Origin of the sequence: Mesobacillus sp. AQ2 (assembly GCF_030122805.1) — a bacterium.
GTDB classification, from domain to species: Bacteria; Bacillota; Bacilli; order Bacillales; family Cytobacillaceae; genus Mesobacillus; species Mesobacillus oceanisediminis_A.
This window is the reverse complement of record NZ_CP126080.1, coordinates 4,018,187-4,247,211: the sequence shown is the minus strand read 5'-3', so window position 1 is coordinate 4,247,211 and position 229,025 is coordinate 4,018,187. Positions and strand designations below refer to the sequence as shown.

Annotated in this window: 244 protein-coding genes, 1 tRNA gene, 1 other RNA gene, 3 riboswitches and 1 other annotated feature (1 of these 250 cut by a window edge); of the genes, 166 read left to right on the top strand and 80 right to left on the bottom strand. The window is 44.8% G+C overall.

The window, feature by feature from the left end; genetic code table 11:
• From QNH36_RS21440 to uvrA, 8 genes are all read left to right on the top strand, one after another.
• A protein-coding gene (locus QNH36_RS21440) for a S8 family serine peptidase (protein WP_283904150.1) crosses the window boundary here: on the top strand, positions 1-80 show its 3' portion. The gene continues 2,380 nt to the left of window position 1, outside the view; 80 of the gene's 2,460 nt are visible here — the last part of the coding sequence; its start codon lies off the left edge, out of view; its stop codon occupies positions 78-80.
• A gap of 121 nt (positions 81-201) precedes the next feature.
• Complete coding sequence (locus tag QNH36_RS21435; protein WP_283904149.1) at positions 202-882, top strand: HAD family hydrolase; 681 nt, start codon at positions 202-204, stop codon at positions 880-882.
• Positions 875-1,282, top strand: coding sequence for a GNAT family N-acetyltransferase (locus tag QNH36_RS21430; protein ID WP_251543003.1), 408 nt, complete (start codon positions 875-877; stop codon positions 1,280-1,282). The genes QNH36_RS21435 and QNH36_RS21430 overlap by 8 nt, the downstream gene beginning before the upstream one ends.
• Before the next feature lie 146 nt (positions 1,283-1,428).
• Positions 1,429-2,004 (top strand): helix-turn-helix domain-containing protein, encoded by a 576-nt coding sequence (locus tag QNH36_RS21425; RefSeq protein WP_283904148.1) that lies wholly within the window; start codon positions 1,429-1,431, stop codon positions 2,002-2,004.
• 128 nt (positions 2,005-2,132) lie between these two features.
• The gene (locus QNH36_RS21420) at positions 2,133-3,374 is read left to right on the top strand and encodes an EAL and HDOD domain-containing protein (protein ID WP_283904147.1); all 1,242 of its coding nucleotides are present in this window, start codon (positions 2,133-2,135) and stop codon (positions 3,372-3,374) included.
• 327 nt (positions 3,375-3,701) lie between these two features.
• Positions 3,702-3,929: a CsbA family protein gene (locus QNH36_RS21415; RefSeq protein WP_144477956.1), complete on the top strand. Its 228-nt coding sequence runs from the start codon at positions 3,702-3,704 to the stop codon at positions 3,927-3,929.
• A gap of 300 nt (positions 3,930-4,229) precedes the next feature.
• Positions 4,230-6,209, top strand: coding sequence for an excinuclease ABC subunit UvrB (uvrB, locus tag QNH36_RS21410; protein WP_144477954.1), 1,980 nt, complete (start codon positions 4,230-4,232; stop codon positions 6,207-6,209).
• A 7-nt stretch (positions 6,210-6,216) separates the two neighbouring features.
• Positions 6,217-9,096, top strand: coding sequence for an excinuclease ABC subunit UvrA (gene uvrA / locus QNH36_RS21405; protein WP_283904146.1), 2,880 nt, complete (start codon positions 6,217-6,219; stop codon positions 9,094-9,096).
• 62 nt (positions 9,097-9,158) lie between these two features.
• Here uvrA and QNH36_RS21400 read toward each other — a convergent pair whose 3' ends face one another.
• Complete coding sequence (locus tag QNH36_RS21400) at positions 9,159-10,037, bottom strand: polysaccharide deacetylase family protein (RefSeq protein WP_283904145.1); 879 nt, start codon at positions 10,035-10,037, stop codon at positions 9,159-9,161.
• A gap of 278 nt (positions 10,038-10,315) precedes the next feature.
• On the opposite strand from QNH36_RS21400, the gene QNH36_RS21395 reads away from it, so the two are divergent.
• Genes QNH36_RS21395 through QNH36_RS21380 form a run of 4 tightly spaced genes read left to right on the top strand, consistent with a single transcriptional unit; the run spans position 10,316 to position 12,331 of the window.
• Positions 10,316-10,630 carry a magnetosome magnetite crystal formation protein family gene (locus QNH36_RS21395; protein ID WP_144477948.1) on the top strand — a complete coding sequence of 105 codons (315 nt, stop codon included), beginning with the start codon at positions 10,316-10,318 and terminating at the stop codon, positions 10,628-10,630.
• Positions 10,631-10,642: 12 nt separating this feature from the next.
• Positions 10,643-11,758, top strand: coding sequence for a DUF4097 family beta strand repeat-containing protein (locus QNH36_RS21390; protein WP_283904144.1), 1,116 nt, complete (start codon positions 10,643-10,645; stop codon positions 11,756-11,758).
• 13 nt (positions 11,759-11,771) lie between these two features.
• Positions 11,772-11,963 (top strand): PspC domain-containing protein, encoded by a 192-nt coding sequence (locus tag QNH36_RS21385; RefSeq protein ID WP_144477944.1) that lies wholly within the window; start codon positions 11,772-11,774, stop codon positions 11,961-11,963.
• A gap of 2 nt (positions 11,964-11,965) precedes the next feature.
• Entirely contained in the window at positions 11,966-12,331 is a 366-nt protein-coding gene (locus tag QNH36_RS21380) for a phage holin family protein (protein ID WP_283904143.1), read from the top strand.
• Between the two features lie 51 nt (positions 12,332-12,382).
• Here the strand turns inward: QNH36_RS21380 and QNH36_RS21375 are convergent, their stop codons facing one another.
• The 5 genes from QNH36_RS21375 to nagA all read right to left on the bottom strand — a co-directional run bounded on the left by QNH36_RS21375 (position 12,383) and on the right by nagA (position 16,415).
• Positions 12,383-13,105: an N-acetylmuramoyl-L-alanine amidase gene (locus QNH36_RS21375; RefSeq protein WP_349654850.1), complete on the bottom strand. Its 723-nt coding sequence runs from the start codon at positions 13,103-13,105 to the stop codon at positions 12,383-12,385.
• A gap of 117 nt (positions 13,106-13,222) precedes the next feature.
• The gene (locus QNH36_RS21370) at positions 13,223-13,450 is read right to left on the bottom strand and encodes a DUF2164 domain-containing protein (RefSeq protein WP_144477938.1); all 228 of its coding nucleotides are present in this window, start codon (positions 13,448-13,450) and stop codon (positions 13,223-13,225) included.
• Between the two features lie 279 nt (positions 13,451-13,729).
• Positions 13,730-14,452 carry a GntR family transcriptional regulator gene (locus QNH36_RS21365; RefSeq protein ID WP_283904141.1) on the bottom strand — a complete coding sequence of 241 codons (723 nt, stop codon included), beginning with the start codon at positions 14,450-14,452 and terminating at the stop codon, positions 13,730-13,732.
• Between the two features lie 42 nt (positions 14,453-14,494).
• The gene (gene nagB / locus QNH36_RS21360) at positions 14,495-15,220 is read right to left on the bottom strand and encodes a glucosamine-6-phosphate deaminase (protein WP_283904140.1); all 726 of its coding nucleotides are present in this window, start codon (positions 15,218-15,220) and stop codon (positions 14,495-14,497) included.
• 22 nt (positions 15,221-15,242) lie between these two features.
• Positions 15,243-16,415 (bottom strand): N-acetylglucosamine-6-phosphate deacetylase, encoded by a 1,173-nt coding sequence (gene nagA / locus QNH36_RS21355; protein ID WP_144477932.1) that lies wholly within the window; start codon positions 16,413-16,415, stop codon positions 15,243-15,245.
• Between the two features lie 247 nt (positions 16,416-16,662).
• On the opposite strand from nagA, the gene hprK reads away from it, so the two are divergent.
• The 13 genes from hprK (at position 16,663) to hisIE (ending at position 28,009) form a co-directional block, all read left to right on the top strand.
• A complete protein-coding gene (gene hprK, locus QNH36_RS21350) occupies positions 16,663-17,598 on the top strand; it encodes an HPr(Ser) kinase/phosphatase (protein ID WP_144477931.1) in 936 nt (311 codons plus the stop codon).
• Between the two features lie 320 nt (positions 17,599-17,918).
• Complete coding sequence (gene lgt, locus QNH36_RS21345) at positions 17,919-18,731, top strand: prolipoprotein diacylglyceryl transferase (protein WP_144477929.1); 813 nt, start codon at positions 17,919-17,921, stop codon at positions 18,729-18,731.
• Positions 18,732-18,792: 61 nt separating this feature from the next.
• The gene (locus QNH36_RS21340) at positions 18,793-19,737 is read left to right on the top strand and encodes a nucleoside recognition domain-containing protein (protein WP_144477927.1); all 945 of its coding nucleotides are present in this window, start codon (positions 18,793-18,795) and stop codon (positions 19,735-19,737) included.
• Positions 19,727-20,371 (top strand): pyrophosphatase PpaX, encoded by a 645-nt coding sequence (gene ppaX / locus QNH36_RS21335; protein ID WP_283904139.1) that lies wholly within the window; start codon positions 19,727-19,729, stop codon positions 20,369-20,371. The genes QNH36_RS21340 and ppaX overlap by 11 nt, the downstream gene beginning before the upstream one ends.
• A gap of 1 nt (position 20,372) precedes the next feature.
• Complete coding sequence (locus tag QNH36_RS21330) at positions 20,373-20,915, top strand: acyltransferase (protein WP_251542986.1); 543 nt, start codon at positions 20,373-20,375, stop codon at positions 20,913-20,915.
• 533 nt (positions 20,916-21,448) lie between these two features.
• On the top strand, positions 21,449-22,624 hold the full coding sequence (locus QNH36_RS21325; RefSeq protein WP_283904138.1) for an ATP phosphoribosyltransferase regulatory subunit: 1,176 nt from the start codon (positions 21,449-21,451) through the stop codon (positions 22,622-22,624).
• Positions 22,621-23,244: an ATP phosphoribosyltransferase gene (gene hisG / locus QNH36_RS21320; RefSeq protein ID WP_283904137.1), complete on the top strand. Its 624-nt coding sequence runs from the start codon at positions 22,621-22,623 to the stop codon at positions 23,242-23,244. The genes QNH36_RS21325 and hisG overlap by 4 nt, the downstream gene beginning before the upstream one ends.
• 29 nt (positions 23,245-23,273) lie before the next feature.
• A complete protein-coding gene (gene hisD, locus QNH36_RS21315; protein ID WP_283904136.1) occupies positions 23,274-24,539 on the top strand; it encodes a histidinol dehydrogenase in 1,266 nt (421 codons plus the stop codon).
• Between the two features lie 25 nt (positions 24,540-24,564).
• Positions 24,565-25,152, top strand: coding sequence for an imidazoleglycerol-phosphate dehydratase HisB (gene hisB, locus QNH36_RS21310; RefSeq protein ID WP_251542979.1), 588 nt, complete (start codon positions 24,565-24,567; stop codon positions 25,150-25,152).
• Between the two features lie 88 nt (positions 25,153-25,240).
• Positions 25,241-25,882 (top strand): imidazole glycerol phosphate synthase subunit HisH, encoded by a 642-nt coding sequence (gene hisH / locus QNH36_RS21305; protein ID WP_251542977.1) that lies wholly within the window; start codon positions 25,241-25,243, stop codon positions 25,880-25,882.
• Complete coding sequence (hisA, locus tag QNH36_RS21300; RefSeq protein ID WP_251542975.1) at positions 25,879-26,610, top strand: 1-(5-phosphoribosyl)-5-[(5-phosphoribosylamino)methylideneamino]imidazole-4-carboxamide isomerase; 732 nt, start codon at positions 25,879-25,881, stop codon at positions 26,608-26,610. Before hisH ends, hisA begins: the two co-directional genes overlap by 4 nt.
• A complete protein-coding gene (gene hisF / locus QNH36_RS21295; protein WP_144477908.1) occupies positions 26,610-27,368 on the top strand; it encodes an imidazole glycerol phosphate synthase subunit HisF in 759 nt (252 codons plus the stop codon). Before hisA ends, hisF begins: the two co-directional genes overlap by 1 nt.
• A complete protein-coding gene (gene hisIE, locus QNH36_RS21290; RefSeq protein WP_251542973.1) occupies positions 27,365-28,009 on the top strand; it encodes a bifunctional phosphoribosyl-AMP cyclohydrolase/phosphoribosyl-ATP diphosphatase HisIE in 645 nt (214 codons plus the stop codon). Before hisF ends, hisIE begins: the two co-directional genes overlap by 4 nt.
• 25 nt (positions 28,010-28,034) lie before the next feature.
• On the opposite strand, the gene QNH36_RS21285 is transcribed toward hisIE, so the two are convergent.
• Positions 28,035-29,006 (bottom strand): nuclease-related domain-containing protein, encoded by a 972-nt coding sequence (locus QNH36_RS21285; protein ID WP_283904135.1) that lies wholly within the window; start codon positions 29,004-29,006, stop codon positions 28,035-28,037.
• 478 nt (positions 29,007-29,484) lie between these two features.
• Between QNH36_RS21285 and QNH36_RS21280 the strand changes: the two genes are divergently transcribed.
• From QNH36_RS21280 to QNH36_RS21250, 7 genes are all read left to right on the top strand, one after another.
• Complete coding sequence (locus tag QNH36_RS21280) at positions 29,485-30,993, top strand: tetratricopeptide repeat protein (RefSeq protein WP_283904134.1); 1,509 nt, start codon at positions 29,485-29,487, stop codon at positions 30,991-30,993.
• 222 nt (positions 30,994-31,215) lie between these two features.
• Complete coding sequence (gene trxB, locus QNH36_RS21275) at positions 31,216-32,166, top strand: thioredoxin-disulfide reductase (protein WP_251542968.1); 951 nt, start codon at positions 31,216-31,218, stop codon at positions 32,164-32,166.
• Between the two features lie 560 nt (positions 32,167-32,726).
• A complete protein-coding gene (locus QNH36_RS21270; protein WP_144477898.1) occupies positions 32,727-33,185 on the top strand; it encodes an NUDIX hydrolase in 459 nt (152 codons plus the stop codon).
• 83 nt (positions 33,186-33,268) lie between these two features.
• Positions 33,269-34,162, top strand: a complete 894-nt coding sequence (gene rapZ, locus QNH36_RS21265) for an RNase adapter RapZ (RefSeq protein ID WP_251542967.1) — start codon at positions 33,269-33,271, stop codon at positions 34,160-34,162.
• Positions 34,159-35,142: a gluconeogenesis factor YvcK family protein gene (locus QNH36_RS21260; RefSeq protein WP_251542966.1), complete on the top strand. Its 984-nt coding sequence runs from the start codon at positions 34,159-34,161 to the stop codon at positions 35,140-35,142. Before rapZ ends, QNH36_RS21260 begins: the two co-directional genes overlap by 4 nt.
• Positions 35,143-35,248: 106 nt before the next feature.
• On the top strand, positions 35,249-36,196 hold the full coding sequence (gene whiA, locus QNH36_RS21255) for a DNA-binding protein WhiA (RefSeq protein ID WP_144477892.1): 948 nt from the start codon (positions 35,249-35,251) through the stop codon (positions 36,194-36,196).
• 19 nt (positions 36,197-36,215) lie between these two features.
• Positions 36,216-36,473: an HPr family phosphocarrier protein gene (locus tag QNH36_RS21250; RefSeq protein ID WP_144477890.1), complete on the top strand. Its 258-nt coding sequence runs from the start codon at positions 36,216-36,218 to the stop codon at positions 36,471-36,473.
• A 55-nt stretch (positions 36,474-36,528) separates the two neighbouring features.
• Here the strand turns inward: QNH36_RS21250 and clpP are convergent, their stop codons facing one another.
• Positions 36,529-37,134 carry an ATP-dependent Clp endopeptidase proteolytic subunit ClpP gene (clpP, locus tag QNH36_RS21245; protein WP_251542964.1) on the bottom strand — a complete coding sequence of 202 codons (606 nt, stop codon included), beginning with the start codon at positions 37,132-37,134 and terminating at the stop codon, positions 36,529-36,531.
• Between the two features lie 361 nt (positions 37,135-37,495).
• Here clpP and QNH36_RS21240 point away from each other — a divergent pair.
• Positions 37,496-37,567: transfer RNA gene (locus QNH36_RS21240), tRNA-Arg, on the top strand.
• A 155-nt stretch (positions 37,568-37,722) separates the two neighbouring features.
• Here QNH36_RS21240 and QNH36_RS21235 read toward each other — a convergent pair.
• On the bottom strand, positions 37,723-37,881 hold the full coding sequence (locus tag QNH36_RS21235) for an anti-repressor SinI family protein (protein ID WP_144477888.1): 159 nt from the start codon (positions 37,879-37,881) through the stop codon (positions 37,723-37,725).
• 151 nt (positions 37,882-38,032) lie between these two features.
• On the bottom strand, positions 38,033-38,632 hold the full coding sequence (locus tag QNH36_RS21230) for a TetR/AcrR family transcriptional regulator (protein ID WP_283904133.1): 600 nt from the start codon (positions 38,630-38,632) through the stop codon (positions 38,033-38,035).
• A gap of 225 nt (positions 38,633-38,857) precedes the next feature.
• On the opposite strand from QNH36_RS21230, the gene rpoN reads away from it, so the two are divergent.
• The 14 genes from rpoN to ssrA all read left to right on the top strand — a co-directional run bounded on the left by rpoN (position 38,858) and on the right by ssrA (position 53,784).
• Positions 38,858-40,201, top strand: a complete 1,344-nt coding sequence (gene rpoN / locus QNH36_RS21225; RefSeq protein ID WP_283904132.1) for an RNA polymerase factor sigma-54 — start codon at positions 38,858-38,860, stop codon at positions 40,199-40,201.
• Between the two features lie 177 nt (positions 40,202-40,378).
• Positions 40,379-40,639, top strand: a complete 261-nt coding sequence (locus tag QNH36_RS21220; protein ID WP_144477882.1) for a glutaredoxin family protein — start codon at positions 40,379-40,381, stop codon at positions 40,637-40,639.
• A 123-nt stretch (positions 40,640-40,762) separates the two neighbouring features.
• Entirely contained in the window at positions 40,763-41,788 is a 1,026-nt protein-coding gene (locus tag QNH36_RS21215; protein WP_283904131.1) for a sugar-binding transcriptional regulator, read from the top strand.
• A gap of 50 nt (positions 41,789-41,838) precedes the next feature.
• A complete protein-coding gene (gene gap, locus QNH36_RS21210; protein ID WP_079506865.1) occupies positions 41,839-42,846 on the top strand; it encodes a type I glyceraldehyde-3-phosphate dehydrogenase in 1,008 nt (335 codons plus the stop codon).
• Between the two features lie 129 nt (positions 42,847-42,975).
• A complete protein-coding gene (locus QNH36_RS21205; protein ID WP_251542960.1) occupies positions 42,976-44,160 on the top strand; it encodes a phosphoglycerate kinase in 1,185 nt (394 codons plus the stop codon).
• Positions 44,161-44,308: 148 nt separating this feature from the next.
• A complete protein-coding gene (gene tpiA, locus QNH36_RS21200; RefSeq protein WP_144477876.1) occupies positions 44,309-45,070 on the top strand; it encodes a triose-phosphate isomerase in 762 nt (253 codons plus the stop codon).
• Positions 45,063-46,604, top strand: a complete 1,542-nt coding sequence (gene gpmI, locus QNH36_RS21195) for a 2,3-bisphosphoglycerate-independent phosphoglycerate mutase (protein WP_283904130.1) — start codon at positions 45,063-45,065, stop codon at positions 46,602-46,604. Before tpiA ends, gpmI begins: the two co-directional genes overlap by 8 nt.
• A gap of 18 nt (positions 46,605-46,622) precedes the next feature.
• A complete protein-coding gene (eno, locus tag QNH36_RS21190) occupies positions 46,623-47,921 on the top strand; it encodes a phosphopyruvate hydratase (RefSeq protein ID WP_251542958.1) in 1,299 nt (432 codons plus the stop codon).
• A 341-nt stretch (positions 47,922-48,262) separates the two neighbouring features.
• Complete coding sequence (locus QNH36_RS21185; protein ID WP_251542956.1) at positions 48,263-49,012, top strand: polysaccharide deacetylase family protein; 750 nt, start codon at positions 48,263-48,265, stop codon at positions 49,010-49,012.
• A gap of 126 nt (positions 49,013-49,138) precedes the next feature.
• On the top strand, positions 49,139-49,372 hold the full coding sequence (secG, locus tag QNH36_RS21180; RefSeq protein WP_144477870.1) for a preprotein translocase subunit SecG: 234 nt from the start codon (positions 49,139-49,141) through the stop codon (positions 49,370-49,372).
• Between the two features lie 166 nt (positions 49,373-49,538).
• Complete coding sequence (locus tag QNH36_RS21175; RefSeq protein WP_144477868.1) at positions 49,539-50,285, top strand: alpha/beta hydrolase; 747 nt, start codon at positions 49,539-49,541, stop codon at positions 50,283-50,285.
• 34 nt (positions 50,286-50,319) lie between these two features.
• The gene (gene rnr / locus QNH36_RS21170; RefSeq protein WP_283904129.1) at positions 50,320-52,701 is read left to right on the top strand and encodes a ribonuclease R; all 2,382 of its coding nucleotides are present in this window, start codon (positions 50,320-50,322) and stop codon (positions 52,699-52,701) included.
• A gap of 122 nt (positions 52,702-52,823) precedes the next feature.
• Positions 52,824-53,291 carry an SsrA-binding protein SmpB gene (gene smpB / locus QNH36_RS21165; RefSeq protein ID WP_079506883.1) on the top strand — a complete coding sequence of 156 codons (468 nt, stop codon included), beginning with the start codon at positions 52,824-52,826 and terminating at the stop codon, positions 53,289-53,291.
• Between the two features lie 157 nt (positions 53,292-53,448).
• Positions 53,449-53,784, top strand: a transfer-messenger RNA (tmRNA) gene (ssrA, locus tag QNH36_RS21160).
• A 417-nt stretch (positions 53,785-54,201) separates the two neighbouring features.
• Here ssrA and QNH36_RS21155 read toward each other — a convergent pair.
• Positions 54,202-54,609 carry an LAGLIDADG family homing endonuclease gene (locus tag QNH36_RS21155; RefSeq protein WP_251542953.1) on the bottom strand — a complete coding sequence of 136 codons (408 nt, stop codon included), beginning with the start codon at positions 54,607-54,609 and terminating at the stop codon, positions 54,202-54,204.
• A gap of 267 nt (positions 54,610-54,876) precedes the next feature.
• On the opposite strand from QNH36_RS21155, the gene QNH36_RS21150 reads away from it, so the two are divergent.
• The 8 genes from QNH36_RS21150 (at position 54,877) to hpaB (ending at position 61,814) form a co-directional block, all read left to right on the top strand.
• Positions 54,877-55,788 carry a YIEGIA family protein gene (locus tag QNH36_RS21150; protein WP_144477862.1) on the top strand — a complete coding sequence of 304 codons (912 nt, stop codon included), beginning with the start codon at positions 54,877-54,879 and terminating at the stop codon, positions 55,786-55,788.
• Positions 55,789-55,791: 3 nt separating this feature from the next.
• Positions 55,792-55,998, top strand: coding sequence for a capping complex subunit for YIEGIA (locus QNH36_RS21145; protein WP_144477860.1), 207 nt, complete (start codon positions 55,792-55,794; stop codon positions 55,996-55,998).
• Between the two features lie 428 nt (positions 55,999-56,426).
• Complete coding sequence (locus tag QNH36_RS21140; protein ID WP_186326776.1) at positions 56,427-56,594, top strand: hypothetical protein; 168 nt, start codon at positions 56,427-56,429, stop codon at positions 56,592-56,594.
• A 295-nt stretch (positions 56,595-56,889) separates the two neighbouring features.
• A complete protein-coding gene (locus QNH36_RS21135; RefSeq protein WP_283904128.1) occupies positions 56,890-57,795 on the top strand; it encodes a hypothetical protein in 906 nt (301 codons plus the stop codon).
• A gap of 38 nt (positions 57,796-57,833) precedes the next feature.
• On the top strand, positions 57,834-58,997 hold the full coding sequence (locus QNH36_RS21130) for a glycoside hydrolase family 25 domain-containing protein (protein ID WP_251542947.1): 1,164 nt from the start codon (positions 57,834-57,836) through the stop codon (positions 58,995-58,997).
• Positions 58,998-59,215: 218 nt separating this feature from the next.
• Positions 59,216-59,656: a GNAT family N-acetyltransferase gene (locus QNH36_RS21125; protein WP_251542946.1), complete on the top strand. Its 441-nt coding sequence runs from the start codon at positions 59,216-59,218 to the stop codon at positions 59,654-59,656.
• 135 nt (positions 59,657-59,791) lie between these two features.
• The gene (locus QNH36_RS21120; RefSeq protein WP_283904127.1) at positions 59,792-60,205 is read left to right on the top strand and encodes a hypothetical protein; all 414 of its coding nucleotides are present in this window, start codon (positions 59,792-59,794) and stop codon (positions 60,203-60,205) included.
• A 172-nt stretch (positions 60,206-60,377) separates the two neighbouring features.
• A complete protein-coding gene (gene hpaB, locus QNH36_RS21115) occupies positions 60,378-61,814 on the top strand; it encodes a 4-hydroxyphenylacetate 3-monooxygenase, oxygenase component (protein ID WP_251542944.1) in 1,437 nt (478 codons plus the stop codon).
• Between the two features lie 325 nt (positions 61,815-62,139).
• On the opposite strand, the gene QNH36_RS21110 is transcribed toward hpaB, so the two are convergent.
• A complete protein-coding gene (locus tag QNH36_RS21110) occupies positions 62,140-62,874 on the bottom strand; it encodes a YwaF family protein (RefSeq protein ID WP_283904126.1) in 735 nt (244 codons plus the stop codon).
• Between the two features lie 120 nt (positions 62,875-62,994).
• Here QNH36_RS21110 and QNH36_RS21105 point away from each other — a divergent pair, with 120 nt between their 5' ends.
• Positions 62,995-63,426, top strand: coding sequence for a DUF2935 domain-containing protein (locus QNH36_RS21105; protein ID WP_144477847.1), 432 nt, complete (start codon positions 62,995-62,997; stop codon positions 63,424-63,426).
• A 151-nt stretch (positions 63,427-63,577) separates the two neighbouring features.
• Complete coding sequence (locus tag QNH36_RS21100; RefSeq protein WP_283904125.1) at positions 63,578-64,141, top strand: FAD-dependent oxidoreductase; 564 nt, start codon at positions 63,578-63,580, stop codon at positions 64,139-64,141.
• A gap of 58 nt (positions 64,142-64,199) precedes the next feature.
• Here the strand turns inward: QNH36_RS21100 and QNH36_RS21095 are convergent, their stop codons facing one another.
• The 4 genes from QNH36_RS21095 to QNH36_RS21080 form a co-directional block, all read right to left on the bottom strand.
• Positions 64,200-64,466 carry a DUF2188 domain-containing protein gene (locus QNH36_RS21095; protein ID WP_251542936.1) on the bottom strand — a complete coding sequence of 89 codons (267 nt, stop codon included), beginning with the start codon at positions 64,464-64,466 and terminating at the stop codon, positions 64,200-64,202.
• A gap of 112 nt (positions 64,467-64,578) precedes the next feature.
• Positions 64,579-65,019, bottom strand: coding sequence for an Hsp20/alpha crystallin family protein (locus QNH36_RS21090; RefSeq protein ID WP_144477843.1), 441 nt, complete (start codon positions 65,017-65,019; stop codon positions 64,579-64,581).
• 24 nt (positions 65,020-65,043) lie between these two features.
• Entirely contained in the window at positions 65,044-65,286 is a 243-nt protein-coding gene (locus QNH36_RS21085; protein ID WP_144477841.1) for a spore germination protein, read from the bottom strand.
• A 94-nt stretch (positions 65,287-65,380) separates the two neighbouring features.
• Positions 65,381-65,650, bottom strand: coding sequence for a spore germination protein (locus tag QNH36_RS21080; protein WP_144477839.1), 270 nt, complete (start codon positions 65,648-65,650; stop codon positions 65,381-65,383).
• Positions 65,651-65,877: 227 nt separating this feature from the next.
• On the opposite strand from QNH36_RS21080, the gene QNH36_RS21075 reads away from it, so the two are divergent.
• The 4 genes from QNH36_RS21075 to QNH36_RS21060 all read left to right on the top strand — a co-directional run bounded on the left by QNH36_RS21075 (position 65,878) and on the right by QNH36_RS21060 (position 70,672).
• Positions 65,878-66,174, top strand: a complete 297-nt coding sequence (locus QNH36_RS21075) for an inner spore coat protein YmaG (RefSeq protein WP_395883517.1) — start codon at positions 65,878-65,880, stop codon at positions 66,172-66,174.
• Between the two features lie 76 nt (positions 66,175-66,250).
• Entirely contained in the window at positions 66,251-66,679 is a 429-nt protein-coding gene (locus QNH36_RS21070) for a cell wall hydrolase (protein ID WP_144477837.1), read from the top strand.
• A gap of 416 nt (positions 66,680-67,095) precedes the next feature.
• Positions 67,096-67,551 carry a MarR family winged helix-turn-helix transcriptional regulator gene (locus QNH36_RS21065; RefSeq protein WP_251542932.1) on the top strand — a complete coding sequence of 152 codons (456 nt, stop codon included), beginning with the start codon at positions 67,096-67,098 and terminating at the stop codon, positions 67,549-67,551.
• A 1-nt stretch (position 67,552) separates the two neighbouring features.
• Positions 67,553-70,672 carry an MMPL family transporter gene (locus QNH36_RS21060; RefSeq protein ID WP_283904124.1) on the top strand — a complete coding sequence of 1,040 codons (3,120 nt, stop codon included), beginning with the start codon at positions 67,553-67,555 and terminating at the stop codon, positions 70,670-70,672.
• Positions 70,673-70,709: 37 nt separating this feature from the next.
• Here the strand turns inward: QNH36_RS21060 and QNH36_RS21055 are convergent, their stop codons facing one another.
• Positions 70,710-71,342, bottom strand: a complete 633-nt coding sequence (locus QNH36_RS21055; protein ID WP_251542928.1) for a DsbA family oxidoreductase — start codon at positions 71,340-71,342, stop codon at positions 70,710-70,712.
• Positions 71,343-71,623: 281 nt separating this feature from the next.
• Positions 71,624-72,955 carry a branched-chain amino acid transport system II carrier protein gene (gene brnQ / locus QNH36_RS21050; RefSeq protein WP_283904123.1) on the bottom strand — a complete coding sequence of 444 codons (1,332 nt, stop codon included), beginning with the start codon at positions 72,953-72,955 and terminating at the stop codon, positions 71,624-71,626.
• A 95-nt stretch (positions 72,956-73,050) separates the two neighbouring features.
• Positions 73,051-73,294 (bottom strand) — a binding site (T-box leader).
• A 711-nt stretch (positions 73,295-74,005) separates the two neighbouring features.
• On the opposite strand from brnQ, the gene QNH36_RS21045 reads away from it, so the two are divergent.
• From QNH36_RS21045 to QNH36_RS21035, 3 genes are all read left to right on the top strand, one after another.
• A complete protein-coding gene (locus tag QNH36_RS21045; protein ID WP_283904122.1) occupies positions 74,006-74,896 on the top strand; it encodes a selenium metabolism-associated LysR family transcriptional regulator in 891 nt (296 codons plus the stop codon).
• An 89-nt stretch (positions 74,897-74,985) separates the two neighbouring features.
• On the top strand, positions 74,986-75,258 hold the full coding sequence (locus tag QNH36_RS21040) for a ubiquitin-like small modifier protein 1 (protein ID WP_144477823.1): 273 nt from the start codon (positions 74,986-74,988) through the stop codon (positions 75,256-75,258).
• Position 75,259: 1 nt separating this feature from the next.
• Positions 75,260-75,532, top strand: coding sequence for a MoaD-like domain-containing protein (locus QNH36_RS21035; protein ID WP_251542923.1), 273 nt, complete (start codon positions 75,260-75,262; stop codon positions 75,530-75,532).
• 378 nt (positions 75,533-75,910) lie between these two features.
• Here the strand turns inward: QNH36_RS21035 and QNH36_RS21030 are convergent, their stop codons facing one another.
• Entirely contained in the window at positions 75,911-77,752 is a 1,842-nt protein-coding gene (locus QNH36_RS21030) for an aldehyde ferredoxin oxidoreductase family protein (protein WP_144477819.1), read from the bottom strand.
• Between the two features lie 142 nt (positions 77,753-77,894).
• On the opposite strand from QNH36_RS21030, the gene QNH36_RS21025 reads away from it, so the two are divergent.
• Both QNH36_RS21025 and QNH36_RS21020 read left to right on the top strand, forming a co-directional pair.
• Positions 77,895-78,923 carry a ThiF family adenylyltransferase gene (locus tag QNH36_RS21025; protein WP_283904121.1) on the top strand — a complete coding sequence of 343 codons (1,029 nt, stop codon included), beginning with the start codon at positions 77,895-77,897 and terminating at the stop codon, positions 78,921-78,923.
• Between the two features lie 62 nt (positions 78,924-78,985).
• Entirely contained in the window at positions 78,986-80,353 is a 1,368-nt protein-coding gene (locus QNH36_RS21020; protein WP_283904120.1) for an FAD-binding oxidoreductase, read from the top strand.
• A gap of 211 nt (positions 80,354-80,564) precedes the next feature.
• Here QNH36_RS21020 and QNH36_RS21015 read toward each other — a convergent pair whose 3' ends face one another.
• Entirely contained in the window at positions 80,565-81,587 is a 1,023-nt protein-coding gene (locus QNH36_RS21015) for a YeiH family protein (RefSeq protein ID WP_144478420.1), read from the bottom strand.
• Positions 81,588-81,772: 185 nt separating this feature from the next.
• Between QNH36_RS21015 and QNH36_RS21010 the strand changes: the two genes are divergently transcribed.
• The 3 genes from QNH36_RS21010 (at position 81,773) to QNH36_RS21000 (ending at position 84,951) form a co-directional block, all read left to right on the top strand.
• Positions 81,773-82,978: a membrane-associated sensor domain-containing protein gene (locus QNH36_RS21010; RefSeq protein ID WP_283904119.1), complete on the top strand. Its 1,206-nt coding sequence runs from the start codon at positions 81,773-81,775 to the stop codon at positions 82,976-82,978.
• A gap of 291 nt (positions 82,979-83,269) precedes the next feature.
• Entirely contained in the window at positions 83,270-84,646 is a 1,377-nt protein-coding gene (gene nagE, locus QNH36_RS21005; protein ID WP_144478424.1) for an N-acetylglucosamine-specific PTS transporter subunit IIBC, read from the top strand.
• A gap of 161 nt (positions 84,647-84,807) precedes the next feature.
• Entirely contained in the window at positions 84,808-84,951 is a 144-nt protein-coding gene (locus QNH36_RS21000) for a hypothetical protein (RefSeq protein ID WP_283904118.1), read from the top strand.
• Between the two features lie 83 nt (positions 84,952-85,034).
• On the opposite strand, the gene QNH36_RS20995 is transcribed toward QNH36_RS21000, so the two are convergent.
• The 3 genes from QNH36_RS20995 to QNH36_RS20985 form a co-directional block, all read right to left on the bottom strand.
• Entirely contained in the window at positions 85,035-85,190 is a 156-nt protein-coding gene (locus QNH36_RS20995; RefSeq protein WP_186326801.1) for a hypothetical protein, read from the bottom strand.
• A 115-nt stretch (positions 85,191-85,305) separates the two neighbouring features.
• Entirely contained in the window at positions 85,306-85,608 is a 303-nt protein-coding gene (locus QNH36_RS20990; RefSeq protein WP_144478428.1) for a hypothetical protein, read from the bottom strand.
• A 50-nt stretch (positions 85,609-85,658) separates the two neighbouring features.
• Positions 85,659-87,005: a sensor histidine kinase gene (locus QNH36_RS20985; protein ID WP_144478430.1), complete on the bottom strand. Its 1,347-nt coding sequence runs from the start codon at positions 87,003-87,005 to the stop codon at positions 85,659-85,661.
• Positions 87,006-87,150: 145 nt separating this feature from the next.
• Here QNH36_RS20985 and QNH36_RS20980 point away from each other — a divergent pair, with 145 nt between their 5' ends.
• The gene (locus QNH36_RS20980) at positions 87,151-87,708 is read left to right on the top strand and encodes a PH domain-containing protein (RefSeq protein WP_144478432.1); all 558 of its coding nucleotides are present in this window, start codon (positions 87,151-87,153) and stop codon (positions 87,706-87,708) included.
• A 100-nt stretch (positions 87,709-87,808) separates the two neighbouring features.
• On the opposite strand, the gene QNH36_RS20975 is transcribed toward QNH36_RS20980, so the two are convergent.
• The 6 genes from QNH36_RS20975 to QNH36_RS20950 all read right to left on the bottom strand — a co-directional run bounded on the left by QNH36_RS20975 (position 87,809) and on the right by QNH36_RS20950 (position 92,753).
• Positions 87,809-88,540 (bottom strand): ABC transporter ATP-binding protein, encoded by a 732-nt coding sequence (locus QNH36_RS20975; protein WP_144478434.1) that lies wholly within the window; start codon positions 88,538-88,540, stop codon positions 87,809-87,811.
• Complete coding sequence (locus tag QNH36_RS20970; RefSeq protein ID WP_144478436.1) at positions 88,537-89,235, bottom strand: ABC transporter permease; 699 nt, start codon at positions 89,233-89,235, stop codon at positions 88,537-88,539. The genes QNH36_RS20975 and QNH36_RS20970 overlap by 4 nt, the downstream gene beginning before the upstream one ends.
• Before the next feature lie 175 nt (positions 89,236-89,410).
• Entirely contained in the window at positions 89,411-90,280 is an 870-nt protein-coding gene (locus QNH36_RS20965) for an ABC transporter substrate-binding protein (RefSeq protein ID WP_144478438.1), read from the bottom strand.
• A gap of 3 nt (positions 90,281-90,283) precedes the next feature.
• Positions 90,284-91,204: a substrate-binding domain-containing protein gene (locus tag QNH36_RS20960; RefSeq protein ID WP_260983610.1), complete on the bottom strand. Its 921-nt coding sequence runs from the start codon at positions 91,202-91,204 to the stop codon at positions 90,284-90,286.
• Positions 91,205-91,482: 278 nt separating this feature from the next.
• A complete protein-coding gene (locus tag QNH36_RS20955) occupies positions 91,483-91,761 on the bottom strand; it encodes a hypothetical protein (protein WP_144478440.1) in 279 nt (92 codons plus the stop codon).
• A gap of 209 nt (positions 91,762-91,970) precedes the next feature.
• A complete protein-coding gene (locus QNH36_RS20950) occupies positions 91,971-92,753 on the bottom strand; it encodes an undecaprenyl-diphosphate phosphatase (RefSeq protein ID WP_144478442.1) in 783 nt (260 codons plus the stop codon).
• Positions 92,754-93,147: 394 nt separating this feature from the next.
• On the opposite strand from QNH36_RS20950, the gene QNH36_RS20945 reads away from it, so the two are divergent.
• On the top strand, positions 93,148-94,323 hold the full coding sequence (locus QNH36_RS20945) for an FtsW/RodA/SpoVE family cell cycle protein (protein WP_144478445.1): 1,176 nt from the start codon (positions 93,148-93,150) through the stop codon (positions 94,321-94,323).
• 55 nt (positions 94,324-94,378) lie between these two features.
• Here QNH36_RS20945 and QNH36_RS20940 read toward each other — a convergent pair whose 3' ends face one another.
• From QNH36_RS20940 to QNH36_RS20925, 4 genes are all read right to left on the bottom strand, one after another.
• The gene (locus QNH36_RS20940) at positions 94,379-95,446 is read right to left on the bottom strand and encodes a Ger(x)C family spore germination protein (protein ID WP_144478447.1); all 1,068 of its coding nucleotides are present in this window, start codon (positions 95,444-95,446) and stop codon (positions 94,379-94,381) included.
• A complete protein-coding gene (locus tag QNH36_RS20935) occupies positions 95,436-96,533 on the bottom strand; it encodes a GerAB/ArcD/ProY family transporter (protein WP_144478449.1) in 1,098 nt (365 codons plus the stop codon). Before QNH36_RS20935 ends, QNH36_RS20940 begins: the two co-directional genes overlap by 11 nt.
• A gap of 19 nt (positions 96,534-96,552) precedes the next feature.
• Positions 96,553-98,097, bottom strand: a complete 1,545-nt coding sequence (locus QNH36_RS20930) for a spore germination protein (protein ID WP_144478451.1) — start codon at positions 98,095-98,097, stop codon at positions 96,553-96,555.
• A 205-nt stretch (positions 98,098-98,302) separates the two neighbouring features.
• A complete protein-coding gene (locus tag QNH36_RS20925) occupies positions 98,303-99,265 on the bottom strand; it encodes an ABC transporter substrate-binding protein (RefSeq protein WP_144478453.1) in 963 nt (320 codons plus the stop codon).
• A gap of 240 nt (positions 99,266-99,505) precedes the next feature.
• On the opposite strand from QNH36_RS20925, the gene QNH36_RS20920 reads away from it, so the two are divergent.
• From QNH36_RS20920 to QNH36_RS20900, 5 genes are read left to right on the top strand one after another with little or no spacing between them, the layout of a single operon-like run.
• Entirely contained in the window at positions 99,506-100,510 is a 1,005-nt protein-coding gene (locus QNH36_RS20920) for a FecCD family ABC transporter permease (protein ID WP_144478455.1), read from the top strand.
• Positions 100,507-101,562: a FecCD family ABC transporter permease gene (locus QNH36_RS20915; protein WP_144478456.1), complete on the top strand. Its 1,056-nt coding sequence runs from the start codon at positions 100,507-100,509 to the stop codon at positions 101,560-101,562. Before QNH36_RS20920 ends, QNH36_RS20915 begins: the two co-directional genes overlap by 4 nt.
• A 17-nt stretch (positions 101,563-101,579) precedes the next feature.
• Positions 101,580-102,401 carry an ABC transporter ATP-binding protein gene (locus tag QNH36_RS20910; RefSeq protein WP_144478459.1) on the top strand — a complete coding sequence of 274 codons (822 nt, stop codon included), beginning with the start codon at positions 101,580-101,582 and terminating at the stop codon, positions 102,399-102,401.
• Complete coding sequence (locus QNH36_RS20905) at positions 102,398-103,171, top strand: IucA/IucC family C-terminal-domain containing protein (RefSeq protein WP_144478461.1); 774 nt, start codon at positions 102,398-102,400, stop codon at positions 103,169-103,171. Before QNH36_RS20910 ends, QNH36_RS20905 begins: the two co-directional genes overlap by 4 nt.
• A gap of 4 nt (positions 103,172-103,175) precedes the next feature.
• Positions 103,176-103,418: a DUF2573 family protein gene (locus tag QNH36_RS20900; RefSeq protein WP_144479004.1), complete on the top strand. Its 243-nt coding sequence runs from the start codon at positions 103,176-103,178 to the stop codon at positions 103,416-103,418.
• 165 nt (positions 103,419-103,583) lie between these two features.
• Here the strand turns inward: QNH36_RS20900 and QNH36_RS20895 are convergent, their stop codons facing one another.
• Both QNH36_RS20895 and QNH36_RS20890 read right to left on the bottom strand, forming a co-directional pair.
• The gene (locus QNH36_RS20895) at positions 103,584-103,925 is read right to left on the bottom strand and encodes a spore coat protein (protein WP_251542900.1); all 342 of its coding nucleotides are present in this window, start codon (positions 103,923-103,925) and stop codon (positions 103,584-103,586) included.
• 25 nt (positions 103,926-103,950) lie between these two features.
• The gene (locus QNH36_RS20890; RefSeq protein WP_251542898.1) at positions 103,951-104,235 is read right to left on the bottom strand and encodes a hypothetical protein; all 285 of its coding nucleotides are present in this window, start codon (positions 104,233-104,235) and stop codon (positions 103,951-103,953) included.
• A gap of 217 nt (positions 104,236-104,452) precedes the next feature.
• On the opposite strand from QNH36_RS20890, the gene QNH36_RS20885 reads away from it, so the two are divergent.
• Complete coding sequence (locus QNH36_RS20885; protein ID WP_283904117.1) at positions 104,453-105,370, top strand: proline dehydrogenase family protein; 918 nt, start codon at positions 104,453-104,455, stop codon at positions 105,368-105,370.
• 58 nt (positions 105,371-105,428) lie between these two features.
• Here QNH36_RS20885 and QNH36_RS20880 read toward each other — a convergent pair whose 3' ends face one another.
• The gene (locus QNH36_RS20880) at positions 105,429-105,560 is read right to left on the bottom strand and encodes a YuzL family protein (RefSeq protein ID WP_251542894.1); all 132 of its coding nucleotides are present in this window, start codon (positions 105,558-105,560) and stop codon (positions 105,429-105,431) included.
• Between the two features lie 240 nt (positions 105,561-105,800).
• Between QNH36_RS20880 and QNH36_RS20875 the strand changes: the two genes are divergently transcribed.
• From QNH36_RS20875 to QNH36_RS20740, 29 genes are all read left to right on the top strand, one after another.
• On the top strand, positions 105,801-108,182 hold the full coding sequence (locus QNH36_RS20875; protein ID WP_283905449.1) for a 3-hydroxyacyl-CoA dehydrogenase/enoyl-CoA hydratase family protein: 2,382 nt from the start codon (positions 105,801-105,803) through the stop codon (positions 108,180-108,182).
• 59 nt (positions 108,183-108,241) lie between these two features.
• Positions 108,242-109,417, top strand: coding sequence for an acetyl-CoA C-acetyltransferase (locus QNH36_RS20870; protein ID WP_144478471.1), 1,176 nt, complete (start codon positions 108,242-108,244; stop codon positions 109,415-109,417).
• Between the two features lie 54 nt (positions 109,418-109,471).
• Positions 109,472-111,256, top strand: coding sequence for an acyl-CoA dehydrogenase FadE (locus tag QNH36_RS20865; RefSeq protein ID WP_283904116.1), 1,785 nt, complete (start codon positions 109,472-109,474; stop codon positions 111,254-111,256).
• Between the two features lie 217 nt (positions 111,257-111,473).
• A complete protein-coding gene (locus QNH36_RS20860) occupies positions 111,474-111,830 on the top strand; it encodes an arsenate reductase family protein (RefSeq protein WP_283904115.1) in 357 nt (118 codons plus the stop codon).
• Between the two features lie 53 nt (positions 111,831-111,883).
• Positions 111,884-112,264, top strand: coding sequence for a glycine cleavage system protein GcvH (gcvH, locus tag QNH36_RS20855; protein WP_144478477.1), 381 nt, complete (start codon positions 111,884-111,886; stop codon positions 112,262-112,264).
• A gap of 131 nt (positions 112,265-112,395) precedes the next feature.
• Positions 112,396-112,635 (top strand): YusG family protein, encoded by a 240-nt coding sequence (locus QNH36_RS20850; RefSeq protein ID WP_251542890.1) that lies wholly within the window; start codon positions 112,396-112,398, stop codon positions 112,633-112,635.
• Positions 112,636-112,843: 208 nt separating this feature from the next.
• Positions 112,844-113,200 carry a toprim domain-containing protein gene (locus tag QNH36_RS20845; RefSeq protein WP_144478481.1) on the top strand — a complete coding sequence of 119 codons (357 nt, stop codon included), beginning with the start codon at positions 112,844-112,846 and terminating at the stop codon, positions 113,198-113,200.
• Positions 113,201-113,205: 5 nt separating this feature from the next.
• Positions 113,206-113,517 (top strand): thioredoxin family protein, encoded by a 312-nt coding sequence (locus tag QNH36_RS20840; protein WP_251542886.1) that lies wholly within the window; start codon positions 113,206-113,208, stop codon positions 113,515-113,517.
• Between the two features lie 193 nt (positions 113,518-113,710).
• Positions 113,711-114,976 carry an MFS transporter gene (locus tag QNH36_RS20835; protein ID WP_283904114.1) on the top strand — a complete coding sequence of 422 codons (1,266 nt, stop codon included), beginning with the start codon at positions 113,711-113,713 and terminating at the stop codon, positions 114,974-114,976.
• A gap of 182 nt (positions 114,977-115,158) precedes the next feature.
• Complete coding sequence (locus QNH36_RS20830) at positions 115,159-115,500, top strand: hypothetical protein (RefSeq protein ID WP_283904113.1); 342 nt, start codon at positions 115,159-115,161, stop codon at positions 115,498-115,500.
• Positions 115,501-115,584: 84 nt separating this feature from the next.
• Positions 115,585-115,687, top strand: a riboswitch (SAM riboswitch).
• A gap of 82 nt (positions 115,688-115,769) precedes the next feature.
• Entirely contained in the window at positions 115,770-117,086 is a 1,317-nt protein-coding gene (locus QNH36_RS20825; RefSeq protein ID WP_283904112.1) for an O-acetylhomoserine aminocarboxypropyltransferase/cysteine synthase family protein, read from the top strand.
• Positions 117,087-117,197: 111 nt separating this feature from the next.
• Positions 117,198-117,312, top strand: a riboswitch (SAM riboswitch).
• 254 nt (positions 117,313-117,566) lie between these two features.
• Positions 117,567-118,592 carry a methionine ABC transporter ATP-binding protein gene (locus tag QNH36_RS20820; RefSeq protein WP_283904111.1) on the top strand — a complete coding sequence of 342 codons (1,026 nt, stop codon included), beginning with the start codon at positions 117,567-117,569 and terminating at the stop codon, positions 118,590-118,592.
• On the top strand, positions 118,585-119,253 hold the full coding sequence (locus QNH36_RS20815; RefSeq protein ID WP_283904110.1) for a methionine ABC transporter permease: 669 nt from the start codon (positions 118,585-118,587) through the stop codon (positions 119,251-119,253). The genes QNH36_RS20820 and QNH36_RS20815 overlap by 8 nt, the downstream gene beginning before the upstream one ends.
• Positions 119,254-119,267: 14 nt before the next feature.
• A complete protein-coding gene (locus QNH36_RS20810; RefSeq protein WP_283904109.1) occupies positions 119,268-120,101 on the top strand; it encodes a MetQ/NlpA family ABC transporter substrate-binding protein in 834 nt (277 codons plus the stop codon).
• A 103-nt stretch (positions 120,102-120,204) separates the two neighbouring features.
• Complete coding sequence (locus QNH36_RS20805; protein WP_214706487.1) at positions 120,205-120,576, top strand: carboxymuconolactone decarboxylase family protein; 372 nt, start codon at positions 120,205-120,207, stop codon at positions 120,574-120,576.
• A gap of 266 nt (positions 120,577-120,842) precedes the next feature.
• The gene (locus tag QNH36_RS24010) at positions 120,843-120,995 is read left to right on the top strand and encodes a YuzK family famiily protein (protein ID WP_481825289.1); all 153 of its coding nucleotides are present in this window, start codon (positions 120,843-120,845) and stop codon (positions 120,993-120,995) included.
• Between the two features lie 999 nt (positions 120,996-121,994).
• Positions 121,995-122,780: a Fe-S cluster assembly ATPase SufC gene (gene sufC / locus QNH36_RS20800; protein WP_144478499.1), complete on the top strand. Its 786-nt coding sequence runs from the start codon at positions 121,995-121,997 to the stop codon at positions 122,778-122,780.
• An 18-nt stretch (positions 122,781-122,798) separates the two neighbouring features.
• Positions 122,799-124,106, top strand: coding sequence for a Fe-S cluster assembly protein SufD (gene sufD, locus QNH36_RS20795; RefSeq protein WP_144478501.1), 1,308 nt, complete (start codon positions 122,799-122,801; stop codon positions 124,104-124,106).
• A complete protein-coding gene (locus tag QNH36_RS20790; protein ID WP_144478503.1) occupies positions 124,106-125,335 on the top strand; it encodes a cysteine desulfurase in 1,230 nt (409 codons plus the stop codon). Before sufD ends, QNH36_RS20790 begins: the two co-directional genes overlap by 1 nt.
• Complete coding sequence (sufU, locus tag QNH36_RS20785; RefSeq protein WP_283904108.1) at positions 125,325-125,771, top strand: Fe-S cluster assembly sulfur transfer protein SufU; 447 nt, start codon at positions 125,325-125,327, stop codon at positions 125,769-125,771. The genes QNH36_RS20790 and sufU overlap by 11 nt, the downstream gene beginning before the upstream one ends.
• 110 nt (positions 125,772-125,881) lie before the next feature.
• Positions 125,882-127,279, top strand: a complete 1,398-nt coding sequence (sufB, locus tag QNH36_RS20780) for a Fe-S cluster assembly protein SufB (RefSeq protein WP_144478507.1) — start codon at positions 125,882-125,884, stop codon at positions 127,277-127,279.
• 324 nt (positions 127,280-127,603) lie between these two features.
• Positions 127,604-128,452 carry a DUF72 domain-containing protein gene (locus QNH36_RS20775; RefSeq protein ID WP_283904107.1) on the top strand — a complete coding sequence of 283 codons (849 nt, stop codon included), beginning with the start codon at positions 127,604-127,606 and terminating at the stop codon, positions 128,450-128,452.
• A gap of 64 nt (positions 128,453-128,516) precedes the next feature.
• Positions 128,517-129,899 carry a bifunctional metallophosphatase/5'-nucleotidase gene (locus QNH36_RS20770; RefSeq protein WP_283904106.1) on the top strand — a complete coding sequence of 461 codons (1,383 nt, stop codon included), beginning with the start codon at positions 128,517-128,519 and terminating at the stop codon, positions 129,897-129,899.
• Between the two features lie 68 nt (positions 129,900-129,967).
• Positions 129,968-130,270 (top strand): YunC family protein, encoded by a 303-nt coding sequence (locus QNH36_RS20765; protein WP_283904105.1) that lies wholly within the window; start codon positions 129,968-129,970, stop codon positions 130,268-130,270.
• A 296-nt stretch (positions 130,271-130,566) separates the two neighbouring features.
• Positions 130,567-131,676 (top strand): HD-GYP domain-containing protein, encoded by a 1,110-nt coding sequence (locus tag QNH36_RS20760; protein WP_283904104.1) that lies wholly within the window; start codon positions 130,567-130,569, stop codon positions 131,674-131,676.
• 109 nt (positions 131,677-131,785) lie between these two features.
• Complete coding sequence (yunB, locus tag QNH36_RS20755; protein ID WP_144478517.1) at positions 131,786-132,544, top strand: sporulation protein YunB; 759 nt, start codon at positions 131,786-131,788, stop codon at positions 132,542-132,544.
• 66 nt (positions 132,545-132,610) lie between these two features.
• A riboswitch (Lysine riboswitch) is annotated at positions 132,611-132,794 on the top strand.
• A 137-nt stretch (positions 132,795-132,931) separates the two neighbouring features.
• Positions 132,932-134,518 (top strand): Na+/H+ antiporter NhaC family protein, encoded by a 1,587-nt coding sequence (locus QNH36_RS20750; protein ID WP_144478519.1) that lies wholly within the window; start codon positions 132,932-132,934, stop codon positions 134,516-134,518.
• A gap of 250 nt (positions 134,519-134,768) precedes the next feature.
• Positions 134,769-136,280, top strand: a complete 1,512-nt coding sequence (locus QNH36_RS20745) for a sodium-dependent transporter (RefSeq protein ID WP_144478521.1) — start codon at positions 134,769-134,771, stop codon at positions 136,278-136,280.
• The gene (locus QNH36_RS20740; protein WP_144478523.1) at positions 136,280-136,381 is read left to right on the top strand and encodes a methionine/alanine import family NSS transporter small subunit; all 102 of its coding nucleotides are present in this window, start codon (positions 136,280-136,282) and stop codon (positions 136,379-136,381) included. Before QNH36_RS20745 ends, QNH36_RS20740 begins: the two co-directional genes overlap by 1 nt.
• A gap of 47 nt (positions 136,382-136,428) precedes the next feature.
• On the opposite strand, the gene QNH36_RS20735 is transcribed toward QNH36_RS20740, so the two are convergent.
• A complete protein-coding gene (locus tag QNH36_RS20735; RefSeq protein WP_283905448.1) occupies positions 136,429-137,370 on the bottom strand; it encodes a M23 family metallopeptidase in 942 nt (313 codons plus the stop codon).
• A 300-nt stretch (positions 137,371-137,670) separates the two neighbouring features.
• On the opposite strand from QNH36_RS20735, the gene lipA reads away from it, so the two are divergent.
• The gene (lipA, locus tag QNH36_RS20730) at positions 137,671-138,585 is read left to right on the top strand and encodes a lipoyl synthase (RefSeq protein WP_186326802.1); all 915 of its coding nucleotides are present in this window, start codon (positions 137,671-137,673) and stop codon (positions 138,583-138,585) included.
• 50 nt (positions 138,586-138,635) lie between these two features.
• Here the strand turns inward: lipA and QNH36_RS20725 are convergent, their stop codons facing one another.
• Positions 138,636-139,334, bottom strand: coding sequence for a YhcN/YlaJ family sporulation lipoprotein (locus QNH36_RS20725; protein ID WP_283904103.1), 699 nt, complete (start codon positions 139,332-139,334; stop codon positions 138,636-138,638).
• A 148-nt stretch (positions 139,335-139,482) separates the two neighbouring features.
• Here QNH36_RS20725 and QNH36_RS20720 point away from each other — a divergent pair, with 148 nt between their 5' ends.
• The gene (locus QNH36_RS20720) at positions 139,483-139,773 is read left to right on the top strand and encodes a YutD family protein (RefSeq protein ID WP_144478527.1); all 291 of its coding nucleotides are present in this window, start codon (positions 139,483-139,485) and stop codon (positions 139,771-139,773) included.
• Positions 139,774-139,823: 50 nt separating this feature from the next.
• On the opposite strand, the gene QNH36_RS20715 is transcribed toward QNH36_RS20720, so the two are convergent.
• Together QNH36_RS20715 and QNH36_RS20710 are read right to left on the bottom strand one after the other, a co-directional pair.
• Positions 139,824-140,111, bottom strand: a complete 288-nt coding sequence (locus QNH36_RS20715) for a cytosolic protein (RefSeq protein ID WP_144478529.1) — start codon at positions 140,109-140,111, stop codon at positions 139,824-139,826.
• A gap of 76 nt (positions 140,112-140,187) precedes the next feature.
• Positions 140,188-140,454 (bottom strand): DUF3055 domain-containing protein, encoded by a 267-nt coding sequence (locus QNH36_RS20710; RefSeq protein ID WP_144478531.1) that lies wholly within the window; start codon positions 140,452-140,454, stop codon positions 140,188-140,190.
• A gap of 1,135 nt (positions 140,455-141,589) precedes the next feature.
• On the opposite strand from QNH36_RS20710, the gene QNH36_RS20705 reads away from it, so the two are divergent.
• From QNH36_RS20705 to QNH36_RS20695, 3 genes are all read left to right on the top strand, one after another.
• Positions 141,590-142,825 carry an EAL domain-containing protein gene (locus tag QNH36_RS20705; protein WP_251542863.1) on the top strand — a complete coding sequence of 412 codons (1,236 nt, stop codon included), beginning with the start codon at positions 141,590-141,592 and terminating at the stop codon, positions 142,823-142,825.
• Positions 142,826-142,847: 22 nt separating this feature from the next.
• Positions 142,848-143,285 carry a DUF86 domain-containing protein gene (locus tag QNH36_RS20700; protein WP_144478535.1) on the top strand — a complete coding sequence of 146 codons (438 nt, stop codon included), beginning with the start codon at positions 142,848-142,850 and terminating at the stop codon, positions 143,283-143,285.
• A gap of 160 nt (positions 143,286-143,445) precedes the next feature.
• Positions 143,446-144,210, top strand: coding sequence for a TIGR01457 family HAD-type hydrolase (locus QNH36_RS20695; protein ID WP_251542861.1), 765 nt, complete (start codon positions 143,446-143,448; stop codon positions 144,208-144,210).
• 46 nt (positions 144,211-144,256) lie between these two features.
• Here QNH36_RS20695 and QNH36_RS20690 read toward each other — a convergent pair whose 3' ends face one another.
• Complete coding sequence (locus tag QNH36_RS20690) at positions 144,257-144,766, bottom strand: phosphatidylglycerophosphatase A family protein (protein ID WP_144478539.1); 510 nt, start codon at positions 144,764-144,766, stop codon at positions 144,257-144,259.
• A gap of 194 nt (positions 144,767-144,960) precedes the next feature.
• On the opposite strand from QNH36_RS20690, the gene yutH reads away from it, so the two are divergent.
• From yutH to thrB, 5 genes are all read left to right on the top strand, one after another.
• Entirely contained in the window at positions 144,961-145,968 is a 1,008-nt protein-coding gene (gene yutH, locus QNH36_RS20685; RefSeq protein WP_144478541.1) for a spore coat putative kinase YutH, read from the top strand.
• A gap of 75 nt (positions 145,969-146,043) precedes the next feature.
• The gene (locus QNH36_RS20680; protein WP_144478543.1) at positions 146,044-147,021 is read left to right on the top strand and encodes a 2-hydroxyacid dehydrogenase; all 978 of its coding nucleotides are present in this window, start codon (positions 146,044-146,046) and stop codon (positions 147,019-147,021) included.
• Positions 147,022-147,207: 186 nt separating this feature from the next.
• A complete protein-coding gene (locus tag QNH36_RS20675) occupies positions 147,208-148,506 on the top strand; it encodes a homoserine dehydrogenase (protein WP_144478544.1) in 1,299 nt (432 codons plus the stop codon).
• Positions 148,503-149,564 (top strand): threonine synthase, encoded by a 1,062-nt coding sequence (gene thrC, locus QNH36_RS20670; protein ID WP_283904102.1) that lies wholly within the window; start codon positions 148,503-148,505, stop codon positions 149,562-149,564. The genes QNH36_RS20675 and thrC overlap by 4 nt, the downstream gene beginning before the upstream one ends.
• Positions 149,561-150,514: a homoserine kinase gene (thrB, locus tag QNH36_RS20665; RefSeq protein ID WP_251542851.1), complete on the top strand. Its 954-nt coding sequence runs from the start codon at positions 149,561-149,563 to the stop codon at positions 150,512-150,514. Before thrC ends, thrB begins: the two co-directional genes overlap by 4 nt.
• A 26-nt stretch (positions 150,515-150,540) precedes the next feature.
• Here the strand turns inward: thrB and QNH36_RS20660 are convergent, their stop codons facing one another.
• Entirely contained in the window at positions 150,541-150,777 is a 237-nt protein-coding gene (locus tag QNH36_RS20660; RefSeq protein WP_023626615.1) for a NifU family protein, read from the bottom strand.
• A gap of 152 nt (positions 150,778-150,929) precedes the next feature.
• Here QNH36_RS20660 and QNH36_RS20655 point away from each other — a divergent pair, with 152 nt between their 5' ends.
• Positions 150,930-151,256 carry a YuzD family protein gene (locus QNH36_RS20655; RefSeq protein WP_283904101.1) on the top strand — a complete coding sequence of 109 codons (327 nt, stop codon included), beginning with the start codon at positions 150,930-150,932 and terminating at the stop codon, positions 151,254-151,256.
• 289 nt (positions 151,257-151,545) lie between these two features.
• On the opposite strand, the gene QNH36_RS20650 is transcribed toward QNH36_RS20655, so the two are convergent.
• Entirely contained in the window at positions 151,546-152,613 is a 1,068-nt protein-coding gene (locus QNH36_RS20650; protein ID WP_144478547.1) for an NAD(P)/FAD-dependent oxidoreductase, read from the bottom strand.
• A gap of 250 nt (positions 152,614-152,863) precedes the next feature.
• Between QNH36_RS20650 and QNH36_RS20645 the strand changes: the two genes are divergently transcribed.
• Positions 152,864-153,103: a YuzB family protein gene (locus QNH36_RS20645; protein WP_079507135.1), complete on the top strand. Its 240-nt coding sequence runs from the start codon at positions 152,864-152,866 to the stop codon at positions 153,101-153,103.
• Positions 153,104-153,202: 99 nt separating this feature from the next.
• Here the strand turns inward: QNH36_RS20645 and QNH36_RS20640 are convergent, their stop codons facing one another.
• Positions 153,203-153,898, bottom strand: coding sequence for a DUF2225 domain-containing protein (locus tag QNH36_RS20640; RefSeq protein WP_144478548.1), 696 nt, complete (start codon positions 153,896-153,898; stop codon positions 153,203-153,205).
• A 175-nt stretch (positions 153,899-154,073) separates the two neighbouring features.
• Between QNH36_RS20640 and QNH36_RS20635 the strand changes: the two genes are divergently transcribed.
• A complete protein-coding gene (locus QNH36_RS20635) occupies positions 154,074-154,436 on the top strand; it encodes a HesB/IscA family protein (RefSeq protein ID WP_144478549.1) in 363 nt (120 codons plus the stop codon).
• Positions 154,437-154,475: 39 nt separating this feature from the next.
• Here QNH36_RS20635 and QNH36_RS20630 read toward each other — a convergent pair whose 3' ends face one another.
• Positions 154,476-155,471 (bottom strand): NAD(P)/FAD-dependent oxidoreductase, encoded by a 996-nt coding sequence (locus tag QNH36_RS20630; RefSeq protein WP_251542847.1) that lies wholly within the window; start codon positions 155,469-155,471, stop codon positions 154,476-154,478.
• A 375-nt stretch (positions 155,472-155,846) separates the two neighbouring features.
• Between QNH36_RS20630 and QNH36_RS20625 the strand changes: the two genes are divergently transcribed.
• The 5 genes from QNH36_RS20625 (at position 155,847) to QNH36_RS20605 (ending at position 159,394) form a co-directional block, all read left to right on the top strand.
• The gene (locus QNH36_RS20625; protein ID WP_144478551.1) at positions 155,847-157,064 is read left to right on the top strand and encodes an NAD(P)/FAD-dependent oxidoreductase; all 1,218 of its coding nucleotides are present in this window, start codon (positions 155,847-155,849) and stop codon (positions 157,062-157,064) included.
• Between the two features lie 179 nt (positions 157,065-157,243).
• Positions 157,244-157,726 (top strand): NUDIX domain-containing protein, encoded by a 483-nt coding sequence (locus QNH36_RS20620; protein ID WP_144478552.1) that lies wholly within the window; start codon positions 157,244-157,246, stop codon positions 157,724-157,726.
• Between the two features lie 156 nt (positions 157,727-157,882).
• Positions 157,883-158,008 carry a YuiA family protein gene (locus QNH36_RS20615; protein ID WP_186326803.1) on the top strand — a complete coding sequence of 42 codons (126 nt, stop codon included), beginning with the start codon at positions 157,883-157,885 and terminating at the stop codon, positions 158,006-158,008.
• Positions 158,009-158,143: 135 nt separating this feature from the next.
• Positions 158,144-158,464, top strand: coding sequence for a YuiB family protein (locus tag QNH36_RS20610; RefSeq protein WP_144478553.1), 321 nt, complete (start codon positions 158,144-158,146; stop codon positions 158,462-158,464).
• 219 nt (positions 158,465-158,683) lie between these two features.
• Entirely contained in the window at positions 158,684-159,394 is a 711-nt protein-coding gene (locus tag QNH36_RS20605) for a 3D domain-containing protein (RefSeq protein ID WP_144478554.1), read from the top strand.
• A 35-nt stretch (positions 159,395-159,429) separates the two neighbouring features.
• On the opposite strand, the gene QNH36_RS20600 is transcribed toward QNH36_RS20605, so the two are convergent.
• Positions 159,430-160,197 (bottom strand): cobalamin-binding protein, encoded by a 768-nt coding sequence (locus QNH36_RS20600; protein WP_283904100.1) that lies wholly within the window; start codon positions 160,195-160,197, stop codon positions 159,430-159,432.
• Between the two features lie 15 nt (positions 160,198-160,212).
• The gene (locus QNH36_RS20595) at positions 160,213-160,686 is read right to left on the bottom strand and encodes a divergent PAP2 family protein (protein ID WP_144478556.1); all 474 of its coding nucleotides are present in this window, start codon (positions 160,684-160,686) and stop codon (positions 160,213-160,215) included.
• A gap of 128 nt (positions 160,687-160,814) precedes the next feature.
• On the opposite strand from QNH36_RS20595, the gene QNH36_RS20590 reads away from it, so the two are divergent.
• The 5 genes from QNH36_RS20590 (at position 160,815) to QNH36_RS20570 (ending at position 165,317) form a co-directional block, all read left to right on the top strand.
• Positions 160,815-161,192, top strand: coding sequence for a DUF309 domain-containing protein (locus QNH36_RS20590; RefSeq protein ID WP_251543278.1), 378 nt, complete (start codon positions 160,815-160,817; stop codon positions 161,190-161,192).
• Between the two features lie 86 nt (positions 161,193-161,278).
• Positions 161,279-162,790 (top strand): leucyl aminopeptidase, encoded by a 1,512-nt coding sequence (locus QNH36_RS20585; RefSeq protein ID WP_283904099.1) that lies wholly within the window; start codon positions 161,279-161,281, stop codon positions 162,788-162,790.
• Positions 162,791-163,033: 243 nt separating this feature from the next.
• Positions 163,034-164,347, top strand: coding sequence for a Na+/H+ antiporter family protein (locus QNH36_RS20580; protein ID WP_144478558.1), 1,314 nt, complete (start codon positions 163,034-163,036; stop codon positions 164,345-164,347).
• 95 nt (positions 164,348-164,442) lie between these two features.
• Positions 164,443-165,039 (top strand): sulfite oxidase-like oxidoreductase, encoded by a 597-nt coding sequence (locus QNH36_RS20575; RefSeq protein WP_283904098.1) that lies wholly within the window; start codon positions 164,443-164,445, stop codon positions 165,037-165,039.
• A 95-nt stretch (positions 165,040-165,134) separates the two neighbouring features.
• Complete coding sequence (locus QNH36_RS20570; RefSeq protein ID WP_283904097.1) at positions 165,135-165,317, top strand: hypothetical protein; 183 nt, start codon at positions 165,135-165,137, stop codon at positions 165,315-165,317.
• Positions 165,318-165,356: 39 nt separating this feature from the next.
• On the opposite strand, the gene QNH36_RS20565 is transcribed toward QNH36_RS20570, so the two are convergent.
• Positions 165,357-165,698 carry a YuzC family spore coat inner layer protein gene (locus tag QNH36_RS20565; RefSeq protein ID WP_283904096.1) on the bottom strand — a complete coding sequence of 114 codons (342 nt, stop codon included), beginning with the start codon at positions 165,696-165,698 and terminating at the stop codon, positions 165,357-165,359.
• A gap of 202 nt (positions 165,699-165,900) precedes the next feature.
• On the opposite strand from QNH36_RS20565, the gene QNH36_RS20560 reads away from it, so the two are divergent.
• Positions 165,901-166,536, top strand: coding sequence for a DedA family protein (locus tag QNH36_RS20560; protein ID WP_283904095.1), 636 nt, complete (start codon positions 165,901-165,903; stop codon positions 166,534-166,536).
• A gap of 30 nt (positions 166,537-166,566) precedes the next feature.
• On the opposite strand, the gene QNH36_RS20555 is transcribed toward QNH36_RS20560, so the two are convergent.
• Positions 166,567-166,728, bottom strand: a complete 162-nt coding sequence (locus QNH36_RS20555) for an asparagine synthase (RefSeq protein ID WP_144479017.1) — start codon at positions 166,726-166,728, stop codon at positions 166,567-166,569.
• A 125-nt stretch (positions 166,729-166,853) separates the two neighbouring features.
• Here QNH36_RS20555 and QNH36_RS20550 point away from each other — a divergent pair, with 125 nt between their 5' ends.
• On the top strand, positions 166,854-167,240 hold the full coding sequence (locus QNH36_RS20550; protein WP_251542832.1) for a PaaI family thioesterase: 387 nt from the start codon (positions 166,854-166,856) through the stop codon (positions 167,238-167,240).
• 1,123 nt (positions 167,241-168,363) lie between these two features.
• Here QNH36_RS20550 and QNH36_RS20545 read toward each other — a convergent pair.
• The 8 genes from QNH36_RS20545 to QNH36_RS20510 all read right to left on the bottom strand — a co-directional run bounded on the left by QNH36_RS20545 (position 168,364) and on the right by QNH36_RS20510 (position 175,416).
• Positions 168,364-169,512, bottom strand: coding sequence for an FAD-dependent monooxygenase (locus QNH36_RS20545; RefSeq protein ID WP_283904094.1), 1,149 nt, complete (start codon positions 169,510-169,512; stop codon positions 168,364-168,366).
• Positions 169,513-169,652: 140 nt separating this feature from the next.
• Positions 169,653-170,024, bottom strand: a complete 372-nt coding sequence (gene mnhG, locus QNH36_RS20540) for a monovalent cation/H(+) antiporter subunit G (protein WP_144478572.1) — start codon at positions 170,022-170,024, stop codon at positions 169,653-169,655.
• On the bottom strand, positions 170,002-170,292 hold the full coding sequence (locus QNH36_RS20535; RefSeq protein WP_144478574.1) for a Na(+)/H(+) antiporter subunit F1: 291 nt from the start codon (positions 170,290-170,292) through the stop codon (positions 170,002-170,004). The genes mnhG and QNH36_RS20535 overlap by 23 nt, the downstream gene beginning before the upstream one ends.
• Positions 170,292-170,768 carry a Na+/H+ antiporter subunit E gene (locus QNH36_RS20530; protein WP_144478576.1) on the bottom strand — a complete coding sequence of 159 codons (477 nt, stop codon included), beginning with the start codon at positions 170,766-170,768 and terminating at the stop codon, positions 170,292-170,294. Before QNH36_RS20530 ends, QNH36_RS20535 begins: the two co-directional genes overlap by 1 nt.
• Positions 170,769-170,774: 6 nt before the next feature.
• Positions 170,775-172,256 carry a Na+/H+ antiporter subunit D gene (locus tag QNH36_RS20525; RefSeq protein ID WP_283904093.1) on the bottom strand — a complete coding sequence of 494 codons (1,482 nt, stop codon included), beginning with the start codon at positions 172,254-172,256 and terminating at the stop codon, positions 170,775-170,777.
• Entirely contained in the window at positions 172,249-172,590 is a 342-nt protein-coding gene (locus tag QNH36_RS20520; RefSeq protein WP_144478580.1) for a Na(+)/H(+) antiporter subunit C, read from the bottom strand. The genes QNH36_RS20525 and QNH36_RS20520 overlap by 8 nt, the downstream gene beginning before the upstream one ends.
• On the bottom strand, positions 172,590-173,012 hold the full coding sequence (locus tag QNH36_RS20515) for a Na(+)/H(+) antiporter subunit B (protein ID WP_144478582.1): 423 nt from the start codon (positions 173,010-173,012) through the stop codon (positions 172,590-172,592). Before QNH36_RS20515 ends, QNH36_RS20520 begins: the two co-directional genes overlap by 1 nt.
• Entirely contained in the window at positions 172,999-175,416 is a 2,418-nt protein-coding gene (locus QNH36_RS20510) for a Na+/H+ antiporter subunit A (RefSeq protein ID WP_283904092.1), read from the bottom strand. Before QNH36_RS20510 ends, QNH36_RS20515 begins: the two co-directional genes overlap by 14 nt.
• Before the next feature lie 308 nt (positions 175,417-175,724).
• On the opposite strand from QNH36_RS20510, the gene QNH36_RS20505 reads away from it, so the two are divergent.
• Both QNH36_RS20505 and QNH36_RS20500 read left to right on the top strand, forming a co-directional pair.
• The gene (locus QNH36_RS20505) at positions 175,725-175,928 is read left to right on the top strand and encodes a hypothetical protein (protein WP_144478586.1); all 204 of its coding nucleotides are present in this window, start codon (positions 175,725-175,727) and stop codon (positions 175,926-175,928) included.
• A 144-nt stretch (positions 175,929-176,072) separates the two neighbouring features.
• Positions 176,073-176,630, top strand: coding sequence for a DUF5366 family protein (locus tag QNH36_RS20500; protein ID WP_283904091.1), 558 nt, complete (start codon positions 176,073-176,075; stop codon positions 176,628-176,630).
• 60 nt (positions 176,631-176,690) lie between these two features.
• Here the strand turns inward: QNH36_RS20500 and QNH36_RS20495 are convergent, their stop codons facing one another.
• Positions 176,691-178,484, bottom strand: a complete 1,794-nt coding sequence (locus QNH36_RS20495; RefSeq protein ID WP_283904090.1) for a transglycosylase domain-containing protein — start codon at positions 178,482-178,484, stop codon at positions 176,691-176,693.
• 235 nt (positions 178,485-178,719) lie between these two features.
• Between QNH36_RS20495 and kapD the strand changes: the two genes are divergently transcribed.
• Entirely contained in the window at positions 178,720-179,343 is a 624-nt protein-coding gene (kapD, locus tag QNH36_RS20490) for a 3'-5' exonuclease KapD (RefSeq protein WP_283904089.1), read from the top strand.
• Positions 179,344-179,383: 40 nt separating this feature from the next.
• Here kapD and kapB read toward each other — a convergent pair whose 3' ends face one another.
• On the bottom strand, positions 179,384-179,770 hold the full coding sequence (gene kapB, locus QNH36_RS20485; protein WP_144478594.1) for a kinase-associated lipoprotein KapB: 387 nt from the start codon (positions 179,768-179,770) through the stop codon (positions 179,384-179,386).
• Between the two features lie 104 nt (positions 179,771-179,874).
• Here kapB and QNH36_RS20480 point away from each other — a divergent pair, with 104 nt between their 5' ends.
• The 3 genes from QNH36_RS20480 to QNH36_RS20470 all read left to right on the top strand — a co-directional run bounded on the left by QNH36_RS20480 (position 179,875) and on the right by QNH36_RS20470 (position 181,592).
• Entirely contained in the window at positions 179,875-180,597 is a 723-nt protein-coding gene (locus tag QNH36_RS20480; protein ID WP_283904088.1) for a peptidylprolyl isomerase, read from the top strand.
• Between the two features lie 73 nt (positions 180,598-180,670).
• Complete coding sequence (locus QNH36_RS20475; protein ID WP_144478598.1) at positions 180,671-180,883, top strand: hypothetical protein; 213 nt, start codon at positions 180,671-180,673, stop codon at positions 180,881-180,883.
• 259 nt (positions 180,884-181,142) lie between these two features.
• The gene (locus tag QNH36_RS20470) at positions 181,143-181,592 is read left to right on the top strand and encodes a hypothetical protein (protein WP_144478600.1); all 450 of its coding nucleotides are present in this window, start codon (positions 181,143-181,145) and stop codon (positions 181,590-181,592) included.
• Between the two features lie 54 nt (positions 181,593-181,646).
• On the opposite strand, the gene QNH36_RS20465 is transcribed toward QNH36_RS20470, so the two are convergent.
• The gene (locus tag QNH36_RS20465; protein ID WP_283904087.1) at positions 181,647-182,816 is read right to left on the bottom strand and encodes a MalY/PatB family protein; all 1,170 of its coding nucleotides are present in this window, start codon (positions 182,814-182,816) and stop codon (positions 181,647-181,649) included.
• A gap of 84 nt (positions 182,817-182,900) precedes the next feature.
• Between QNH36_RS20465 and QNH36_RS20460 the strand changes: the two genes are divergently transcribed.
• Positions 182,901-183,161, top strand: coding sequence for a DUF1871 family protein (locus QNH36_RS20460; protein WP_144478604.1), 261 nt, complete (start codon positions 182,901-182,903; stop codon positions 183,159-183,161).
• Between the two features lie 24 nt (positions 183,162-183,185).
• Here QNH36_RS20460 and QNH36_RS20455 read toward each other — a convergent pair whose 3' ends face one another.
• From QNH36_RS20455 to QNH36_RS20445, 3 genes are all read right to left on the bottom strand, one after another.
• Positions 183,186-184,043 carry an alpha/beta fold hydrolase gene (locus tag QNH36_RS20455; RefSeq protein WP_144478606.1) on the bottom strand — a complete coding sequence of 286 codons (858 nt, stop codon included), beginning with the start codon at positions 184,041-184,043 and terminating at the stop codon, positions 183,186-183,188.
• A 250-nt stretch (positions 184,044-184,293) separates the two neighbouring features.
• Entirely contained in the window at positions 184,294-184,551 is a 258-nt protein-coding gene (locus QNH36_RS20450) for a helix-turn-helix domain-containing protein (RefSeq protein WP_144478608.1), read from the bottom strand.
• Between the two features lie 93 nt (positions 184,552-184,644).
• Positions 184,645-185,988, bottom strand: a complete 1,344-nt coding sequence (locus tag QNH36_RS20445; protein WP_144478610.1) for a sodium-dependent transporter — start codon at positions 185,986-185,988, stop codon at positions 184,645-184,647.
• Positions 185,989-186,262: 274 nt separating this feature from the next.
• Between QNH36_RS20445 and QNH36_RS20440 the strand changes: the two genes are divergently transcribed.
• From QNH36_RS20440 to QNH36_RS20425, 4 genes are all read left to right on the top strand, one after another.
• The gene (locus tag QNH36_RS20440) at positions 186,263-186,820 is read left to right on the top strand and encodes an RNA polymerase sigma factor (RefSeq protein ID WP_251544932.1); all 558 of its coding nucleotides are present in this window, start codon (positions 186,263-186,265) and stop codon (positions 186,818-186,820) included.
• Positions 186,813-188,513 (top strand): hypothetical protein, encoded by a 1,701-nt coding sequence (locus tag QNH36_RS20435; RefSeq protein ID WP_283904086.1) that lies wholly within the window; start codon positions 186,813-186,815, stop codon positions 188,511-188,513. Before QNH36_RS20440 ends, QNH36_RS20435 begins: the two co-directional genes overlap by 8 nt.
• Before the next feature lie 123 nt (positions 188,514-188,636).
• Positions 188,637-189,029 (top strand): S1 domain-containing post-transcriptional regulator GSP13, encoded by a 393-nt coding sequence (yugI, locus tag QNH36_RS20430; protein ID WP_144478616.1) that lies wholly within the window; start codon positions 188,637-188,639, stop codon positions 189,027-189,029.
• 706 nt (positions 189,030-189,735) lie between these two features.
• Positions 189,736-190,929 carry an ornithine--oxo-acid transaminase gene (locus QNH36_RS20425; RefSeq protein WP_144478618.1) on the top strand — a complete coding sequence of 398 codons (1,194 nt, stop codon included), beginning with the start codon at positions 189,736-189,738 and terminating at the stop codon, positions 190,927-190,929.
• Between the two features lie 38 nt (positions 190,930-190,967).
• Here the strand turns inward: QNH36_RS20425 and QNH36_RS20420 are convergent, their stop codons facing one another.
• The gene (locus QNH36_RS20420; protein WP_144478620.1) at positions 190,968-191,201 is read right to left on the bottom strand and encodes a DUF378 domain-containing protein; all 234 of its coding nucleotides are present in this window, start codon (positions 191,199-191,201) and stop codon (positions 190,968-190,970) included.
• Between the two features lie 203 nt (positions 191,202-191,404).
• Between QNH36_RS20420 and QNH36_RS20415 the strand changes: the two genes are divergently transcribed.
• The 3 genes from QNH36_RS20415 to QNH36_RS20405 all read left to right on the top strand — a co-directional run bounded on the left by QNH36_RS20415 (position 191,405) and on the right by QNH36_RS20405 (position 194,927).
• Positions 191,405-192,568, top strand: coding sequence for an iron-containing alcohol dehydrogenase (locus QNH36_RS20415; RefSeq protein WP_251544930.1), 1,164 nt, complete (start codon positions 191,405-191,407; stop codon positions 192,566-192,568).
• Between the two features lie 287 nt (positions 192,569-192,855).
• Entirely contained in the window at positions 192,856-194,205 is a 1,350-nt protein-coding gene (locus QNH36_RS20410; RefSeq protein WP_144478624.1) for a glucose-6-phosphate isomerase, read from the top strand.
• Positions 194,206-194,519: 314 nt separating this feature from the next.
• Positions 194,520-194,927, top strand: a complete 408-nt coding sequence (locus tag QNH36_RS20405; RefSeq protein ID WP_283904085.1) for a YugN-like family protein — start codon at positions 194,520-194,522, stop codon at positions 194,925-194,927.
• 20 nt (positions 194,928-194,947) lie between these two features.
• On the opposite strand, the gene QNH36_RS20400 is transcribed toward QNH36_RS20405, so the two are convergent.
• On the bottom strand, positions 194,948-195,946 hold the full coding sequence (locus QNH36_RS20400; RefSeq protein ID WP_283904084.1) for a potassium channel family protein: 999 nt from the start codon (positions 195,944-195,946) through the stop codon (positions 194,948-194,950).
• 212 nt (positions 195,947-196,158) lie between these two features.
• Here QNH36_RS20400 and QNH36_RS20395 point away from each other — a divergent pair, with 212 nt between their 5' ends.
• The 7 genes from QNH36_RS20395 to QNH36_RS20365 all read left to right on the top strand — a co-directional run bounded on the left by QNH36_RS20395 (position 196,159) and on the right by QNH36_RS20365 (position 202,825).
• The gene (locus tag QNH36_RS20395; protein WP_144478629.1) at positions 196,159-196,362 is read left to right on the top strand and encodes a hypothetical protein; all 204 of its coding nucleotides are present in this window, start codon (positions 196,159-196,161) and stop codon (positions 196,360-196,362) included.
• A gap of 308 nt (positions 196,363-196,670) precedes the next feature.
• Positions 196,671-197,261 carry an undecaprenyl phosphate transporter UptA gene (uptA, locus tag QNH36_RS20390; RefSeq protein WP_251544928.1) on the top strand — a complete coding sequence of 197 codons (591 nt, stop codon included), beginning with the start codon at positions 196,671-196,673 and terminating at the stop codon, positions 197,259-197,261.
• 117 nt (positions 197,262-197,378) lie between these two features.
• Positions 197,379-198,923, top strand: a complete 1,545-nt coding sequence (locus QNH36_RS20385; protein WP_283904083.1) for a spore germination protein — start codon at positions 197,379-197,381, stop codon at positions 198,921-198,923.
• A 3-nt stretch (positions 198,924-198,926) separates the two neighbouring features.
• Complete coding sequence (locus QNH36_RS20380; protein ID WP_144478635.1) at positions 198,927-200,036, top strand: GerAB/ArcD/ProY family transporter; 1,110 nt, start codon at positions 198,927-198,929, stop codon at positions 200,034-200,036.
• A complete protein-coding gene (locus tag QNH36_RS20375; RefSeq protein WP_251544926.1) occupies positions 200,011-201,267 on the top strand; it encodes a Ger(x)C family spore germination protein in 1,257 nt (418 codons plus the stop codon). Before QNH36_RS20380 ends, QNH36_RS20375 begins: the two co-directional genes overlap by 26 nt.
• Before the next feature lie 251 nt (positions 201,268-201,518).
• Positions 201,519-202,406 (top strand): helix-turn-helix domain-containing protein, encoded by an 888-nt coding sequence (locus QNH36_RS20370; protein WP_283904082.1) that lies wholly within the window; start codon positions 201,519-201,521, stop codon positions 202,404-202,406.
• Between the two features lie 41 nt (positions 202,407-202,447).
• On the top strand, positions 202,448-202,825 hold the full coding sequence (locus tag QNH36_RS20365; RefSeq protein ID WP_283904081.1) for a hypothetical protein: 378 nt from the start codon (positions 202,448-202,450) through the stop codon (positions 202,823-202,825).
• Between the two features lie 364 nt (positions 202,826-203,189).
• Here QNH36_RS20365 and QNH36_RS20360 read toward each other — a convergent pair whose 3' ends face one another.
• Complete coding sequence (locus QNH36_RS20360; RefSeq protein ID WP_144478643.1) at positions 203,190-203,447, bottom strand: hypothetical protein; 258 nt, start codon at positions 203,445-203,447, stop codon at positions 203,190-203,192.
• Positions 203,448-203,552: 105 nt separating this feature from the next.
• On the opposite strand from QNH36_RS20360, the gene QNH36_RS20355 reads away from it, so the two are divergent.
• From QNH36_RS20355 to QNH36_RS20330, 6 genes are all read left to right on the top strand, one after another.
• Positions 203,553-204,122: a TVP38/TMEM64 family protein gene (locus tag QNH36_RS20355; RefSeq protein ID WP_283904080.1), complete on the top strand. Its 570-nt coding sequence runs from the start codon at positions 203,553-203,555 to the stop codon at positions 204,120-204,122.
• Between the two features lie 3 nt (positions 204,123-204,125).
• Complete coding sequence (locus tag QNH36_RS20350) at positions 204,126-205,160, top strand: F510_1955 family glycosylhydrolase (protein ID WP_283904079.1); 1,035 nt, start codon at positions 204,126-204,128, stop codon at positions 205,158-205,160.
• Between the two features lie 277 nt (positions 205,161-205,437).
• The gene (locus tag QNH36_RS20345) at positions 205,438-206,016 is read left to right on the top strand and encodes a sulfurtransferase TusA family protein (RefSeq protein WP_144478649.1); all 579 of its coding nucleotides are present in this window, start codon (positions 205,438-205,440) and stop codon (positions 206,014-206,016) included.
• Positions 206,017-206,030: 14 nt separating this feature from the next.
• A complete protein-coding gene (locus QNH36_RS20340; RefSeq protein ID WP_041964856.1) occupies positions 206,031-206,420 on the top strand; it encodes a DsrE/DsrF/DrsH-like family protein in 390 nt (129 codons plus the stop codon).
• Between the two features lie 27 nt (positions 206,421-206,447).
• On the top strand, positions 206,448-207,569 hold the full coding sequence (locus QNH36_RS20335) for an MBL fold metallo-hydrolase (protein WP_283904078.1): 1,122 nt from the start codon (positions 206,448-206,450) through the stop codon (positions 207,567-207,569).
• A gap of 459 nt (positions 207,570-208,028) precedes the next feature.
• Positions 208,029-209,462, top strand: coding sequence for a bifunctional metallophosphatase/5'-nucleotidase (locus QNH36_RS20330; protein ID WP_283904077.1), 1,434 nt, complete (start codon positions 208,029-208,031; stop codon positions 209,460-209,462).
• A gap of 428 nt (positions 209,463-209,890) precedes the next feature.
• Here the strand turns inward: QNH36_RS20330 and QNH36_RS20325 are convergent, their stop codons facing one another.
• The 7 genes from QNH36_RS20325 to QNH36_RS20295 form a co-directional block, all read right to left on the bottom strand.
• The gene (locus tag QNH36_RS20325) at positions 209,891-210,478 is read right to left on the bottom strand and encodes a peroxiredoxin family protein (RefSeq protein WP_251544467.1); all 588 of its coding nucleotides are present in this window, start codon (positions 210,476-210,478) and stop codon (positions 209,891-209,893) included.
• Positions 210,475-211,086 (bottom strand): hypothetical protein, encoded by a 612-nt coding sequence (locus QNH36_RS20320; protein ID WP_283904076.1) that lies wholly within the window; start codon positions 211,084-211,086, stop codon positions 210,475-210,477. Before QNH36_RS20320 ends, QNH36_RS20325 begins: the two co-directional genes overlap by 4 nt.
• A complete protein-coding gene (locus QNH36_RS20315) occupies positions 211,083-211,496 on the bottom strand; it encodes an OsmC family protein (RefSeq protein WP_283904075.1) in 414 nt (137 codons plus the stop codon). The genes QNH36_RS20320 and QNH36_RS20315 overlap by 4 nt, the downstream gene beginning before the upstream one ends.
• 67 nt (positions 211,497-211,563) lie before the next feature.
• Entirely contained in the window at positions 211,564-212,631 is a 1,068-nt protein-coding gene (locus QNH36_RS20310) for a HAMP domain-containing sensor histidine kinase (protein ID WP_283904074.1), read from the bottom strand.
• Positions 212,618-213,313, bottom strand: coding sequence for a response regulator transcription factor (locus QNH36_RS20305; protein ID WP_251544462.1), 696 nt, complete (start codon positions 213,311-213,313; stop codon positions 212,618-212,620). The genes QNH36_RS20310 and QNH36_RS20305 overlap by 14 nt, the downstream gene beginning before the upstream one ends.
• 45 nt (positions 213,314-213,358) lie before the next feature.
• Positions 213,359-214,072, bottom strand: a complete 714-nt coding sequence (locus QNH36_RS20300) for a cytochrome c biogenesis CcdA family protein (protein ID WP_251544461.1) — start codon at positions 214,070-214,072, stop codon at positions 213,359-213,361.
• Between the two features lie 284 nt (positions 214,073-214,356).
• Complete coding sequence (locus QNH36_RS20295; protein WP_283904073.1) at positions 214,357-214,542, bottom strand: hypothetical protein; 186 nt, start codon at positions 214,540-214,542, stop codon at positions 214,357-214,359.
• Positions 214,543-214,582: 40 nt separating this feature from the next.
• Here QNH36_RS20295 and QNH36_RS20290 point away from each other — a divergent pair, with 40 nt between their 5' ends.
• Complete coding sequence (locus tag QNH36_RS20290; protein WP_283904072.1) at positions 214,583-215,485, top strand: LysR family transcriptional regulator; 903 nt, start codon at positions 214,583-214,585, stop codon at positions 215,483-215,485.
• A 212-nt stretch (positions 215,486-215,697) separates the two neighbouring features.
• Here the strand turns inward: QNH36_RS20290 and QNH36_RS20285 are convergent, their stop codons facing one another.
• From QNH36_RS20285 to QNH36_RS20260, 6 genes are all read right to left on the bottom strand, one after another.
• Positions 215,698-217,278 (bottom strand): beta-propeller fold lactonase family protein, encoded by a 1,581-nt coding sequence (locus QNH36_RS20285; RefSeq protein WP_186326805.1) that lies wholly within the window; start codon positions 217,276-217,278, stop codon positions 215,698-215,700.
• A gap of 29 nt (positions 217,279-217,307) precedes the next feature.
• Positions 217,308-217,919 carry a 4Fe-4S binding protein gene (locus QNH36_RS20280; protein WP_144478671.1) on the bottom strand — a complete coding sequence of 204 codons (612 nt, stop codon included), beginning with the start codon at positions 217,917-217,919 and terminating at the stop codon, positions 217,308-217,310.
• A 16-nt stretch (positions 217,920-217,935) separates the two neighbouring features.
• A complete protein-coding gene (locus QNH36_RS20275) occupies positions 217,936-218,331 on the bottom strand; it encodes a c-type cytochrome (RefSeq protein WP_283904071.1) in 396 nt (131 codons plus the stop codon).
• An 89-nt stretch (positions 218,332-218,420) separates the two neighbouring features.
• A complete protein-coding gene (locus QNH36_RS20270) occupies positions 218,421-218,960 on the bottom strand; it encodes a cbb3-type cytochrome c oxidase subunit II (protein ID WP_144478675.1) in 540 nt (179 codons plus the stop codon).
• A 15-nt stretch (positions 218,961-218,975) separates the two neighbouring features.
• Complete coding sequence (locus QNH36_RS20265; RefSeq protein ID WP_144478677.1) at positions 218,976-220,349, bottom strand: cbb3-type cytochrome c oxidase subunit I; 1,374 nt, start codon at positions 220,347-220,349, stop codon at positions 218,976-218,978.
• A 222-nt stretch (positions 220,350-220,571) separates the two neighbouring features.
• Positions 220,572-220,694, bottom strand: coding sequence for a hypothetical protein (locus tag QNH36_RS20260; RefSeq protein WP_260983615.1), 123 nt, complete (start codon positions 220,692-220,694; stop codon positions 220,572-220,574).
• Between the two features lie 143 nt (positions 220,695-220,837).
• On the opposite strand from QNH36_RS20260, the gene QNH36_RS20255 reads away from it, so the two are divergent.
• The 7 genes from QNH36_RS20255 (at position 220,838) to QNH36_RS20225 (ending at position 227,924) form a co-directional block, all read left to right on the top strand.
• Positions 220,838-220,972, top strand: coding sequence for a hypothetical protein (locus tag QNH36_RS20255; protein WP_260983616.1), 135 nt, complete (start codon positions 220,838-220,840; stop codon positions 220,970-220,972).
• 475 nt (positions 220,973-221,447) lie between these two features.
• Positions 221,448-221,927: a DsrE/DsrF/DrsH-like family protein gene (locus tag QNH36_RS20250; protein ID WP_144478679.1), complete on the top strand. Its 480-nt coding sequence runs from the start codon at positions 221,448-221,450 to the stop codon at positions 221,925-221,927.
• A gap of 27 nt (positions 221,928-221,954) precedes the next feature.
• Complete coding sequence (locus QNH36_RS20245) at positions 221,955-222,533, top strand: sulfurtransferase TusA family protein (protein ID WP_144478681.1); 579 nt, start codon at positions 221,955-221,957, stop codon at positions 222,531-222,533.
• A 41-nt stretch (positions 222,534-222,574) separates the two neighbouring features.
• A complete protein-coding gene (locus QNH36_RS20240) occupies positions 222,575-223,696 on the top strand; it encodes an MBL fold metallo-hydrolase (protein WP_144478683.1) in 1,122 nt (373 codons plus the stop codon).
• Between the two features lie 75 nt (positions 223,697-223,771).
• The gene (locus QNH36_RS20235) at positions 223,772-223,999 is read left to right on the top strand and encodes a sulfurtransferase TusA family protein (protein WP_144478685.1); all 228 of its coding nucleotides are present in this window, start codon (positions 223,772-223,774) and stop codon (positions 223,997-223,999) included.
• Between the two features lie 120 nt (positions 224,000-224,119).
• Positions 224,120-224,896, top strand: coding sequence for a sulfite exporter TauE/SafE family protein (locus tag QNH36_RS20230; RefSeq protein WP_144478687.1), 777 nt, complete (start codon positions 224,120-224,122; stop codon positions 224,894-224,896).
• A gap of 1,201 nt (positions 224,897-226,097) precedes the next feature.
• Positions 226,098-227,924 (top strand): M6 family metalloprotease domain-containing protein, encoded by a 1,827-nt coding sequence (locus QNH36_RS20225; protein ID WP_283904070.1) that lies wholly within the window; start codon positions 226,098-226,100, stop codon positions 227,922-227,924.
• Positions 227,925-227,958: 34 nt separating this feature from the next.
• Here the strand turns inward: QNH36_RS20225 and QNH36_RS20220 are convergent, their stop codons facing one another.
• Complete coding sequence (locus QNH36_RS20220; RefSeq protein ID WP_283904069.1) at positions 227,959-228,852, bottom strand: diacylglycerol/lipid kinase family protein; 894 nt, start codon at positions 228,850-228,852, stop codon at positions 227,959-227,961.
• Positions 228,853-229,025: the final 173 nt, after the last annotated feature.

Sequence of the window (229,025 nt, the reverse complement as noted above, 5' to 3'; positions counted from 1 at the left end):
GCTTCAGCCCAACTGCAAAAAACACACGCGGAGACTTTGCAGTTGCGATGACACGTTACTATAATGCATTTCTGAAATAGGGTAAAATGTGAACAGGCCTAAAATGGTCTGTTCTTTTTCGCATGGGCTAATCCCTGGCAGCGTCCATAGTTCAGAAAGTCATTAAACAAATACGATTCTTTTGAAAGAGGAGGAATTCAGTTGCGGAATATTGAGGCTGTCTTTTTTGATTTGGACGGTACCCTCCTGGATCGTGAAACATCTCTCGTAAAATTTATTGAAGCCCAGTACGACCGCTTTCAAATTGAATTGCAAGTGATAGACAAACAGATTTATAAAGAGAGATTCATTGAATTGGATGCCCGCGGATATGTATGGAAGGATAAAGTCTACAGCCAGCTCTTACAAGAATTCAACATAGCGTCACTGACATGGGAAGAGTTGATGGAAGATTACATAATGAATTTCAAGCATTCGTGCACAGGATTTAATAACCTGAACGAGGTAGTTGGGAAACTTAAGCAAATGGATCTGGGGCTGGGCATCATTTCGAATGGCAAGGCTAATTTCCAGATGGACAATATAAAGGCTTTAGGAATTGAGGGTTACTTTGATACCATTCTCATCTCTGAAGCAGTGGGATTGAGGAAACCTGACTTACGAATCTTCAGGAAGGGGATTGACGCTCTTGGTGTATCAGCATTTGGCAGTATATTTGTAGGTGACCATCCAGAATATGATGTGGCTGCCTCCAAATGTGCCGGGATGATTGGGATTTTGAAGCGTAATGACTATTGGCACAGCGCGGAAGCTGATTTTATCATTAAAGAATTAGAAGAGTTGTTAGGGATCATCGGAAAAGGAGCTGAAAATCATGACTGATTTTAAGGTTACATATCATCCCCCAAGCATTTCAGACTATATCAATCTTCGTCTCGAAGCAGGTTTGAGCGCGAAATCGGAGGAAGCCGTGCGAATCGGACTGAAAAATTCATTATTTGCTGTCACTGTTTATGAACATACCACGCTAGTGGCGATGGGAAGGATCATTGGCGATGGCGGGGCGTTTTTTCAAGTAGTAGATATCGCCGTCAAGCCGGCTTATCAGGGTAAGGGATTGGGAAGACTTGTGATGGAGGAGCTTTGCACATACCTTGAACAACATACATACGAAGGTTCTTATGTCAGCTTGATTGCGGATTCACCGGCAAATAAGCTGTATGAAAAATTTGGTTTTGACTATACTTATCCTGCTTCCTATGGAATGTATCGTAAGTACTAACAAGTGGTAATGGAAGGAAAATCCTGCGCTAATAATTGTTGGGAAAATTGGTTTTTTACCCCATGTGGTATTCTTCTTGGATTCTAAATGTGTTTTAATTAGCAAAGTGAAAAATAAAGCAGCAGTAATTTTAGATTGAAGGATGGTTGAGATCTAAGATGAAATACGCGCCTGAAGATATACAGCTAATTAAAGACCAGCTTGGCAGCCAATCATTACCTAGCATTGCCAGAAGGCTGAATCGCAGTCTTACAGCCCTTGAAGTGAAGATCACCAGATTGGGACTGTCCCACACGAAATCTTACACGGGAATGCTGACCGCAGGAGAACTGGCAAACATCCTCAAGATAGACCGAAATACCGTGATGCAATGGATCCTTAATCATGAATTGGATTCCCATCAGCGGATTACCCGCAATAAGAAGAAATTTACCTTCATCAACATTGATGATTTTTGGGCGTGGGCTGAAAGTAAGCGCCATAAAATTGACTTTTCCAAACTAGAGCTTGATGCACTCCCTCCTGAACCGGAGTGGGTGGCAGAAGAGCGTAAAACCGTTCGGCAAGTCACGAATTATAAAGCATGGACGAAAAAAGAAGAGAAGCTCCTGATGGAATTCTACTGCTGCGGCAAGTCGTTGGGCGAAATCTCTGAATTGCTAGGGAGGACGCGAGAATCCATTCGCAAAAAAATCAATAGAGTTATTCATAATAAGCAATGAGAAAAATTGAAAATCCTGGTAACTCAACATTAATCTTGTAATACTTGTAAAATAATAGTATATTTTTCCTATCAAACTATTGTTAAATAGTAACAGATTAGTTGTTAACGTCCCCGGGAGGATTCAGTATGGATATTTATGTTGCCAGGCAGCCTATATTTGATTTGAATGAGAAAACTGTTGCGTATGAATTGCTTTACAGGAGCAGCGCAGTCAATACTTATCAGCATACAGATGGGGACCAGGCTACAACGGACGTTATTGTGAATAGCTTCTTGAATATCGGGGTCAAAGATTTATCGAATGGCAAACCTTGTTTCATTAATTTTACTGATAATCTATTAAAACTGGGTGTTCCTTCTTATTTCAATCCATTATCCATTGTGGTGGAAATTCTTGAAACCGTTGAATTGAATGATGAGATCCTGAAAATTTGCCAGGAATTGAAATCGCATGGATACACTATTGCGCTGGATGATTTTTTTGTTTCCCAGTGGAATGAACTGACGGTCCGATTATTGGACTTTATTGATATAATCAAAATCGATTTCAGGACGACCAGCCGAACGGACAGGCTGGAAATGATCCGCTTTTTAAAGGGAAGGGCCATCCGGTTTCTTGCTGAAAAAGTCGAAACGATCGATGAATATCTTGAAGCGAAGGAAGATGGGTTCGTATTCTTTCAGGGTTTTTACTTTAGCAAGCCAGTTATCCTGAACAGCTATGATATCCCATCTTATTATCATTCCTATTTTCAGATTCTGAAAGAAACCGAGAGCCCGGAACCAGACCTGGAAAAAATAAAGGATGTCATTGAAAAGGATATATCCCTTTCCTACAAACTGTTAAGATTGATCAATAACCCGGTTTTCAGGCCGCGGAACGAGATTTCCTCGATTAAGCAGGCTATTATCCTTTTAGGGCTTAATGAAATAAAAAAATGGATCTATGTACTGGCCATCAGGGGAGCAGTCACAGGTACCGGCAATTCCAAGGAAAGGGAAATCATTGAATTGTCCCTAAAGCGGGGAAAGCTGGGGGAACTGATTGGCAGGAAGGTAGGAAGAGAGGTATTGGCCTCTAAGTATTTCCTTCTCGGAATGTTTTCCCTGATGGATTCCCTGCTGCACCATCCGATGGAGGACTTGCTTCAAGACTTGCCTCTCAGCAATGAATTGAAGGATGCCTTATCGGGTGAAAAGAATGATGAATACGTCATGCTTCAATTTTTAATAGATATTGAGCATGCCTTCCACGAAAATCTTGAGCTTGCTTTCAACCCGACCACGATGAGCAAGGAAGAGCTCTTCAGGCTTTATGGAGAGGCGAGTGACTGGGCAGCCAAGGTATTGACTGAAGTGAATCCATAATCTTTAAAGCATGCTGCTGCATGCTTTTTCTTTTAGGCTCTTTTCTCAAACTTTGTTGCTATTGACTACTAAATGGGATTGAATGATAGTTTTCTTCATAAAATAAAAGCTTATCATGAGAAAAGAGCTTGCACACTTAAAAACGAACTGCAAAATGGCTTTTTAGCACGTTAAAATCGGCTTTAAGATTTTAACAACATCTTTCGATAACAACCTTCATTTGCAAAGTAAATTCTTGTAACCTGCCGCTAAAAAAGCTATATTTTTTACATAGATAAAGTCGTTTTGAAAAAGTTCGAAATTCTCTCTGAATGAGGTGTTTTTCCATTGGTGCTGAAATATTTGTCCGCACTGCTCCTGCCTGGTTTCATGGTCGTGTTTTTTTCCCGGGTTGCCTATAATCATGTCCTTGCGCTTGTATTGACAGTCGCATTGATCGCGGCTTCTGTTTATAAAGGGTATACGGATACCTTTCTGCTGATCGTCGTTGACGCTTTCTCGTTGACGTTTGGCTTCTTTCTGGCCAATCAGATGAGGAGCAGGAACAAGAAATAGCTGAAAAAACTTAAATCAAGCCTGTCGAATTCTGTTCGGCAGGTTTTTCCTATTACAGCAGGCAAAACCGAAGTTCAATCAAACATTTGATTAACAATCATTCGACATTGCTCAACAGTGTCTTTTAAAAGAAGAATAATAATTCGAATGTCTGTTCGCTTTTTGTTGGTTTGTTTTACCTGCTTTGTGGTAGAATGAGGATATGACTTTTTTGACAACCGTGTAAGGCTTATATATAGGAAGGTTCATTTTCCACTGCGAAATGAACCCGACAGAAATTAAATTACAGGAGGCTTTTCTGTGAAGGACCAATTTGAATTAGTCTCGAAGTATTCCCCGCAGGGAGACCAGCCTGCGGCAATAACAGAGCTGGTGAAAGGCATTCGCGATAACAAGAAGCACCAGACGCTCCTTGGCGCGACAGGAACAGGTAAGACGTTCACGATTTCGAATGTCATCAAGGAAGTGAACAAGCCGACGCTTGTCATTGCCCACAATAAGACATTGGCAGGGCAGCTCTACAGCGAGTTCAAGGAATTTTTCCCGAATAATGCGGTTGAGTATTTTGTCAGTTACTATGATTACTACCAGCCGGAGGCCTATGTGCCTCAGACGGATACATTCATTGAAAAAGATGCGAGCATCAATGATGAGATCGACAAGCTGCGCCACTCAGCTACTTCGTCTTTGTTCGAGCGCAAGGATGTCATCATCATTGCCAGTGTATCCTGCATCTATGGTCTCGGTAATCCGGATGAATACCGTGACATGGTCGTGTCGCTCCGGACTGGGATGGAGATTGAGCGGAACAAACTGCTCCACAAGCTGGTTGATATCCAGTACGAACGGAATGATATTGACTTCAAGCGTGGGACGTTCCGTGTCCGCGGTGATGTTGTTGAGATCTTCCCTGCATCACGTGATGAGCATTGCATGAGGATTGAGTTTTTCGGTGATGAGATTGACCGGATTCGCGAAGTCGATGCGCTCACTGGCGAGATCATCGGTGAACGTGACCATGTCGCGATTTTCCCGGCATCCCACTTCGTAACCCGCGAAGAAAAGATGAAGATCGCGATCGAGAATATTGAAAAAGAACTAGAAGAGCGCCTTGAAGTGCTTCGTGCCGAGGAGAAATTGCTTGAGGCTCAAAGGCTTGAGCAGCGGACAAGGTATGACCTTGAGATGATGCGCGAGATGGGCTTCTGTTCAGGAATCGAAAACTACTCGCGCCACCTGACTTTAAGGCCGGCGGGTGCGACTCCTTATACATTGCTTGATTACTTCCCCGATGACTTTTTGATTGTCGTCGATGAGTCGCATGTTACATTGCCGCAAATACGGGGAATGTTTAATGGTGACCAGGCACGTAAACAAGTGCTTGTTGACCATGGGTTCCGCTTGCCGTCAGCTATGGATAACCGTCCGCTGACATTTGCCGAATTCGAGAAGCATGTCAAACAGGCGGTGTTCGTCTCGGCGACTCCAGGGCCGTACGAACTGGAGCATACACCGGAAATGGTCCAGCAGATCATCCGTCCTACTGGATTACTTGATCCGACAATCGATGTAAGGCCGATTGAAGGCCAGATCGATGACCTGATCGGCGAAATCCAGGAGCGGACGAAGCGGAATGAGCGTGTACTGGTAACAACCTTGACGAAGAAAATGTCAGAGGATCTGACCGATTACCTGAAGGAAATCGGCATCAAGGTCCAGTACCTGCACTCAGAGGTCAAGACGCTTGAGCGGATTGAAATCATCCGCGAGCTGCGGCTTGGTAAATATGATGTCCTTATCGGAATCAACCTTTTGAGGGAAGGATTGGATATTCCGGAGGTATCGCTGGTGACGATTCTGGATGCCGATAAGGAAGGCTTCCTCCGTTCAGAAAGATCGCTCATCCAGACGATCGGACGTGCAGCGAGGAATGAAAACGGTCATGTCATCATGTATGCGGACAAGATGACCGATTCGATGACAAAGGCGATCAGTGAAACGAAGCGCCGCCGTGAAATCCAGGAGGAATATAACAAAAAGCATGGCATCACACCGCAGACGATCCAGAAGAGTATCCGCGACGTGATCCGTGCGACGATTGCTGCCGAAGATCAGGAAGCGTACAGCCCGGCAGAAGGTCTGAAGAAGCTGACAAAGAAAGATCGCGAACAAGTAATTTTAAATATGGAAAAGGAAATGAAGGAAGCAGCAAAGGCCCTCAACTTCGAACGGGCAGCCGAGCTGCGTGACCTCATTCTTGAGTTGAAAGCGGAAGGATGACGATAACATGGCTATGGATAAACTGATTGTCAAAGGCGCCAGGGCCCATAATTTGAAAAATATAGATGTCACCATTCCGAGAGACAAGCTTGTTGTGCTGACAGGACTTTCCGGTTCAGGGAAGTCCTCGCTGGCGTTCGATACGATTTACGCTGAAGGGCAGCGCCGCTATGTGGAATCATTGTCTGCATACGCGCGCCAGTTCCTCGGCCAGATGGACAAGCCGGATGTCGATTCAATCGAAGGATTGTCTCCGGCGATTTCCATCGACCAGAAAACAACAAGCCGGAACCCGCGTTCAACAGTGGGAACGGTGACCGAGATTTATGATTATTTGCGACTGTTATTCGCAAGGGTGGGAAGACCAACCTGCCCGGTGCACAATATAGAGATTACCTCACAGACGATTGAACAGATGGTCGATCGCGTGCTGGAATATCCGGAGAGAACGAAGCTGCAAATTATGGCTCCGCTCGTTTCCGGCCGTAAAGGCACCCATGCAAAAGTCCTTGAGGATGTAAAAAAGCAGGGCTATGTCCGTGTCCGCGTTGACGGGGAAATGCTCGACCTGGGTGACGAAATCGAGCTTGAAAAGAACAAGAAGCATTCGATCGAAGTCGTCATCGACCGGATTGTCATCAAGGAAGGCATAGCTGCACGCTTGGCGGACTCACTTGAATCTGCACTCAAGCTAGGTGAAGGCAATGTGCTGATTGACGTGATGGGCGAGGAAGAATTGATGTTCAGCGAAAACCATGCCTGCCCGATTTGCGGTTTTTCAATCGGTGAGCTGGAGCCGCGGATGTTCTCATTCAACAGCCCGTTCGGTGCCTGCCCGGAATGTGACGGACTCGGCGCAAAGCTGGAGGTTGATGTCGACCTGGTCATCCCGAATAAGGAGCTTTCATTAAAGCAGCATGCCATTGCCCCGTGGGAACCGACGAGCTCGCAATACTATCCGCAGCTGCTTGAGGCAATCTGCAATCACTATGGAATCGATATGGATATGCCGGTAAAGGATCTCCCAGACAACCAGATGGAGAAGATTCTCTATGGTTCCACTAAAGACAGGATTTACTTCCGTTACGAGAACGACTGGGGACAGGTCAGGGAAAATTATATTGTTTTCGAAGGCGTATTGAAGAATGTGGAGCGCCGTTATAAGGAAACTAGCTCTGACTATATCCGCGAGCAGATGGAGAAGTATATGGGCGAGCACGCCTGCCCGACATGCAAAGGCTATAGGCTGAAGCGTGAAACCCTGGCGGTACTGGTTGACGGCCGCCATATCGGTGAAGTAACAGCATTATCGGTTGAGAAAGCACATCAATTTTTCGAGGGCCTTGAACTTTCTGAAAAAGAAATGAAAATTGCCAACATGATTTTCCGTGAAATCACTGAGCGGCTTGGCTTCCTGATAAATGTGGGTCTGGATTATCTGACGTTGAGCCGCGCTGCCGGAACGCTATCCGGCGGGGAAGCTCAGCGGATCAGGCTGGCAACCCAGATTGGTTCGCGTCTAACCGGAGTGCTTTATATCCTTGATGAGCCGTCCATCGGTTTGCATCAGCGCGACAATGACAGGCTGATTGATACGCTGAAAAATATGCGTGACATCGGCAATACCTTGATTGTCGTCGAACATGATGAAGATACGATGTTAGCGGCTGACCACCTGATCGATATCGGTCCTGGTGCTGGCATCCATGGCGGGGAAATTATCTCCCAGGGTACGCCGGCAGAGGTGATGGATGATCCAAATTCGCTTACGGGCCAGTATCTCTCAGGCAAAAAATTCATTCCGCTGCCAATCGAGCGCCGCAAACCAGACGGCCGCTATATTGAAATCAAAGGCGCAAAGGAAAACAACCTGAAAAATGTCAATGTGAAGTTCCCGCTCGGAACCTTCATGGCCGTCACAGGTGTATCCGGTTCCGGCAAAAGTACCCTGATCAATGAAATCCTTCATAAATCGCTGGCGATGAAGCTGCACAGAGCAAAAAGCAAGCCAGGCGAGTTCAAGGAAATAAAAGGTATCGATTACCTCGACAAGGTCATCGATATCGATCAGTCGCCAATCGGCCGTACGCCAAGATCAAACCCGGCAACCTATACGGGTGTGTTCGATGACATCCGTGATGTGTTTGCGTCGACGAATGAAGCAAAAGTCCGCGGCTATAAAAAGGGCCGCTTCAGCTTCAATGTAAAAGGCGGCCGCTGTGAAGCCTGCCGCGGAGACGGTATTATCAAAATCGAGATGCACTTCCTGCCTGACGTATACGTCCCATGTGAAGTATGCCATGGTAAGCGTTACAACCGCGAGACTTTGGAAGTGAAATACAAAGGAAAGAATATTTCAGATATCCTTGATATGACGGTTGAGGCAGGGGTTGAATTCTTTGCTAATATTCCGAAGATCGCCCGCAAATTGCAGACGATTTACGATGTCGGCCTTGGTTATATCAAACTCGGCCAGCCGGCGACGACTCTTTCCGGCGGGGAAGCCCAGCGCGTCAAGTTGGCATCCGAGCTGCACCGACGCTCAACAGGACGTTCGCTTTATATCCTGGATGAGCCGACAACCGGTCTGCACGTCGATGATATATCCCGCCTGCTTGTCGTCCTCCAGCGTCTCGTCGAAAATGGCGACACCGTGCTGGTCATCGAACATAATCTCGATGTCATCAAAGCCGCTGACTATATCGTCGACCTTGGCCCGGAAGGAGGAGACCGCGGCGGCACCATCGTCGCTACCGGCACTCCGGAAAAAATCGCCGAAGTGGAAGAATCTTATACCGGCCGGTACCTCAAGCCGATATTGGAACGCGATAGACTGCGGATGAAAGAGCAGATCGAGGAAAAAGAAAAAAGTACTAGCAATGCGTAATCTATATGAAAAAATCTCTTCCTTTTCGGGAAGAGATTTTTTGCGTAAAGAATCATACTACACTATTTCAACTGAATCGGTGTCATCTGTGCATCGAGCGCTTTAAAATCATAATTCTGCTTTTTCAGGAATTCCAGCAATTGAGGCAGCTGGATAAGGGTTTCTTCTCTTTCATGCAGAAGGATCACGAGCGGCTCATCCTTCTTGGCTTTGTCTGCTACCTGGGCGATTGTATTGGCAACCAGCCGGTTATCGCGGTAATACCAGTCTTTGCTGTCTACGTTCCAGTCCCACAACTGGTATCCTTTGTCACTGACGGCTTTTTTATAAGGATCCTTCATGTAAGGGGCGCTCCCATATGGTGTGCGGATCAGGGTCGAATCGATTCCTGTGATTTCTTTGATGGTCTTTAGTGTCTGTTCCATTTCAGCGACAACGGTTTGCGGAGACTGATAGATTTTCGTTTTGTCATGGGTGACACCATGCGCTCCAAGGCTGTGGCCGGCTTCTGCCATCCTTTTTACCGCATCGGGAAAGTTCCTCATATTGCCGTCCAGCATAAAAAAGGTAGCTTTTGCGTCAAACTCATTTAGAATCGATAAAAGTTGGTCTGATACCTTGTGCGGTCCGTCGTCAAATGTTAAGTAGACAGTTTTTGAAGGAGCTTTGGCTGGTTCTTCAGAGGGAGGGTTAACTACGTCTGGAGTCGGTTGTTCTTTATATCGTGTTTCACTTACTATAAATCTAGGCGGCTTTGTTTCAAGTTTTTTTAACACATGGTCAGTGCGATGATAAGCTGGTTTGAGTTCCTGATGTTGGCAGGAACTATGGACCACTGGCTTTTTCACCTGGCTAGCCACGGCGGAAGAGGAAGTGACTAGCCACCCAACTAAACAAACAACAGTGCACCATCTGGCTGTTTTACTTTTCAATCTGAACACTCTGCATCCCTCGCTGATTTCTAATTTAATTTCACTTACTTAGACGGTAATATTTCATGTTTGTTACAGGAATATTTCTATATAATTACAGGATAATAGTTCATCAACATTATTTGAATAAGAAAATAGTGGAATTTGCCTATTGTAGAGTTCACGGAAGATTCGATAAATAATGGGGGTGTAGACAAGGGTTTGAAAGCAGTTTGTCGAATTAATTTCATAAAGAAATGAAACTTCTTAGACTCCGCTGCGTATTAATTGCTAAGGAGATGAAGAGGATGGATACGAAAAGGATTCTGTCAGCTTTGTGCTATTTCAGTATTATGTTCGCCGGGATCTTGTTCCCCCTTGTTGCTTATTTAGCTTCAGAGGATGGAGATGTAAAGTTCCATGCGAAGAAAGCGCTAATGTCACATCTTATACCACTGATTCCTGTGCCGCTTATTTTAATTGCGGTGTTCATTGATTTTAACGGAGGAACAGGGGGATTCCCTGTATTCCTGTTCAGCAGTGCGATTTTAATGGTTATATTGAGTTTCATTGTCCTTATATGGAATTTGGTTAAAGGAATAAAGGTGCTTAATACAAATTGAGGAGGATGGACCATGAAAGAAGAAAGAAAACGGATTTTGAAGCTTGTTGAAGAGGGAAAGATGACGGTGGAAGAAGCTTTGTTCCTGATCGAGCAGCTGGAGCAGGGGAAAACACAGAACCAGGAAAAATCAACCGCTCTTTCAACAAATGTGAATTTTGAAGAAGCCAAAAAAGCTGAATACAAAAAAGAAGATTACAATACGTATAATTTCAACACTGTAAAAGATAAGGTGCTTGATTTTGTAGATTCTGCTTTCAAAAAGATCAAGGATTTCGATTTGGACCTGAACTTTGGCCATTCCGTTGATATCACGCATATTTTCCAGCAGGGTGATACTTATTTGAACCAGGTGGACATTGATATGGCAAATGGTTCGGTAAAAATAGTGCCATGGGAACAAAAGGATGTGCGAGTCGAGTGCAGTGCGAAAGTGTATCGGGTCGAAAACCAGGATGAGGCACGCAAGAAGTTTTTAGAGGATGCAATCTTCACGATTGAAAATCAAAAGCTCCGTTTTTCGGTGCAGCAAAAGTGGATGAAGGTGGATGCAGTCATCCATATTCCGAAAGAAGAATATGAAAATGTCCGGATCCGCTTGTTTAATGGAACCATCGAAGGTGAAAACTTAACAATAAAGGATTGCCGGGCAAAAACGGCAAACGGCAAAGTATTGCTCGGAAACCTTGAGTGCGGCAAGCTGGAAACGGAAACTGTGAGTGGCCAAATCAGCATCCAGCGAAGTGCAATCAGAGAACTTGAAGCTGAAACAATCAATGGCGCAATCAAGGCCGATGGCTTTTTTAATCATGTCGATCTTCAATCTTTTAATGGAAATGTGACATGCACAGTAAAGAACCAGGATTGCGAAAGCGTGGAAGTGAAGGCCACGACAGGAAGCATAGAGGTGACCCTGCCGGAAAAAACACCAGCCAGTGGTGAACTCAAATCGAATCTTGGCGGCTTTACCATCGAGCTCGATGGCATACAGGTCGTTGAGGAGAAAAGTGATATGGTTCAGAAACATCTTCGCTTCAAGCCTGCTGATGGCGGGCAAAAGGCAGTCAGGCTCTATGCTGACACCAAAACAGGTTCAATAGCAGTAAAAAAAATATTACAACAGCAGTAGGAAGGTGTTAACCATGAAATTATCCCGTTCCCGGACGAACCGGATGCTCGCAGGAGTGCTCGGCGGGATGGCAGAATCCTTTGGAGTGAAGGCAGCCCTGCTGCGAATCCTGTTTGTGATTCTGCTGTTCAGTACGGCATTCTTCCCGATGGCCGTCCTTTATCTTGTATTTGTGTTTGCACTGCCAAACAGGGAGGAATATTAAAAATGAGATGGCTGTTGGGGATCGTCATTAACGCAGTCCTTTTCATGGCACTTGCCGGGTATTTCGAGAATGAGATTTATCTGTCTGGCTTCGGTGCTGCATTAGGCGCCAGCTTCATTCTTTCAATCTTGAATATCCTGGTTAAGCCGATTTTAATCATTTTGACACTTCCTGTCACAGTCCTTAGCCTCGGACTATTCCTGTTTGTCATCAACGCAGTCACGCTGATGCTGACAGACAGCATGATGGGGAGTTCATTTGAAATAGCCGGTTTTGGCATGGCGCTTCTTACAGCGGTGATCATGTCCATCGCAAACCTGGTCATCCAGAACACGGTGTTGCGCGAATCGGATAAAAAACGCAGGTAACATCATCTAGATAAAACAGAAAAGGCCGGCACGGTATGTGTCGGCCTATTCCTATTCCTGCTCAATATAGGCTTCAAAGCCCGCCTTCCTTAAACGTGCGGCAAGTTCTTCAGCGTTACGCTCATCTTCGAACGCCCCTGCCTGGACTTTGTATAATCCGCCTTTCCTGCCTGTAGCGGCAGATTTTGCAGCCGAAGGTGGGGGAGCAGGAGATGGTGGCGCATTGTCTTCTCGCTGGAGCTTGAACTGCTCTGCCAAAGCTTTGACAATGCCTTCTGCTATCGTTCTTCGGTACGTTTCGGAGCGCAGCAGCTCCACTTCGTTCCTGTTTGTCATAAATCCGCCCTCCACAAGGACGGCGTCCATTTTTGTTTCCCTCAGGACATGGAAATCAGCAGTTCGTACCCCGCGGTTCTCGAGACCTGTAGCGATGACAAGATTGCGCTGGATTTTTTGGGCCAGCTGATTCGCCACAGGCGGCCTGGATGGATAGACATAAGTCTCAATACCGCCGACATTATTCCAGCCCCCGCTCCCAAACGCATTGGCATGGATCGATACAAATATCTCCACATTCAGGCTGTTCGCCTTGTCTGTCCTTGCTGTCAATGACACATCTCGCTGATCGGAATGAGAAAAATACACGGTGACATTCTTGTAGTTTTCAAGCAGCTGGTTCGCATAATTCGCCACGGCCCTGTTAAACTCATATTCTCTCAATCCATCAGGACTTCGCTTACCCGGGGTGTTGTAGCCATGCCCAGCATCAAGCATGATCTTCAAGTTTATCACACCTTCCGTTAAAAGATTTCCTCATCAGTATATATATGACTAAATCCAGGAAAAGGACATATTGAGATCAGATAAAGGCGGTTATCCATACGTTGTTTCTTATTTGTTCAGTTCAAATATGTCATCAAGACGCTGTGATATGAAATCGTGGCCGTCCTGGATTCCTTTATTATAAAAGTGAGGTGCGAGCTTATTCGCAAAAAATTCAAGAATCAGCATGGCAGCCAAATCTCCCAGTTCCTCACCCCGTTCTTCAAGGAAATATTGCTTGATCTCAGCGGTCATTTGATTCCTGGCAAAATCATCAATCTGGAAGTTCTTAAGCATCTTATCTACTCCTTATTGTTTGTTACCCCCATTTTAAGGCAATCAGACAAACTATTCGACAAAGGCGTTCGATTATTTCCGTGGAAATAAGCTAAATTTTCTTTTAGCATCGACAATAGAGCCATTACATGAAATTTTTGTAGGAATTTATATGGAGGGAGCTACAGTCATGAAAAGCTCGTTTAGCCTTTGAATGATTACTTACCGGGCAGGGGGGATTTTCAGTGTGAAAAAAGCCACGAAAAAAGACCCGGCTGGGGGTCTCTGCAAAACTAGTCATTACCGCTTCATACTATGAACGAATTTGTATCGGTCGGCGCGATATGCTGACTTTACGTATTCGAAGGGGGTGCCATCCTTTAGATATGAAGTCCTGTGTATCAGCAGGACTGGCGAGCCTCTATCGATTTCCAGCAAGGGCAATTCGTGTTCCTTCGCGATTGTCGCCTCGATTTGCTGTGTCGCTTCATGGATCGTCAGGGATAGTTTTTCCTCGATGTACTCGTAAAGGGAATGATTGATGATTTCCTCTGTCAATCCCTTCACCAGATTGGCAGGTAGAAATGTGGTTTCAAGAGCCAGCGGGGCATCATCGGCAAGTCTGACACGCTTGATTTCAAACACAGGTGTATGTTCTGCGAGGTGGAGCATATCGGCAATTTTCCGGCTGGCGGGAATGATTTCGAATGACACCAGCCTGCTGCCAGGAGTAAGCCCGCGCTCCTTCATGTCTTCTGTAAAGCTTGTCATTCCCTCCAGGCGATTTTCGACTTTCTTTTGATTGACGAAGGTGCCTTTCCCTTTTTGGCGGTACAGGTATCCATCATTCACAAGATTCGTCAACGCCTGCCTGATGGTCATTCGGCTGATTTTGAAGAGGTCGGCATAAACGCGTTCCGAGGGAATGGCTTCATCAGGCTTGAGCTCGCCGCTTTCAATCTGGCTTTTAATATATTCTTCAAGCTGATGATAAATCGGTATAGGTGAATTTTTATCAATCATAGGTCATTCTCCTGACTGCATATCGTTTCCGTTATAGCGGAATCAAAGCATTGCTGCCGCTTCTTTATCGGCAAAAATCGTAACATTCTCGTGCTTTTTCAGGACAGAAGCAGGAAACTCTTCGCTGACTTCGCCATTCATCAAGCGGGCAAGTGCCTCAGCTTTTGCAGTGCCGGAAACAAGCAAGAAGATTTCCCTGCTATCCAAGATCGTGGCAATTCCCATAGTGATCGCCTGCCTCGGGACATCATCAAGCGAAGCGAAAAAACGCGAATTTGCCTTGCGTGTGCTTTCCGCCAGGTCGATGATGTGCGTCCTGCTGTCGAATGATGTTCCTGGTTCATTAAAACCGATATGCCCATTCTGTCCAATCCCGAGAACCTGCAGGTCAATGCCTCCATGCTCAAGGATGAACTGTTCATAACGTGTGCATTCTTTGGCAAAATCCATTGCTGTACCATCAGGTATATGGGTTTGGTCAAGCGGGATATCGATGTGTTTAAATAGCTTCTCACACATGAAGTAGTGGTAGCTGTGATAATCCTTTTTTGGAACGCCAATGTATTCATCCAGGTTGAATGTGTTTACTTGTTGGTAGGAAGTCCCGTTCAACTGATGGTCTTTAATAAGTTCCTGATAAAGTCCGGTCGGTGTACTTCCGGTAGCAAGGCCAAGATTGAGCGCTGGATTCCCTTTGAGGCTAGAGAGGACTTGCGCTGCTGCCTGCTGGCTAAGCTCTGCGTAATTCAATGTTTGGATCAGTTTCACATCATCACCTCTTTCAAAATGGTTATAAGCGGGTATAGCTGATGATACCCCGGCAAAAAGTCATGGCAACATCGTTGTTGCTGTCCAGCACAACAAGATCGGCATCCTTCCCGGCAGCAATGCTTCCTTTTCGATTGAAAACTTTAAGCTGCCTGGCAGGATTCTCACTGGATAGCTTTACTGCATCCTCAAGACTGATGCCGGTGAATTTCATCATATTCTTCAGGGAATCCTTCATTTTTAAAATACTGCCAGCAAGAGTTCCATCTTCTAAAAGTGCCTTTCCGTCCGCAACACTCACTGCTTGCCCGCCAAGGTCGTATATGCCGTTCTTAAGGCATTTCGCCCTCATGGAATCGGTAATCAGAATGACACCATCTTTTCCCTTTGACCGTATCGCTAGATCAAGCATTTCTGGAACGACATGGATTCCATCCGCAATCAGCTCGATTTTCAACTCATCCAAAAGCAGCGCAGCTCCTGCGACTCCTGGATCGCGGTGATGTATCCCGCGCATACCATTGAATAAATGGGTCACATGGCTCGCGCCGGATTTTACAGCTTCAGACATCTGTGCGTATGTAGCATCAGAATGGCCAACCGAAGCAATGACACCATTTTTGGCCAAATGTGCTATAAGTTCATTGCCGTTCTCTTTTTCCGGCGCCAGCGTGACAAGCCTGATATTGTTCCCTGATGCTTGCTGCATGTTCTTGAATAGCTCGATATCGGGTTTGTTGATGTATTTCTCTGGCTGGGCCCCTTTACGTACTTCATTGATGAAGGGTCCTTCCAGATGGATCCCGAGCATCTCCGCTTTTCCTGGATAATTATGACTGCCCATATAGTCTTCGGCATTTTTCAAAGCTTTGAAAATGGCGGATTGTTCCTGTGTGATCGTTGTAGCAAGAAAACTGGTCGTTCCTTCCTCTGGCAGGAACGACGCCATGGTGGTCAGGGCTTCAATGGTTGCGTCCATCGTATCGGCTCCGCCGGCTCCATGGATGTGCACATCAATGAACCCGGGAACAATTGTGCTATCTTCCGGCAGTTCCACTACATCTGCATGATGCTCGGGGAGGGAAGAAACAAGCCCGATATCAGCAATTATCCCGTCTTTTATATAAAGATATCCTTTTTGAATCAACGTCTCTTCGGTTAAAATCCTGGCGTTAACCAGCAATAATTCTTTCATCCTATCACCCGAAAATTGTGTCTTATTTCTTTCTATTATACAAATCTCACCTTTGGGTTGTCTATACCACTATACATAATTTGATTATGGCTTCAACTGGTATAGACATATATTGAGAAGTATACAATTTCAAAAACAACAATGGTGTTTTTTGACTCCTTATATTTGGTTCTGTCTGAAAAAGTGCTAAAATATAAAGTATTGTGATCATGTGGAAAAAAATGTCCTAATAAAGGAGGAAGTTTCTTTGCCAAAAGTCCGCACTAAAGACATCATCGAGAAATTCGACATGGAATTGTTAAGTGGAGAGGAAGGCATCAACCGTCCGATTACGACCACTGATATCTCAAGGCCGGGACTCGAGATTGCCGGTTACTTTGAATATTATCCTGCGGAGCGCCTGCAGTTGCTTGGTAAAACAGAATTGACCTTCTTTGAAAAACTGAACCCTCGCGAAAAGACAGAGCGGATGGAAAAGCTTTGTACAGATATTACGCCAGGCATCATTGTTACAAGGGACATGGAAGTTCCGGCTGAACTGATTGAAGCGGCCGAACGAGAATCTGTTCCGGTCATGAGATCGAAGCAAAAGACAACAAGGCTTTCGAGTCATCTGACAAATTACCTGGAGAGCAAGCTTGCACCAACTACTGCCGTACATGGTGTACTGGTCGATCTATATGGGATTGGCGTTCTGATCACAGGCAAAAGCGGTGTCGGTAAAAGTGAAACTGCGCTTGAACTGGTCAAACGCGGACACCGGCTGGTAGCGGATGATTGCGTCGAAATCCGCCAGGAAGATATCGGAACACTCGTCGGTAACTCGCCAGATCTAATTGAACATCTGCTCGAAATCCGCGGCGTGGGCATCATCAATGTCATGACCCTGTTCGGGGCAGGAGCGGTACGCTCACATAAACGGATTTCCCTGATTATTGATCTCGAAATCTGGGACCAGAAAAAATCATATGATAGATTGGGCCTTGATGAAGAAAAAATGAGAATCCTCGACACCGATATCACGAAGCTGACGATTCCGGTCCGTCCAGGCCGTAACCTCGCTGTCATCATTGAGGTAGCCGCAATGAACTTCAGGCTGAAGCGCATGGGGATGAACGCAGCAGAGCAATTCACCAACAGGCTTTCTGACGTCATCGAAGACGGCGACCATGATGAACGGTAAATTGACACAACCATGAATTTTAGATAGGTATTTCTATAGTAGAACGCAAGAAAATAATGCATTGTAAAGCAATAAAGTTTACAAAAAGAGCCTTAATCAAACGTTTGATTAAACACGGCTAAAGTGCTGGTATAAATGGTTTTTTCATTTTTTAATATATAAAAATTCACTTCGAGAATTGTCCAGCTCCAGCGCCTAGCCCCTCGAGTCGCTTCGGTCCGCCCAATGAAGTCAAAGAACGACTTCAATGGGCGGCCCTCCAGCGCTTGTCGGGGCTGGACAAGGCGCTTGCGCTTTTCTTGTGAAAAAGGGGAAATGATATGGAAAAGAATATTCAGCCGATCGACCCGATTGCCTTTTCGCTTGGCCCGATCCAGGTGCACTGGTACGGCGTCATCATCGGGCTTGGAATTGCGCTCGCTTTATGGATTGCCATGCGCGAAGGCGAACGGCGCGGATTGCCAAAAGATATATTTGCAGACTTGATGCTCTGGGCGATTCCAATCGCCATCATCTCAGCAAGGATTTATTATGTTATCTTCCAGTGGGATTATTACGTACAGTATCCGGGCGAGATTTTTAAAATCTGGAATGGCGGGATTGCGATTCATGGCGCGTTGATCGGAGCTGTAGCCACTACTTATTTCTTTACGAAGTCAAGGAATGTTTCATTCTGGAAGCTTGCGGATATCGCCGCTCCGAGTATCATCCTTGGCCAGGCAATCGGCCGCTGGGGCAATTTCATGAACCAGGAGGCACATGGCGGAGAAGTCACCCGGGCATTTTTGGAGAACCTGCATCTTCCTGAATTCATCATCAACCAGATGTATATCAATGGCACATACTATCACCCAACGTTCCTGTATGAATCTATCTGGAATCTGCTTGGTTTTATCCTGCTTATGTCGTTGCGCAGGGTCAACCTGGGCCGCGGGGAACTTTTCCTCAGTTATGTCATCTGGTATTCAATCGGACGCTTCTTTGTCGAAGGCATGCGCACAGACAGCCTGATGCTGACAGACACGCTAAGGATTGCCCAGACTATCTCAATCGCACTGATTGCTTTTGCGATTGGTTTATGGATTTACAGGAGAGCCAAGGGTTATTCAAAAGTAAGATATTTAGATAACTAGAAAAATTACGGACCAACTCAATACATTAAATATAGGCTGAAAAAGTGGGAGAGATGCTTCAATGGGTTCTTCATTGAAAAGAGGGTTGATGGTTGGCTTGAATACAACATGGGCACTGGGGAAAGTGATTTTTCCGGTGACCCTGATTGTTTCAATCCTTAAATATACTCCTGTCCTGCCGTGGCTCATCGACTTGATCACACCGCTGATGTCGTTGTTCGGCTTGTCGGGGGATGCGGCGATACCGCTTGTCATAGGGAACTTCCTCAATCTGTATGCGGCAATCGGAGCAATACTGACTCTTGATTTGACGGTAAAAGAAGTGTTCATCATCGCCGTGATGCTGAGCTTTTCGCACAATATGCTTGTCGAATCAAGTGTGGCCGTCAAGGTCGGCGTCAAGCTTTGGATCATTGTCCTTGTCCGGCTGGGGCTAGCGTTCTTATCGGCGATCATCATCAACCTTGTCTGGAATGGCGGTTCCGAAATCGCAAAATATGGCATGGTTCCTGCCAAAGGGGAAGAGGTTTCTGGCTGGGGATCAATTCTTCTTGAAAGTGTCACCAAAGCCGGTATCGGCATTTTCCAGCTGGCGCTCATCGTCATCCCGCTGATGGTCATCGTTCAGATCATGAAGGATAAGCAATGGCTTGCCGTTTTTTCAAAATGGATGGCGCCGGCGACAAAAGCGCTGGGCATGAAGGAAAACACCTCGACGACCATGGCAGCCGGCCTGCTGATCGGCCTCGCATACGGTGCGGGTGTGATGATCCAGGCAGTCCAAGAGGATGGAGTCAGCAAAAAGGATGTCACACTAGCGTTCATTTTTCTTGTGGCCTGCCACGCAGTCGTTGAAGATACACTAATTTTTGTTCCGCTTGGAATCCCGGTGCTGCCGTTGTTATTGATTCGCCTTGGAGTGGCGATATTATTGACGACAGCAGTAGCGTTCATCTGGAACCGGGCTGACCTTGCCAAAAGAAAGGAAGCAGTATATGAGCAATAAAATAGATACGGTCTTGTTCGATCTCGACGGGACTTTGATTGATACGAATGAATTGATTATTTCGTCTTTCCTCCATACAATGGAAACTTATTTTCCGGGCCAGTACAAACGGGAGGATGTCCTTCCGTTTTTAGGGCCATCGCTCAAGGATACATTCGAGCCGATGGATCCTGAAGGCTACGAGGAAATGATCAAAACCTACCGCACCTACAATCTGGCAAACCATGACCTGCTGGTAAAAGGTTTCGAAGGTGTGTACGAAACTGTAAGGACTCTGAAAGAGAATGGTTTCCACCTTGGAATCGTCACGACAAAGCTTTCTGATGTCGTCCAGATGGGCCTGAAGCTGACGGGGCTTGATGAATTTTTCGACGTCGTCGTCGCACTGGATCATGTCGAAAAAGCAAAGCCAGATCCAGAGCCGCTTTTAAAAGCATTGGACATGCTTGGTTCTTCCCCGGACCGAGCAATCATGGTCGGCGATAACCACCATGACATTCTTGGCGGCAAAAATGCCGGCACAAAGACGGCTGCCGTGGCCTGGTCCATCAAGGGCAGAGAGCATCTGGAGCAATACAATCCGGATTATATGCTGGAAAAAATGGCTGATATCCTGCCGATTATCGGGGTGTAGGATGAGACGTACGACACGTTATCGTGTAGAAGGCGCCAATTCACTCTGGCATGTTTATAAAACCGTCCCGTTCTGGAAGGTCGTCAAGAATTTTGTCGTCATCCAGGTCGCACGCTACACGCCCTTCCTCGGGATAAAAAACTGGCTGTACCGTACATTTTTGCGGATGAAAATCGGTGAACAGACTTCTTTTGCGCTGATGGTCATGCTGGATGTCATGTTCCCGGAAAAAATTTCGGTTGGACGCAATACCGTCATCGGCTATAACACCACCATCCTTGCTCACGAATATTTGATTAAGGAATACCGTCTTGGCGATGTCGAAATCGGCAGTGAAGTCATGATTGGCGCCAATTCAACGATCATGCCCGGCATTAAGATCGGCGACGGCGCCATCGTCTCTGCTGGGACACTCGTCCACAAAGACGTCCCAGAAGGCGCATTCGTCGGCGGCAACCCGATGCGTGTCATCTATACAAAGGAAGAACTAGCTGAACGTTGGGCGGATGATGAAATTTATGGAACAAAAAGCGAACGGAAATGATTCCGCTTCGCTTTTTTTGTTTCTTGAAGGGACTTGGTCGATATAATTGAAAATCCGCCGAAATATTGCAAAATGTGGTCGATAAAATCAAAAATCCGCTGATATATCTTGAAAAGTGGTCGATATATTTCGATTTTCGCCAAAAAAGTATAATTCTTCATCTCTATAACCCAAAATTTCTTCTGTAATGAGTGCCTTTTTTACATCCTCTTATGAAACAGACCCCTTTTTAGAATCAAGTATGAAAAATTATAAACATGAAGAGCTAATGGTTGACGGATAATAGAATGAACGGTACACTACATATAACTTCATCTTGTTACCATATTAGCGAACTAAAGGATTCCGATAATTAAATTAAAAGTGAACCAAGTGACTAAAGCAAAGAAAAACAAATGGTTAAATATAAAGTAAACCAAGTGACTGAAGCAAGGTTAACTAAATGATCAAATTAAAAGTTAGCCGCACAGGCAACGAACTAATGAGTTCCAATAAATAAACCAACCACATCGGCAACGAAGAGGGTGACCATATTGAGTAGATTATTCATGTTTGAAAAACCGCTTGGCATGCGGGATACACTGCCGGAGCTGCATGAAGCGAAGGAAAGGGTCCGCAGCTCAATTGAAATGGAGATGAAACGCTGGGGTTTTCAGTTCATCGAAACACCGGCGCTCGAATATTACGAAACGGTCGGAACGGCATCGGCAATATTGGATCAGCAATTGTTCAAGCTGCTGGACCAGCAGGGGCACACACTGGTGCTGCGCCCTGATATGACTGCGCCGATCGCCAGGGTTGCGGCGTCCAAGCTTTACAAAGACCAGATACCATTAAGACTGGCTTATTCGGCGAACGTCTACCGTGCCCAGCAGCGTGAAGGAGGCAGGCCGGCTGAGTTTGAACAAATCGGGGTCGAGTGTATCGGCGACGATTCTGTCAGTGCTGATGGCGAGATGATTGCCTTGGCGATTTCCTCGCTGAAAAAAGCAGGATTGGAACAATTCCAGCTTTCAGTTGGTCATGTAGGCTTCGTCAACGAATTGTTCGTGCAGATCCTTGGCAACGAAGAACGCGCCAGGGAATTGACGAAATTTTTATATGAGAAAAATTATGTTGGCTATCGTGAGCATGTCAAATCACTGCCGCTGTCATCGATTGATTCGCAAAGGCTGCTTGCCTTCCTCGAATTGCGCGGCGGTCCTGAAGTGATTGGCAAAGCGCTGGAACTGGTCGAGAACGGGAAAGGCAGGGCGGCGCTTGACGAACTGAAGCTGCTCTGGGATGTCATCGAGGACTTTGGAGAAAGCAGCCGAATCAAGTTCGATCTAACAATTGTCAGCCATATGAGCTACTATACAGGAACCCTATTCGAGGTTTATGCCGGAATGGTCGGTTTTCCGATCGGCAATGGCGGGCGCTACGACAAATTACTCGAGAAATTCGGCAAAACAACTGGAGCGACAGGATTTGCCATCAGGCTCGACCGTCTGCTTGAAAGCCTCGGCGATCTTGGGGAATCAGAACCTGTCACCTGCATCCTTTTCAGTCCGGAACGAAGAAAGGAAGCCTACCAGTTGGCCGCGCAAAGAAGGGCGGATGGTGAACAGATCGTCCTGCAGGACATTAGCGCAGTCCGTAATCTGGATGCGTGTTCGAATGTTTTTGCCAATGTCGTTTTCCTTGTAGGGAAGGAGGGAACGCAATGAATGAACAGCTGACGATTGCGATGCCGAAGGGCAGGATTTTTACCGAAGCAGTTGAACTGCTGCGCAGCGCGGGGTTCGATCTTCCTCCTGAATTCGATGATTCGCGCAAGCTGATTATCGATGTTGAAGAAGAAAATTTCCGCTTTATCCTCGCCAAGCCAATGGATGTGGCGACATATGTGGAGCATGGTGTCGCCGATCTCGGGATTGCCGGGAAGGACGTCCTGCTTGAGGAAGAACGCGATGTGTACGAGCTGCTCGATTTGAAAATCAGCGGCTGCTACCTCGCTGTCGCAGGTCTGCCTGATACAAAAATGAACGATGTCGCCCCGAAAATCGCGACGAAGTATCCAAACATCGCTGCCGCTTATTTCCGCGAACAGGGTGAGCAGGTCGAAATCATTAAATTAAATGGATCGATTGAGCTTGCTCCCCTGATTGGCCTCGCCGACCGGATTGTCGATATCGTATCAACCGGCAGGACCCTAAAGGAGAACGGCCTTGTCGAATACGAAACAATCACCGGCGTGACCTCAAGACTGATCGTGAACCCAGTCAGCTACCGAATCAAGGATGAGCGCATCAGCGAACTGATCAAAAGACTTAATGAAGTAATTTAATCGTTGAAACTGAAAGGATTTGATCTTCGGTGGAAATTTTACAGATAGACGGCAATTTGTCACTCAAACGGACAGTGGATGGCGGAACGGAAGACCAACGCAAGGCTGTAAAGGCAATCATAGAAGAAGTCAGAGCTGCGGGCGACCAGGCTCTAAGGGCTTTTACCGAAAAATTCGACTCAGTGACGCTTGATGAAATTCGAGTAACAGAAGAAGAGGTTTCTGAAGCCTATAAAACGGTCAGCAGCCAGTTGGTGGACATCATCACCGAAGCGGCGGCCAATATTCGTAAATACCATGAAAAGCAGCTGCGGCCTTCATGGATGACGACAGAGGAAAATGGTACGATGCTCGGCCAGAAGGTGACACCGCTCGATTCTGTCGGTGTATATGTCCCGGGAGGAACCGCCGCATACCCGTCATCTGTATTGATGAATGTCATTCCCGCCAAAACGGCAGGTGTGGAGCGAATCGTGATGGTGACGCCGCCAGGACATGATGGAAAGCTTCCGGCAGGTGTGCTGGTTGCGGCCGACATCGCCGGGGTAAAAGAGATCTATAAAGTCGGCGGAGCACAAGCGATTGCAGCTCTGGCATATGGAACAGAAACGATCAAGCCGGTCGATAAAATCACCGGTCCCGGGAACATATATGTCGCCCTTGCCAAGCGTGAGGTGTTCGGAGATGTCGCAATCGACATGATCGCCGGCCCAAGTGAAATCGGCATCCTGGCTGATGATACAGCACGTGCAAATGAGATTGCGGCTGACCTGCTTTCCCAGGCGGAGCATGATCCGCGTGCGTGTGCAGTCCTGGTGACAACATCACGGACTCTGGCAGAGGATGTGCTGGACGAGGTGTATAAACAGCTGTCGCACTTACCGCGAAAGGAAATCGCCACAGCGGCGATTGAGGACTTTGGAGCGATCTATGTTGCCGCTGATTTGGAAGAAGCCATCGCAGCAATCAATCAGCTGGCCCCGGAGCATCTCGAAGTCATCACGGAAAATCCAGTCGAATTGCTCGGCAAAATAAAGCATGCAGGAGCGATTTTTCTAGGCAGATACAGTTCGGAGCCTGTTGGCGATTATTTTGCCGGACCAAACCACGTCCTGCCAACGAATGGAACAGCGCGCTTTTCGAGTCCACTCAGCGTCGAGGATTTCCAGAAAAAATCAAGCGTGATTTTATACAGTGAGCAAGCAATGAACACCAATGGTGAGAAGATAGCTGAATTTGCAAGGCTTGAGGGGCTTGAAGCCCATGCCCGTGCAGTAGAATCTCGACTGAAATAAGAATTTTTAATCCGGAGGTAAGGTAATGGAACGGACTGCAACAGTGAACAGATATACAAATGAAACGAAAATAGATTTAACGTTTGGCATCGATGGGGAAGGGAAATCCTCTCTCGAAACCGGCGTACCTTTCCTATCCCACATGCTCGATCTATTCGCGAAGCACGGGCAATTTGATTTGTCTGTGGACGCCAAGGGTGATGTAGAAGTTGATGGCCACCACACAACCGAAGATATCGGCATCTGCATCGGCCAGGCTCTCCGTGAAGCACTTGGCGATAAAAAGGGAATCAAACGCTACGGAAACGCATTTGTCCCAATGGATGAGGCACTTGCCCAGGTAGTAATCGATTTAAGCAACCGCCCGCACCTTGAAATGCGCGCAGAATTCCCGTCGCAGCAAGTCGGTACATTCGATGTCGAGCTGGTCCATGAATTCCTTTGGAAACTGGCGCTGGAAGCGAGGATGAACCTGCATGTCATCGTCCATTACGGTAAAAATACTCACCACATGATCGAGGCGGTATTTAAAGCTCTTGGCCGTGCGCTAGATGAAGCAACGACCATCGACCCGCGCGTAAAAGGCGTTCCATCAACGAAGGGGATGCTGTAAAGATCTCATAAATTGAAAGGGAGCTGAACAGAGGTCTTCAAATAGAAGGAAGCTGTAAACAGATCTTCAAACGGAAGGAAGTTAAACCATGATTGGCATCGTCGATTACGGCATGGGCAATCTGTTCAGCGTCAGCAAAGCGCTTGAACGGCTGAATGCGCCCTATTTTATCTCACAATATAAAGATGGATTAATGGAAGCAGATGCATTGCTCGTTCCGGGCGTTGGCTCATTCCGTGACGCGATGGACGTGTTGAATCGGACTGGACTTGCTGAAATGATCCGTGATTTCGCAGCGACCGGCAAGCCTGTGCTCGGCATTTGCCTTGGCATGCAGCTGCTTTTTGAAGAAAGCACAGAGAATGGCAAGACGAAAGGGCTCAGGCTCCTTCCCGGAAAAGTCGTGCGTTTCAGCGGCCGAACATCAGATGGCGAGGCCTATAAGGTTCCGCATATGGGATGGAACAAGCTCCGTTTTACCGGTGATTCGCCATTGCTCGCTTCACTTGAGGAGGATTACGTGTACTTCGTCCATTCCTATTATGTAAAAACGGATGAGCAGGATGTGCTGGTTGCCGTTGGTGACTATTACGATATTGAAGTGCCTGCAATCGTTGGCAGAGGGAATATATACGGCATGCAATTCCATCCGGAGAAAAGCAGTGACATGGGAATGGGGCTGCTCCGTAATTTTACGGAATTGGCAGCGGAAAGGAAGTCTGAGCAATGAAATTCACGATCTACCCGGCAATCGACATGCGCGGCGGAAAATGTGTAAGACTGCTGCAGGGCGATTATGATAAAGAAACTGTCTATGGGGATTCCCCTTTTGAAATGGCAAAAAAATTCGCCGCTGAAGGAGCGGAGTGGATTCACATGGTCGACCTCGACGGTGCAAGAGATGGCAAGCGTGTCAATGACCAGTATGTCATCCAGGCCGCTCAGGAGCTTGGCGTGAACGTCCAGATCGGCGGCGGGATCCGCAGCGAAAACGATATCAACCACTATCTTGAGAATGGCGTCACTCGTGTCATCATCGGCAGCATTGCTGTTTCAAATCCCGGGTTTGCTGAGGAAATGGTCCGGAAGTATGGTGCGAGAATCGCAATCGGCCTTGATGCTAAAAATGGATTCGTGGCAACACACGGATGGCTTAACACTTCTGAAGTAAGTGCAGTCGAGCTTGGCAAAAGATTCGCTGATGCCGGAGCAGAGACTTTTATTTTTACCGATATTGCAACCGACGGAACGCTTGCCGGCCCGAATGTCGAGGCAACCCGTCAGCTGGCAATGGAAACAGGCAAAAGTGTCATCGCGTCCGGCGGTGTCAGCACGCTTGACGATTTGGCGGCCCTCCGCCAGCTTGGCGAAGATGGCATCAGCGGCGCAATTGTCGGCAAAGCCATCTATGAAGGCCGTTTCTCGGTAAAAGCTGCGCTGGAAATGGGGAATGCCTGATGCTGAGCAAGCGAATCATTCCCTGTTTAGATGTTAAAGAAGGCCGTGTCGTAAAAGGAATCCAATTCGTCCAGCTTCGTGATGCCGGCGATCCGGTTGAGCTTGCAAGATTCTATGATGAGCAGGGCGCAGACGAGCTTGTATTCCTTGATATTTCCGCGTCTGTCGAAGGCAGGAAGACGATGGTCGAGGTTGTCAGGGAAGTAGCCTCCGAACTGGCGATTCCTTTTACAGTAGGAGGGGGAATAAATACCCTTGAGGACATGAAGAGGATGCTCCGCTCTGGTGCCGATAAAGTGTCACTGAATACGGCAGCTGTGAACAATCCGAAACTGATTTCGGAAGGCTCTGATTTCTTCGGAGCCCAGTGCATCGTCGTTGCAATCGACGCGAAATATGACCCGGAGCTCGGTACATGGCGAGTGTATACCCATGGCGGACGCACGCCGACAGAATGGAAAGTTATCGACTGGGCGAAGGAAGCCGTTCGCCTTGGTGCAGGTGAAATCCTGCTGACGAGCATGGACAGCGATGGCGAAAAGAATGGTTTTGACCTCGCATTGACGAGAGCGGTCAGTGAAGCGGTAACCGTTCCGGTGATTGCCTCAGGCGGTGCAGGAAATGCGGACCATTTTGTCGATGCATTTGTTGAAGGGAAAGCAGATGCTGCACTCGCTGCTTCGATTTTCCACTACCGTGAAACATCTGTAAAAGAAGTGAAATTCCATCTGCGCGAAAAAGGAGTGACTGTACGATGAAGATAGAAGACTTGAAGTTCGGTGACAATGGATTGATTCCCGCAGTTGTTCAGGATGCTTCCACCCGCGAAGTGCTGACTGTTGCATATATGAATGAAGAATCGCTAGGCAAGTCGCTCGAAACACGCGAGACCTGGTTCTACAGCCGTTCACGCCAGGAGCTCTGGCATAAAGGCGCAACAAGCGGGAATACCCAGAAAATCGTCGAAATCAAATACGATTGCGACGGTGATGCATTGGTCGTTCTCGTTGAACCGGCTGGTCCATCATGCCATACAGGCGCGGAAAGCTGTTTCTCGGAGAACCTCCTCGATAAGACTGTCACAGAAAACACAGCTTTAACTGATTTCGCCGTCATGCTTGAACTGGAAAAAACAATCCGCGAACGTGAACAAGACATGCCAGAAGGCGCCTACACCACCTATCTTTTCGAAAAAGGCGTCGACAAGATTTTAAAGAAAGTCGGAGAAGAAGCCGCTGAAGTCATCATCGCCGCCAAAAACCGCGACCCCGAAGAACTGAAGTGGGAAGCCGCCGACCTGCTTTACCACCTGATGGTCCTGCTGCAGGAACAAAAGCTTCCACTGAAAGAAGTACTCGGTGTATTGAATAAAAGGAAGAAGCCCAGCGCAGGAGAGTGATGCGCTGGTTTTTTGCTGTGAACAATTAATCAAAGAAGCTTTTTCGTGGAGAGTATGTCCGGCCTTTGGTCGTGCCAAGAAAGTTCAAATCCATATTCGTTAAAAGTCGCTTTGCCGTTGAAGATGATTTTACATTCGTGAAGTCGCGGAATTGCTTACTATTAATTGAAGGGCCGTATATGAGGAAGTAATCCCTCAATGCCTGAATATGCGCATCTCCAGTTTTATGTCCGCAATTTTTACAAGTCCACTTCCCTTGATGGTAATCCATGCCGAATGTCTCGCAGGCAGGGCATTGCACACCCTTAACCATTTTCTCAAATGGAAGATTCATTGTGTTGGGGTCGGGAACCAATGGTTCATGCGCCTTCGCTAATTGTCTGGCGATTTTCTTCATGTCATTTTTAGTGAGGAGAGACTGGGTATGCTTTTGGTAGAAAGGAGGAAGCTTGAAGGCAACATTCGATGACCTGAAGACTCTGTAACTGACTTCCTTGTCATTGGTGGGATTTTTAATGATGGCTTGCGTATTGCTAATCGCTACAAGAAATTCAATTGGCGGAGGCGTAAAGTGATGCTTGTTAAGAAAAGCCTTTAACTGATATGCCTGGTTTTTTGTCTGGAGTATCGGATCAGGAAAAACTTCTTCTATATCGTTTTGGATTCTGATCAGCTGATTGAATTCTGGAAGGAAAATGAGTGTTCCTGCGTAATTCTTGGAATCAATGATGAGGAGAAAATAAGGAGTGATTATGAGGGTATCGATTTGGAAGTGGGTACTGTTAATCGGGATTCTTAAATCGTTTAAAATCACCATTTCAGTATGGTCAATTTGCTCTAAGAAGTAATCCAGCACCTTTTCGCCTTTGTAACCTGCCCTTTTTCGGTAGAGCTTCCTCTCGAATTCTGTTTTTCTGAAGTCATCTGAAGGAAAACGCCTTACTATGGCTTCTAAAATCATGATTTCTCTAGGATATTCTCTTGTTTTGCCAATCAAAGTCTATCACTCCTTAAAATTTTTACTTCTATATTCGATACCATCCTCGAAAACACCTTCTTTATTAAGAGGGATATAAACTTATTGGCGAAAAATAAATTTATTCGACCACTTTTTTGATTAATTTGGCGGATTTTTAATTTATTCGACCACATTTAACGATAATTCGACCACTTTTCTCATTAATTCGACCAACTCCCGTGAAACGGCTCGCTATTGGAATCGCATTCTAAAATAGTCTCCACACCAAATGGAGTCGAATTCACAATAATCCGCGCAAATCCAGAAATCAATCTCCCCACCCACAATTTCACTCCCACACCTTCTCGAACCCTCTGTCCGTATGTTATACTACATTAGTTAAAGTTGCTTCGATAAAACACTGTATGTGTATTCTTATACAAACCACTAAGCACAATGGATTTAATTTTACTAAAAGGGTTCAACGGATATAGTTTTACTAAAATAGGAGGATCACATGGGAAAAGACTCTAAAGCAACGAAGCAAAAAGGCCAATTGCTGTCTTTCGTTCCTACTGGTGAGTATTATTTCGCCAAAGGGGTCAAGGCTTTCCACAAGCGGGATCTGAAGAAAGCTGAGAAGTATTTCGAGCGTGCGATGCATCTTGAGCCGGGCGAGCCGATGATTGTTTGCCAGCTGGCGATCGTGCAGTCGGAATTGGGTGATTATCAGCAATCTAACCGTCTTTTGCACTTGGTCCTCGAAGAACTGGATGAAAACATGGCGGAGTGCCATTACTTCCTGGCGAATAATTACGCTCATATGGGTTTATTCCGTGATGCGTTCAGGCATGCGAATTTATACCTGGAAGTGAATGAAGACGGCGAGTTCGCGGAGGATGCGAATGATCTTCTGGAGCTTCTGACTATGGAAGCGGAAGAAATGGATGAGGATTATTACGAAGAGGATGACCTGATCGTCAAGCAGGAGGAAGCGCGCAATCACCTCGAGTCAGGTGAGTTTCCGCGGGCGATCGAGATTTTCCAGGAGGTCATCGAGGAGTATCCGGAGTATTGGTCGGCATACAATAACCTGGCGCTGGCGTATTTTTACCTTGGGGAAACGGTCAAGGCCCGTGACATCCTGAATGATGTGCTCGAGCAGAATCCCGGGAACATGCACGCGCTCTGCAATGCGCTTGTGTTCGCGCATTACCAGGGCGAGGAGAAGGAAGGCCAGGATCTTAAGGATTCACTGGAAAAAATCCATCCGATCCACGTTGAGCACCAGTTCAAGCTTGGTGCCACGTTCGCGCTGGTCGGGGAATATGAACTTGCTTACCGCTGGCTGAAAAAGCTGCAAAAGTCAGGTTTTGAAGGCGACGGTGCTTTCTATTACTGGCTGGCGCATGCGTCTTATTTTACCGGCAGGGAAAATACGGCACGGACAGCCTGGAAAAAGGTTCTCGAGTACAATCCGGAAAAGGACGGAATGGAGCCCTGGGCAGAAAAGCAAGGCGTGAAGTTTGAAGCTCAAGTTTCGGCGATACTGAACCAGTTGAACAGCGATTATCCGGAGGAACGCCTTTTTGCGCTATTCCTCACATCTGTTTCGGCGAAGAAGAAAGAAATTCTCGCAGCGGATACATCAACGGATAAAATGACGGAGATGGAAAAATCATATTTTGCATATGTAACCTCCGGCAAACTGAGCAGCAGGGAAGAAGAAGTCAAGGGCGCGCATGAAACGGCGAAGCTATTGTACGACCACCACCAGCCGATCGGCAAAAATGAAGCCGGCGTCTACATCATGTGGTTTTCGGTATTCGAGCAGGCGGCAAAGGCCGGCTACGATTTTAAAAACAAGAAAGCATGGGCAGCAGCTGTCGATTATCTCTGGGATAAGCTGAGAAATATCAGCACGACGAAAGCGGCAGTCGCGAAGAAATACGGATTATCCGTATCCACGCTGTCCAAATACATCAATTTGGCTAGTGAGTTTCTTCATGAAGAAGACAGCATATGAAGGATAAACTGAGTCTGCAACCCGCAGGCAAAGTTTATCCTTTTTTTCTTTTTAAAGTATACAATCAAGGGTATTAGAAACTATATATGTCAATTCCGTGAACTTAAGCATATTTTTGGACTATGCAGCACTTGTTTTATAGGATATGTTTATGCAGGAAATACTATTTCCGAATGGATTACGGAAATTAGCGGACTATGATATTCAAAGGAGTTGTACACCATGTCAGAAGAGAAAATTTACGACGTCATCATCATTGGTGCCGGACCGGCAGGGATGACCGCTGCTGTTTATACATCACGCGCGAACTTGTCGACACTGATGCTTGAGCGCGGCGTTCCAGGCGGCCAGATGGCGAATACAGAAGAGGTTGAAAACTATCCAGGCTTTGACCACATTCTTGGCCCAGAGCTTTCAACCAAAATGTTTGACCATGCGAAAAAATTCGGTGCAGAATATGCTTACGGTGATGTAAAAGAAGTCATCGACGGCAAAGAATATAAAACCATCAAGGCTGGCAGCAAGGAATACAAAGCCCGCTCCATCATCATCTCTGCTGGTGCGGAGTACAAGAAGCTTGGCGTTCCTGGCGAGCAGGAGCTTGGCGGGCGCGGTGTATCTTACTGTGCGGTTTGTGACGGCGCATTCTTCAAAAACAGGGAACTTGTCGTTGTCGGTGGAGGAGACTCCGCAGTTGAAGAGGGTGTTTACCTAACTCGCTTCGCTTCAAAAGTGACGATCGTTCACCGCCGTGATGAGCTTCGTGCGCAAAAAATCCTTCAAGACCGCGCATTTGCCAATGACAAAATTGATTTCATCTGGAATCATACAGTCAAGCAAATCAATGACAAAGATGGCAAAGTCGGCAGCGTGACGCTTGTATCCACACTGGATGGTGCTGAACAGGAGTTCCCGGCTGATGGCGTATTCATCTACATCGGAATGGTTCCTTTGACTAAGCCATTCGAAAGCCTTGGCATCACGAACAGCAACGGCTACATCGAAACGAATGAACAAATGGAAACAAAGGTTCCCGGCATTTTTGCAGCTGGTGACATCCGTGAAAAAACGCTGCGCCAAATCGTGACCGCGACAGGCGACGGAAGTATCGCTGCTCAAAACGCCCAGCATTATGTTGAGGAATTGATCGAGGAATTGAAAGCGAACGCTTAATATACAAATGTCCGGCCCGCCGCAATGATTTGGCGGGCTTTTAATTTAATTAGAACTGGAAAAAACATCACACCGCGGCATAAATTAACAAAAAGTAATTATTTATTAATTCTTCTGTAACAGTAGTGAAACAATCATGGGGTATTATAGGAGTAGAAATTGACCCCCTTTTAAAAATATAATCCTTTGACGGCACAGGTTATCCTGTGCTCTTTTTTTATACATAAAAATGAAACAGGCATTTGCAAGCGAATATAACACTTTTTATATTGGGAAATTTTCGCGGGTCATTGTCTTTACACTTCATAAAAATTATCCCGCTTTATAAAAAGAACTTTTCTTGTCAAAAATATCATCTTTCTATTCATTGTGGGTAAAAACTAAAAATAGTATAATGGAAAGAATAAAATGTCCGGCAAATGACGAATGACTGTGGTTTCATAGAAAATTTTGCTAAAAGGCTTATATGTCCGGAATCCATTAAAATGAGAAACAAGCAGACGAACCGCCCTTTTTGCGGCGGGACTTTTCTTGCGCATATAGATGAAGAGGTGGATTTGATGCAGCGCGTCACGAATTGTGTTTTAGTGAAAGAGGATAAAATTTTGCTTTTGCAGAAGCCGCGCCGCAATTGGTGGGTGGCTCCTGGCGGAAAGATGGAACCTGGTGAGACTGTCAAGGATTCCTGTGTCAGGGAATTCCGTGAAGAAACAGGGATTTACCTGCGTAATCCCCAAATCAAAGGGATCTTCACATTCGTCATCAAGGAAGATGATCAGGTAGTTTCTGAGTGGATGATGTTCACTTTTTATGCCACTGAGGCAGACGGGATCAATCTTGATGTTTCCGACGAAGGCACCATTTCCTGGCACGAGCTTGATGATATTAAGGATTTGCCAATGGCAGCAGGAGATTATCATATTCTTGAATATATGATTCATGGACAAGGAATCATTTATGGCAACTTTACTTATACACCGGATTTTGAGCTGATCAGCTACAGGCTCGATCCGAATTGATACGATAAAAAATGGCTGTTTTCGTATTGGCGGCTGCCTTTCAACGAAAAGGCCTTAATAACTAATTTTCAGGGGGAAGAGAAATGAGTACCGGTTCAACTACTGATACCCAACTGGTCATCATAACAGGTATGTCTGGCGCGGGGAAAACGGTCGCAATCCAGAGTTTTGAGGACCTTGGCTTTTTCTGTGTCGACAATCTGCCGCCGACATTGCTGCCGAAATTCCTTGAGTTGATGAAGGAATCTGGCACAAAAATGAATAAGGTGGCATTGGTCATGGATTTGCGCGGGCGCGAATTCTTTGATTCCCTGTTCAAGGCGCTTGATGAACTTGCGGAAACTTCATGGGTGACGCCACAGGTGCTGTTCCTGGATGCAGATGACTCTACACTCGTCCGCCGTTATAAAGAAACGAGACGTTCGCATCCACTTGCTCCATCAGGCTTGCCGCTTGAAGGCATCCAGCTTGAACGCGAGCTGCTGGAAGAACTGAAGGGCCGAGCACAGCTTATTTATAAAACAACCGGCATGAAACCAAAGGACCTCCGCGAAAAAATCCTTGAAGAGTTCTCGGTGAACAAAAAGACGATTTTTACCGTGAATGTGATGTCCTTTGGGTTCAAGCATGGATTACCGATAGATGCCGACCTCGTTTTCGATGTCCGCTTCTTGCCGAACCCGCATTATATTGAACATATGCGTCCAAAAACTGGTCTTGATGAAGATGTATCGACATACGTTTTAAAATGGAACGAGACATCCAAGTTCCTTGAAAAGGTGCTAGACCTCTTGAGCTTCATGCTTCCGCATTATAAGCGGGAAGGCAAGGCGCAGCTGGTCATCGCCATCGGCTGCACGGGAGGCCAGCATCGTTCAGTAGCGCTGGCTGAACATATCGCCAAATATTTCGAGAAAGACTATCATACCCGCGTGACACACCGTGATATCGATAAAAGGAAGGGACTTACGACATGATGACAGATGGATTGCCAAGAATCGTCATCATTGGAGGCGGAACAGGCCTCCCAGTCCTGCTCCGGGGCTTGAAAAAGCATCCGGTCGACATCACTGCGATTGTCACAGTGGCTGATGATGGCGGAAGTTCGGGCCGCCTGCGGGAAGATATGCAGATTCCCCCTCCAGGCGATATCAGGAATGTCCTGGCTGCCCTTTCGGATGTGGAGCCGCTGATTGAAGAAATGTTCCAGCATCGCTTCAATACATCCAATGAATTATCTGGCCACTCACTCGGCAACCTGATCCTGGCGGCGATGACGTCGATTACCGGCAATTTCGTCCATGCAATCCAGGAGATGAGCAAGGTGCTGAATGTGCGCGGAAAAGTCCTGCCGGCAGCAAACAGGAGTGTCATGCTGAATGCGGTGATGGAGGATAACAGCATTGTCAGGGGCGAATCGAAAATTCCTTACTCAGGGAAAAGAATCAAGCGGGTTTTCCTGAATCCTGAAGGCGTAAAGCCATTGCCTGAGACGCTCCAGGCGATCAGGGAAGCAGATTTGATTGTCATCGGACCAGGCAGCTTATATACAAGCATCCTGCCAAACCTGCTCGTGAAAAGGCTTGGCAAGGAAGTATGCAAAGCGAAGGCGCGCAAGGTGTATATCTGCAACCTGATGACCCAGGCGGGAGAGACGCATGATTTTGCGGCAAGTGACCATATTAAAGCGATTTATGATCATATGGATTGTGCTTTTATCGATACGATTTTGGTAAACAGTGAGACCATCCCTCCTGATGTCGAGCTGCGATATAAGGAAGAGCTTGCCCAGCCTGTCGTTTTTGATCTGGACCGGCTGAATTCTTTAGGAGTCGAGGTCGTACAGGATGAAATCGCAGAGCTGGATGGCAATGTCATCAGGCATGATACAAAAAAAGTTTCAGAAATTTTATATTCTATGATAATAGATGAAACCAAAAAGAGGTATAACGCGTAGATATAGGATGCAAGCGTTTGTCTCGAGAAAAGAAGATTTTAAAAAAGACAACTGCTGCGCTTGCGTGAACAAGGGCGCCAGCACCAAATAACCAGGGGGTGAAGAGGTGTCGTTCGCTTCGGAAACAAAAAAAGAACTCACGAATATTGACGTGAAGGGCTGCTGCGCCAATGCGGAACTGTCCGCTTTGATCCGGATGAATGGTTCCCTTTCCTTCTCTAATCGCAAACTCATCGTAGACGTACAGACTGAAAATGCCGCGATTGCCAGGCGGATCTATACCCTGATCAAGAAAAGCTATCAGGTACAGGTAGAGCTTTTGGTGCGAAAGAAGATGCGGCTGAAAAAAAATAATGTTTATATTGTCCGCCTGAAGGAATCAGCCAGAGAAATTTTGGAGGATTTAAAGATTTTAGGAGAAGGCTTTGAAATTAACTATGAAATTTCACCTGAATTGGTGAAAAAGAAATGTTGTAAGCGTTCTTATTTAAGAGGAGCTTTCCTTGCAGGAGGTTCGGTAAATAACCCGGAAACTTCCTCCTACCATCTTGAGATTGCCTCGATGTATCAGGAGCATAATGATTCATTATGTGAGTTGATGAACACGTTTGGACTCAACAGCAAAACGCTGGAACGGAAAAAAGGATTTATCACCTACTTGAAGGAAGCGGAAAAAATCACTGAGTTCTTGAACATCGTTGGCGCCCATAATGCGCTGCTGCGTTTTGAGGATATCCGGATTGTCCGTGATATGAGAAATTCGGTTAACCGTCTCGTAAATTGTGAAACGGCTAACTTGAATAAAACAATTGGGGCTGCCCTAAGACAGGTAGAGAATATCCGCTACATACGGGATACAGTCGGCCTGCAAATTTTACCGGATAAGCTGAGGGAGATTGCTCAGCTCCGTGTCGATTACCAGGATGTCACCCTGAAAGAGCTGGGCGAAATGGTCAGCGGGGGAAGTATCAGCAAATCAGGAATCAATCACCGGCTGCGAAAAATTGATGAGATAGCAGATAAACTGCGTGCCGGGCAAACTATAAATAAATAGGGATAGAGGAGGAAAAGCAATGGTTGAAAAACAAGTGGAAGTCAAATTGAAAACTGGGCTGCAAGCACGTCCCGCTGCATTATTCGTGCAGGAAGCAAACAGGTTCTCATCCGATATTTTTCTAGAGAAGGATGGGAAAAAGGTAAACGCAAAAAGCATCATGGGCTTGATGAGTCTTGCAGTAAGTGCCGGCGCATCAGTGAACCTGATCGCGGATGGAAATGACGAAGAAGAAGCCGTGTCGAAATTGGCTGAATACATCCAGAACGAAAATTAAGCTGAAAAGAACCATAAAAAACTCGCTCCGTTTAAAGAGCGAGTTTTGGTTTTGATTATTTATCCTTTTTTTCTTCCAATACGTTGCGACTGATGATCTGGTCGACAAGACCGTATTCCTTCGCACGCTCAGCTGTCATGAAGTTGTCGCGGTCAGTATCTTTCGCGATGACTTCAAGCGGCTGGCCAGTACGCTCGGAAAGGATGCCATTCAGCTTTTCACGAAGGAAAAGGATACGCTTCGCAGCGATTTCGATTTCAGTCGCCTGTCCCTGTGCACCGCCAAGTGGCTGGTGGATCATGACTTCGGCGTTTGGAAGTGCATAACGCTTGCCTTTTGTTCCGGCAGCCAGAAGGAATGCACCCATGGATGCAGCCATACCGATGCAGATTGTCTGTACATCCGGCTTGATGAACTGCATAGTATCGTAGATTGCCATACCGGCAGTGATGCTGCCGCCCGGGCTATTGATGTAGATGGAAATGTCTTTTTCCGGATTTTCAGCTTCCAGGAAAAGCAGCTGGGCTACGATTGAGTTAGCAACATTGTCATCAATGCCGCTTCCCAGCATAATGATGCGATCCTTTAAAAGGCGGGAATAAATATCATATGCCCTTTCGCCCCGATTCGTTTGTTCAATAACTGTAGGAATCAAGTTCATGTTTGTTTTCCTCCTTTAACGTAAAATCATTTCACCGCTTTAAAATAGGTTTTATAGTCCCTTTTTAAAGCAAATGACTGCCCTTAAATAGACAGATTGCAGGCTGGCATAAACTGGTTCGTTTGCCAGAACACCTATGTAGTTTAATGATACACGCATGGTCAATAAAGGTCAAACGAATCGCTTTTAAAGCCTGCATAAACTGTTCGACAATATTTATATTCCAATTTACTGTACCGTATCCATCTTACCCAAGATTGTCATTTTTAAACAAAGGGCTTGCACTGCTGGCAAAAAATCATTCTTGCAAACCGTGAAGACTTATCCTATAATAGGTAAGCGTAACGCTAACTTCAAACATGCCCTCGTGGTGCAACGGATAGCACGTAAGATTCCGGTTCTTGAGATGTGGGTTCGATTCCTGCCGAGGGCGTTACAAAAAAATGAGTTCCTATGTTTGTATGAGTTTTATACAGGCGTGGGAACTTTTTTTGTTTTGGTATTCATTCAACTGCTGCTAACCCTATGGGTACAATCCCTGAGGAAAGGGATTTTTGTTTTAACGATACATGCGAAATCGCATGTGTTTTAAGGACTCGGCCGTAAAAACTCCGATTTAGATTTTTGGTATGAGACGTCTTCTAAAGAACCCTGCTGGAGAAACTGCCGGACCTCCTCTATAGGAATCCCCATTTGTTTAGCCTGCATCATTAAGTACAACCACTCTTGTTCTAACTCTCTTTCCATGATTCATTCTCCTCCACTCAAATTAGGTCTTTTCCAAATCAATTTGATCTTTCCCACGGTATTCAGTGATTTTTGGCGTTCGCCAATCCAGTGGTATTCAAGGAGATGTAATTATGGCGATGCAAGGGTCAATTCCAATAGCGAAAAATGATCAGACGCTTTTCGGTAACATTCCGTTTAGAAGAAGTTGAACAATCTCAGAAGAAAGTTCTTCAGGAGTTTTTATTCCGGGAAATAATTTGGTCATCGTGAGGCGCTCGATAATGCCAATCAAAATATCTGACACCAAATCCATGTCGAGTTCAGTCTGAAAAATACCATTTTCAGCTTCAAACATTAAGTTTTCTCTTATCTGGACCGCTAACTGTTTTTTCAATTCTTTAGACTCTTGAGGATGATAGAAACCAATTAGTGTTAAATCTCGATTCTCAATAAAGAAAGTAAAGATTCCTGTTAAGCCTTTACTAATCGTCGTTGATAAGGAGTCAGGATTAACTCCGGGTTCTAATCGACTTTCTTTTGTGAGATGAAAAAGCCTTTTGCGAAACGAGTCGATTAATTCCTTGAAAATTGCCTCTTTACTTTTAAAGTAAAGGTAGAATGTTGGCTGGGTTAAGCCTGCCTTTTGAACGATTGTGCTGATTTTGGTTTCGTAATAACCTTTTTGGGCAAACTCTTCTGCAGCGATTGTAAGCAGCAAAGCCCGGCTTTGTTCACCGCTAGCCCCTTTCTTCCTGCCTCTTTTACTCATTTAATAACACCTTCTAAAATATATTACTCAATAGTATTATCTTATAATTAATATAGCTGAGTCAACTGAAATTTCAGACAATAAATTAAAATCGCCTGACATATTTATCCCTTTCGTTAATGCTATATTGACACTGGTGAAACATGAGAGTTTTCTTGTCATGCCAAATTCTTTCCATACACCAAACCCGGTTTATCATGTAAAATGAGTGCAGGGGTGATTTAGATGGATCTGAAAGCTGGATTGTTTCAAAAACAGACGTTAAAATTGGCGATGACTCAGGAGCTGACCCAGGCAATTGCGCTTTTGCAGTACTCAGCCCAGGAGCTTGCGGCTTTTCTTGAAGCTAAATCGATGGAAAATCCCCTGCTGCAAGTAGACTTTAAAAATATCACTAATTTTGATTCGAATATGGATCGTAAGAGAAAAGGTACAAAAAGGACATTCGAACGGGACCAGAAAAATTTGATTGAACAGATTGGTTCTGGCGAGAGTGAGACGCTTGAAGAATATCTTCATGCCCAGCTAAACTCCTTAAAAGCATCGCCAGAGGAAAAACTGATATTACCAGTGTTGATTGAAAACATAGATGAAAACGGTTACTTGAAAATGGATCGCAATGATCTTGCAAAAAGGTTTGCTATGGATGAGGAAATCATTGATTCCGCCTATTTCAAGCTGCAATCATTGGATCCCGCCGGTATTGCGGCAGGAGACCTTCAGGAGTGCCTGCTGCTCCAGCTGACAAGGCAGAAGCGGACATCAGCCAATCAGCTGGCGATCACGATCATCCGGGACCACTTCCTTCTCTTTGCTGAAAAAAAGTGGAAAGCACTCTCGAAAATGCTGAATATAGAATTGAAGGATATCCAGAAGGTCCATGACGAGATCCAAAAGCTTAATCCGAAACCAGGGGCAGCTTTCCAGCGTGGAAAGGCAGCCTATATTGTTCCGGATGTAGTGGTGAAACGTGAAGGCGATGAACTTTCTGTAAGCATATATGATGCTTTGATTCCGAAAGTCTCTTTTAACGATGGCTATTTCCGGCAGCTATCACAGCATAAGGATCAGGAAGTCAATAAATTCATCCAGGAAAAGCAGGGGGATTATCAGTGGATCCGCCGCAGCCTCGAACAACGCAAGGAAACGCTGATGAAGGTGTCCGCAAAGATTATCGAAAAACAGCCGGACTTTTTCATGAAAGGTCCTTCCCACCTGAATCCGATGACAATGAGGGAGGTGGCGGATGAGCTGGAGATCCACGAATCAACCGTCAGCCGGACTGTACGTGAAAAATACATGCAGACACCATGCGGAACCTATGAATTGAAATCGTTTTTTACAAGTGGGGTTGCCACCACCGAGAACGACCAGGCCTCATCGCAAACTGTAAAAGCGGCAATCGAGAACTATATAAAGGAAGAAGATAAAAGAAAGCCGATTTCCGACCAGGCTATTGTTGAAATGCTCGAGGATCGTGAAGGGATGGTCGTGTCGCGGAGAACCGTCGCGAAATACCGTGACCAGCTGGGGATTCCATCCTCTTCGAAACGGAAACGATTTGATTAGGGTATAGCAAATTCACGGTGAAATCCTGTTGGTGATATGGATGGTATTTCCTTTTTGCAAATAAAGCCCCGTAATTTGCGAATAAACTTCTTTTATTGCGAATAAAGCCCGTGCATTTACGAATAAAACCAAATGTTTGCGATTAAATAAGATTCCACTCAGTCAAAGGAGACAGAAATGAAAAAAACAGTCAAACTTTATTCCCGACCGCGCTGCCATTTATGTGAGACTGCACGGGAAATACTAGAAGAACTGCAGCAAAACTGGAATTTTACAATAGAAGAGATCAATATCGACCTCGATGATGAGCTTGTCGAGAAGTATGGAATCATGATTCCGGTCATCGAATTGGACGGCGAGGAGCTTCAATACGGGATTATTAACAAAAAATTCATAAGTGAAGCGTTTTCACGAAAAAACCTTGAGTTTATTGGTTGATTAAGGTTTTCACTCCTGTTAGAATGAAATCTGTAGCAGGGGTGATTTTTTTTACCGCGAGTGGGACATAATATGTCTTGGCGGGACATTTAACGTCCATCACTTATAAAGGAGAATATCAACATGGACTTTTCGCTCATTGATATTCAAAAAAGAATATTGCCCGATTTATTGCAAGTTATGCAAAAACGATACCTCATCCTCCAATACATAAACGTGATGCAGCCTGTTGGCAGGAGAAATCTTTCGGTCAGCCTGAATTTGACTGAACGGGTTTTGCGTTCCGAGGTGGAGTTTTTGAAAGACCAGGATCTAATCTCGATGTCGGTTTCGGGAATGACGTTGACCAAAGAGGGAAAAGATATACTGGAAAGTCTTGATAGAGTAATGCGGGACATAATGGGTATAAACACATTAGAGCATCAGCTCGAAAAGCGCATGGGCATTCGAAGGGTCATAGTTGTCCCGGGGGACAGCGACAAGTCGCCATGGGTGAAAAGCGAGCTGGGGCGTGCGACAGCCAATAGTATGAAAGAGCTCCTAAAAAGCAAGGATGTCATTGCGGTAACAGGAGGATCGACTATGGCGGCTGTGGCGGAAAGCCTTACTCCCGACTTTGGCGAAAAGGATTTAGTTTTCGTGCCGGCAAGGGGCGGAATCGGCGAGGACGTCAAGAATCAGGCAAACACGGTTTGCGCGATCATGGCGGATAATACGAATTCCCGCAACCGGGTCTTTTATGTACCGGACCAAGTCAGCACCGAAGTTTACAAGTCCTTCATCAAAGAACCGCTGATTTATGAAGTATGGAATTTGGTTAAATCAGCGAGCATGGTTTTACATGGTATTGGAGACGCTATTACAATGGCGGAACGCCGTAATACCAGCCCTGAGGATTTGCAGAAAATCCTTGATGGAAAAGCAGTCGGCGAGGCTTTTGGCTATTATTTCAATGAAGAGGGTGAAATCGTCCACAAAGTGCTGACGATTGGCCTTCAGCTGGATGATCTCGCAAATATAGGCAATATCATCGCGGTTGCCGGCGGACAGTCAAAGGCAAAGGCGATCAGGGCCTATATGAAACAGGCGCCTTCCTCGACCATCCTGGTCACGGATGAAGGAGCCGCTAAAACATTGTTACAAGGGTAACACCTTAATATAAACAACACCTTTTATAGGAATCAAAGGAGGAAATACTCATGGCAGTAAAAGTTGGTATTAACGGATTTGGACGTATTGGACGCGTAGTTTTCCGCGCGGCATTGAAGAACCCTAATGTGGAAGTAGTTGCAGTTAACGATTTAACTGATGCAAACATGCTTGCTCACCTTTTAAAATATGATACAGTTCACGGAACATTGAACGAAGAAATCACAGTTGACGGTGACTACCTTGTAGTTGACGGCCACAAAGTGAAAGTACTTGCTGAAAGAGATCCAGCTCAACTTGGCTGGGGCGACCTTGGCGTAGAAGTAGTAGTAGAATCTACTGGCCGTTTCACAAAGCGTGCTGACGCTGCTAAACACCTTGAAGCAGGCGCAAAGAAAGTCATCATTTCTGCTCCGGCATCTGACGAAGATATCACAATCGTTATGGGTGTTAACGATGACAAGTACGATGCAGCTAACCACCACGTAATCTCTAATGCATCTTGTACAACAAACTGCCTGGCTCCATTTGCGAAAGTTCTGAACGACAACTTCGGAATCAAGCGCGGTATGATGACAACTGTTCACTCATACACAAATGACCAGCAAATTCTTGACCTTCCGCACAAAGACTACCGTCGTGCGCGTGCAGCTGCGGAAAACATTATTCCTACAACAACTGGTGCTGCAAAAGCAGTTTCACTAGTATTGCCTGAACTTAAAGGCAAATTGAACGGTGGAGCAATGCGTGTTCCAACTCCAAACGTTTCACTAGTTGACCTTGTTGCTGAGCTTGAAAAAGACGTAACAGTTGAAGAAATCAATGCTGCATTCAAGAAAGCATCTGAAAACGAGCTTAAAGGTATCCTTGGATACAGCGAAGAGCCACTAGTATCTAGCGACTACAATGGCTGTGCAAACTCTTCTACAATCGATGCACTTTCAACAATGGTTATGGAAGGCAGCATGGTAAAAGTTATCTCTTGGTATGACAACGAGTCTGGCTACTCTAACCGTGTAGTTGACCTGGTTGATTTCATCGCTAAAAAAGGTCTGTAAGCAAATATTGGATTAACCATCCATTTACGACTATAATGTAGTGGGATGAAAAGGGGAGCGGGGTAAATTCCCTCTCCTCTTTTTCTGCTTAATCGCGCATATGCGCTATTTTAAAGGAGGTCTCTAGCCTTGAACAAAAAGACAGTAAAAGATGTGGATGTAAAAGGAAAACGAGTTTTTTGCCGCGTTGATTTCAACGTGCCGATGAAGGATGGACAGGTTACGGATGAAACAAGGATCCGTGCAGCGCTGCCAACAATCAAGTACCTTGTTGATCAGGGTGCAAAAGTCCTTCTTGCAAGCCACCTTGGCCGTCCAAAAGGGCAGGCTGTTGAAGAATTGCGTTTGACTCCAGTAGCAAAGCGTTTGTCTGAGCTGCTAGGCAAGGATGTTAAGAAAACAGATGAAGCTTACGGCGACTCTGTAAAATCTGAAATCGACAGCATGAACGAGGGCGATGTCCTGCTTCTTGAGAATGTCCGTTTCTATCCAGGCGAAGAGAAGAATGATCCTGAACTTGCAAAAGCATTTGCAGAGCTTGCAGATGTATACGTAAACGATGCATTCGGAGCTGCACACCGTGCACATGCTTCAACAGAAGGCATCGCAAAGTACATTCCAGCTGTCTCTGGCTTCCTGATGGAAAAAGAGCTTGAAGTACTTGGAAAAGCATTGTCAAACCCAGAGCGTCCTTTCACAGCGATCATTGGCGGCGCGAAGGTAAAAGACAAAATCGGCGTCATCGATAACCTGTTGGAAAAAGTAGATAACCTGATCATCGGCGGCGGACTTGCTTATACATTCGTAAAAGCACAGGGCCACGAAATCGGCAAATCTCTTTTAGAAGAAGATAAAATTGAATTGGCTAAAAGCTTCATGGAAAAAGCAAAGGCAAAAGGCGTGAACTTCTACATGCCGGTTGACGCAATCGTTGCCGATGATTTTTCTGCGGATGCAAATACAAAGGTCGTAGCAATCGAAGAAATTCCTGCAGACTGGGAAGCTCTTGATATCGGACCGAAGACAGCTGAAACTTACCGCGATGTCATCCAGAAGTCCAAACTGGTTATCTGGAACGGACCAATGGGTGTATTCGAAATCGATAAGTTCGCAGAAGGAACAAAAGCAGTAGCACAAGCATTAGCCGATGCAAGCGATACATATTCAGTCATCGGCGGGGGCGACTCTGCAGCAGCAGTCGAGAAGTTCGGACTGGCTGAAAAAATGAGCCACATCTCCACAGGCGGCGGCGCTTCACTTGAATTCATGGAAGGCAAGCAGCTGCCAGGAGTAGTCGCATTGAACGATAAGTAAAATTTTATTTCGGAGCGGTGCTGCAGAAGTGTAAGGGTGCGGATCCTGATGACTGATGCCCCGCCCGCAATGTAAGACCCAACATCCGGAGGGTAATTTTAAAGTTGCAAACGCTGTGTAAACAGCAATCATGAAAGGAAGTGTCAGCATGCGAAAACCAATCATTGCAGGTAACTGGAAAATGCATAAAACGCTGCCTGAAGCTAAAGATTTCATCGAAAAAGTAAGCGGACTTGTTCCTTCAAAGGACAAGGTAGAATCCGTTGTATGTGCTCCTGCTCTGTTCCTTGGACAGCTCGTTGAATTAACACAGGAATCAGATCTTGAAATTGGCGCACAAAACATGCACTTTGAAGAAAACGGTGCTTTTACAGGCGAAGTCAGCCCGAAAGCATTGCAGGATATCGGTGCGAAATACGTGATTATCGGACACTCTGAACGCCGTGAAATGTTCAACGAGACTGATGACACAGTTAACAAGAAGACATTGTCTGCATTCAAATATAATCTGACTCCAATCGTCTGCTGTGGCGAAACGCTTGAACAGCGTGAGAACGGCGAAACAAATGAGTTTGTCGGCGGCCAGATCAAAGCTGCGCTTAACGGACTTACTGAGGAGCAGGTTAAACAAACGGTCATCGCCTACGAGCCTATCTGGGCAATCGGAACAGGCAAATCTTCCACAGCTGAAGATGCGAACGAAACTTGCTCGCACATCCGCAAAGTGGTTGCAGAGCAATTTTCACCAGAAGTGGCTGAAGCGGTCCGTATTCAGTACGGCGGAAGCGTAAAGCCAGCTAACATCAAGGAATACATGTCCCAGCCTGACATCGACGGCGCATTGGTCGGCGGAGCAAGCCTTGAGACAGATTCCTTCTTGCAGCTATTGGAGGCAGGTACGAATGAGTAAAAAGTCACCAACAGCATTAATCATTCTGGATGGCTTTGCATGCCGGCCTGAGTCTAAAGGCAATGCCGTTGCACAAGCGAAAAAGCCAAATTTTGACCGCTATTGGAACAGTTTCCCGCACGCGAACTTAACGGCAAGCGGTGAAGCGGTCGGTCTTCCAGAGGGCCAAATGGGAAACTCTGAGGTAGGCCACCTGAACATCGGTGCCGGCCGAATCGTTTACCAGAGCCTTACACGTGTGAACATTTCCATCCGTGAAGGTGAATTTGAAAAAAATGAAACCCTCCTTGCAGCGATCAAGCATGCAAAGGAAAAAGGCACTGCCCTTCACCTGATGGGGCTGCTGTCTGACGGCGGCGTGCACAGCCATATTGAGCATATGTTTGCTCTTTTAAAGCTTGCGGCTGATGAAGGCCTGACAAAGGTTTATGTACACGGATTCCTTGACGGCCGTGATGTTGGACCGCAAACTGCACCAGGCTATATCAAACAAACTCTTGAAAAAATGAGTGAAATCGGAGTAGGTGAATTTGCAACGATTTCCGGGCGATACTATTCAATGGACCGCGACAAGCGCTGGGAGCGTGTGGAGAAATCTTACCGCTCAATGGTGTATGGCGACGGACCTACGTATTCGAACCCAATGGAACTCATTGAAGATAACTATCAAAATGGAATCTTTGATGAATTCGTTGTTCCATCTGTCCTTGTTAAGAAAGATGGCTCACCAGTTGCGACGGTTAAAAACGACGATGCTGTGATTTTTTACAACTTCCGTCCGGACCGTGCAATCCAGATTTCGAACACTTTTACAAATAAAGACTTCCGTTCATTCGATCGCGGCGAAGGCCATCCTGAGAACCTTCACTTTGTGTGCTTGACACACTTCAGTGAGTCGGTTGACGGTTATGTGGCGTTCGAGCCTACCAACTTGGATAACACTATTGGTGAAGTGATTTCCCAGGCTGGCATGACTCAGCTTCGCATCGCTGAAACAGAAAAGTATCCGCATGTAACGTTCTTCATGAGCGGCGGCCGTGAGAAGGAATTCCCGGGCGAGCAGCGGATCCTGATCAACTCGCCAAAGGTTGCGACATATGACCTTAAGCCTGAAATGAGTGCCTACGAAGTGACAGATGCATTGATCAAAGAAATCGAAGCAGATAACTTCGATGCGATTCTCTTGAACTTTGCGAACCCGGACATGGTAGGACATTCTGGCATGCTTGAGCCAACCATAAAGGCAGTTGAAACAGTTGACGAGTGCCTCGGACGCATCGTTGACCTGATTGTTTCTAAAGGCGGAACAGCGATCATCACTGCTGACCACGGAAACGCTGATGAGGTTGTTACCCTTGAAGGCAATCCGATGACCGCTCATACTACTAACCCGGTTCCAGTCATTGTGACCAAGGAAGGCGTGGAGCTTCGTGAAGACGGAATTCTCGGCGACCTTGCTCCGACAATGCTTGAATTACTGGGACTGAACCAGCCAGCTGAAATGACTGGAAAAACTTTAATCAAAAAACTTTAATTATAAGGAGAGATACTTATGCCATTTATTACAGACGTATACGCACGTGAAGTATTGGATTCCCGAGGAAACCCAACAGTTGAGGTAGAAGTTTTTACAGAATCAGGTGCTTTCGGACGCGCACTAGTTCCAAGTGGTGCTTCAACTGGTGAATACGAAGCAGTTGAACTTCGTGACGGCGACAAAGGCCGCTACCTTGGAAAAGGTGTTCTGAAAGCAGTTGAAAATGTGAACGAAATCATCGCTCCTTTCCTTGTTGGCGAAGAATTCAACGTTCTTGACCAAATCGGTATCGACGAGGCTCTGATCGAATTAGATGGTACTGAAAACAAAGGCAAGCTAGGCGCTAACGCAATCCTTGGCGTGTCCATGGCTGTTGCACACGCTGCTGCAGACTATCTTGACCTTCCTTTGTATCAATATCTTGGCGGATTCAACTCCAAGCAGCTTCCAGTTCCAATGATGAACATCGTGAACGGCGGCGAGCACGCTGACAACAACGTGGACATCCAGGAATTCATGGTAATGCCTGTTGGCGCTGAAAACTTCCGTGAAGCACTTCGCATGGGTGCTGAAATTTTCCACAGCCTGAAGTCTGTACTTAAGGAAAAAGGCTTGAACACAGCTGTTGGTGACGAAGGCGGATTTGCTCCAAACCTTGGTTCAAACGAAGAAGCTCTTCAAACAATCGTGACAGCTATCGAAAAAGCAGGCTACAAGCCAGGCGAGCAAGTAATGCTTGCTATGGATGCTGCATCTTCTGAGTTCTACAACAAAGAAGATGGCAAATACCACCTTTCTGGAGAAGGCGTTGTTAAAACTTCTGCAGAAATGGTTGATTGGTACGAAGAAATGGCTTCTAAATATCCAATCATCTCAATCGAAGACGGTTTGGATGAAAACGACTGGGAAGGCCACAAGCTATTGACTGAGCGCCTTGGCGGAAAAGTTCAGCTTGTTGGTGACGACCTGTTCGTTACAAACACTAAAAAGCTTGCTCAAGGTATCGAGCAGGGCGTTGGAAACTCAATCCTGATCAAAGTTAACCAAATAGGTACTTTGACAGAAACTTTCGATGCAATCGAAATGGCTAAGCGCGCAGGCTACACTGCAGTTATCTCTCACCGTTCTGGTGAAACAGAAGATTCAACAATCGCTGACATCGCTGTTGCAACAAACGCTGGCCAAATCAAGACTGGTGCTCCATCACGTACAGACCGCGTAGCGAAGTACAACCAGCTTCTTCGCATCGAAGACCAGCTTGGTGAAACAGCTCGTTTCAATGGAATCAAATCTTTCTACAACCTAAAGAAGTAATCTAACGAGGGATTCATTCCCCCTAAAACCGAACGCCGGTAGCATGACGATGCTGCCGGCGTTTTTTTTTGAGCCGCTAATGGACAATTAGAAGAGAAGAAACGCGAAAAGTGTCCGATAGAAGGTCTCTAATGGACAAATAGAAGAAGAGAACCCCGAAAAAGTGTCCGATAGAAGGGCTCTAACGGACAAATAGAAGAGGAGAACCTGGAAAAGTTTCCCGTAGAGGTCTAATTGAATGGATAGACAAAACATGGAATCATTCTCAGGAAATAAACTCGCTAGTAAATCCGCACAATAATAGATAAAAACTCATTAAATGATGATTGGAGCGGATTCATATGAAGAGGGTTACCCTGGCTGCTGTCTTGTTGATGGTTTTTACACTATATAATGTCATGCCTGCATCTGCCACTCCATCCTCTATAAAAAGAGAGAAGTTCGAAAAGACGGGTCACGTATTCTGGGATATCCCGGTAGAGGAGAAGCTTGTGGCATTTACGTTTGATGACGGGCCGGATCCTACCTATACTCCGCAAATCCTTGATGCTCTGAAAAAATACAAGGCCAAGGCGACGTTTTTCGTGATTGGCGAGGAGGCGGAAAGATATCCGGAGATCGTGAAACGCCAGGCTGCAGAGGGGCACGAAATCGGCAATCACACCTATCGGCATCATTTCCGGGACGGCTATTCCCCGGCAATGTTGAAAAAAGAACTCGCTAAAAACTCGGAAATCATCGAAAGCCTGACTGGAACATCGCCCACTCTGTTCAGGCCGATTGCCGGCTATTATGACAAGGAAATCGTCGATACGGCGATTAAGGGCGGCTACAATGTCATCCTTTGGTCATGGCATCAGGAAACCCGGGATTGGAGCAGGCCGGGAGCAGCGAAGATCACACAGAATGTCGTTTCCGATGCTCGGCCAGGTGATGTGATTATTTTTCATGATGCTGGCGGAGACCGTTCACAAACGGTGAAGGCGGTTGAGGACATCCTCGAGATTTTATATAAGAATGGATACCAATGCACGACCGTTTCCGATCTGCTGTACAGATCGAATTCGCTGCTTCCAGCTTCAATAAACTAGCCGGAATGGACAAGTGTGACATGTACGTGCCCAATAAAATTCACAACAATTCGGACAAGTATTGTTTCATTCCCGAAAATGTGATAAATTTAAAATACTGTTAGCAGTTTTATCGGGAGGTACGTCATGCATACATTTTTAACCGTTCTTTTAGTGATTGTGAGCCTTGGGCTAATTGCGGTTGTTCTTCTTCAGTCAGGCAAGAGTGCTGGTCTATCTGGTGCGATTTCCGGCGGCGCTGAGCAATTGTTTGGTAAGCAGAAGGCAAGGGGTCTGGATTTAGTCCTTCACCGAGTCACGGTTGTTCTATCTGTACTATTTTTCGTCCTGACTATTGCCGTTACTTATTTCAAACTATAATACAAACAATGACCCGGCTTCCACAAGAGGCCGGGTTTTATTGTGTGCAAAAAACCTCACATATTTATACTGAATATGGGTATTTACATATATAAAGGCTTTTAATTGAATGTTACAAGCATGTTTGTTAAAACTAAGAAAGAAATCAGATAGAGGGAGTAGGAAAATGAGAAAGTTAGTGCCAAGACCATTTACATTTAAAGCTGGAAAAAGAGCGGTATTACTGCTCCATGGATTTACCGGCAACTCAGCGGACGTCAGGATGCTGGGACGATTTTTAGAAGGAAAAGGTTATACGAGCCATGCACCAGTTTTTAAAGGACATGGGGTACCGCCTGAAGAACTTATACATACTGGACCTGCAGATTGGTGGCAGGACGCGCTTGACGGATATGAATTCCTCAAGAGTGAAGGATATGAGGAAATAGCGGTTGCCGGATTATCACTGGGAGGCGTCCTGTCCCTGAAGCTTGGATATACAAAGCCGCTAAAGGGAATCGTGCCAATGTGCGCACCGATGCATCTTAAGACAGAAGAGTTGATGTACCGGGGCGTGCTTGAGTATGCGCGGGAATACAAGCGGATGGAAGGCAAGCCGGAAGAGCAAATCGAGGCGGAGGTAAAGGAACTCGAACAAAAATCCATGTCCACCTTGAAAGACCTTCAGGAATTGATCAAAGAGGTCCGCGGAAGCATCGACTTGATTTATGCTCCGACATTTGTTGTCCAGGCGCGCAATGACGTAATCATCGATCCTGACAGCGCGAACATCATTCACGATAGCATCGAGTCTGAACATAAAAAACTCAAGTGGTATGAAGAATCAGGACATGTCATCACGCTTGATAAAGAACGTGACCAGCTGCATGAAGATGTTTATGAGTTTCTTGAGTCGTTAGATTGGAAAGAATAAAGGAAAAGAACCCTAAATAGAAGGAGGGATTCATATGGATGAGAATATTAAAGGCCATATAGACAGGCTGTTGCATTATATGAAGGATGAAGCCTACAAGCCGCTTACCGTACAGGAGCTTGAGAATGCCTTTGGAATCGAGGACTCCTCGACATTCAAGGATTTTGTCAAAGCGCTTGTGGTCATGGAAGAAAAGGGCCTCGTAGTCAGGACCCGAAGTGACCGGTACGGCCTTCCGGAAAAAATGAATCTAGTGCGCGGCCGTTTCAGCGCACATGCCAAGGGATTTGCTTTTGTCATAACAGAAGAGCAAGGAATGGATGACATCTTCATTCCCCCGAATGAAACGAGTAATGCGATGAACGGTGACACAGTCCTTGTCCGCGTATCGTCAGACAGTTCTGGCCAGCGCCGTGAAGGGACAGTAGTGCGCATCCTTGAAAGAGGAGTATCGCAAATTGTCGGCACTTATACAGAAAGCAAACACTTTGGTTTTGTCATTCCTGACGATAAGAAATTCACAAGTGATATCTTTATTCCTAAGGAAGCCGGCATGGGGGCAGTCGAAGGGCATAAGGTTGTCGTAAAACTGACGAGCTACCCTGAAGGACGCAAAAGTGCAGAGGGAGAAGTCACCGCGATTCTTGGCCATAAAAATGACCCCGGTGTCGATATCCTTTCTGTCATCCACAAACATGGACTGCCGATGGAATTCCCAGACGAAGTTATGGAGCAGGCGAATAATGCTCCAGACCAAATCAATGAGAGTGAAATCGCAAACCGCCGTGACCTTCGCAATGAAGTCATTGTTACGATAGACGGCGCAGATGCCAAGGACCTTGACGATGCAGTCCAGGTAACAAGGCTTGAAAACGGCAACTATAAACTTGGTGTTCATATCGCAGATGTTACTTACTATGTAACCGAGGATTCACCAATTGACCGTGAAGCAGAAGACCGTGCGACAAGTGTTTATTTGGTCGACCGGGTAATCCCAATGATTCCGCACCGTTTATCAAATGGTATTTGCTCGCTGAATCCGAAAGTGGATCGCCTGACCTTGTCATGTAATATGGAAATCACACCTGAAGGCCAGGTCGTAGACCATGAAATCTATCAAAGTGTCATTAAGACGACTGAGCGGATGACGTATTTTGATGTAAATCGTATCCTCGTTGATAAGGACGAAGAAACCCGCTCACGTTATGAGTCTTTGGTACCGATGTTCGAATTGATGGAAGAACTAGCAGCTATACTTCGTAAAAAGAGGATGGCTCGCGGGGCAATCGACTTTGATTTTAAAGAATCAAAGGTACTGGTCGATGAAGAAGGCCATCCAACTGATGTTGTGATACGCGAACGCTCGGTTGCTGAAAAGCTGATCGAGGAATTCATGCTTGCTGCGAACGAAACGGTTGCAGAGCATTTCCACTGGCTTGAAGTGCCATTCATCTATCGTATCCATGAAGATCCTAAAGAGGATAAATTGAGAAAATTTTTCGATTTCATTACCAACTTTGGTTACCTTGTAAGAGGTTCTGCAAATGGAGTACATCCAAGGGCGCTCCAGGAAATCATTGAAGAGGTTCAGGGAAAACCCGAGGAAATGGTTGTATCAACTGTCATGCTCCGTTCGATGCAGCAGGCCAAATATTATCCTGAAAGCCTTGGACACTTTGGACTTTCTACAGACTATTACACGCACTTCACATCGCCGATCCGCCGTTATCCTGACTTAATTGTCCACCGTTTGATCAGGACTTATTTAATCGAGGGCAAACTCGATCAGGCAACGAAGGAAAAATGGAATGCGATGCTGCCGGATATTGCCGAGCACTCTTCCAATATGGAACGCCGGGCGGTCGAAGCGGAACGTGAAACAGATGAGCTGAAGAAAGCGGAGTACATGGAAGACAAGGTTGGAACTGAATATGATGGAATCATCAGCTCCGTTACGAATTTTGGTATGTTTGTCGAGCTGCCTAACACCATCGAGGGTCTTGTTCATGTCAGCTACATGACGGATGATTATTACCGCTATGATGAACGCCACCTGGCGATGATTGGTGAGCGAACAGGCAATGTCTTCCGAATCGGCGATGAAATTACTGTCCGAGTCATCAAGGTAAACAAGGATGAACGCTCCATTGATTTTGAAATCGTCGGCATGAAGGGTACACCAAGACGTGAGCGCCCGGCACAGCCAAAGATCTTCAAGACAGGCAGCAGCGAGAAAAAACCGCGCCGAGGAAAAGAGGAAGAAGGCAAGCGCGGAGGCAGAAGCTCGGGAGGCAGAGGTTCAGGTGGCGGCAGAAACGGCTCAGGCTCAAGCACCGGTTCAAAGCCAAAGAGCAAGAAGAAGAAATTCTTCGAGAATGCTCCAGCCGCAAAACGCAAATCGAAGAAGAGAAAATAGGCAAGGCGTGAAATGAGAGCTCCTGATGAAGGGGCTCTTTATTGCCCTCCAGCCTTGCGCTTTTCGTTGTAGGAGAAGGCTTTATTTGCTAAAATGAGAGAACATAGAAGGGGGAAGTTTTTATGCCAAAAGGTGAGGGAAAAGTCGTCGCGCAAAATAAAAAAGCGAACCATGACTATTTCATCGAAGAAACGTATGAGGCCGGAGTCGTCCTCCAGGGAACAGAGATCAAATCAATCCGCAACGGACGTGTCCAGCTGAAGGATTCATACGCAAAAGTCCATAATGGTGAGCTATTCTTATACAATCTGCACATCAGCCCATATGAACAGGGAAACCGTTATAACCATGATCCGCTTCGCACAAGGAAGCTTCTGCTCCACAAACGCCAGATCAACCAGCTGATTGGGGAAACAAAGGAAGCAGGCTATGCGCTTGTGCCATTGAAGATTTATCTGAAGAATGGTTTCGCGAAGGTTTTAATCGGTCTTGGTAAGGGTAAAAAGAACTACGACAAGCGTGAAACACTGAAGAAGAAGGAAGCAGGCCGCGACATTGAGCGTGCATTCCGTGAGCGCCAGAAAATGTAAGCTTGTCAGCTGAGGAAGAGTGTACCAGTTGAAAAAAGTCCTCAGTGTGTTATAATAATAACTGTCACCAGCGAGTGACAACATAACTTTTGCTCGGCTTAACCGAGTTCTCCTAACGTCTGTATCACAGATACAGCAACCTTTTATATGGGGACGTTACGGATTCGACAGGGGTAGTTTGAGCTTAAGTGGCGAGTCGAGGGGATCGGCCTCGTAAAAACGTCAACGCCTATAACTGGCAAACAAAACAACAACTTCGCTTTCGCAGCTTAATACTGCATAGCGGTTCGCCCCTCCATCGCCCATGTGGTAGGGTAGCGGACTCACTCTAAGTGGGCTACGCCGGATTCCACCGCCTGAGGATGAAGGAAGAGAACAACCAGGCTAGCTGGCCGGCCGCCTGTCGGTAGGCAAAAGGACCAGCGAATCGCCAATATGCCGACTACACTCGTAGAAGCTTAAGTGCCAATATCTTTGGACGTGGGTTCGATTAGTAATTAGTCGCCTTGCGTGGCAACATGCAAGTGAAAATCCGGCTTTATCGGTGAAACCTAAGTCGTGAATAGCGATAAGGCAATGCCGAGTGGTATGTGGAGCAATCCAACAGCCATGTATCGACTTATAGGCTGCCATCCTGGCAGTACTAGGATGCGTGATCGATCCGGGAATCCGGATAAAACTACATCTCGCATAAGACGCCGGAGGACCTGCAGATGCAGGTTCAAGATATAGTCAGTGCCATGACGAAAGCATGGAATAGCACGTCCCACCGTCTCCACCAATACATATGTTGGTGGATTTTTATTTTGACTGTATAACATCAGCTTTCGGCTGATGTTTTTTATTTGGGAGTTAATAATGAATCATTAATAGTAAACTAAGCGAATTACTAACAATCATAAATTATTGCTTAAATAGTAAAGAAAGAATCCTCGAATGCCTTTTTAGCTACTAACATTTCCGGTTTATACTTTCCGTTTCGGGGTGTAACCGACTCATAATGCTCCAATATCCATTGAGCACGGAGCCGTTTCCGTTCAATTCTTAAAAAGGGGTAGATGTGTCTTAAAGTGGACAATACGTCAATTTTATTCTTTATGCTCAATGTATAAGAGTTCTTATGGGTATCAGGTTTATAATTTTTCTTATTACTAATAACTCCTCCAATTATAGAATGGATATACACCAAAAGTTCTTTATCTGTCGATGGAATGGTGATCATCGGCCGCCGATGTTCGTGCTGGTGCATTCTTGTTAATGTTATGCTGCCTTCTCCATCTATAATGCCAGCAATATAGCTAGCTTCCCAAATCTCCATTCTCCTTCCTCCTTTTAAGGAACGTATGTTCTTGTGTTGATTATAAACTTTAATTGCCCATATCGAAAGTTTTTGATTTGCATTTCATTTATAGAATAGGATTTAGTTTCTTACCCATGACGTTAAAGAAGCTCGGGTTTTCCATATATCCTTTCCTTCCTCTTATGCTATAGGTCTGTGTTTGATTTATCTCTCTCAACCTGGACTTGCTTATGTATTTTTCTAAAACTAAATGGGAATGACTGCTGATAAATGAAGGAGGTAGCCATGAAAGAAGGTATGATATCATCAGAGCATATCGTTATGATTATTACGGCTATTTGCGTTGGAACATTGGCTCGGGTTCTGGCAATTAAAGAAGACTTCAGACAATACCCCAGCTATCCGAATGGCTATATGATCCATCTGGTTACTGGGTTTGTTGCTGCTGCCCTTGGTGCAGTTGCCATTCCGGCGTTAATGACCAAAAACTTTGTCGCAGTTACATTCCTGACACTTGCCATCCAACAGTTCCGGGATGTAAGGAAGTCTGAAAGGGAAAGTTTGAAAGATGTAGAAAACACCGAGTATGCTTATCGTGGAGATGCGTATATCGACGGAATAGCAAAGACATTCGAAGCAAGAAATTATTTTTCTCTGATTGTTTCTTTTTTGACGGCTCTCACTATTCAAATTGTGGACAGTGAGTCGAAATTGGTCAATATCATTTCGGGTACAATTGTCGGTGCAATAGGATTTTACATATTAAAAAGATTTTCAAAAGGAAAAACAATTGGTGATGTTGCTGAAGTAGAAGAAGGAAAGATTGAAGTGAAAGGATCGGAATTGTTTGTGGATGGTATATATGTGACAAATCAGCTTGGAACGGAAAATGCCGCTAAAATGTTTGAAAACGAAGGTATGGCTGTGGTCATTTATCCTCACGAGGAACATTTTCGGATCGCTTTGGACAACTATGGACAAAGGCAGGCTGCACTTTTTGAAGCAACAAGGGCCCTGGGGGTAAAGAGATATCATTTTACAAGGAAGGAATATGAAAAAGGAAGGATTGTTGTGACACTCGTTCCAATCATTAAAGACAAGGATAAGCTGATTGAAGCTGTCAAAAAGACTCCTTTGCTTGAAAGTACGAAAAAAAGCCATACAGTCATGAAAACAAACCTTGTCGGAAAGGAATAAACAATGGGAAGAGAATCTTCAGAGAGACCAGGCTATGAGATCCTGGCATTTGTCACTTTAAACAAGGAAAGAATACTGGGGGGCAGCCAGCTTACCCTGTTAGCTGAGAATGAAGAACAGCAGAAGTTGATGGTTCAGGACGTGGCTAAAGCAATGAAAGCTGATGTCGTTCAGATGAAAAGTGGAGATTATTTAGTGTTGAGAGTTTAATTTTAATTGACTCCTCCTAGGCATAAGGGCAGCCTTTCTGAATTCAGAAGGGCTTCTTTTGTTTTTATGAGTACTGGACAAACTCGTAAGAAATCAATTCTAAAAAGTGGAAATTTGACAGAGATTCAATGAGAATATAAGATTTTTAATATATGAATTCATGAACATGTAATGGGTAATAGCCATTCCTAGTAAATTATATAGGTCGCTTGCAAACAGTACCAGACATATTAAACTGTTCCTGAAAGAAGATAAAGCTTTGCAAATTCCAATAAAAGCCAAAAGAGTATTTAATATTGCCTTGCCAGCGATTGGATTTTATAAAGTTTACTTCGTGCAGGAATGTTTATTTGGTACCGAAAAAATAGACAGGTAATAAAAGACCTGGCGTGAATAGTCGCTAAGAAAACAATTCGGGAGTGATATACATGCAATTTATATTAGGTTTTAACTTGATGGAGCTTATGCCAACAATTATTGTGTATTCTATTTTGTCCATTTTGGCTATTGGCGTTATCTATCTATTAAAGAAAAAGTCAGATAAAGAATTAAAAGAATTGGATGAAAAAATGAAATCCAACGATAAAATCAAATAACAATAAGGCTGTCTAATAATGGGCAGCCTTAATTTCCTGAAAAAGATAATTTATTTTAAAGGGGTCCTATGAGCAGATTTTCCAACTCGAAAATCTGCTTTTTTATTTTTTTAAAAAAATAGTCGAAAAACGAACTCTTTGATTAAAGGTAATTAGACTTAGTCAATCATAGGGATTAATTGGGTTAAAAGAACTCTTTTAGTTTAAAGGAAAAGCAACCGTCGAAAATCCAAAGTTAATGTCGAATCCTCTCCATGGAAGTGATGAATCCCTGCTTCTGAAAGGGGGTGAGATAGTGCGCATCCGGCATGTTATTCTAATGGGTGTATTTTTAGGGGCGGCCTCTTTCTTTCCGGATAATGCATTTGCTGAGAAAAATGGTTCAGCCGGTCAGCCGGTGACTCAAAAATCTGAAGTACATACTCAAGTTATACGTAAAGCAGATTCTCCAGAGGCCACGAATAAAGAAATCCCCGTTAATCCTGATAGAGTAAAAAAGAAGCCGGAACAGGCGGGTCAGAAACCTGTCCAGATACCAGTTCAGAAGCCTGATTCCCAGCCAACCCAATCGATTAAATCTGTTCAAAAGTTACCGGACAAGACGGATAGGAGTAATGAAAAGGTTATTCCTTCTATTAAAAACAAGATAAAGGCTGGGAAACCTCCTGAATCTGCTGTAATGCGGAAAGGACAGGCACCGATTCAGGCAAAGCCAAAAGTTGTCACTGCTGAGTCTGCTAAAGCGTCAAAGGTTCAAGCTCCAAGTAAAAGGTTTTACGAGGCAGATGAATACAGCCACATTCAAGGCGGAACCGATGCCAAGCCAGAGATTTCTTCAAAAAATGTAAAGCCTTCTTTTTCAAAAAAAAAACGCAGTACTCTTCGTTTGGCGAAGGAACCTTTAATAGAGGGCAAACACGAAACTCCTTCTGGAGATAAAAAGAATCCTAGATTCATTGAAATCATAAGTAATTCTCCACAACGAACGCAAACGCCTGGAGGACAATCAAATGAGCAAATAAGCTCGGGGTCAGGCACTATAAGCTTCATTGCAGGTTTGCTTGAATGGAATGATTACTTTGGTGGAAATCATGCCCGTATCCATAATTCCTGCCATGCTTATTACTTTCATCAATGGATTAATGCTCCACCTTCACCACCGCCGAAGGCAGCTCCTTTTTTCTTAATGTTTACTGCTTAATTAGCTAAAAAAACATAGTAAAAGGGAGCAAAATGAGAATGAAAAATATAAAGAAACTGGTAAAAACTTTCGTCGCAACCACAGTATTGTCATTTGGTATTATTTCTGGAGGCAATTTCACTGAAGCTGCTGCACCTGATCATGCAAGAACAGAACCTGTAAAAGCTGTTCAAGCAGACGGTCCACAGAATCTCCAGGGACGTGAAAAAGCAACCTCTGTGACTTCAGCAACTCCTAAAAAGGCCGAGCTTACTGTCCAGCCTAAAGAAGAAACAAAGCCGGAGGTAACTGCATCTAAAGCAGAAGCCAAACCAGAGGTAACTGCGCCAGAGGCAGAAGCAAAGCCTGAAGCTGATACCCAGCCTGAAACAGAAGAAAAGATTGTAGAGCCTTCACAGTCTAATAACGCTGAAGCCCAGCTAAAGAAAGAAAATAAAATCAGCAAATCGCAGGCAGGTTTGCATGCAAGTGAAACGGCAAGATCGCATGCTGCCGCAAATTCAGCGATTTTCTCTAACAGCCCATCAGAAGAAAAGACCGAACCTGAAGTTCAAACGGAATATTATTATGGAACTGATTCAGCTACGTCTATACCTAATCCTGCTGGCAATGATTTTTATCTTGGAAAGTTGGGATATGGAAGCGTCGTTCAATTTGACGCAGGCACAGGCAGCGGGAAATTCTTCAGCAGTGCCAGAGCAGAGGAAGCTGCATATGTTTATGGTTACTGGTTTTTAACTGGTATGCAACAGGCACCTGCGGGTATCTCTGCAAGTGAATGGGGAGCGCAGCAGGCAAAATTGGCACTTGAAACCTATGAAGCTATGAAAAGCGTCTATGGTTCGAAAGTAAGACCTGTTATCTTTATTGATGTTGAACCAGCATCAACTGGTACGAAAGAATATGACTATGCGAACAATCAGGCGATCTATACCGCTTTTGTCAATTATCTGAATCAATATGGGGAAGGCGTTAAGCCTGGTACCTATTCCTCAAAATGGAGCTGGGAAGTTTCAATGGGGGAATTTTCGCCAAGCACTCCGGGAGCTTACTGGGTGGCCTATTACCCGGGTGACATTCCTGAAGATTTAACAATCAGCAATCCAGACTGGGGCAATTTCCCGGGAACAACCGAAAAGGCACAAATCTGGCAGTATTATGGCGGGGAAAATGACTATAATGTAGCCTGGAAACTTCCTTAAGACCTATAAATCTTTCAAAACCCTAAGCCTGACTTTTCCTTAAGGGGAAAGTTAGGCTTTTTGCTGTTCTGCTTCGATAGCGGGCTTTTGTAAATTAATAGGCCGTTTCAAACTCCCACTATAGCTTGTCTTTTTATTTTCTGTACACCATGACAAACACTCGTTTCGTGGTTTTGCTATATATTAAAACATAATATTTTTGAATCGAGGTATGTTGAATGGCAATCAGAAGAGCAACTCAGGAAGAGGCGAACCATCTTATTCAGCTGTCCGGGAAAGTGATGAAGGAAAGCTCGATGGGATATGCTGAAAATAGTGTGCAGAATGCGTATAACCTATTTATGCCCGTAATTCAAAATGGAGGCTATTTTCTCATCGATATAGAACAAAGCCAGCTGAGGGGATGGATTCTCCTGGTTACAGACTTGAATCCTGCGAAGAGCCAGGTCATGGGAAATTTGCTAAGTGTATACGTATTCCCAAAGTACAGAAAGTCCGGTGTCGCCCGGGAACTTACGGTAGCCGCGATTAATGAGTTTAAGGCGCTTGGAATCAGGACGATCCAGCTTAATGTGTTCAACGGAAATCCATCCAGAATACTTTGTGAAAGCTTAGGGTTTAAACCTATTTCGACGGTAATGGAATTGAACATCCAATAATCCATGCAGCATCTGGTCATAGGATTGATCTCCTACTGTTCCATCATTGCCGTTTAGAATCAAGGTTTGGCAGAGCTGGGCCCAGACAAAATCGGCGGAACATGCATAAACATGGAAAAGAGGAGGTTTTTAAATATGCATCCATATGTAAATGGTTATCAACGAAATGATTATAGATTTGGCGCTGGTCTTGGCTGGTTGCCGTTTTTAGGCGGTTTAGCGGGTGGATTCCTTGGCGGGGCTTTGGCAGCTCCCCGTCCCTTGCCGCCCCCACCATTCGGATATCCGGGAGCAGGATTTCCAGGAGGAGGCTACTTCCCCCCTGGTGGATATCCTGGACCAGGATTCGGTGGCTACCCAGGTGGTTATGGCGGTTATCCAGGAGTGGGGGCAGCAGGCTATCCAGGTCCGGCTGGAACCGGCTACCCAATGGCACCAGGCGGCGTTGGATACCAAGCAGATGGCTATCCATTCTACGGAAATTCAAATTTAGATTCATTCGGCTCTGGCTATCCGGAAAATGCTAATAAAGCTCTCTCTAAATTCTAACTAGTGAAAAAAGGCCTCAAAGGAGGTCTTTTTTCATGGCCTTTTTCACATTGCTTGATACTTTGCGTATAACCTCATGAACTTCTTTAAAATAAACCATGCAATACTGCAGAAAAACATGAATAGATATAGGCATGACGGTAAAAAGCAAGGGAAAGTCAGGAGTGGGGATATGCCTGCAATCAATGGAACACAGTTGAAAGAAAGAATCGGTAATTTGCAAAGCAATATTTGGTTTGATGGACAGAAAGTCACGGGGGACATCGTAGCACATCCTGCCTTTAAGGGAGTGATCAATAGTAAGGCCCGCTTGTATGATTTTCAGCTGGAAGAGGAAAATTTGCCTCTGATGACCTATAAATCGCCTACAACGGGAAACCGGGTTGGCCGGTCTTTTCATCCCCCCCTCAAAAAAGAAGACCTGGAACTCAGGAGGCTTGCTGCCGGGGAGTGGGCAAAGCTGACTGGCGGAATGATGGGGAGGACCCCTGATTACATGAATACAGCCTTAATGGCTCTTGGTGCTTCAGCACATGTCTTTGAAGGGAAAAATAAATTAGGCAGGAATGTGACGTGTCTTTATGAAAAGGCAAGAGAGAATGACCTTACCTTTTCCCATACGTATGTCACGCCGCAGGTGAATCGTTCGCTCGCGTATTTTGAAGAGAAGGAGCAGCCAATTTCTGCCCGAGTTGTCAAGGAGACAGCTGACGGGATTTTCATTAAGGGTGCCAGGTTATTGGCTACACAAGGAGGCATCACAGATGAACTGATGGTTTTGCCGGCCGGCGGGAAATTCATCGAAGAGGATTATGTATATGCCTTTTCGATTCCGAGCAGCACAGAAAACTTAAAGTTTGTCTGCAGGGAATCTTTTGTCTATAACGACTCCCACTTTGACCATCCACTGGGGTCACGATTTGAAGAAATGGATACGATTGTGATTTTCGATAACACCTTTGTGCCGTGGGAAAGAGTTTTTTTATATAAAGATATTAATGCAGCCATGAATCTGTTCAACGAAACCAATTTCAATACCTTCCTGGTTCATCAGACATTATCAAGGCAGCTTACGAAATCCAGGCTGTTCCTGGGAACTGCCCAATTAATTACGGAAACGATCGGGATTGGCGAATATCAGCATGTAAAAGAAAAAATCAGTGAAATTATATGTGGTGTGGAAATGATGAAAGGGCTGCTATTATCCTCAGAAATGCAGGCGAGGGAAAATAGTTCCGGCTTGATGGTACCGGATGCGAGCCCTCTTACTGTTGCAAGTCTTATGTTTCCAAAGTTTTATCCAAGATTCGTAGAAATCCTTCAGCTGCTGGGGGCCAGTGGAACCATCACCATTCCGACAAGCAATGATTTTAAATCGGATCTAAGAAGTGACCTGGACCTGTATTTGCAGGGAGCAGATACCGAAGCGAAGGAAAGAGTTCAATTGTTCAGATTGGCATGGGATATGTGCTCAAGCGCTTTTGCGGGAAGAGAAACCATCTACGAGCGATTCTTTTTCGGCGATCCGGCCCGGATTTCAGTCGGGTTGTACAATCAGTATGACAAGAAACCAGCGGTGGATTTGGTCAACGATTTATTGAAAAGTTGAATGATAGAAAATGTAAAGTCCGGAGATTATTCTCCGGGCTTTTTGCTGTTTTTGGCATGGATTGGCTTTTGTAAATAACATTTCTTTCATCTTGGCTCTGTTGAAGCCCAATGTTGTTTTTACACACCTGTTGATTGTAGTGGAGGGCGCGTAGACTCCTGCGGGCGCAGCTGGTCAGGTGAGACCCCGCAGGAGCAAAGCGACGAGGAGGCTCAGCGCCAGCCCCGCGGAAAGCGAAGCGCCTGGAACGAAAATCAACAGTCTTGTTTAACAGAGCCTTCATCTTAAAAAAATCTTGGTGCAGAATGCAATAATGTTCCCAAAGTCAATTATGCTGTTTTTCCTGATTCATGCGTCTGGCAACCCAGAACGGGAAATACAAAATCACGAAGGTGATCAGCGCAATTATCTCCAGGGAAAGGATATACCATGGCCATGGTCCAAGAAAATCAATGATCGATGGATTGACTGGCTTTTCGGAGATGTACATATAGTTGCCTTCAATCAGGAAGTTGACGCCGAAAATTATGAGCGTATAGACGTTCAACCAGAGAAATGCTTTCCAAATGGACTTTCCAGTCGGCCGGTAACCTGCCACAAATATCATGAACAGATTGGCTACGACCGTTCCCCCGTGTGAAACGAAGAAATGGATATATCGGTAATGGGGAAAGGTGTATAGGCTGATGTCTGGTGTGATCATGGCCTGCAATGCACTGCCGACGCCGACAAAATAAGTGAATTCAAACAGTGCATATCTCTTGTTTAATAGCAATATGGCAGAGAGAATGAGGGAAATACTGCTTAAGTGAAGTGGCAATGAATACTGATAGTTCCAGTGTCCGCTCCACCAAAGCCATATTTGCAGGCTTACTTCGGAGGCTATAAGCACCACGAATAATCCGATACGGGCAGCACGATTGATCCCGTGTTTCCGTAAAGGCTCCCGGAACAAGAAGAGCAGTATGATCATTATAAAGAAAGCAGTGAGTGTCAAAAGGTGGACGCTTGAAAACAACTGAAAAACAGTTTCCGTTCCCGGTTCAAAAAACCCCTTCATAATTCTGCCGCCCTTCGAAAAAAGATTTCCATATCCTTACTTTATCATATTATCAGATGACATATATATCAGTTGAAAAACATACATTTCATACGATTACAGTTTGAGGAGGGTGGGTTTATGCAATTTTACTATGGACAACAGATGCCCTTGAGGATCTTGGATGAAGCCGAGTTCTGGAAGCATCAGGAGGAGGAGCATACCGTCGTAATCCGCGAGCTGACACCTGATTTAGAACAGGAGTATGTGGATGCCCTGAAAGAATGGGAAAAGGTATTGGGGGAGACCCGCCATCAAGTTTTGAGATTCATAGAGACGGTGACGAGGACGGGCAATTACATACCTGCCCAGCTGCATCAGCATGTACTGAAACTAACCTCCTTCTATTTACAGCAAAGCCTCGAATTCATTCAATTGTGTGAACAAATCAAAACAGAAAGTGAAGCTGTTAAAAGGAATCCAACAGCAAAAGTGGTATTGGATCATATCATCCGTGAGTCAGAATATTTTGTGGGGATTGCCCAGGCACTTCTGTATCAGCAGACAACTTAATAGCATATCTAAAATCAGCCAGTGAATGGCTGATTTTTTATCTCTCATTGTTTATAAAATGCTGAGACCAACCTCCTAGTTTTAAAACTTTCGCTAATAGAAAGAAGTCTGTTATGATTATGTTGAAATAAAGAAAAGGAGGAATTTTCCTATGTATGATGTAGCAATTATCGGCGCGGGTCCTGCAGGCGGAAGCGCAGCGATTTTCGCAGCAAAGGCTGGCAAGAAAACAGTTGTGCTGGACAACAATAAAAGCGTAACGAAGCGTGCATGGATGGAGAACCACTATGGCGCACCTGAAATTGCAGGTCCTGACTTGGTAGAGACAGGCATCAAGCAAGCCAAAAAATTCGGTGCTGAGTTTGTTGAAACGACTGTGACTTCTGTAAGCAAAACAGACAGCGGCGTTAAAGTCGTGACTGAAAACGGCGAGTATGAAGCAAAGCATGTCATTATCGCTTCTGGCATGATGACTGATGTAGCTGAAGCATCTGGCCTTGCAACAAAAGGTGGCACAGAGCCAAGAATCAAGACGATTTTTGACGTCGATGCTGCCGGAAAAACAAATGTTGAAGGTGTTTGGGCTGCAGGCACTTGCGCAGGGGTCAGCATGCACACAATCATCACAGCTGGCGACGGCGCGAAGGTAGCCATCAACGTCATCAGCGAGCTGAATGGCGAGCGCTATGTAGACCATGATGTTCTGAAAGCATAAATAGTTGAAGCCTTGCAGGAATCTGCAAGGCTTTTATTCTGGTAAAGGTTCAGCAACTCTAGTTGCTATAATTAAACTGATCCTCGATCTTCCCGTCTTCATTGTGAATATATGCCATTGTGCCGGCCTCCTCAGCCATACGCTTGGCTTCATTCACAGCCTCTGATCTTGAACCAGTGGTAAGTTCAGGGTCATCTTGTCCCTCTTTTTTGACAGCCCACCCCTCTTTGTCATGGGGCACGGCATGGAATCTTGCTTCATCTGTTCCGGCTCGGTCCTCGAAATATTCATCACGTTCCATATCATCATTCTTGTTTTGAGCCATCTTAATCCCTCCTTGGTTTTTTGTTTGCACCTGGAAAAGGTATTAAGACTTTACCCGCAAAAAACGATCAAAAACGCGCCTGGACAGTATGGATATTTTTGGTGAATCATCCTCAGAGGATCCTGTTATCTTCCTGTCTGTCTGCCGTTCCAGCAGTCTGCCGTGGGTAGGTCACCTGTAAAATCCCATCTTGGAAGGTAGATTGAATGAACCTTGTCTCGGTAGGTTCGGGAAGCGGGATCAGGCGCTCGAATTCACCATAAAATCTTTCCCTTTTCACCTCCATATCAGCAGGGAACAAGGTTCTTGAAATACCCTTCACCACCAGAGTATCTCCCTGTCTTAGAGCCACTGAGAGATCGCTCCTGCTTAAACCAGGAACCTCAAGGATCAGGCAGATGGCGGAATCATTTTTATAAATATCATATAGAGGGAAATCATCAGCATGAACCATTCTCTCCGGGATACCATGATTGAATAATCCACGCCAAAAGTCATCTTTTTGGTATTTATTCGTCAGCTCGAGCCACATTTTCACTTTCTCCATATCCATGTCATGGCCCTCCCAATGAAGGTTTTAAATTTGATTCGCAATCGGAGCAGAAGGGTTGGCAATCTGATCCTGATCGCTGACATCCGGATCAAAAATCCCGGTATTCTGTAAAGAAGATGATGGTGAGAAATCACCGAGAGAAAAATTGACGCCGAAGTTCTTGCTGTTTGCCGTGTGGCTATTATGGACTGTTGGTCCAACATCCAGGTTTCCGTTTTGAGTGATTCCATTGACTTTGATATTAAAAATATTAATTTGGTAAGGCATCGAAAACCTCCTTATCAGTACTAAATGCTGCACAAGCATGTTGCATTTTGAAATTCTTTTTTTACACGAACCCACCATTTTAGTAAAAAAGAGACTAAATGATGGGTTCATCAACCGGGGCCAGAGGGACGCCCTGATAGGTGGAGTCAGCTGTCGCAATCGCAGCTTGATCATTTAAATCCGGATCAATATAGACATTATCCATCAATGCTTCTGTTGGTGATGCATCACCAAATGAAGAATTCATTCCCTGGGACTTATCATTTGCTGTATGGCTGTTATGGATGGCTGAGCCAATGGTGATGGATCCATTTCCCGAAACGCTGTTAACTTTGAAATAAAAGAGGTTAATCGTGACTGGCATAGCTTTTCATCCTTATTCCGTCTTTGAGGTACTATATGCAGTCTTTGGCCCAAATGTTCTTTGATATTACGGGAAGCTGCTCTTCTCGAATAATGGACAAATACCTATGAAATTCTTTTGGATATGGATAAATACCCAGGAAATTTCTGTGCTTCTGCATAATCTTTAGTAACCTTTTGGGAAAAGGGATATTTTAGCTATTCATGAAATAAAGAGGAGGTAATACAATGGATGCTTCTAATCAGTATTCAAGTGTAATCAGCCAGGTGCCATTCAATCAAAATGACCTAAGGTTTGGCCGATTTGGCTTTGGCAGGCCGTTTGGCTTCGGAAGGCCATTTTTTGGGAGGCCATTTTTCGGAAGACCGTTTTGGGGAGGACCATTTTTCGGGGGTCCATTTTTAGGAGGGTTAGCCACTGGATTGCTTGGTGCAGCACTGTTCAGTCCGTTCTATGGGTATGGATATGGATTTGGTTACCCATATTATGCGCCATACCCATACTATGCTCCATATTTTTGGTGACAGAGATAAACAATATTATGTGATAGCACAAGCCTTCCGAAAATAAGATGTAATATTAAACAGCGGAGGTTTTGCCATGGCAGTTGTGAAGCATACAGAGGCGGATATCAGTTTGTTGGCGAGACTTCTGAGGGCAGAGGGTGAGGGGGAAGGCCAGCAGGGAATGCTGATGATCGGAAACGTAGGAATCAACCGAATCCGGGGTAATTGTTCTGACTTTATCGGATTAAGGACGATTCCGCAGATGATTTATCAGGAACACGCATTTGAAGCTGTCCAGAAGGGCTATTTTTACCAGAGAGCCAGGGAAGTGGAAAAGAGGCTTGCGAGACGGGCTGTGAAAGGCGAACGTCTATGGCCGTCCAAATTCGCACTCTGGTATTTCCGGCCGCCGGGCGATTGTCCTTCTACCTGGTACAACCAGCCGCTCGCCGGCCGTTTTAAGCTGCACTGTTTCTATGAGCCTACAGGAGAAGAGTGTGAAAACATCTATAATACATTTTGATGTTCTGCCAATTTTATTTTGGCAGTCATTTTTTTGTGAGATAAGAAAGTATAAAATTCACTTTGAGAATAATCCAGCTCCAGCGCCTAGCCCCTCGAGACGCTTGTCTAGTGTCGCCTCCTAGAAACTCCGAAACTTCAACTCCGCCGGCAGAAGCAAAAAGCGCTTCTTTGTCGGAGTCTCCAGTTTCTGCGTTTCTGGGCAGTCGGCTATACTTTTCGATTTCGGTCCTGCCAATGAAGTCAAAGAACGACTTCACTGTCAGGCCCTCCAGCGCTTGTCGGGGCTGACCAAGGCGCTTGCGCTTTTTGTTCTTGACAGCAAAATGAAATGGGATTAAAGTTAAATAGCTTAATAGTTAAACAGTTTAACTATTAAATTATAGAATGACTTTAAGGCGAGGTGTCTACATAAATATGTATGATAAATCTGTCAAGGATTTAGTGGATCACTATATCCATGTTTCCTTTTCGGTGAACAAGATTGCCGAGGGGATGGTCAAGGAAGAAATCGGTTCGGACCTGACGAACGATCAGCACTATACATTGCGCTACATCAACAAAGTGGGTTCATGTACATCATCGGAGCTGGCTGAAGTTTTCGATGTCAAAAAAAGTGCGATCACCGCCATCATCACGCGTTTGTGGGAAAAGGGGCTTATCCTAAGAACAAGGGATGAAAATGACCGTCGATTGGTCTATCTGACTTTGACTGACAAGGGAAATGAACTGTTCCAAAAAACGGAGGAGCGGATCCAGGCCCTGGTGGAATCGATTATTACCAAGTTCGATCAGGATGAAATCATCCAGTTCCTTAAGACGTACGACAAACTAAATGAAATTTTAATAGAAAGAAAGAGCAGGGTGGAATAAAGTGAACTTCATTATCAAGCAGAAATGGTTAGTCATTATTGCATGGATTCTGGTGGCTGCAGGTCTGTTCATGGCTGCACCGAATATGGCAGAACTTGTCCGGGAAAAAGGGCAAATCACCGTGCCTGACGAATACTCCTCGACACTGGCTGGCAAAATTATGGATGAGGTCAGGGAGCAGGAGGGCGGAGGCGATGAGACTCAGGTCGCACTTGTCTTCCACAGCGAGAAAAAATTGACAGCTGCAGAAATCAAGGAAGCGGAAAACGCAATCCGTGAACTTGAAAAGAATCGCGAGGAAATCGGGATCACGGATATCCTGACACACTTCAATGAGGAAAGCATGAAAGAACAGCTTGTCTCTGAAGATGGAAAGTCAATCCTGTCCTCGGTAACGGTCAGCTGGAATGACCGCGAACCGGCTGAAGTAAGGAAGCTGCTCTATGACACGATTGAGGATGTTGACGTCGACCACTACTATACGAGCCAGTGGCTGATCAACGAAGATTTAATGACCAGTTCGGAAGAAGGATTGAAAAAGACGGAAGGAATTACGGTCGTCTTTATTCTTGTCGTCCTTCTCCTTGTATTCAGGTCCGTCATCGCTCCGGTCATTCCATTGCTGACAGTCGGGATGGCATACCTGGTTTCACAATCGATTGTATCGGTGTTAGTTGACCAATTTGATTTTCCACTCTCAAACTATACGCAGATTTTCCTTGTTGCCGTATTGTTCGGGATTGGAACGGATTACTGTATTTTGCTGCTCAGCCGTTTTAAGGAAGAGCTCACGCATCATGAAAGTGTCCCTGCTGCGATTGTCGCTACCTATAAAAATGCAGGGCGCACAGTATTTTTTAGCGGGATAGCAGTTATGATCGGCTTTGCCGCCATTGGCTTCTCACAATTCATTTTATATCAGTCCGCGGCTGCCGTAGCAATCGGAGTCGCCATGCTTTTGGTCGGATTATTCACTATTGTCCCGTTTTTCATGGCGTTATTAGGCCAAAAGATATTCTGGCCTTCAAAGCAGAGCGCAGAGCATGGTGAAAGCAAGTTATGGGGCACTGTCGGAAGATTCTCACTGGCACGCCCATTCCTGAGCCTGCTGATTGTCGCTGCTGTATGTGTGCCGTTTCTGGTGGCCTATGATGGGGAGCTGAGTTACAACTCGCTGGATGAAATCAGCGGAGATGTAAACTCAATTAAAGCGTTTAATGCAATCGCAGGCAGCTTCGGCCCAGGCGAATCGATGCCGACACAAATCATCTTGAAAAATGATGAAAGAATGGACTCGGCTGAATACATTGAACTCGCTGAAAAAATCAGCACCGAGCTGAAAAAAGTTGACATGGTCGATACAGTTCGTTCGGTCACAAGGCCAACAGGAGAGCCAATCGAAGACTTCTTCGTCTCCAAACAGGCCGAAACACTTGGTTCAGGACTGGGTGAAGGAAAGGAAGGACTGGATAAAATCAGCGATGGCCTCAATGAGGCTGAAACTGAATTGTCAAAGTCAGCACCCGAATTGGAAGGGGCAGCTGACGGCATAAATGAATTGATCAATGGAACAACTGCAATTAAGTCAGGTCTTGGCGAAATCCAGACCAACCTTGGCAAAATTGAGGATGGCATTCGCAAGGGTTCTGCGGGGTCTGATCAGATTCAGGCAGGATTAACAGAAGCAAAGTCCGGGGCTGAAGAATTGCTCGCCGGCTATAAACAGCTGCAATCCAAGTATGTGGAGATGCAGGCTGGCCTGGCACAGCTTGAGGCGGGATATACAGAGGCCGGGGGCGGAATTTCAAAACTGTCTGGCGGCATATCACAAGCAAACGGCCAGCTATTCGGCTATTTGGAAAATAGAGACCAGACATTGAAAGCAGACCAAAACTATCAGCAAATTAAAGGACAGCTGCAATACATGCAGACTGAACTGGCAAAAGCTTCAGCAGGTCTGGATCAACTTAATGAGGTACTTCCGCAGCTTACAGGCGGCATGGCAAAAGCAAATGAAGCCTTTGCCGGAGCCTTGGCACAACAAGCAAATTTCGGCCCGGGACTCCAACAGCTGATCGACGGTATCGAACAGCAGCAGACAGGATTGAATCAGCTTGCTGACGGACAGGGGAAAATCGTCGATAATTTCCCTAAGCTGACAAATGGCTTGACTGGAATCAATGCGGGCCAACAGCAGCTTCTGGCTGGTTTTGGCGGATTGGGGACTCAGTTAGGTCAGCTCACGGACGGACTAAGCCAGAGCACGGATGGGCTGGATCAGGTTTCTGAAGGACTTGGTTCCGCTCAGGAATACCTGAACGGCCTGGCCAAATCTGATTCCAATGGTTTTTACCTGCCTGAGGATGTGCTGGAAAGTGAGGATTTCGCCCAGGTATTTGATGTCTATTTTTCAAAAGACCGAAAAGTCATGACGATGGATGTCATTTTTGAAGCAAATCCTTACTCAAACAAAGCGATGGCACAGATTCCTGAACTTAAGGAAGCCGTTGAGCACGCAACGAAAGGGACGAAGCTTGAAAATGCAGATGTAGCCGTCGGCGGGATCACAAGCACGAATGCGGATCTCGACACGATGTCTGGCCAGGATTATACCCGCACAGTGATTTTGATGCTGCTAGGCATCGGTATCATCCTTGTATTCCTGTTCCGCTCCATCATCATGCCGATTTACATTATAGGCTCATTGATATTAACGTATTATACTTCAATGGCGATCAATGAAGTGATCTATGTCGATATTCTCGGATACTCAGGCATCAGCTGGGCGGTTCCGTTTTTCGCCTTTGTCATCCTAGTTGCCCTTGGTGTCGACTACAGTATCTTCCTGATGGACCGTTTCAATGAATATAAGGATTTGTCCATCTCAGAGGCAATGCTGCTTTCGATGAAAAAGATGGGAACGGTCATCATCTCGGCAGCCGTCATTCTCGGCGGAACTTTCGCCGCGATGATGCCTTCGGGAATGATGTCGTTGCTGCAAATCGCATCAATCCTCCTTGCGGGATTATTCCTGTACGCGTTCATCATGCTGCCGCTGTTCATCCCGGTTCTTGTGAAGAACTTTGGCGAAGCAAACTGGTGGCCGTTTAAAAGAGCATAATGGAAAAGAGGCAGCCGATCAGCTGCCTCTTTTTGCATTAACACCTATCCACTCCACAGGACATTCCTTCATTGGGGTCGTCCATTTCTGAGAGGATAATTTGTTCCAGTGCTTCTTTCGACCTCATCCCCGGAACGACCCTGTCTCCAACGATGAACGTCGGAACAGCAGTGATGTCCACCTCGTTATAAGCATGATCCAGTGCTTGTTGATGAGCCTCTTTATACTTACGGGTTTCGAGCGCGTGACGATATTCATCTTGATCGAGACCAACTTCACCGGCAAGCATTGTCAAAACCTTAAGGTTCCCAATATCTAACCCCCTCTGGAAAAATGCCCTGAGCATATGGTCATTATACTCATTTCCTTTTCCATGCTCCTTCGCATACTGATATCCCTCAAATGCAAGGTGTGTGTACGGCTGGGGAGATACATCGGGAAGGACAATCTCCACCCCCATCCGCTCAGCCATAGGATAAACAGATTGCTTCCAGGTGCTTTGCAGGTAATGTTCCTCAGGCTTTAACGTTTTGTTGGGATAGGGCCTTAATTCAAAAGGCATCCATTCCAGTTCGACATCCTTCCCATCGATGGCTTCCTTCAGCGGAAACTCCGCCAAAAAACAGAATGGTCAAACATAGTCTGAATAAATTTTGATTTTCAGTGTCATAGCAGCCTCCTCCATATTCTTAACAGTGTTAGGGTTTGTTTGGATTATACCTTTATACACTCTGGCTAAACTTGCAGCAGGATTTTCATTGCTAAAATCAATTCAGTTCGAAGGCAGGATGAGGCAGGCAGTTCATAGAGATGGGAAGATTCATGACGGGATCAACATGGGAATATTGCGGTCAGGAAGAAAGTCGATTCTAAGCCGTAAAAAAAGCTGTACAGAGTTAAATCTGTACAGCTTTTGTGCCTTCATATACAATTTACCTGCCAGTCATCAGGTTACTCAGATGCGGGATTTAAACCTTTGGAAGGAAGAAGCTTGTCCAATATCCATCCAGCCAGGCCGCCGACCAGAGCAGGCAGAAGCCAGCCCAGACCTTCTGCATAAAGAGGAAGCGATTGAAGAAGAGCCATCAGTGCTTCTGATTCAACGCCAAATGTTTTCAATCCATCTATGACACTGACCATTCCAGCGGCAAAAACAGCTCCGACATAGACCCCTCGCGCTCCTTTGAAAAAGCGGTCAAGGAAAGAAAGGATGACTAGAACGATCGTGATTGGATATAGAACGATCAAAACAGGTACTGAAATCGAAATGATCTGGTTTAAGCCAAGGTTTGCGATTAGCAAGCTGACCAATGTCACAGACAAGGCGAACACCTTATAAGGCACCTGTGGCATCATCTTGTTGAAAAATTGGCTGGTTGCCGCTACAAGACCAACAGCAGTCGTAAAGCAGGCAAGAGTCACAATCAATCCTAACAGCAGCATGCCCGGTACACCGAACATCAACTTCGCAGAAGCTGTTAAAATCTCACTGCCATTTTCGAATTGACCTCCCGAAGCCATCTTTGCTCCCATCAGGCCGACTGTTACATAGACAAAAGCCAGGCCAATTCCGGCAATGACGCCTGCTTTTAATGTTTCCCTTACAATCTGTTTGCGTTCCAGCGCCTTTTTCTGCTGGACAGCTCCTACGACAATGATGCCGAATGCCAGCGCCGCAATGGTATCCATTGTCAGGTACCCTTCAAGGAAACCTGTGGCAAATGGTGCAGCGGTGTATTTTTCAGAGACAGCTCCAAATGATCCGTCCAGTTTGAAAAAGCTGCCGAGTACCAGCAGAACGATGGCAGCGAGCAAAACAGGCGTTAAAATGCTCCCAATCCGCTCAACCATTTTTGATGGATTCAATGTCACCCAGTAAACAAGTGCAAAAAACGCAACTGTGAAAAGCAATAGGACAGTCGTATGCAAACCGCCCTCTGCCAGGAATGGCTTGACGGACATTTCAAAAGCAACATTGGCGCTTCGCGGAATCCCGAAAAACGGTCCAATCGACAAGTATACTGCAACGCTGAAAACAACTGCAAAAACAGGATGGACCCTTGACCCGATTTCTTTTACGCCGCCCTTTGCCATTGAAATGACAACGACCGTCAACAACGGCAGCCCAACCCCGGTCACGACAAAACCAAGCATGGCCGGCCAGAAGTTCGCTCCTGCTTCCTGCCCTAAAAATGGCGGGAAAATCAGATTCCCTGCTCCAAAAAATAATGCAAATAACATTAAACCGATTGTGAGTGTATCTTTACCTTTTAAGCTTCCCATCCTTTTTCTCCTCCTAATATAATGTTTTGGCACTGAGAGTATAGGAATTTCGGAACGGAATGTTATATGTTGAAAAATAAAAACCCGCCCCTAAAACTAGGGACGAGTTATCCTCGCGTTACCACCCTGATTCCGCAAAAACAAAAGCGGCCCTCATCAACGTACCATCATACGTGTTCCCTTTAACGGCGGACAATCCGGCAAAGCTTACTGCCAATAAGGTTCAGCATTGCATCTCAGAGATGATGCCCCTCTATAACCTGAACACCGGTTTGCAGCAAATCACCGGCTCTCTGTAGATCAGTTCCATGAAGGACGTGTTCTCGTCATCGATTTTATTATTTTGAAATATATTAACATGAACTATAATAATATTCAGATAATAATATGTCAATACTATTCGCAAAGGAAAGTTTTTCATTATGCACTTGAACACTGGAGATTCAATTGAAAATCCAGGAAGTGGTATTTTATAGACATTTTGACGCCCATCACACCCCGAAATGTCCAAGAAGTGTTGTTTAAAAGACATTTTGAGGCTGTACACGCCCCGAAATGTCTAAGAAGTAGTGTTTAATAGACATTTTGAAGCTGTACACGCCCCGAAATGTCCAAGAAGTAGTGTTTAATAGACATTTTGAGACCCAACACGTTCCAAAATGTCTAAAAAACCGCGTTTAATAGACAATTTGAGGCCCAACACGTTCGGAAATGTCTAAGAAGAGGTGCTTAATAGGCATTTTGAAGCTCATCACACCCCGAAATGTCCAAGAAGAGGTGTTTAAAAGACATTTTGAGGCCCAACACGTTCCGAAATGTCTAAGAAACCGCGTTTAATAGACATTTTGACGCCCATCACACCCCGAAATGTCCAAGAAGTCACGTTTAATAGATATTTTAACTCTCGTCATATGCCGAAATGTCTAAGAAATGCCTTGAATGGACTTGCCGAACTTAACTATTCTTTAAACTCTATATAAAATATAGTGTCTTTAACAGTACAATCCATATTAAAATGGGGTTAAATAAGTCTGAAAATGGAGAAATGCCATGAATCTTAAAAAGCTTGATGCGTTCATTATGGTTGTAGAGAAGAACAGTTTTTCAGAGGCTGCAGCTGCGCTTAAAAGTTCCCAGCCATCGGTTAGCCTGAAAATCAAAAGTCTGGAAGATGAACTTGGATTCGAACTGCTCGACAGGGGGGCGGCTGGAATCAGGCCGACGTCTGCAGGAATGCTGGTGTACAGTGCTGCAAAGGACATTAAGAGCAGGTGGAAGACACTCGAAGATGAACTCGGGGAATTTCACGGTACGTTGACAGGGACTCTTACCATTGGTGCGAGCACGATACCGGGCACATACCTGCTTCCAGGCTGGATCAAGAAATTTCGGATTCTGTTTCCGAAGGTGGATGTAAAGATTGATATTGGCGATTCGAAGAAAGTGCTCGATCAATTGCAGAATCATCAGATTGACGCAGGCATTATTGGGATGAAAGTCGACTCACGCCTGGTGACGAGCAAGCCGATTGCCTCAGATTCACTGGTTTTAGTCACACCTGTGGAGCACCCATTAACCCTTGCAGAATCACCGGATTTTCCCCAAATACAGCAATATGATTTCGTCCTCCGTGAAGAAGGATCAGGAACACGGAAAATGATGGAGCATTACTTGGTGGAAAAAGGTCTGTCGCTTGATGATCTGAACATTGCTGTCTCGATCGGAAGCACGGAATCCGTGATCGCAGCCGTGGAAGCCGGACTCGGCATCAGCTTCGTTTCCAGACTCGCGGCAATGCCTGCTGTGAAAACAGGACGTATAGCCATCATTGATAGCTTTGCTCCGTACGACAGGGAGTTTTACCTTGTGGCACAATCGGATGCCGAAAATCGCCCGCTGATCAAGCAGTTCACCGACGCAGTCATGGATTCTAGTTTGTAAGATAAACGATTCCCTTTTAAATAGAAAGTGCGGATGACAATTTATAATTTTCACATTATTATTAGGGGTAGGAGAAAGGGGCGTTTTGGATGCAGGTTAAAGTATTTGCTAATCTCAGAGATATTTGCGGAGGCGTGACGGTCGAAGTGAAGCCTGATGGGGAACGGGTAATGGATGTGCTTGATAAAATGTGCGAAATGTTCCCGGATTTGCACGAAGAAATTTTCACAGAAGAAAAGACGCTCAAGCCATTTGTACACGTTTATATCAATGGCCGTAACATCGTCCATGACCAGGAACTCGAAACGAATGTAAAAGAAAGCGACCAGTTCGCATTGTTCCCTCCTGTTGCCGGTGGCTGATATGGTAGATAGAATACTAGAATTCCGCGGAATCAATAGGGATCATCTCGGCATGTATTTTGAAGAACTGGGCGGCCGACTCGTAACCGATTCCTTCCCGTACGTGTATGAAGCGGAAGGATGGAGAGCGGAAATTTTGAGCGAGGATGAACTTGCTTTTACAAAAACATTCATCGTTAATGCTGTTCATATCCGCTTTGCGGCGGAAAGCATGGATGAGCTCGAACACCTGATCAAAAATTACCGTTATAAAACAACCCGGGTAGGCGGGTAGCAAAGGTTTCGGCAACTTTTTGCCGGGGCCTTTTTATTTTTGCAAAAAATCTATATGTAATTCATATTCCCGACTGATATCGAGGATCGTAATCGTGGATTACGCTAATAAGAAGCGAATCTACACCCTGTAAGATGGCACTTTTGATTAATCCGACCACATTTCAGATTTATTTGGCGGATTTCAAGATAATTCGATCACATTTCAAGTCTTTTTGGCGGATTTTAAAATAATTCGATCACATTTCAAGTCTTTTTGGCGGATTTTAAAATAATTCGACCACATTTCCTATTAATTCGACCAAGTTGCTTCATCCGCAATATCTGCACCCTTAAACAAAAAACCAGGCGAGAAAGTCACCTGGTTTCTCTCAAACTATTAAACTTCTTCTGTAGCCGGAGTTGTTTCTTCGCCAATGATGCCCAGTTCGCGAAGTTTTTCTTCGGTAACGACGCCATCCTTCCAGCCGCGGACATTGTAATAGTCTTCCAGCATGATATCCATGCGTGAGACAAGTCCTTCACTGTTGCCGGAAGCACCTTCTTCAGTAAAGCGTTTTGGAAGGAAGTCATCCTCACGCTTGTTGAAGCCGGCTAGGTTATTGTAATAACGCTCAAGGTTGTAGATTCTTTCCCCTGCAAGCATGACATCATCCGCTGTCATTGGGATGCCTGTCATTGTGCTGTATTGCTCAGCGTAGTGCTCGGCGTTTTCAGAGAAAGAAGAGAACTTACAGATATTCATAGAGTCAGAGAATGAAAGCAGGTTCTGGAATACGTTCAGAAGCTCAGCTTTTCCTTCTGCTACTGTACGGTCAGTTGGCTCTGGAATACCGGCGATTTCAGATGCGATTGTGTAGCCGCGAAGGTGGCAGGCACCACGGTTACTAGTCGCATAGCCAAGGCCGATTCCCTGGATTCCGCGCGGATCGTAAGCTGGGATGGACTGGCCTTTAACGGACATGGACAGTTCAGGAACTCCCCATGCAGCAGTCGCTCGTGCAGGACCTTCAGCAAGGATTCCGCCGAAACCTTCACGGAACGCGATTTTGCGAGCAATCTCGATCATGCCGTCAGCATCGCCCCAGTCAAGCTTCTCTTCAACGATGCCTTTTTCATAGGCTTCCATTGTGACAGAGATGGCGTGGCCTAGCTCGATTGTATCCATTCCATATTCATTACAGATATCGATTAAGTATGCGATCGCTTCAGAGTCGCTCAAACCGCTGTTCGCTCCAAGCGCCCATGCAGATTCAAACTCAAAGCTTTCTACGCGAGTCTTATATTTGCCTTCCTTGACTTCAACCTCGATCTTACAGCCAACCGGGCAAGCGTGGCATGTGTTGTTGGCAACGAGAATGTGCTCGTTTACCCACTCGCCGGAATGCTTCTCTGCTTCATCCCAGTGTGTCAATTGAGAGTTTCGTGTTGGAAGCGCTCCCACTTCATTGATCAAGTTGGTAAGGACGTTTGTTCCGTATACTGACAAGCCGCCTTTGTTAGGAGCAGTAAGGCCGCCTTCAAGAATCGCTTTAACAGCTTTCTTGTTAGCCTGATTGTAGTCATCTTTTTGAGCAGGCTCAGGCATGTTGCCCTTTTGAGCTGCCTTGATCACGATTGCCTTCAGTTTTTTGTAACCTGCAACCGCACCAGTACCGCCGCGTCCAGCCGCACGGTCATGCTCGTTCATGAAACCGGCAAAACGCACTCCGTTTTCGCCAGCCTGGCCGATCGTCATAACGCTGAGGTTTTCTTCGCCATGAGCATCTTTCAAAGCCTGTACAGTCGCGCGCGTGCTCAATCCCCACAATTGAGAAGCGTCGCGGATTTCTGCCTGGCCATCCTCGATATACAGGTAGACCGGTTTGTCGCTCTTGCCTTTGAAAATCACGTTGTCGATTCCAGACCACTTCAGACGGGCAGCTGTCCATCCGCCCATATGAGAGTCAGTAACCGTACCGGTAAGCGGTGACTTTGTTACGACAGCAAGACGTCCGCTCATTGAAGAACGAGAACCTGTTACAGGGCCAGTCATGATACATAGTATGTTTTCTTCTGATAGAGGCTCAACTTCTGGTCCGTTGTCCAGTACATACTTGACTCCAAGGCCGCGGCCGCCGATATACTTCCTTACATCTTCTTCATTGATGCCACGGTAACCGACAGTGCCATTGGTTAAGTCAACTACGACTTCTTTGTTTTTAAATCCCCCAAGATTCATCTTAACTAATCCACCTCTTTCACTTTTAATAGTAAAAAGTCCCTAAGAGGGTAAACCCTCTTAATATTTAGTATAGTGAAAATTTTCCCTAAAAAAAAGCTTTATTTAAAGATATAATCTAAATAGAAGTGAGGGGATATCCATGAATGAAATGGAGCGTTATTCTAGACAAATTTTATTCAAGCAAATTGGCCGTGACGGACAGAAGAAACTGCTGGCTAGTTCTGCAGTCATCGTCGGCATGGGGGCACTGGGGGCAGTGATCTCGAATCATCTGGTTCGCTCGGGTGTGGGGCATGTGCGCTTCATCGACCGTGACCTGGTCGAGCTGTCCAATCTCCAGCGCCAGACTCTCTATGATGAAGAAGATGCGCGCGAGAACCTGCCGAAGGTCATCGCTGCTGAAAAAAAACTGAGGAAAATCAATTCCGAAGTGAGATTGGAACCAATTATTGCCGACCTAACGCTGGATAACGCGGAGGACCTGCTTGCTGGTTTTGATGTGATCGTCGATGGGACCGATAATTTCATGGCACGGTATCTCATAAACGATGTCGCTGTGAAACATGGAATTCCATGGGTCTACGGCGGGGCAGTGAGCTCAAGGGGCATGTTCGCTGTCATAAAACCAGGTGAGACTCCGTGCTATCGCTGTCTTTTCCCGTCCGTCCCCGCAGGACTTGGGGATACTTGTGACAGCATCGGTGTGCTATCACCAATCACGGATATCATCGGTTCGTTCGAAGCGGTCGAAGCTTTGAAGCTGCTTGTCGGAGCGGAGTCGAATCCCAATCTTGAACAGATGGATATCTGGTATAACTCGTTTTTGCAAATGGATGTCAGCCAGGGGCGCAACCCGGAATGCCCAGCATGTGTCCATCATCATTATGAATTTCTCGATCGCTCATCAGAGCAGCAGATTAACTATGCATCACTTTGCGGACGCAACACGATCCAAATCAATCCCCGACAGAAGGCAAAATTGGACCTTGAAAAACTGGCAGGCCGTTTGAAAAACAATGGCGAAGTAAAAGGCAACCCTTTCCTGTTACGTTTTATGCCTGATGATGAAATCACCATGGTCATCTTCCAGGATGGAAGGGTGCTGGTCCATGGCACGAATGATCTGGTAAAAGCTAAAAACTATTATGCCAGATACATGGGGTCCTAATGGGATTGAAAACTACATAAGGATTACAGCAAGATAAATTTAACGATAAAGGGGAGAGGGATTTGGCAGGCTATATTGATGAGCTGAAAAGAGTGATCGGAGAAGAATGTGTAAGTGTGAATGAAACGATTTTGGAGCTTCATGGCCGCGATGAGTCGTACCATGAACCGCGCCTGCCTGATGTCGTCGTTTTTCCGAGGGATAAAACAGATGTCAGCAAGATCCTGAAATTTGCGGACGAAAGTAGGATTCCGGTCGTGCCATTCGGTTTGGGAACCAGTCTTGAAGGCCATGTCATTCCGGTGAATGGAGGGATTTCCCTCGACATGTCGCAGATGAATGCGATCCTCGAAGTGAAGGAAAATGACTTTCTGGTTAAAGTCCAGCCCGGCGTGACCAGGTCCGTATTGAATAAAGAACTGAAGAAATACGGCTTGTTCTTCACTGTCGATCCAGGTGCAGACGCGACACTCGGCGGGATGGCGGCAACGAATGCGAGCGGCACGACTTCTGTCAGGTACGGCATCATGAGGGACCAGGTCCGGGATCTGGAAGTAGTACTCGCCAATGGTGATATCATCCATACCGGCAGTCTGTCTGCCAAGTCTTCTTCAGGAATCCATCTGAACGGCATGTTTGTTGGCTCGGAAGGAACGCTTGGGGTCATAACAGAGCTCACGTTGAAAGTGTACGGAATTCCGGAGGCGATTACTGCAGCAAGGGCGGTTTTTCCTTCTGTAAGAAAAGCTGTCGATGCCGTAGTCGGCATTCTGGCAGGCGGCATTCCTGTCGCCCGGATTGAGTTTGTCGATGGGGAATCTGTCAAAAAAGTAAATGAATACATGGAAACTCAGTACGAAGAAGACACAACGTTATTCATGGAGTTCCACGGCAACGAAGCAGGGCTCGCTCAGGATGTAGAGTTCGCCACGGAAATATTGAAGGACCACGGCTGTTCGAACTTCCAATTCGAGGCTGATTCCAAAGCGCGAAACCAGCTGTGGGAAGCAAGGCATAATCTGCTTTACGCCTACAAACACACCGCCGGAAACAAAAGCATCATGCTGACAGATGTCAGTGTCCCGGTCTCAGAATTGACCGGAGCGATTCTCCACACCCGGGAATTAATTGACGCTTCATTGATTGAAGGCTCGATTGTCGGCCATGTCGGTGACGGCAATTATCATGTTTTGCTGCTGCTTGATAAAGAAAATCCTGAAAAAGTAACCGAAGCTGAACGGATCAATGAAGAAATTGTCCACTATGCGCTGAACCGCGGCGGAACCTGCACCGGCGAGCACGGAGTAGGATTGGGAAAAGCAAAATACCAGCGCCTCGAGCACGGAGCTGCCTATGAAGTGATGAAAACCATTAAAAAAAGCCTTGATCCGAATGGGATACTGAACCCTGGGAAGATTTTTATAGATTAACGAAAAAGAAAGCGGCCATTATGCCGCTTTCTTTTCATTATTGGGGGATAAGATAAGCAAAAAAATGAGACAATCTCTACGATTTGCACATTAATCTCTACGGTAAAAGGGGTAATCTCTACAATTTACCCCATAATCTCTACGAAAAGTTTAATAATCTCTACGATTTACCCCATAATCTCTACAATTTCCAAAAAGTAGGAACCACGCCTTAATAAAACAGTCTGACAAGCAAGTACCCAAACCCCGAAAGCAGCACAGACCCGGCAAGTCCGGCTGTCAATGCCTTTCCGCCCATTTGGCGGAATGATTTGAAATCAACATTCAATCCTAATCCGGCCATTGCCATCCCGATCAGCAGATAGGCGAAGCTGACGATTGCCGAAGCGGCGCCTTCGCTGACCAGTCCTGTCGTATTGAAGGCACTGACGGCGAGGAAACCAAGGATGAACCAGGGAATCGGAAGGGAGGCGAACGTCATTTTCTCTCCCGTTGCTCCGGTTTCCTTCCGTTTAATCAGGATGCCGATTAAAATGGCGACAGGGACAAGCAGTGCTACTCTCGTCAATTTTACGATGATGGCGAGGTCAAGCGCTGCCTGTCCAGCCGGATCGGCAGCTGCGACGACGTGGGCGATCTCATGCAAGGTGCCTCCGGCGAAAACGCCATAGTCCAGTGCATTCAACCCAAGATAAGAAAAAATCAACGTATAAAGGATAGTAAATATCGTTCCGAGCACCGCAACATTTGCTGCACCGACGGCTGTTTCTTTTTCATTCGCCTTGATGACTGGTGCGATGGCGACGACTGCTGCAGCTCCGCATATCGCCGTGCCACAGGCAGTCAGGATGCCGAGTCGCTTTTCAACCTTGAAAAGCCTGCTCAGACCATAAACCACCAGCAAGGCAAACGTCAGATTCGCAAATGCGATGAAAAAGACAGTCGCCCCTGCATTGTATATATCATAAAGATTCAGCCTGAAACCCAGCAAAATAATACCGAGCCGAAGGAGCTTTTTGCTGGAATAAGAGGCACCCTCCAACAAACCGTTATCCACTCCAACGGCAGCACGCCACATCATTCCGAGCATGATGGCGATGACAAGCTGGCCCATGATCGCGAAGAAGGGCAGTCCTGCGATCAGGCGCGCAGCCAGTGCCAGTACCAACGTTAAAGCAATCCCTTTGAACACCGGCACGCTAAAACGAGGCAAAAGTTCATTCATTTTCATCATTACACTTCCTCTGAATCAATCTATCTACCACTTTATCGAATAAAAGAAAAATAGCAAAACCCATGTATGTATTCAATCCCGAATTGTCAATATTCACAAAACGGATATATGTGGGCTAAGTTTTGCACCTGGATGGTGATTATAATGAAAGTAACTATACGACCTCCAAAAGCAGGTGAGAAAAAATGGAGAGAAGCATGTCGGAGGGAAGATTCCTAATCTATACCATTGCTGCGGTGATGTTCTTTATGCTGATTCATCTTTATCACTCCGATCTTTCACCCTACTTGAATCCTGAAAACTATATTGCCATCCATACTATTTTGGAATTTTTCAGTATTGCAGTTTCCTTTTCGATTTTTTCATATGGCTGGAAATTGTTCGGTTTCACTAAGTCAAGAAAGATCCTGATGCTTTCGTTTTTGTTCTTCATTGTCGGTGTACTCGATTTATTACACACGGTGACGTTCAAAGGCATGCCGTTTTTTATAACCGAAAGCTCGATCGCAAAGGCGACATGGTTTTGGGTTGCCGCCAGGGTGGCCGAGTCGTTGTTGATAGTCCTTGTTCTCATTCTGCCGGAACGCCAGCTGAAGATGGATTCAAGGCGAATCTGCCTTGCTTTATGTACCATTGTTCTCGGTACCATTATGTATATGATTTTCAGGTATGAACAAAGTCTGCCTCTTCTCGTCATTGAAGGAGAAGGAACGACGCTTTTAAAAAATGTCATCGAATATGGTGTCGGTTTCCTGCACTTTATTTCCATCGTGATTTCGCTTTATTTTTATCATGAAGGCAAGGATGGCCAGCATCTGTATGTGGCTCTCGCATTTACGTTTTTATTCCTGTCGGAGCTTGTTTTTACCATCTATCAGAGCGTCTACGACATCGATAATTTCACCGGCCATTTATACAAGGCAGCAGGCTACTTTTTCATCATGAGAGGCTTCTACTTCTCGACCATTGCCGATGACAGCTTTTTTACAGGTCCCCGGGAAAAGGTTTGGTCTCAGCCTGAAGAAATGATCCAGAGTCACTACGGAATCATCTTCAGGCTGACGAAGCAGGGAAATGACTTCATCCATAAGATTGTCGGCGGTGGATTGCTGGAGGATCTCGGCTTCACCCCGAATGAAATCAACGGCAAGACGCTGAAGGAGTTTTTGCCCGAAAAAGCGGGAAGAGTTGAGAAGTATTATGAATGTGTCTGGAAAAATAATGAGAAAATCGTCTTTGATATCGAAATAGGCGGGAACACCTATGCCATTTCGCTTATGCCTGTTTTGAACAACGGGGAAGTTGTCGAGATTGCCGGGGCAGTGATGGGAATCGTGAAGCATTCACGGTTGGACCGCTGTTCAAGGAGTACAAAGGCAAATGCCTTGTGAGATTAAAGAAAACCTGCACCCGTGCAGGTTTTTTTCTTTATTGTTAACCAGTCCTTAATGGAATTTTAGGGAACTCAGCGAATAAGCTATTAGTATCAGCCCTGTCCGATGTACAGGGTGACCAACTCAAGAGGGGAGCATACTTTTTCAGTAGTCAAGAGGATGTAAATAGTCTTTTTACAGGATGTTTTTAGCGGGAGGAAATGTTAATTTGGTTATGTGTTTACAAATATCAACAATATTTCTGGAAAAATGTAAACACTTACAATTTTTAAGGAAGAGGTGTTGACAGTGCTGGGATTTTTACAAAGAATCGGGAAGGCTTTGATGCTTCCAATCGCTGTTTTGCCTGCAGCGGCTTTATTGCTGCGTCTTGGGCAGCCGGACTTATTCAATATTCCTTTTATATCTGCAGCAGGTGACGCGATTTTTGCGAATCTTGCGCTGCTATTCGCAATTGGTGTGGCTGTTGGTATTGCGAAGGACGGGAATGGCGCTGCGGGTCTTGCTGGTGCAATTGGCTATTTCGTTTTGACTAAAGGTGCAGGTGCGATTAATGAAGATATCAATATGGCGGTGCTTGGAGGTATTTTATCCGGCGTGATCGCAGGATTGCTTTATAACCGATATCACGATATCAAGCTGCCAGACTATCTTGGTTTTTTCGGGGGCAGACGCTTCGTCCCCATCATTACTTCTCTGGTGATGATTATTTTAGCAGGAATCTTTGGTTATGTATGGCCGCCGATCCAGGCTGGCATCAACAATATCGGTGAGTGGATCGTTGGAGCCGGCGCACTAGGTGTCGGGGTATTCGGTTTCCTTAACCGCTTATTGATCCCATTGGGTCTTCACCATGTTCTGAACGCACTTGTATGGTTTGAATTTGGTGAATTCACGAATGCTGCAGGGGAAATAGTAAAAGGTGACCTGAACCGTTTCTTCGCAGGTGACCCTAAGGCAGGAATCTTCATGAACGGCTTCTTCCCAGTGATGATGTTCGGTCTTCCAGCTGCTGCGTTCGCGATGATTGCGGCGGCGAAAAAAGAGCGGAAGAAAGCTGTAACAGGCGCCCTGGCCGGCGTTGCATTTACTTCATTCCTGACAGGGATCACAGAACCGATCGAATTCTTGTTCATGTTCCTGTCTCCTTTATTATATGGTATCCACGCTGTCATGACCGGCCTCGCCATGTCGATCACCTATATGCTGGATATCCACCATGGTTTTGGATTCTCAGCAGGTGCGATTGATTATGTCCTGAACTATGGAATTGCTCAAAAGCCACTATTGCTGCTGGGTGTCGGTCTCGTATACGGTGTGCTATATTTCGTGCTTTTCTACTTTTTGATCATCAAGCTTGACCTGAAGACACCAGGACGTGAGGACGAAGTCGAGGGAGAGTTTACAGATAGCGGTGCTTCACAAGGCAATTATGCTGAGCTTGCAGATCATTATCTTGCTGCATTGGGAGGCAAAAACAATCTTAGGGAACTCGATAATTGCGTCACACGCCTCCGTTTAAAAGTCGATGATATGTCACAAGTGAATGAAGCAGACCTGAAACGGCTTGGCGCAAAAGGGGTATTGAAACTCAACAAAACAGACTTGCAGGTTATTGTTGGTACAGATGTCGAGTACCTGGCAAATGAAATGAAACGAAAATAAGGAGGCGGCAGTCCACCGCAGTTTACTGTGTCTTCTCTTTTATTGCCGTCCACCGGAAGCGCCTATTCCATATGTATTCCCTAATTTTGTAAGTTCGTTTCAGCATTTATCCGGGTAAAAACAAACACGGCCGCTGATACTAACTTAAGGAGGGATTCAACATGGATAAGGATAAACTTGTGGACATTGATCCAAACGCAAAGCCTGGGAATCAACGTGAGATGGAAGAACATTTAAAGACGACGGAGGCGAATCAGAAGCTTCAGGATGCTTTTTATGAACGAAAACAAAAGCGACGGAGTTGACCCCGCAAACCTTAATAACCAATCAGCCATACTAACGGAAATGGACTAAAGCCGGCAGACGAGTGCCGGCTTTTGCCTTGGTTTTATTGATGTCGGTCCGTTTTATCGTTCTGGTCTTTGTTGCGTTTGTTGCCTTTGCTGTTATCCCCGCTGGCCAACTCGCCGGAAAACTCAGCCATCTGGTTGCCGAGCCTCGGTGAATTCTGGTTTTTGCTGCCTTTATTGTTCTTTTTGGTCATTTTAAGCCCCCCTAGTAGTAAGTTCAGTTTAGTTTTCCCGGAAAGCAGGGAGCAATATGTACTGTTTTCTTAGTATGAAAAAAAGAAGCAGCTGTCTGACAGCTGCCCCTTCTGCTTACTCTTTGATCGCTTGTTCGATTTCTTTTTCGCTCACATTCGTTACTTGAGCGGTTTCCTTCAATTCCTGAATCAGCTCATTTGCTTCCTCATAAAGCGTGTCATCGGTGAATTCCTCGGAAAAGTACAAGGAATCTTCCAGCACGGCCTTTACCCGCAGCCTTGTACCGGACTCCGTGTCCTCGTCGCCAAGTGTGACTGCAGAGCGGGAGGTCTCATGCTGGCTGAGCAAAATTTTCTTTGGATTTTGATCTTCTTTTACAGCTTCAACAATTTCCGCCAACGAATGAACTCGTTTCAATGACATCACCCCTCTATTATGTATTCCATATTTGATGATTTTAAAACCAGTCAAAGAATAATTTCGAAAATTGTCCCTTTGCCGGGCTCGCTTTTAAGTCTGATTTTGCCGCCATGCGCCTCCACAAGCTCCTTTACGATGGCTAGCCCAAGGCCAGAGCCGCCAAGGGATGATGACCGCGACTTGTCGACGCGGTAAAAACGGTCGAAAACCCATGCCTGGTCCTCTTTAGGGATGCCTTTCCCTTCATCTTCAATCGTAAGATGTGTGCGGCCGCTCTTTTTAAATGCATGAATTGTAGTTGTTGTGCCTGCAGCAGAATACTTCCGGGCATTATCCAGCAGGTTGATGACGATCTGCTCAAAACGGACTGGATCGGCCTCGATATAGCTTTCCTCGTCACAGATTAAGTTAAGCATGATATTTATCTCCTGGAAGGAGGGAAGCATTTTCATCTGGATGCTATGCAAAAATCCGCAAAGCTCCAAAGGCTCTTTTTGGATGGGAAAAGTATTCTCATCCATTTTGGCTAGATCGAATAAACTCTTGACGAGATCGGACAGCCTGGCTGCTTCTTCATTGATAATTTGCAGGTATTTGCTTTTGTCCTCTGGACTCGTTGATTCCCTTCCAGCAATGTCTGCATAACCTTTTATATAAGTCAGCGGTGTCCTTAGTTCATGCGAAATGCTTGCGAGAAACTCACTGCGCTGCTGCTTGATATGGTTGAGGTCATCCGCCAGCACTTTGATCGATTCCCCCAGTTCTCCCAGCTCATCGTTCCCAAGGCGGGGCAAAGCGACAGAATAGTCGCCCTGGCGGATCTTCAAGGTTGCCTCATTCATTTTGATCACTGGCTTTGTAATGAATCTGGAAAGGAAAAGTGTGATGACTACCATTGAAGAAAGCAGCAGGATTCCCGCAAGCCAGAAATGCCTGTTAAGCCTGGCGATCAGCCCCTGGACACGCTGCGTGTTCTTGAACATATAGACGTTTCCATTTGCCTCTAAAGGGCTGACCGAAGCAATGTACTTCTTGTCCTGCCAGTCATCCTCAAGGATCAAGCCGGTTCGCGGAACGTCCGGTGCTGCGGTAATAATATTTTGTATGTATTGGTCAACCGGAATGGAGGAAGCAACCACTTCACCATTCTGGCCGGTGATGACAACATGAGTTTCCGTCCTGGATTCCATCGTTGTAATGTGGTGAATCGTTTCCGCAGTATAGGAAGTTTCCAGAATATCTCGATGGTTATTCCCGCGTGTCAGCAGGGAATCCAGTTCTTCATCAATTCGTGAATGGATGATTGATGAGTGAAGAAAGTAAAACAGGAAGCCCTCAACCATCAATATTGTTATGAAAAATACAATGCCTATTTTAAGTGAAATGCGATCCATATTTGCTCACTCCAAAGGATATCTTTATATTCATCATACTAAAAAAGAAGAGTGATAATAAGTGTTTGATAAATGGAATAAACTGGTTTATGCATTTCAATAATGGGTAATTTATCCAAGTGTACAAAAAAGGGGGAGCGAAAACATGGAGAAAGATTTTTATTTTTCCAAGCTGAGGATAGCGGTCCTGTTCTTTTTTATCAGTCTCGTGACCATCGGATTTAGTTGGGGATTCCTCAGCATGATGTCAGAACCAGAGGGAAATGGGGGAGGACTTGTATTGTTTGGGGCAATCATCCTGATTCTTGGATGGAGTCTGGTCTTTCTCGGAAAAACTTTTTTCCAAAAAGAGGCCAATGTAACAATCAGTGACCGCGGTCTCACATTAAGAGGGAAGGCAGGACCTGGCTTCATTCCCTGGGAAGACATTGAGGGGATTCTGCCATATGAGGTACATAATAATGCGACACTGGGCATTATCCTTAAGGATGAGGAATACTACCTGAATGCAATGCCAAAGGGAGGTCAGCGTCTCGCCAGGCTGAATGTCAAAACAGGATTTCCGGCTTTCAATATAGGCCTGAGCAATATTAAAGACAAGCAGGGGCTCATCGATTTCCTGCTTGAAATGAAAGTCCCATTCTTCATTGAAGCGGACGAGAATGAGCTTGTTGACCAGGAAAAGGAAACGAATATGCAGTAGCAAAAAAGCGGAGGAGCAGGGCTCTCCGCTTTCCTTGAATTTATATCCTTCCTCTATTTGAAAAAACAGCATGGCATCTTGCAGCCATGCTGTTAAGCAACTAATTGAGAAGGCTTTTCCAATCATTTATAAAAGTGGAAGCAGATGCGTTGGGGGATGACAACACTTCCTCTGTGGGACCAGTCTGTTTCAGCTCACCATCCATCAGGATCGCAAGCGTTCCAGCAAGGTATTTCAGTTCCATAAGATCGTGGCTGACAAAAACTGTTGTCGTTTTCGTCTGCCCGATAATCGACTTAATATCCTTCAATAACTGCACCTTCGTGGGGAAGTCAAGTGCAGAGAAGGGTTCATCGAGGAACAGGACTTCCGGCTCAAGCACCATTGCCCGGGCAAGGTTGACACGCTGGGCCTCGCCGCCGGACAGGTATGCTGCGTGTTTTTTGGCAAGATGGCTAATCTGGAATTTTTCCAGCCAGTAGGCAACCTTTTGCTTTACTTCCTGGCGGGGAAGATTCCTTAGCTTCAAGCCAATCGCAACATTTTGAAAAACGGTTGTATCAAGAAGCAGCGGCTGTTGCATCGCGACAGCGAATTTTCTTCGCATCTTAAGAGAGAGATCGTCAGAGATATCCTGACCTTTGAAAAAAATCGAGCCCTGAGCTGGTTTCTCCAGCAGGGACAAAGCTTTTATAAAAGTGCTTTTTCCAGCACCATTCGGACCCATGATCCCTAGGATTTCTCCGTCTTGTATCTCAAAGTGGGGGATGGACAGCAGGTTTTTCTTCCCGGCTCTCACTTCTAAATTTTTTACAGTAATCAGTGGGGTCATAGGCTCCGCTTCCTTTGCTGTAAGTAAGTCAGGCTAAATGTGATAATGAACGCCAATGTCATCAGGATGAATGAAAGTGCAAGAGCGATATCGAAATTGCCTTTCGATACTTCCATGACAATCGAAGTCGTGAGGATCCGGGTCTCGCCGCTGAGATTGCCGCCGACCATCATTGCGGCGCCGACCTCGGCAATGACTCGTCCAAATCCGGCTATGATGGCGGCAAGAATCGCAAGCTTTACTTCTTTCATCAAAATCCAATATAGCTGGAACTTCGTCGCTCCAAGCGCTTTGACCTGAAGGATCAGTTTAGGATTGATTTGCTGGAATGCCGTGCTTGTCAGCGCTGTGACAATCGGCAGTGAAACGAGAATCTGTGCCATGATGATTGCGGTTGGCGTGTACAGCCAGGCCAGATCGCCAAGCGGACCAGAGCGCCACAGGAAAAGAGTGATCCATAGACCAGCGACGACAGGAGGGAGGCCCATGCCGATATTGATGATGGCAAGGAGCAGCTTCCTTCCCGGAAATCGGGCAAGCCCAAGGAACATTCCCGCTGGAATACCGATCATTGTGCTGATCAGCACAGCTGTAATCGATACCCTCAGCGTCAGCAGGGTAATCTCGAGGATTTCCCGGTCTCCTGACAGGATCATTTCTATCGCTTTTTTCAATCCTTCTAATAAAAGTTCCATACGCAATCAGACTTTCTTTTGAATTTGTACTTGCAAAATTTCTGAGAATTGAAGTATTACACTTCAAGAATTGTCCATCTCCAGCGCCTTAGCCCTGGAGATGCTTCGTACCTGCCAATGAAGCCAAAGAACGGCTTCATTTCTTGTCGGGATAATCAAGACTGTTCCAATTTTCTTATTCAAAAAGGAAGAATAATGGCTCGCCGTACTCATCGGTGCCAAATTCCTTGATAATCTTCTTTGTCTCTTCTGAGGTCATATAGTCGACAAATGCTTTCGCACCTTCTGCATTTACTTTATCATGTTTTTCCTCGTTAACTTGCATAACGTGATAAATATTCAGCAGGCTTTCGTCACCTTCAACCAAAATTCCGGTGTCAGGCATGTTCTTTTTCTGAGCCAGGAATGTAGCACGGTCTGTCAAAGTATAAGCTTGTTTTTCGGAAGCGATCTGCAGTGTTGCACCCATCCCTTGTCCAGCTTCGATATATGCATCACCAAGGCTTTTCGGATCAAGAGAAGATTTCTTCCAAAGTTCGATCTCTTTTTTATGAGTGCCGGAATCATCACCACGAGACACGAATGAAGCTTTTGTATCAATGATTTTTTTCAATGTTTCAGGTACTGTTAAGCCTTTTACTTTTGCTGGGTCTTCAGCTGGTCCAACAATGATGAAGTCATTGTACATGACCTTCTGTCGGTTGATGGCATCGCCGCTTTTTACGATTTCTTCCTCCGCTGCAGGTGCGTGCACAAGAAGGACGTCCGCTTCACCGCGTGTTCCCATTTCAAGAGCCTGTCCGGTACCAACGGCAATGATTTTCAGATTATAATTGTTTTTTTCTTCAAAATCAGGCTTCAGAACATCAAGAAGGCCGCTATCCTGAGTACTGGTAGTTGTCGCTAGGATCAAATCCGTTTTTTCTGTTTTTTCCGTTTTTGTCTCTTGCTGATTTTCAGCTTCCTTTGTCGAGGAGTCAGAACAGCCTGTAACAAAAGCGAACATAAGTACAAGCAATAGTGAAATTAAATGTTTGAATTTCATTCCTTATTCCTCCGTTGAGTGGTTTCCATAAATGATGTTTCCGAATTCTTCAGCATCATAGCCATCAAGGTCTGCAATGCTATCTTTGAAATTGGTGAGCTGGATCAGGTCGATCAAGTGCTGGAGGGCTTCTTTGTTTCCAGGAGTCCAGCGGAACACTAAGTCAAACTGTTCCCTCGTGAGCGGGATGAAATCGAGACCTAGCTGGCTTGCTGCGCACCTGATTCCAAATGCTGCATCTGCTGTACCCCTGCTGATATGAGCTGCAGCCCCCAGGTGTGTCCACTCTTCATTTTCATAACCCTTCACATTTGTCGGCTCAAGTTTTTCATTGGCAAGGAAGGAATCGAGCAGGAAACGGGTGCCGGCTCCTTTTTGGCGATTGACAATAGTGACGTCAGTCCTTGCCAAATCTTTGACCCCGGTAATATCCTTTGGATTGCCCTTCGCGACAATCATACCCTGCTCCCTTGAAGCAAGCCTCATAACGGTAATAGGCTCGTGGACAAACAGCTGCCGGATGAAGGGAAGATTGTATTGCTGCGATGTCGGGTCGAGCAAATGGACGGCCGCAATATCGGCGCTGCCGCGATACAGCATCATCAGACCTTCGAGACTGCCGATGTAGGAGGGAGTGATGCTGAGTCCCGTTCCTTCAGAGGCTATGTACTTTACCAGCTGTTCGACCAGGAAATCATGGCTGCCAGCGAGCTGCACAGAATGCTGGGAATTTCCCTTTGCTTCCTGAACTCTGGCAGGAGTTGCGGACATGCTGGTTTTGTATCTTTCAAACTCGCTTTCTTCGATGCGCATCTTATTGCCCACTTTGAAAGCGGCAAGGTCTCCGCGCTTGATCATTTCATAGACGGTATGCTTTGAAATCTTCAGCATGGAGGCGATTTCATCGGGAGTGTAAATTTGCAAAAGGCTTCCCTCCTTTTCTTCCTAATCTAAATATAATAAAATATTTAATAGTTAGGTAGAGTTTTTGTTTGGTTTTGTTTATTTTCGTTAAGTTTTGTTTGTGGTTTATCATATTTTGTTCACAATTTAGGAATTAGATTACCAAATAAAACCTTCACAAAATACTCCAGGCAGTATCGTGTATTTCTGATTCAATACATGGTAAACTAAACTCTAGAAATATTTGATGCAGAAAGGAATACGGGAGAATGCAGATTTCAGATAAAGCGCGCGACATTTTAAAAGAAATCCTCGCAGAGCGCAATGCGGAAGGTATCCGCGTCTACTTTGGCGGCTTTGGCTGAGGAGGCCCGCAGATTGGTCTGGCTCTGGAAGAGCCGGAAGAAGATGATCATGTAACAGTAATCAATGAAATCCAAGTTGCGATTGAATCCAATATCGTCGACTATACAGAAGGCATGGCCCTCGAATATGACGAATACCGTGAAGGCCTCGTCCTCATGGGCGGCGACGGCGGCTGCTGATAAATGTGCACACCTCATGTGCATGCCTGACATAAATGGCGCACATCTATTTGCACAGGCCTGACATCAAAAAATGCACACCATCTTGTGAATGGTGTGCATTTTTTCGTAGTTGATTACTGGAAAAAAACGCGTGGAATTTCCAATTCGCTATATAAAGTAAAAAGTCGCTATAAAAAAATAAAAGTCGCTATAAAAAGTAAAAACTCGCTATAAAAATGAAAAACTCGCTATAAAAAATTTCAGAACTGCCCGGTGAACTGAAAATACAGCACGATCAGCCCGATTACCCATACATAAATCGCAAAAGGTTTTAATGAGCGCTTTTTTAAATAGCCAATCATCCATTTTACGGCGATATAACCGAAAATCGCAGCCGAAATGATGCCAATCAGCAAAGCCTGAAGTGAAATCGTCTCGCTCCCGCCGCTGAAGAGGTCCTTTCCCTGAAGGACGATTGCCCCGAGAATGGCTGGCGTCGAAAGCAGAAAAGAGAAGTAAGCTGCTGTCTCGCGGTCAAGCTTCCTCCAAAGCGCAGCGACGATGGTCAGCCCTGAACGGGAAATAGCCGGGAAGATCGCAGCAGCCTGGAAGCTCCCGATTACAAGGGCATCTGTATAACTGATGTCATCCATCTTTTTACGCCCATTTTTAATCGAATCCGCGAACCACATCAATGTTCCAGTGATCAGGAATTCCCAGCCGATTGTCACGCCTGTTTTGGAGATTTCATCAAAATAATCCTCAAACAGCAAACCGACAACGACAGCGGGAAGCGTACCGACAACAAGCAGGAAGGTCAGCTTCCCGAATGGATTTTTCAACATCTTGATGAATTCATACCTATAAAACACAAATACGGCCAGAAGCGTACCAACATGTAGCATCGTGTCGAGCAGAAGGCCAGCTTCCTCGAGCCCAAACAGGTTCCTGCCGAGATAAAGGTGCCCGGTCGAGCTGATCGGCAAGAACTCGGTCAGTCCCTGAATCAGCCCAAGAATAAAAGCTTCAATTTTAGATAGCATGAAGTATCCCCACTTTTTCAAAGACTTTGTCCATTACAAAGCTATGAAACATGTCCCGGTGGTATGCAAGCTATTTTTTGATGACTCCAATGGAAGGCCAGCTTCCTTTTGGTGACACCACCGGAATGTGAGCCTCATATGAATTTTACCGTTGGACTGTGCTTCAATTTGATGACATCATAGAGTGCCATGTTCTCATGTTGCGGACGCCACCAAATTGCCACAAGCCACCGCCTGTGTCAATATGCCTGAATACAGTGAATATGGATATGTAATAATAACCATTTCAGAGTCAGAAGTTGTGATTTATTGTCGAAAAAAATATAATGAAGTATTGAACAGTTCTTCTGATATTTTTGCAGAAAACGTCCTTCATTTAAAAAGGGGAATAAACATGACATCGAATCAAAAAAATAATTCCCGGCTCGACTATGGGCTGGTTACGATACTGATCCTTTTATTTCTTGCAAGCTGCATTGCCATTTACAGCGCCCAGACAACGGGGCAGTATGGCTCTGAAAACTTCCTGATCAAACAGATTATCTGGTACGTCATCGGTGCCGGCATCATTACCGCGGTCATCACACTGGATTCCGACCAGCTGCAAAAACTGAGCTGGTATGCTTACGGCTTTGGGCTGGTGCTGCTGGCAGGGTTGATTGTTGCTCCCTCAGGTATCGCTCCGGTCATCAATGGAGCAAAAAGCTGGTACAAGGTGCCGGCAATGGGGACGCTGCAGCCGTCTGAACTAGTCAAAGTGTTCATCATCCTGGCTCTGGCGAGAGTGATAGTCGATCATCATCAGAAATACCGCTTAAAAACGATCCAAACAGACTTATGGCTTTTGATTAAAATCGGCTTGGTGACAATGGCGCCGCTCATGCTTGTCATGCAGCAGCCTGACCTTGGGACTTCGCTTGTGTATATTGCGATCATGCTCGGGATGATTTTCATCTCCGGCATCACATGGAAGCTGCTAGTACCGATTTTTGGCACAGGTCTAACATTAATCTCGATTATCTTTTATTTTGTCATCTGGAAACCAGAAATTCTTGAGAAATACCTTGGCGTAAAAGAGTATCAATTCGGCCGGATCTATTCCTGGCTGGATCCATATAATTATCAGAGTTCGACCGGCTTCCAGCTGACGAGATCGCTGCTGGCAATTGGCTCCGGTGAAACAGTAGGTAAAGGCTATGGAACAAGGGAAGTTTACCTTCCGGAGAGCCATACCGATTTCATTTTCAGCATAATCGGTGAGGAATTTGGATTTGTTGGTGCAAGTGTTCTTGTCAGCTTGTTTTTCTTGCTGATTTATCAGATCACGAAAATCGGAATGGAAACAAAAAACGATTTTTATACCTATATTTGTGTAGGTGTTATCAGCATGATCACCTTCCACGTTTTCCAGAACATCGGCATGACGATCGGCCTTCTGCCAATCACCGGAATTCCGCTGCCATTCATCAGCTACGGAGGCAGCTCCCTGATGGGGAATATGCTTGCCGTCAGCCTGATCTTCTCGATACGGTACCATTACAAAAAATATATGTTTTCAACATCCACATAAAAACGAGCAGGAATCGATTCCTGCTCGTTTTTTTTTCCTGTTCAAGACCCAATTCTTATTCAATGATTCCTACCTCAGTAATGACCACATCAGTGTTAACATGCACGGTCAGGTTTTTGTATTCATCTTCCCATTTTTTAAAATCAAAGCCTCTCGTTTTGGTTTTAATGAAGTGGCCGAATCCTACCGGGTCGGTGCCCTTTTCCTGAAAATCTTTGATCATTGCGGTGGCCTCTTTGTTGACCTGTGTTTCGAATTGCTTTTCGATATCTTTGATAATCGCCGGCGTTACGATATTCCCGGTATATTCCCGTATCAGGCCTTTAATTTTGATATCCACTGTGATGGTGTAAGGGTCCCGTTTTGTCAGTTTTAGTTTATGTTTGGAATCCAGGTCTTTTATAACAGCTTTCTTATTATCTACGGAAAGCTTAAAAGACCCTTCGCTGAACTTATCTGTCAGCAGTTTGAAAAAGAACATTTTTTCAGGAGGGAGTTCGCCTACAAGCTGATCATCTTTGAATAATGCAATCCCTACGATATCCACGATCTCCGGCTCTACCTTTTTTAAGATGGGGAGGTAGGGATCCTTTCCTTCCTGAAAACGGTCAAAGGTAAACAGATGCATATTTGTTTCAGGGAGATTCCGGTTTTTCATATTGTGCTCGATCAGTTGGGATAAGTGTACGGCGTTCCCACGGTCTCCATATGTACCGGATAAAATACTTTTTGCTGACTCATCAGCTACGGCAAAATAAACCCCTGCGCCGATACTCGCATCGCGCTGAAAAGCATCTGTATACTCGCTGATGCCTTTTTTGGCAATATCCTCTCCGAACAAGGCAATTTCCAGTGCGCCTGTAACAATTGGCTGCGCTGATTTCCGCTGTACCTCCTGGATGAGATCCATACTGCTTAAGGCCGTGGCGGAATAGGTGAAATTGCCGATCTTTTTATCAGGGTTGAAGATGGGAATCATGACGGTTCCTTCAATTTTTCCATCCTCAGCCACGTCATAACCCACGCCCATTTCAATATTGACATCATCGATGATTTCTTTTTCGACACAGCCGGTAAGGGCCATTACGGCTGTGATAATCAGACAGAGCATTTTAATTCTCATTTTTATTTTTCACCTTCTTCGCAATCCATGTGGCGATAAATAAAAAGGGGATATAAACATAGGTTATGACGAAGCCGATTCTTGCAGTCCAATCATTCAGAAGATTGATTCTAGCACGAGTATCAAAGAACATGATCGCAACTAAACATATCAAGGCAAGACCAATGACGCCTTTTCTTTGCCGCAGCTTAAAAGCCCTTTTTAAAATCATGCTGCCACCCCAAAGGGCAATGCATACATTCGGGAGGATGATCAGATTCCAGTTGGCAATCCCAATATATTCAAACCTTTCAACGAAGGGCATGGTGACGATCTTCCACATGTCGAGGGTCGCCCAAATGGATTTTGCCAGCTGGCCCTCTGAAAAGAAACTGAATGTAATGATTGCCAGGACAGTATAGATTATAGTCGTCAAAAAGACGCCTAGATGAGCCCACTTTTGGGATTTGGGTGCGTCTTTAATGAATGGATAGAAAAAAAGCGGGATCTCGAATCCGATATAGGTCAAAGACATATTATAGGCACTGGTTGCAAGTTCTTTAACAGAGTGATCAAAAATCGGCAGAAGGTTCGTGAAATCTGCATATTTTAATGTGAAACCGAAAGTCAGCAGCAGATAACTTGGCAGTACGATACAGAAAAAGGCAACACCAGTTACTGTGCGAAACCCTCCAAATACGATGTAGATAGAAAGAATCAAAAAAACAAAGCTGTACCAGAACGCGCTGATTTCAGGAAACATCCATACCTGGATGACTTCAATATAGGTCCGTAATACCGCCATTACAAAAATGAGAAGGTAGATAATGGAAATGGCACTTATCATATTGCCGATTTTTTTGCCAAACACATAAGCGTTCGCCGCCACAATATCTCCTTCGACTGTCCCGCAAATTTTATAGATCATCCAGATAATAATGTGGATGCTCAAACCGGCAGCAAGAACGGAGATCCAGGCGTCATAACCTGCAGCCTTCGCGATGATTCGCTGGTAACCCAGTACCCCGATGCCGATTTGCATGGACATGATCAAATAGAGAACGAGAAAGGGTGAAACTTGCAATCTTTCGGGTACTGGCTGCTGCATGACTCAAAACCTCCAATGCTCATTCATCAATATCCTTCTTTTCCTTCGCCTTTTTCTCACTGAAGCGGGCAGGATTTTCCGTCCTCAAATATTGTGGCCGATTGTATTGCATCGTAAACGGCAGACGGATGATCGCATCCTTGAAATCAGTGACCCTGGGAGGGTAAAGAGGTTCCAAAAATGGCCTTCCCAAAGATGTCAGTCTAAGCAAATGGGTCAGAAGGAATGAAAAGGAGACGACGATTCCGAGCAAGCCCCAGAGCTCCGCGAACAACAGGAATGGAAAACGCAGCAACCTGATTGTGTTGCCCATTCGGTATACAGGTGTTGTAAAGGACGCCAGTGCGGCCAACGCAACAATAATCAGCAGGACATTACTGGTCAGGCCGGCTTCAACGGAAGCTGTCCCGATTACGATACCGCCCACGATACCGATTGTCTGGCCAACCTTGGTTGGCAGTCGGGCTCCAGCCTCACGCAGAAGTTCGATCGTCAGCTCAAGGAACAATGCTTCCAGGATAGGAGGAAGGGGAATTTCTCTTCTAGACGTAATCAATGTGCTTAGCAGGTCCTTCGGGATCAATTCATAGTGATACGACAAAGTTGCCACATAAATCGGTGTAATCAGAATCGAGAAGGCAACAGCGAACAAACGAACCAAACGGAAAAAAGAAGAGAGTAAATAATTCAGGAAATAGTCTTCGAATGACCCGAAAAATTCGACCAGGGTCGTAGGGCCAATCAGCGCATGTGGTGACCCGTCAACAAGGATGGCGACTTTTCCCTCCGCGAGTACAGCCGCAATCCGGTCGGGCCTTTCTGTATCGAGCAATTGCGGGAAGGGAGAATTCTGGTTATCTGAAATTAATTGCACAATATAGGAACTATCCGTAATTTCATCAAACTCGATATCCTTAATTCGCTGAATGACCGTATCGACATTATCCTTATTTGTAATGCCATCAATGTAAAGGACAGCGACCCCACTTTTTGAAAGCGAACCAACCGTGTAGTTTTCGACGATTAGCTCTTTAACAGGAACCCTTTTCCGGATCATATTAAGATTCTGGTCAATTGACTCGACAAAAGACTCTTTTGGACCGATGACACTGAACTCGACTTCTGGCATCCCGACTGCGCGGACGATTTCCTTCTGTGCTGCGATGAACGCAAAATATTTCTCTTCATTTTCAAGGGTCAGCAGTACATAGCCGTTAAAGAGCTTCGTTTCAATCTCCTCGTTCTTGTCCGATACCTGGACATCTGCGACGGGGACCAGCTTTTTGACATCTTCAATGGTGAAAAAATCACCTTCAAGCAGTCCGGGGAGAGCATTATTCTGAAGAAGGCTTTCATCCACAAGAGTGGAAATAAAGGAAAAACAGAATTTTTTTTCTGATTTCTGGTTCACGTAAAAGGTTTTTTTATAATCGTGCGACTTGAAAAGCGTATTTTCCCAGCCATGGTCATTTAGATATTGGTCAGGCCTTTGACCATCTGTATCCTGCCTGGCCGCTTCTTTTTCAATGTCTTCCAGCAGTTTTTTCTTGAATAACTTTCTCATTGCACTCTCCGCCAATCTTGGTTTACGCTTATCATTTCCGAAATTGGGAGGAATATGAAGTCATTACGAAATTTTGTTAAATATGCCTCCTATCATCAACCTAGTGCTCATTTGGAAGAATAAAAAAACCCGCATATCTTTGCGGGTTTTCTGCTTTATATATATATGGGGAGGGAATTAGTAAAAATAAAATCTTGGGGGGATTTTATTTCAACATATGTTTTTCAAGATCATCAAGCATCAGGTTGGCAGCCTTGACTCCGCCTGCTGTATTCCAGATGGCATCATCTACTTTATATACTTCACCTTTTTTTGCTGCCTCTAGGTTTTGGAATAACGGATCCTCGATCCATTCTTTTTCGACTTCAGTTGCTTTGCCGTCACCTTCATCATATGTGAAGTAGAACAGGATATCTCCGTCCATTGCCGGAATTCTTTCCTTCGTTACGCCTTTTTCAGCAAAGTCTTCTTGGTCCTGGCTTTCTGGACGGGCCAGGCCAATTTGTTCAAGAATCACTCCTGAGAATGAATCCTTGTGGTAAATACGAACATCGCCGGCCATAAAACGGACCATTGATACTTCAGTGTTTATTTTATCTCCAAGCTTTTCTTTTAAATCTTCAATGCGCTTGTCATAGGCAGCTAGTACTTCCTTGCCTTTTTCCTCTTTGTTCACGGCTTTTGCATAAAGTTCAAAGTTGTTTTTCCAGTTTCCGCGAAGATCTTCCGCAAAAACGGTAGGTGCGATTGCTTTAAGCTGTTCATAAATATCTTCCTGGCGCATCTTATTCCCAATGATCAAATCAGGCTGAAGCGCAGCAATTGCTTCTACGTTAACCTGGCTTTCAACGCCAACGACTTTTACATCTTTCATATCCTCTGCAATATGGTCATACCATGGATCTCCTGTCCATGACTGGACCGCTCCCACAGGTGTGACTCCAAGTGCAAGAAGTGCTTCCGTTCCTTCATTTGTCAGGATGACAACCTTTTCAGGACTCTTTTCCAGGGTTGTTGTACCCATAGCGTGTTCCACTGTATAGCTTTCTTCTTTTTCTTTAGGCTTTTCAGCTATATCCTTCGCCTGATCCTCATCTGTCCCGCATGCTGCCAAAAGCAGGATGGTGAAAATGCTGATAAGAACCAGCAAGTGTTTGGTAACTTTCATATGTATTTCCTCCTGTGTTGGTATTGATAATCATTTTCAATTACTGCCTCTTTATGATAAAATGCAAGAGGAGACATTGTCAATACTAATTGATAATGATTTTCATCATCATTGACAATTTTGTGAATATGTTTCGTCAAATGGTGAAAAGAGTGCTAATTTCACGTACAGTAAATAAACAATATAAGCAACTAACTTAATTTAAAAAAGCCACATTGTAAACAAGAAAGGTTAATCATTATGCTGCTGAAAACCAATGCTCACAGATTGGCAGGGCTCCTGGCCGCTATCATCTTTATATTTTTTTTAATATGTGCAAGCATCGTTTACGGATATACCGATACTTCATGGGGAACTGCTTTCGATGCCTTCACTAAATATGACGGATCAAATGAACATATCATCATTCAATCTGTCCGGCTGCCGCGTGCGCTGATTGCCGCAGCAGTGGGGGCAAGCCTGGCGATCGCGGGTGTCCTGATGCAGACATTGACGAAAAACCCGCTTGCATCACCTGGCATATTTGGAGTTAATGCGGGGGCTGGGTTCGCGGTGGTAGTGGCGGTGACGATTTTTTCAGTCGGCAGCCTCCAGGCTTTCGCGTGGATTTCCTTTTTAGGTGCTGCTCTTGCTGCAATCAGCGTCTATGTAATCGGGTCAGCAGGACGTGAAGGATTGACACCCATGAAATTGACACTTGCCGGCGCTGCGATGAGCGCGATGTTTTCATCGTTCACACAGGGTTTGCTCGTGTTGGATGAAGCAGCACTCGAACAGGTGCTTTACTGGCTTGCGGGCTCTGTGCAGGGACGTAAGCTGGAAACACTCATCGGTGTCCTCCCATATCTGGCGATTGGCTGGATCGCAGCCATTCTGATTTCCACGAAAATGAATGTACTGTCAATGGGGGAAGATGTGGCCAAGGGGCTTGGTTTGAATACCGGATTTGTAAAGCTGGGCGCGGGCGTGATCATAGTCCTCTTATCCGGTGGCGCTGTGGCTGTGGCTGGTCCAATTGGGTTCCTCGGTATTGTAATCCCGCATTTGACAAGGGCAGTAGTTGGCATTGATCACCGCTGGGTCATTCCTTTCTCGGCGATCTTCGGCGGGATGCTGCTGTTGGCGGCGGATATCGCTGCCCGATATGTGTTAATGCCGCAGGAAATCCCGGTAGGTGTGATGACCGCGATGATCGGAACTCCATTTTTCATTTATATCGCGAGAAAGGGGTTCAACGGAAAATGAGCCAGTTTAAAAGCTTAAGATTTTTCAAGGATAGAGTATCCTTTTTAATCGATAAAAAAGCCGCAGCTGTTATGATTGGCCTGCTTGTTACGGCTTTTGCTGTCTTTGTCATCAGTACTGGATTGGGCGATATGGAAATAAGCCCGCTAAGAGTGCTTGCTGTGTTTTTTGGCGGGGGAAGCGATATGGAGAGATTGGTTGTGCAATCCTTCCGTCTTCCGAGAATAATCGTAGCGCTAATGGTTGGAATCAGCCTGGCTGTTGCCGGAGGACTTCTGCAGGGCATGATCCGAAATCCGCTTGCTTCACCTGATATTTTGGGGATCACCGGGGGAGCATCGGTGGCAGTAGTCGGATTTTTAGCTATTTTCAGTGATGACAATAATGCTTTGACAGTAAGTATAGAATGGATGCCGGTTGCCGCGTTTGCTGGTGCTGCGATCGTAGCCTTCCTCGTTTATTTTCTTTCCTGGAAAAATGGTGTTTCGCCTATTCGCCTCGTCTTGATTGGTATCGGTATTTCCGCGATGATGCAGGCTTTGACTACACTAATGATGATAATGGGGCCAATTTACAGGGCCAGCCAGGCGAACATCTGGATTACCGGTACGGTATATGGCTCAACATGGGGAAATGTAGCTGTGCTCGTACCATGGACAATCATCATGCTTTTGATTTCCTTCATTCTTGCCAGAAAGGTAAATGTACAGGAACTAGGGGAAGATATCGCTACTGGTGTCGGGGGACATGTCCAGCGTCAGCGTTTTGCGCTTTTGCTGGTCAGCACCGCGCTTATAGCCAGCTCAGTTGCTTTTGCCGGTGGAATTGGTTTCGTCGGCCTGATGGCACCACATATGGCCAGAAGGCTTGTCGGTTCTGCATTCGGAGCGCTTTTGCCAGTATCTGCTTTAATTGGCGGCATTCTTGTCATGCTTGCTGATTTGATAGGGCGGACGATGTTTTCGCCATTGGAAGTCCCCGCGGGCGTTTTCACCGCAGGCATAGGAGCGCCATATTTTATTTACCTGTTATTCAAGACACGAAATTCTTAACAGAAGGGGGAACCGACATGGCCCAGGCAATTGAAACAGAAAAACTGACTCTCTCCTATGGAGATTCGATCATCATAAATGAGTTAGACCTTCAAATTCCCAAAGGCGAGATTACTGTTTTTATAGGAGGGAATGGCTGCGGCAAGTCGACTTTGCTTCGCTCGATCGCGAGACTGCTCAAGCCTCGGGATGGATCAATTCTGCTTGAAGGCGAATCGATTGCAAAGCTGTCAACAAAGGAAGTTGCCCGCAAAATGGCAATCCTTCCGCAATCTCCTTCCTCGCCGGAAGGATTAACGGTCCTGCAGCTTGTGAAACAGGGAAGATATCCATACCAGACATGGCTGAAGCAATGGTCTGAAGAAGATGAAAAAAGTGTTGAGAATGCGTTGAAGGCAACAGGCATCAACCATCTTAAAGATCGGACAGTCGATTCATTGTCCGGAGGACAGCGACAGCGTGCCTGGATTGCGATGACCCTGGCCCAGGACACTGATATCATCCTTCTCGACGAACCAACGACGTATTTGGACATGACCCATCAAATCGACATTCTTGATTTGCTTTATGAGTTGAATGAAAATGAAGGCAGAACGATTGTCATGGTTTTGCATGACCTGAACCTGGCATGCAGGTATGCCCACAATATTGTGGCAATCAAAGACCAGAAGATTTTTGACCAGGGAAAACCGGAAATTGTTATTAATTGCGGTCTTGTGAAGCATGTTTTCGGAATGGATTGCGAAGTGACGATTGATCCGCTATTCGGTACGCCATTATGCATTCCACATGGTAAAGGCCGCCGCATACTCAGGGATAATGTGGGTGCGCCAATATGAACGCGGAGTTGACAGCAAAGGAAAGCGGTATTCTCGCCAACTACCGATTTGTCGTTTCTGAACCTGATAAGGAGGTCCAAATTGAATTCAAGCCATTCATGGATGAATCAATGATGGGAGCTTATCTGGATAGGTTCAATGAGGGATTGAAGGCACCGGATGCGAAAACGGCTGCTTCAGTATTCATGAAAAGACATGCCTTCCTGGCAGTTCTATACTTATATTCAATGACCGCTTTTAACAAAAAGCTTGATGTTTCACCTGAGAATATTATCCTTGCTGATGCTATCAAAGATGGCCTTTGGCTTCCAGAGTTTTATCTGAAAAGCAAAATTGCCGATGTGTGTCCGGACGAGGAACGGGAAGTGTGGCGGATGGAAGCAGTAAGGCACTTATTTGTCGACAATCTGTTTCCTGTCATGGATGCCATCTCAAAATCTGCGAAAATCTCAAAATTGGTGCTGTGGGAAAATGTTGCGGTCTATATCTTTTGGCTTTATGAAAAAATCCTGAATGAATCCGGTGACCCAGATGTAAGGGTGAAGGCAGCAGAGGACTTTGCTTTTTTGGTTGAGTCAGCTCCCGGCAGACTATTCGGAAGGTATCACAAAAACCCGATTGCAAGATATTACACTAAACCAATCTATCAAGAAGTAACAGATTCTTATATCAGGGTACGAGAAACCTGCTGTTACAGCTACAGGCTAAAGGGAAAAGGCGATTTCTGCAAAACTTGTCCCCGCACATGCGGCGGAGGAAAAAAGGAGTAGGATGATGGAGAATAATATGAATGAACAAATCAACGGATTGCTGGAAAAGTATACTGAACTTCTGGTTGGCGAAGCCTCAGCTGAAAATATCGAAAAGGTAAAAACGTGGATTTTGTACGGTCATATCGCCAAGTCAATGCCGCCTCTGGCTAAACATTGGAATGCGGAATATCCAGAGGCAAAGGAGCAGATCAAGAATGTGATCGCGGAAATCAAAGAAATGAATGAGCGAAACCGCCAGAAATAACCAAGGGCCATCTCTAAGCGAGGTGGTTTATTATAAGGAAAAGGCCTTCTTGAGTTTCAATATCCAATTGAAGGTGAAAAGGAAAGAGGAAAGTCATTTTTTAGCACGAAAAAACAAAATAAGAACCGGACGTTGTGCCCGGTTCGGTGAGAAACACATATGGAATTACTGAAGCTGCTGTCCGCCATAAGGAAATTGATTCGTATACCCCTGGAATTGCTGGTGTGATTGCTGCAGCTTTTGCGCGTCCGCCGCTTCGACTGCGTACCAGCCCTTTTTGAACATCAAGTTGTAAAGGCTGCGCTGTGCGTTTGCTGTTTCTGTGTAGATTGCAAGTACATCCTGGAACAGCTGATCGTGGCTCGCTTCATGGAGTGCCTGTGTGTAAGCGTCAGTCATGTATTTTTCTGTCGTTAAAATATCATTGATGAAATCACGCTCATTCATTTGTGGTGTCTTCTGCACCTGTGTTTCTGGATTTTGGATTTTCTGCTGATTCTGGTTCATCCGCTTTTCCTCCTGTCTGGTTAGATTATTGCATTCCTGGCGTTTGGGAATATGCCTGGTTTTGCGGGCTGTTCAGGTGCGTAAGGATTTTCTCGTAATGTTTCTGGTGCATTTGGCCGCACTTTTCGATTTCCATCTTCAGTTCCTGATCCTGGCATTGCTGTGCAAAGAAATGTGCTTTTTTCATGGCAAGTAAATTCCATGAAAGCATATCGGTTAAGTATAGGGAATCCTTAGTGGATACAACGGATGGCGGCGTCTGCATGATCCCTTGCTGCTGGCTTTGAAAATTCATGTTTTGCTGCTGCATAATAGAACCTCCTGTTTTTTGATCATTCCTACGGATATTATCGTTCCCGCGCCGAAATAAAGTATGCAGGTCAAGATTCGCCAAAAAAGAACATTTTTCTACGAAAGTAATATTCAAAGTTCTCAAAAAGTGATAAAATGATTTTGCAAAATAGATATAGATGAAGCAATTTTTTTAAAGGGTAATGTAATCGTTTTCACTAAGGGGAGGAAAAGCTATGGAACAACTAATGAGGAACTTTTTTCTTTTTCTATCAAAAAATAAATTTTTCACCAAAATGGCGAAAAAGTATGGCCTGCGTTTAGGAGCGAAACGCTTCGTATCAGGGGAAAGTGTCGAGCAGGCAGTGGCAGTCATCAAGGAACTGAATAGCAAGAAGCTTGCGGCAACTGTCGACTATCTTGGCGAATTCGTTGACAATGAACGAGAAGCGAACGAGAGAGCGGAAAGTTCAATTGCGATGATCAAAGCGATTGGCCGAGAAAAATTAAATGCCCAGATGAGCGTTAAAATGACTTCACTTGGCTTTGACATCTCTGAGAAAGTAGTCATGAACAATATGCGCCGAATCATGGATACTGCCAAGGAGAATAATGTATTCGTGACTATTGATATGGAGGACTACGAGCGCTGCGAGAAGACGCTGGATATTTTCAGACAGCTGAAGTCTGAGTACGATAATATCGGAACCGTCATCCAGGCATATCTATACAGGACAGAAAAGGATATCGAGGATTTAAATCAATACTCACCAAATCTCCGTCTTGTGAAGGGAGCTTACAAAGAGTCTCCGGAAGTAGCTTTCCCTGAGAAGAAGGATGTAGATGAGAACTTCAAGAAAATCATCAAGATGCATATGCTGAATGGAAATTATACAGCAGTTGCCTCACATGATGACAATATCATCGATTTCACGAAGGAATTCGCGAAGGCGAACAATATCCCGAAAACCCAGTTCGAATTCCAGATGCTGTTCGGGATCATGCCGGAAAGACAGCTCCAGCTTGCTGAAGAAGGCTATACGATGCGCGTTTATGTGCCTTTCGGAACAGACTGGTACGGTTATTTCATGCGCCGCCTTGCAGAACGCCCGGCAAACGTAGCATTTGTTTTAAAAGGAATGCTGAAGAAATAATGAGCAGCAGGCTGACAAACTTGTCAGCCTTGTTTTTATTTGGGTCGAGCTGGTCCGGCTATTTTTTATATTGGCTGTTCTGGCTGTTCTGCTTTCTTTCTCCGCCCTTACTCATTGACGGGCCTGCATCGCCTTTGACGCTTGCTGCACTTACACCAGCTTTGGACGGATCTTTTTTCATTCTTGCCATAATCATACCTCCGTGTTTTAAGTGATAAAAGTAACGCTTTTATAGATTGCCCAAGTGTTTAAGAATAAGCATATGGATTAAAGATTCAAAAAATTTTATTTTTTCCGCACCTTATTATTGCGGAAATTTTTTAAATATTTTATAGTAGTAATTAACAGAGCTCATTTATATGCATATTTTTTTTGGTGCAAAAATGAATGAGTATTCATTCAAAAAGAGTCAAAGGGGGAGACAAATTTGATGCGACAAATTCAAAAGGCAGCGGTGCTTGGTTCAGGTGTCATGGGATCAGGAATTGCCGCACATCTGGCCAACATCGGGATTCCGACATTGCTGCTGGACATTGTACCTCGGGAATTAACGGAACAGGAAAAAGCGAAAGGCCTGACACTTGAAGATAAGCAGGTGCGCAACCGAATCAGTGCAGGATCACTGCAGAAGTTATTGAAGCAAAAACCGGCACCTTTGGCCTCCAAAAAGAATCTTGCTCTAATTGAAGCGGGCAACTTTGAAGATGATATGGAAAAACTCAAGGATGTAGACTGGGTAATCGAAGTAGTCGTTGAAAACCTTGATATTAAAAAGAAAGTTTTTACGGATGTAGATAAATACCGCAAGCAGGGAAGCATCATCAGCTCCAACACATCCGGAATTTCTGTAGAGGCAATGGCTGAAGGGCGTTCCGAAGATTTCAGGAAGCATTTCCTTGGCACTCACTTCTTCAACCCGCCTCGTTACTTGAAGCTGCTTGAAGTGATTCCTACCAAAGATACGGACCCTAAAGTCCTGTCTTTCATGAAGACGTTCGGTGAAGACCAGCTTGGTAAAGGTGTTGTAGAAGCAAAGGATACGCCTAACTTCATCGCCAACCGAATCGGTACTTACGGATTGCTTGTGACAGTAAGGGAAATGGTCAAAGGCGGGTACAGTGTAGGTGAGGTTGACTCCGTGACTGGTCCAATGATTGGCCGTCCTAAGAGCGCAACATTCCGCACACTTGATGTAGTGGGTCTTGATACTTTCGCGCATGTTGCGAAAAACGTGTATGACCAGGTTGAAGGAGAAGAGAAGGAAGTCTTTGAAGTACCTGGATTCATGCAGAAGATGCTCGAGAACGGCTGGTTTGGAAGCAAGTCAGGACAGGGATTCTTCCTGAAGCAGGGCAAGGAAATCCTGGAACTGGATCCGCAGACAATGGAGTACGGACCGCGCAAGAAACTGAAAACAGCCTCTACAGAAATGGCTAAGCAAGAAAAAGGGCTTGCCAATAAAATGAAAGCGCTTGTTTATGCTAAGGACCGTGCTGGAGAGCTTTTATGGAACATCTTCAGTCCTGTGCTTGTTTACTCAGCTGATTTGCTGGGCACAATTGCTGACGATATCGTTGCGATTGACCGTGCGATGAAGTGGGGATTCGGCTGGGAAATGGGACCTTTCGAAGCATGGGATGCACTGGGTGTCGAAAAAGCAATCAGCAAAATGGAGTCTGAAGGTAAGACTGTTCCTGCATGGGTAAAAGAAATGGTCGAAAAAGGCTTCACTTCTTTCTATAAGGAAGAGGATGGCAGACTGAGCTATTACAACAATGGTGAATACGTAACTGTTGAGGAAAACCCAAAGTCAATCAACCTGAAGCTTTTAAAGAAGCAAAATGGTGTCATTAAAAAGAATGGCGGCGCAAGCCTGATCGACCTTGGCGATGGCATCGCATTGCTGGAGTTCCATTCACACAGCAACTCGATCGGACCTGATATCCTCCAGATGATCAACTTCGCAATCGATGAAGTAGAAAAGAACTACAAAGGACTGGTCATCGGCAACCAGGGCAAAAACTTCTCTGTTGGAGCTAATCTGGCGATGATCCTGATGGAAGCACAGGACGATAACATTTGGGACCTTGATATGGTCGTTCGCCAGTTCCAGCAGACGACGATGAAAATCAAATACAGCTCCAAGCCGATTGTTGCTGCTCCGTTTGGAATGACGCTCGGAGGCGGAGCTGAAATGTGCTTGCCGGCGGCGCATATCCAGGCGTCCATGGAAACATACATGGGACTTGTTGAAGCGGGTGTTGGCCTCATCCCTGGCGGTGGCGGAAACAAGGAGCTTTATATCAAGCACCTTGAAGGCCTGCCAAAAGGCGTCGATTTTGATCTTCAAAAGGTTGCGAACAAGGTATTTGAAACAATTGCGATGGCTAAGGTCTCCACTTCAGGAGAGGAAGCTCGTGAAAATAACTTCCTGAATGAAGCAGACGGCATCAGTGTCAATAGCGATCACTTATTATACGATGCGAAACAGGCTGCATTGAATTTATATGAAACCGGTTATAAAGCACCGGTAAGAAAGAAAGTACCTGTAACTGGTGAGCCGGGATATGCAACCCTGCTGCTGGGTGCTCAAACGATGCACCTGTCCGGATACATTTCAGAACATGACCTGAAGATCGCAAAGAAGCTCGCGTATGTCATCTCAGGCGGAAAAGTGCCGTACGGAACCGAAGTCGATGAGCAATACTTGCTTGATCTTGAAAGGGAAGCGTTCCTGAGTCTGGTGGCAGAACCGAAATCACAGCAGCGCATGCAGCATATGCTCGTAAAAGGAAAACCGTTGCGCAATTAATAGATTGATAGTTTGACAGTGAAATATATTTTAACATCCAAGGAAAGAGAGGGAATGAGATGAGAGAAGCGGTAATCGTAGCCGGAGCACGGACACCGGTCGGAAAGGCGAAAAAAGGAACTCTTGCTAACGTCCGGCCTGATGATCTTGGAGCTCTTGTAGTAAGAGAAACTCTAAAGCGTGCAGGCAATTATGAAGGGAATATTGATGATTTGATCATCGGCTGTGCTATGCCAGAAGCAGAGCAAGGATTGAATATGGCGCGTAATATCGGTGCCTTAGCTGGATTGTCACATGAAGTGCCGGCGATCACCATCAACCGTTATTGCTCTTCAGGACTGCAGGCGATTGCGAATGCATCCGAGCGCATCATGCTTGGCCATGCAGACACAATCATTGCCGGCGGTGCGGAATCAATGAGCCTGGTGCCGATGATGGGCCATGTCGTCCGTCCAAACTCGAAGCTTGCTGAAACAGCTCCGCAATATTATATGGGAATGGGCCATACTGCTGAAGAAGTAGCAAAGAAATACGGAATTTCCCGTGAAGACCAGGATGCTTTTGCAGTAAGAAGCCATCAGCGCGCGGCAAAAGCAATCCAGGAAGGCAAATTTGAGGATGAAATCGTTCCTGTTGATGTAACCCTCCGTACCGTAGGAAAAGACAATAAGCTTGTCGAAAAGACAATCCAATTCAAACATGATGAAGGTGTACGCCCTGATACGAACATGGAAACTCTTGCGAAACTGCGTCCGGCATTCAATATCAACGGCACAGTCACTGCAGGGAACTCCTCTCAGACAAGTGACGGAGCAGCGGCTGTCATGGTCATGGACCGTGAAAAGGCTGAATCACTAGGATTGAAACCACTTGCTAAATTCCGTTCATTCGCACTTGGCGGAGTGCCGCCTGAAATCATGGGAATCGGTCCTGTCGTGGCAATTCCAAAAGCATTGAAGCTTGCTGGACTGCAGGTATCTGACATTGGTGTCTTCGAACTGAACGAAGCATTTGCTTCCCAATCCATCCAGGTCATCCGTGAGCTGGGTCTTGATGAGGAGAAGGTCAATGTCAACGGCGGAGCGATCGCATTGGGCCACCCGCTGGGAACAACTGGCGCAAAATTGACTTTGACAGTAATCCACGAAATGAAACGCAGAAATGAGCAATTCGGTGTCGTCACGATGTGTATCGGCGGTGGCATGGGAGCAGCTGGAGTTTTTGAGCTTTTATAGAATAAAAATTGGAGGGGTTGGACCCCTCCCAAAAATGGATAGGAGGAACATTAAATGGGTAACCAAACAGAAAAGCTTGTAAAAGGCGGAAGCTTCTTAATCGAAGATGTATCATATGACCATGTTTTTACTCCAGAGGATTACACAGATGAGCACAAAATGATTGCCAAAACCACTGAGGATTTCGTAACAAACGAAGTGTTGCCTCAGGTTGAATATATCGAGCAGCATGAGTTCGACCGTACTGTAAAACTATTGAAGGAAGCTGGAGAGCTTGGTCTCCTTGGAGCGGACGTTCCTGAAGAGTATGGCGGCTTGAGCCTTGATAAAGTCAGCTCAGCTTTGATCGCTGAAAAGATGGCAGTTGCAGGCGGCTTCTCAATCTCCCACGGTGCACACGTAGGAATCGGGTCATTGCCAATCGTTCTTTTCGGTAATGAAGAACAAAAGCAAAAATATCTTCCTGTACTGGCAACTGGTGAAAAGCTTGCAGCCTATGCACTTACTGAGCCAGGTTCAGGATCAGATGCATTGGGTGCAAAGACAACAGCTAAACTGAATGCTGAAGGCACTCACTACGTCCTTAATGGAGAAAAGCAATGGATTACTAACGCTGGTTTTGCAGATGTATTCGTTGTTTATGCAAAGATCGACGGCGAACAATTCACAGCTTTCATCGTTGAAAGAGAATACCCAGGCGTATCAGTAGGCGCAGAAGAAAAGAAAATGGGCATCAAGAGCTCTTCAACACGTACATTGATTCTTGAAGATGCTCAAGTACCTGTGGAAAACCTTCTTGGTGAAGCAGGAAAAGGCCATCTTATCGCCTTCAATATCCTGAACATCGGCCGTTATAAGTTGGGAGTAGGCGCAACTGGCGGTGCCAAGCAGGCATTCGGTCTGACTGTAAAATATGCGAACCAGCGCCAGCAGTTCAAGACACCTATTTCCCAGTTCAACCTTACAAAAGAAAAGCTTGCAACAATGGCTTCCAAAATCTATGCAACAGAAAGCTCTGTATATCGTACAGTAGGCTTGTTCGAGGAAAGAATGAACCAGCTGTCAGAAGAAGAAATCAACAACGGCAAAGCCGTTGCAGATTCAATTGCTGAGTATGCAATTGAGTGTTCAATGAATAAAGTGTTCGCAACCGAGACACTTGATTATGTAGTTGATGAAGGCGTCCAGATCCACGGTGGATACGGCTTCATGCAAGAGTATGAAATCGAAAGAGCTTACCGTGATTCAAGGATCAACCGTATTTTTGAAGGAACAAATGAAATCAACCGCCTTCTTGTACCGGGAACCTTCCTGCGTAAGGCAATGAAAGGCGAGCTTCCATTATTGCAAAAAGCTCAGCAGCTTCAGGAAGAACTGATGATGCTTATGCCTGAAGAGCCAGGCGATGAGCCACTGGCACAGGAAAAATATCTTGTGAAGAACGCCAAGAAAATTGGCTTGCTTGCAGCTGGATTGGCTGCACAGAAGTTCGGAAAAGCTTTGGAAAAAGAACAGGAAATCCTCGTCAATATCGCAGATATCATTTCAAATGCGTATTCAATGGAATCTGCTGTTCTTCGTACAGAAAAGGCAATCGCAAAAGATGGAGTAGAGAAGAGCAAGCAAAAGCTTCTTTACACTCAAATCTTCTGCCAGGAAGCATTCAATGAAATCGAGCGTGACGCTAAGGAAACGCTTGTGGCTACAGAAGAAGGCGACGCACTTCGCATGCTGACTTCCGCATTGCGCAAGTTCACAAGACACACTCCAATCAACGTTATCGCGAAGAAGCGTGAAGCAGCTGAAAAGCTAATCGATGCAGAACGCTTTATCGTTTAAAAACTATTTACCGAACACTCCTCTCCATCCAGGGAGGAGTGTTTTTGCTAATCTTTTTAAAATGGCAGGATTTTTGCAAACATTGTTGAATTTAATAAAAGGATGTTAAAATTAAAGGGTTGATCAGGCACTGAATGATAGTATTTCACTTCAATAATATGTTACTATCCGTTTAGAGGGTTTAATCTATGGGATACTAGCAAAGGGTGGTGAAATCATGGAAAAAACGTTTTATTGGTACCCTAAATGTGGTACGTGCAGGAATGCGAAGAAATGGCTCGACCAGCATGAAGTTGCCTATAACGAAGTACATATTGTTGAAAATCCGCCAACCCAGTCACAGCTGGAAGAAATGCTTGAGAAAAGCGGCCTCGAGATCAAGAAGTTTTTTAACACGAGCGGTCAAAAGTATCGTGAGCTTGGATTGAAAGACAAAATCAAGACGGCATCCAGAAATGAATTGCTGGAACTGCTGGCATCTGATGGTATGCTCATCAAACGCCCGCTGATGACAGATGGCGAAAAAGTGACCGTAGGTTTCAAAGAAGATGAGTATGAAAAAGCATGGCTGTAATTTTGGTCCCATCGATATTAATCGATAGAGATATACAATTGGAGGGATAGTCAATGAATACACCAAAAGATTTACGTTATTCTGCAGAACACGAATGGGTAAAAGTTGAAGGAGAAAAGGTTCGCGTGGGCATTACTGATTTCGCTCAATCCGAGCTTGGTGACATCGTTTTCGTCGAACTTCCAGAAGTGGGAGACGAAATCACTTTGGACCAGCCTTTCGGAAGCGTTGAATCAGTTAAGACCGTATCTGAGCTATATGCACCAGTGAGCGGCAAGGTTGTTGAAATCAACGAAGAACTGAACGACAGCCCTGAATTCGTTAACGAATCTCCTTATGAAAAAGCATGGATGATTACAGTTGAACTCACAGACAGCAGTGAAGTAGAAAAGCTTATGACACCAGAACAATACGAAGAAATGATCAAAGAATAAGATTTGCCGACGCCTTGAACCTTCAAGGCGTTTTTCATTTCCCCCATGTAAATCTCCTTCATTTTTCCATCACTTCATTCCAGCAGTTTGGACAAACTAATGTTAATGATTATATAAAAAGGGTGAAATTCATGGCTTTGAACCAGCAAAAAATCGATATCACAGACAGGGTAACAGGAAAACTGGAAAATGGTCAGATCCAACTTTACCTTGAAAAAGAACCTATTGGGAACATCGAGCTTCCTGAAGGGATCCAGATGAAACTTGAGCATCATTATGAAGCAGAACAGAATAAGATTTACCAGCATGTATCAGTACCGGACCAATCTGAGCAACGGTATACTGACTGTGATGAAGGCGGCTGGTGCTAAAAAATGAACAGCGGCCAGCCTGGCCGCTGTTTTTAGTTGGCTTCCGGGTATAAAATTCCTTTTACTCCCTGATAAAGTTAATATTGGACTAAATCTTTGCAATCTCCCAAAAAAACAGTAACAATAGAAAGATACAAGTAAACAGCACAATTTATTTAATAATGTTTATAATGTTGTAAAGTAATTATTTTCTGGTGCATAGGTGGTTATGGCGATGGACGAAAATCACAAGGTGATCATAGTAGAAGGTTCGTCAGACAAAAAGAAAGTACAGACCGTGCTGAAGGAGCCAGTGGAAATTATCTGCACGAATGGGACAATTGGCGTTTCAAAGCTTGATGAGCTGATTGACTCGCTTTTTGATAAAGATGTCTATATCCTCGTAGATGCAGACGCATCAGGCGAAAAGCTGAGGAAGCAATTTAAAAGGGAATTTCCTGAGGCGAACCATCTGTACATTGACAGGATGTACCGGGAAGTGGCAACCGCACCTGAAAATCACCTTGCTACTGTTTTAATCGGAGCAAATATTGATGTTCATGCAGAGTACTTAGAAAAAGGATGACTTTAATGGAAGACTGGACCAGGACGGACATGGAAACATTCCTCGCAGAAAAACAAACGGGTTACCTATACTTTTATACACCAATGTGCGGAACCTGTCAGGTAGCAAGCAAAATGCTGACAGTGATTGAACAACTCCTGCCTGACCTCCCATCGGGGAAAGCCGATTTGAATTTCCTGCCTGAAATGGCAGGACGATTTGAAATAGAAAGTGTACCATGTCTGATTGTATTAGAAAATGGGGAGGTACAGGAGAAAATCTATGCTTTTCAATCAGTTCCGTATCTCTTTGAAAAATTGAAAGAGTTGAAAGGGTAAATATAAACGGCTTGGCCGTTTTTTTTTTGCGCTAATCAGGTTTTGGCCGAAGATAAAGGCTCTAACACCCAATCCCCAGTTCCGAATTATATGGTCTCCTAAGCGGCGAAAGGCAACACTGAAAAATATTTACATTTCATGCCAAACGGTTTATATTTAGATTATCGAAATAACCGAGGGGCGAAATAAAAAAATGGCTCTTTATCAAGAGTGGGCAGACCAAATCAAAAGTTATAATCGCAATATAAAATTGACCTTCCTGGCAAACATCCTCACCCAAATCGGTCTAGGGATCTTTATGGTGATTTATAATTTTTACATACGAGAGCTGGGATTCAATGAACTGGTAAACGGGAAAGTGATTTCAATGACGTTTCTTTCCACGGCACTGGTACTCATTCCGGCAGGCGTTATGAGCGACAGGGCTAGCCGGAAAAAGCTGATGCTGTTTGGAGCATTCTCGACTGGAATCATTTTATTTACACGGAGTATGGTTGAGAGTCAGGAACTACTGATATTGTTTTCATTTGGTACTGGTCTTGCGTCCGCTTTTATCCAGGTTTCCATCATTCCGTGGCTGGCAGAAAACTCCCAACCTGAACAGCGCGTGCATATCTTCAGCATACATTTTGCAGCGATGACAGCAGCCAATGTTGTCGGAAGCCTTTTGGGCGGAATCCTTACAGATGTGTTTTCTTTATTCCTCCCTGAACTGGAGAGTATCCGTTTCACATTGGTCGCTGGTTCAGCACTGTTTCTGGCCGCACTTCTTCCTATTTTCCGACTTAAGGAAGTACGGATAGAAAACCAGACAGACAGAAAGTTCATGGATTTTAAAAGAGGAATCCCTCATAAAGCGAGCCTTAAAATCATCATTCTATTTGCGGTCGCACAGTTGATGATCGGCTTCGGTGCTGGACTGGTCATCCCTTACTTGAATCTTTATTTTGCTGATCGGTTCATGGCATCAAATTCACTGATTGGCCTGGTCATTTCACTTGGACAGGGAGCAACTGCAGCAGCCATGATCATTGGTCCGATGGTTGTGCGCAGGCTTGGGGAAGTGAAAGCAATCGTTGTCCTGCAAATGCTCTCCCTCCCGTTTTTGCTGCTTACTGCTTACACTCAGCATTTCTGGCTTGCTGCCCTTGGCTTTTTATTTCGACAAGCCCTCATGAACGCAGGGAATCCAATTCAAATGTCGCTAATGATGTCGAAGGTTGATGATTCGATGAAAGGATTGGCCAACTCTGTGAATCAAATGGTATTTAACCTTGGATGGGCGATTATGGGACCGGTTTCGACGGGAATCGTTTTGAAATATGGCTCCTATTGGGGATATGCGGCGGTTTTCACCATCACAGCAGGTATTTATTTAGTAGGATCAACTTACTTCTTCTTTGTCTTCAAGGCGATGGACAAAACAAAATCCGCCATCTCAGCCACCAAGACCGCTTGATTACTGTATTTCTTTGGATATATTTCTCGGGAAATGAAAGACAATGGCGAAATATCATTCGTTATTGTCTTTTTTCTATGTTTGTATGTTGTTAACCGCTTATTAACGAAGTATTTGTCGAAGGATTCCAACAGGTTTTTTCCTTACGAAAAAGAATTATGTATGTGAGGGAGTTGAGCGGCATGCGGGAATCTATTGAACTTTTTGCGAATGAAGTTGGCGGTAAGGCTCATATACTGCAATTGATCAAAAAGCTGGATCTTTGTTTGAAATTAGAGTCAGAAAAGGAAGAAGTATACCTTGTATTCAAAGGGGGACGAGTGGAACTCCTAACAAGCAATCTCAATTCTCAATTCCAGATTACAATCAAAGGAAGTGAAGCCAGCATTGCCGGGCTGTTGAAAGGAGAATTCAAACTGAGGCAAGGCCTCAGATGGGGATATTATACCGTAGAAGACGGCCCGTTCAGAGATTTGTTGGTCCTTGAGTCCATTTTCTACCTTGCAAGACCGCTTTCCGCTTGATTTATTCAGAAAAATCGTAATATATTGACTTTAAATGCATGGAAATGATATTATCACTTTAACGCAATAAAAACGAACTGAATATTCTTATCCAGAGAGGCGGAGGGACTGGCCCGATGAAGCCCGGCAACCGGTTATTAAACACGGTGCTAATTCCTGCAGAGTGTAGACTCTGAAAAGATAAGGAGAGATGATAAATGGCCCTCTTCTTAGGAAGTGGGTTTTTTGTATCACCTTTCCATTTTATTTTTATGATAGGAGAGATGGAGATGGCAAATGAGCAAAAAAACTACAGAATCGAAACAATCGGTGTCCACGGAGGACAATCACCAGACCCGGTGACTGGGGCAAGGGCTGTGCCAATTTACTCAAGCAATGCATTCCAATTTGAAAACACGGATCATGCAGCCGATTTGTTCGCACTCAAGGAACCTGGTTACATTTACTCGCGAATCCACAACCCAACCGTGACAGCCCTGGAAGAAAAAGTCGCCCTGCTTGAAGGAGGAGTAGGTGCTCTTGCCTTATCAAGCGGGATGTCGGCAATCACGATGGCGATTCTGAATATTGCCCATGCAGGGGATGAAATCGTTGCAGCCTCTAATCTGTACGGAGGGACGTATAATTTATTTGCTGTAACCTTGCCGAAATATGGAATTAATGTCCACCTTGTGGATCCTGAAGACCCGGAGAATTTCAGGAAGGCGATCACACCAAAAACGAAGGCGGTTTATGCGGAAACAATCGGAAATCCAAGTCTCAGGGTCTTGGACATTGAAGCAGTTGCCGATGTTGCCCATGAAGCTGGGATTCCGTTGATCATTGATAACACATTTGCCACTCCATATCTATGCCGGCCGATTGAACACGGCGCAGACATCGTAATACACTCGGCTACCAAGTGGCTTTTAGGCAACGGCACAGTCATGGGCGGAATCATTGTGGATGGAGGCAAGTTTGATTGGAGATCCCCGAAGTTCCCTGGTTTCAATGAGCCAGACTCCAGTTACCATGACATTGTTTATAGTGAAGCGATAGGGGCTGCAGCCTATATAGTAAAGGCCAGGGTTCAGCTGCTTCGCGACCTTGGTCCGGCCATCAGCCCGCAGAGTGCTTTCCAATTCAATCTTGGAATCGAAACATTGCATGTACGCATGAAAGAGCATGTAGTCAATACGATTAAAATAGTAGACTACCTGGAAACACATCCTGCTGTTACCTGGGTCACCTACCCTGGGCATGACTCTCACCCGGATAAGCAATTGGCAGATCGATACCTTCCAAAAGGTGCAGGGTCAGTTGTAGTATTTGGCATCGAGGGAGGCAGGGAAGCTGGAGCAAAACTGATTAACTCATTGACGCTTTGGTCCCATGTTGCGAATGTCGGCGACGCGAAGAGCCTGGTCATCCACCCTGCAAGCACCACCCATCAGCAGCTTGATTCAGAAGGGCTTAAGGCAGCGGGGGTTCCAGAAGATTTACTCCGTCTTTCTGTCGGTATTGAAAACGTTGATGACATCATCGAAGACCTGGAGCAGGCAATTGAAAAAGCTACTGGAGTACCAGGGGTCACGGCAAGAACCTAATATCCAGTACCTTCCAAAAGGTATTTGAAAATAATTTTATTGACACCCATTTTTGTTCCGTGCTACAATCACATTCGTAACTAAAAACCGATTTTAAAATTTAATAGCGTACTCTTATCAAGAGAGGTGGAGGGAAGTGCCCGATGAAACCCGGCAACCGTCAGTAAGCTTGCTTATCTGAAACGGTGCCAATTCACTCAAAGCTGATGGCTTTGGCAGATGAGAGAAAGGATACAGCCAATTATTATGCCTTTCTGCTTATTTGCAGAAAGGCTTTTTTAATGCCAGAATCGACCATGTTCAGTTCTAACGTGAGTTTTACAAGAGCATATTATTCCAGGAAGGTGCATCCATTTTACCTGAAGTTTGAATTTTTACCGGCAGGGAATGGGAAACTAGATTGATAACCTTCTGATTAGGATGGAAATTAAACGGTTTTTTGAGTTAAGAATATGGTTGTTGCAAAAGAGGGGGAGTCAATTGATCACGATAAAAAAAGCCAGAAAGATTTATCCTTCAAAAAAAGGCGAAGTCAAAGCGGTAGATGATGTCAACCTTGAAGTGAAAGAAGGCGAAATCTTTGGCGTCATTGGATATAGCGGCGCAGGTAAAAGTACATTGATCCGCATGTTGAATGGTCTTGAAATCCCAACTTCAGGTTCTGTCGTTGTGGCAGGCAGGGAAGTTTCAAGGATCAAGGGTGCGGAATTAAGGAAAGCAAGACAGGAAATCAGCATGATTTTCCAGCATTTCAACCTACTCTGGTCAAGGACGGTTGCCGATAACATAGCCTTCCCTCTTGAGATCGCAGGAGTGCCGAAATCAGAGAGGGACAAGAGGGTAAAAGAATTGATCACGCTTGTCGGTCTTGAGGGACGCGGCGATGCTTATCCCTCACAATTAAGCGGCGGGCAGAAGCAGAGAGTCGGTATCGCCAGGGCACTGGCGAATAATCCAAAAGTTCTTCTCGGTGATGAAGCGACGTCAGCGCTTGATCCGCAAACGACCGACCAGATCCTGGATCTTCTCGTTGATATCAATAAGAGATTGGGACTTACCATTGTCCTGATCACTCATGAAATGCATGTCATCCGTAAGATTTGTCACCGGGTTGCGGTCATGGAGGGCGGAAACATCGTTGAGACTGGACCAGTATTGGATGTGTTCAAGAACCCGCAGCAGCCAATTACGAAAAGGTTTGTCCAGCAGGTGACTGAACCGGAGGAAACAAAGGAAACGGTAGACCATTTACTGGAGCGATATCCGCATGGACGGGTCATCCAGCTGACATTCGTAGGCGAAGGTGCCGAGCAGCCGCTCATCACCAATCTAATCCGCAAATTTTCCATCACGGTCAATATTGTGCAGGGGAAAATTTCTCAGACACAAAACGGTTCATATGGAACCTTGTTCATCCATCTTGATGGTGAAGAGGAAGAATTGGCCCGTGCGATTGAATTTATCGGCCAGCATGAAGTCGGCGTGGAGGTGATTTCGAATGGCTGAAACTTTATTCCCGAATGTTAACTGGGACCGCATGTGGGAGGCGACAATTGAGACACTATACATGAGTGCCATTTCCGTTGTTGCTACCTTCATAATTGGAGCCATTCTTGGATTGTTGCTCTTCTTGACCTCAAAGGGCAATATATGGGAAAACAAACCGGTTAATGTCGTACTAAGCGCAGTGGTAAATATTTTCAGGTCGATTCCATTCATCATTTTGATTGTCCTGCTGATTCCTTTTACAAAATTCATCGTTGGATCAATGATTGGCGAAAATGCCGCGTTGCCAGCGCTGATTATCGGTTCAGCGCCGTTTTACGCAAGGATGGTTGAAATCGGCTTGCGTGAGATTGATAAGGGAGTCATTGAAGCAGCAAAATCTATGGGAGCAAAAACGACGACCGTAATCTGGAAGGTTCTGCTTCCGGAATCAATGCCTGCCTTGGTGTCAGGCATCACAGTCACAGCAATTGCGCTTGTAAGTTACACGGCGATGGCTGGAGTCATCGGCGCAGGCGGTCTCGGAAACCTCGCCTACATGGAAGGATTCCAAAGGAGCCGGAATGATGTCACGCTGATGGCGACCATCATTATCTTGATTATCGTATTTTTAATCCAGATTGTTGGAGATTCCATTACAAGAAAATTAGACAAAAGATAAAGGAGAGATTGAAATTGAAAAAATGGCTATTAGCACTTTTAGTATTAGTTTTAACAGCAGGACTTGCTGCTTGCGGATCATCTGAGGAAAAAACAGAAGGCGGCAAGGGAGAAAGCAAAAAAATCATAGTGGGTGCTTCAAACGTACCTCATGCTGAAATTCTGGAAGAGGCAAAACCGCTTCTTGAAGAAAAAGGATTTGAAATGGAAATCAAGACTTTCAATGACTATGTTGTTCCAAACCAGGCGTTAGATTCAGGAGAACTTGATGCGAACTACTTCCAGCACATCCCTTACCTTGAGTCACAAATGGCTGAAAACGGCTATAAGTTTGAAAATGCGGGTGGAATCCACATCGAGCCAATCGGTGTTTATTCTAAAGACTACACAACTCTTGAGGACCTGCCAAAAGGTGCGCATATCATCATGAGCAGTTCAGTAGCAGACCATGGCCGTATTTTGACAATGCTTGAAAAAGAGGGCCTGATCACTCTTAAAGACGGCGTGGAAAAAGTAAAAGCAACAATTGACGATATCGCAGAAAACCCTAAAGACTTGAAGTTCGATACAGAATACGAAGCAGCATTGCTTCCACAGATTTTTAACAATGGTGAAGGCGACGCTGTTCTAATCAACTCAAACTACGCGATTGACGCTGGATTGAACCCACTGAAGGATTCTATCGCTATTGAAGAAAGTGATTCTCCTTACGTGAACGTCATTGCCGTTCGTGAAGGCGATGCAGACAAGCCGGCAATCAAAGCGCTTGTAGAAGTCCTTCATTCTAAAGAAATCCAGGACTTTATCCTTGAAAAATATGATGGTGCAGTCGTGCCAGTAAAAGAATAAACCTTTGGAAAGCAGGCGAATAGCCTGCTTTTCTTTTTGCCGCATAACCCGCTCTGAAATTTAACATACTAACCGAGAAAAAAGTAGATTGGAGTGGTAGGTAATGGAGCATCATTATGAACCTCGGAATTCAACAGAAGCAGCTCTTCATGAATATAAACAGGGATTGGGCGTTTTTACGCAAAAAATGCCGGAGCTTGCAAGACATTATAACGCATTTACAGAAGTATGTTTTCAGGAAGGGACATTGACACAAAAAGAAAAGCAGTTAATCGCGCTGGGGATTTCTTTGTATTCCCAGGACGAATACTGCATCATTTACCATTTAAAAGGCTGCCTGGATCAGGGAGCCACTGAAGAACAAATTTTGGAAGCGGTTGGTGTGACAGCGGCTTTTGGCGGCGGGGCGGCCATGAGCCAGGCAGTCACGCTTGTTCAGGAAGCAATGGCAGAATTGAATACTTTGAAGCAGTAAAAGCTGTTGTAGTCAGATTAATTGACTGCTGGCTAACAGGAAAGGCTTCATTTGGGAGGATATTGCCAGTATTCTAAGAATGACAGAGGTGAACCCTCCATAGGACTCCACATTCCATTACATCCAAAAATTAACGGTTTTAAACGCTTTGAAAGTGGTAAACAAAAGGTGTTACCATTGCAATAACAAAAAAACGCTTTGTTAAAAGCGAAAAACCGAAGGGATGATTCACTATTAGTCAGCTAAAACTGAACTACACAAGTGAAATGGAAAAAGCGATGCATGGAGCCCATGGAATTAGTTACGAGGTCTACAGCATGAACCATGACGCAAGAATGGAAGTCGAAAGAAAACGAGAGCAAGATTATATCAAAAGCCAACGGATGGTCGCTGACCTGGATAGAAAAATCCACTCGTAAGCGATGGGATATATAATAGAAGAAAAATGGAACCAGTGTATTTTTTGCACTGGTTTCTTTATTATTTATGTTAAGAATGAAGATGTTTGAAACTAGAAAATTAGGCTTGTCGAGAGATGGGACTGGATCTCCCTGTTCAACCTGTTATTTTGACAGGTTTGAGGCGGTAGGTGGGAAAGCTGCCAAGAAACGCTCGTTATTTTGACAGGTTTGAGACGAGAGGAAGGAAAGTTGTCAAGAAACGCTCGTTATTTTGACAGGTTTGGGGCGAGAGGAAGGAAAGCAGTCAAGAAACGCTCGTTATTTTGACAGCTTAGAGGGATTAGCATGCAAACCTTTCAATAATCCCTCATTATCTAGACAGGTTTTGAGTCAAGAAGTAAAAAGCTGACTGAATCTGAATTGTCTTTGCGTTAAATTTACATTCCTGCTTATTAAATCAAACTGATATAACTGTCTATAGGCTATCCAGTACATTTTTTCCCTACAGAAGGTAAAAATAAAATGATGTACAGGCTGTGAGCGGGATATCCTGCTTTGCTGGGCTTGGTCTGGTAAAATGTAGATGGAGTGTTCGAACCCTGCTGTCGCCTTTCAGCTAAGCTGAAAGGCGGTGGCGGGAAGTTAAAAGAAGTAATTAGAGAAAACCAAGGATTCTTGATGAGATGATTCTAAATTAATTTGTGCTGATTTTTGGCTCATTGGCGTGAAGCTTACGCTTCACTGGCTTTTCAGCTTACGCTGAAAAGCTGCCGAGTGGGAATGAAACGCTGCGGGCAAATGCATTTGCCCGGTCGTTTCCTCCCCACTCGGCATGAGCCAAAAATCTTTTAAAGAATTTGTCAACAATCTACAGTTTTTGATATTCCTCTTTCCACTTCTAAGGTGTTGCTAACACTTTTCATTTGTTATAAGATTGTAATGAGAATAAAATGAGAATAGAGTTAAAGACGGCAATAGTCGGCTTAAAATCTTTTCTATATTGACGGAGGTATTATTATGGCAGGATCTGTATTATCAATTAAGGACCTTCAGGTTGAGATTGAAGGCAAGCAGATATTAAAAGGTGTGAACCTTGAAGTTAAAGGTGGAGAAATCCACGCGATCATGGGACCGAATGGTACTGGTAAATCAACTTTATCTTCTTCTATCATGGGTCATCCTAAATATGAAGTAACGAACGGTTCTGTTACTCTTGATGGCGAAGATGTTCTTGAAATGGAAGTGGACGAAAGAGCACGCGCTGGTCTTTTCCTTGCGATGCAATACCCAAGTGAAATCAGCGGTGTAACGAATGCTGACTTCCTTCGTTCTGCTTTGAACAGCCGTCTTGGCGAAGGCAATGAAATTTCTCTTATGAAATTCATCCGCAAGATGGATAAGCAAATGGAATTCCTTGAAATGGATCTTGATATGGCACAGCGTTATCTTAACGAAGGTTTCTCCGGCGGTGAGAAGAAGCGTAACGAAATCCTTCAATTGATGATGCTTGAACCAAAAATTGCAATCCTTGACGAAATCGACTCAGGTCTTGATATCGATGCATTGAAGGTTGTTTCTAAAGGAATCAACGAAATGCGCGGCGAAGATTTCGGCTGCTTGATTATCACTCACTACCAGCGCCTTCTTGATTACATCACTCCTGACTATGTTCACGTTATGATGCAGGGCCGCATTGTGAAGTCTGGCGGACCAGAACTTGCACAGCGCTTAGAAGCAGAAGGGTACGACTGGATTAAGAAAGAACTGGGCATCGAAGACGAAACAGTTGGGCAAGAAGCTTAAGCGTTGGGGGGATTTATAATGACTACGGAAACGAAATGGGCTTTTGACCAGGAGTACATTACTTCCTTCTCAAAAGAAATGAACGAACCGGAATGGCTGACCGAGCTTCGCACGCAATCTCTTGCAAAAGCAGAAGATCTTTCTATGCCAAGACCGGATAAGACGAAGATTGATAAATGGAATTTCACACAATTCGAGAAGCTGCTCGTTAAAAGCGATGTTTTTTCATCCATCGACGAGCTTCCTGAAGAAGTAAAAGCACTTGTTGACCAGGAAGCTAAGGAAAACAGCCTGTATGTTCAGCGCAACAACAAGCCTGCATACCTCCAGCTTTCCAAGGAAATGCAGGAGCAAGGCGTTATTTTCACTGATATTTTCACAGCGGCACGCGAATACAGTGATCTGCTGAAGAAATACTTCATGTCAGCTGTGAAAAACGACGAGCACCGTTTGACCGCTCTCCACACAGCATTCATGAACGGCGGGGCATTCCTTTATGTTCCGAAAAATGTACAACTGAACAGCCCAATCCAGGCGATCTTCCTGCATGATGATGCAGAAGCGAACTTGTTCAACCATGTGCTTGTTGTTGCTGAAGACAATAGCTCTGTGACATATGTCGAGAACTATATCTCAACTACTGGCAAAGTGAGCGGATTGGTTAACATCGTAACGGAAGCAATCGCTGGCCAAAATGCGAAAATCCAGTACGGTGCGGTTGATACACTGGCGGAAGGCCTTACAACTTATGTGAACCGCCGCGGCCATGCTGGAAGAGACGCACGGATCGAGTGGGCTCTGGGCATGATGAACGACGGTAACACCATTTCTGATAATGTTACCAACTTGGTTGGTGATGGTTCTTATTCCGACATTAAGACAGTTGTTGTCGGACGTGGAGAACAGACTCAGAACTTCACGACCAGCATCATCCATTTCGGTAAAAATTCAGAAGGCTACATCCTCAAGCACGGTGTTGTGAAGGATAGCGCTACTTCTATCTTCAACGGAATCGGAAAAATCGAACACGGCGCTTCCAAGTCCAATGCGGAACAGGAATCACGCGTTCTGATGCTTAGCGAAAAAGCACGTGGGGATGCGAACCCAATTCTTCTAATTGACGAAGATGATGTTACAGCCGGCCACGCGGCTTCTGTTGGACGGGTTGATCCATTGCAGCTTTACTACTTGATGAGCCGCGGTATTCCGCAGCACGAGGCAGAGCGCCTTGTCATCCATGGATTCCTTGCACCTGTTGTAAATGAGCTTCCGATCGAGGGAGTTAAAAAGCAATTGGTCGAGGTCATCGAAAGGAAAGTTAAATAATGAACGCCCGCGAAATTCGTGAATTATTTCCGATTCTGAATCAGGAAGTCAATGGCAGCCCGCTTGTCTACCTTGACAGCGCGGCGACATCACAAAAGCCGGTGCAGGTGATCGAAGCGCTGGATAAATATTATCGCGAATACAACTCCAACGTTCACCGCGGAGTGCACACTCTTGGAACAAGAGCGACCGATGGTTACGAGGGAGCAAGGGAAAAGGTCCGCAAGTTCATTAACGCAAAATCTATCGAAGAAATCATTTTCACCCGTGGAACTACAACTGCCATCAATACGGTAGCGGCAAGCTATGCGCGCGATAACCTTAAAGAAGGCGATGAGATTGTCATCTCCTACATGGAGCATCACAGCAATATCATCCCATGGCAGCAGGTAGCTAAAAAAACGGGTGCAACATTGAAATATATCGATCTGCAGGAAGACGGCACGATTTCACTTGATACTGTCAGAGAAACAGTGACAGAGAATACAAAAATCGTTTCGATCATGCAGGTTTCAAACGTTCTGGGTGTCATGAACCCGATCAAGGAGATTGCTGAAATTGCCCATCAGAATGGTGCGATCATGGTCGTCGATGGTGCCCAGAGTGCACCGCACATGAAGATTGATGTCCAGGATTTGAATTGCGACTTTCTCGCTTTTTCCGGACATAAGATGTGCGGGCCGACGGGGATCGGCGTACTATATGGCAAGAAGGCACTTCTTGAAAAAATGGAACCGGTTGAGTTTGGCGGCGAAATGATTGATTTTGTAGGTCTCTACGAATCAACATGGAAAGAGCTGCCGTGGAAATTCGAGGGCGGTACCCCGATCATTGCTGGTGCGATCGGTCTGGGTGCAGCCATCGACTTCCTTAATGAAATCGGACTCGACAATATCGAGAAGCATGAACACGCTCTTGCGGCCTATGCGATGGATAAAATGTCTGAAATTGACGGCATGACCATCTATGGGCCGAAGGAAGCTGGCAAGCGTGCTGGACTCGTAACATTCAATATTGATGACGTACACCCACATGATGTGGCAACTGTATTAGATGCTGAAGGAATCGCCGTCCGCGCGGGCCATCATTGTGCACAGCCTTTGATGAAATGGCTGAAGGCATCCGCGACAGCACGTGCAAGCTTCTACCTGTACAACACAGAAGAAGATATTGACAAGCTCGTAGCCGGACTTGTCAAAACAAAGGAGTATTTCAGCGATGTCTTTTAATAATTTAGATAACCTTTATCGGCAAGTTATTATGGATCACTATAAGAACCCTCGCAATAAAGGTGTTTTGGCAGAAGGCAGCCTGACAGTCAACATGAACAACCCGACATGCGGCGACCGCATCCAGCTGACGATGAAAGTCGAAGACGGCAAAGTTGCGGACGCGAAATTTGAAGGGGAAGGCTGCTCGATTTCCATGTCCTCTGCTTCGATGATGACGCAGGCGGTAAAAGGAAGAAACATCGAGGAAGCTTTAAAGCTTTCATCGGTTTTTTCTGACATCATGCAGGGAAAAGAATATGAAGAGGATGATCTTGACCTCGGGGATATCGAAGCACTGCAAGGTGTGGCGAAATTCCCGGCAAGGATCAAATGTGCTACTCTTGCATGGAAGGCAATGGAGAAAGGCCTGAAGGAAGAGGAAGACAGCCAATAAAAATCATCGCAAGATGATTTTTCCGAACGTGCTGCAGGGGATTGGCCTGCAGCGGACAACTACAAAGCAGGAATTATTGGTTCCCGCTTTAAGAATGGAGGAATTCGACGATGGCTAAAAAAATGCCAGAGATCGGTGATTATAAATATGGATTTTCCGATAAAGACGTTTCCATCTTCCGGTCTAAGCGCGGTCTGACGCGTGAAATCGTTGAAGAAATTTCGAAAATGAAGGAAGAGCCCCAGTGGATGCTGGACTTCCGTTTAAAATCATTGGAGCACTTCTACAATATGCCAATGCCTCAATGGGGCGGAGACATGGCTTCATTGAACTTTGATGAAATCACGTACTATGTAAAACCATCTGAGAAATCTGAAAAGTCATGGGATGAAGTACCTGATGAAATCAAGGCTACTTTTGACAAGCTTGGAATCCCTGAAGCTGAGCAAAAATACCTTGCTGGTGTTTCTGCACAATATGAATCAGAGGTTGTATACCACAACATGAAGGAAGAGCTTGAAGAGCTGGGAATCGTTTTCAAAGACACGGATTCTGCTCTGAAAGAAAACGAAGACATTTTCCGTGAGCATTTCGGAAAAGTCATCCCACCGACAGACAACAAGTTTTCAGCTTTGAACTCTGCGGTCTGGTCTGGCGGATCTTTCATCTATGTTCCAAAAGGAATCAAAGTGGATACTCCGCTTCAGGCGTACTTCCGCATCAACTCCGAAAACATGGGACAGTTCGAGCGTACACTGATCATCGTTGATGAAGGCGCGCACGTACACTATGTTGAAGGATGTACAGCTCCTGTTTACACAACGAACTCCCTTCATAGTGCGGTCGTTGAAATCATCATCAAAAAGGACGCATATTGCCGTTATACAACAATCCAGAACTGGGCAAACAACGTCTTCAACCTTGTTACAAAGCGTGCGGTTTGTGAAGCGAATGCGACAATGGAATGGATCGATGGCAACATCGGTTCCAAGCTGACTATGAAATACCCAGCAGTCATCCTTAAGGGTGAAGGCGCTCGCGGTATGACATTATCAATCGCTATTGCTGGTAAAGGCCAGCACCAGGATGCAGGTGCGAAAATGATCCACCTTGCACCGAACACATCATCAACCATCGTATCAAAATCAATCTCAAAGCAAGGCGGAAAAGTAACATACCGCGGTATCGTCCACTTCGGACGCAAAGCCGACGGCGCCCGCTCAAACATTGAGTGCGATACGCTGATCATGGATAACAAGTCTACTTCAGACACGATTCCATACAATGAAATCCTGAACGACAACATTTCTCTTGAGCACGAAGCGAAGGTTTCCAAGGTATCAGAAGAGCAACTGTTCTACCTGATGAGCCGCGGAGTCTCCGAAGAAGAAGCAACAGAAATGATCGTCATGGGCTTCATCGAGCCGTTCACAAAAGAACTGCCAATGGAATACGCAGTCGAAATGAACCGCCTGATCAAGTTCGAGATGGAAGGTTCAATTGGTTAATAGATGATTACGGGAATCCACCTGCTCAGGCAGGTGGATTTTTTACTGTTTTATGGAATTTGTAGAGAATCGTAAACATTTCGTAGAGATTAACGATGAAATCGTAGAGATTATTATAAAAATCGTAGAGAATATTGATAAAACCATAGAGAATATATACCGGATTCCGGGTTGATTTTCAGCAAAGAACGACTAAAGCGCGAGGAGACGCTGACTCCATCAATGTTTTTTCACCTCTATAAGCGGGAAAAAAGGGGAGAACATGTCTTAGTTCTAGTTCAGCGCTTAATTGTGCTATTATGAAGGGAAAATGGAGGTGCACAGATGATTATTGTTGGCTTAACGGGTTGGGGAGACCATGACAGTTTATATGAAGGCAAGGTTTCGCCTCGTGATAAACTGAAGGAGTATTCCAGCCACTTTCCTGCAGTTGAGGTCGATGCCTCGTTTTACGCTGTGCAGCCTGTGAAGAACGCGGCGAAATGGGCAGAGGATACACCAGACAAGTTTCAATTCATTGTAAAAGCGTATCAGGGAATGACCGGCCATCAGCGCGGTGAAATTCCTTTTACAGATAAAAATGAGATGTTCACAGCCTACAAAGAGTCGCTGAGGCCCTATCTTGAGGCCAATAAGCATGCGATGACGCTGTTCCAGTTCCCGCCATGGTTTGACCTGCGCAAAGAGAATGTCGATTATTTGCGCTGGTGCCGCGAGCAGATGGGGGATATTGACTGTGCGCTCGAGTTCCGGAACCAGTCATGGTTTGCAGGTGAGATGCGCGATAAGACGCTTGAGTTCATGCAAAAGGAAAATTGGATCCACAGCATTTGTGATGAGCCGCAGGCAGGGGAAGGCTCGATTCCAACCGTGCTTCGATCCACATCCAAGGAGAAGGTCCTTGTCCGCTTCCATGGCCGCAATGTCCATGGATGGAACAAAAAGGGAAGAGGCCAGGATTGGCGCGAAGTACGTTATTTATATCGCTATAATCAGGCAGAATTGACAGAGTGGGCAGAGAACCTTCGAAAGCTTGATGAAGGGACTTCCCAGGTATTCGCCCTGTTCAATAACAATTCCGGCGGGGATGCGGCTGATAACGCGAAACAGATGATGGATTTATTGGATATCGAATATGAAGGGCTGAACCCGAGACAGCTTGATTTGTTTTGATACTGGATTCCCCTACTGGAAGCAGCGAGGGGACACTTCATTTTAAAAGAGGAATGATGGTTCAATGGAAGAAATGATTCATATATACCATACGAATGATTTGCATAGCCATTTGGAGCACTGGACGAGTATCCATAAGCTTGTAACTGAGCGGCGGCGCTGGCATGAGGAAGAAGGCGATGAGGTTTTCGTTTTTGATATTGGGGATCATATGGACCGCTGGCACCCATTATCAGATGCGACAAGGGGGAAGGCGAATTGCCGACTGCTGAATGAAGCCGGTTATGATGCCGGAACCATTGGGAACAATGAAGGCATTACACTTCCTTTCGAGGATCTGGATTCGATGTATCTGGAAAAAGAATTCGAGATGCTTGTGGCGAATCTATACAATCAGGATGGAAGCCGTCCGGTTTGGGCAAAGCCTTATCATGTGTACATAAGCAAAAAAGGCACAAGGATCGGAGTAATTGGTGTCACGGTCAATTTCGGGCGCTTCTATGAGCAGCTCGGATGGAAGGTGACCGACCCAATGGAGGAAATTGAGAACTGTGTCGATGAGTTAAAAATACAAAGTGATGTCATCATTCTGTTATCCCATCTCGGGATTCATGATGATGAAAGGATTGCAGAACAGTTCCCGGAAATTGACGTCATTCTTGGCGGGCACACACATCATATTTTACATGAAGGGAAAGAGGTTGGCTCGAGTTTGCTCGCGGGTGCTGGCAAATTTGGATATTACACCGGCCATGTGACTGTGAAGCTGGATGTGGATTCAAAGCGGATTTTGCAGAAAACGGCTCTTCTGTACGATATGAATGAAGCCGGCCAGGCGGAAGACGAAAAGGAGATGGCTGCAGCCTATTACATGGAAGGAAGAGAACTTATGGGTGAGCCGGTGGCGAATCTGCCTGCTAAGTTAACAGCCGACCCCATGCAGCATACCGAACTGGCAAGGCTGCTCGTTCAGGCTTTAAGAGAGTGGTGTGATGCAGACTGCGCCTTTATGAATGCTGGCATGATTCTTAAGGGCCTCAAGCAGGGGGATGTAACGAGATTCGACCTCCTCGAAATCTGTCCGCACCCGATCAATCCATGTACGATCAACATGTCAGGTGCGGAACTGAAAGAAGTACTCCTTCAGACAAGGGATGAATCATGGCCCCATCTGCAGATAAAAGGACTTGGCTTCCGCGGCACCGTGATGGGTGTCATGGAGTACGACGGGATTGAGTTTCGCCAAAAGGGCAATGTCCAGCAAGTGTTCATCAACGGCGAGCTCATTGATGCGAAAAAGCAGTACTTGCTCGCCATTCCCGATATGTTCACGTTCGGCCGGTTTTTTCCGGAAATCCAGCGTGCTGAGGAAAAACGATACTGGCTGCCGGAGTTCCTCCGCAATCTGCTTGAGTGGAAGCTTACAAATATGACCATTAATATTTGATCAAAATATCACGCTTTCCCCGTCATCTTCATAGAGTGTTATTGGGATTGAAGGGAGGAGTTGTGGTCATGATCGATATGTCACCCATTGAAATAGAAGGCAAAACATTTTTATGCATATCTGTAAAATTGCCAAAGACAAACCTTCTTGTCGTTACCGGCGACAAAGGATATATAATGTGCGGCGCCCTTGATGTCGCGCTTCTCAATGAAAAGCTCAAGAGCAGGAAAGTCATTGCAGGCAGGGCGGTTGGCGTGAAAACGATTGAAGAATTGCTCGAAGCCCCGCTTGAGTCCGTCACATTCGAGGCGGAGAACCTTGGCGCCACAAAAGGGATGGTCGGCAGGGAAGCATTGCTGCTAATGAATTAAGCAGACATTTCACATATGGAAACAACCACTTAAAAAGACAGCCTGAAGAGCTGTCTTTTTTGTGTACTCCAAGTGAATTTTTGCAGAAGCAGTATAAAAAGTGAGTTTTCAATCCGATATAATGATTGAATGAAAAAAATGGGCTCGTTTTTTCCCAACTCAAAAAGGAAAACGAATGACCCAATGATTTGTAATTGTGATAGAATATAAGAAAATATTGTCGTTTTATGTAAAATTTTCTTTATTCATGATAAGGCAGACATAGCCGCCAATTAACAGATAAAGTGGGAATGAACATGAGACTCGTAGCCACCACATCGGTAGAGGAAGGGACTTTACTCGGGAAAGCCATTTATAATGATCAGGGCCAAATCCTGCTAAATGTGGGTGTACGGCTCGAGCGAAACATTCTGAAAAGGCTTGAAGAGTTTAGGATTGATTATATCTATATTAAAGACCCTGATACCGATGATATCATCGTGAAAAACGCGATACCAGATGAAATGCGGATCAATGCGATCATGACAATCGGGGAAACTTTTAAACAAGTTCAGCTGGATTCCAAGATCTCACAAACCTTCGTGCTGGAAAAATCGGCGAGGAAATTCAAGAAGCTGATTGTTGCTTTACTTGATGAATTAAAGAGCAGCAAAGATCTATTGAACCTGCTTTCGGATGTATTCCTGCATGACCATTATATTTTTTCGCATAGCTTGAACGTCACACTTTACTCGCTTGCGATTGGAATAGAAATGAAGCTCTCTCCGAAGGAACTTGAACAGCTGGGGCTCGGGGCGATTTTGCATGATGTAGGGAAAATGAAGGTCCCCGAAGAAATTTTATCAAAGCCAGGCAAACTGACTGCGGAAGAATTCCAAATCATCAAGGCCCATGCTGAGGACGGCTTCCAGATGCTCAGGAATATTCCGACTGTCCCGCTGATTGTTGCCCATTGTGCGTATCAGCATCATGAACGGTTGAATGGAGCGGGGTATCCGCGAGGTTTAAAGGAGGCTGAAATCCACTTATTCGGAAAAATCCTCGGAGTGGCGGATGTATTTGATGCTGTCACATCCAATCGGGTATACCGGCCGGCAATGCTGCCGCATGAAGGCCTGGAAATCCTTTATTCCGGTGCAGGCAGCCTGTTTGACCCAAAGATCGTAGACGCGTTCCGCAGAGCTGTGGCCATCTATCCAATCGGCCTGACTGTCACCCTGAGTGATGGCCGGAAGGGAGTCGTAGCACAACAAAATCCTGGTTTGAGCGAGCGGCCTGTTGTCCGTATTCTGGAGGAAAGCGGCCAAAGAGTGGAACCATACAACCTGGATCTAAAATCCAATCTATCACAGATGATTGTCAGCTGTGATACGATCATACAATACGAGTATGCAACGAATTATTAATTTCGTTCCGCTAAGTGAAATTCCTTTTACTATGAGACAAAGTAATTATAGTTTTTAGGCTAGTTCCCCCCTTTGAAGCATACATATAGCTTTAGAGGGGGGATTTGTTTTGGCAAAATTCGGCCGGCGGCTGCCTCGGAAAGGGCCCTTGCCTTTCAGGTATGTATTCCTGCTGACATTCGTATTTTTTTCCTTTTCCACTGCCGCAGGACTTTGGATCATCGATAAAGGACTTGAACCGACTTTGATGAAATATGCTGAATCCCAGACAAGAAAAATTGCGACTCTGGTTATCAACAAGGCAATCAACAAAAAAATAGCCAGCGGGATGGATATTGATAAAGTAATTGAATTTGTACCGGTGGATGGAGGTACAACCACTGTGGTGAAATTCAACACAGAAATCATCAACCGGGTAAAAGCGGAAACAACCAATATTGTACAAATGAACCTGAAAGAAGCAGAAAGAGGGAATCTTACCTCTCTAGAAATGTTATCCGATGTCGAGCTCGTAACCGATGAAAAAGACAGGGAAGAAGGAATCATTTATTATGTTCCTTTGGGTCAGGCGACCAACAATGCGCTGCTCGGTAATATGGGGCCAAGGGTTCCGGTGAAGTTCAATGCAATCGGCGATGTGACGGCGGATGTCGTCTGGGATACTGAAGAGCATGGGATCAATAATACCCTTATAAATGTATCGGTCAGGGTAAAAGTGAATGTGCAAATCATTATTCCTTTTGCGACAGAAATCGCAACCGTTCAGGAAAATATTCCGATTGGCAGCTTCTATTATCCTGGAAAAGTACCACAGTTCTACAATGGCGGAGGAGATACATCCCCAGCCATCCAGCTTCCTGGCGAATAATAACAGTTGTCAAGTTAGTGATATTGTTATATTATAAAATCAATTGAATAATAAACCACATCATTCCGATGGGGTAGAGGCGCAGGATTCAAGAGTAAGCTGTGTGAGGATGACAACGTTGATCACAGCAGAAAGGGAATTTTGCCGAAGTAATAAAAAATGAGTCGCATTTTTTATTGCTGGGGATACTTTGAACAGGAGTATCACTGTCATTATGGAGGTATATCCATAATGGGGAGCTACAGATCGTGATGGAGAAACTAGTTGCTTATTAAGGGCAGCGATAGAATGTTCTCTATCGTTGCCCTTTTTTATATTTTTTAGAAAGTGGCTACAACTCTTTTCATGGAACAGTTTCCCCCCTGTCAAAAACAAGGAGGAGAAAGAATGGAGAACACAATTTTTTCATTGCTGCCGCCATTATTGGCTATTTTGATGGTAGTGATCACAAGGCGGGTGCTATTGTCTTTGGGGACAGGCATCGTCGCAGCAGCGTTTTTGCTTGCTGACTTTAATATCATTGAAACATTCGCTATTATGTGGGATGCAGCCAAGGGGATAGTCATCGCTGATGGCGAACTGAACACGTATAGCTTATACATCATTTTATTTTTGCTGCTTTTGGGTACAATTACAGCCTTCATTTCTATTTCAGGAGGAAGCCGAGCGTTCGGCGAATGGGCAATGAAGCGTGTCAAAACAAGAGCTGGAGCTCAATTAGTCGGTGCTTTCCTTGGCATTATTATTTTTATTGATGATTATTTCAATGCACTGGCTGTAGGGCAGATCACTCGTCCAATCACGGACCGCCAGAAGGTTTCGCGCGCAAAACTGGCCTATATAATCGATTCAACTTCAGCACCAATGTGTGTCATCTCTCCGATTTCCAGCTGGGGTGCTTATATCATTGCATTGATTGGTACAATCCTTGCTGCACACGGCGTGAATGAATACAGTGCGTTCTCAGGGTTCATGCAGATCGTGCCGATGAACTTCTATGCTCTTGCAGCATTGGCAATGGTGTTCATTGTTGCTCTTAGGAATGTTGAAATCGGCCCAATGAAAAAGCATGAGGAACTTGCGATTACGGAAGGAATTGTTGTTCCTCAGGACAAGCCGGTACCAGGGGAACTGAAGGATGATCTGCCAACGAGTACGAAAGGTACTGTTGGAGACCTTGTATGGCCGATTGTAGCCCTTGTCGTAGGAACAGTAGGCATGATGCTCTGGACAGGCGCAAGTGCTGTTGAAGGAAAAGTAACCATTTTCGGTATTTTTGAAAATACAGATGTCACCAAATCTCTTGTAACTGGCGGATTGTTGGGACTTGCTGTAGCGTTGATTCTTTTTGTCAGACAGGCGGCTGTATTAAAAGGCGTCAATGCCAATGTCTTTGGAAAAGGACTAGCTGAGGGCATTAAATCAATGCTTCCGGCTATCTATATTCTCGTTTTTGCCTGGGTCATCGTTGACCTGATTGGCCGGCTTGAAACAGGTAAATATCTGGCAGGCATCGTTGAAAGCTCAAACATCAATATTGCCTTCCTGCCATTCCTGTTGTTCCTCGTAGCCGGAATCATGGCGTTCTCAACAGGAACATCATGGGGATCATTCGGAATACTGCTTCCGATTGCAGGAGATATCGCAGCGGCTGCTGATATTACAATTCTTTTGCCTGCTTTAGCAGCTGTCCTGGCTGGTGCAGTTTTTGGAGACCACTGCTCGCCAATTTCCGATACAACGATCCTATCATCAACAGGTGCTGGTTCACATCATATGGACCATGTCATGACACAGCTGCCATACGCGCTGATTTCAGCAGCAATTTCTGCTGTCGGATTCCTGGTCCTCGGTTTTACAGGCAGCACGCTCGCAGCACTTGCAGTAGTGGCCATCCTGCTGGTTGCTTTTGCGTTCATCTTCGGAAGCAAAACAAACCAGGAAGAAGTACTGAAAGAAAATCTAGCAGAATAATGAAAAAGCTGTCTGGTATCAGACAGCTTTTTTTCATATTTTTAAAATAGCGGGAATAGAATCCTAATTAATAGGAGTTTTAGTATAGTTGGGAAAATTTTATCGAAAAAAATTTATTATGACGCAAATAATATTTTGACAAGCCATTAAAAACTAGCTATACTATTTCTAGACCAAATAATCTGAAAATATAAAACTTTCTAATTCATCAATATTTTCCAGGTGATTAGAAGGCAAGGGGGATTTATAAATGGAAAATCGTCCACAGTGGGGCACGAGGGCAGGATTCATTCTTGCTGCGGTAGGTTCGGCAGTCGGGTTGGGAAATATTTGGCGCTTCCCGGGTGTAGCTTATGAGAATGGCGGGGGAGCATTCTTCTTCCCATACTTATTTGCTTTATTAACAGCAGGTATCCCAATTTTGATTTTGGAATTCACCATCGGTCATAAGTACCGCGGATCTGCACCATTAAGTTATTTCAAGATGCGAAAAGGCGCAGAATGGCTTGGCTGGTGGCAGCTTGCTATTTCTTTTGTCATTTCGACGTATTACGCAGTCATTATCGCATGGGCAATGTCCTACGCTTATTTCTCGCTCAGCAAGCAGTGGGGAGACGATCCGCTTAGCTTCCTTGTTGGGGATTATTTAAAGGTAGTGGACGCTGGCCAGGTAGGCGGTATCGTACCAGGTGTATTCCTGCCATTAGTCATTGTATGGGTCATTTCTCTTGGTATTTTGTTCAAAGGCGTCAAGAAAGGTATTGAAGTAGCGAACAAGATCTTTATTCCTGCACTTGTTATTTTATTTATGATTATTGTTGTTCGCGCATTGACTCTGGATGGAGCAATTGATGGTGTAAACGCATTTTTCAAGCCTGACTGGAGCCAGATCCTGAACGGTAAAGTATGGGTAGCGGCATATGGACAGATTTTCTTCAGTTTATCGATCGCATTTGCAATCATGATCACGTACTCAAGTTATCTTCCTAAGAAATCTGATATTACAAACAACGCTTTCATTACTGCTTTTGCCAACTCTTCCTTTGAATTGCTGGCTGGTATCGGCGTATTCGCGGCATTGGGCTTCATGGCAATGCAGCAAGGCGTTCCAATTGATGAAGTGGTAAGCAAAGGGGTTATCCTTGCATTTGCGGTCTTCCCGCAGATCATAAATGAATTGCCGGCGTTCAGTGCGGCGTTCGGAGTACTGTTCTTCGTCAGCTTAACACTGGCAGGACTGTCTTCGTTGATTTCAATTGTTGAAACATATATTGCCGGGGTACAGGACAAATTCAATGTTTCCCGTACTAAGGCAGTAGCAATCGGCGGCGGTCTATCTGCATTGGTTTCCATCCTGTTCGCAACACAGGGCGGCTTGAATTTCCTTGACACAGCAGATGCGTTCATCAATAACTATGGTGTCGCTCTTGCCGGTCTTGTTGAAGTAGTCTTCATTGTATGGGTTGCAAAGGAACTGAAGAACCTGCAAAACCATGCTGATGCAATTTCTGATATCCGTCTTGGAAGCTGGTGGGTGATTTCCCTGAAATACATCACTCCAGTAGTATTGGGTATCATGATGGTCATGAACATCATGACAGATATTAAAACAAGTTATGGCGGCTATCCAGTCATGTTCAATGTCTACTATGGATGGTTTGTCGCAATCGGTGCTGTTATTGTTGGATTCATTTTTGCAAAAGCAAAGAAATGGGATACTGCACTTTATGAAGTTCCACAAGACAAGGGGGTTGCTAAGTAATGGATGCTAGCGCAGTTGCAATGATGGTAGTGGGTATGGTCATTATCTGGGGAGGACTCGCAGCAAGTGTAATCCATGCTGTTAGAAAAGCCCGTTCATAAGAAAAGACAAAAGGTCAGCCTGAGGATAGGCTGGCCTTTTTTGATGTCTATCTTTTCTTCAACCTCGCTCTTTCCTGCCTGGACCATAACTTCAAATGAGGGTATGGATCGAAGGACCATTCAGTATAGCCATTGTCCTTGTACATGCCATAATGCAGGTGCGGGGGGAATTTCCCGCTGGTTCCCGGCGGCCCGTACCCGGAGCTTCCCACACCGCCTATGACCGTTCCAGGCTCAACGATCTGCCCTACTCTAAGGTCCTTTGCAAACCCGCTCAGGTGGGCGAAGTAATGGTAGGTATTATTGATATCACGGATGCCGACCCGCCATCCGCCATATTTGTTCCAGCCTTTCATTTCAATAATGCCATACCCTGTGGCTCGGACTGGTACTCCATAGCCGGCGAAAATATCCGTCCCTTCATGGATACGTCTGCCGCCCCAACCGCGTGCATCTCCCCAAGTGTTGTTATAGCTGTGGTTGCTCCGAAGCGGGAGAGGGAATACATGTGTATCAAGGTCCAAGCGTCCAAAATGCTTGTAGATCATCGCTTTTCCTATGATGATTCCGACTGTCTTATCGCGTTTATAGTAATTCCAGAGGCCAATTTTAATATTCTCATGGTCTGTACCGTAATTAAGGAGATATTGGGCGAAAGCCTGGATTACATCTTCATCATCCTTCAGGCTTGCTTTGCCGTCACCATTTCCATCGAACCCGATTCCATTGAAAAATTGTATGGAAACTGGACTGTCATCCTCCAGATTTGGATTCAGAAGTCCAGCCCACTCTTCCGGCTTGAAGTAAATTCCGGCTGTACCTTCAGCTTTTGGCAAGTCCTTTCTTGCCTGGCGGACATTCCGTTCATATTGATCCACCGCAGCAATATAATACCAGGGAATCTGGGTAACCGCTTCAACTTGAGTGTAGAGATCCATTCTCTTTTTATAGATATCCTGGTCCTGCTCAGCTGCAGATGCTAAATCCACAGAAAGGACAGGACATAGGAAAAAAAGAACGATAACTGCTTTAAGGAATTTCACCGTAATCCTCCCTTCATGATTTGACTCCTTTATTTTCCAGCTCGAGCATATAAAATATGCTTCCGCTTGTCTTCTGTTAGTTTGCGATGATGGGGGTTTTTCATAAATATCAAATAATGGTAATCGCAAAGATATCGTACTTGTCGATAGTATTCCATTATGTTAAAGTGACATCAGAAGCTGTATGCCAGCCTTGATTTTTTCATGGTGTTCTTGAGGAAGTGCAGCAGGAATGGAGTGAAAATAATGAGCAAAAAAGAGGTACAGAGAAAGCCTGATTGGCTGAAAATAAAGTTAAATACGAACGAAAACTATACGGGCTTAAAAAAGATGATGCGCGAGAAAAACCTACATACTGTGTGTGAAGAAGCAAAGTGCCCGAACATCCATGAATGCTGGGCAGTTAGACGGACTGCGACCTTCATGATCCTTGGCGATGTATGTACGCGTGCATGCCGTTTTTGTGCTGTAAAAACGGGACTGCCTACGGAACTTGACTGGCAGGAGCCAGAAAGAGTAGCGGATTCCGTTACCCTAATGAACCTTAAGCACGTCGTCGTAACAGCGGTAGCCCGCGATGACCTGAAGGATGGAGGGGCAGCTGTATTTGCTGAGACTGTAAGAGCAATCCGCCGGAAAAATCCGTTTACCTCTATTGAAGTACTGCCTTCTGATATGGGCGGAGTTGCAGAAAACCTGCAGACACTGATGGATGCTCGCCCGGATATTCTTAACCACAATGTCGAAACGGTAAAGCGCCTGACACCTAGAATCCGTGCTCGTGCTACCTATGAACGTTCACTGGAATTCCTGCGCAGGGCAAAAGAAATGCAGCCGGACATTCCGACAAAGTCAAGCATCATGGTTGGCCTGGGCGAAACGAAGGAAGAATTGATCGAAGCAATGGATGATTTGCGTGCGAACAATGTGGACATCCTTACACTTGGCCAATATTTGCAGCCTTCCAAAAAGCATCTTGAGGTACAGAAGTACTATCATCCGGATGAGTTTGCCGAGCTAAGGGAAATTGCACTGGCGAAAGGCTTCAGCCATTGCGAGGCAGGCCCTCTTGTCCGTTCATCCTACCATGCCGATGAACAGGTCAACTCAGCAGCGAAACATAAACAACAGCTTGCAGAGCAGGAAGCACAGCAGGCATAATTGAAAATCATAAAAAAGAGTTCAGCATGAATCATGCTGAACTCTCTTCATTATTGACCCTTTTTCATCTGTGTTGACATATCGTCCTTGTCAGTTTCTTCATTCAATTCGCCTTTTGCCTCGCCATTGGCATTTTCGCCAGTGCTCATAGGCCGGCCTTGAGGAGATTTAAGCATCTGCTTGATGACGCCATCGACCAAATCGTCGACATTGCGGCTATCGGTATCAAGCGAGGCGAAGTTCTCTACTTCTTTTCGCAGGCTAGTATCGTCTGAAACGTATACATGGAACCAGCGCGGAACGACTGACATTGCCATCCGTTTCACCTGGTCTGCAGTTTCGTTGCGATTTGCAGAATCTGTCTGGTATACAATTAGTACTTCCTCATCAGTGACAAGTGTTGACACATCATCGACATTCGGTGCCATCAAACTGAACCTGCTGATCATATCGGCGATACGCTCGCGGTCGATCGCTTCGTATGCGTTTTCTGGATTTTTAGCTCCCATTACACCAGTTCTCTGCTGACGGACGTATCCGAAGTCCTCGCTTCTATTTTTCAATCCTTTACGTCCATCTTCGTTATATAAGTCAGGACGCTGATCATTAACATTCAGTGTGTTTCCGCTTTGCTGGTAAATACCAGTCCTGCCATCACGGCCTTCCTGTGCGGCATTATCGTCACCCGCAGCACATCCAGTCATAGCCACTGTTCCGCAAATACCAAGAGCCATTAATGCTTTTTTCAATTAAAACACCCCCTATTGATTAGAATGGCTCCGAAATTATTTTTTTTGCTTAGTAATTGATGGGGAATAAGTTATAATTAAGAAAAGCGCAGGCACGTTAGCTTGTTGACCAAGACAGATCGTTATGGAAAAAGAGGTGGACCTACCAATGATTTGCATCAATAACCTATGCTATGAAATAGTGGATGAAGAACGGAATGGCTTTAATGAGGAAGCATTTCGAGCCAGATACAGCGAGATTCTGACGAAATATGACTATATAGTTGGTGACTGGGGATATGGGCAGCTTCGCTTAAGAGGCTTTTTCGATGACCAGAACCAGAAATCAACATTCGATACGAAAATCAGTACGGTAAGTGAATACTTATATGAGTACTGCAATTTTGGCTGTGCCTATTTTGTCGCCAAGAAGGTAGCGAAGCAAGGTCAGGATAAATAGAATAGAAAACGAAGGAATGCTCCAATACTGTGATTGGAGCATTCCTTTTTTTACATGTCGCTATATGGCGGCTGCTCACTTTCGCTCGGATCATCATGGGTTGGGTGGGCACCAGCTTCTTTTCTTGGTGTACCCTGATGAAGGGACTTGAATTCATAATTGAAGTTACTGTAGGTCCGTTGTCCCTCACGCCAAGGTGTGCTTTTACCCTCAACCGGTTCATCCATCCGGAATGGCGAACCATATGGTCCATCAGGTAAGTCTTCAGCCGTTATATAGTTCTTTTGCTTTTCAACATTCGAAAAATCAGAGTACTTTTCGCTGTCTTCCTTGCTCATGAACTCACCTTCTTTTGCTTGTTGTCTTTTTAGTATTTCTTTGAAAAGACAAATCAAACAAACAGTTCATTCCAGATTAAAGGATTGGCCGCAGGAATGAGCGAAGTTCTTCCGCATCTTCTTCGGATAAGTTGTAGGCATATTCGAGATAGCCTTCTTCATCAAGGTCATCGTGGCCAAGGATCGCGAATCGGCTCCCCTGGATATCCAATACGATACTCTTGCCATAATATCTTCCTGTCTGCAGGATGGCAAGGTCAAAACGCTGGTTTTCACCCACAAAGCTTACAAAGCGTGTTTTTGTCGCTTCTGTTTCATCGTATAAAAAAAATTGTTCCGTCATCGTGAACCTCCTATGTGCTGTAAAAGTATGTATTTTTTCAACCATCACAAGATGCGGCTTGTGTTCGAGAGATGGTGTGCTGTGATGTAGCGGACAGTGTCCTTCGCATTCCAAAATCTCTCTCCTCCATTTTGGCAGCATTCTCACCCACCATCAATCTTACCAGAAAAACTTTTGTTTCTGAATTTATCTTTGCGGGAAAATGCGAAAAGACCTATTTCAGACAGGATTAGTAGGGAAAGGATTTAAAAACCAGTCACAGTTCGGACAGGTTTGGGAGGAGAACAGGGAAAGCTGTCAGAAGTAGCGCCGAGTTCGGACAGGTTTGAGGGAGTAACAAGAAAAGCTGTCAAAAAAACCCCGTAATACTGACAGGTTTGAGGGAGAAGTAAAAAAGCTGTCAAAAAAACCCCGTAATTCTGACAGGTTTAGGTGAGAAGCATGAAAAGCTGTCAAAAAACCCCCGTAATTCTGACAGGTTTAGGTGAGAAGCATGAAAAGCTGTCAAAAAACCTCTGTAATTCGGACAGGTTTGAGGGAGAAGCAAAAAAAGCTGTCAAAAAACCTCCGTAATTCTGACAGGTTTAGGTGAGAAGCATGAAAAGCTGTCAAAAAACCTCTGTAATTCGGACAGGTTTGAGGGAGAAGCAAAAAAAGCTGTCAAAAAACCTCCGTAATTCGGACAGGTTTGAGGGAGAAGCAAAAAAAGCTGTCAAAAAACCTCTGTAATTCGGACAGGTTTGAGGGAGAAGCAAAAAAAGCTGTCAAAAAACCTCCGTAATTCTGACAGGTTTGAGGGAGAAGTAAAAAAGCTGTCAAAAAAACCCCGTAATTCTGACAGGTTTAGGTGAGAAGCAAGAAAAGCTGTCAAAAAAACCCCGTAATTCAGACAGGGTTGAGGGAGAAGCCAGAAAAGCTGTCATAAACAAGAATTTATTCGTGATGCCCTTTCCCTACATTCCCTACCATAACAAAGAGTAAAAATATTTTGAAATAACTATCTAGTAAAAAAGGTCTATTTTAGCGAAATATGGTACAATTAAGAAAAAGTTCTAGTCATCGTCTGAGAGGATTGAAACCTATGGCCCGCCGTGTTACTAGCATATTGGACAACCTGCTTGGTTGGGGGAAAATAATGTTGCCTCATTCATCGCTTTGTTATTATCCGCCTCAGTTCATCTTGAGGGATCCTGTTGTAACAGGGGTGAAGAAGGCTTTTAACAGTGGCTGTGAAGTGGCAGTCATCGCCTATACGATCAAAAATCACCGCGAGCTGGCGGCTCAGCTTGGTGGGGAGACGTGGAAGTACCACAAGGCTTTGAAGCGTCATTTCAAAGCTGTGATTGAATTGGAAATTGAAAAAGAGGACATGATTGTCCTGCATGATTACTATAGTGACAGCTTGAGCCTGTTTATAAGGATTGACCATAACAGGCATTGTATCTCGGAGATTGATGGGAAGATGAAGAAAATCCTCAGGGAAGCGGAAAGCAGGATTTTTCATGAGTATCCGACCGTCCAGCCTATCTTTGACACGGGATTCATTTTTATTGATAAATCAGTAGGGTCCGTACATGAAGCGGTCTTGAAGGCTCATCAGCAGGCGTTTGCGATGGCTGAAAAGCGGATTCAGACGGAATTCAATGAAATGGTTTATGAAATGAACAAAATCATCTCCCGGCAGAATATAAAACTTTTGGCACAGCCAATCATTGACGTCGCCACTAAGGAGGTCCGTGCGTGGGAGATGCTGACCCGCGGTCCTGAGGGGACAGCCCTCGAAAGTCCACTGCAGCTTTTTTCAGTCGCGAGGCAGACGAATATGCTGTATGAGCTTGAAATGATTGTCCTGAGGAAAACGCTTGACCAAATTACGTCAACTGGCTGCCAGGATGATATCTTCATTAATTTTACGCCGATCACGCTTGGCAATTTTCGATTCGTCCGTGATTTGAAAACAATGATGAAATCCTATGAAGGCATCAAGCCGAATCAGATCACCCTGGAAATCACCGAACGGGACTCGATTGAGGGAATCGATAATTTTATCTATAATATAAAGGTGTTAAGAGGAATGGGTATCAAGATTGCGGTGGATGATACAGGAGCGGGATATGCCAGCCTGAATACCATCAGTGAGATCATGCCGGATGTCATCAAGATCGACCGGTCCGTCATCCAGAACATCGACAAGAACTCTGTGAAGGAGTCGATGCTGAAAGGGCTTCTGCTTGTCGCAAAGGAAGCAGGCTCTACTGTCATAGCCGAAGGAATCGAAAATGAGCATGAAGCATCAGTCCTCTCACGGAACAAGGTTGAACTGGCACAAGGTTATTTTTACGCCCGTCCTGGATTATTGAAAACCGTCTAGCATCTTCGAGAGGTGATAAGGAATGTATTTTGTCGACAGGGATCAAATTGAGCAAACATTGGAGTTTTTGGACAGGCAGATTGATTTTTTTGAAAGCAATGGATCATGGGAAACGCCTATGGAAAAAGCGGCCCTCGAGCGTGCAGCGCATACGATGGTGGAGGCTGTTCTTGATGTGGGCAATTCGATGATTGATGGCTTCATCATGCGTGACCCGGGCAGCTATGAAGACATCATCGATATCCTCGATGATGAAAAAGTCGTGACGCCTGACATGAGCGCAGGCTTGAAAAAAATCGTCCTGTTCAGGAAGATGCTAGTCCAGCAATACACTGATGTGGACCATGGAAGCCTGATCCAAACCTTCAAGTCTGAACTTCCGCAACTCAAGCTGTTTCCGGTGAAGGTCAGGGAATATCTAACGAATGAACTAGGCCCGGTTTCCGCTTTTAAAAAGTAAAGCTGGATGAAGAGACCGATAAGATGAACTGAGCAGTTCATAAGTCGGTCTCTTTTTCTTTGCTGTGAGCTTTGTCCTTTGCACTGCCTGCTCTACTTTAATAAAATGGGATTATTCGTTTTAGCACAACAAGGGAACATTATGCATAGGAGTGATCATCATGAAAAAATATAAAGGCTATCTGATTGATTTAGATGGAACGATGTACAGGGGCTCAGAACGGATCGAGGCGGCTTCGGATTTTATAAAAAGGCTGATTGCAGCTGGAATTCCTTATTTATTCGTCACAAATAATTCTTCGCGTACACCGGCCCAGGTGGCGAAAAAGCTGCGGAGCTTTGATATCCCAACCACTGAGGAGCAGGTTTTTACGACAAGTCAGGCAACGGCCAACTATATTTATGAGCAAAAGCAAGATGCGACCGTATACGTGATTGGCGAAGAGGGGATTCAGACAGCTATCGAGGAAAAAGGGCTCCGGTTTGCAGGGGAAGAAGCGGATTTCGTCGTTTCCGGAATTGACCGCGGCATTACCTATGAAAAGCTGGCAGTTGGCTGCCTTGCGGTCAGGAACGGGGCCACTTTCATTTCAACTAATGGAGATATCGCAATTCCGACAGAACGTGGCCTGCTTCCGGGAAATGGATCACTGACATCAGTCATCGCTGTTTCCACGCAAACAGACCCAATCTTCATTGGCAAGCCGGAATCAGTGATCATGGAACAGGCACTGAAGGTCCTGGGAACTGCGAAGGAAGAGACGTTGATGGTCGGGGACTATTATGATACCGACATTCTCGCAGGCATGAGGGCCGGAATGGATACTCTGCTTGTACACACGGGGGTCACAACGAAGGAACTGCTGAAGGGTTACGATGAAATGCCAACCTATACAGTCGATTCATTGGATGACTGGGAAGTATAAAAACAGAAGGGACTTGCGCCATCGCCGGCTGCAAGTCCCTTTATCATTATTCCTCTACATTCGCCGCTCGGTGTGCAAGTCGGCTTGAAGCAGCCGCTGCAACAGCTCCCACAATATCATCCAGGAATGTATGGCATTTACCTGACTTTTCTTTATCATTAAGGAGTTCAAGGATACCCGGTTTTGCTTTATCAATGAACCCGTAGTTGGTGAATCCAATCGAACCATAGATATTGACGATTGAGAAAGCGAGAATCTCATCCACGCCATACAGGCTCTCATCTGTTTCAATAATGGATTGAAGCGGTTCGCCAAGCTTCTTCTGCTCTGCGAGGATATCAAGCTGGATTCCTGTCAGGATGGCATTCTGGACCTCACGTTTGGACAATACTCGCTCGACATTCTGGATGCAATCGTCCATCTGCAGGTTCGGATGATACTTCTCCTGCAAGAAGAACACAAGTTTCGCAATATCCTCTATTTCAACCCCGCGTTCGTGAAGCCATTTCCGGGCAGTTTCCTCTGTCATATGAATGGCGCGTTTCTTTTCTAACATCTGCATCACCTTTCTGTTTTTAATCGCAGCTATCTTCATATCCTATTTAACCTAAATTATTCCGCTTAATCCGTTTTAGTGAAAGAATTCATTCCTTTAAATCATTTCCCGAATGAAGCCAGTTATTCATTTCATTGTTTTACAGTCCGGCACATATATTTGTAAAAGAATGGCTTGGAGAGAGGTGCTGTTTGATGTTTCAAAAGATGTTAAAAGAAGTATATGGGATTTTTCCGGATTCAGAAGTATCTCTTGGAAGATATCATGGATATAAACAGAATGAAGGGCTTTATTTGATTATGGACGCTAATGGGGCAAAAGAGCAAGAGATAAGCGAGCTTTCGAGAATCGCTGACCATATGCAAAAAGCTGGTGACCGCAACGTTTCGCAGCTGCTTACAGACAAGGAAGGACGCCAGATTTGCGAATGGGAGGGAAGAAAGTACTGTGTGCTGCAGAGTCGTGCCGCACCGATGCCGGAGAAATTGCGAACAGGCAGGAAGCTGGCCAGATTCCATGCAAGAGGCAGGCAAATCCCTTTCAAGGTTGAAGGGATGAACAGGGTCGGACAGTGGAAACAGCTCTGGGAAAAGCGGCTGGACCAGATGGAAAAGGTGTGGAGCGGCAAACTCTATACTGAGCCTGAGAACGATTTTGAGAGAATGTTCATGGAGTCTTTTCCGTATTATATGGGATTGTCGGAAAATGCCATCCAATATCTTGCAGATACGGAGATCGATGATAAGCCGACAAAGATTGACCACGGCACTGTCTGCCATGAGCGCTTCACCAATACAGTCTGGAGAGGGCCGTATTTTGTGAAAAATCCATTTGAGTGGGTGTTCGACCATGGAAGCCGCGATCTGGCAGAGTGGGTAAGGGAGCGTTATTTTGCCAACATCCAGACGAGCCAGCCGGAAATCAAAAACTTCCTTAATGAGTACCAGAGTCTGACAATGCTGTCGCCGTTTTCATGGAGGCTTCTGTACTCCAGGCTGCTGTTTCCGCTTCACTACTATGAAGCAATCGAAAATTACTATATTACCCAGTCAGAACAGACAAAGCGCCAGCTTGAGGACCGTTTGCGGAAGTATCTGGACCAAAGCAGTGATTACGAACGTTTTTTAAGCCATTTTTACCAGATTGGCGATGCACCTGTGAAAATGGCGAAGCTTCCTCCGGTTGAGTGGTTATTACGGTAGTCGAAGCTTTTGCGTAAATGTGATAGAATGAATATTATTCTATTATATTAACCGCTTACAAAAAGGAGCCAGACGATGAAACCGTATATTTATATTACCAGGAAACTTCCTGAAGAAACGATTGTAGAGCTCACCGAGCAATTTGAGGTGAAGATGTGGGAGCATGAAGATATCCCTGCCCCGAGAGAGGTTTTGCTCGCTGAAGCAAAAAAAGCCAGTGGGATGATCACGATGCTGTCTGACAAAATTGACGAGGAATTGCTGTCAGCTGGTGAAAACCTGAAAGTCGTCGCCAACCTGGCTGTGGGTTTTGACAATATCAATCTCAAATCAGCCACCGAGCGCGGAATCGTTGTGAGCAATACCCCGGATGTGCTGACCGAGACAACCGCTGATCTTACTTTTGCTTTGTTGATGGCTGCGGCAAGGCGCATCGTCGAAGCAGCAGATTATATCAAAGCTGGCAAGTGGGAAGGCTGGAGCCCATACCTGCTTGCAGGACATGATGTATATGGAAAGACGATCGGAATCGTCGGTATGGGGAAAATTGGTAAGGCTGTTGCCCGACGCGCGAATGGCTTTGGAATGGATATTCTTTACCATAACCGTTCCCGTAAACCGGAAGCTGAAAAGGAACTCGGTGCGGTCTACAGTTCATTCGAGGATCTTGTATCAAAGGCTGATTATGTGGTATCACTCGCACCGCTTACAGATGAAACCAGAAATCTTTTTACAGCAGATGTTTTTGCGAAAATGAAAAAAAGCGCGATTTTCATCAATGTTGGACGCGGGCCGGTTGTGGACGAGCAGGCATTGTATGAAGCCCTGAAAAGCGGAGAGATTGCCGCTGCAGGACTTGATGTTTTTGAAAAAGAGCCCATTTCAACAGAGCATCCGTTGCTGGAACTTTCAAATGTGACAGCAATCCCGCATATCGGATCGGCAAGTACAGAAACGAGGACAAAGATGATCAAGCTTTGCTGCACGAACGTCAAAGCTGTCCTCACCGGAGACAGTCCGAAGACTATTGTTAATAAAGAAGTGATTCAATAACTCATCAATCCTTCCCTTCATGCAGGGGAGGATTTTTTTTACACTTACAGCCCCTTGCGATTAAGCGTTTTCATGGAGAAAGGCTTCTTAAATATCCCTTGTAAAAGAGGTTGGTCGTCTATATAATGTCTACTATACAAAAACAAATGTATTTTTAGAAAAGACAAAGGGAGAGGGGAAGAGAATATGCAGGCAATCTCGGTAGGACTTCTTGGATTAGGAACAGTTGGGTCGGGGGTAGTGAGAATCATTGAGAACCACCAGGATAAGTTGATGCACCAGGTTGGCTGCCCTGTGAAGGTAAAGAAAATCCTCGTCCAGGATGTAGAAAAGGAAAGGTCGGTAAAGGTCGACCCTTCTCTCCTGACGATGGACCCAGCGGACATCATCGAAGATCCGGAAATCGAAGTTGTGATTGAAGTCATGGGCGGGATCGAGAATACCCGTGAACATATGCTGCAGGCACTGAGGAACAAAAAGAACGTGGTGACAGCAAACAAAGATTTGATGGCTGTCCATGGCTCAGAGCTGCTGACGGCTGCGAGTGAAAATGGCTGCGATCTGTTTTTTGAAGCGAGCGTGGCAGGAGGCATCCCGATTTTGCGAAGTCTCGTTGATGGGCTTGCGTCTGACAGGATCACAAAGATGATGGGAATTGTGAACGGAACAACAAATTATATTTTAACGAAGATGAGCCAGGAGGGACTTCCATATGACAGCGTGCTGAAGGAAGCGCAGGAGCTGGGATATGCGGAGGCGAATCCGGCATCTGACGTGGAAGGGCTAGATGCAGCCAGAAAAATGGCGATACTGGGTACACTTGGATTTTCCATGAAGATTGACCTAGATGATGTGAAGTTTAAAGGAATCACTTCGGTCACAGAGGAAGACCTGCAGTATGCCAAACAGCTTGGCTATACGATGAAATTGCTTGGCATCGCTGTCCGTGAAGGTAACAAAGTCGAGGTATGTGTGGAGCCTGCCCTGTTGCCGTCTTCCCATCCGCTTTCGTCTGTCAATAATGAGTACAATGCGGTATATGTATACGGTGAAGCGGTCGGGGAAACCATGTTCTACGGCCCGGGTGCCGGCAGTCTGCCAACCGCCACTGCTGTTGTGTCAGATCTTGTTGGCGTCGTTAAGAATATGCGCCTAGGAGTTAATGGCCGTTCTATGGTCACCCCGCAATATGAGAAGCAGCTGAAGGATGATGGAGAAGTAAGTTCGAAGCACTTCCTCCGTCTGCATGTCCATGATGAAGTTGGTGTCTTTTCGGAGGTCACCTCGCTTTTCGCTGACCATAATGTCAGCTTTGAAAAGATCCTCCAGATGCCTTTGAAGGAAAAGGGACTTGCCGAAATCGTAGTCGTTACACATCGTGCTTCTCTCAAAGACTATCAAAATATCCTGATGGAGCTGCGTGACCTCAGGGTCGTGAAAGAAATCAAGAGCTCATACAGAGTCGAGGGGAGTGTCAATCGATGAGATGGCGGGGACTGTTGAGTGAATATCGTGAATACCTGCCAGTCAATGATCAGACCCCGCTGCTGACACTGCATGAAGGAAACACGCCACTGATCCGGCTAGACCAGCTGTCAGAGCAGTGGGGCATTGATTTGCATGTAAAAGTTGAAGGGGCCAATCCGACGGGTTCATTCAAGGACCGAGGCATGGTGATGGCGGTCGCGAAAGCCAAGGAGGAGGGCAGTGATACGGTGATTTGTGCTTCCACAGGCAATACCTCGGCTTCTGCAGCTGCATATGCGGCGAGAGCAGGAATGCGGTGTATCATCGTCATTCCCGAAGGAAAAATCGCGATGGGCAAACTGGCACAGGCGGTGATGTATGGCGCCAGCATCGTTTCGATTGAAGGCAATTTTGACGAGGCGTTGAAAATGGTCAGGGCCATCAGTGAAAATGAACCAGTCACACTCGTAAACTCGGTGAATCCATATCGGCTCGAAGGACAGAAAACGGCTGCTTTCGAAATCTGTGACCAGCTGGGCGGTGCACCAGATGTCCTGGCGATTCCGGTGGGTAATGCGGGGAATATCAGTGCTTACTGGAAAGGTTTCAAAGAATACAATTCCAGCAGGCGGACAGGATTGCCGAGGATGTTCGGTTTCGAGGCAGAAGGTGCAGCAGCAATCGTGCAGGGAAAACCGATTGAGCAGCCAGAAACGATCGCCACTGCCATACGAATCGGCAACCCTGCCAGCTGGAATCTTGCTGTTGCTGCCAGGGATGAATCAGAAGGAACAATTGACTTCGTCACCGATGAAGAAATTTTACAGGCATACAGCCGACTGGCCTCTACAGAAGGGATATTTGCTGAGCCGGGTTCATGTGCCTCGCTGGCAGGAATCCACAAGCTTCTGAAACAAGGGGAAATTCCTCGTGGCTCCCGGATTGTTGCTGTACTGACGGGAAATGGATTGAAGGACCCTTCAACTGCCATCGATATCAGCTCGATCTCACCCGTGCTGCTTCCGAATGACGAAAGAATCGTCAGCGAGCATATCAGGGGAGTGGTCAGACAATGAACGGACTGGGGGAACCACATGCTGCAGGCATTACAGCAAGACAGGTTTTTGCGGTAAAAGTCCCGGCAAGCTCAGCGAACCTTGGCCCCGGCTTTGATTCCCTTGCAGTCGCATTGGACCTATACCTGGAGCTCGAGGCAGAGCGAAGCAATCGTTGGGAGGTGGAGTTCCTCTCACCATCCTTAACAGACTTTCCGCGTGATGAAACGAATTATATTTGCCAGATCGCGCTTAAAACCGCTTTAATGTACAAGCAGAAAATGCCGCCTCTCCGAATGTCTGTCAAAAGCGATATTCCGCTGGCAAGAGGGCTGGGGTCCAGCGCTGCGGCGATTGTTGCCGGAGTGGAACTGGCCAATGAATTTTGCAATTTAGAATTGTCACTGCTTGAAAAATTAAAAATCGCTGCAGGGTTTGAAGGCCACCCGGACAATGCGGGGGCCAGCCTTTTTGGCGGTGTCGTGGTGGGCAGCCAAATAGGGGATGAAGTAGATCTGACAGTACTTGACCAAATCCAATTCGATCCGATACTGGTTGTCCCCCGGGAGGAATTGCTGACCGAAATTTCACGAGACGTGTTGCCGGCAAACATGGAATTCCAGCACAGTGTCCGGGCAAGTGCCGTTGCCAATCAGCAGCTTGCTGCATTGTTAACTCATAATTGGACGCTTGCAGGCAGGATGATGGCTGCCGATCTGTTCCATCAGCCATACAGGAAAGAACTTGTGCCATTTTTTGATGATGTGCATGAAAAAGCCATTCAGTCAGGAGCTTTCGGCGTTGCACTGAGCGGGGCCGGGCCATCGATTTTGTGTCTGGCGGAACCCGGTAAAGGGGATGAAGTCGGGGAAAAAATGAAGCGGTGTGTCGATGGAATGGAAATTTTAACTTTAAAAATCGACCGGAACGGATGCAGTTCCAGCATGAAAAAAAGCGGTTTTGCCATTTAAGGCAAAACCGCTTTATTATTGGTTAATTAGAATACCTGTTCAACCTCAACAACGCCAGGTACTTCCTCTAAAAGGGCGCGTTCGATTCCCGCCTTAAGCGTGATTGTGGAGCTCGGGCAGCTTCCGCATGCACCCAGCAGGCGAAGTTTTACGATGCCATCTTCAACATCCACTAGTTCGCAGTCTCCACCATCGCGAAGAAGGAATGGACGCAATTTATCTAATACTTCCTGTACTTGCTCAAACATTTGCTGTTCAGTCATGCAAATCGACTCCTTTCATAATACTTATTATAATCTCATCAGCCGGAAAAATCTATCCAATTGAATGAAAAACCTGAGAACAACAGTTTTTTCCTTATGAATCCTTTTCATCGTATAGTAAAATAAAAGAAAATAACAGGGGGTAATTGATAATGGAACGCAAAGAAGTAGAAATTGTCGTGTATGGCGCAGAAGTATTATGCCCTAGCTGTGTCAACCTGCCATCCTCAAAAGAAACATATGAATGGCTCGAAGCCGCAATCGGCCGCAAATATGCAGACCAGCCTTTTAAAATTACTTATGTCGATATCTACAACCCTCCAGCAGATGAAGATAAGCGGGAATTTGCTGAAAAAGTAATCGAAGAAGACATGTTTTACCCTGTCGTCCTGCTCGAAGGCAAGATTGTCGGCGAAGGAAACCCGAAATTGAAGACGATTTACGCAGAATTAGAGAAATACGGATACATTTCAGCGTAATTCTATTAAAAGCATTCCGAAATGGAGTGCTTTTTTCTCTTTTTGAGAAGAATCTCTTTAAAATACCGAAAAAGCGAAAACCCTTTTATAGCGATTTTAAGATTTTATAGCGACTTTTTTATTTTTATAGCGACTTTTGCGATTATATAGCGAAAATTTCATTTTTATAGCGACTTTAAAGATTATATAGCGAAAAATTCAATTATATAGCGAACTGGAAATTCCCGCTGATTTTTACCAGTTACCAAAAAAATAAAAAACCGGGCACCCGCGCCCGGTTCACAAATGATCATCCATTATGATACTTATACATCCACAAAATACCTGACTTCAGCAATCGTGCTACGCGGCCGGTGATCGGACGTTCTGCAACCAGACCGAAACCGTGCTTTTTGCCAAGTGAACCGATGACGCCTTTCAGCTTGATCGGCGGGAAGGATTCAGGTGGTTCTTCGCCTTTCCAGCGCTTTTGCAGCACCTGGACGATTTGCTCAGCCTGGCCTTCTGCAAGCTGGGCGCTCGGTGCATGCGGCAGGCTCGCACAATCCCCGACTACATATACATTTTCATGTCCTGGCAGGTTGTGCTGCGCAGTAACCGCGGCCCGGCCCATGCTGTCTTTTTCGACATCCATTTCACGGACAAGTCTGTTTGCCTGAATTCCGGCAGTCCAGACAATCGCGTCACATACAATCGGCTCATCATGATTGTATAAGACGTTTTTCTGTACTTCTGTAATATTTGCATTGTTGATGATTTCGACATTATGGTTGTCAAACCAGTTTTCCACATAGGTGCTCAGGCGCTCGGAGAACGCGGACAGAATATGGTTTCCGCGATCGAAAAGCTTGATTTTCAAGTCTTTGCGGCTTTCAGCCAATTCACTCGCAAGCTCGACACCGCTCAACCCTGCACCAACAATGGCAACACTTGAACCTGCTGGCAGATTATTAAGTGCCTGATAAGTAGCGCGTGATTTTTCGATTGACTGGATGCTGTACGTGAACGTGTCGGCACCAGGAACATTGTGGTACTTATCTTCGCAGCCGAGACCAATGATCAAATCGTCATATTCCACAGCTTCATTACCCTGCAGCTCAACCTTATTTTCCTCCAGATTGATGGCCGTAACTTCCGCGTATTTTACCTGAAGGCGGGGGTGTTCAGGAAATGACACACGAATATGCTGATCGGAAATCGTGCCTGCAGCCAGCGCATAGTATTCAGTTTTCAAGCAATGGTAAGGAACGCGGTCAATCAATGTAATGGATACATCTTCCGGCAGATCATTAGGCAGCAATTTATGGAGGACACGCATGCCGCCATAGCCGCCGCCAAGAATAACGAGATTTCTCATGTGAATTTCCCCTTTTTAACTCATCACAGACAGTCAATGATGTAGGTTTTTTAAGCTCGTTCTTGCAAACGGTAAACGGATACATAATTCGAAATTATTCTACAATATTTTTTCTGATTCGTTTTAATCCATAAAAAGTATAACGAAATTGTGACAAAATAACAACAATTTTATAGAGGCTGTAAGCCGGAGAAATTGACGATTTACCTGAAAAAGGGTACGATTAAAAATTAGTAGAGAGGTGAAACAAATGATTAAGCCGATCATTGAATTTTGTATCAGCAATCTTGCGAGCGGTTCTCAGGCAGCAAGGGCAGAGCTTGAACGGGACCCTGATCTTGACGTCATTGAATATGGGTGCCTTGGTTACTGTGGAAAATGCGCCATGTCCATGTTTGCGCTTGTAAACGGTGATCCGGTAGTCGGTGACACCCCAGAAGAGCTGGTTGAAAATGTTTATAAATATCTGGATGAAAATCCTATGTTTTAATATAGAAAAAAAGCTGGCATGGAAATCGTTCCATTCGCCAGCTTTTTTCATGATTTAGAGAAATTCAGTTTCTGCACTTGTTTCCATGAAATAGAAAGTTTAGTTTCCGGAAACGGCTTGTCTTTCCCGCATCTCCTGCCAGCGGTCCTTGGCGAGCTGGATGATTTGCGGTTCGACAGACTGTCTCTGTTTTTCTATTACCTTCGAGAAAAAACGGACGGCGTCCTGCGTTTGACCGATTCTTCTTGAGAGCTCGCCAATCAGGTACATGAGGCGCAGTTCTGAGACCTGGGTGCCTTTATAATCACCAGTGCTATACGACTCGGTATATTCCTTAAGGGCCAGTTTTAAAAAACGGTTTTCCTGTTCATGGTTTTCAGTGGAGCGATACAGCCAGGCAAGCCTTATATAGAGACCGGCCGCAACAATATGTTTCTCTTTCTTCAGTGTCGAACTATAGGCTGCCAGCTTGAAAGTATTCATTGCCTCCTGGATTGTCCGCTCATCGCCGTAGTTATGAGGAGCCCACTGATTGCAGATTTTATCCTGGATGACCTGCTTGGCGCCTGGCGGAAAATAAGTGCTGAACTCATCGGTAAAAGAATAGCCGCAGTCAGGGCAGACATTGGTATAGTAAAGATTGGGATTTTCAAAACCGTCGGCATACTGAGGGGCAAAGTCAGAATCAAAGCTGAGGACTTTCACAAAACGGGAGCGAACCTTCTTGGTCGTAAAAGAATGCTCGCACATGGCACATGTGTATTTTTTATCAAAAAGAGGTACTAGTTGAGACATCTTTGTCACCTGCCGAATATCCTATGATTTTTGTGAATCTGTTTAGGTCTATTATACCAAGTTATTTGGCTGTTGGAGGAAAAAATTGAAGAATATTCTTTTTCAGCCTGATTGGTTGAGGATTGGAAAAATGCTGTATATACTATAAGAAAGGGAACAAGGAGGTTTTAATAAAATGGAAAATATCGTAATTATTACTGAAGAAGCTGCATTGCAGATTAAAGATATGATGAAGCAAAATGAAACGGAAGACGCTTTCCTGCGTGTTTCTGTAAAAGGCGGCGGCTGCAGCGGCCTGTCTTACGGAATGGGTTTCGCGCATGAAGTCGAAGAGGGTGACAGCCAGCTCGAGCAGCACGGCATCAAGATCCTTGTCGATAAGGAAAGCGCTCCAGTGCTGAATGGCACAACAATCAGCTATAAGCAGTCTTTAATGGGCGGCGGCTTCACAATCGACAACCCGAACGCGATCGCATCATGCGGCTGTGGTTCCAGTTTTAAGACAGCGACACGTGAAGGAACACCTGAAGAATGCTAAATAAAAGCAAGGTCCATACGCGGACCTTGCTTTTGTCTTTTAATTAAACATCGATGAACTATGAAGCGGCTGTGTCTTCGCTTTTGGATCCATATAGGATTTCGCGTTGTTGACAGCTGTAGGTGCTTCACCGAATCCGGTTGCGATCAATTTGACTTTTCCTTCGTATGTGCAAATATCGCCTGCAGCGTAAACGCCAGGGATATTCGTCTCCATTTTGGAGTTGACGACGATGGCGTTCTTTTCGATTTCAAGGCCCCATTCCTTGATTGGTCCCAGAGATGAAACGAAACCGAAGTTGCAGATGACCGCGTCAACGTCCACAGCGACTGTTTCTTCGCTGTTTGCGTCCTTTAGTACTAGCTGGCTGATCTTTTCTCCATCACCGATCAGTTCTGCTGGAACGTAAGGTGTTTTGATATCAACCTTTGAATTTTGCAGGTTTTCAACACTGTGCTCGTGGGCGCGGAACTTATCGCGTCTGTGAACGATGGTTACCTGCTCAGCAATTGGTTCGAGCATCAATGCCCAGTCAACAGCAGAGTCCCCGCCGCCCAGTACAGCGACCTTTTGTCCAGCGAACTGGTTCAAGTCGTCGATGAAATAGTGCAGGTTCTTGCCTTCGTATTGTGCAGCGCTTTCAAGTTCAAGTCTGCGTGGCTGGAACGCACCGTTTCCGGCAGTGATGATGACTGTTTTTGTATAATGAACTTCTTTATCAGTAGTCAGCTTGATATTTCCGTCTTCCAGCTTCTCCAGCTTTTCAACAGACTGTTCAAGAGCAGTCGCAGGCTCGAATTTCGCCATTTGCTCCTTCAGGTTGTTGATCAGCTCCTGGGCACGGACTTTTGGAAAGCCGGCAACATCATATATGTACTTTTCTGGATAAAGTGCAGATAATTGCCCGCCTAACTGTGGCAAACTTTCAATGATCTTAACAGATGCTTGTCTCATTCCGCCGTAGAAAGCAGTGAACAGACCAGCAGGCCCCCCGCCGATAATCGTGATGTCATAAACTTTTTGATCTTCTTTCACTCCATATCCCCCTCACTATGTAGTAAAATTGCTCCAATTGTTATAATACCATAAATTGAAAAAATAAACTCCTAATCATAATAGAAGAAAGCTTGTGGAACAATATATTTCATAGAAAATTCTCTTTACAAAACGGGTAAATAGTGAAATTATCCTATTTTCTGAATATTTCCAAGTTAAATGAATCGCTTGAAAATGCGGCGTAAAAAGAATAAGATGGATTGTAGGTAAGAATGTTAAGATTTTGTGACATTTTCAGGACATTTTTTTGAACATTTTAGTGAATAATATCACAAACTTATCCGGGAAATGATGGCAGCAAAGAGAGAGAAGCCAGTCGACCAAAAATATTTTAAAAAGGTGGAAGTGATCACTTTGAGAAAGCCAAAGATCGTAATCTTAGGAGCAGGATACGGGGGATTAATGACAGCTACCCGTTTACAAAAAGCTGTTGGAGTAAACGAGGCTGACATTGTCCTTGTCAATAAAAATGATTACCACTATGAAACTACATGGCTGCATGAAGCATCTGCAGGAACTTTGCATCATGACAGAGTCCGCTATGATGTTCGTGATGTAATCGATCGCCATAAGGTTGAATTCGTCCAGGGATCTGTTGAAGAGATCAAGATGGATGAGAAGCGTGTAATCCTTGAGAACGGTGACATCGTCTATGACTATCTGGTCATCGCCCTGGGTGCTGAACCTGAAACTTTTGGTATTAAAGGCTTGAAAGAGTATGCTTTCTCTATCGTCAATGTCAACTCAGCAAGACAAATCCGTGAGCATATCGAATATCAATTCGCAACATATAATACTGAAGCCGAGAGGAAAGATGAGCGCCTGACAATTGTTGTCGGCGGTGCGGGCTTCACAGGAATCGAGTTCCTTGGTGAACTGACAAACCGGGTTCCTGAACTTTGCCGTGAATATGATGTGGATTACCATAAAGTAAAAATCGTATGCGTTGAAGCAGCGCCAATGGTTCTGCCTGGTTTCGACCCTGAACTTGTCAACTATGCGGTTGCTACGCTCGAGAAAAAAGGCGTGGAATTCCGCATCGGAACAGCAATCAAGGAAGCCACTCCAGAAGGAATCATCGTCGCAAAAGGTGAGGAAGAAGTCGAAGAAATCAAAGCTGGCACAGTGGTCTGGGCAGCTGGTGTACGCGGCAGCTCTGTCATCGAAAGATCGGGCATTGAAGCAATGCGCGGTCGTGTGAAAGTCCAGCCGGACCTTCGCCTGCCAGGTTCAGATGATGTATTCATCGTCGGTGACTGCTCATTGATCATCAATGAAGAAATCAATCGTCCATTCCCTCCGACTGCACAAATTGCGATGCAGCAGGGTGAAGTATGCGCAAGGAACCTTGCAGCACTTGTCCGTGGCAAAACCGAGCTTGAAACCTTCACTCCAGATATCAAAGGAACAGTATGTTCCCTTGGTGAAGATGACGCAATCGGCGTTGCATTCGGCAAGAAAATGGTCGGCACGAAAGCTTCCTTCATGAAAAAGATGATCGACAACCGTGCGCTTTATATGATTGGCGGACCTTCAATGGTTCTTAAAAAAGGCAAATTCAACATTCTATAATAGATGTACTGAAACAGGCTCTTTGCGGGGCCTGTTTTTATTTTGTCCATGGCTTAAATGGTAAGCCGCGCTGACCTGGTTGGAAGGAATAATAAGTTTCTCGCCCAGTCGGAATGTATGACTAAGCGAGATTCGATCGTGTACAATAATCGTAAAATGAGTTATTGGATGGGAATGAAATGGGGAAACGGGAAAATGTCTGGCTGGGAGTTGCCGGAGTTGTCATGGATGAGGATGGCCGCTGGCTTGTTGTCAAAAAGCGCTACGGCGGCCTGGAAGGAAGCTGGTCCCTTCCGGCAGGCTTCGTTGAGGAAGGGGAGACCGCTGACCAGGCTGTTCTCAGGGAAGTGAGGGAAGAAACAGGAATAGAGTGCACTGTCATCGGTCTTCTAGGGGTGCGAACCGGCGTAATCAGGGAGTCGATCAGCGATAATATGCTCGTTTTTTTATTAAAACCATTGCCGGACCAGGAAGTAATGGCACAAGAAACGGAATTATATGAAGCAGGATTTTTGTCACCTGATCATTTAAAATCAGACCCTGATACCTCAATGCTGCTGCATTACCTTTTGAGTAAACCCATAGCTAATGTGATCAGCGGCAAACAGGGAATGGACCCGGGAAAGCAGTTTCATTATAGCGCATACCAATTATTTTTATAATTTTCTGAAATTTAAAGAAAGTGACAGATATTTAAAGGAAAAATAGGATGTATCCGTTTTCAAAGGGGGTTTTCGGTCAAATTCGGACCTTTTCAAGAATGGGGAATCTCTGATATATTATCAGAAAATTCTATAATATAAAGGAGAGATTCATTTATGAAAATGCAGGCACATGATTCAAAGGAATGTCCTTATTGCTCAGGTAAAGGCTACTTCCAACTACTTCTTGGCGGATCAGAAACATGCACTTGCTGCAGCGGCTCAGGAAAATCAAAAAATTAAGGCAAAGCATCTTTGACCTTCGCAATTTGCGGGGTTTTTCTTTTTGCCTCGAATTTTGAGATACTGCACCATTTCATTGACTCGAAAACGGACTAACAGTAAACTAGAAATGATGTTTAATGGGGGGATATAGACATGATGACGGTTGTCACACTGATCATTTCGATGTTATTGTTTTTTGTCCTGTTTTTCGGGATTGGATTTTTATTGAATATGCTGCTGAGGATGTCCTGGGTAATGGCGATCGTTTATCCATTGATTGCGATATTCATTATTGATAAATATCGGTTGATCGATTACTTCCGCAACAGCGGGGAAGCTTTCCGTGATCTTGGACAGCGGATTTCGCAGCTGGCTGTCGCAGATATACTGATTCTGAGCAGCGGGCTTGCAGGTGCAATACTTGCCGGTGTTGTAATCAAACTTTTACGAAAAAAAGGATATCAAATGTTTTAAGAATGTGACCTTCAATTTTTTGAGGGTTTTTTTTATGCATAAAAATAGGGATTGGTCAGAGACTATTACTAATTTAGTAAAGTCAAGATATTAATCCAATGATTAAAATTTTACTTTTAATGGAAGTGTAAATAGGTCTTTTGGTCCCTTTTTTGCTCCTTTTGGAATATTTCTTGTTTCGTTGGGAAATTAATAGATTTGGGAGGAGTGAAAAATTATATGAATATTTTAAAAATGTGGGCAAAACGCTCAGCTATGGCAGTTTTATTTTTTGCTGCTATAACTTCAACTTTCCACTCGATTTCAGGAGTGGAAGCTTCCACTGTTTCTACATACGTTTTTGACAGTGCTGGCGCACAACAAGAGGAAAATTCAAGTTTTGATCATAAAAAAAAGTCAATGGGGCTTGCCCTTAAGTTTTTGAAAAAAGTTTCGGACTTCACGACGAAGATCTCTTCTAGTGAAAAAGTAGCCGGCGCACCGCCGACACTTGAGGAATCAATGAACTGGTCGCAATACCCGACAAAGCAGATCATTGCAACGGGCTATACGGCAGGAATTGAATCCACTGGTAAAAATCCTGGCCACCCAGGCTATGGAATTACTTATTCAGGTGTGAAGGTCAAACGCGACCTCTACTCGACCGTAGCCGCTGACTTAAATGTATTCCCGATCGGGACCATCCTTTTCATCCCTGGATATGGATTTGGGGTTGTCGCCGATAAAGGCGGGGCAATCAAGGGAAATAAAGTGGATTTATATTATGATACTGTTAAGGATGTATACGAACAATGGGGCAAGAAGACGCTGGACGCATACATAATTGAAATGGGTAACGGCAAGCTTACAGAAGATGACCTGAAAGCACTCAACGAAAATGAATCCATGCAGGTTTTCCGCCAGCAGTATATTAGCGGAAAGAAATCTTAAAAGGTTAGGCACTTTCCCAGGCGGAAAGTGCCTTTTTATTTGTGGATGAGATGGTGCAATTTTTCCAGACCATCAAGAAGTCTGGGGGACGGCCGGCAATACAGTTCTTCCTCTAGAATGAAAAGACGGTCTTCCTTGACAGCGTCGAGTTCTTTCCAGCCGGGCCTGTTTGTAATCAATTCTTTTTTCACCTTTTGTTTCCTGACACCGACCCAGGCAATGCACAGATAATCCGGATTCCGGGATTTTACATCATCCCAGTCAGTCTGTACGCTGGCAAGTTCAACATCATTAAAAATATTTTCAGCACCGGCAGCTTCTGATATTTCTGTCAGCCAATTGATCCTGCCGGGAGTGAATACAGGTTTTGGCCACCACTCCCAGTAGAGCTTCGGTTTCCATTTAACTGCTTCCCCTTTTTGCCTGATGTTCTCGAGTCTGTTTCTGAACTTTTCTGCAGCATTCTGCCCGCGCTCTGGCATGTTCAATGCTTCGGCCGTGACCAATAAATCTTTCTCTATATCCTGAAGCGATTGCGGATTCAGAATGATATGGGGAATATTGCGTTCCTTCAGGCCTTCGATATTCTTTTCCATACCAGGCACGCTTAAAGATGCAAGCACGAGGTCTGGCTTCAATTCTTCAACAAGATTAAGATCGATCGAAAGGTCCGGGCCAAGCTTAGGCAGCGATTTTACCGCTTCGGGCCAATCGGAGAAATCATCCACTCCGACGAGAAGATGAGACAGCCCGAGAAATTCCATGATTTCGGTATTGCTGGGACATAATGACACTACTTTCATACAAATCCACCTGCCTTATAAAAGATAATGCAGCAGCAAAGTCAGCACAATGCCAGTCAATCCGCCGAAAAAAACTTCGATGGGCTTGTGTCCCAGCAGCTCTTTCAGCTCTTTTTGCTTTTCCTGCTCGGGTTTCTTTTGCCATCCCTTTGCTTCCTGGGCGAAGCGGCCAAAATCAGCCACTAGCTGGTTCAGGACAATAGCCTGCTCTCCAGCCTGCCTGCGGACACCCGAGGCATCGAACATCGTGATAATCGCAAAGACAGCCGAAACAGCAAATACAGCTGAATCGAGTCCTGCTTGAAGAGCCACCCCTGTCGACAATGCTGTCACAGCAGCGGAGTGTGAGCTCGGCATACCGCCCGTACTCGTCAGCAGCGACCAGTCAATCCTCCTCGTCGCAATATATTGAATCGGGACCTTCACGAACTGCGCGAAAAAAATCGCCGCCAGCGAGGCCCACAATGGGAAATTCGTTAATAATTCCATGGCTGTTCCCCCTCTATATATAAAAGTACCTTTTTCAGTAATACCCTAAGTTCAATGATAACATTACAGCCAGCGGCCGATGTTTGATAAAATAGTTCTAACGTTCAGGATGAATGGAGGTGAGGGATTTGACAGGCTACCCTGAAGAGTACTATGAGTTCTTTATTAAATTCAACGAAGGGGACTATTATACCTGCCATGACTTGCTTGAAGATATGTGGATGACGGATAAAGGCAATCTTTTTTTAAAAGGGCTGCTGCAAATGAGTGTTGCGATCTATCATTACAGCTACGGAAATGTGAAGGGAGCGCGGCTCATGATGCAGGCAGCGCATGATTACCTTCAAACCTACCGTCCAATCCACTGGGGACTTGATCTGGAAAAAATATATCCCTTCATCGAAAAGTGCCTAGAAACATTCCCAGACGGACTTGACCGTGTTCCCTATGAAGAAGTCGGGGCACTGCCAGAGCTGCCGGTTTTATATTTATATCTGGAAGACTAGGAGCTAAAGTGAAAATAAACTGCGGAAGTCGAAATATTTCAGCTGTTTCGATATAATGAAAGTATAAATTTGGAGGGGTGAAGGATTTGTTTACTGTTAGCAATCAATTTAATTTGACCAACAGCCATGACTGTCTTGTGATTGGCCTGTTCAATAAGCCATCAGGACTTGAAGGCGTGGTTGGGGAAGCAGACAAGCTTTTTGACGGACAATTGACTGAACTGATCAAAAGCGGGGATATTTCAACAAGGAAAAAAGAGGTTTCCAAAATACATACTTTCGGTAAAATTGGCGCGAAGAAGATTTATTTTGTCGGGCTTGGACATGAGAAAGAATATAAATTCGAGACTTTGAGGGACGCATTTGGCCGTCTGTTCAAGACAGCAAAGAAGGAGAAATGGACGGAAGCAGCAGTGCTTTTGGATACTTTTACAAGCGACAGCGTCGAGCTGAACGATGCAGCACACGCACTTGGAGAAGCTTTCCCGATGGCTACATATGAATTCGCAGGCTACAAGCAAAAATCGAACGAGCCAGAAAAGCGCATTGAGAGCCTTACTGTTTACAATGCCGATGAAGAAGGCGATGTGGAAGCAGCTCTAGAGGTTGGCTATGTTTTCGGCAAAGGCACGAATTCAGCACGAACGCTCGTCAATACACCGGGCAATCTGTTGACTGCGACAGATATGGCGGAATATGCGCTGAAGCTCGCAGAAAAATATGAGTTTGAAGCAGAAATTTTAGAAAAAGAAGAAATGGAAAAGCTCGGCATGGGTGCGTTGCTGGCCGTCAATCAGGGTTCAGCTGAGCCGCCGAAAATGATTGTCCTGAAATATCAGGGCAAGGAAGAATGGAATAATGTCATCGGGCTGGTCGGCAAGGGCATCACATTTGACACAGGCGGCTACTCGATTAAAACGAAGGCCGGCATCGTCGGAATGAAGTCAGATATGGGCGGTGCAGCGGCCGTGCTTGGCGCGATGGAGATCATCGGTGAACTGAAACCCGAGCGCAATGTCGTTGCCGTCATTCCGTCTACTGACAACATGATCAGCGGCACTGCATTCAAGCCGGATGACGTCATCACATCCATGAGCGGAAAAACAATTGAAGTGCTGAATACCGATGCAGAAGGACGCCTTGTGCTTGCGGATGCCATGACATACGCTAAGCATCACGGCGCAGATTACCTGGTTGATATTGCAACTCTGACAGGCGGCGTGATTACTGCTTTAGGACTGCATACATCAGGAGCTTTGACGAATAACGAGGAATTCTTTGAACAAGTGCTTGAGGCTTCCTATGAGTCAGGAGAGCCAATCTGGCGCCTGCCATTGTTCGAGCGCGATATTGAGCGCGTGAGGGGCAGCAAGATCGCCGACCTGAACAATTCGCCAGGGGCCGAAGGACATGCAATCATGGGCGGAGCCTTTGTCGGTGAGTTTGCAGAAGGCACTCCATGGGTTCACCTTGATATCGCTGGAACAGCTACCACCAGCAAAGAGCATGACCTGGGACCAGCAGGCGCAACTGGCGTCATGGCCAGAACACTCGCATTGCTGGTTGAACGATTCGAGACAGAAGAAGATGAAAAATAAATAGAATGGAGAACCCTGAAGTTCACATGAGACTTTGGGGTTTTTTTGTGAGCAGACAGAGGCATAACTACCACATCTGTACTTTCCCCCATTTTTAACATAAATTTCAATGGCAATCAAAACACTAAATCAAGCAAACCCATTGACATAAAAAACAATTCTATGATAATTTAATACTTGTCATTTTAATTCTCTACCAATTTACCAAACTAAAGTATTTGATCACCGAGAGGAGCACGTATAATGAATGCAGTTGTTATTGCCGTACTGGCGATGCTGATCCTGAGTCTGCTTCGTGTCAATGTTGTATTGGCATTGATTGCCGGAGCGCTGATCGGCGGGTTGACTGGCGGCTTGAGCATAGAAAAGACAATTGAAGTTTTTTCAGGAGGACTTGGCGGAAGTGCCGAGGTTGCGCTGAGCTATGCATTGCTTGGCGGGTTCGCAGTGGCTATTTCCAAAACAGGATTGCCAAACCTGATCGTTGACTGGATGATCAGCATGATTGGCAAAAAAGGCGAGTCAAAAGCAAAGACTTATTCAAAAGCGATTATCGTGATTTTAATTTTAATGATGTCGATTTTCTCGCAAAACCTGATTCCGATTCACATTGCGTTCATTCCGATCTTGATTCCGCCATTGTTGATTGTCTTCAATGAACTGAAGATTGATAGACGTTTGATAGCATCTGTTTTGACATTCGGACTGACGGCGCCATATATCTTGCTGCCGGTAGGATTCGGAGGGATCTTCCACGATATCCTGGCCACGAATATGGCTGAAGGCGGGATGAACATCGATAAGGGTGACATCCCGACAGCGATGCTGCTTCCTACTGCAGGCCTGGTAGTCGGTTTGCTGATTGCCATTTTCGTATCCTACCGCAAACCTAGAAATTATCAAGATCACCAAGTGGTCGAAATGGAAAGAAATGAGTACTCAAAAACTGGCATCATTTTCTCTTTCGTTGCGATTATCGCAGCCCTTGCAGCACAGCTGTTCTTCGATTCGATGATCATGGGCGCGCTTGCGGGAATCATCGTCGTTTATGCAAGCGGAGCGATTAAGTGGCGTGAAGCCGACAATCTTTTAACAGAAGGTATGAAAATGATGGCGTTTATCGGGTTCGTCATGCTGGCAGCATTCGGATTCGCTGAGGTCCTGAAGGAAACAGGGGATGTGGAGTCCCTTGTTACGCAGGCTGCCGATGCAATCGGCAATAATAAAGCCATGGGCGCTTTGTTGATGCTTGTTGTCGGATTGCTCGTCACAATGGGAATCGGTTCTTCGTTCTCGACGATTCCAATCATTGCAACGATTTTCGTGCCGCTAAGTCTTCAATTGGGCTTCAGCCCGATGGCTACGATTGCGATTGTGGGAACAGCTGCCGCACTTGGTGATGCCGGTTCTCCTGCATCCGACAGTACGCTTGGGCCGACAGCGGGTTTGAATGCGGACGCTCAGCACAATCACATCTGGGATACAGTAGTACCGACTTTCGTGCACTACAATATTCCTTTGATCATTTTCGGCTGGATTGCCGCAATGATTTTATAATTTTAAAAAAGAGCCGTCCTCCTTTTTTACAGGGAGGACGGCTTTGTTTATTTTAAAATGAAAATTCGGTAGGATAATAAAAAGAGGTGATTAACATGTACTTTGGGAAAACACGGAAAAAGGGTCCTTCGGGCAGAGTCCCGCCGAACCAGAATGTTACGACTTCGTTCCCTGTCCTGCATTATGGCAATGTCCCTTTTTATAAAAGTTTAGATGATTGGACCCTGAAGATTTTTGGACTAGTCGAAAAAGAAGTGATTTTACCATATAAAGAATTGATGGATTTGCCGCAAATATCCTCCGGCAATGACATACACTGTGTGACTGGATGGTCCAAGCTTGATAATGTTTGGGAAGGAGTTTCCACGCTGGAGCTGGCGAGGATGGCCAAACCGAAGGAAGCAGCTAAATATGTCATCCTCCATGCTGAAGAAAATTGGACGACCAACCTTCCTGTTGAGGATTTCCTCAGGGATACAAGCCTGCTTGCCCATTCCCATAATGGAGAACAATTGACTCCTGAGCATGGCTATCCATTGCGGGCGGTCATTCCACACCTCTACTTCTGGAAAAGTGCAAAGTGGATCAGGGGCATAGAATTCACCTCTGAAAACCGGCCTGGTTTCTGGGAGGAAAATGGCTATCATATGTATGGAGACCCGTGGAAAGAGCAGCGGATGACCTGGGACTAGGCATTTTTTTCAGTACAATGGACAAACGCCTATTCAACTGTCCCTCTGTATGCATATGAAGTACTATAGGCATAGAAAAAGAGGGAGGCAGCTTGATGAATAGAAGAAGACCATTTTATGGCGGCCGGCGTCCATTTGGTTTTGGATTTGGAGGCCCGTTTGTTGGCGGAGTGCTGGGAGGCCTTTTAGGCAGCGCGTTATTGTACCCCGGCGGCTATGGCTACGGTTATGGGGGATTCCCGCCCTATGGCTATGGTTATGGATACCCTTATTATTAATAATAAAAGCCGCTGTTCCAATGCAGCGGCCTTTTCCATTTAGTGCCACCTAAGCTGTGTGATAATATGGCAGCATTCTTTTTCCCCTGCATAATCCGTGAAATTCATGGTGATTCCATCCGGGTCATAATCGATTTTTGGCATTCTTTTGATTCCTGTTGCTCTAATCATTCGCTCCACTTCTTTTGTATTTGATTGCTGCGCAGCAGACATTAAATCCCTGGAAAAAGAGGACGAAGACGTGATTTTGCTCATTACGATATTTGCATCTTTCATCAGGGCAATTGATTTTAACGCCGATGTTTTGAACAGGGTTGCGCTCACTTCAGGAAATGGACGAGTATCGGGATGCTGATTCTTATAAAAAAATAAACAATGCATAGGTACCCTCCCTCCAGCCGGGTATTTCATAATATGATTCAATGTATGAAAGCTGACTCTCAAGTATGAAGGAGGGAAAAGCTCAAAAATACTTATATACTGGAAAAAAAGGGTATACCAACGTAAAAGGAGAATTGTTATACATAATAACTTCCCGGTTGAAATAGAATCGGACCAAGGTAGCATGAAAGGGGGGGACCTCATGGATTTAGATCTGGTCGTCAATATAATTGACGAAAACGGCTATTTAGGGTTGTTTTTATGGTTGTGGTTTGGGGTGTTCATCCTCCCAGTACCAAACGAGGTCATATTGATGACTGTCGGCATGGCTTCGTCCCAGGGGGCTTTAACCCCAATGCTTGCCTTTGGTGTTACATATCTGGGGATCTCTGCAGCTTTCACTTCCAGCTATTTTTTTGGAAGGGTGATAGGAAGAAGATTATTACAGATAATGAGAAGAAAAAAGCGGTTTGCAAATTCAATTGAATCCGCTATGGAGTTAATGCAGAAATACCATGTATTCTCCTTATCATTAAGCTGTTTTGTTCCTGGAGCCCGTTATTTGGTGCCAATTCTTTATGGTATCAGCAGGCTTTCGTTCAGAACGTTTGCCATCTTCGCATATAGCGGTGCTTTTATATGGGTATTGATTGCTTTTGTGTTAGGCTATCTATTTGGCGATAAAATGGATCTGATCATGAGGTATAGCGATGAGCTGTGGCTTGTGGTTCTTGCTGGTGTGATTGTCTTTATTACTATCATGGTACGGCGGAGAAAAGTTAAGGAAACAGCTACTGAAATGGATCAAGCCATATATCAGGAAAGGCAGCATAAATAGCCGCCTTCACCTGGAACTTGTCCATTTTTGCTAAAAATCGTTCCTGTGCTCAACCAAATCAATGGCCCCCAGAACAATATGAGCCAATCCGAAACCGAATACCGTGTTGGAAACCATTTTGTCGATCTTGCGATTTTGTTTCATCGCATAACCTGCAGCCGTGACAGCTGTACCTAAAACTGTCGGGATCATGCCTTCGCGAATTCGGTTCAAATGAATCACCCCATGATTTTGTTGGTCCTTAGTGGTAAGGACAATATTAGTTTTTCCCGCAAGCACCTGTGAATTGTTTGCCAAATATAAGGAGGCTAAAGAATATGGATTTGAACAACACATTGCTGGGCTCACTTGGAATTGAAGTAACAGAACTGCAAAAAGGAAAAGTGGTCGCCACGATGCCGGTCGATGAAAGAACAAGGCAGCCATTTGGCCTGCTGCATGGCGGAGCATCTGTTGCCCTTGCAGAAACTGTCGCCAGCGTAGGCGCTTTCGAGTTGGTCGACAAAGAGAACGAAGTCGTGGTCGGTCTTGAAATCAACGCCAACCACATCAGGGCAAAAAGAGACGGAGTAGTCACAGCCCTTGGCACCGTTCTCCATCAGGGAAAAACGACGATGGTCTGGGATATAAAAATAACAGACGAAGACGACAATCTTGTCTGCATATCCAGATGCACCATCGCTGTGATCAAACGCAAAAAATAAACCAGCCGAGTTGGCTGGTGTTTTTTTATGGTTCGGACATGGTTGGAGGGAAAAATGGTGAAGCTTTCCGAAGTAGCCCAAAGTTCGGACAGGTTATGGGGAAAAACTGAAAAAGCTGTCCGAAGCAGCCCCAAGTTCGGACATGTTATGGGGAAAAACTGGAAAAGTTGTCCGAAGTAGCTCGAAGTTCGGACAGGTTAAGGAGGAAAACTGAAAAAGCTGTCCGAAGTAGCCCGAAGTTCGGACAGGTTATGGGGGAAACCTGAAAAAGCTGTCCGAAGTAGCCCGAAGTTCGGACAGGTAGGGAGGAAAAACTGGAAAAGTTGTCAAGAAAGCATCGTTATTTTGACAGGTCTGAAGATAGAAGCCGAAAAGCTGTCAAGAAAGCAACGTTATTTTGACAGGTCTGAAGATAGAAGCCGAAAAGCAGTCAAGAAAGCAACGTTATTTTGACAGGTCTGAAGATAGAAGCCGAAAAGCAGTCAAGAAAGCAACGTTATTTTGACAGGTCTGAAGATAGAAGCCGAAAAGCAGTCAAGAAAGCAACGTTATTTTGACAGGTGCAGGGGTAGAAGCCGGAAAGTTGTCAAGAAAGCAACGTTATTTTGACAGGTCCAGGGGTAGAAGCCGAAAAGCAGTCAAGAAAGCGTCGTTATTTTGACAGGTCCAGGGGTCGAAGCCGAAAAGTTGTCAATAAAGCGTCGTTATTTTGACAGGTCCAGGGGTAGAAGCCGAAAAGCTGTCAAGAAAGCGTCATTATTTTGACAGGTCTGAAGATAGAAGCCGAAAAGCAGTCAAGAAAGCAACGTTATTTTGACAGGTCTGTGAGTAGAAGCCGAAAAGTTGTCAAGAAAGCAACGTTATTTTGACAGGTCCGGAGGTAGAAGCCGAAAAGCTGTCAAGAAACCATCATTATTTTGACAAGTCTGAAGGTATAAGCCGAAAAGCTGTCAAGAAACCATCGTATTTTTGACAGGTATGAAGAGAAACGACAATAATCTGTCAAAAACGAAGGCTGCTTTTCGCAGCTTTCAGCAGGAATCTGGTCATGTATCAGGCTAGTGCTCCCTACTCCTGCCTGATACCAATAGATTGTCCGCCCCTGAAACCTGCACAGTGTCAATCACATTGTTTCCATATCCTCCTCGATTTCAATGATTCGCCGCAGCTTCTCATTGTGGAAGGAGGCTGGTGTCATTTGAAGCAGTTTATTTCGAATGGAGCTGAGAATCGGGAAATCGATTTGTGAGGCCAACCCGTAGATTTTCATTTCATCTTTAATCAGCTTAATCCGTTCCTGTCTGTGCTGAGTGTATTTTTTAAAAGCATTTAACACCGAGTCTTCTTTACTGATCCATTTTGCCAGGTATACTGCATCTTCAATTGCCTGTGAAGCTCCCTGGCCTATGTTGGGCATTGAGGCGTGAGCTGCATCGCCGAGTAATAGAATATTTCCGGATTGCAGGGGTGTTAAGGGGTTCAGTTCATACAAATCGTCGTAAATAATCTGGTTGTTTGGGGTGTTTTCCAGTATTTCCTGGATTGGATCATGATAGTAGAAAAAGTTGAACAATAAGTCGATTGGAGTCCATTCGCGAAGGTTGCTGGCTTCTGGCGATTTTTTTAAGGCATACCAAAAGATTTGCTGGTCTCGTAAAGGAGCGATGCCGAATCTTCCTCTGGCTCCCCAGGTTTCAGTATAGGCAGTGACTTTGAATGGTGCGTATTCGATGATGCCTCGCCAGCAGGAAAAACCTGTGTAGGTAAGTGAGTTGTTTGGAAACATCTTAGAGCGGACGGAAGATGAAGCACCGTCACAGGCAATCAGATAGTCTGATTCTGCGCTGGTACCATCTTTAAAAAATAATGTAACAGCTTCATCATCTGTAAAATCAGTTACATGCTTTTCTAAATGAAGAGAACCTGGGAGGAGTGCATCCAATAATATCTTTTGAAGGACAGATCGTTGGATGAACAAGTAATTTGGTATCGGGGTGGGAGGCTGGTAATGAAAATTTGCAATGTTGTTCCCAAAGTCGGATTTCAGCAGACAGGCATCCGATTCAAGTCCGTTATTCCGTAATTGGGATCCCAAACCCATGATGTAAAAGGCCCTTATTGCATTACCGCTTAAAATAATTCCTGTATCCGGTTCGTTGACCTTTTTTGCTTTTTCATAAACTTCTGCATGGATTCCATTTTTCTGCAGGGCAATGGCTGTGCATAATCCGCTGATTCCGCCGCCGACGATAGCAATTTTTTCATCCTCCATTTTTCTCCCTCCATTCTGTCAGACTGACTTTTCATCTTAACTATACTCCGGTGCTTCTGAGGTTGGTATGGATAAACTTTGAATTTTCCATGTACAAAAAAAGGCCATCAGGGGGATGTACCTGATGGCCTTTCATATCGTTATTTGGATTGATTTTCAGCGATCTCTTTCCGTGCCTTTGCAAGGTCGTCCTGCACAGTACGGTCCGACAGTTTTACCCCGCTGTTATATGCTGCTCTTGAAATCAGATGCCCGGCAACAGGGGATGTAAGGAAGATGAAGCCAATTCCCAGCAATAATCGGGAATTAAAATGATCTTCAATTAGCCAAAAATAAAGGAAGGTTCCAAGCAATACAAGCATTACCCCCATCGTGGCACTTTTTGATGCCGCGTGGTTCCTCGTATAAACATCCGGCAGCCTGATAAGCCCGAATGCCGTCACAAGGCTGAGGAATGCGCCGATCAGGATGAATAAGCCTGCAAAAAACTTAACGATCTCCATTTCTGTCATATTCCATGATTACTCCCTTCTCAAGAAACTTTGAAAAGGCGACTGTTCCGATGAATGCCAGTATCCCTATCAGCAGGATGATATCGAGAAATGCACTCGTATCGAGAAGGATTGACACTAAAGCAACCACAGAAACCAGACTGATGCCGATCGCGTCCAAGGCAACTACCCGGTCAGCCACTGTCGGCCCCTTGATAACACGGTAAATCAGGCCTATCATCGCAAGTGATATGAAGGTAACTGAAATCCACATGACGGTATCGAACATTATCGGCTCACCTCCATAATTGCCTTTTCGAACGTATTTTTGATGCTCTGAATCGCTTCGTCCGCATCACTGATGTCCATCGCATGTACATACAGAATCTTATTATCATCAGAGATATCGACGACAAGTGTTCCAGGGGTCAAGGTTATCAAGTTTGCGAGCATTGTAATCTCCCAGTCTTGCTTCAATTCTGTCGGGAATGCGAAGATTCCGGGCTTGATATTGAGCTTGGGCCTTAGAACTGCCTTTAGGACATCGATATTTGAAAGGATTAATTCCCTCGTGAAAATGTAGATCAGTTCTACTACTGCCACGACCCTCAACAAATAAAAACGGGAAGTGAAGAAGCGGCGGAAAATATAAATGATGAGCAGGCCGAAGAAATACCCGACGAAAAACGAAGCCGGGGAGTAGGATGTTTTAAGGAACATCCACACAAAGGCCAGAATGAAATTCAGCAAGATTTGAAAAGCCATGTCTCATCACTCCTTTAAAACAGCATTGATATAGATTTCCGGATTCGCCAGCGTTTCTGCTGCATTGGATATGACCGGATAAATTGCTTCAGTTCCGAAGCCGTACAGGACAGCGAACGCGGTCAGGACGGCCGGTGCGATGAGCAGCCATTTCACTGGAGCTTTTTCCTCATTCTTATAAGCTCGAGGTGTTCCCCAGAAGCCTCGGATAAATATTTTCATGACGGAAAACAGGACCAGTAAACTAGACATCAGGACAACGAACGCACCAAGATAGCTTTCATTCTCGAAGCCGGATCGGATCAGCATGATTTTACCTGCAAATCCGCTGAGCGGCGGTATTCCTGCGAGTGCCAGCGCAGCGATGAAGAAGGTCCATCCTAAAGCGGGATATCCATTGATCAGACCGCTAATCTTATTCAGGTCACTCGTCCCTGTAATTGCAATGATGATTCCAATCAACAAGAAGAGCGCGGCTTTGATGTTCATGTCATGGATCAGGTAAAACACGGAGCCTGTTAGAGATTCTGGGGTCAGTACAGAGACCCCGAAAAGAATAACCCCGACTGCCACGATAATGTTATAAATGATGATTTTCTTGATGTCCGAATATGCAATTGCTCCGATAGCACCGACGATGATCGTCAGGATGGAAAGAATCTGGAGCAATTGATGCGTATAGCCGGCATCATGGTAAAAGAACAGCGTGTAAGTCCTTGTGATCGAGTAGACACCGACCTTAGTCAGCAATGCTCCAAACAAGGCCATTACTGGTGCAGGGGGTGCATAATAAGATCCTGGAAGCCAGAAATAAAGCGGGAAAATCGCTCCCTTCAGGCCAAATACAATCAGGAACAATACAGCAATGACCGTAATGATGCCCATGTCTCCAAGTTCGCTGATCCTCACCGAGATATGTGCCATATTCAATGTCCCTACTACTGAGTACAAATAAGCGACTGCGATGACGAACAGTGCTGATGAAATGACGTTAACAAGTATGTATTTTATCGATTCGCGAAGCTGGATTTTCGTCCCGCCCAATACCAGCAGCACATACGAAGACATTAGCATTACTTCGAAAAATACAAACAAGTTGAATATATCCCCTGTTGTAAAGGCACCGTTTACACCTACCAGCAGAAAGTTGACAACCGCATAATAATAAAATTTTTCGCGCGCTTCCCCAATAGATTTAAAGGAATAGAATAAAGCGGCAAGAGCGATGATGCTCGTCGTCAATACAAGCAGGGAGGAAAGCATATCCGATACGAGCGTAATCCCGTAAGGCGCTTCCCAGTTACTGAGGTCCATTGTCTGGATGCCATCTCTATTTACATGGTTTGCCAGCATGGAGGCTGCAATAACAGTGATTACCGCGCTTATTGCAGATATCCAGCGCTGGGCCATGATATTTTTTGAGAAAAATATGAGTATAACCCCTGTTATCAGAGGAATTAAGATGGGTAAGATGATTAGATTATTCATGTCCTTCCTTTCCTCTCAAGCGATCCATATTATCCGTTCCAAGCTCCTGATAAGCACGATAGGCCAGCACCAGGAAAAATGCCGTCACACCAAAGCTGATGACGATCGCAGTCAAAATCAGCGCCTGTGGCAGCGGGTCAACGTAGGATTCGGCATGTTCACCCAGCAAAGGGACTGTCCCCCTCTTCAAACCTCCCATTGTTAAAATCAACAAATGGGCTCCATGGCTTAACAGGCCCGTACCAATAATAATCCTGAGCAGGCTTTTCGAAAGCATCAGGTAGGTGGCTGTCATAAATAAGATTCCAATTAGAAATGCCATTAAGATTTCCATTATTCGCTCTCTCCAATCGTTTGAATAATGGTCATTGTCACACCAATGACGACAAGGAAAACTCCGGTATCAAACAATACCGCCGTATGCAGAGATGTTTTGCCGAGGAGCGGCAAATAAACATAAGTATAGGCATGCGTCAGGAATGGCTTATTGAAAAATAAACCTCCTGCTCCAGTTCCGATTGCAAAGATCAGTCCGACCGCGATCAGTTTAATATAATCGACAGGCAAGATTGCCTTGACCGTCTTTATATCAAAAGCCAGCAGCAGGAGGACGATTGCCCCGGATGTCATTAACCCGCCAACGAATCCTCCACCCGGATGGTAATGGCCTGCAAAGAACAGGTGGATAGAAAACAGGATGATGACAAACAAGGTTAACTTCGTGACAGTCTGGAGGATTATATCATTTGTTTTCATCCAATTCTTTCCCCCTAGTCATGCGCAGCTTGATCATCGCGAAAATCCCGAGGGCAGCGATGCCAAGTACGGTAATTTCAAACATTGTGTCAAAGCCGCGGAAATCAACAAGGATGACGTTGACCATGTTTTCGCCGCCAGCTTTTTTATAGGTATTCTCAATATAATAATCCGCAATCGACCCAAACATTTTATTGCTGTGGGCAGATAGGGCAATCATCGTCACGATTGCTCCGACGCCAATTGAAATTACAGCGTTCGTAGCCCTAAAGCGGATTCGCTCTTCGTTCCTTCTGATCTGAGGCAAGTGATAAAACGCGAGCAGGAACAGCGCTACAGAAACCGTTTCGATCACTAGTTGTGTCAGTGCGAGGTCAGGCGCCCGGAAAATGACGAAGAATAGAGCGACTGTATACCCGACAGCACCGAGCAGGATAATTGAAGTCAATCTTGATTTGGCAAATAAAATCATAATCGATGATACAGCAATGATCAGCACCAGTATGACTTCAGTAATGTGGACTGGGGCAATATTGCTGAGATCCATCTTAAATGCATTTTTATAGAAAAGAGTCGAAGCCAGGATCAAAATGAAGAATGAGAAAATATACACTAGATATGACCGGATGAACCCCGTCATATAAGACTTTGTGATATTTTTAGATACCAGCTGGATGGTTTCCAGTCCTCGGTCATATAAATGATTAAGTGCCAGGCGCTCAGGGAATATGCGATAAACGCCTGTCCATTTTGGCAAGAATTTATAAAGCAGAATTCCGATCGCGATGACACCGATCGTCATGAACAATTCAGCTGTCGGTCCGTGCCAGTGTGAAATATGAACATCGAATCCCTCGCCATTTTCAAGCAATGAAGGGAGGATGGCTCCCATGGCTGGCGAAATGATGTTATGAGACAGTACATTCGGAAAAATACCGAAAATGATCACAAGTGATGCAAGAATAACCGGAGAAATCAGCATGCCGATAGGTGCTTCATGCGGTTTCTTTTCCAACTTTTCAGGCTGATACTTGCCAGTGAAGGTTTTGAATACATACATCATGCTGTAAAGGAATGTGAAAACACTTGCGGTCCAGGCAATCACCGGGAACAGGATGCCCCAAGTATCCATATTGAAAATATCCATTTCCGCCACTCGCAGCATCCCTGTAAAGAACATTTCCTTACTCAGGAATCCATTGAATGGAGGAATTCCTGCCATGGAGAAGGTTCCGATAATGGCAAGCGTGAATGTGATTGGCATGAAGTTCATCAAACCGCCAAGCTTGCGGATATCCCTTGTCCCAGTTTCATGGTCGATAATTCCTGTTACCATGAAAAGGCTCCCTTTGAACGTGGCGTGATTGATCAGATGGAAGACAGCGGCAGTGACCGCCACGATAAAATAGCCATCCTTGATCGTGCCATAATGAAGTGCAGCGGCACCAGCTCCAAGAAGCGACATAATCATACCGAGCTGGCTGACAGTTGAGAATGCGAGAATTGCTTTTAAATCAGTCTGTTTTACTGCAGAAAAAGAACCCCAGAACAATGTGAGCACACCGATTCCGGCGACGAGCCATACCCATGTGCCTGAATGGGCAAAAACAGGTGTCATGCGGGCAACAAGATAGATGCCGGCCTTGACCATCGTCGCTGAGTGCAGATACGCACTGACAGGAGTAGGAGCCTCCATGGCATCAGGCAGCCAGATGTGGAACGGGAACTGCGCTGATTTTGTAAAAGCACCGAGCAAAAATAGAATCAAGGTAACGGTAAATAAAGGATGGTTCATGACTTGATTGGACATTTGAATCGTTTCGGAAATGCTGAAGGTCCCTGTGATGATGTAGAGCATCAGGATGCCCCCGAGCATTGATAGTCCCCCGAAAACTGTGATTAGCATCGATTTCTGCGCACCGTAGCGTGAGCGTTCACGATCGTTCCAGTACCCGATCAGCAGGAATGATGAAAAACTGGTCAGCTCCCAGAATGTATAAAGGACGATCAGGTTGTCCGACAAAACGACGCCGAGCATGGCGCCCATGAATAAAAGCAAGTAGACATAGAAGGTATTCAACTTTTCCTTGTCTGGTGACAGATAATAAATCGAATACAGAACAACCAGAGCGCCGATTCCGGTGATCAACAGGGCGAATAACAGCCCAAGGCCGTCAACTTTTAACGTGAAATCAATCCCAAGGGATGAAATCCAGGGCACCGTTTCCATGGCTGTGCCGCCATGGCCAGTGGTACCAATGAACTTCAGGAAGTATGCAAACAGCACGGCCGGCAGCGGCAGCAGGAACCAGCCTGTATGGATACTCTTGAAATACTTATGTATAAATGGAATTAAGATCGCGAGTAAAAGCGGTGATAAAACTGCAAGGTGTAGTAAAGACAAATGATAATACCTCCTTATTTAATTCCAAATTCATGGCTTAACATTATATTTTTTGCCATTTAACCCAACTTCATGCCCCTAACTCACTGTTGTAAAAATTATATCGTAAAAAAGGTGGGGATGCATGTCAACGGCCTTGATAAATCAATGTTTTCTGAATCCAGCACCAGCAAGCGGCCTGGTACATCCCTGAATATGCTTCCTTTCAAGACAGCTTTTGGAAGTTTAATTCACTGGCACTTGTTGTCGAATGCTGAATAAAATCCTGATTCTTTCTGCATACTAACAGTGAATAGGGGGGATAAGCCATGGCCCGAAAGCTGATTGTATGTGTTGGGATATTCCTGAGTTTGTTTACGGGGTTCATGTTACTCGAGCAAAGGGACAACAAAGAGTTGTCAAATAAAGGACCTGGAGTGCTGAATGTCCAGCAATCAGATATGGACGAGGTTGAAACGGCTGAATATATTCCATTCGGTTCAAGAGAATACGTCCGGATTGTGCCGCAATAACTCCAACCTGTTCATACGGATGAAAAGCGAAAAGGTTTCAAAAAAATAAAAGTTCCTTTTGGGGGCTTTTTTCTTTTTGTTTTTATTGCCAGCTTTCGCCATTTCTTTCATAATGATTATGAAAGGAATGAGTGAAAAAACAACATGAAAAATGCCTATTTTACAAGTTACTTTCCTTTGATGTCCATCCTGATGTTCAGCCTGGCTCTTTCTGTCCGTACGGAAATAGAGCTGCTGACAGTCCTGAAAAATGCCGGAATTTATGATGGAATGATGGAATTCTTTTCGGATACTGGCATCAAGCTGTCATTGCTTGCCTTGCTGATGGTCGTTTTTTTTATGGTATTCGCTGCCCTGAAGCTGATTGCCGATACGATTAATGAGGTTAGCCTGTTATTGTTTTCCGTAGACCACGAGGGCGAAAGCCTGAAATTCATTCGTAAAGGAGCCGTCATTTATTTTGCAGGCGGGATTGCAGCGCTTGTCAGCTTCTTCAGTTTCATCGGGATCGGAGCCATATTCTTTTTAGCCACGATGATTTATTTCATTTATTTTGTCTACAAAATCAGTCCCAAACTCACAATGGCAGGATTGATCGGAACCGTCTTCTTTCAGACCATCCTTTGGAGCACCCTCGTGCTTGGTGTAGTGTACCTGGCGGTAAAAGTATATAACAGCCTGCTTGCAAGCTTGCCGATTTAAGTGCCGAACCATTCATTTGGTCGGTATTTTTTATATGAAAAAACCGGGCTGAGGCCCGGTTTATTTTTTTATGATATCACGCCAGATCAAAAGGTGCGGGGACTGATTGTTGATGGCCTCCATGCTTTGCGGCTGGTCTTTGCCGACCCACACACCTGCGGTAAATGGACCATTGAATCCGACAAACCAGAAATCATGGTAATCATTTGTCGTCCCCGTCTTTCCGCCAGCTTCTGGTCCTGCACCTGCAGCTTTTCTGGCTGTTCCCGAGGAAACAGTCTTTTTCATGAGCGTCCGAACTTTTTCGATGGTGCTTGGATTCCATACCTGAACAGGCTGCTCATCCCATTTATAAAGAACTTCGCCTGCCTGATTGGTTACTTTCACGATTGCCCTTGGCTTCAGGTAAAGTCCTTTGTTGCTGAATACCGTATAAGCGGATGTCAGCTCAAGCGGACTTACCCCAGTCGTGAATCCTCCTACTGCCGCTGCGAGTACATGATCCTGGTTTGTTACATTTTTAAATTTGAAAGGCTGCAGGTCACTGAACGCTTCGTCAATGTCTACTTGCTGCAAAACCCTTATGGCAGGGGTGTTGTACGAATGGGTGAATGCTTTTTCAAGCGAAACCATCCCATAGGTTGAACCTCCATAGTTTTTTGGGCAATACCCCTTTATGCAAAGAGAGCCCCCATTGATTTTAGAATCGGTGTTCACATCAAATCTTTCAAAATAGGGTGCATACACAAGGAGCGGTTTGATGGCCGAACCCGGCTGGCGGAACGCCTGGAATGCCCGATTGAAATCGCCGCTTTGATATTTTTTTCCTCCCGCCAGGGCAACGATCCTGCCGTTCTCATGGTTTATAACGGCTGCGGCAGCCTGGACAGATGCATCCGGCAAATGAGCCGAGAGTGCCTGGACTGCCTGTGTCTGCCTATCAATATCAAGGCTGGTGTGGATGCTCACACCTGAGCGAAGCAAATCTTCAATCTTCAGGCTTAACTCCTCCGGATCCTGTATGTTCTCCTGTTGGGCAATCAATTCCCGCATTTCGAAAAGCGCGTATGAAGAATAATCAGGATAGAGATTTTTACGGGAATCGACCTTCAGCTTAATAGGCTCCTTTTTCAGCTCCTCTGCTTTTTCCGCCGTGATTTTTTCGAATTGCGCAAGCTGGTCGATCAGCCGTTCCTGCCGCTCTTTTGTCCGTTTGAAATGCTTCAGAGGATTATAGTATGTTGGGTTATTTGGAATCGCGGCAAGAAATGCCTGCTCACTTTCTGATAGCTCCGACGGCACTTTCTTAAAATAAAAATCAGCGGCAGCCTTGATGCCATACGCATTATTATGAAAGTAAATCGCATTCAAATATTGTTCGAGAATCTCTTTTTTTGAAAAAGTCCTCTCCAGCTGGTATGCATATAAAACCTCGCTCAGTTTCCGGTTGTACGATTCATGATGGTTCAAGTACTGGTTCCTGGCCAGCTGCTGGGTAATTGTGCTTGCGCCCTGCTGAATTCCATCTGCCTGCATGTTGATGGCGAGAGCGCGGCCAATTGCCGGAAGGTCAAAACCTGGATGTTTTTCAAAATTCCGGTCCTCAGAAACTATGAATACATCTTTTGTAAAATCTGGTATTTCATTTCCCTTTGCATAACTCCGGTTCATCGGCCGGTAAATCTCCGTTATGACCTCGCCGTTTCCTGCAAGGATGAAACTCGTTTCGGAAAGCTTGGTCTCCGACAGGTCAATCTCTTCATCCAATGTTTTGTTGAAGCTGACTGCCTTGCCTGCTTCTGTATAAGTTAACATGACCACGGCCATGAAAGCGGGAACCAAAAGAAATATCATAAGATAGCCTGTAAAAATGCGCACGGTGCTTCCTTTCTTCCTTCAGAATGTTTTCCTGTTACTCCTCATAATATCGGAACTTGGGATGAAAATATTTACTTCTTAAAAATGACAAGCTTAAAATGCAGAAAATTAAAAAATTTACAAAGAAACGTGCTATAATAGAAAAAATAATGCACCGAAAAGCATATAATGGTTACATACAACTACTGGCTTTTCAGAAAGTTGGGGAAGCATGAGCGAAAAGGAAAGGACAACATTATTTATTGATTTTGAGTTCACAATGCCAGACAGGAACAGCAAAAGACGGGGATTTTACCAGGAAATCATCGAAGCTGGGGCCGTACTGGTCGAGAACAATAAGGTGATAGAACAATTTTCATCTTATGTAAAACCAATGCGGTTTCCGATTTTGACAGAACGCTGCCGTTCATTTCTGAATATTTCCCAGGAACAGGTGAACTCTGGAATTACCTTCAAGGATTTGGCTGAAAAGCTCAAATTGCTTGGCGGAAATAAGAATTGCCAGGTCGTGACCTGGGGTAATATGGACATGAAGGTGCTGCAGCAAAACTGCCAGCAGGCTTCTGTCGCTTTTCCGTTGCCTGGGAAGCAAATTGATCTTTCAATGGAGTATAAGCGTTTCTTTGGCGACCAGAATCAGACGGGTCTTTGGAAGGCAGTGCAGGAATATGGAAGGGAAGGGACCGGGAAACATCACCGCGCCCTGGATGATGCGCTGACGACCTACCATATTTACAAGCTCGTGGAGAAAGACAAACAATATCTTCAGAAGCCTGAACCGGCAACAATCGGGGACATGGTCGATTTTTCCAAGCTGCTCAACAAATTCGCATAAAAAAGCCAGATTGGAATAAACAATCTGGCTTTTGGCGTTATCACTGGTTTTTGAAATAATCCTTCTCAAGGGAGTCCAGGTTTCTCAGGCTTTGCTGTGCCCAGGCGGAATCATCGCCTTCGAGCTCAGAACGGAGCTTGCCTGTCGCTTCTTTTAGAGACTCTAGATAATCCGGAATTTCACCCTCGAACGGCTTGACCATTTTTTCCGGGATATTTGCTTGTTCGCGGAAGGAAAGTGCCTTCCTTTCGTGGAAAAAACCTACCGCTGCATCCTTAGGATTGTGAAGGTCGCCCTGCATTGGGTGTTTTGCAACAGCCAAAACTCGGACAAGATAATGCTGCGGGCGCCGTTCCGTGATTTCACCAATATACTTACCGGTTTTATAAATGGCGGTTACCTGATCGCCAATATTCAATTCAGCCATAAAGATGCCCCTTTCGGTATCTTGGATTTCTTTCATTATAGCAAAAATCAAAGATGCAAAACATTTTGCAATCGTATAAAGTGTCTATAGGAGGGATACATATAATGACTAAAAAAATAATGGCAGTACTTTTTGTGATGATGATGGTTCTTGCTGGCTGCGGCACAGCGGGGGAGAAGCAAGAAGCAGACAAGCAGAAGGAAGAAACGACGAATGGCGGTCAAGCAGCCGATGAAAATATCGACTACCCGCAAGCGAATGCAGAAGTCCAGGAAAATGAGCGGCTTGTTGAAATGGTCACCTCGATGGGAAAAATCAAAATCAAGCTTTTCCCTGAGCAGGCGCCAAAAGCGGTTGAAAACTTTATCAAGCATAGTGAAGAGGGTTACTATGAAGGAGTTACATTCCACCGCGTTATAGATGGGTTCATGATTCAGGGCGGGGATCCTGAAGGAACTGGAGCTGGCGGTGAGAGCATTTATGGAGATCCATTCGAAGACGAGTTTTCAAGAGAACTTTTTAATATCCGCGGTGCATTGTCAATGGCAAATGCAGGTGCAAACACGAACGGAAGCCAATTTTTCATCGTCCAGAATAAAGAGTTGGATCCAAGCTTACCGGAACAAATGAAGGAAGCAGGCTATCCAGAAGAGGTACTTAAGATGTATGAAAATGGAGGTACCCCACATCTGGACGGCAAACATACGGTTTTCGGCCAGGTAATCGAAGGCATGGATGTCGTTGACAAGATCGCTTCTGTCCCAACAGGTGCCGGGGACAAGCCGGAAAAAGACGTTGTAATCGAAAAAATCAATGTACTGAAGTAGGCAATTGTTTGCGGTTGGACGAAACACCAAACCTTGCTATAATGTTTGGAGAGCTGATGAAAGGAAGATGAGAATGAGTAAGTGGTTTGTCATCTCATTGTTTTTATATTTTCCGGAAGATAAAACAGAATACATTCCCGCCGCAATCACTTCACTCGTTTTCCTGATCGGGGCCATCCTGACGATGCGATTCATCATCAAAGTATCGAAGAAAGAAGCCCAGAAAGCAAAGGAACACGAGCGGGCAGTCATGAAGCGAATGAATGATACAAATGAGAACAGCTGATTCAATGGCTGTTCTTTTTTGCGGGTGAAAAATTGGTAAAAATCGAGTGAAATTTCCAGTTCGCGGAATTCAGTCTGTTTTTCGCGGAATTAAGCGCCGACTTCGCGGGATTATTAACTATTTTCACGAAAAAAAGGCAATTATCTTGTTTCGAAAAGGTTTAACTCATTAAAAATTGGGGTAAAACTCATCTTTTCATTATTTTACTAAAACGTTATAATACAATTTATATTCTAAAAATCAAGAGTAGGGGTATAAATTGAAGAACTTACAGATAGAGAAGATTGTTGAACGAATTCTTGTCCAATCTGGCAGCAGTGTGAAAGTTGAACTTGAGGATTTTTTCCCAGGAGACCGGTTTGCGGGCGGGAAATATAACTTTGGCAGTCATACGATTACTTTATATATTGAAGAGATCAAGGCGCAGTGCCTGCAGCTTTTTTCCTCTTTGGACCAGTATGAAAATTATCTTGCCGTTGTTTTCGCGCATGAGATCGGACATGCTGAGGACCGTGAACTTGCAGAATTGATTCAGAAGATGGATGGAACCACTAATGATGTTTCGAAAAAGGGGATTGCCCTTCAGATTGAGATGAATGCCTGGGATTTTGCCCGGACGCTGATACCGTCAAAGCTTCATCCTTTCATGGACACCATCATCCACTATTCCCTCCAGCCATATTATGAAGCGCTTGAAGTGAGCGCATAAAAATGGAGCCAGCCTGATATAGGTGGCTCCATTGCTTATATCGTGCCTAAAAATCTAACTGAATGCCTTCTTCAATCTTTCGAGTCCTTCATATAAGGTTTCCCGCGGACAGGCGAGGTTCATCCGGACGAAGCCTTCACCGCCTTCGCCATATTTCGTTCCTGGTTCCAGGCCCAGTTTTCCTTTCTCCAAAAGCTGATTTTTGATTTCCTCGTCGCTCAAACCAAGCTCGCGGCAGTCGATCCAGAGAAGGTAAGTGGCATCGGCCTTCATTGGTTTGAGTGCTGGCAGATGTTCAGCAATAAAGTCAGTCGTGATTTTCATATTCTCATCAAGGTAGACAAGCAGCTGCTCAAGCCATTCTTCTCCGTACCGGTAGGCCGCTTCCATTCCTGCGATCCCAAAGGTGTTCAATGTGAAAAAGCCCTGCTGCTCCTGTAATTCCTTGAACTTTGCCTTCAGCTCCTTGTTCGGTATCAGGACTGCAGATGCCTGAAGCCCGGCAAGGTTGAAGGTTTTGCTTGGCGCGATGAATGTAGTCGTAATCTCCCTGAATTCTTCCTTGATCGAAGCGATGGGAATATGGACATTTGGCTTGAACACCAAATCTGAATGGATTTCATCGGAAACAATCAGAACATCATGCTTTACGCACAGGTCACCGATTTTCTCCAGTTCATCCTTCGTCCATACCCTTCCACCAGGATTATGCGGGTTGCAGAGGATAAAAAGTTTCATGCCATCCTGCAGCTTGGCTTCAAAGTCGGCAAAGTCCAATTCAAAGCGTCCGTTTTCAACCAATAAATTCGAAGTAACCAGGGTGCGGTCGTTATTTTTAACCATGTTGAAAAATGGTGTGTACACAGGGGAGTGAACGAGCACCTTATCACCTTTTTCCGTATAAGCGCGGATCGCCGTGCTGATCGAAGGGACGACGCCTTCGCTGAAAAGGATGGATGATTTCTTGAATTCACAGTCATGGCGCTTTTTCATCCAGTCCTGGATTGTCTCTGTCACAGACATCGGGACAAAAGTATATCCGAATATTCCGTGGTCAATCCGGTTTTTTAAAGCATCGGTGACCGCCTGGGGAGGGTGGAAATCCATATCTGCAACCCACATTGGCAGGACATCGTCTATGCCAAACACTTTTCCGACAGCATCCCATTTTACTGAATGCGTATTGTTCCGGTCGATTACCTTATCAAAAACTTTATTTTCCATATGTACGCACCGCCTTTTTCCTGAAAATTTATCTGACACTAAACTTATGATAAAATATTTTTAAAAAATAATCAGGTGATTGGATTGGAATCGAGAGAACTTAGCTATAAATTAATAGATGTTTTGAACAAATGGGATCCATTCAAAGTCGGAGAAGGCCAGTTTGATCCGGAAATTGCTGACATTCTCCAGGCTGTTCATGATTATAACGAAGCGAATAAAATCGCCGGAAGGATTCAGTCTGTTTTCGAGTTTTCTTTCGAACAGGTCCTGCCATATGATCAATGCCTGGCAATCGCAAACACTTTACTTGCCATCAAGAATGAAGATGTATGCTCTTTATAAGAGCCACGAACAAAACGGCAGCCATCAGCGGCTGCCGTTTGCTGTTGCTTCTTCAACTATTTCCTCTACAGCAATGAATCGATTGATAAGCTGATGCACATCCTCAGGCCGCTCCTCGGGGACAAGGTGGCCGGTCTCCTTTAAGATGAAAAGCTCGGAATGCTTCAGATCCTTGTTCAGTTTCCTGCCGATTCGCACCGGAACCACTTTATCATGCTCCCCCCATATGAGCAGGCATGGAGCTTCTATTTTTCTCAGTTCTTCGGCAGAAAGATCTCCTTCACGGTGCCTGATCATCATCGTCAACGCTTTGAATATATCATCTTCCAGAAAAGGCGTAAGATACCCATACAGCATTTCATCATTGATCATCGAATGATCATAGACGACGTTCTGCAGGTTTTGCTTCACTCCCGAGCGGGCCAGATGGAACTTTACATAAAGGTGGAAATAAGGAATGTAGCTGGACAGGACCAGTGGCAGACTCGCCTTTTTTAAATAACCTGAACTGCAGAGAAGGATCCCCTTTTTCGCATGATCTGGATGATGCAGCAGGATATTCATGGCGATTTGTCCGCCCATTGAGTGGCCAACGACATTGAACTCATGGATTCCTAAGGATTTCATCAACTCCACTACTGTCGCGGCCAGGTTCTCATAGGAATATTTAAAACTCGATAGCTTGCCGCTTTTTCCAAAAGGAGGAAGGTCGACGGATATGACGTTATAATCTTCTTTCAGCAGCGGGATCAAATGCCTGAAGCTGAAAGAGGAAGAAAGAAAACCATGGAGCAGAACCAGGCTTTCTTTAGCGTCAGGGTTATGATAGTGCTCATAATAAAGATCGATTCCTCTTACTGTCTTATTCCTGGCGAATTCCATCGGCTTTCACTCCTGACATTATGAACGAATTGAGATAGGTATGTTCTTTATTTTCCCCGCGAATCGAAAGTTCACACAAAAAATTGCCCGGAAAACAAAAAAAGATGGACACCATTACTGGTATCCATTAAAAAGGGGGGAATACTAGAAAGCCTTATGTGATTAGGATAGCCAGTTTGGCAGAATCATATACCTTATTGTCTAAAGTTTTTGACAAGAAAAAAATAAGCAGGCATTCATCTTAGCCTGCTCACGTTTCTTTTAATAAACTGGTTGGTTTTTGTCCTAGTTCTGGCGGTGCAGCGTAATAAATGTCTCCCATGAGCACAGATGCTGGGACATCAAGGGCTGTAGAAATCTTCAAAATCGTCTGAGAGTTAGGTGTTTGCTCGCCGCTTTCGTATCTTTGGATTGTTTGGGTACCTACCCTGATTTTTAAAGCGAGCTCCTCCTGGGAAACTCCGGCTCGTTCACGGCACACTTTGATATTCTGTCCAATTGCAGTCATCGCTCTTCACCTCCAAAAATAATACATCTCTTACTATAATTTTATCACTAAATTTTTGAAAATATCGACAATAATGTGAACGTTTTCTTAACTTTAGATTATACCAATCGACTGTAAGAAAACAAAGCCGATTCCAATAGGCACGATGTAGCGAATCAAGAAGTACCATACCTTGAAAAGTACCGGATTGTTACCGGTGCCTTCCTCAAGTTCATTCCTGACCAATTTCCTCGGCAGCACATATCCGACGAAAATGGCGATGAAAAATGCTCCAAGCGGCAGGGCAATATTGCTTGTCAGGAAGTCGGCAAGGTCAAAGAACGTTTTTCCGAAAAACTTCACTTCCGATAGGACACCAAAGGACAGGGCATTTGGTATTCCAGCAACAAACACGAGCATCCCGCCAATCCAGGCAAATTTTTTTCGTTTGGCTTTATCGCCCTTGGAGAGGACGGCAACGATAATTTCAAGGATTGAAAAAGCGGATGTGAGCGTTGCGAATAACAGCAGAACCAGGAAAACCGTCAAGAACAATCCGCCAAAAGCCAATTGATCAAAAACCGCTGGCAGCACGACAAAAGCAAGGCCAGGACCTGCTTCGGGTTCAAAACCAAGCGCGAATACTGCCGGGAAAATTACCAGTCCGGCAAGCAAGGAGATCAGGATATTCAAGCCGACGACTGAAAAAGCTGATTTAGCGAGACTTTCGCCTTTGGGAAGGTAGGAAGCGTATGTCACCATGACAGATAGCCCGACACTCAATGCGAAAAAGGACTGTCCCAGGGCCATCAGGATGGTCTGCCCTGTTACAGCGGACCAATCAGGCTTCAGGAAAAATTCAACCCCGTCCATGGCTCCATCGAGTGTCAATGATCGGATCGCAAGGATGATGAACAGGATGAACAGAGATGGCATCATGTACTTGCTCGCTTTTTCAATCCCCTGTTGGACACCGCCCTGCACAACCCAGATGGTCATCACAAGGAATAATAGCTGAACAGCGACCGCTTCAACAGGATTTGAAATCGTCTGTTCGAACGCGGCTCCGTATTCTGCCTGGGTCAGCCCCGAAAGAGATCCGGTAAAGCTGCGGGCCAGATAGGACAAGATCCAGCCACCAACGACACTATAGAAAGAAAGAATCAGGAAGGAAGCAACAACACCGCCATATCCCAGCAATGGCCACAGGCTTTTCGGCGCGAGATGCTTATAGGACATGACCGCATCCTTTTGGGTATTCCGGCCAATGATGAATTCAGCCAGCAAAATCGGTGCTCCTATGAATATAGTCATCAGAAGGAAGAATACGAGGAAAACTCCGCCTCCATTGGTTCCTGCCATATAAGGAAATTTCCAAATTGCCCCGAGTCCAATGGCCGACCCCGCGGCTGCCAGAATGAACCCGAGCTTAGAAGTCCATTGTTCGTGCTTGTTCATAAGAAAACTCCTTTAATAGTCTGAATATTTATATTGTCTGACAAAATAAAAAAATACCTTTTCATGTTACTATTTTTTCAGGAAAAAGCATAGCATTTTCAGATTTTAAACATTTATTAAGCTTTTTGTTATTTTTTTGAAACAAAAACCTAAATCCGCCGTTTTATAGGTAAAGCATTCACATTGTAACTGCGTGACGCAATCGGCCGCAGCCGTCCCAGAATAACCATGTGAAGCACCTGATTAAAGATACGTAGAAGTTTGGGGGAGCCAAATGAATGATGATGAATTAGTATTCCGGTCCCGGAACGGAAATATGCAGGCGTTTGCGGAGCTGATTGATATCCACACTCCGACCGTCCGCCGCTTTGCTTTCCAGCTCGGAAACAAATATGACGATATAGATGATATCACACAGGAAGTGTTTGTCAGGGTCTATCGTTTCCTCGACCAGTTTTCGCACGCAAAATTCACCACATGGCTTTATAAAATCACCTTGAATGTAACGAGGGATTTTTCCCGGAATAAGCAAAGGCAGATCAAGAAGGTCCTGAAAATCGGCAAGGAAAGGACATATAACGGGAAGACAGCAGAGGAAAGCATCCTCCGCTTTGAAGAGGACAAGGTACTTCATGAGTGCATCCAGAAGCTCGATGAGAAGTATCGCATTCCGATCATTCTCTTTTATTTTCACGATAAAAGCTATGACGATATCGCTGAGATTACCGGCACTTCGCTCGCAAATGTAAAGACCAGGATGATGAGAGGCAAGGAACATTTAAAGAAGCTGCTTACACTGGCTGAGAAGAAGGAAGGTGAAAACCATGGATGATCAATTATTGGAAAAGCGGCTGGACAGCCTGAAAAAAGCATACGACGAGATGCCTGAAGAGGAAAACCGTTCAGCAATCCTGGCGGCCATCAAAAAAGACCAGAAGAAGCATACAAAGCAAAAGTGGTTTCACTTGCCATATGCCGCCAGCTTTATCGGCGTCGGCATGATCGCCGGAGTCCTGATGATGCAATATATCGGGGAGCAGGAACCTTCTGAAGAGAAAACAGAACAGCACCAGGCAGCCCCCGGTGAAAATAGTTCCCGTGAGCTGAAAAAATCAGAGGTGAAAATCGTATTTGATGAGTTGCGGCAATACCATGCAAAAAAAGTTGCCAGGACGAAAGCGGCCCTCGGATTTGGTGCAGGGTTCGAAAAGTACCTTTATCCATCCATTGCTGAGGATATTGAATCAGTCGAAAATGAATATTTGACCTATCTCGAAGACCATGATTCAAAAGATTTGACAGATACGAAGCAGGCTTTAATAAACCAGATTGACGAGTCGTTCATTCTACCATCGGAAATCATTGACCGCATTGAAAAGCAAGACAAGGCTATGAGCGTTGAAGAGGAATTCCCCCTTCTTGCCCAGCTTGATTCATTTAACGGTGCCTATCTTTACGCAATGGTATTTTACGAGTGGGATATCAAAGAGGCCATCGAGAAGGAAGGACTGGAAGTTGTAGTAGAAAAAATGAATGCCGGCGGAAAAGGGCTTGAAAATCAGGATTTGAGAAAGATGGCGGCAGGGGCAGTGGCCAATGGCTATGTATTCCGGGAAGAAGACGGGAAACTGATGCCTTATGTTAACTTTAAGGATATTGCAGACCGCCTCCGCGGCAAGGTTGATGACGACTATGCGATGTATCTTGAATTGAAGAGCAACAGAATCCATGACAGGATGGGGAAAGTGATTTCCTATAAAAATTATGCAGATGTCTTGGTGAAGCTTGAAAAAGCAATTGGCACAATGGAGGATGGAAAAATCAAGGATATCCTGCGTGATGAGGCGCTATCGCTTTATGTCCAGTTTGCGGCAGGTTCGCCAGGAAATTCGATATATGGTGACAACAAGTTTCTCAAAGACGAGGTGAAAGAAGCCTATTTATACCTGATGGATTCCTATCCAGAGACCGACACAGCAACAGCTATGAAAGAAGTTTATGACAAGATGGAAGCAAAGCAGTTCCAGCAGCCAACAGATGAATTGGAAATAAAATTGAATCTGATTTATCCGTTGTATATGAAGATTCCGTCGAATCTGAAGGCAGAGGATATAATTAACAGCAAGATACTGCCGATTCCGGATTCCCTGCTGTCCAGCTACAAGGAATTCGCTGCCAAGAAAAATTTCAATATCCTGAAACATTATGGCCCGTTTGAAATCATGCAATTGTATTTCCATGCTGACCAAGTCGGGGATTATGAGACAAAGTACGCATTATACAGCAGGCAAAGCACCCTCCCGCCAAAAGAACAATATATAAAAGAAAGGGAGGAAGCCGAACCTGGTATGAATCTAAGTAAAATATTGAAAGGGTATCAGTTCGCTTCGCTATACCATCCAGCAGATGATCCGGAAAAAGTCATCGGCATCCAGCTTCATTACTCAGACCGTACAGATGGTCCAGTCTTCCAGATGGTTCAGGAGGATGGCTTCTGGAAAGTACAATATATGCCAATCCAGTAAGAGGGTATGGAAACACTCACATATTGAATTAACTTATTCCTTTTGATAAATGCTACAGAATATGATATAATTTTTAATTGCGTATTAATGGGATAAAATAAAACAATATTTAGGAGTGTTTCCATGTCAGAGAAAATCGAAGTAGGCAGTGTTTTAACAGGTAAAGTAACAGGAATTCAGCCATATGGCGCTTTCGTAGCATTAGATGAAAATACACAAGGTCTTGTGCACATTTCAGAAATCACACACGGGTATGTTAAGGATATTAACGAGCACCTGTCAGTTGGCGACGAAGTGAAAGTGAAAGTATTGTCAATTGATGAAGCTGCTGGAAAAATTGGCTTATCAATCCGTGCAACTGAAGAAGCTCCAGAACAGCCACAACGCGCTAAAAAGCCACGCAGCAAGCGCCCTGCTGCAGTCGTACAGCAGCAAGACGACTCAGCACAAGGCTTCAACACGTTGAAGGATAAGCTTCAAGAGTGGATCAACCAGTCAGATATGGCTAAGAAATAAGCTTCAAAGCAGAAACCGGATATTGCGTCCGGTTTTTTTTTGTTGGTTTGCTTTTTGATGAGGATATATTGTTTGACCTGGGCCAAGCTCGGACAAGGTTTAGAGTGAATTCGGGAAAGCTGTCCGAAGTTGGTGTGACTTCGGACAAGTTTCTAGAGTGAACCCGAAAAGCTGTCCGAACATGGATTGACTTCGGACAAGTTTCAGAGGAAACCCAGAAAAGCTGTCCGAAGTTGGTGTGGCTTCGGACAAGTTTCTAGAGTGAACCCGAAAAGCTGTCCGAACATGGGTTGACTTCGGACAAGTTTCAGAGGAACCCCCGAAAAGCTGTCCGAACATGGCCTGACTTCGGACAAGTTTCAGAGGAAATCCCGAAAAGCTGTCCGAAGTTGGTGTGGCTTCGGACAAGTTTCTAGAGTGAACCCGAAAAGCTGTCCGAACATGGATTGACTTCGGACAAGTTTCAGAGGAAACCCCGAAAATCTGTCCGAAGTTGGTGTGGCTTCGGACAAGTTTCAGAGGAACCCCCGAAAAGCTGTCCGAACCCGGCACGTCTTCGGACAAGAATCATCAGTGAAAACCCCAAGTTGGCATAACCAAAACCGATATTCCGCCTCAATTCTCTTTTAGGGGGTTAAAATGAAAGAGCTTACAGGTTACAATATGATTGTCTAACCAATTTTTTCATTGGAACGGAGGAAGATTCATGACGACAAAAACGAGTTCATTGATTGAACAGACTCAAAAGTATGGTGCGAATAACTATCATCCGCTGCCGATCGTTATTTCGAAGGCAGAAGGAGTTTGGGTAGAGGATCCTGAAGGCAACAAATATATGGACATGCTAAGCGCTTATTCAGCTGTCAACCAGGGGCACCGTCACCCGAAGATCATCCAGGCGTTAAAAGACCAGGCAGATCGCGTGACGCTTACTTCAAGGGCATTTCACAATGACCAGCTTGGACCATGGTATGAGAAGGTCTGCAAGTTGACGAACAAAGAAATGGCCCTGCCGATGAACACTGGAGCTGAGGCAGTGGAAACGGCAGTGAAGGCAGCTCGCCGCTGGGCTTATGATGTAAAAGGAGTCGTGGAAAACCAGGCAGAGATCATCGCATGCGTCGGCAACTTCCACGGCCGCACGATGACAGCTGTTTCGTTATCTTCTGAGGAAGAATATAAGCGCGGTTTCGGGCCAATGCTTCCAGGCATCAAATTGATTCCTTACGGAGACCTTGAAGCCCTGAAGGAAGCCATCACACCAAATACTGCAGCGTTCCTGATTGAGCCGATCCAGGGCGAGGCAGGCATCGTCATCCCTCCTGAAGGCTTTATGAAAGCGGCTTTTGATGTGTGTAAAGAAAACAATGTCCTGTTCATTGCGGACGAAATCCAGGCTGGTCTGGCCAGATCCGGAAAAATGTTTGCATGCGAATGGGAAGGCATTGAGCCTGATATGTATATTCTCGGAAAAGCACTTGGCGGCGGGGTATTCCCGATTTCCTGTGTAGTGGCGGATCATGCTGTGTTAGGAGTTTTCAACCCTGGCTCACACGGATCGACTTTCGGAGGCAATCCAATGGCTTGTGCCGTTTCCATCGCCTCTCTTGATGTGCTGATTGATGAGAAACTTGCTGACCGTTCCCTTGAGCTCGGAGAATATTTTGTCGGCAAGCTTCGCGAAATCGATAATCCAATGATCAAGGATATCCGCGGCCGCGGCCTGTTCATTGGCGTCGAGCTGACAGAACCGGCACGCAAATACTGTGAAGAATTGAAAGAAGAAGGCCTGTTGTGCAAAGAAACGCATGATACAGTCATTCGTTTCGCACCGCCGCTTGTCATCAGCCTTGAAGAACTGGACTGGGCCATCGAGCGAATCAAGAAAGTTTTATCATAAAACGATAAAAAACCCGCCTGTTGGCGGGTTTTTGGTTTTTATCGGGTAGCGCGTGGTTCTGCTGCTCTTTCCTCTCTTTCGCTTGGTGCGAAAAGAAGTCCAATGTTAATTAAGCCAGCAAGTCCGACCAAACCATAGATGATTCTTGACAACGCTGAATCCTGGCCGCCAAAGATTGCTGCTACAAGATCAAATTGGAAGAATCCGATTAAGCCCCAGTTGATGGCCCCGATTATGGTAAGAACAAGTGCTGCACGTTGAATACCGCTCATGGATATTTCCTCCTTAAAATTAAATTTGTTCTTTTATAGAATGTTTCAGCACGGTATGAATTATTCATCCGCCCTATATTTCTTACCTACCCTTCTAAAAAAAGTTGTAACTTTTTGCAGCACATTAGAGAACATTAAGGAGTGTATTTTTTGCAATGCGTTTGGAAAAAGAACATAATAATCCCTAGAGGAAGGTGATTTAAATGGACAACTTTACTTTTTATAATCCAACAAAACTGATTTTTGGCAAAGGCCAGCTTGAGGAACTTAAAAATGAGGTTCCGCAATACGGAAAGAAGGTACTGCTGGTTTATGGCGGCGGTAGCATCAAGCGTAATGGACTTTATGACTCTGTGATGAGCACTCTTAAAGAAATTGGAGCTGAAGTATTCGAGCTTTCCGGTGTGGAACCGAATCCCCGGCTTTCGACTGTCCATAAGGGCGTGAAAATCTGCAAAGAAGAAGGTATTGAATTCCTTCTGGCAGTAGGCGGAGGCAGCGTCATCGACTGCACAAAGGCAATTGCTGCCGGAGCAAAATATGATGGGGATGCATGGGACCTGGTAACCAAGAAAGCTTTTGCTTCTGAAGCTCTACCGTTTGGAACTGTGCTCACCTTGGCAGCAACGGGCTCAGAAATGAATGCCGGTTCTGTCATCACAAATTGGGAAACGAATGAAAAGTACGGCTGGGGAAGCCCGGTAACATTCCCGAAATTCTCGATCCTTGATCCTGTGAACACTTATTCAGTGCCGAAGAACCAGACGATTTATGGTATTGTCGACATGATGTCGCATGTTTTCGAACACTATTTCCATCTGACCGAGAATACGGAATTCCAGGATCGCATGTGCGAATCCCTGCTGTTGACTGTGATGGAAACAGCCCCAAAACTGCTTGATGACCTGGAAAACTATGAGTACCGTGCAACAATCCTTTACGCTGGAACGATGGCCTTGAACGGCATCCTGAATATGGGCTACCGCGGTGATTGGGCTACCCATAATATCGAGCACGCTGTATCTGCAGTATACGATATCCCTCACGGAGGCGGCCTGGCGATCCTGTTCCCGAACTGGATGAAGCATAATCTCAAAGTAAAACCAGAGCGATTCAAGAAAATGGCTGTCAGAGTATTCGGTGTGAATCCTGATGGCAAGACAGACGAAGAAGCTGGACTTGAAGGAATCGAAAAGCTTCGTGAATTCTGGAACAGCATCGGCGCACCATCACGACTCGCTGATTATGACATTGACGACAGCAAACTAGATTTGATGGCCGATAAAGCAATGGCGAACGGTGAATTTGGCAACTTTGCAAAAATGAATAAAGACGACGTAGTGGAAATCTATCGTATGTCATTGTAAAGCTGAAATAGCGAAGGACCCGGAATGATTTCCGGGTCCTTTTTCTATTTTGAAAATAATCTGGAGGGAATTGACATAGGAACAATGGAAAATAAACATCGTTTGGGGGTGCAGGAACCTTCTCTTTTTCATTGTTTAAAACCCTTAAATTAGGAAAAAGATAAAGCGAGTCATAGAAGTTTAAAAATATTTCATAATTGGTCACGCTTTCATACTGTGGTGTTTCTTGATTATTAAGATTCATTTCGATAAAGTGATAGAGAATATAAAATAATGGAGGATCAGACATGACACATGTTCGTTTTGATTACTCAAAGGCGCTTAGCTTTTTTGGTGAACACGAAGTTACATATTTAAGGGATTTTGTAAAAGTAGCACACCATTCATTACATGAAAAAACGGGTGCAGGCAGCGACTTTTTAGGCTGGATCGATCTCCCTGTCGACTATGATAAAGAAGAATTTGCCCGCATCCAGAAGTCAGCAGAAAAGATCAAAAGTGATTCTGATGTCCTGCTAGTTGTCGGGATTGGCGGATCTTATCTTGGAGCACGTGCTGCACTTGAATTTTTACAGCACAGCTTCTATAACGCTCTTCCAAAAGAAAAGCGAAACACTCCGCAGGTTATTTTTATCGGCAACAACATCAGCTCAACTTATATGACTGATGTGATGGATCTTTTGGATGGAAAAGACTTCTCCATCAATGTGATCTCAAAATCCGGTACAACAACCGAGCCAGCGATTGCTTTCCGCATTTTCCGCAAGATGCTTGAGGAGAAGTATGGTGTGGAAGAAGCACGCAAACGCATTTACGCGACTACAGACAAAGCACGCGGTGCATTAAAGACACTCGCTGACGAGGAAGGCTATGAATCATTTGTGATTCCTGATGATGTTGGCGGCCGTTATTCTGTATTGACTGCAGTAGGCTTGCTGCCGATCGCTGTCAGCGGTTCAGATATCGAAGCCATGATGAATGGTGCGGCACAGGCAAGGGAAGACTTCGGCAAGTCAGAGCTTGAAGAAAATCCTGCATACCAGTATGCGGCAGTCCGCAACGCGCTTTACAACAAAGGCAAAACAATCGAAATGCTGATCAACTACGAGCCATCCCTTCAGTACTTCTCTGAATGGTGGAAGCAGTTGTTCGGCGAAAGTGAAGGAAAAGACCAGAAGGGAATCTACCCGTCATCAGCTAACTTCTCAACAGATCTTCACTCCCTTGGACAGTATGTGCAGGAAGGACGCCGCGATTTGTTCGAGACGATCATCAAGGTGGAAAAGCCTCGCCATGAGCTGACAATCGAAGAAGCTGCAAGCGATCTTGACGGCCTGAATTATCTTGCCGGCAAGACAGTTGATTTCGTGAATAACAAAGCGTTCCAAGGCACAATGCTTGCCCATACTGATGGAGGCGTACCGAATCTGGTTGTAGAAATTCCTCAGCTTGATGAATACACATTTGGCTACCTTGTGTACTTCTTTGAAAAAGCATGCGCGATGAGCGGCTACCTGCTTGGCGTGAACCCATTCGACCAGCCGGGCGTCGAAGCATACAAAGTGAACATGTTCGCATTGCTTGGAAAACCAGGCTTTGAAGAAAAGAAAGCTGAATTGGAAAAGCGACTTAAATAATGATGAAGAAGGAGTACCCGTAGTGGTGCTCCTTTTTGTTTTGAAATTGGAAAAATAAGGAATAATTTCCAGTTCGCCAATAAATTTTGGATTTTCGCCAATAAACATGTGCAAATCGCCAATAAAAAGAAATTTTCGCCAAAAAAATAGTGGGAATCGCCAATAAAATCATCTTTTCGCCAATAAAGGCACTAATCACAACGCTAATACCCCGAACAAACCCGGATTCTTGGCCAATCCAAACTTTCACCGCTCATTAATTCGCCTGTTTTGGTTAAAACTAAGCAAAAACATTTGGAAAGGCGGACAAACCATTGATTGAGATACAATCTGAGCTTGAGGGCAAACATTTTGATCTTTATAAACTGGAACAGCTGCTTAAACCGTTGGGGTATTCCGTGGGGGGAAACTGGGATTATGACCATGGAGCCTTTGACTATAAAATTGATGACGAGGTGGGCTATCAATTTTTGCGTCTTCCCTTTAAGGCGATTGATGGACAACTCGACTCAAAAGGCTGCACTGTAGCACTTCAGCGTCCATTCCTTCTTTCGCATAAATATCAGCGTGGACTTGATGACCATGCGGAGATTGGAAATGCCAGCGCATCCTTCAACCAGTTCCAGGAACCGGTGGATAAGGATGCGAGTTTTCCAGAAAAGTACATTGAAGTGGGACGTTCACTTGTCCGCGAAGCAGAAATTGCCTTATTGCATCATTAATTGCTTGAAATGGCCAAAAGCTATTCATCATTATCGTTTGAAATGGCAAGAAGTTGATCATCAAATTTAATTTTGATATTTCTTTTGGGGTTGACGATTATGTCATCCCCTCTTTTTATGCCAATCAGGATCGTATTTCGTTCCCTCAGCAAAAAGCTGCTTGCTTCCTGGAAGTGCTTGTCCATCAGAGTGGTTTCAGGCTCAATATAAGACAAGTGTTTGCCGTTTAATTGGCCAAGCAAATCCAATAATGGATTCACAACCTCAGGAGAGGCGATGCTGTTCAAAAGGACTGCGCTGGTCAAAGCATTAGCGGGGATCAGTTCATCTGCCCCTGCCCTTCTGGCGTTATTGACCTGTTCACTCGTTTGGATTTCTGCAATGCAGCGTATATCAGGATTCAGCCCTTTGATCGCAAGCAGTGTAAGAATCGTATTCATATCAGCCTGCAGTTCATCCAGATTTTGATCAGAAGTAATGATCACTTTTCTGGCGGTTGAGATACGGGCATTCAGTAATGTTTCATCCTTGTTCGCACGGCCCCTGATAAAATGCAAATTGTCTTCCTTGATTGGAATCGAACCCAGTGTGTCGTCAATCAGGATAATGGATTCGGATTGAATGAGGGACCTGATAATTGTGCGTGACCTCTCATTCCAGCCGATGATGATGATATGATCGCCCCCTCTATAACCAACTCTCCCCTCCGCGTATGCGTTCTGTTTGGTAACCGTTGCTGCTGACAGGTGAATGAAATAGGATGATAAAAATCCTGTCCCGACCAGGAGCAGGATCATGGCCGTTATTCTTCCTGGAGTAGAAACCGGGTAATAATCACCATATCCCACTGTTGATGCGGTAATGATCGCCCACCAGACACCATCGAAAACGGTCGGAAAGCTTTTGGGCTCAATAAAATGGATGACCGATCCAAAAAGGAAAATCATCAAAGCGGCAATCATCAGGATTCTTGTCAGAATTGGCAGCCTGATGAAGCGCATATACAAAAGGTTAGACATTTTTATTCCTCCTCTTTCATTCTCGCAATATGTATGAAAGCAATAATTACTTTTCCCTTTTTTCCCTATCGAAAAACAGACTTAGGAAAATTTATGTAATTCTATTCTTGTCGAGCAAAATCTTTTTTACACAAAAAAGTCATAATAGTTCATTAGCCCGTACCAATACTTATTCCTGACATATGCTGAATAGGGAAAGGAGGGATTATCAGATGTCATTTAATTGGGGATCGAACATTTTGTTATTTCTCGCCTGTATGGTCGCTGGATGGGCATTGATTCAATATGGTCCAATGCTGTTGACTCTTACGGGAGGCATTTTCGTCATTATAGGTGTCATTGTTATCGTACTTTTCGCTTTCGTCATCATTTTTATCGGCTTGAGGGTACTGCTAAGAGGCGGTTGGCGCAGCTGACGCTTCTCTTTCAAAGAACCTGTCATAATGGCGGGTTCTTTTTCATTGTTTATGAAATTAGAAAATTGTTTAGGTGTGGATAAATATATGTAGTATTCTTAATCTAGCTCCAGCGCCTAGCCCCTCGAGTCGCTTCGGTCCGCCCAATGAAGTCAAAGAACGATTTCACCGGTCGGCCCTCCAGCGCTTGTCGGGGCTGAACGAGGCTCTTACGCTTTTTGTTCTGTTTAGTGAAAAATAGAGATAAACTTGTACATTGTTCAATATATTTTTAAAAGAGAAGATGCAATCGAATTGGAGTGAAAAAAATGCATGCATTCATTATGAATGTTTTGGACTGGCTGTCGAGCCTAGGATACTTAGGAATTGCCCTCGGGTTGATGCTTGAGATCATCCCAAGTGAAATTGTCCTTGGATATGGTGGGTATATGATTTCTGAGGGAACCATTGGGTTTACAGGGGCAGTGGTCGCGGGCACCATCGGCGGGACGATGGCACAGCTTTTTCTTTATTGGCTTGGTTATTTGGGCGGGCGCCCGATGCTTGAGAAGTACGGGAAATACTTATTGATCAACAAACACCATCTTGAAGTATCGGAAAAATGGTTCGATCAATATGGACCAGGGGTTATTTTTTCGGCAAGATTCATTCCGGTCGTGAGGCATGCGATATCGATACCTGCCGGGATTGCTGGCATGTCGGCCATCAAGTTCACGCTGTATACTGTAGCTGCGATGATTCCATGGACGATATTTTTCCTTTATCTCGGCATTGTCCTTGGCGAGAACTGGTCTGGCATCAAGGACGTGGCCAGGCCATACATAATTCCCCTCAGCATCATTGCACTGGGGGCAGGAGCCGTCTATTTATTGGCAGCACGGAAAAAAACTAAGGTTTGATCAGCTCAGGAAACTTCCTGAGCTTTTTTATATGGTTAAAACTCATAAATCATAGGAGTTTAGTAAAAGTTAAGATAAGGAAATAAGCCAACCGCACGGGCAGGGAGTAGATTCAATATGTTAAAGGAAATGCTCAGGCTGTTCAAAAAACAGCAGAAACAACCTCCTCGCTCAGCGGAGAAGCTGGTCGGAGAGCAGTCTGCATTAAAGGATCAGAAGTTCTCAGGGAGACTCGAAGACAATCTGTCGGTGATCAGGAAACTGTACAGTATTCCTGACAACAAGGATGTAAAATTGCGCGAAATGTACCTTGAGGGCTTCGGAAAAAATGCTGCCCTCATCTTCATCAGCACGATCTCAGATGTTAAGAGTATAGAAGAGAACATCCTCAAGCCCCTGGCAGAAAATACATCAGCAAATAAAAAGGTGAAGGATGTAGTTTCCATCCAGATGGTCCATGAAATAAATGTGTTCAAGGATGCCGTAAAGGATTTGAATAAAGGAAACGCCCTGCTCATATTGGATGGGGAAGCATGGGGATATGTTCTTGATTGTCCAGATTTCCAGAGCAGGGCAATCGAAAAGCCGGACAGTGAAATCTTAATCAAGGGACCGAAAGAGGCTTTTAATGAAAAGGTCGTAGTCAATATCTCGCTGCTCAGGAAGAAAATCAAAAATGAGAACTTGATAGTGGAAGCCGTTGAAGTCTCGCAACGTTCACACAATGATGTGTACATCGTTTATATTCGCGGACTTGCCAATGAAAAGCTGGTTGACAACATCAAGGAACGATTGGGGAGCCTTCAGGTGAATGCCATCCAGAACTTATCGCTGCTTGAAGAATATATTGAGGAAAGGAATTATTCATTATTTCCAAGTCTTCTTTCGACAGAGAGGCCTGACAGGGCAGCCTCTTTTTTAGAGGATGGTTATATCGTTCTATTAATGGATAACTCACCAGATAGTCTTGTTCTCCCTGCAACATTTTGGGCTTTTTTTCACACTCCTGAGGATCACTATCTTAGGTTCTTTTATGGAAACTTTACGAGAGCGTTAAGAATGGCAGCTCTTTTTATCACGATTTTCACATCTGCTATTTACATATCGATTACCACTTACCATGCTGAAATGATTCCGCCAGACTTGCTCCTTGCAATTGCCGCTTCACGGGAAAAGGTTCCTTTCCCTGCGGTGATTGAAATTTTGATCATGGAATTGGCCTTTGAATTGATCAGGGAAGCTGGGTTGCGAGTGCCAAGTCCAATAGGGCCGACGATCGGAATAGTTGGAGCACTTATTCTTGGCCAGGCAGCCGTTGAAGCGAATATCATTAGTCCGATTGTCATTATTGTCGTCGCTCTCGGTGGTCTCAGCTCGTTTGCAGTCAGTGATATAAGTTTGAACTTCGCCGTAAGACTGATGCGCTTTCTATTTATCCTGAGTGCGTCGATGATGGGCATTTATGGTATGACTGCAATGTTTGTCGGTGGGCTATTCTATATGGTTTCAATCAAGTCATTTGGTGTGCCGTATTTAGCGCCTATGTCACCAAATTACAAGTCATCGAATGATACAATTTTCCGCAGGCTGACGAAAAATGAAATCTTGAGGCCAGGCTTCTTGAAAAGTGCAGATCTACAAAAAAAGACTAATGGAGAATAGGCGATGAAACAGGATAAGGGGAAAATTGGCATAAAAGAATATTTCGCTATTATCTCGTTGACCATTGGAGCGAAGTTGAGTGATGACACCCCTGCGATTATTTATGAAAATGCCAAAAATGCCGGCTGGATAGCAACGTTGCTGATTGGCCTTCTTTCACTTCTGCCGATCCTTTTTTTAATAAAAGTGTATTCAGCTCATAAAGGTAAAAACCTGCATGAAATTTTATTGCACCTTTTTGGGAAATTTTTAGGGAATATACTATCTCTTCTGTTGATAATTGGCGGGACAGCAGCAGTGATTGCAGACTCAGGTACCTACGTCGACATAATTGGCACGATGTATTTCACGAAAACACCAGCAGTCATTCTTTATATCATTTTAATGGTTATTTGCGCTTATGGAGCAAAGAGGGGCATAGAACAGATAGGCGCTGTATCCTGGCTTTTGCTGCCATACATCAAGATTACCTTGTTCATCGCCCTGATTTTTACTTTTCGCGAAGGAACACTAGGTTATCTTTTCCCTTTGTGGGGTGAAGGGCCGCTCGAAGTTGCAAAATCTTCCGTGAAAAATGTCTCAATATTTGTTGATTTTTTCTTTCTTGCCCTTATTATGCCTGTCGTGACTTCATATAAGGAAATGAAAAAAGGCACACTCATTGGTCTGGGTTTTTTAACAGTAGAAATGAGCCTGGCGCTTGTTGCCTTTGTCGTTTTATTTGATTATACTACTGCAGAAATGCTGAACTATCCTTTCCATGAAACAATCAGATATATTCAAATAGGATTCTTGGCCAACGTAGAAACCTTATTTTTTCCCTTTTGGCTGGTCGCGACTTTTATCCGTTTTTCGTTTTATCTATACCTAATCGCCATATTCCTGGGAGGCGTTCTTAAAATTAATGAGTTTGAATATCTCATTCCTTTGATCGCAACCATCATCTTGCTGATGGGATTGTTACCTGATGCCCCATCGATCACCCTCTACTCGCTGAGGGAAAAAGTACTTGTCGTCTTGAGTCCTGCTTTTATGATGATGCCGCCATTAATGTGGGTAGTGGCGAAAATTCGGGGGGATTTTAAGAATGAAAATTCACTCTATAATCATTAAAGTGGCAATCCTCTCGGCTATCACTTTGAGCCTGGCGGGATGCTGGGATCACAAGGAACTGGATGATAAGGCATATGTCATTGGTATAGGACTTGATAAGCATAAAGCAGAAGGAAAGGTTAGAGTCACATACCTGATTGCAAATCCGGAGGTGGGTTCCCAGCAGACTGCTGGCGGAGCGAATGAGCCGCCGCAGGAAATTGTGACTTTGGTTGCTGATGATTTTATTTCATCGCGCAATACAGCCAATACTGTGGTGGCGAAGGAAATATCCTATGACCTGCTTCAGGTGCTTATCGTTTCAGAAGAATTAGCCAGAGACCCGGATTTTATCAGGGTCATCTACAGTGCAACTAAGGATCGGGAAATTAAGCGAAGCGCGCAATTATTAGTCACCCGGGAGGATGCGGCAGACTTCATCAAATTTAATCAACCAAGAATTGAAACCAGGCCGCATAAATTTTTAGAACTGATGATCGAAAGAGGGCAGGAGACTGGCATGATTCCCGAAGCAGACTTGAATAGTTTTTTCCGGGTCACTGAAAGCGATGCCGATTTATTTCTGGCGATATACGCTACCACCAAAAAAGTGGAAAAAGATGAAATGGAAACGACCGATGATGACCTCATGGCGGGTGAGATTCAAGTAAAAGGCACGACAAATAATGCCCAGTTCATGGGATCTGCTGTATTCAAAGAAGGAATGATGATTGGCAAAATAACCGGGGAAGAGACAAGGATATCAAGTCTATTAGACAATACCTGGACTACCGAGGATATCCTGACCGCAGTCCAAGACCCTTTTGATGAGCGATATAAGCTGAGCTTAAGAATTTCTCAAAAAAAAAGCAATAAATTTAAGCTGATTACCGGAAATGGCCGGCCAACCATTGAAATTGAGGTTCCTTTATTTATAGAAGTATACAGCGACCCAAGCATGACCAATTACGCAAAGAACCGTGACAAGGTCAAGAAGCTTAAAAAATCTCTTACGGCTGCAATAGGAAAAAACTTCACCGATTTTATAGTCTATAGTCAGGAAGAATTAAAAGGAGATACATTCGATTTATCCATACCGATGAGGAAGGAGTTTGCCACCCTCCGGGAATTCCGTGAATTTGACTGGATGCACACCTATCCTGATGCAGCAGTTAAGGTGAATGTCTCCATTCGATTTGGTGAATTTGGACGCCAGACGAAGCTGCCTGACCTTGAAGAAGTGAGGGATTAGATGGTACTGATTATGTGGATCGCCATAGCTTTTATCATATTGTATTATTTATTATTTGGTATAACGCTTTGGCGGCAAAAAAACAAGGTTGGAGCTATTGTTATCGTCCTTTTGTCTTTGTCTTGCATAGCACTCCATTATTTTTCCTATCAATGAATGTGCCAGCCATTTCAGGCTGGTGCAAATTTTTAAATTTTACGAACACTATGATAATATATAATAAAATAATCACGTAAAAATGGGGTGTAGGGATGGGCCTGGTTGGATATAACTTCGGAAAGATACTTAAGTCTTCAAGAGTTTTTAAAGGATTGACTGAGGCACAGTTGGCTGCAGGTATATGTTCTGAAGAGGATATCATTCAATTTGAAAAAGAAGAGAAATATCCAACAATTGATCAATTATATAAGATGGCTTCAAAGCTTGAAGTAGAGCTTAACCATTTTTTCGATATCGCTTCGTCTGATACATACAATTACGCCATCGCTGTCACGGAGTTAATCAAAAAGTATAAAAGAGAGCGTGATTATGCTGCTATTGATGAAATCCTCCAAAAGGAGCAGGATAATCAGCTTTTTAAGCATACGTCTTTCAATCAGTTTCTGGTATGGCACCAGGGGATATGCAGCTATTACCTTGAGGGAGATAGACAGAAATCAATCGGCTTGCTTGGTCAGGCATTGGCCATGACTCATCAGGAACAGGCTAGTATGAGCGAACGTGAAATTGAGATTTTGACCAGTATGGCCATTATTGAAAAGGACAGCGGGAACCTTGACAAGGCAGTGGAGCTTTTTCTGAAGGCCCTGAACCAGCTGACAGAACTGCCTCAAGTCCAGGATTCAAGCATCTGGCTAAGGATTCTTTACGGTCTCGCCCAGGCACTGTCAAAGCTGGAGAGATATGAGGAATCACTCATATACTGCAGCAAAGGAATCGATAATTGTATATATGAAGAAAATATGTATTTATTTGGAGAACTTTATTACCAATCAGGCATGAATTTTATTAAATTGGGTAAAGAAAACAAAGGGAAGGAATATCTCGAAAAAGCAGTCATGATTTTCAGGCTCCAGAAGAATGAGAAGTTTGCCAGTCTAGTAGAAACTGAAATGGAAAAATTATTGAAATATTGCTGATACACCCTTTAACTTTTTAGCCAGAGGCAGAGGAGGATAAAATGAACAGAATAATACTGATGACCATTTTTGCTGCATTTTTTGCTGGTGTATCTGGTTGGGATTCTGAAGATAGGAGCCTGGCCGATTTGCCATCACAACACGCGCCAAGTGGTACAACCATAGCCGGATTGCCATCACAACATTCAGGCGATGGAGTCACCCTGGCAGACCTGCCGTCACAGCATGCACAAGAAGGAACATTGGTAGCAGATCTTCCCTCGCAGCACTCGCAGAACGGGACAATCGTAGCAGACCTGCCATCACAGCACACTCAACAAGGAACATTGGCAGCAGATCTTCCCTCACAGCATTCGCAGAGCGGGACAATTATAGCCGACCTGCCGTCACAGCATAGTCAAGTTGAAGGATTAGTGTAAGAAATGATTTGAGACAGCCTGGACCGATTAGGTCAGGTTGTTTTTTCATGTTGAAGGGGAAACCTTTTTCTTCATGTTTTTATGCAAGGCTCTTTTCTCAAACTATGTTGCTATTGATTACAAAATGGGATTTAATGACCTAGTTTTCTGCATAAAATTAAAGCTTATTATGAGAAAAGAGCTTGCACACTTAAAAACGAACTGCAAAATGGCTTTATAGCACGTTAAAATCGGCTTTAAGATTTTAACAACAATCTTTACGAAAACAACCTTATGCAAAGATTTCAGCTAGAATAGAACAAGTACATAGTGAAAGGCTCTGGATTTCTCCAGAACCTTATTTGATGTGGAATAGCCTCGGTTTTCAGTCTACGATATCCATATGGCTCCCGTTCATCATATTGAAGTTTTTGCTCGGCATGGCACCGTTTGTTCCGTGGCAGTCATTGTACATTTGCTTGACCTCTTCATCGGACAAGCCGGGATGCATTTTTTCGATAAGCGGCTTCATCTGGCCAAAATTGAATACGCCTTTTCCTTCTGTTCCTTCTTCCGCCAAGGCGGCGGTACTGGCTCCAAGGATTATGGCTGCGCTTAATAAACTTAACGACAGTTTTTTCATCTTCAGGTCAGCTCCTTTCGTTTATAAGTAAATTTTAGCCGGACAGTGTGCAAAAACTTAGCAGAAGCAGTGACAAATTATTGTACTTTTTCCGGAGGATAATAAATGGCATTATTAGATACTCTATCTGGACAGCCTGTCTGGATCGCAGTTTTGATCAGTCTGACGGTCAGTATCACAATTTCAATAATGGGGGTGGTCCCGAGCGCATTTGTGACGGCTGCTAATATTCTTTATTTTGGCTTTAGTGGCGGTCTTGTTCTTTCGATCATTGGGGAAGCCGCCGGGGCGATCATCAGCTTTTTTCTTTATCGAAGAGGGGTAAAAAAACTGGCGCAGAAAATCAACGGCACCACCAAACCAATAAAAGGATTGGATCGGCTTAAAGGCACTGCCGGCACAGAGGCATTTGTCCTGGTGATTCTATTGCGGCTTTTCCCATTCGCGCCTTCAGGACTGGTGACGCTTGCTGCTTCTTACAGCAAAATGGGCGCACCTGCATTCATGGTATCAAGTACGATTGGCAAAATCCCTGCACTCTTCATTGAGGCATATTCGGTGCACACCTTGCTGGGCTGGAAAACAGAGTACCAGCTGTCAATGGCGGTCTTTGCGGTTGTGGCGGGTGTCTGCTACTATTATTGGACAAACAGGAAAAGAAATCGGAGGATGTAGAATATGATGGATAGAAACAGGCTAATGTCCGCAGCAATTGTCTTAATGGCACTGGTTTTGACAGGCTGTGCGGACCGGGAGGATAATCAGGCAAAGCAGGAACAACAAGAACAACAGAAACAAGAACAGCAGAAACAAGCTGAAAACCAGCCAAGGATGGAGGGGAACATAACCAGCGATATTCCAGCAGAAAAGTTCATCAGAAAAGCAGCGGAGCAAAAAGTAGACCACGTACATGGAATTGGATATCCAGGTAATGATGAGGGCCTCTATGTTGCATCGCATAATGGCCTGAAAATGTTTATAAAGGGAGAGTGGCTGGAAACTGCCGGACAAAACCATGACTATATGGGTTTTCAGGCAACCCAGGATGGCTTTTTTGCAAGTGGCCATCCCGAAAAAGGGTCAAATTTGAATGATCCTCTGGGCCTTATAAAAAGCACAGATAAGGGCAGGACACTTGAGAAAATCGCTTTTTACGGTGAAAGTGATTTCCACTTCCTTTCCGCTGGCTACCACAATAGCAGCCTGTATTTAATCAATGAAGAACCCAATTTCAGCATGGAAAGAGGCGTCTATTTATCCAGGGACCATGGCGGAAGCTGGGAGCAAATTGACATGGCAGGGATGGAGGCAAAAACACTTGGTATGATTGCGGTTCATCCGGAAAATGGAGGAATATTCGCAATGGCAACAAGGGAAGGTGTCTTCATCACAGATGATTTTGGGAAGAACATGAAGAAAGCAGGAGATTTCGAGATGGTGACAGCAGCGGCATTCTCTAAAGAATCACTGCTTATTTCCCCGGTTCAGGATCAAAAAATCAAAATGTTCAAGCTGGATCTCCAGCAGGAAGGGGCAGCAGAAGAGCTTCCGATTCCGCAACTTAAGGAAGATAATCCGATTACATATATAGCCGCTGACCCTCGGCAGGACGGAAGAATAGCCTTCATCACCATCCTGAATGACCTTTATGAATCAGAGGATGGCGGCCAGACATGGAAGCGGCTTTTGGTGAACGGGAAGATTGAAAAATAATCCGGCATCCATCCAATTGGCAGGTATAACAATAGCCTACATCCCATGGTTGAGCAGAATTTGGTTCCAGAAATTCATTTCTGCCTGCTTTGAATACCTATTTTAATACCAAATAAGCAGGAAGCAGCATCCAAAACAAAATGGTTGCTGTTTTTTTTTATTTTATTTACAATATACGCATAGTTTTTACCGTAGGAGGTATATAAACTAGGGAGATTTTTTTCAGTATGGATTCCGCGAATTCATAAAATACTAAGCTTTAGGAAGGGGGATTACTATGTCAATTTCTGCGGATAAAGTACTGGACGCAAAAGGACTTGCGTGCCCGATGCCGATTGTCAAAACGAAGAAATCCATGAATGAGATGGAACCTGGACAGGTTATTGAAGTGCAGGCGACTGACAAAGGATCTACAACAGACCTGAAAGCATGGGCAGAAAGTACAGGCAATCAATACCTTGGTACAATCACGGATGGAGATGTGCTAAAGCATTATGTCCGTAAAGCGAGTGAAGATGAACTGAACAATGAATCGCCACACCCACATACATCCACACTTGAAGAAGTGCTGGCAAAATTGGAAGGCGAAGAGAAGATAACCATTCTTGACGTAAGGGAATCTGCTGAATATGCTTTTGGCCATATTCCTAATGCAAAATCGATTCCGCTTGGAGAACTGGAGCAGCGGTTCAATGAATTGGATCCTGAAGAGGATGTCTATATCATTTGCCGCTCCGGATCAAGAAGTGATATGGCAGCGAAGAAGCTTGCCGAAAAAGGATTCAAGAAACCTATTAATGTTGTTTCCGGGATGAAGGACTGGACAGGCCCGACGGAAACATCAGTTGAAAAATAAGGAGGAACCAAATAATGAAAGTAGCTATCATCGCCTCTAACGGCGGAATGTTCGACGCATATAAAGTATTCAATATCGCGACTGCGGCAGCAGCAACAGATGCAGAAGTAGGAATTTTCTTCACATTTGAAGGGCTTAACCTGATCCACAAGGAAGCGCATAAGCAACTTCCTATGCCGGCAGGAACAGAGCACTTCCAGGAAGGCTTTGCAAGAGAAAACGTTCCTCCAGTTGAGCAGCTTGTTGAAATGGCAGCTGAAATGGGTGTCAAGATGATTGCCTGCCAGATGACAATGGACGTAATGTCCCTTGAAAAAGACCAGTTCGTTGATGGCATTGACGTGGGTGGAGCAGCTTCATTCCTTCACTTCGCAAGCGATGCAGATATTACATTGACATTCTAGAAATCAAAGCATAACAGGAGGAATGAAATGGTACAGACAATTACAGCAAAAGAATTAGCTCGAAAAGTCATTAACCATGAAGACCTGTTTATCCTTGATACAAGAAATACTGATGACTTCGATGATTGGAAAATCGAAGGCCGGAATGTAAAAGTCCATAATACACCTTATTTTGACCTGCTAGAAGGTGTGGATCCCGTAAAGAATGTCCTGCCGAAAGATCAGGAAATTTACGTTGTATGTGCAAAAGGCGGTTCATCTGAATTTGTAGCTGAACAAATCGAAGAGGCAGGCTATACGAATGTCTACTCCATTGAAGGCGGCATGAAAGCCTGGAGTGAACATTTAGAGCCTGTTAAAATCGGTGACCTGAAAAATGGCGGATCGCTCTATCAATTCGTCAGGATTGGCAAGGGCTGCCTTTCCTATCTTGTCGAATCCAATGGCGAGGCTGCGATCATCGATACAAACCGGATGATTGAGCAGTATGAGGAGTTCATGACTGGCAAGGATTTTAAACTTGTTGCCCTTCTTGATACCCATCTTCATGCTGACCATATTTCCGGCGGTAAGAAGCTTGCAGATAAAGTGGGAGCTAAATATTACCTTCCCCCTAAAGACGCAGAAGAAGTTACCTTCCATTATGAACCACTTCAGGATGGTGATGAAATCAAGGTTGGAAACACTGTCATACAGGCTTTGTACTCTCCTGGTCATACAATTGGAAGTACTTCGTTCATCATAGATGACCAATACTTGCTGACAGGTGACATTCTGTTCATCGACTCAATCGGACGCCCTGACCTTGCTGGATTGGCACAAGACTGGGTGGGTGATCTGAGGAACACGTTGTATAAGCGTTATAAAGAACTTGCCGATGAACTGCTTGTCCTGCCTGCCCACTATATGGGCATCAATGAGATGAATGATGACGGCAGCGTTTCCGAAAAACTTGGCGTGCTTTATGCTGAGAACCATGGTTTGCAAATCGATAGTGAAGAGACGTTCAGGAAAACAGTCACCGAGAATCTTCCGCCTCAGCCTAACTCCTACCAGGAAATCAGGCAGACGAATATGGGCAAAATCAACCCGGATATCGAAGAACAGAGGGAAATGGAAATCGGACCGAACCGATGCGCAGTAAGATAAATAGAAAAGCGCAAGCGCCTTGGTCAGCCCCAACAATCGTTGGAGGGCCGACCATTGAAGTCGTTCTTTGACTTCAAAAGGCGGACCGAAACGATCGAGGGGCTAGGCGCTGGAGCTGGCCAATCAAAGAAGGAGTACCTTATGAAGAGGGTACTCCTTTTTAATAAAGGCTCTTTTCTCAAACTTTGTTGCTATTGACTAAAAAATGGGATTGAATGACCTATTTTTCTTTATAAAATTCAAGCTTGTTATGAGAAAAGAGCTTGCACACTTAAAAACGAACTGCAAAATGGCTTTATAGCACGTTAAAATCGGCTTTAAGATTTTAACAACAATCTTTACGAAAACAGCCTTAATAAACAAGGCTTTTTCCGTAAGCATCATGAAATCAGGACGTTTACGGAAAAAGCTTTTATATGAATTCAAAAAGAATAGTCAGCACCCATAAAGGAGGACCCTATGACCAAGTTGACGATCATCCAGCAGAATGATACACATGGGAGTTTGTATTTGCATGATGAATTATTTTGGAAAAACAACCAACCTGAGCTAAGTAAAACTGGCGGCCTTCCGAGGATTGCAAAATATATCAAAAATCTTAAATCACAAAAAGATAATGTATTATTCCTTGATGGCGGTGATCTTTTTCATGGGACACTCCCATTAGTTGCTTCAAAAGGAGAAGCAATAATACCAGCTTTGCAAAAGATGGAACTGGATGGCTGGGTCCCGGGAAATTGGGATTTCGCCTATGGAAAACAGCAATTATCTTCATTGGCGAATGCCCTTCCTTTCCCTGCTGTCGCATGCAATGTAAAGGAACAGGATTCCAATCAATCTTTCTTAAAGCCTTATATGATAAAAGAGATGAATGGCGTAAAGCTAGGAGTCATTGGACTCACCTATCCATATGTCGACGAGACGATGCCGGAAAGCTTTTCTAAAGGCCTTTCATTCTCAAAAGGGGTGGAAGAGACCCGTCATTGTGTCGAAGAGTTAAAAGAGAAAGTGGACCTGATTGTGCTGCTAAGCCATATGGGCCTCCCGCTCGATGTTGAACTGGCAGCCCTAGTCGAGGGAATTGATATCATCTTATCCGGACACAGCCATGACCGAATTGAAAAACCGATTACCGTAAATGGTGCTCTTGTCGTTCAAGCAGGTTCAAGTGCTTCTTTCCTTGGAAAGCTGGAGATCAATATGGAAGGCGGTAAAATGGCTGATTATCAGTATGAACTGATAGCAATCGATGAGAGTTTTTCTGTAGATGAGGAAATGGAAGGGATCATTGCCGATATCCTGGAGCCTTACAAGAAGGAACGGGACAATGTCGTAGGGAGGACAGAGTCAACCTTGCACAGGATGACCTTGAGTGAAGCGCCAATGGACCAGCTGATTACTGACGCATATCTTCATGCATTTGACGACTGCAACCTGGCGTTTTCTCATGGCTGGCGTTATGGCACACCCGTTCAGCCTGGTGACATAACCGAATACGATCTGCATACCATTATCCCAACAAATCCAGAAATGTTCACGCTGGAAATGAGCGGGAAGCAGCTGATGAATGCCCTTGAGAAAAATTTGGAGAAGGTTTTCTCAAGGGATCCATTCAAGCAGAAAGGCGGATATATACTAAGGTCTTCTGGCCTGTTCATGGCTTTCAAGCCGTACAACCCTGAAGGAAACAGGATCCAGAAGCTGCTCGTTGGCGGTGAGGAGTTCGATTTGAAAAAGACATACAAAGTCGCAGGAGGCGGGAAGCAGCTGTTCAAAGGCGCTGAAGCCAATAAAACATATCAAGGTGTCCATGCCGTTGATGTTATTAAACAATTTTTAAATGAAAAAGGATTATTCAAAGCAAATCAAGAACCGAAGATCTTGAGCATCTAGAAAACTTTTTGACATTTCAAAGGCGGATCCGCGCCAAAATGTCCAAGAAAGAGGATTTAATGGACATTTCGAAGGCGGAGCAGCGTAAAAATGTCTAAGAAAGAAGATTTAATGGACATTTCGCGGGCGAAGTAGCGCCAAAATGTCCAAGAAAGAGGATTTAATGGACATTTCGAAGGCGGATCCGCGCCAAAATGTCCAAGAAAGAGGATTTAATGGACATTTCGAAGGCAGAGCAGCTTCAAAATGTCCAAAAAAGACCTTTCAGTCAGAGCATCACCTACAATATAACCAGAAGACGGACACCTTTGCTGAATGTTTTCTTATTTCTGTCCATCATAGGCTTGATGACGGACACTTTTGCTGTTCGCTTCCTGAATCCTGTCCATCATAAACAAAAAAGTCACGGCCTGAGCCGTGACTTTCTATTATTTTACCCCTGTAAGTTCCTTCATCATTTTTTCATCCATCGGTCCGACAATTTTCTTTGTTATGACGCCTTTTTCATCGAGGATGTAGCTGGTTGGGATGGTGAAGGCCTGATAGGTTGTTCCTGCGTTTCCTGCCTCATCCAAAGGGATGGTAAAGGTTAAGCCATATTCATCAACGAATTTTTGCACTTCTTCGACGCCTTTGTCCATGTTGGTCAAATTGACAGCTAGGATTTCTACGCCCTGATCGTTATATTCTTCATAGAAATTTTGCATATGAGGCATTTCGGCCTTACATGGAGGGCACCAAGTTGCCCAGAAGTTCAGGATCACTCTTTTGCCGCGGTAATCGGACAGCTTGACTGTCTCTCCTCCCAGGGTTTTCAGTTCAAAATCAGGTGCCTCAGCGCCTTCCCTTAATGAAGACAGCTTAGCGCCCGGGATATCTTCAGTTGTTTCTACGGCTTCCTCAGTCGGTGCTGTTGTTTTCTTTTCGCTCTCGGTCGAACCTGGTTTCCAGATATTCACGACCAATATGACGACAGCCAATGCTAAAATCGCGAATGATAAAAGATTTTTATTCAATGCTGTAATTCCTCCTTATTTAAACCCTGAAATACTAGCAAGTAAATTCCAAGTGCAAAGATCAGCAGGTTTTCCGCTGAAAGCAAATTCGAAAAAAGACTGAGAACGAGTGCTTCAAGCATCAAGAATAATATAGCATATTCCTTCGAAAGCTCCATTCTTTTAAAATAAAACACTCCAAAGATCAACGCCATTAGTGCCTGCACTCCAGCAGGGATGAACTCCTCTGAAAATGCGAATAGTCCGGTCCAATAGAGCAAAAAGAAAAGGAAATAAGCCGGAAGATACTCGGTCACTTTGACCATGCTTTCCTTTTTCCTTGCAATCCAAAATAAATAGGCCGCAATGCCTGCAAAAGCAAGGATCTGGCCTTCTGTGCCACCATTAAAATAAAGGAGGGAGAAGGGGGTGTCAAGGAACATCTTGAAATTGAAAACGACATAGCTCAGCTTGTAGATGGCTATGTATATGAAAAAGCTGTTCCAATACCAATCACCTATGCTCTTTTTTTCCCTGGCCCGGTAGATCAGGGCGCCGATAAATATGGCAGCAAACGCCGCGAGCAAATCTGCTGGCACCGTGAATCTGCCAATCGTTATATAATTCAAGCAACATCACCTTTTTTGGGCTGGTCTGACGTGAATTCAATCTGGTATCGGATGTCGATGCTTCCAATGACCGATTGAATCATGCCGCAATTTTTCAGGACAAGGGCGGCAATTTTCTCAGCCTGCTTCGCCTTATCCAATGTGTCGGTCTGCACGGCAACATCGAATGTCAACCGTTCAATCCGGTTTGCCTCTTCTGGATTCCTGACTGCTGATACATTAACGTCGATTCTTTTATAGTCTATTCTCTTCTTGTCCAGAATATTTGCCAGCACCGCAGTACTGCAGCCAGTCAAGGAGGATACGAACAGTTCCATAGGTCTGTATCCCAATTCTGCGTTCGGGGATATTGGAAGGAAACCATATTCCATCTGTCCGATAAGTTTCTCATTATAATAAGTGAATTCCATCAAAATCGCTCCTTTAATTCGAAAACTACTTTTCAGTCCAGTATGTAATCGTATTGTTAAGGATTGATTAAGAAACGGAATGGAGGGGGATTCTGATCCAAAATGAGTGATTATGCCCATCTGTATCAAGGCCAATATGTCCCTGATGGGCATTCATGATACTTTTGGCAATCGCCAGGCCGAGGCCGGCCCCCTCCGCTTTTGTGCTGCGGGATTCTTCAAGCCTGTAAAACCGTTCAAAAATCAGCTCTTTATTATCCGGGTCAATATAGGTACCTTCATGGGAAAAAGTCACTCTGTATTCTGAATCACTACGCTGTCCCACTATGGCAAGATGCCCGCCAGTGTCATAATCGATAATATTTTGCAGCAGATTGGCCAGGACTTGCTTTAAGCCGTCTTTATGGCCAAGAACAGGAGCGTGTTCAATCTGCTGGCTCAATGTCTCGAACCTGCCGGATAGCTTCAAGTGGAACGCTGCAAGTGATTCAGCCAATGCTTGTTTCATATCGATTTCCTCGAATTGTTTTTCGGGTAAATGGGACTCCTGGCTCCATGCATCAAGCTCAGCAATCAAATCAACAATTCTTGTGATCCGTCTGGATTCTTCGAGAAGAGACCCGAAAAGTTCCTGGTCACCTTCCAATACACCGCTGTGAAGAGCTTCTAGATACCCATTGATATTCGTCAGCGGAGTCCTTAATTCATGGGCGATATCCCTTAACATTTCTTCACGCCTTGTTTGGACAACCGATAGGGTTTCGGTCATGGCATTGAAATTTGTTACGAGTTCGCCAAGTTCACCGCCTGCCTGTACATCAATCTTCGAAGGGATTGTTCCTGTTTTCACCTGAATTGCGGCAGCAGCCATCGCCTTAACTGGATTCACAATTCTTTTTACCGAAAAATAATGCAAAAGCCCGGCGGCGATGAAAGCGATGATGCTTACTTTGATCAGGAATGAATTCAGGGTTTCAACGAGCTGCTGCCCGGTCACTTGTTCATGATTGACCAGGAAGCAGGCATAGTCTTTTACAGATATTCCTGCCAGCATGATGACCAGCAGAATGACAATACTGTTGACCGCTACCAACTTCGATAACAACAAGTTCGTGATGCTTTTAATTCGCCGCAAATTTATACCCCATTCCTCTTACTGTCTGAATATAATCCTTCGGCGTTTTTTCTTTGATTTTCTCACGGAGATTCTTGATATGTACATCGATTGTCCGCTCCGTCACGGCCTTTTCGTTATTTTCATAAATGGTATCGAGTATTTGCGTCCGCGAAAGAATTTGTCCAGGATGCTGCATGAACATATGGAGAAGCCTGAACTCAAAATTTGTCAAGTCGAGTGTTTCCCCATCAACCAGCGCCTGGCCTTTTGCTGGTTTGAGGGTAAGACCTGTAAAAGTCAGTTTCCCGCATCTGCTTGCCGTCCTTCGTAACACCGCTTCAATCCGGACCATCAGCTCGGCCGGACTGAATGGTTTTACCACATAGTCGTCAGCGCCAAGCTTAAAGCCTTCAATCCGGCTCTTTTCCGAAGCTTTTGCTGTCAGCATGATGACAGGCATCATGCTTTCCAAATCGTTCCGCAGCCAGCAGCATATTTCTTCTCCGCTTTTGCCGGGAAGCATCAGGTCTAGTATAAGGATGCAAGGGTCATATTTTTCAATCATCTCCTGGGCGTCAATTCCATTGTCCGCTTCGAGAACCTCATAGCCCTCATTCGTTAAATAGATTTTGACAAGCGTCCTTATTTTGGGATCGTCTTCGACTACCAATACACTTTTGCCGATCAGTTCTTTCTTCACAAAAATAAGTCACTCCTTCAGGCATTAAGGTGGATCCTTTTAAAATCAGAATCCAAATAAACTGTAAGCTGACAGCCATGCACTGATTTTCTGCATCTGGCCTGACAGGACCAGAAAGCCCATGCCTACCATAATCATACCATTTACGAGTGCGAGCTTAGACAGATATTTATTGATCTTCTTGATTGCTTTTAATGAATAGGAAATGACGAAAGAAATGACCAGGAAAGGCACGGCCATTCCAAGAGAGTAAGAAGTCAGCAGGTACATTCCCTGATATAAAGTATCGGACGAGCTGGCCAGCAGCAAGATGGATGATAGTGCCAATCCTACACAAGGTGACCATCCGCTTGCAAACGCCATTCCTAGAAAGACAGAACCGAAAGCGCCCTTTGATTTTGTTTCAGAATGGACCTTTTTCTCCATCATCAGGAATTTAATATTCAGCAAACCTGCCATCTGCAATCCGAAAATGATGATCAGTAAACCGGCAATCTGCATGACGATTGTCCTGTAATTTGCGAAAACCTGTCCCAGGAATGATGCCGAAGCCCCCATGACAATAAAAATTATACTAAAACCGATGATAAATCCGAATGAACGGGTGAAAAGTGTTGCCCGGTCGACTGCGACCTTTGACCCCTCAATTTTGCCTCCTGTTAAATGAGTTATGTAAGCAGGGAGGAGAGGGAACACGCATGGTGAGAAAAATGATAAAATCCCGGCGGTAAAAGCAAAAAATAAACCGATATCTGACATATTTATATTCACTCCTTTTCTATAAACTATATTGGGTTGTCTTTGTTAAGGATTAATGAAGAAGAACTCCTTATTATACCCCTGTTGGTATATAACGTAATATATTGTATAATGACTGAGTGTGACTTTCAATTTTTTTCTCTCTCAAATGTAAACCAATTCATAATCCCGCTCGCTTGTTAGTATACTGTCTGGGTAAAAAAAATAAAACCCAGGAGAGCTCCCAGGTTTTATCCTTATGTTTTTTTATCTACACATTTAAACCCTGTGTGGTATAATGCCAATTAATGATTTAAATTTCTTCTAATCCCGAAATAAGTGAACAGTGATACGGTTGATAAAATGACCATCGACGCGATTTCAAATTTTACATCACGATAGCTAATTGAATCGTCTTTTGTGAAGTACATTAAACCAAAAATAAATACAGATAATACGATAACTGTAACGGCGATATCTAATTTCTTCATTTTATTCCCTCCAATCTATTAGTAAAGGGGTGCGATCATATTGAATCTTGAACATCTTAAGACATTCATAGCGGCTGCAAAATATGAAAGCTTCTCCCAGGCGGGGAAGATGCTGAACCTTTCGCAGCCTGCAGTCAGCCATCAAATCAGCCAGCTGGAGACCTACTACAATAAGCAGTTGTTCATAAGGGCCAACCGTAAAATAAGGCTGTCAGAGGCAGGCAAAACCCTGTATGAGCATGGCCAGCAGCTGCTGGCGTTAAATGATAAACTGGAAAGCCTGCTTGCTGAAGGGAATTCAAGCGAAACAATTAAAATTGGCTGCAGCAATACAATTGGTGAATGCCTTATATCCAAAATGATACAGGATATTATAAAATTGAACCCTGATATAGCGAGCCATCAAATCCAGGTCACAATCGGTACTTCGGTTGAAATAACCGATTTGCTTTATGCATCCGAAATTGACCTTGCTCTTGTTGAGGGACAAGCTGGACGCTATGATTTTATTTCCCATGAATTCTATGATGACCTGCTCGTTCTGGGCGTGTCCCCGCAGCTCAGAGTTAATCCGGAAAACCAGGATCCTGAAAGACTAGAAGAAATGACCTGGCTGATCCGCGAACCAGGCTGCGCTATGAGACAGGCTACGCTTGATTTATGGAGATGCCTGAACATCGACCCCAAGTCCGTCCTTGTTTATAACAGCAATACGCTCATCAAGGAAGGGGTGAAGAATGGTCTTGGCGTCGCAATTTTTTCCAAGCTGGCCATCTGTCCGGAGGTTCAATCCAGGCAGCTCATTGTCAGTCATTTTATAGACAGGGACCGTTCCCGTCCATTCTACCTGTTAAGGAAGGATAAACAGTTCAAGTCAAGTCTCCATGAAAGAGTATGGAACTTTATTAGAAATCTAGATGAAAATCCTAATGCTTCTTGTTAAAAGGGCATTAGGATTTTTCTTTTATTTTGGCTGTTTTCGTAAAGATTGTTGTTAAAATCTTAAAGCCGATTTTAACGTGCTATAAGCAATTTTGCAGTTCGTTTTTAAGTGTGCAAGCTCTTTTCTCATAATAAGCTTGAATTTTATAAAGAAAACTAGGTCATTCAATCCAACTTAGTAGTCAATAGCAACAAAGTTTGAGAAAAGAGCCTTTATTTTTTATTTTGTTCGGCTATCTCCAGTTCAAGCTCCGTTTGGATCTTAAGGGCCTTGTGTGCATCAGATGCAAGATAATCGATGATCTGCTGTCTTTGTTCATCTGTCATCTTTGCTCCATTACCAGCCATCCGGTCCACTACAGATGTCCACTGTTCGGCGCCTTTGCTTGAATTCTTCATGATTCGGCCGATATCATGGCACTGCAGGCATGTTCCGAGGAAAGCTTCCTCATTAACATCTTTTGGCTCAGGGAATACAAGGGTAGAAGCTTTTTTGATTCTGTTTGCTTCCTCCTCATTGCCTTTTTGATAAGCCAGAATCTGATCTTTTGGAACATTTGTTTTAAGTGCGATGCCGTTTGGATTCAACCCAACAGGAATTGTCTGTCTGAAATCCTTCTTTTTCGTTAAGTCAATTTTTGTGAGTGTTTTGTCGCCCCAGTTAGATCCAAACATCATGCTTCCGTCCGGGCTCCATGACAGCCAGTGAATATTCTGTACTCCCCAGATTTTCCTGACAATTTTGTAATTATCCTTTGGATCAAGGACTGTCAAGAAGCCAGCACCGTTTTGCGAAGTATACCAGTACCCGTCTGGACCAAGGTATGCAATGTTCGTACCGGCTCCAGTTTTTACTGTCTTGATGAACTTTAGCTTATCAGTATCAATGATTGAAATTGACCCATCATTACGATTGCCTGTAACCAGATCATGCGTATTGCCCATAAAGCTTAAGTTAACTGGTTTAGGGATATCTCCAAATTTCTTTAAAAGCTTTTCTGTTTTAGCGTCATAAACCGCAACTTCATTATCAGCAGTGTTGGCAACTGCAACATATTTTCCGTCATTTGACATATCAAGGCCGGAACCTGTCCCTTTGCCATAGTCTGTTTCTGTCCGTTCAAGATGTCTCATTTCCCCGGTATCAATATCGATAACAGTGATAAATGGTTCTGCCTGCAAGCTGACAAAGAGTTTTTTTCCATCAGGAGTGACGTTCAAATCCCTCGGCTTTTTACCGACGTTTTTAAACACCTTAACGAGTTTAGCTGTTTTTGCATCAATCATTCCGACTGCTTCTACACCATTCAATGAAGTGAAGGCGTATTTGCCGTCATGAGATAAGGTCATGTGCTGTGGCGCAGGAGGCTTTTCGAAGCCAGGGAAATCAATATTATGAGACTCTAAAGTTTCCATATTGATCGCTAAGACGCTAGTTCCATAACGCTGTGTCGCAAATGCCCAAGTCTGGTCCTTGTTCAAATGGATGTGGTGCGGTGTACCTGAGCTTTGGATATATTTTACCGGATTCCCCGTTTTGATGTCAGCAATGGCCACCCCATTACTAACTTCGTTCGCTGAGAGGATCCAGCCTTCTCCATCCCAGTCCTTATTGGAGTCTGCGTTTCCGTTCGGCTGGTCTTTCCACCAGTTAGAAGAATAGTCTTCATGGAGTGGAGGAAGTTCCTTGCTGTTTTTATCATCAAGTGATGTATCTTTAACTGCGGCCTCAGAACATGCGGTAAGTGAGACGGCCAGTAAAGCGAATGCAGATAGTTTTAAAATCTTATTCATATGAATTTTCACCTCGCTTTGAATTTTGATTAGAACCATCCAACAAGCAGGACTAGTACAAGGGCTGCTGTTGTACCCCATGTAATCCATACGCCAGGATGTGTAAGCCATTTTGTTTTATCATCCACACGTGAAATGCCCTGGGCAAGTCCGTATGGGCAGACTTTACAAAAAGAGTTTCTTGCCTTGTAAGATAATGCTGTATATAGAACAGCAGTAGAAGTGACAAGGAAGAAGTATTTATCCATTTTGAAGTTGACGAGTGACTCCCAGATTGTCATTGGGTTGTAGAAGTAACTCACAGTCGAGTAAGCCATGAAGATGCTGACAACCAAAGCGAGCAGAAATGTAACTGCTTTGCCTTTGTCACCTAACTTCGATTCGATTTTGTTCAAAAGCATGCTGAAGGTATTATGCGGGCATGCATACTGGCAAAAAGCCCTGTACACGATCATTGACAGTGCGAGGAAAGCCATCAGGAACAAGAATAAGAAAACGAAAAATAAATAGCCAGCTTCATAGGATAATTGGAAGCCGAACAAGAAAAGCTTTTCGTTGTCGATATCCATCCGGAAACCATTCCACAACGGCAATGTGAAAATAATGATAAAAAATGCCCATCTAGTTATTGTTTTACCCACGTAAATCCTCCTTTCCTTATCTGTAATCCTCTAAGTATTCATATACCTTGTCGATTTCTTTTTCTGTGTAAAGATGTCCGATTGCCGGCATCGTGTTGCGGCCTTTTTTGATGACATTTTTAATGTCCTCTTCCGACATCCTGTCTGTAACACCCTTTAAGTCAGGGGCAGCACCCGTAGCATGGCAATTCAGGCAAGTTCCAGTGAAAATAAGCTCTCCCTTGTTATCCTGTGGAGCCGCCGCAGGCTCGACTGCAAGCTTTCCAGGCATGAAGATCGCATACCCAATCGCCCAGATGGCCACAATATAAAATACAGCTACAAGGAGTTTCGGCACCTTGTTATGTTCAATTTTAATACCGGAGACAATATCCTCATGTTTGCTTTCATGTTGCTGATATTCTTTTTTCATGATTTACACCTGCCTTTTAAAGCTGTTATAGGAACTCATCGCCTTAAATCGCTGGGGTTCAAGGCGATGAGCAATTAATGAATTTTTAATTATTGTCCCTTGATTTTTGCTTCTTCCCGCTCTTTCTGGTACTCTTCCAATCTTTCTTCAGTTGGCTTGAGGCTCATCAAGTAAGCAACAAGGTCGTCCAGTTCCTGATTGGTTAGGTAATCGAAGGATGGCATGATAGAACCAGGGCTTGTTGATTGAGGATCAATCAAGTGCTGGCGCTGCCAGTCTTCGTTATATTTCAAGCCAACCCACATTAAATCCGGGCCAGTACGGTTAGAACCTAAAAGATGTGGTAAATCATATTTGTAGTCGCCGCCCTGGGATACTGGTCCAAGGTTTTGGTTCGTATCGGCAGGCAACGCCCTGACAAATTGTGTATGGCATGTTTGGCAGCCGTTCTGGATATAAACATCTCGTCCTCTTGCTTCAGCAGAATCCTCTGGATAGTTGCGGAGTTCACCGCTTGCAGTCGCAGAGTTGATTTCCTGGTCGAAGAGGGGAAGGATGACCGTTCCGGCTACGCCGAACATCCATAAAATCAATGCAACGATTAATACAGCTGATGGTTTACGTTCCAACGTGTTCCCTCCTCATTAAGCAGTAGCAGCTTGCTGCTGTGCTTGCTGTTTTTTCTCAAGTTTTGCAAGTTTAATAGTCTTATACATATTCCATGCAAGGAAGAACTGGGCTACATACATCATCGTTCCGCCAATTGCGCGGCCTTGTACGTACGGTTCCATCATCAAGACAGTTTGCAGGAATGGTACACCTTCGATCCAGGCGAATCCCTGGACGACACCTGCGATCCATAATGAGAATGCGAAGACAAGGAAACCGACAGTAGAGAACCAGAAGTGTGCTTCCATTGCTCTCTTGCTGAACATTTCGCGGCCAACGATTTTAGGCAGAATGTAATAGATAGCTGCGAACGATGTGAAAGAAAACGCGCCGAATGGTCCCATATGTGCATGCCCGACTGTCCAGTGCGTGAACTTAATGACTGAACTTACGGATGGAAGGGCTTGCAATGGCCCCTGAAGACATGCGAAAAGGTAGAAAATCGTACCGGCCATTGTGAAGCGAAGCGGTACGCTCGTCCTTGTCTGCGACCATGAACCTTTCATCGTACCCCAGAAGTTAGCCAATACGGCCCAAACCGGTATCAATAGAACGATTGAAGGAATGACACCTGCTTTTGAAATCCAGCTTGGAATTGGACCATTCATCAAATGGTGAGGACCATTCCAAACATAGAATGTAGCAATTGCCCAGAATCCAATCATGGAAAGCTGGTGACTGTATAAAGGACGTCCTGTCAGTTTAGGAAGCAGGTAGTAAATCTGTCCGACACCGACTGTCGTCATCCAGAGACCGATTGCGTTATGTCCCAGGAACCAGCCCATCAAACCTTGCTGGACGCCACTTGGAATCCATTGTGCCGGGAAGTTTCCGACAATCCATGTCAATGGCAGCCACAGCAATGAGCCGAGGAAGTACCAAAGGCTGACGTAAAGCATTTTCTCTGTTCTTTGTCCAACCGTCTTGAAAAGGTTATAAGCAACTAGCCCGATTGCGACAAGGAGCTGAACGTCAACCCATAGCGGGAATTCGCCGTACTCGATGACCGATGTCTGTCCGAATAGCAATGCGAAGAAACCTTCTAAAATGACAATGTTATAAAATACTAGTGCGAAGTTTCCCAGCTTTTCGCTGTAAACCTTTGTTTTTGCAAGCTTTGGAATCATGTAGAACATTGATCCTACATATGCCATAGATAACCAAGCATAGATGACGAGCATTACATGCGCAGAGCGAACATGCCCGTATGTTGTCCAGCGATTGTTCAACAATTCTGGCCAGATTTGTTTTGTTGCAGTAAGAAGTCCCATACTCATGCCGATGATGATCCAAAAAACAGCAGCGATGAACCAATTCTTGGAAGAACTCCATTTTTCGTCTGTAAACATTTTGACACTCCCTTGTTCATAAAATAACCACAAATATTTCACATTTTCTTCACAATCTGCTATGTTACATGATACATCTCAACAAGAAATAAAGTTATTCAACTTTTTTATAGTGTTATCCAATTGTTTTATACTTGCTAACTAACTGGTAAAATCACAGCGTTTTTTAACAATTATGGCAAAAAAAAACAGAACGAATTTATTCGCTCTGTTTGGGAAGTTTTAGTTTTGTTCTTCTTTTTTATTATTCTTTTTACGAAGTGTATCAAGGATGAAGATAATCAGGATGGGCACTCCGATGTAATAGAAGAAATCGAAGAAAAAGCCAAGGGATTGATGGTCCATTTTTGTACCTCCTTCATTATTTGACCACATTGTAATCCGATAGATTTTTTTTTACAACCCCTTAAATATACTCTGGACGGTTTATGGAATTTCTGTTAGAGTAATTCGATAGTGATGATGATTTTAAAAAAGGGGGTGTAGGAATGGCACCGGGAGCATGGATTTTACTAATCGTCATGTTCGCATTCACCGCTTCAGCAGGAATCATCTGGGCATGGAGCAAGAAAAACGGACTTTACGATGAAAGTGTTAAATATAGAATGCTTGACGAAGACTAAAAAGCCAGGATCACAATCTTTACAATCTGCTAATTGAAAGATTCTTCACACCGGGCTTTGGTTTTATTTATTTTCCGCATAAATTCCTTCTGATGAACTCACAATCCTTTTCATTTTATACCAGTAAACTAACTTATCTTTATATCAGGAAACTACTTTCTTCTATTAAATAGAAATAATCGGCACAATGAGCTTTTACTTTGTTTTTTCAATATAATCATAGAAACATTAATCAACTTTTGCTGAGTCGTGCATAAGATGAATGTATCCGTGTTGAGAACGGCCATAATTTGCTTGAAGCATTCCTAAAAGAAAAAAAGTCATAAAAAATTCATAATTACGGTTGACAATGGGATGAATCTTTTATATTATATACCCTGTGAGGTATTTAACAACGTTATCACGTTAGAAAACATATTTTATTTTTTGCCGTTTAAAATACCCATTACCGTAATTAAAGAGAGGGAGTTAGATAATGGGAGAACAGAAAAAAACGACAATCATTTTATTCAGTGGAGATTATGACAAAGTCATGGCTGCTTATATCATTGCCAATGGTGCAGCTGCTTATGATCATGAAGTGACAATTTTCCACACTTTCTGGGGATTGAACGCACTGCGTAAAGATGAGCCGATCCAGGCTGACAAAGGTTTCATTGAAAAGATGTTTGCCAAGATGATGCCAAGAGGTGCGAACAAATTGGGATTGTCAAAAATGAACTATGCAGGCTTTGGCCCTAAGATGATTAAGGATGTCATGAAGAAGCATAATGCAATGCCGCTTCCAGACTTGATTGATATGGCTAAAGAACAGGATGTAAAACTTGTTGCCTGCCAGATGACAGTAGACTTATTTGGTCTAAAACAAGAGGAAATCATGGAAGGTGTCGAATTTGCTGGTGTAGCAGCGTATCTGGCTGATGCTGAAAACGGCAACGTCAACCTGTTCATCTAATAGATATTATTAATTGGAGGTCGACAAATGGAAACTGTTAAGACAAATGCTACAGTCGATGCAAAAGGGCTTGCATGCCCAATGCCGATTGTCAGAACGAAAAAAGCAATCAACAATTTGAATCCGGGCGAGGTTTTAGAAGTGCTCGCAACGGATAAAGGTTCAAGGGCAGATATCCAGGCATGGTCTAAAAGCTCTGGCAACCAATACCTTGGAACAATTGAAGAAGGCGATGTTCTAAAGCACTACATCCGCAAAGGCGGTTCAGGTGAAGAACAGGAAGAAACAAAATTCGAGAACATTGTTTCCAACGAAGATGTTCTTAAGAAGCTGGAAGCAAACGAAGATGTTCTTGTACTGGATGTTAGGGAACCAGCTGAATATGCATTTGGACATATTCCAAATGCGGTCTCAGTTCCTTTCGGGGATCTTGAAAACCGGATGGGAGAACTTGATAAATCCAAAACAATCCTTGTAGTTTGCCGCACAGGCAACAGAAGTGATATGGCATCCCAGGCACTAGCTAGCAATGGCTTCAAGAAAGTTTGGAATGTTGTACCAGGCATGTCCGAATGGAACGGGCCAACTGAAACGAAAGTTAATTAATTTTTTTAGAAAAATTCATACCCAGGGAGGTAAAGTACACTATGAAAGCAATGACGTCTAAAGAAGTAACAAAAAAAGTATTCAATAAAGAACCTTTATTTATCCTTGATGTCCGTAACGAGAGCGACTTCAATGATTGGAAAATCGAAGGCGAAAACTTCGAACATTTGAACATCCCTTACTTCGACCTTCTGGATGGAGTAGAAGAAATACTTGATCAGGTGCCAACTGACAAAGAAGTGCTTGTTGTCTGTGCAAAAGAGGGATCTTCTGTAATGGTCGCTGAAATGCTTGACGAGGCTGGCCGCGAAGTTTCATATCTTCAAGGCGGAATGAAAGCATGGAGTGAACACCTTGAGCCAGTTAAGGTTGGAGAGCTTAAAGATGGCGGATCCATGTACCAGTTCGTCCGCATCGGAAAAGGCTGCCTTTCTTACGCGGTCGTTTCAAACGGGGAAGCTGCTTTGATCGACGCAACAAGAATGACAGATGTATATCTTGATTTCGCTAAAGAGCTTGGCGTTGAAATCAAGCATGTATTCGATACACATCTGCACGCAGACCACATTTCTGGCGGCAGAAAAATTGCCGAAGCAACAGGTGCAACATACTGGCTGCCTCCAAAAGATGCTGATGAAGTAACATTCAACTACCAGCCTCTAGAAGATGGCAATAACGTTAAAATCGGTGAAACAAACATCGACATCAACGCTCTTTACACACCTGGCCACACAATTGGTTCCACTTCATTCGTGGTAGATGAAAAATATCTTCTGTCAGGGGATATACTATTCATTGACTCAATTGGTCGTCCGGACTTAGCTGGTAAAGCAGAAGACTGGGTAGCAGATTTAAGAAACTCACTATACAATCGCTACAAGCAGCTTTCTGATGACCTGGTTGTTCTTCCAGCACACTTCATGATCATCGAAGAGCTGAACGAAGATGGCAGTGTATCTGAAAAATTAGGTACTCTTTTCGCGAAAAACCATGGCTTGAACATCGAAGACGAAGCGGAATTCCGCAGACTTGTAACGGAGAACCTGCCACCGCAGCCAAATGCATACCAGGAAATCCGTGAAACAAATATGGGCAAAATCAACCCAGACGATGAGAAACAAAGAGAAATGGAAATCGGACCAAACCGCTGTGCGGTAAGATAAATCTGGCAAGGGGGCTTTGCTCCCCGGCCAGTATTGAAAAATACAACTTTCTAAACAACCAAGGAGGATTTTAACATGAACGTAGCAAAAGTATTAGACGCAAAAGGACTTGCATGTCCAATGCCAATCGTAAAAACAAAGAAGGCCATCACTGACCTTCAATCCGGAGACGTACTCGAAATCCATACAACTGATAAAGGCGCTGTAAAAGATCTAGCAGCTTGGGCACAATCAACTGGAAACGAACTACTGAAGCATGAAGAAGAAAACGGTGTGTTCAAGTTCTGGATGAAGAAGGCCTAATTGAACGAAGGGGGAGCTTGTCTCCCTTTTCTTTTGGTTATAAAAAGGTTATTTTTCGCGACTAACCTATTACAGAAGCATTAAATACGAAACAATGATTCAAATTAAGGAGGAAGCCTGATGGATTTATCATTTTTTATCGTCATATTTTTAATTGGCTTTATCGGTTCTTATATTTCCGGGATGGTTGGAATTGGCGGTTCAATCATTAAATACCCAATGCTATTATACATTCCGCCATTGTTTGGTCTTGCCGCATTCAGCGCACATGAGGTTTCAGGGATCAGTGCTGTCCAGGTTTTCTTCGCGACCATCGGCGGTGTCTGGGCTTACCGTAAAGGCGGATATCTGAACAAAACATTGATCATTTACATGGGCGCATCGATCCTGGTTGGTTCCTTAATCGGAAGTTACGGTTCCCGCTTCATGTCAGAAGGCGGCATCAACCTTGTATACGGTATTCTTGCTTTGATTGCAGCAGTCATGATGTTCATCCCTAAGAAAAACGTCGATGACATCCCGCTTGATCAGGTAACATTCAACAAATGGCTTGCCGCATTTTTCGCCCTGATCGTCGGAATTGGCGCCGGTATCGTCGGCGCAGCTGGAGCATTCCTGCTAGTGCCAATCATGCTCGTCGTCCTGAAAATACCAACAAGGATGACCATCGCCACTTCACTGGCAATCACATTCATTTCATCAATCGGTTCAACAGTAGGTAAGATTGCCACTGGCCAAGTAGATTTCTGGCCGGCACTCATCATGGTTGTAGCAAGTCTGATCGCTTCACCGCTGGGAGCAACCGCTGGTAAAAAAGTAAACACAAAAGTTCTTCAATACATCCTTGCAGTACTGATCCTAGGTACAGCAATCAAAATCTGGATGGATATTCTTTAGAATTCATGTATGGAAAAGACTTCGCCCCCGGCGAAGTCTTTTTGTTGTGTGTTTGGATGGTTATTTTGACAGGTCTCAAGAGTGGAGGCTCGAAGCTGTCAAGAAACCTTCGTTATTTTGACAGGTTTTGAGAGGGGAAGCTCAAAGTTGTCAAGAAACCTTCGTTATTTTGACAGGTTTTGAGAGGGGAAGCTAGAAGTTGTCAAGAAAGCGTGTTAATTTTGACAGGTTTCAAGAGTGGGGGCTCGAAGTTGTCAAGAAAGCGTGTTTATTCTGACAGGTTTCACGAGGGGAGGCTCGAAGCTGTCAAGAAACCATCGTTATTTTGACAGGTTTTAAGAGGGGAAGCTAGAAGTTGTCAAGAAAGCGTGTTAATTTTGACAGGTTTCAAGAGTGGGGACTCGAAGTTGTCAAGAAAGCGTGTTTATTCTGACAGGTTTCACGTGGAGAGACTCTAAGTTGTCAAGAAACCATCGTTATTTTGACAGGTTTTAAGAGTGGAGGCTCGAAGCTGTCAAGAACCCTTCGTTATTTTGACAGGTTTTAAGAGTGGAGGCTCGAAGCTGTCAAGAACCCTTCGTTATTTTGACAGGTTTTAAGTGGGGAGGCTCGAAGCTGTCAAGAACCCATCGTTATTTTGACAGGTTTTGAGAGGGGAAGCTCAAAGTTGTCAAGAAAGCGTGTTAATTTTGACAGGTTTCACGTGGGGAGGCTCGAAGTTGTCAAGAAATCGTGTTTATTCTGACAGGTTTCAAGAGTGGAGGCTCGAAGCTGTCAAGAAACCATCGTTATTTTGACAGTTTTTAAGAGGGGAAGCTAGAAGTTGTCAAGAAAGCGTGTTAATCTTGACAGGTTTCAAGAGTGGGGGCTCGAAGTTGTCAAGAAACCATTGTTACTTTGACAGGTTTTAAGAGGGAAGGCACAAAGCTGTCAAGAACCCTGTTGTAATTTGATAGCTTTCGGAGAGAAAAGAAAAGAGTCATAATAGAAAAACGATAAGAAGCTCTCTTAGCCAGATTTTTTCTGAATATTATTAATGGATTATTATGGAAGAATAATAATGACTTATATGGTGGATCTGGAAATTAAGCCTTTCGGCACATCGGAAAACCTATCAAATAAGCCGTTATCCCTATTTAGAATATACTGAATATTTTATATTATTTAGGAAATAGAAACATTCTGATAGGGAGTGAGTGAATTGTTAAAGGTCCTTTCAACTTCGGCGTTATCCCTTGCTTTGGCAGGAAGCGCAGTTTTTGCGGGAGTCAGTGCAAATGATTCCGCGGTTAAGCCGCAAAGTAAATATGAACTAAGTCTTGCTCACCATGTAGGTGCAGCTCCTGAGCTTGTTGATAGAGCTAAGGAATTAGGGATTGATATTTCCAAGGTTGATCCTGCAGAGAAAATTGCCCAGACTGGAGCAAAGTTCCAGCAGCCTGGTGACAATCATGTTGCATATAAGGAAGCAACTGGTGATATCCCGGTACTGGTTATTTTGGCTAAGTACAAAGATGGAGATGAGCCGGTTGGCGATATGAAGGGTCAAGTCCCAGCTCATTACTATGAAGATTTAATTTTTGGAAGCGAATATAATCCTTATGAGCTGCCGCAATTCCAAAAGTATGATGGCCCAGATGTTCCAAAAGACCGTACGATGCAAAATGCTTACAAGGAATCAAGTTACGGAAAAACCAACCTTATCCGCAAAGAGAACACTGAATTTGTATGGGTTGAGCTGCCAAGGGGAGCTTCTTACTATCTTGACCAGGAAGGCACATACGCTGAAGGCGGAGTGTACAAGCTTGGAAACGTAAACGGTGACGCTCATACTGGCGAATTCATTCGTGACCTGTTAAAAGCAGCAGATGATCAAGTGGATTTCTCTAAATACGCTAATGAAGATGGCGAAGTTCCAAATGTATTCGTCGTCCATGAAGGTACTGGCGCTGAATACAGCCGTGACCCGGCGCAATTCTGGTCTCATAAGTGGAGCTTGCTAAGTGCATTGTACTATGGAAAGTATTATGAAACTGGCAAGACTGCACCTCAGTACGAAGGAATCAGCCAGGGAGCATGGATTGACAGAACAGTCAAAGAAGACATGACCTACGATGGAGTAGTCGTTAACAACTACAACATCCAGCCAGGTATCGGCGGTAACGTAGCTGGTTTCGATGCTGCGACTAACACGTATAAAGAAGAATCGAAAACAGGACCATTCCCAGTACAAACTGGTGTTTATGCTCACGAATTTGGACATGCTTTAGGATTGCCTGATTTCTACGACACACTTTACTCATCAGAAGGTGTAGGAAACTATTCCATGATGGCAGGCGGCTCATGGATGCGCTATCCGAATAAAGCTGAGTACGGCGGCAACTCACCAACACACTTCGATCCATTCTCAAAGGTTTTCCTAGGATGGGCAAATCCAATCGAAGTCAAGCCAGGTGAAGTAAGAGAAATAACATTGCCTGCAGCAAACAAAGCTAAGGCAGACAACGGAATCGTGAAAATGGAAGTTCCGGGTTCAAATGGCACTGAATACTTCCTGTTTGAAAACATGCAACAGGATGGTTTTAACAAAGGTATGATCCGTCAGGGTGAAAACGCCCATGGTCTAGTTGCATGGCATGTGGATGAAAATGTCATTAACTTATACCAGACAGCTGGGTTCCGTCCGAATAATGTTGAAAACTGGATGAACAAGCGCTTCCAGTACAACCAGTCACAGACGGCAAGCAATGGCGATGTGGTAACGCACTATGGATTATCCGTCCTTCAGGCAGATGGTTTGTATAACCTTGAGAAGAACATGAATCGCGGCGATGCTGGTGACTTCTTCAAGACTGGCAGCAAGATCACTCCTGTTTCTGGAAATGTACACTCTGGTTCTTACTACTTCTGGAAAGGCTTAAGTGATACACCTGCTGATTCTGGAATCCACGTGACGAACATCAAGGAAAACAAAGATGGATCAATCACGGCTAAATTTTTCTATAACTTTAATTCAAGCGTGAAATAAGGCTGAAAAAACCTGAGCAAGGAGTGATCCCTGCTCAGGTTTTTTTAATGACCGGTACAAAAATATTCAGATGTCCTGGAAGAACTTTTGCACTGAATGGAAGCGGCTCGCCTTCTTCTCCGTCGATGTTGACCACATGAGGTTTGTTGGAGGATACATTCAGATAGGAGGTGCGTATATATTCGACCTCCTTGCTTTCTTCCAATTCTCCTCTCAAAAGTGAAGGGATTAGGGTTGCAATTTTTGGGATGGATAACTTTTTTATGATAAAAGTGTGGAATTTACCATCATTCACGTCTGCCTCAGGGGCAAGTGCCTCAAATCCGCCAACAGAATTTGTGAGGGCAGTAAGCAAAAGGAAAGTCTCGCCTTCCCATTTCCCTCCTTCGTGTTCAACACTAATTTTAATAGCTTCGCCATTCAGGAAGGATTTTGTACCTTCCATAAAATAAGCCAGTGGGCCAAGTTTGGTTTTTTGCTCGGCGCTTACGTTGTAAGATGCTTCTGCGATCGCCCCAACTGCAAGAACATTGGCAAAATAAGACTCATTGACCTTTCCGACATCAACAGGACGAAGATATTGCTCTTCTAAAATAGAGATGGCCTCATAAGGTTCCAGCGGAATATTGAGTGCCCTGGCAAAATCATTGACTGTCCCAAGCGGTATTATGCCGAGAGCGGGCCGGTGTGCCTGTTCGGCCAGTCCATTGATGGCCTCATTGATGGTTCCGTCACCGCCCATAGCGATGACCGCATCATATAAAGCAACGCATGCTTCGGTGGCAAATGCAGCGGCATCTCCCTCTTTTTCCGTTCTTCTGATCTCTATGTCCTCATAATTGTTTCGCAATGTTTCTTCAATTTTTTCTGCATAATCATTCGCTTTTTCTTTACCTGAAGAAGGATTCACTATAACCATCGCTTTCATCCGCAACAACCTCCAAACTGTTTTGACTTATTATTTACCTTTAATTCCCCGGCTATAAACCGCGTACAGGTGTGGAGAAAGGTGTTAATGAGTTAACAGAAGTGTAAAACAAAGAAAAACAGCGATTCAGTGAGAAAGTCCTTGATTTCATGTCATTATTGGGAAGAAATGAA

Excerpts from the sequence above, each read along its gene's own strand:
- QNH36_RS20255 (WP_260983616.1), top strand. The coding sequence starts at position 220,838 with ATGGCACCGGGAGCATGGATTTTACTAATCGTCATGTTCGCATTCACC.
- QNH36_RS20450 (WP_144478608.1), bottom strand. The coding sequence starts at position 184,551 with ATGACTGCAATTGGACAGAATATCAAAGTGTGCCGTGAACGAGCCGGA.
- QNH36_RS20480 (WP_283904088.1), top strand. The coding sequence starts at position 179,875 with ATGACTAAAAAAATAATGGCAGTACTTTTTGTGATGATGATGGTTCTT.
- QNH36_RS20655 (WP_283904101.1), top strand. The coding sequence starts at position 150,930 with ATGGAACGCAAAGAAGTAGAAATTGTCGTGTATGGCGCAGAAGTATTA.
- QNH36_RS20775 (WP_283904107.1), top strand. The coding sequence starts at position 127,604 with ATGATTATTGTTGGCTTAACGGGTTGGGGAGACCATGACAGTTTATAT.
- QNH36_RS21220 (WP_144477882.1), top strand. The coding sequence starts at position 40,379 with ATGAAAAAAACAGTCAAACTTTATTCCCGACCGCGCTGCCATTTATGT.
- trxB (WP_251542968.1), top strand. The coding sequence starts at position 31,216 with ATGTCAGAAGAGAAAATTTACGACGTCATCATCATTGGTGCCGGACCG.
- QNH36_RS20300 (WP_251544461.1), bottom strand. The coding sequence starts at position 214,072 with ATGTCAGATATCGGTTTATTTTTTGCTTTTACCGCCGGGATTTTATCA.
- QNH36_RS20635 (WP_144478549.1), top strand. The coding sequence starts at position 154,074 with ATGGAAAATATCGTAATTATTACTGAAGAAGCTGCATTGCAGATTAAA.
- QNH36_RS20900 (WP_144479004.1), top strand. The coding sequence starts at position 103,176 with ATGGAGAATAATATGAATGAACAAATCAACGGATTGCTGGAAAAGTAT.
- QNH36_RS20475 (WP_144478598.1), top strand. The coding sequence starts at position 180,671 with ATGAGTAAGTGGTTTGTCATCTCATTGTTTTTATATTTTCCGGAAGAT.
- QNH36_RS20875 (WP_283905449.1), top strand. The coding sequence starts at position 105,801 with ATGCGACAAATTCAAAAGGCAGCGGTGCTTGGTTCAGGTGTCATGGGA.
- thrC (WP_283904102.1), top strand. The coding sequence starts at position 148,503 with ATGAGATGGCGGGGACTGTTGAGTGAATATCGTGAATACCTGCCAGTC.
- QNH36_RS21090 (WP_144477843.1), bottom strand. The coding sequence starts at position 65,019 with ATGGATATGGAGAAAGTGAAAATGTGGCTCGAGCTGACGAATAAATAC.
- sufU (WP_283904108.1), top strand. The coding sequence starts at position 125,325 with ATGTCTTTTAATAATTTAGATAACCTTTATCGGCAAGTTATTATGGAT.
- QNH36_RS20930 (WP_144478451.1), bottom strand. The coding sequence starts at position 98,097 with ATGAGAAAGTTATTCAAGAAAAAACTGCTGGAAGACATTGAAAAAGAA.
- QNH36_RS20675 (WP_144478544.1), top strand. The coding sequence starts at position 147,208 with ATGCAGGCAATCTCGGTAGGACTTCTTGGATTAGGAACAGTTGGGTCG.
- QNH36_RS20870 (WP_144478471.1), top strand. The coding sequence starts at position 108,242 with ATGAGAGAAGCGGTAATCGTAGCCGGAGCACGGACACCGGTCGGAAAG.
- QNH36_RS21385 (WP_144477944.1), top strand. The coding sequence starts at position 11,772 with ATGAAATTATCCCGTTCCCGGACGAACCGGATGCTCGCAGGAGTGCTC.
- QNH36_RS20315 (WP_283904075.1), bottom strand. The coding sequence starts at position 211,496 with ATGGAATTCACTTATTATAATGAGAAACTTATCGGACAGATGGAATAT.
- QNH36_RS20645 (WP_079507135.1), top strand. The coding sequence starts at position 152,864 with ATGATTAAGCCGATCATTGAATTTTGTATCAGCAATCTTGCGAGCGGT.
- QNH36_RS21080 (WP_144477839.1), bottom strand. The coding sequence starts at position 65,650 with ATGCCAGTCACGATTAACCTCTTTTATTTCAAAGTTAACAGCGTTTCG.
- QNH36_RS20615 (WP_186326803.1), top strand. The coding sequence starts at position 157,883 with ATGAAAATGCAGGCACATGATTCAAAGGAATGTCCTTATTGCTCAGGT.
- hisH (WP_251542977.1), top strand. The coding sequence starts at position 25,241 with ATGATTGGCATCGTCGATTACGGCATGGGCAATCTGTTCAGCGTCAGC.
- QNH36_RS20420 (WP_144478620.1), bottom strand. The coding sequence starts at position 191,201 with ATGAGCGGTATTCAACGTGCAGCACTTGTTCTTACCATAATCGGGGCC.
- rpoN (WP_283904132.1), top strand. The coding sequence starts at position 38,858 with ATGGATCTGAAAGCTGGATTGTTTCAAAAACAGACGTTAAAATTGGCG.
- QNH36_RS21155 (WP_251542953.1), bottom strand. The coding sequence starts at position 54,609 with ATGGAGATTTGGGAAGCTAGCTATATTGCTGGCATTATAGATGGAGAA.
- QNH36_RS20695 (WP_251542861.1), top strand. The coding sequence starts at position 143,446 with ATGAAAAAATATAAAGGCTATCTGATTGATTTAGATGGAACGATGTAC.
- QNH36_RS20415 (WP_251544930.1), top strand. The coding sequence starts at position 191,405 with ATGGACAACTTTACTTTTTATAATCCAACAAAACTGATTTTTGGCAAA.
- QNH36_RS21120 (WP_283904127.1), top strand. The coding sequence starts at position 59,792 with ATGCATCCATATGTAAATGGTTATCAACGAAATGATTATAGATTTGGC.
- QNH36_RS21230 (WP_283904133.1), bottom strand. The coding sequence starts at position 38,632 with ATGAGTAAAAGAGGCAGGAAGAAAGGGGCTAGCGGTGAACAAAGCCGG.
- QNH36_RS21125 (WP_251542946.1), top strand. The coding sequence starts at position 59,216 with ATGGCAATCAGAAGAGCAACTCAGGAAGAGGCGAACCATCTTATTCAG.
- gap (WP_079506865.1), top strand. The coding sequence starts at position 41,839 with ATGGCAGTAAAAGTTGGTATTAACGGATTTGGACGTATTGGACGCGTA.
- QNH36_RS20220 (WP_283904069.1), bottom strand. The coding sequence starts at position 228,852 with ATGAAAGCGATGGTTATAGTGAATCCTTCTTCAGGTAAAGAAAAAGCG.
- QNH36_RS20640 (WP_144478548.1), bottom strand. The coding sequence starts at position 153,898 with ATGTCTCAACTAGTACCTCTTTTTGATAAAAAATACACATGTGCCATG.
- QNH36_RS20760 (WP_283904104.1), top strand. The coding sequence starts at position 130,567 with ATGAGACTCGTAGCCACCACATCGGTAGAGGAAGGGACTTTACTCGGG.
- rnr (WP_283904129.1), top strand. The coding sequence starts at position 50,320 with ATGGATGAGAATATTAAAGGCCATATAGACAGGCTGTTGCATTATATG.
- kapD (WP_283904089.1), top strand. The coding sequence starts at position 178,720 with ATGAGCGAAAAGGAAAGGACAACATTATTTATTGATTTTGAGTTCACA.
- QNH36_RS20535 (WP_144478574.1), bottom strand. The coding sequence starts at position 170,292 with ATGTTCGATACCGTCATGTGGATTTCAGTTACCTTCATATCACTTGCG.
- QNH36_RS20765 (WP_283904105.1), top strand. The coding sequence starts at position 129,968 with ATGATCGATATGTCACCCATTGAAATAGAAGGCAAAACATTTTTATGC.
- QNH36_RS20550 (WP_251542832.1), top strand. The coding sequence starts at position 166,854 with ATGGATTTGAACAACACATTGCTGGGCTCACTTGGAATTGAAGTAACA.
- QNH36_RS20850 (WP_251542890.1), top strand. The coding sequence starts at position 112,396 with ATGGCTTTGAACCAGCAAAAAATCGATATCACAGACAGGGTAACAGGA.
- uvrA (WP_283904146.1), top strand. The coding sequence starts at position 6,217 with ATGGCTATGGATAAACTGATTGTCAAAGGCGCCAGGGCCCATAATTTG.
- QNH36_RS21365 (WP_283904141.1), bottom strand. The coding sequence starts at position 14,452 with ATGATTGATAAAAATTCACCTATACCGATTTATCATCAGCTTGAAGAA.
- QNH36_RS21395 (WP_144477948.1), top strand. The coding sequence starts at position 10,316 with ATGGATACGAAAAGGATTCTGTCAGCTTTGTGCTATTTCAGTATTATG.
- lipA (WP_186326802.1), top strand. The coding sequence starts at position 137,671 with ATGAGCAAAAAAGAGGTACAGAGAAAGCCTGATTGGCTGAAAATAAAG.
- QNH36_RS20890 (WP_251542898.1), bottom strand. The coding sequence starts at position 104,235 with ATGCAGCAGCAAAACATGAATTTTCAAAGCCAGCAGCAAGGGATCATG.
- yugI (WP_144478616.1), top strand. The coding sequence starts at position 188,637 with ATGTCAGAGAAAATCGAAGTAGGCAGTGTTTTAACAGGTAAAGTAACA.
- QNH36_RS20750 (WP_144478519.1), top strand. The coding sequence starts at position 132,932 with ATGGAGAACACAATTTTTTCATTGCTGCCGCCATTATTGGCTATTTTG.
- QNH36_RS21185 (WP_251542956.1), top strand. The coding sequence starts at position 48,263 with ATGAAGAGGGTTACCCTGGCTGCTGTCTTGTTGATGGTTTTTACACTA.
- QNH36_RS20835 (WP_283904114.1), top strand. The coding sequence starts at position 113,711 with ATGGCTCTTTATCAAGAGTGGGCAGACCAAATCAAAAGTTATAATCGC.
- QNH36_RS20770 (WP_283904106.1), top strand. The coding sequence starts at position 128,517 with ATGGAAGAAATGATTCATATATACCATACGAATGATTTGCATAGCCAT.
- QNH36_RS20600 (WP_283904100.1), bottom strand. The coding sequence starts at position 160,197 with ATGAAAGTAGTGTCATTATGTCCCAGCAATACCGAAATCATGGAATTT.
- hpaB (WP_251542944.1), top strand. The coding sequence starts at position 60,378 with ATGCCTGCAATCAATGGAACACAGTTGAAAGAAAGAATCGGTAATTTG.
- QNH36_RS20955 (WP_144478440.1), bottom strand. The coding sequence starts at position 91,761 with ATGTCAGGCATGCACATGAGGTGTGCACATTTATCAGCAGCCGCCGTC.
- kapB (WP_144478594.1), bottom strand. The coding sequence starts at position 179,770 with ATGGCTGAATTGAATATTGGCGATCAGGTAACCGCCATTTATAAAACC.
- QNH36_RS20495 (WP_283904090.1), bottom strand. The coding sequence starts at position 178,484 with ATGATATTTCTTTTGGTTCCCGCTTTCATGGCCGTGGTCATGTTAACT.
- QNH36_RS20940 (WP_144478447.1), bottom strand. The coding sequence starts at position 95,446 with ATGAGAATTAAAATGCTCTGTCTGATTATCACAGCCGTAATGGCCCTT.
- QNH36_RS20265 (WP_144478677.1), bottom strand. The coding sequence starts at position 220,349 with ATGTTTACAGACGAAAAATGGAGTTCTTCCAAGAATTGGTTCATCGCT.
- QNH36_RS21095 (WP_251542936.1), bottom strand. The coding sequence starts at position 64,466 with ATGGCTCAAAACAAGAATGATGATATGGAACGTGATGAATATTTCGAG.
- QNH36_RS20660 (WP_023626615.1), bottom strand. The coding sequence starts at position 150,777 with ATGACTGAACAGCAAATGTTTGAGCAAGTACAGGAAGTATTAGATAAA.
- QNH36_RS21075 (WP_395883517.1), top strand. The coding sequence starts at position 65,878 with ATGGATGCTTCTAATCAGTATTCAAGTGTAATCAGCCAGGTGCCATTC.
- QNH36_RS20610 (WP_144478553.1), top strand. The coding sequence starts at position 158,144 with ATGATGACGGTTGTCACACTGATCATTTCGATGTTATTGTTTTTTGTC.
- sufC (WP_144478499.1), top strand. The coding sequence starts at position 121,995 with ATGGCAGGATCTGTATTATCAATTAAGGACCTTCAGGTTGAGATTGAA.
- QNH36_RS20710 (WP_144478531.1), bottom strand. The coding sequence starts at position 140,454 with ATGACGGAACAATTTTTTTTATACGATGAAACAGAAGCGACAAAAACA.
- QNH36_RS20920 (WP_144478455.1), top strand. The coding sequence starts at position 99,506 with ATGCTGCTGAAAACCAATGCTCACAGATTGGCAGGGCTCCTGGCCGCT.
- QNH36_RS20530 (WP_144478576.1), bottom strand. The coding sequence starts at position 170,768 with ATGGCTTTTCAAATCTTGCTGAATTTCATTCTGGCCTTTGTGTGGATG.
- QNH36_RS20250 (WP_144478679.1), top strand. The coding sequence starts at position 221,448 with ATGGGAGAACAGAAAAAAACGACAATCATTTTATTCAGTGGAGATTAT.
- QNH36_RS20980 (WP_144478432.1), top strand. The coding sequence starts at position 87,151 with ATGGAGAAAGATTTTTATTTTTCCAAGCTGAGGATAGCGGTCCTGTTC.
- QNH36_RS20910 (WP_144478459.1), top strand. The coding sequence starts at position 101,580 with ATGGCCCAGGCAATTGAAACAGAAAAACTGACTCTCTCCTATGGAGAT.
- QNH36_RS20345 (WP_144478649.1), top strand. The coding sequence starts at position 205,438 with ATGTCAATTTCTGCGGATAAAGTACTGGACGCAAAAGGACTTGCGTGC.
- QNH36_RS20700 (WP_144478535.1), top strand. The coding sequence starts at position 142,848 with ATGTATTTTGTCGACAGGGATCAAATTGAGCAAACATTGGAGTTTTTG.
- QNH36_RS21045 (WP_283904122.1), top strand. The coding sequence starts at position 74,006 with ATGAATCTTAAAAAGCTTGATGCGTTCATTATGGTTGTAGAGAAGAAC.
- QNH36_RS21140 (WP_186326776.1), top strand. The coding sequence starts at position 56,427 with ATGCAATTTATATTAGGTTTTAACTTGATGGAGCTTATGCCAACAATT.
- QNH36_RS21250 (WP_144477890.1), top strand. The coding sequence starts at position 36,216 with ATGGTTGAAAAACAAGTGGAAGTCAAATTGAAAACTGGGCTGCAAGCA.
- QNH36_RS21175 (WP_144477868.1), top strand. The coding sequence starts at position 49,539 with ATGAGAAAGTTAGTGCCAAGACCATTTACATTTAAAGCTGGAAAAAGA.
- secG (WP_144477870.1), top strand. The coding sequence starts at position 49,139 with ATGCATACATTTTTAACCGTTCTTTTAGTGATTGTGAGCCTTGGGCTA.
- QNH36_RS20260 (WP_260983615.1), bottom strand. The coding sequence starts at position 220,694 with ATGGACCATCAATCCCTTGGCTTTTTCTTCGATTTCTTCTATTACATC.
- QNH36_RS21235 (WP_144477888.1), bottom strand. The coding sequence starts at position 37,881 with ATGGAAAGAGAGTTAGAACAAGAGTGGTTGTACTTAATGATGCAGGCT.
- QNH36_RS20515 (WP_144478582.1), bottom strand. The coding sequence starts at position 173,012 with ATGAAAACAAATGATATAATCCTCCAGACTGTCACGAAGTTAACCTTG.
- QNH36_RS20445 (WP_144478610.1), bottom strand. The coding sequence starts at position 185,988 with ATGAACAAGCACGAACAATGGACTTCTAAGCTCGGGTTCATTCTGGCA.
- QNH36_RS21110 (WP_283904126.1), bottom strand. The coding sequence starts at position 62,874 with ATGAAGGGGTTTTTTGAACCGGGAACGGAAACTGTTTTTCAGTTGTTT.
- QNH36_RS21145 (WP_144477860.1), top strand. The coding sequence starts at position 55,792 with ATGGGAAGAGAATCTTCAGAGAGACCAGGCTATGAGATCCTGGCATTT.
- QNH36_RS20355 (WP_283904080.1), top strand. The coding sequence starts at position 203,553 with ATGGCATTATTAGATACTCTATCTGGACAGCCTGTCTGGATCGCAGTT.
- QNH36_RS20995 (WP_186326801.1), bottom strand. The coding sequence starts at position 85,190 with ATGACCAAAAAGAACAATAAAGGCAGCAAAAACCAGAATTCACCGAGG.
- QNH36_RS20500 (WP_283904091.1), top strand. The coding sequence starts at position 176,073 with ATGAAAAATGCCTATTTTACAAGTTACTTTCCTTTGATGTCCATCCTG.
- QNH36_RS20845 (WP_144478481.1), top strand. The coding sequence starts at position 112,844 with ATGGCGATGGACGAAAATCACAAGGTGATCATAGTAGAAGGTTCGTCA.
- uptA (WP_251544928.1), top strand. The coding sequence starts at position 196,671 with ATGCATGCATTCATTATGAATGTTTTGGACTGGCTGTCGAGCCTAGGA.
- QNH36_RS20895 (WP_251542900.1), bottom strand. The coding sequence starts at position 103,925 with ATGAACCAGAATCAGCAGAAAATCCAAAATCCAGAAACACAGGTGCAG.
- QNH36_RS20385 (WP_283904083.1), top strand. The coding sequence starts at position 197,379 with ATGTTAAAGGAAATGCTCAGGCTGTTCAAAAAACAGCAGAAACAACCT.
- QNH36_RS20435 (WP_283904086.1), top strand. The coding sequence starts at position 186,813 with ATGGATGATCAATTATTGGAAAAGCGGCTGGACAGCCTGAAAAAAGCA.
- gpmI (WP_283904130.1), top strand. The coding sequence starts at position 45,063 with ATGAGTAAAAAGTCACCAACAGCATTAATCATTCTGGATGGCTTTGCA.
- QNH36_RS20745 (WP_144478521.1), top strand. The coding sequence starts at position 134,769 with ATGGAAAATCGTCCACAGTGGGGCACGAGGGCAGGATTCATTCTTGCT.
- QNH36_RS20830 (WP_283904113.1), top strand. The coding sequence starts at position 115,159 with ATGCGGGAATCTATTGAACTTTTTGCGAATGAAGTTGGCGGTAAGGCT.
- QNH36_RS20985 (WP_144478430.1), bottom strand. The coding sequence starts at position 87,005 with ATGGATCGCATTTCACTTAAAATAGGCATTGTATTTTTCATAACAATA.
- QNH36_RS20880 (WP_251542894.1), bottom strand. The coding sequence starts at position 105,560 with ATGGCAAGAATGAAAAAAGATCCGTCCAAAGCTGGTGTAAGTGCAGCA.
- hisA (WP_251542975.1), top strand. The coding sequence starts at position 25,879 with ATGAAATTCACGATCTACCCGGCAATCGACATGCGCGGCGGAAAATGT.
- QNH36_RS20975 (WP_144478434.1), bottom strand. The coding sequence starts at position 88,540 with ATGACCCCACTGATTACTGTAAAAAATTTAGAAGTGAGAGCCGGGAAG.
- rapZ (WP_251542967.1), top strand. The coding sequence starts at position 33,269 with ATGAGTACCGGTTCAACTACTGATACCCAACTGGTCATCATAACAGGT.
- QNH36_RS20380 (WP_144478635.1), top strand. The coding sequence starts at position 198,927 with ATGAAACAGGATAAGGGGAAAATTGGCATAAAAGAATATTTCGCTATT.
- QNH36_RS20400 (WP_283904084.1), bottom strand. The coding sequence starts at position 195,946 with ATGTCTAACCTTTTGTATATGCGCTTCATCAGGCTGCCAATTCTGACA.
- QNH36_RS20860 (WP_283904115.1), top strand. The coding sequence starts at position 111,474 with ATGGAAAAAACGTTTTATTGGTACCCTAAATGTGGTACGTGCAGGAAT.
- QNH36_RS21010 (WP_283904119.1), top strand. The coding sequence starts at position 81,773 with ATGGAGAGAAGCATGTCGGAGGGAAGATTCCTAATCTATACCATTGCT.
- yutH (WP_144478541.1), top strand. The coding sequence starts at position 144,961 with ATGTTTCAAAAGATGTTAAAAGAAGTATATGGGATTTTTCCGGATTCA.
- QNH36_RS20805 (WP_214706487.1), top strand. The coding sequence starts at position 120,205 with ATGGAGCATCATTATGAACCTCGGAATTCAACAGAAGCAGCTCTTCAT.
- QNH36_RS21430 (WP_251543003.1), top strand. The coding sequence starts at position 875 with ATGACTGATTTTAAGGTTACATATCATCCCCCAAGCATTTCAGACTAT.
- QNH36_RS20680 (WP_144478543.1), top strand. The coding sequence starts at position 146,044 with ATGAAACCGTATATTTATATTACCAGGAAACTTCCTGAAGAAACGATT.
- QNH36_RS20350 (WP_283904079.1), top strand. The coding sequence starts at position 204,126 with ATGATGGATAGAAACAGGCTAATGTCCGCAGCAATTGTCTTAATGGCA.
- QNH36_RS21000 (WP_283904118.1), top strand. The coding sequence starts at position 84,808 with ATGGATAAGGATAAACTTGTGGACATTGATCCAAACGCAAAGCCTGGG.
- QNH36_RS20525 (WP_283904093.1), bottom strand. The coding sequence starts at position 172,256 with ATGAATAATCTAATCATCTTACCCATCTTAATTCCTCTGATAACAGGG.
- QNH36_RS20465 (WP_283904087.1), bottom strand. The coding sequence starts at position 182,816 with ATGGAAAATAAAGTTTTTGATAAGGTAATCGACCGGAACAATACGCAT.
- QNH36_RS24010 (WP_481825289.1), top strand. The coding sequence starts at position 120,843 with ATGGAAAAAGCGATGCATGGAGCCCATGGAATTAGTTACGAGGTCTAC.
- QNH36_RS21380 (WP_283904143.1), top strand. The coding sequence starts at position 11,966 with ATGAGATGGCTGTTGGGGATCGTCATTAACGCAGTCCTTTTCATGGCA.
- QNH36_RS21420 (WP_283904147.1), top strand. The coding sequence starts at position 2,133 with ATGGATATTTATGTTGCCAGGCAGCCTATATTTGATTTGAATGAGAAA.
- QNH36_RS20570 (WP_283904097.1), top strand. The coding sequence starts at position 165,135 with ATGAATAGAAGAAGACCATTTTATGGCGGCCGGCGTCCATTTGGTTTT.
- QNH36_RS21280 (WP_283904134.1), top strand. The coding sequence starts at position 29,485 with ATGGGAAAAGACTCTAAAGCAACGAAGCAAAAAGGCCAATTGCTGTCT.
- QNH36_RS20365 (WP_283904081.1), top strand. The coding sequence starts at position 202,448 with ATGAACAGAATAATACTGATGACCATTTTTGCTGCATTTTTTGCTGGT.
- QNH36_RS21340 (WP_144477927.1), top strand. The coding sequence starts at position 18,793 with ATGGGTTCTTCATTGAAAAGAGGGTTGATGGTTGGCTTGAATACAACA.
- QNH36_RS20840 (WP_251542886.1), top strand. The coding sequence starts at position 113,206 with ATGGAAGACTGGACCAGGACGGACATGGAAACATTCCTCGCAGAAAAA.
- QNH36_RS21035 (WP_251542923.1), top strand. The coding sequence starts at position 75,260 with ATGGTAGATAGAATACTAGAATTCCGCGGAATCAATAGGGATCATCTC.
- QNH36_RS20455 (WP_144478606.1), bottom strand. The coding sequence starts at position 184,043 with ATGGAATTCGCCAGGAATAAGACAGTAAGAGGAATCGATCTTTATTAT.
- clpP (WP_251542964.1), bottom strand. The coding sequence starts at position 37,134 with ATGAACTTGATTCCTACAGTTATTGAACAAACGAATCGGGGCGAAAGG.
- QNH36_RS21030 (WP_144477819.1), bottom strand. The coding sequence starts at position 77,752 with ATGAATCTTGGGGGATTTAAAAACAAAGAAGTCGTAGTTGACTTAACC.
- QNH36_RS21270 (WP_144477898.1), top strand. The coding sequence starts at position 32,727 with ATGCAGCGCGTCACGAATTGTGTTTTAGTGAAAGAGGATAAAATTTTG.
- QNH36_RS20235 (WP_144478685.1), top strand. The coding sequence starts at position 223,772 with ATGAACGTAGCAAAAGTATTAGACGCAAAAGGACTTGCATGTCCAATG.
- QNH36_RS21105 (WP_144477847.1), top strand. The coding sequence starts at position 62,995 with ATGCAATTTTACTATGGACAACAGATGCCCTTGAGGATCTTGGATGAA.
- QNH36_RS20230 (WP_144478687.1), top strand. The coding sequence starts at position 224,120 with ATGGATTTATCATTTTTTATCGTCATATTTTTAATTGGCTTTATCGGT.
- QNH36_RS20425 (WP_144478618.1), top strand. The coding sequence starts at position 189,736 with ATGACGACAAAAACGAGTTCATTGATTGAACAGACTCAAAAGTATGGT.
- QNH36_RS20705 (WP_251542863.1), top strand. The coding sequence starts at position 141,590 with ATGTTGCCTCATTCATCGCTTTGTTATTATCCGCCTCAGTTCATCTTG.
- hisG (WP_283904137.1), top strand. The coding sequence starts at position 22,621 with ATGAATGAACAGCTGACGATTGCGATGCCGAAGGGCAGGATTTTTACC.
- QNH36_RS20815 (WP_283904110.1), top strand. The coding sequence starts at position 118,585 with ATGGCTGAAACTTTATTCCCGAATGTTAACTGGGACCGCATGTGGGAG.
- QNH36_RS20915 (WP_144478456.1), top strand. The coding sequence starts at position 100,507 with ATGAGCCAGTTTAAAAGCTTAAGATTTTTCAAGGATAGAGTATCCTTT.
- tpiA (WP_144477876.1), top strand. The coding sequence starts at position 44,309 with ATGCGAAAACCAATCATTGCAGGTAACTGGAAAATGCATAAAACGCTG.
- QNH36_RS20240 (WP_144478683.1), top strand. The coding sequence starts at position 222,575 with ATGAAAGCAATGACGTCTAAAGAAGTAACAAAAAAAGTATTCAATAAA.
- lgt (WP_144477929.1), top strand. The coding sequence starts at position 17,919 with ATGGAAAAGAATATTCAGCCGATCGACCCGATTGCCTTTTCGCTTGGC.
- QNH36_RS20945 (WP_144478445.1), top strand. The coding sequence starts at position 93,148 with ATGACATCGAATCAAAAAAATAATTCCCGGCTCGACTATGGGCTGGTT.
- ppaX (WP_283904139.1), top strand. The coding sequence starts at position 19,727 with ATGAGCAATAAAATAGATACGGTCTTGTTCGATCTCGACGGGACTTTG.
- hisIE (WP_251542973.1), top strand. The coding sequence starts at position 27,365 with ATGAAGATAGAAGACTTGAAGTTCGGTGACAATGGATTGATTCCCGCA.
- QNH36_RS21025 (WP_283904121.1), top strand. The coding sequence starts at position 77,895 with ATGAATGAAATGGAGCGTTATTCTAGACAAATTTTATTCAAGCAAATT.
- QNH36_RS20905 (WP_144478461.1), top strand. The coding sequence starts at position 102,398 with ATGAACGCGGAGTTGACAGCAAAGGAAAGCGGTATTCTCGCCAACTAC.
- QNH36_RS20925 (WP_144478453.1), bottom strand. The coding sequence starts at position 99,265 with ATGAAAGTTACCAAACACTTGCTGGTTCTTATCAGCATTTTCACCATC.
- QNH36_RS20605 (WP_144478554.1), top strand. The coding sequence starts at position 158,684 with ATGAATATTTTAAAAATGTGGGCAAAACGCTCAGCTATGGCAGTTTTA.
- QNH36_RS20580 (WP_144478558.1), top strand. The coding sequence starts at position 163,034 with ATGAATGCAGTTGTTATTGCCGTACTGGCGATGCTGATCCTGAGTCTG.
- QNH36_RS20965 (WP_144478438.1), bottom strand. The coding sequence starts at position 90,280 with ATGAAATTCAAACATTTAATTTCACTATTGCTTGTACTTATGTTCGCT.
- QNH36_RS21085 (WP_144477841.1), bottom strand. The coding sequence starts at position 65,286 with ATGCCTTACCAAATTAATATTTTTAATATCAAAGTCAATGGAATCACT.
- hisF (WP_144477908.1), top strand. The coding sequence starts at position 26,610 with ATGCTGAGCAAGCGAATCATTCCCTGTTTAGATGTTAAAGAAGGCCGT.
- QNH36_RS21065 (WP_251542932.1), top strand. The coding sequence starts at position 67,096 with ATGTATGATAAATCTGTCAAGGATTTAGTGGATCACTATATCCATGTT.
- QNH36_RS20970 (WP_144478436.1), bottom strand. The coding sequence starts at position 89,235 with ATGGAACTTTTATTAGAAGGATTGAAAAAAGCGATAGAAATGATCCTG.
- QNH36_RS21070 (WP_144477837.1), top strand. The coding sequence starts at position 66,251 with ATGGCAGTTGTGAAGCATACAGAGGCGGATATCAGTTTGTTGGCGAGA.
- QNH36_RS20885 (WP_283904117.1), top strand. The coding sequence starts at position 104,453 with ATGGAACAACTAATGAGGAACTTTTTTCTTTTTCTATCAAAAAATAAA.
- nagA (WP_144477932.1), bottom strand. The coding sequence starts at position 16,415 with ATGAAAGAATTATTGCTGGTTAACGCCAGGATTTTAACCGAAGAGACG.
- QNH36_RS20410 (WP_144478624.1), top strand. The coding sequence starts at position 192,856 with ATGACACATGTTCGTTTTGATTACTCAAAGGCGCTTAGCTTTTTTGGT.
- QNH36_RS21150 (WP_144477862.1), top strand. The coding sequence starts at position 54,877 with ATGAAAGAAGGTATGATATCATCAGAGCATATCGTTATGATTATTACG.
- QNH36_RS20295 (WP_283904073.1), bottom strand. The coding sequence starts at position 214,542 with ATGAAGAAATTAGATATCGCCGTTACAGTTATCGTATTATCTGTATTT.
- sufD (WP_144478501.1), top strand. The coding sequence starts at position 122,799 with ATGACTACGGAAACGAAATGGGCTTTTGACCAGGAGTACATTACTTCC.
- brnQ (WP_283904123.1), bottom strand. The coding sequence starts at position 72,955 with ATGGGAAGCTTAAAAGGTAAAGATACACTCACAATCGGTTTAATGTTA.
- QNH36_RS20370 (WP_283904082.1), top strand. The coding sequence starts at position 201,519 with ATGGGCCTGGTTGGATATAACTTCGGAAAGATACTTAAGTCTTCAAGA.
- QNH36_RS20245 (WP_144478681.1), top strand. The coding sequence starts at position 221,955 with ATGGAAACTGTTAAGACAAATGCTACAGTCGATGCAAAAGGGCTTGCA.
- QNH36_RS20565 (WP_283904096.1), bottom strand. The coding sequence starts at position 165,698 with ATGCATTGTTTATTTTTTTATAAGAATCAGCATCCCGATACTCGTCCA.
- QNH36_RS21100 (WP_283904125.1), top strand. The coding sequence starts at position 63,578 with ATGTATGATGTAGCAATTATCGGCGCGGGTCCTGCAGGCGGAAGCGCA.
- QNH36_RS20715 (WP_144478529.1), bottom strand. The coding sequence starts at position 140,111 with ATGAGCAAGGAAGACAGCGAAAAGTACTCTGATTTTTCGAATGTTGAA.
- QNH36_RS20740 (WP_144478523.1), top strand. The coding sequence starts at position 136,280 with ATGGATGCTAGCGCAGTTGCAATGATGGTAGTGGGTATGGTCATTATC.
- QNH36_RS20440 (WP_251544932.1), top strand. The coding sequence starts at position 186,263 with ATGAATGATGATGAATTAGTATTCCGGTCCCGGAACGGAAATATGCAG.
- QNH36_RS20560 (WP_283904095.1), top strand. The coding sequence starts at position 165,901 with ATGGATTTAGATCTGGTCGTCAATATAATTGACGAAAACGGCTATTTA.
- QNH36_RS20595 (WP_144478556.1), bottom strand. The coding sequence starts at position 160,686 with ATGGAATTATTAACGAATTTCCCATTGTGGGCCTCGCTGGCGGCGATT.
- QNH36_RS20720 (WP_144478527.1), top strand. The coding sequence starts at position 139,483 with ATGATTTGCATCAATAACCTATGCTATGAAATAGTGGATGAAGAACGG.
- QNH36_RS20620 (WP_144478552.1), top strand. The coding sequence starts at position 157,244 with ATGGGGAAACGGGAAAATGTCTGGCTGGGAGTTGCCGGAGTTGTCATG.
- QNH36_RS21040 (WP_144477823.1), top strand. The coding sequence starts at position 74,986 with ATGCAGGTTAAAGTATTTGCTAATCTCAGAGATATTTGCGGAGGCGTG.
- QNH36_RS20865 (WP_283904116.1), top strand. The coding sequence starts at position 109,472 with ATGGGTAACCAAACAGAAAAGCTTGTAAAAGGCGGAAGCTTCTTAATC.
- gcvH (WP_144478477.1), top strand. The coding sequence starts at position 111,884 with ATGAATACACCAAAAGATTTACGTTATTCTGCAGAACACGAATGGGTA.
- QNH36_RS20825 (WP_283904112.1), top strand. The coding sequence starts at position 115,770 with ATGGCAAATGAGCAAAAAAACTACAGAATCGAAACAATCGGTGTCCAC.
- QNH36_RS20330 (WP_283904077.1), top strand. The coding sequence starts at position 208,029 with ATGACCAAGTTGACGATCATCCAGCAGAATGATACACATGGGAGTTTG.
- QNH36_RS21015 (WP_144478420.1), bottom strand. The coding sequence starts at position 81,587 with ATGATGAAAATGAATGAACTTTTGCCTCGTTTTAGCGTGCCGGTGTTC.
- QNH36_RS20360 (WP_144478643.1), bottom strand. The coding sequence starts at position 203,447 with ATGAAAAAACTGTCGTTAAGTTTATTAAGCGCAGCCATAATCCTTGGA.
- eno (WP_251542958.1), top strand. The coding sequence starts at position 46,623 with ATGCCATTTATTACAGACGTATACGCACGTGAAGTATTGGATTCCCGA.
- QNH36_RS20395 (WP_144478629.1), top strand. The coding sequence starts at position 196,159 with ATGTCATTTAATTGGGGATCGAACATTTTGTTATTTCTCGCCTGTATG.
- QNH36_RS20790 (WP_144478503.1), top strand. The coding sequence starts at position 124,106 with ATGAACGCCCGCGAAATTCGTGAATTATTTCCGATTCTGAATCAGGAA.
- QNH36_RS20690 (WP_144478539.1), bottom strand. The coding sequence starts at position 144,766 with ATGTTAGAAAAGAAACGCGCCATTCATATGACAGAGGAAACTGCCCGG.
- QNH36_RS20275 (WP_283904071.1), bottom strand. The coding sequence starts at position 218,331 with ATGAAAAAAGAATATCAGCAACATGAAAGCAAACATGAGGATATTGTC.
- QNH36_RS20555 (WP_144479017.1), bottom strand. The coding sequence starts at position 166,728 with ATGATCCCGACAGTTTTAGGTACAGCTGTCACGGCTGCAGGTTATGCG.
- QNH36_RS20285 (WP_186326805.1), bottom strand. The coding sequence starts at position 217,278 with ATGAATAAGATTTTAAAACTATCTGCATTCGCTTTACTGGCCGTCTCA.
- QNH36_RS21375 (WP_349654850.1), bottom strand. The coding sequence starts at position 13,105 with ATGCTTGATGCTGGGCATGGCTACAACACCCCGGGTAAGCGAAGTCCT.
- QNH36_RS20545 (WP_283904094.1), bottom strand. The coding sequence starts at position 169,512 with ATGGAGGATGAAAAAATTGCTATCGTCGGCGGCGGAATCAGCGGATTA.
- QNH36_RS21390 (WP_283904144.1), top strand. The coding sequence starts at position 10,643 with ATGAAAGAAGAAAGAAAACGGATTTTGAAGCTTGTTGAAGAGGGAAAG.
- QNH36_RS21370 (WP_144477938.1), bottom strand. The coding sequence starts at position 13,450 with ATGCTTAAGAACTTCCAGATTGATGATTTTGCCAGGAATCAAATGACC.
- QNH36_RS21260 (WP_251542966.1), top strand. The coding sequence starts at position 34,159 with ATGATGACAGATGGATTGCCAAGAATCGTCATCATTGGAGGCGGAACA.
- QNH36_RS20340 (WP_041964856.1), top strand. The coding sequence starts at position 206,031 with ATGAAAGTAGCTATCATCGCCTCTAACGGCGGAATGTTCGACGCATAT.
- QNH36_RS20335 (WP_283904078.1), top strand. The coding sequence starts at position 206,448 with ATGGTACAGACAATTACAGCAAAAGAATTAGCTCGAAAAGTCATTAAC.
- sufB (WP_144478507.1), top strand. The coding sequence starts at position 125,882 with ATGGCTAAAAAAATGCCAGAGATCGGTGATTATAAATATGGATTTTCC.
- QNH36_RS20505 (WP_144478586.1), top strand. The coding sequence starts at position 175,725 with ATGGCCCGAAAGCTGATTGTATGTGTTGGGATATTCCTGAGTTTGTTT.
- QNH36_RS21330 (WP_251542986.1), top strand. The coding sequence starts at position 20,373 with ATGAGACGTACGACACGTTATCGTGTAGAAGGCGCCAATTCACTCTGG.
- QNH36_RS20575 (WP_283904098.1), top strand. The coding sequence starts at position 164,443 with ATGTACTTTGGGAAAACACGGAAAAAGGGTCCTTCGGGCAGAGTCCCG.
- QNH36_RS20375 (WP_251544926.1), top strand. The coding sequence starts at position 200,011 with ATGAAAATTCACTCTATAATCATTAAAGTGGCAATCCTCTCGGCTATC.
- QNH36_RS21215 (WP_283904131.1), top strand. The coding sequence starts at position 40,763 with ATGGACTTTTCGCTCATTGATATTCAAAAAAGAATATTGCCCGATTTA.
- QNH36_RS20950 (WP_144478442.1), bottom strand. The coding sequence starts at position 92,753 with ATGCTATCTAAAATTGAAGCTTTTATTCTTGGGCTGATTCAGGGACTG.
- QNH36_RS21130 (WP_251542947.1), top strand. The coding sequence starts at position 57,834 with ATGAAAAATATAAAGAAACTGGTAAAAACTTTCGTCGCAACCACAGTA.
- thrB (WP_251542851.1), top strand. The coding sequence starts at position 149,561 with ATGAACGGACTGGGGGAACCACATGCTGCAGGCATTACAGCAAGACAG.
- mnhG (WP_144478572.1), bottom strand. The coding sequence starts at position 170,024 with ATGACAGAAATGGAGATCGTTAAGTTTTTTGCAGGCTTATTCATCCTG.
- QNH36_RS20520 (WP_144478580.1), bottom strand. The coding sequence starts at position 172,590 with ATGGAAATCTTAATGGCATTTCTAATTGGAATCTTATTTATGACAGCC.
- QNH36_RS20650 (WP_144478547.1), bottom strand. The coding sequence starts at position 152,613 with ATGAGAAATCTCGTTATTCTTGGCGGCGGCTATGGCGGCATGCGTGTC.
- hisB (WP_251542979.1), top strand. The coding sequence starts at position 24,565 with ATGGAACGGACTGCAACAGTGAACAGATATACAAATGAAACGAAAATA.
- smpB (WP_079506883.1), top strand. The coding sequence starts at position 52,824 with ATGCCAAAAGGTGAGGGAAAAGTCGTCGCGCAAAATAAAAAAGCGAAC.
- QNH36_RS20935 (WP_144478449.1), bottom strand. The coding sequence starts at position 96,533 with ATGCAGCAGCCAGTACCCGAAAGATTGCAAGTTTCACCCTTTCTCGTT.